This is a genomic window from Vreelandella sp. 2A-K22 (assembly GCF_054065485.1).
The window spans coordinates 1-230686 of sequence record NZ_JBSUGC010000010.1; the positions used below are offsets into that span (position 1 = coordinate 1).

Below are 230686 nucleotides of genomic sequence, written 5' to 3' on the forward strand. Positions count from 1 at the left end.
GATGGCGATAGCCTAACCGTGACCTTAACTGCTTCTGCCGGTACTTTAGCCGCTTCCAGTAGCGGTAGTGTGACCGTCGTGGGCTCTGGCACGGGCGCATTAACTTTGTCGGGCAGTACCGCAGATACCAATGCGTATCTAGATACCATTTCTGCTATTCAATACACCGGTGCCGAAAACGCCAGTGGTGATAATGCTGCTACGTTAAGTCTTAAGGCGAATGACGGCACGGTTGATTCCAGTACGACAGCCGTTAACCTCGATATTACCGCAGTTAACGACGCCCCCACCGTTGCTGGCGCGCCTTCAGATACCACAGTAACCGAGCACACGGCTTCCAATGTTGACTTGTCTTCTGTGACGTTTGCGGATGCTGATGGCGATAGCCTAACCGTGACCTTAACTGCTTCTGCCGGTACTTTAGCCGCTTCCAGTAGCGGTAGTGTGACCGTCGTGGGCTCTGGCACGGGCGCATTAACTTTGTCGGGCAGTACCGCAGATATCAATGCGTATTTAGATACCATTTCTGCTATTCAATACACCGGTGCTGAAAACGCTAGTGGCGATAATGCCGCTACGTTCACCATTAGTGCAGAAGATGTGAACGGTGGGTCACTGGCTGAAAACGTGACTGTTAATCTTGATATTACCGATGTTAATGATGCGCCCACTTACACTGGCAGCGGTCTAAATCCAATGTTTACTGAATTGGATAACGCTCAGATTGATTGGGCGAATTTAGCCATGCTCTTTGGTAATAATACGTTTGACACTATTGAAACCGGGCAAGAGGTTACCCAGGTCACTCTCACGGTGAGCAATGTGTCAGGCACCAGCGATGAAGTCTTAGCTATTAGAACGGGGGCGGACAGTGCCATTGTGATGCCATTGGTCAATGGTCAAAACGGTACTGTTAATACTAGCGAGTTGAACTTCAGCTATGCGGTTGCCGTGGATGACCAAAAAGTGGCAACAGTCGTCATCGACAGCTCTGACATTGCCAATGTTTGGAATAGTTACGCGGATAACCTTTTTTACGCCCACCTGAGTGACAACCCCGTTGCAGGCGACCGCATAGTCACCATTACAGGCGTTAAAGACAATGGTGGTACCGAAAACAGCGGTCAAGATACCACCACAGGTTTAAATGTCTCTTCCACTGTTACCGTTAAGTCGGTCAACGACGCGCCGGTATTGGATGCCAGCAAAGCACCTGAACTAGTGAGTGTGCTGCAAAACCAGGGCGCGCCGGAGGCGGGTTCCTTGGATGGCTCAACGTTGCTCAGCAATATTATTAATTCAACCGGTATCGGCAACTACAGCGATGCCGAAGGTGATGCACCCGGCCTGGCCGTTACCGGCGTTAATGAAAACGGGGCGCTTTATTACACGACTGACGGTGGACAAACGTGGGCTGAACTCACCGGAGCGGTTTCTGACGCTTCCGCACTGCTCTTGGCTGCTAACGACGATACCCGCCTGTATTTCAAACCCGATGCCAGTTACAGCGGTACGCTTAATGGTGCTATCAGCTTTAGAGCCTGGGATGGAACCGGGGGGCACAGCAATGGTGATGCTGGCGTGGCCACCATCGATGCCGGAAATGTGGAGGCTGCCTTTTCCACCGCCAGTGATAGCGTAAGCATCACGATAACAGAACCCAATAAAGCGCCTACCGGCAGTGTCACTATCAGTGGCTCCGCCGAGGAAGGTCAAACACTTACCGCGAGCAGTACCCTGGCCGATCAAGATGGTTTGGGCATTATCAGCTACCAATGGCTGCGTGATGGCAAGGCTATTGATGGTGTAACTGGGGAGACTTATACCCTGTCCCAGGAGGATGTGGGGGCGAAGGTCAGTGTGCAGGCGTCGTATACTGATCAGCGTGGGAAGGAGGAGTCAGTGACCTCTAGCGTCACAAATGTTGTGACGAATGTGAACGATGCACCTACCGGCAGCGTAATGATTGCTGGCACCGTCGAGGAAAACCAGACGTTGACTGCAAGTAGTACCCTAGCCGATGAAGATGGCCTGAGCACGATCAGCTACCAATGGCTACGTGATGGCAGTGTTATTGATAATGCTGTTAGCAACACCTACACCCTGACCCAAGCCGATGTAGGCAGCAAGATTAGCGTGCGGGCTAGCTATACCGATCAGCAGGGCACCGCAGAAGCGGTCGTCTCTTCAGCTACGGCGGCCGTGGCCAATGTCAACGGCGTTCCCACCGGCAGTGTCACCATCAGCGGCGATGCTGCTGAAGACCAGACCCTTACAGCCAGCCATACCTTGGCCGATGAAGATGGCCTGGGCGCGATCAGCTACCAGTGGCTGCGTGATGGCACTGAGATCCTCGGTGCTACTGACGAAACCTATACCCTTACCCAAGAGGATGTTGGTAGCGAAATTAGCGTGCGTGCCAGCTACACTGATCAGCAGGGCACCGAAGAGTTTATAGCGTCGGCAACGACTTCACCTATTAGCGCTAAACTCGAGCAAGATGAAGACGGTGTTCCAGATGCGGATGAAGCGCGCGTACCTTCGCTGGACGGCAATAGCACTGGTGATGGCAATGGCGATGGCATTCCTGATGCTGAGCAAAGCAACATTAGTTCTGTACCGTTTTTATCCACGTCTACGGCTGTTTCCAACCCTGGCGATGCAGCTGAGGCTTTTATTACGCTATCGTCAAATGGCAGCGGAACCTCTGGGAGCGGTGCCGGTACGCTAGCGCTGCGTAATGTTCGCCAGCTTGATGCACCAGATGACCGACCGGACGACCTCAATATGCCGTTTGGTTTAATCGCGTTTGAATCCGATGTGGAAACGGTTGGCGGGTCGAGTGTGTTTTCCTTGTTTGTTGGTGGTGATCTCGATGTCAACGGCTATTGGAAGCAGGATGCCGATGGAGATTGGGTGAATCTGGCCAGCGCTGACTTTGGTGGTAGCCTGACAAGAGAAGGTAATAAAATACGCTTTGATTTTGTGATTGAAGATGGCGGCGAGTTTGATTCAGATGGTGTCGCTAACGGAATTATTGTTGACCCTGGTGCCATTGGCTTCCGCGCACCGGAAACCTCTGAGGAACCAGTGCCGACGCCCGAGCCAACGCCCGATATCGATCCGGACGAATTGCCGGATGAGGAGTTGAACCGTGCACCTGTTGCGAATAACGACGAGTTCTCAGAGCGTTTCGGCTGGTTACTAAGTGGCAACCTGTTTGAGGATAACGGAAATGGTATCGATAAAGATGCTGACAACGACGTTATTTCAATTACGGGCATTGGCGGGCAGGCGGTTGTTTTCGATACTGCCATGGTGCTGACATCTGGCGCTACCGTGACCGTGCAGGAAAACGGTGATTTCCTTTATGATCAGCGAGCAGCATTTGAACCTTCTGACGATAAGGAGCGTTTCAGAGATATCTTTGAATACTCGATTGAAGATACCCATGGTGCCGCAAACACAGCGACAGTCTCTGTTGAGCTAGCCGAGATCCATGATACGGTTGAAATATCGATTCTTCATGCGTTGTATGAAGTGGCATTTGATCGAAAGGCAGATGCCTCAGGACTTGATTACTGGTCCGATGTACGCAAGGAAGGGGTGAGTGTGTTCGATATTGCCGAATTCTTCCTTGAGTCGGAAGAGTTTGTCAGCAACCACGGCAATAGCCTCAGTGATGACGATTACCTCACGATGCTATACGCGAATGCCTTTGATAGAGCCCCGGATGCCAATGGTTTTGAGTACTGGTCGGATATGCTTGAAGAATCAACGGTAGATCATGGCGATGTCATGACCCACTTTGCTTTCTCTGATGAAATGCAGATAAAACACTTGGCAGAAGGCTTTATTTTTGCCTGATATTTGAAAGATGATGGGCGGCCCCCTTTATCCTTGCGAAAGGGGGCCGTTTTTTTATGTCGGGATACATAAAGTACATGACTGAGTAGAAGAACGCGCTAGCGTGTTCGTCACCGTAAGGTGGCGCAGCAAACCGTTGTAGGAAAGCGTGTCAGTATTTGGACTTCCCCCAATAAAATGGACACGCCCCATCAGTTGATTCCTTCGAACTCTAGCGGAGTCCGGTAACCAAGGCCACTGTGCAGCCGTTGGGTATTATAAAAGCCCTCAATATAGGCTTTTATATGTTTCCGTAATTGGCGCATCGTCACGAAGCTGGTGGCGTGCAGCAATTCTCCCTTGAGGGTCTTGAAGAACGATTCAACCTCGGCATTGTCGGTACACTGACCAGGTCGGTTCATGCTGTGTTTTACTTGGTACTGCTTCAGCAGCGCTTGTGTCTTATGAGCTCGGTATTCGATGCCGCGATCCGTATGGAACAACAGACCAGAATCCGGTTTACGGCTTGTGAAGGCCTCCCGCAACGTTGCTCTGGCAAAGTTTGCTCTCAGACTCGCCCCCAAGCGCCAACTGATAATGCGGCGAGAGTACAGGTCCAACACTACCGCCAGGAACACGTACTTCTTGCCAAGCTTGATATACGTGACGTCACTGCTCCACTGCTGGTTTTCCGCAGTCGGTCTCGCTGCCTCAAGTCGATAATTTGGCAGGGCTTTCAGATCATTCCTGAGCTTCCTCAATCGGCGGTACACACGAGCAGAGCGGGCCTTCATGCCCCACTCCCGCATAATTTTCGCGACCCGATTCTCTCCGACCACCAGGCCTTCTCGGCGCAGCGTCTGGTAAACGCGAGGACTACCATAACGGCCTTTACTGTTGTCGTAGATCTTCCTGATCTTCAACAACAAGTCTGCCTTGTCAGTGGCTCTCTTGCTGAGCTCCCGGTTGGCCCAGGCATAGTATCCAGATCGCGACACCTTCAGATGTCTGCACAGCGCTTTTACACTGTAGTCTCGTCGGTGTTTCCAGATGAACCGGAACGCTTCCGTCGTTCCTCGGCCTGAAAACGTTGAAACTTTTTTAGAATGTCGTTTTCCTCCTGAAGCTCCGATATCCGGCGTTTCAGGCGGGCAACCTCATCCTGTTCCTGGATCTTCTTCTTGGCGTCTGCTGGCGCTTTCTTTACCCGTTTCATGGCGAACTTTCCCTCTCGGTATTCCTTACGCCAGCGTGACAGCATGAAAGGGTGAATATCCAGCGCTTCGGCGACGCTTTTCACACTCCGGTGGGCCTGGTGACTCCACTCCACCGCTTTGACCTTGAACTCAGTGCTGTACTGCTGAGTTTTCTTCCCCGTGATCATCTCCGGCATCGTATTTCTCCTCCTGCGGAGTTATCGATGCGTGTCCACTGAACTGGGGGAAGTCCAATTCGGCTTTCCTGTTGGTTATTATTAAGTGTCAGTAAGAGATGCTACCGATACTAAGCAAAGCTTTGCTACAAGAACGATAAGATCACTGATTGTTTGATCAAGCTAACGCATACCAAAGAAACTGGACGGTCTGAGGCTCATCACCCGCTAACGGCTGCGCCTTTTGATCTGATACATATGACTGTCAGCACGGCTCAGCAGGGTATCGGCGTCTTCCCCGTCGGCGGGGTAGCAGGCCACGCCGATGCTGCAGGATGGCATTTTGACCTCGCCGAATTCAGCACCTAGCGGCTCGTTCATGACCGTGAGAATCTGTTCCACCTTTTCTGTCACAGCGTGCGCTGACTTGATGTCCGTTAACAGCACCGTGAATTCATCACCGCCCATGCGGGCCACCGTGTCCGTCTCGCGTACACAGCCTTCCAATCGTCTTGCTACCGTGCAGAGCACCCGGTCACCCGCCGCATGTCCATGAATATCGTTGATGCTTTTGAAGTCGTTAATATCCAGAAATAGCAATGCCAGGTTGTTCTGATAGCGATGGGCCATGCTCAGGCCCAAGGTAAGGCGGTCATAGAAGAGCGCTCGGTTGGTCAACTTTGTCAGTGGATCATGGTGGGCGAGGTAGCGTAACTCTTCCTCGGCCTGCATAAGCGCTGTGACGTTGCGCGCTACACCGACCCGCACTTCCTCTGCTTCGTACCAGCGGGCAGACCACAGGATATGCACGATACCGCCGTCTTTGCGGATATAGCGGTTGCGGTAATCAATATGGGGCTTACCGCTCATCACACGAACAATGGAGTCCCGCGTTGCGGCTAAATCGCCAGGGTGCATGTAGTTCGTGATTAGAGTGCCGATCAACTCTTGAGGAAGGTAACCGAGCAGCGACTCACAGGCATCACTCACGAAGACGATCTGGTTGTCTTTATCGACCACGAAGACGGTGTCCAGCATCAGGTGAATCAGTTTGGGGTAAAGGGCTTGCAGGTCAACGGTCATAGACAAGGGATAATCCGGTTAGCGTTCCTCGACTATAGAGCAATCGCGAAGTGGACGATAAAGAATTCTGGAAATTTTGGGGGAAAGGTCACTCCCGTAATGACAAGCGCGTATCGGCCATCGCCAGGGTAGGCTTTGCCCTCCCGGGGCGAGTGCCAACGGACGACATTCAGGGGTTGAAGCTTTAGTTACTAGAGGTTTTATAGTACCGGGAATGAAAAAACTTAACGAGGTTTATATATGGGACATCATCATGATCATCCCCACATTGATCCTGCCTCTGGCGACCGACGTGTCAGTATTTCCATTTGGGCAAATGGCTTATTAACCATCGCCCAGATCGTCGGCGGTATTATGGCGGGAAGCCTCTCGCTGATCGCTGATGCGCTGCATAATTTTTCTGATATGGCAGCGCTTGTTATTGCCTTTGCTGCGCGCAAGATCGCAAGACGGCCCGCCGATGCGCAAATGACCTTCGGCTATGGCCGAATCGAGATAGTGGCAGCACTGATTAACTACACTACGCTCATTCTCGTTGGCCTCTATCTGATTTACGAAGGCGCCATGCGCATGATTGAACCGCCAGAGATCCAGGGTTGGTTGGTCGTTATCATCGGTGGCGTCGCTCTTGTTGTCGATGCCCTCACCGCCATGCTTACTTGGTCAATGCAAAAAGGTAGCGTCAATATTCGCGCCCTTTTTCTGCATAACCTGTCTGATGCGTTCGCCTCCATCGCTGTGATTATCGGCGGTTCATTAATTCTGCTCTACGACATGCGCTGGGTAGACCCTGCGATTACGATAGGTATTGCGCTGTATATCCTTTACCTCGCCTTTTCGGAGATTGGGGGGCCTATCCGCACACTGATGCTGGGCTCTCCCCCAGATATTAACGGTCAACTCGTCATTGAAGCCGTGCGTGGTGTCGAAAGTGTCCACGATATTCATCATGTGCACCTATGGCAGATGCAGGAAAACATGGCCGCCCTTGACTGCCACGTGGTCATTACGGAAGCAGGCTGGCAGCAGCTTGAGGCAATTAAGACAGAGATCAAAGAGCAGTTAAAAATGCGCTTCAACATTGTCCATTCCAGCTTAGAGTTTGAGCATATTGATCACGCACATCAGGATGCCAACCTCTATGGGCATGAGTAATACACGCTCACGCTGGTATACATAGGCAGTCATTTAGCTTGGTTTGTGCAATCAAATCTTGGCCTAATTTGCCAAATAATCACTGAAATCGAGAGAGAAAAATGTTCAAAAAAGCGACTTTTATGCTTGCGGGTACGTTGATGCTGACAGCTGCCATCGTGGTGGTATTGAAACCTGCACTATTGGACATGCAAGCTGAGGCGGCGAGTGAGGATGCTGGACAGGCCGAGAGCTCCTTGGTGCGTTCACACTCACCGATCCTGGGGCCGCAAGAGGCACCTATAACCATTGTGGAATTTTTCGACCCGGCCTGCGAAGCCTGCCGTGCTTTCTATCCTCTCACCAAAAGTATTCTGGAAACCTATCCTGAGCAAGTGCAGCTAATCGTGCGCTACACACCTTTCCACGGTGAGGTTTCTGATACGGCCATACGCGTGCTGGAAGTCGCTCGACACCAGGACGTATTCGAACCGGTACTCGAAGCTCTGCTCTCTCGTCAGGATCAATGGGCATCTCATGGCCGTTTCGATGAATCAGCTATCTTGGAGATTGCCAGCCAAGCCGGTCTTGACCGAGCTGCCGCTGAGGAGCAACTCAACTCAGCTGAGGTGCAAGCGGTGATTGACCAAGACATGGCAGACGTCAAAACGAATCAGATTCGCCAGACGCCAACCTTTTTTGTCAACGGTGAGCTGCTAGAACCCTTTGGTATGCAGGAGCTGATTGATGTCGTAAAGAGTGAAATCGAGGAGATATCTGAAGAAGCAAAAGCCCAATGAATCAGCGCTGGTTGCTGATAGGGCTTATGAGTTTAAGCCCCGCGCTGGTCGAGGGCGGTTGGCGAGAGCACCTATTTTTGGGGTAAACGCGGCCAAATTGACTGCCCAATCGGCGTTGTATTCGCCACAAGACAATAAGGCAAATCATTCAACTTTCATTTTACTGACATCGCCTCGTCACTTAATACCCGCAATCTGCTTAATGTTGGATCGTCTTCCTCCTTACGAAACAACGTCGAAAGAACGATCGAACGGCTTCAGCTTTGGCGTCATAGGCGCATCATTCGAACGACATCTCTCTGGATTAAGGAGCAGTAAAATGGCCGATACTCCCTCAGTAGACAATGCGGGTGGCGGTGCTGATTCCGCAATCGCCGACATGAAAGCAGTGTTCGATCAGGCGATCGAGAAGTCCGCAGAAATCACCAAAGTCACGACAGAGAAGAAAACCGAGCTCGACGCTACCAAGCAGCGTCCGCAAAACTGATGCTCGGAAGTCGCGGGCGGCGTCAGCCGCTCGCGGCCTTGTTGTCGTTTCCTGTCCACGCATTCCTGGACGGTAGAGATTTCAAAACCTCGCCCGGATGAATGCCCCTGTATCGAGACATTCGACGGAAGAGCCCCTCCAAGCTTCGTACGACACGGCGAGTTAAGTATATGACTTTATTCACCTCAGCTTCAGCGTCGGTACGCGAAGCCGTTACGACGCTCAAGGTTATCGCAGGCTTGCATCGTGGTGCCTCCATTACGCTCACTGAGCCGGTCTGCTGTATCGGTAGCGACGATTCTACTGATGTCATGCTCGGCGATCCGGGCACTGCACCACACCATATTGTGTTGAGATTCTATGGTCGTTATATCGCTATTGAGGCGCTTGGTGGCGACATCACCGTTAATGGTCGTAGTGTCAGCCAAGGCACTGGTTTGCGCTGTGAATTGCCAGCGAAGCTCCATTTCAACGACGTGGCACTCGAGCTTTCACGCCCCCCAGCGCCTGCCATATTCCCTGGGCTGCCGACAGTTCCTGTGCGTTGGCGTAAGTGGCTAAATCGCAGTGCCACGCTTGCCGCACTAGTCGTAACGCTGGGAGTACTGGCTTTCTATGAGTTCATCGATGTCAATCAAGCCGACGCCAACATTGGCTATCATCCAGTCACGGCAATGCTCGATGAGCAGCACATGATGGACACTGCTCAGAGTACTCCCCCAGTGATGGATGAGGTTCGCCCGAGCCCGGTTCAAGCACTGCGTGAGCGCCTGGAGGAAGCCGGGCTTGCATCGCTGGAGGTTGCCGACAGTGGCGACTATATCAGCGTCTCCGGTCACTACGACCCCGACCAGGTGGGCGCTTGGAATGCCACACAGCGTTGGTTCGACCAACATTACGGCAGCCATAATGTATTGCTGAATGAAGTCAAACAGCGCGAGGCCCCGGTTCGACCCGACCTGCAGTTGCAGGCCGTATGGTTAGGCAAGAACCCGTACGTGATCGACGCTCGTGGACAGCGCCTCTATCCAGGCGCGTCGCTGTCGTCTGGCTGGGTTATTTCCGCTATCGAAACGGATCGAGTGCTGTTGAGCCGTGGCGATGACCAGTTCGCCCTGACACTATAATCCGGCGTATATCGCTATGAAGATCACTGATCGTCTTGTTCCAAGGGATCGTTATCACGTCGCTGGCATTGATCCCGTCAAGCCTAGCGTCGTTGAGAAACCGCCGCAGCAGGACGATACGTTCACACACGCTGCCAGCGAAGCCCGGCAACGTGGCTCAAACCGCCCGGCGTGGACTGAGCGCCTCGAAGCACTCGCACGCCCGGAGGCCATTGATCCTGCCAGCTACGCTAACCTTCGCAGCATCGAGCTGCTCCAACACGTAGCTGACAACGTTCTACCTTCGCTGGACGCCGATGATGAGATCATGGCGTTGGCGAAGGAGGTGATCGGTGAAGAGATTGATTGGCGCCAGGCATGGGAAGGGCGGATGAGTGAAGCAAGCGCGCTGCCGCTGGACAACATCGCCGATCAGGAGAGCGTGCCATGAGCGATACCGCTGATCGCGATGCCGTCGACCTACTGCATTTGATGGGACACCTCTATCTCAAAAGTGGTCAGGTACAGCGCGGATTGGTATTGCTGCTTATCGCGACACGCATGGCACCGAATCACACCGGCGTGCTGCAGGCGCTGTGCCAGGGGTTCCTTGCCAGCGGCAACGGTCAGCGTGCGCTCAATGTGCTCGACCGGCTCGAGGCCGCCGGTCAACAGGATAACGCCATGCAACTCTTGCGCAGCCGCGCCCACTGGATTAACGGCGAACGTGATACCGCTCGTCGCCTATGGCGAGAGTATCTCGAGCGGCGGCGTCACCCGGAATCCCGGCAGGGAGAGCCCGTTACATGAATAAGCTCCTCGGCCGTCTCAATACCCTGGCTCGTCAGGCGTCCCAGCGCAGTGACGTGATCATCGCCGTTTTCATGGTGCTTGCAGTAGTGATGATGATCATCCCGCTGCCGACGGCAATGGTCGACACCCTGATTGGTATCAATATCGGTTTCAGCCTTCTGATTCTAGTGGTGGCGTTCTATATCTCGCATCCGGTGGAATTCTCCTCGCTGCCGCCGATCATTCTGCTTGCCACACTGTTCCGGTTGGCGCTGTCGATCTCTACTACCCGACTGATTCTACTAGAGGGTGACGCTGGCCAGATCGTTTCCGCCTTTGGCAATTTCGTTATCGCCGGCGAAGTGGTCATCGGCATGGTGGTCTTCCTGATCATTACGGTGGCCCAGTTTCTGGTGATTACCAAGGGCTCGGAGCGCGTAGCGGAAGTGGCGGCGCGTTTTACTCTTGATGCCATGCCCGGCAAGCAGATGAGCATCGACAACGACATGAGAAACGGCGACATCGAACCCGCTGAAGCCCGTCGCAGACGCTCGCTGCTGGAGAGCGAGAGCCAGCTCTACGGTGCCATGGATGGGGCGATGAAGTTTGTTAAGGGCGATGCCATTGCTGGTTTGGTGATTCTGTTCGTCAATCTTATCGGTGGGCTGTCGATCGGCATGCTCAAGCACGACATGCCCTTCGGCACGGCGGTGGAAACCTATTCGCTGTTGACCGTCGGCGACGGCCTGATCGCACTGATCCCTGCATTACTGATTTCGGTTGGCGCGGGTACCGTGGTGACCCGCGTTAGCTCCGATAACGCCAGCGATTTGGGCAGTGAGATTGTCGGCCAGCTTGGCAGCAACGCCAAGGCACTTGGTTTGACGTCGGCGGTGCTGTTCTGCGCGGCCTTCGTGCCGGGCTTCCCATCGACCGTCTTTCTGACGTTGTCAGCACTGCTGGGCTTAGCTGCCTTTTTCCTGCATCGCCGTCGCCAGACGGCCGATGCCGAGACGGAGCAAGCAGCGCAGTCCGAAGTCATCTCAGCGCCCCCAGCCGCGGAGATCAACGCCGTGAATGAGGCGATGAACGAAGCACCACCGCCCAATGCCGCCGACGATCCACGCCAGTACCGCGTGATGCTCTGCCTGGCTGCAGGGCTTGTCGATAAGTTATCACTCGACTTACTACGTGAAAGCGTTCAGGCCACCCGCGAAGGTGTTGAACGCGATCTGGGAATTGCCATTCCTCAGGTCGGACTACGCCTGGAACCCGCCCTCAGCGACCAGCGCTTCGCCATTGAGCTGGATGAAGTGCCGGTGCTCAACGGTGAACTACCAGACTCTTCAGTACTGCTCGACGACGATGCCGATGTTTTGGAATTGCTTGAGTTGACCGCCTTCACGCAACCAGCGCTCGTTGGCCGCGGCAGTTGGCAATGGCTTCCTGATGAGGCGACTTCAGCGCTGACGGAAGCCGGGATTCGCTATCGCACGCTGGATCAGGTGCTGGAGCGCTGTCTTGAGCGCACGCTAACGCGTTACGCCGGGGAGTTCGTGGGGATTCAAGAGGCGCGTGCCCTGCTTTACAAGATGGAAACACACTATGCCGAGCTGGTGACCGAGGCCGTTCGGGTGGTATCGCTACAGAAAATCGCCGAGATTTTACGTCGCTTGGTCAGTGAGGGCGTTCCGGTTCGAGCCATGCGCACTATTCTTGAAGCCATAGTGGCCTGGGGGCCGCAAGAGTCGAGCAGCGCTCGGCTGAGCGACCGCATACGCCTTGCCATGGCGCGGCAGATCAGTCACCGCCATGCCCGCAGCGATCGGGTTCTGCCTGCCTGGATCGCGACCCGACCGTTGGAAGAGGCCCTGCGTACCGCCCAGCGAAATAGTGAGAACCAGCCCGTCCGTAGCGGCATGCCGGCACCGCTTTCGCGGGCCTTGAACGGCTGGTTCCAGCAGCAACTTGAGGCGCTCGATAGCGACCTTCAGCCAGTGGTGGTGGCGGCCAGCGACGTGCGCGCGGCGCTACAGCAGTGGCTAAAACAGCACGATATCGACCTGCCTGTCATGGCCTGGCAAGAGATCGCACCGGAGTTCAGCCTGCAAGCAATCGCTCAGATACGCCTGCCCAAACCGATCCCACGCCGGGAATCGGAGGCAACCGCCAAGCTGTAACACGCTTGCGAAACAATGACGCCGTGTGTCGATGATTCAACACCCATGCAAATCGCTACAACAGGGATGAAGAATAACCGTGATCAGCATAAAACCCGTCGATAGAAATCCTCCTCAGGCTCTCCGGAATTCGACGCTTTGGGTATGGGCGTTACTGCTGTGGTTCGCGGTAATTCCTGCCAGCGCTGACGTTTCCGTGGACGCTTCCGGAGGTGCGATGACGCTGGAGACCGGGCAGGGGCGTATCCTGCGCTTCGACCAGGACGTTGCGTCGGTGTTCGTCGCTAACCCTGAAGTTGCCGATGTGCAGGTGGTTTCTTCCGGCGTCATCTATCTCTTCGGCAAACAGGCCGGCGACACTAATTTGATTGCGCTGGGGGCCGACGAGCAGAGCCAAGCCTCGTTGCGGCTGCAGATTCGCGACGATAATGCGTTGGCTTCTCAGGCGCTACGGGATATCGACGGTGACAGCCAGATCCACTTGCGTATGGCTGGCAACCAACTGGTGGCTGAGGGCAGCAGCCCCACGGTCGAGAGCGCCATGGCCACGCAATCGACCCTTGATGCCCAAGCGCCGGCCGGCGGTAGCATCAACCGCTCGACTTACGACGGCGCCACTCAGATCAACATTCGGGTGCGCTTCGCCGAAGTCGCCCGGGATGAACTGCTCAGCTATGGAGTCAGTTGGAATACGCTGATCAACAACGGCTCGTTCTCTTTCGGTGTGCTCACCAGCAATATCGCCCCCAATCCTATCGGTGGGGGTACCGATAGCATCGACGGTTTACTCCAGGCGCTACAGCAGAACAATCTGCTGCAGATCCTCGCCGAACCCAACATCACCACCGTCTCAGGGCAGACGGCGAGCTTCCTTGCTGGCGGCGAGATTCCTATACCGGTACCGGTTAACAGCGAACTGGTGGGTATCGAGTACAAACAGTTCGGTGTCTCGCTGCTGAGCACGCCAACGCTACTGCCTAACGGCCGCATCTCGATGGAAGTCCGCCCCGAAGTCAGCAGCATTGCCAGCGATAGTGTCCGTATTGGTGGCTATGACGTTCCGTCGCTTCAAGTTCGGCGCGCCGATACCGTAGTCGAGGTGGGTAGCGGGCAGACCTTTGCTATCGCCGGCCTGTTTCAACGCCAGGCGAGCAACCAGATCGAACGAATCCCGCTCCTCGGTGATATGCCGATTCTGGGCAATCTATTTCGATCACGACGTTTTCAGCGTAACGAGACCGAGCTGGTCATCCTGATCACCCCCTATCTGGTGGCGCCATCCTCCGCGCCGGTACCCAGAATGCCGCTGGATCGGGCACAGGTCAGCCGTAATCCCCAACTCGAAGATGACCCATTCGGATTCTATCTGCAATGAGTAGAGGCAACGTTTGCATGTCGCAGCTATTTACCTATTGGACGCGTACGGCTTCACGCCTTGGGCTCTGTTTGGTGGCGTTGCTGCTGGCCGGCTGCCAGTCCTCGATGGGGCCGATGGGCTGGGATACCGGGTACCGTCAAGTGACGACTGCCGCGGCGACTAACGCCCCCCATGAAGCAACGATCATGCCGCGTCTCTGCCAGGCTGGGCCTGACGATGCAGAGCGAGTCGGGCTGCCACCCGGCTGCGCCAACGACTTCAATCTGCAGCAGATGATCGTTGAGCCACAAGATTTGGTAAGGGGAAGAGCAATGGGGCCCGCCATGGGGGCGCCGGTAGCAGATGCCGCGAATGAGTATCTAAACGGCCGCGAACGTGCCAACCAGCGTCGTTCGCTATTGGAGCAGGAAGCGCGCAATGCCATGGGCACCAACGCCACTACCAGTGATCTGTGACGGTATTAGTTAGAGGCTGATGCCAACCCGAGTGCCCGGGCGCGAGCGGCGGCATCGGGCAGCGTTGCTATGTGCTCGGCACTGGCTATCAGGGAAAGGCGGTTGGCCGCTGATAGGTCGGGGATATCGACTTGCTGTGCCTCATCGCTACGCCCGGCCAGTACCAGCACAAGAATCAGGTTGCGGAAATGGCGTTCCTCTGCCAGCGGGGAGCCCGTAATGCGCTGCATGTTCGCGATGGCCTGGGTATTTTCGCCGGCTAACGCTTCGGCTAGCGCCAGGTTGGCCTGAGCGTCGAGATCACGCGGCTCGAGCGCTACGGCGTTAGCAAACGCACTGGCCGCTCGGGCGGGCTGACCGGCCAGCGCTTGGGCGGCGCCAAGACGGCTCCAGGCTGCCACGCTGTCCAATTCGGGCGCCGCCAGGGAAAGGTTGCGCAGGGCGCTTTCCGGTTGACCTAGGCGCAGTTGGGCCGTCCCGAGGCCGAGTAATGCTGGCGCGAAGTGGATGTCTTCGGCAAGCGCGGCACGAAACGCCTCAGCGGCTGCCTGGGGCTCACCACTGGCAAGCAGTGCATTGCCCAGGCGAACCTGAATATCTGCGGAGGGGCCGTTCTGCTCCAGGGCGCGCTCGTACATCGCGGCGGCGGTCGCATGGTCGCCTTGCTGATCGACATCTTTGGCCAAGTTTAGCAGGCGACCTTCATCGATCTCGACAGGCGTCGCAGCGCAGGCTGACAGTAGCAGGCTCAGTATCAGGCTTGGCCCGGCGACGAACGCAGGTCGGCTCATGCTGGGCAAAAACGTACAAAATTCCTTCATCCGTGACTCAGTCCAGAGGGTTAGGAAATGAAAATCAGTGTACCGGAGAAACCAGGCTTGGGGCAGCAGGGATATGGATGAAGCGTGATGCGTGTTTACCCCAGAAGGGCAAAAACTCAAAAAGACAGATTGCCGGTCACTCAACTGTCATCGGGGGGTGGGTAGGATGATGGCAGATAGGTGGAAGCACCCCTGGCTGGGCCATCTTGTGATGCTGGTGCTTGGTTGTTGTTTGCCAGACAGCCCCACGCTGGCCGCCGAGGCGCCTTGGGCGGATCGTGAATATCGCTACATTGTTATTGAGCAAAGCGTGCGTGATGTGTTGCAGGAGTTTGGTCGCAACCTGTCCCTGCCCGTTGAGGTCAGCGACGCGGTGGATGGCGAGGTGCGTGGTGATATCCGCGCCAGCACCGCTGGCGAGTTCCTCGAACAGGTCTGCGAATCCAATGGCCTGGGATGGTTTTACGATGGCTACGTACTGCATGTCGCCGCCCGACAGGAGCTGAGCCGCCGGAGGTTTGAACTCACGGATGTCGATGTACCACGCCTGCGCGCGGAGATTACCCAGGCACAGGTCGGCAAGCCGTTGAGCGCAATGATTAATGCAGAGCACGGCAGTCTTGAAGTGATGGGGCCACCCGCCTGGATAGCGGACATAGCCCAACGGGTCGAAGCGTTGCGCCAGCCGAGTGCGCCGTCGATCCCCGCTGAAGTTAAGGTCTTTCGAGGCAGTGTGGCCCAGCCGCCTGGCTCGTGAGTGAGCAAGCGATGAAACCCACAGGAGGCAGTCCATGGCTATCGATCCCGTAAGCAGTAGTAACCCGGCAACAGAGTCGCTCCCCGATTCCCAGGCTTTCGACGACGCCGTCGATAACGCGAAGCTGCAGGAAACAATGGTAGAGGGAATGGTCAAGGTCGGCGGGCAGATGATTCTGATGCCGATGATGAACAATATTCTCAAGGAAGCACAGTCCGACGAGTAATGACGAGGGCGCGACCCCAACCGCGGTGTTCGCGCCTTTCTCATTCTATGCGACGGGCTATTCCGACGAGGTGAATGATGACTCCCGTGACACCACCGGGCAGCGGTGCGCTAACTCCGACACCCATGCCAGAGGTTAGCGCCGATACGTTGGCATCACAGAATATTTTCGAACATATGACACAGCAAGCCGGTTCATCTTTATCGGGGGCCAGCCCCAGTGAGCTGGGGTCAAGTCTGCTCAACAACCTTGATGGCTTTATTGACCGAGTCAATAACTTCGCTCAGCAGGCTAAGACTCCCGATGTGCAAACACCTGATCGTTTAGCTCAGGTGATGCCCCAGAGCGTGCCCGACGCTGGCGACACGCCACCCGCCTTGGGGGATGACAAGCTGGCGCAAGTCGTCGAATCGCTGGGGCGTGTTTTTGATCACTCCATCGAAACCACCATGATCGTTCGCGGCGCCACTCAGGTTTCGGGGTCGGCGAATACCTTGCTAAAAGGCCAATGACACTTGCACTTTAATAAACAATTCGACGGCAAGCAGCAAGTGTCACAACGCAGGTGGCGTAACGCCCTGCGGGGCATGGTGTTTCTGGTAATGGCGCTGCTGCTTCAGGCCTGCGACACCGATCTCTACACTAACCTCGACGAGCGCGAGGCGAATATCATCGTGGCAACGCTGGCCCGCAACGGCATACCTGCCGCACGTCAGGCACAGGACGAAGGCCAAATGACCGTCACGGTCAGTGAGGAGCGCTTCGCCGAGGCGGTAGAGATACTCGATCGTGCCGGGCTGCCGGAACAGAAATTCGCCAATATGGGCGATATTTTCCAGGGTAACGGGCTGGTGTCGTCTCCTGTGCAGGAACGCGCTCAGATGATCTTTGCGTTGAGCCAGGAGCTCTCGCACACCGTGTCGCAGATCGACGGCGTACTCTCGGCGCGGGTTCATGTTGTGCTGCCGGACAATGATTTGCTGCAGCAGAACAGTACTCCGTCTTCGGCCTCGGTCTTCGTGCGCTACATTCCATCGCTTGAGATCGCCCCCCTGATTCCACAGATCAAGACGCTGGTAGCCAATGGTATTGCTGGCCTCTCCTACGACAAGGTCTCGGTGGTGCCCGTCGTCTCTGCTATTCCCGAGGAAATGGACACGCTGCCGCAGCCGATGATGGGCTCATTTCTGGGTGTCGCGATGCCAGCGTCCAGCGTTTCCCGTATCGGCTGGATCATCGGTCTGCTGAGCGTTGCGGTGATCGGACTTGCCGGTGCGGTGTGCTGGTTGGTCTGGCGTCAGCGTCGCCAGCGTCCCTATTCATTGACGACAGCGCCATGAGACAGCTCCATGAATAGTGCCTCTAAACGTGCTAGCGAATCGACCGCACCGGGCTCTGATATCGAGACTGATATCGAACCACCGGTACGGGTTGCTCTCGACCACTGGGTTGACTGCCTGGACGGCATTGCCGCCGACGCGGTGCTGCGCCGTTGGTGCACTCAGCCGCGCTTTCGCCAGCGCTTGCTTGCCCGCCTGCAGCGCCGTCATCAACTCACCTCTATCGCGGAACAGCCGCTAATGGATGCCGCCGACCAGGTGCTATGCCAACTGGACAGCGATGATTTTACCGCCTGCGCCCGTGCCGCTGGAGTGATCATTCACGCCAATGCCTTTGTACGCGAAATTCATGCACCGCGAGTTGCGGCACTCAAACAGCGTTTCGGCGCTGAGCTCTATTCCCTGGCGCTTACCCACCGTGACCACGCCAGTACCGAAGCCTGCGCTGAGGATGATCTCGACGCGCTGGAGGCCGCCGTCGAGAACGATGGTCGACGCTGCCTGGAGCGATGGTGGCAAGCGCAAACGGTGGAACTTCGAGACTGGCTAAGGTTGGGTTGGGCTGACCAGTTCGAGTTGCCTGAAACGATCGTGGCGGACGCCGCTGCTGTTGATATTGCCCGCTTGGCCGCTACACACGGCCTCTTCCAAGCCGACGATGAAGAGCGAGCAGGGATATGAGTTCACTGCCACCCCGCCCTGGGAAGATCATCCTGCGCGCAGAGGAGGCCAACGCTTGGGTCGATGGCTACGCTTTTCTCGAGCGGGCGCGTCAGCGAGCCGATGAACAAGAAACCCTCATTCTTCGTGCCCGCGAAGAGGGCCATGCCGAAGGCTTCGAAGCCGGTCGCCGCGATGGTGAAGCCCGCGCCGCTGAGCTGCTGGCCAGCACCCAGCGTGACGTCAAACGTTATCTCGACGGGCTCGGCCCCGAGCTAGCCGAACTGTCGCTGACTCTGGTACGGCGTATTCTCGGCGAGTTCGACGATGTAGAACTCATCACTCGCTGCGTACGCCATGCCCTGAGCGAGTGGCGCCATGAACACCTTATCCGTATTCGTGTTGCACCGCCGCTAGAGGCGCGAGTCGCCGAGTCTCTCGCCGCGTATTCGCCCGCGACGACTGACTATCAGGTCGAGGCCGACGCTCAATTGGCGCCAGGTCAGTGTTTGCTGGTGAGCCCCATCGCGGTTATGGACATCGGCCTGGAAGCGCAGCTCAAGGCACTGCGGCGTGCCTTGCGGGATGATTGGGAGGGTGCATGAGCGCGAATGCGTTCGGGGATCTGCTGCCGCGGCTCGGCGAACGTTTTGCCCTAGCCCAAACTCGCCCCGTCAATGGCCGGGTACGCCGCATTCGCGGTTTGTTGGTTTACGCTAGCCTCGAAGGTGCTGGCATTGGCGAGCTTTGCTACCTGCGCGATCCCGTCAGCGGTCGCCGTGTCGCCGCGGAGGTGATCGGCTTCGAAGAGGAGAACGTCGTGCTCTCGCCGATTGGCGAGCTCCAGGGGTTGTCGACCCGCAGTGAAGTAATTGCCACTGGCAGTGCCCAGGGTGTGGCCGTGGGTGATGCCCTGCTCGGTCGCGTCATCAGTCCGCTCGGCGACTGGCTTGATGGTCGCGCTGCACCAGCGCCCGGCTCACTGCGCCATTACCCCGTCCATGCCGAGCCCCCCGCGCCGCTGTCCCGCCAGTTGATTGAGCAGCCGCTGGCACTCGGGGTACGTGCTATCGATGGTCTCAATACCGTTGCCCGCGGCCAGCGCGTCGGACTGTTTGGCGAAGCCGGCGTCGGTAAGTCATCACTACTTTCGGCCATCGTCCGTGGCAGTAGTGCAGAGATCGTGGTACTGGGGCTGGTGGGCGAGCGCGGTCGGGAAGTCCGCGAGTTGCTTGATGTGCAGCTGGGTGCCGACGCGCGCCAGCGCACGGTATGCGTCGTGTCCACGTCTGATCGACCGGCGATCGAGCGCGCCCGTGCTGCCATGGTGGCGACCAGCGTGGCGGAGTATTTCCGTGATCAGGGGCGCGATGTGCTGTTGTTGGTCGACAGTCTTACCCGCTTCGCCCGCGCCCAGCGCGAGATCGGACTGGCTGCCGGTGAACCGCCGACGCGTCGTGGTTACCCGCCTTCACTGTTTGCGGCGCTGCCCCGTTTACTCGAACGCGCCGGGCCCGGTGGCGCGTCGGGAGGCACCATTACGGCAATCTATACGGTATTGACCGAGGGCGATGGCATGCTGGATCCGGTGGCCGAGGAGGCCCGGGCCATTCTTGACGGTCACATCGTTCTGAGCGCCGATCTCGCCCGCCGTGACCACTTTCCAGCCATTGATATCCTCGCCAGCCGCAGCCGCTTGATGGAAAACGTTGCCAACGCCGAGCATCGCCGTGATGCCGGCAAAATGCGTGAGTTGATGGCGCGTTATCGCGATGTCGAGCTGCTACTGCAAGTGGGCGAGTACCGGGAAGGTAGCGACGCCGCCACGGATGAGGCGATTCATAAACGTGCTGAGGTTGAGGCGTTCCTACGCCAATCCCGTGACGACCACAGCGCCTTTGAAGACACCTTGAAACAGTTAAGGGAGGTCGTCCAATGACGTCGCAACGTCAGCTTGACCGGCTGATGCAGCTTCGGCGCCAGCGTACGCGTCTCGCCGAGGAAGCCCTGGCGGCAGAGCAACGCAACTGTCGGGAGTTCGAGGCTCACTGCCAGACACTCGGGCAGGCCCTGGAGCACCACCAATACCAAGCAGTTCAGCGCGAGCAGGCGCTGTTCGAACAGGGTGAACAACGACCGCTGAACGCCGAGGATCTGGCCGGTTGGCAGCAAACACTTGCCGACGATGCCGCCCACCAGGAGGCATTGCTTGAGCAGCAGGCAAGCAGCATCCAGACCCAGCGGGCCGCTGAGCGAGAGCGCGAATACCGCGCTACGGAATGGGCGTACCGGTTACGCGCCCAGCGTGCGCTGGAGCAACTCCAGACTTGTCAGGGGCAGGCGCGGGCGGTCAAGGCCGAGCATCTGGCCGAACTGGAGATGGAAGAGAGCCGGATCGGCCGGGCAGGTGAAGTATGACTGCCTTCAGCTCAACCGTTCGCGCGGAAGTGACGCCAGTGCCGCTAACCCTGACGCACTATGATGCCGAAACGCTAACCCTGCATAACGCGCTGCATCGTTCTCGACAGCCGCTGACTTTCGGTTGGCATGGGCGTTCTGCCAGCTTGTACCTGATGCCGGAAGCGGCGGAGGTCACCGCTGACATGACCGTCGCGGTATGCCTCGGCAACGAGCAACTGGCCTTGAGCGCCAGTTGGCGGACATTCGACCATCTCAGTGAGCACCCTGATCGCAGGCGCTCTATGGAGGACGTCGATGCGGAGCTGGCCGCGATGTGGCTGGAGGCGGTGTGGTTGGCGTGGCTTGAACCGCTGGAGGCGACACTGGGTGTCGATATCCGTGTGCAGCCCGCCGACCTGCATGGGCGAACGGCAAACCCGATCCACATCACTCTGGCCTTCGAGCTCGACGGCGATGTTCATCCGCTGCGTGTGGGGCTCTCGGCCGCTACTGCCAAACACTTGCTGCCCCTGTTTGATCGCTATTTCCCCACGCAGCCCGCGATGGCGAGCAGCGTAATGGTGATGTTGAGCCTAATGGCCGGAGCCCAGACATTGACCCTGGGGGAGTGGCGCAGCCTTCGCCCAGGCGATGTGGTTATGCTCGAGTCATTCGCCACTAGCGACGATCCCAATGGCGCAACGTTGAACGTTGGCGACCGGTTTAGCGTCGGCGTCAGCTTAAGCGCCGATAGCGTGTGCCTTAAAGGCCCGCTGACCTCTCTTACCTCTTCCCAAGCGTCGAACCCACCATTCGAGAACCTCATGAGCGAACCCCCCGTGGATAACCCAAACCTGGATGATCTGCCCGTCCGCCTGACTTGTGAAATGGGCAAACTGGAGATGTCGCTCGGCGAGCTGCGCGCGTTGGGCGAAGGCAGCGTACTGCCGATGCAGCGTCGACCTGAGCAGGCGGTTGACCTAATCGTCAACGGCCGCTGCATGGGGCATGGCCGCCTGGTGATGATCGGTGACAGCATCGGGGTGCAGATCGAGAGGCTCGCGCTCGATGAAGGGCACGCCGGGGATGAGTGAATTTCAGCCTAACTTGATCGCCATCATCATTGTCGTTGCGACCATCGGCCTGGTGCCATTGGCGGTGGTGACCATGACGGGCTTTCTCAAAATTGCCGTGGTGCTGTTCTTGATCCGTAACGCCCTCGGCGTGCAGCAGACGCCGCCTAGCCTGGTGCTCTATGGCATTGCCTTGATTCTTACCGTCTACATCACCACGCCGCTGGTCGGCGATATGCTTCATCAGTTCGAGCAGCGACCCGCAGGGATGGGCAGTGTCGAGGAGATCAAACAAACCGGCGAGGCGCTGCGTGGGCCCTTGCAGGATTACCTTTCTCGCTATGCCAGCGAACGCGAGCGGGCTTTTTTCATTGATGCGACCCGTACGCTATGGTCGGAGGAAGCCCGCAGCGACCTTCAGGACGACGACTTAGTGGTGCTTATTCCTGCCTTCGTGAGCTCGGAGTTGACCCGTGCTTTCGAGATCGGTTTTTTGCTCTATATCCCGTTTCTGGTGATCGACTTGATCGTCTCCAATGTGCTGATGGCAATGGGCATGATGATGGTCTCACCCACGTTAATATCAACTCCTCTCAAGATATTTCTGTTCGTTGCCGTGGACGGCTGGTCACGGCTAATGCACGGCTTGATTCTTAGCTATGGTGGAGGCTGAGATGAACGACGATATCTTTCTCTCACTGATGCAGAACGCGCTGTGGACGGCGCTACTGGTGTCGGCGCCGGCGCTACTGGTGGCGATTATGGTCGGGTTCGGGGTCGGTCTACTGCAGGCGTTGACGCAGATTCAGGATCAGACACTGCCGCAAGCCGTCAAGCTGGTTGCCGTACTGCTGGTGCTGATCATCGCCGGGCCGCTACTGGCCGGGCCCGTCGTCAACATCACCGATCAGGTGTTGAACAACTTTCCAGCCTGGTCTCGTTGAGCCGGGCCGGCGTCGCTTATGCATTACGACGACTTCGCCCGCTTCCTAACCGATTTCGCCTATCCAATGATCGCGGCGGCAGCGGTCGGCGTGGCACGGGCGCTAGGCATGGTGCTGGTCACGCCAGCGTTTAATCGCCTGGGGCTGACCGGCATGATCCGTTCGGCAGTGGCGGTGACGATCTCGATTCCGCTGATGGTGCCGTTATTCGATGCCATGGTGAATGCTGAACAGCTATCAAGCTTCACCCTTACCGGCATGGTCATCAAGGAGTTGCTGATTGGCGTCGTCATCGGGCTGGTCTTTGGTGTTCCGTTCTGGGCCGCGGAAGTAGCTGGCGAACTGATCGATTTACAGCGCGGCTCAACCATGGCGCAGATACTCGATCCCATGGGCTCGACTGAATCCGGCGTTACCGCAACGTTGCTGACCGTGACTTTGCTAGCGCTGTTCTTCATTACCGGCGGCTTCATGCTGCTACTTGATGGCTTTTATCGCAGCTACTCGTTGTGGCCGGCGGTGAATTTCACGCCACTGATGACCAAAGCATCGGCGATGGCGCTACTTGGCCTGCTCGACCAGGTGATGCAGATTGGTGTGTTGATGATAGCGCCGCTGGTCATCGCGCTTCTGGTCGCAGATTTGATGCTCGCCTACCTCGCGCGTATGGCGCCCAACCTACACGTCTTTGACCTGTCACTCCCTATCAAGAACCTGTTGTTTGCATTCTTAATGCTGGTCTACGTCATTTTTCTGATCCCCTTTATGCTGGAGCACCTCGATGCCGCCAATCTCTATATGGAACGCCTGGAAGCCATATTGGGCGCTATGGTGGGAACGCGGTAACAACAGGGGACGCGGGGTACTTTGAAAAGAGGGTATCAAAGCAGCATCACAAAGTTGCCATTAGAGTGTCACGCAGTCTCTTCAGACTGGTTTTCCGTCAGTGAAATTGGGCTTCTCGTTGCCTGCCCCATCAGCTTGCGCTAACCGTGGAGGAGTATTCGATGCGTGTCGATCCAAAAACCAACCCCAAAGCAACACCGTTGACCAGCGCCTTTGGAAATTTTGGCTTTGTCCTCGACCTGGCAAAAAAGGCGGAAGCGGGCAAAGATACTGTGGAAGCGGGCAAAACGCCGTTGATGCCGGGCAGCCAGGATTATGAGGACACGCTGAATTCACTGGCAGTGGATATGGCGGATGGCATCGATATCGACAACCGCAAGGTGTCCGCCCTGAAGGGAGACGCTGCGGATAAGTTCGAGGCGCTGGTCACCGCCGAGCTCAATGCGCAGCGCGCCGATGGCAAAAGCGCTGATCTGTCCAAGGCGATCGACAGCGCCAAGGACGCGCTGTTTGACCGCATCGGGCATGCCCTGGACAACGCAGATCGAAACGCCGACAAGGGCCTTGATGTCTTCGAGGGTTACTGGAAGCGCCATGGTGGTGAAGAGGCTGCGATCAACGCGGGCTATGACGCCTATGATGACTTTCTGGCCGATACCACGCTGACCGACAACCCTAGCTACGAAGATAACCTCAACGCTCTTGCTTCCGGGTTGGCCGGCGGCACGCTGACCGATCAGCGCAAGATACTGCACCTTGACTCCTCCGATACACTGTCCCAGCTCTATAAGAATCTGATCAAGAGCAAGCTGGACGAAGGCGCCACTACTGAGGAAGCGTTGAGTCAGGTCAATGATGAGCTGCGCGACCGTCTCGAAAACGCTGGTGGCAAGAGTGTGGTCAATGTCTTCGATGGCTACTTCAAACGTCACGGCGGGGAAGAGGATACTGAAGAGTTGGCCGAAGAGACTTACCTGGCCAATCGCGACGAAGACGACATCGCCTACGACGATACTCTAAATTCGCTCGCCAGCGATATGGCTGAAGGCATCGACATCGACAACCGCAAGGTGCGACCGCTGACAGGAGACGCCAGCGATCAGTTCAGCCAACTGGTGGAGTACCAGCTTAACCAGCAGCGTGAGCGCGGCGATGCCCCGGATCTACAGGCAGCCATCGACGATGCCAAGGATGCCCTCTTTGACCGTACCGGCAACGCGCTGACCGATGCCGATAAGGACAGCAAGGACGGGCTCGATGTGCTCAATGGTTACTGGGAGCGTCATGGTGGCAAGGATGCTGCCACCTCCGCTGGCTTCGAGGCCTACGACGACTTTCTCGCCGACACCACCGTGACGGATAACCCGAGTTATGAGGATAACCTCAACGCACTGGCCTCTGGCTTGGCGGGCAGCACGCTGACGGGTTCGCGCCAGATTCTGCATATCGAAAGCTCCGAAACGTTGTCGCAGCTCTATCAGAACCTGATCGACAGCAAGATGAGCGACGGTGCCTCCCTCGAGGACGCCACTGCCCAGGTTAACGATGACCTGCGCGAGCGGATCAGGCACGCTGCCGGAGACGACGGCAAGGCGGTTCAGAATATCTTCGACGGTTATTGGTCGAGGCACGGTGGGGAGACCAACACCCAGCGCCTCGCCGACAATGCGGAGCTGGACACAGCCCGGCGCGATCACGATCTACCGGCCTTCAGCGATGTCGATATTCAGTCGATGGAAACCAGCGAGACAGATCCGGACGACAGCTCACGCAAGCTGACCGTCAGCGAGCTGACCTGGCAGAACCTGATCGAAGAGTGGAAGACGGGGATAGAGGACGGCAGTATCGATAAAAACGATGAGCGCGCCCAGTTCTACCGTGCGCTGCGAGCCCAGGGCGCGCTTGAAAACGGCCTGGATCTGGTCGGTCTCGATATGTCGGAAGGCTTGAGTCTTGACAACGTCACCGGCGAGGATCTCTCATCCATCATCGACGGCGAGAAGCTCGATGAAAGCCTCGGCGAGCTATTCGCCTCCGAGGCGGTGCAGGAGGATTACCAGGCGACCCAGGCAGACGCGATCGACAAAGTCGCCAATAAGGACGCGATCGCTTCGCAGCTGGAGGAGACCGCCTTCAGCGAGGAGTACATCAACTACATCAACGACCTGCGCGAGAGCGGTCAGGGGGAACTCGCCGAGCAGGATATCTCGCGAACCTACAATGCACTCTCGGCGATGTTCCCGGCAACGGAAGAGAGTGACAAGGCAGCCGAGTTCGCCCAGAGCCTGCAGCTCGACTCGATGATCACCGATCTTGATGATCTGATTGCCAATCCTGATCAAATCAATGATGCCAACACCGCGACGGCCACGCAGGATGTGGTCAAGATGGTATTGACCGCGCTCAAGCGTGCCGGTGTCGATATTCCGCGGCGCACGGCGGAGACGATCGACAAGTTTGTTAACGAGTTTCTTGACGATAAGCAAACTGCTAAGAACTTCGGTAAGGCGCTGCAGGAGCTCGGGGATCGCTTCCAGAAAAATGGTTCGATCACCCAGTCGGACATCGATGGCCTGCTGAAGAACGGTGTCTACAAGGCGCTCAACGAACAGACCAACGGCGGCATGATGGCGCTGATTGGCACGCTCAACAGCAACGGCGCGTTGGGCACGACCGGCGGGCTGATCTCGCTCGCCTCGGGCATCTATCAGCTCGCAGGCGGCGCCAGCAAGCTGGCGGACAGCCACGAGGCGCGAATGGCCGTGGCCAAGGAGTTCATCAGCTTTCTGGGTGCCAGTCAGCACTTCGTCAACCTCGGCAGCAACATCTGGGACAAGGCCAAGGGCACCAACGTCAATACCATGCTGGGGCTCGACAAGACGCTGCCGCAGATATGGGCCGACGACAAGGTCAAGGGCAAGGCGCCCGCTCCTGATGCCCACACCTGGGAGCGTTTCAGCGAGAACTTCCAGCAGATCATCGACGATGCCCCGGTAGGTGATCAGAAGGCACTGGCCAAGAAGCTGGATATTTCCTATGAAGACGCTAAGAAGATAGTCGAGGGCGCCCAGAACGGATACGCCAAGAATCCGGCTCTGCCCGATGCCACGACGACGACCCGCACCGTCAGCTCTTTCCTGCGTGTGCTGGATGGCGCTGCCAACTCCGCCACTGGTGCGCTGGACATTGCCCTCGGCGGGCTGATGATCAAGCGCGGCGTGGACAGTGGCGACGGCGCTACCATCGGTCAGGGCGCCGTCACCGTCGCGGCGGGTGCCTTCGGCCTTGCCGGTGGAGCGTCATCGCTGGCGGCGCTCAAGGGCATTGCCGTCGCCCGTGCCGTCACCGGGCCGCTGTTCTGGATATCCGCCGGTCTGACGGTGGCGACGCTGCCATTCACTATTGTCCAGGATATCAAGCGGACCAACGCGCTGGAGGGGCATAAGGCTGACCTCAAGGAGCTTTTCTCGTCGCTCGATGAGGATGGCCTACTGACCAAAGACGGCCTGACCCGTTATGAGTTTCTCGAAGCGTACGTCCGGAGCTACGGTCAGCGCGATGCGCCGGACGACGAGAGCATTTTCGACTACCGCAGCGACGAGTATGAGTTCTACGTAGAGGAAGGCCATCTACCTGACTCGACCTGGGACGATTTCGAGCACGAAGATTACGCAGGTGATGGCAACAATCTCGATACGCAAATGGATAAAGGCTCGACAGTAGGTTCATAGGGTCACAGCAGCGGCATGAGCCAACAGCCCTCTGAAGAGAAATCGCTGCCGCCATCGTCGAAAAAACTTCGCGATGCGCGCAAGAAAGGCCAGGTCGCCAAGAGTGCTGACCTGGTCACCGCGATGGTGATGTTGGCCTGCACGCTTTATATCGCTATCAGCGTGAATGACATCATTGCTCGTGTGCAGGGGTTGATCGACTCAACCGCACGACTCTATACCGAGCCGTTCGATACGCTGTGGCCGCAGTTGATGACCCAGGCAGGCGAAGTACTGCTGCTGTCGGTGCTGCCGCTGGTCGGCCTAACGCTGTTGGTGATCGTGCTGACCAACATTGTGGTATTGCAGGGTTTTGTATTCTCCACCGAACCGGTTCAGCCTAAGCCGGAGAATATTGATCCGGTTCAGGGGGTCAAGCGCATCTTTTCGGTACGCGGGCTGGTCGAGTTTCTTAAGTCACTGTTCAAGATGGTGGCATTGGCCGTCGCGCTGGTGATTGTCTATCGCCTGGGCCTACAGTCGCTGATGGAGTCCTCACGCTGCGGCTACCCCTGCGTTCAAGGTACTTTTCTCGCCTTACTCCAGCCGCTGGTCATCACTGCACTGATTGCCTTCTTACTGGTTGGTGCTTTCGATGTGCTGCTCCAACGCTGGCTATTCGAGCGCGACCAGCGCATGACAAAGACCGAACAGAAGCGTGAGCGCAAGGATCAGGAAGGCGATCCGACAATGAATCAGGCGCGCCGCAAACAGCGGCGCGAAATGCATGAGCTGAACGCCAAGATCGGTGTTCAGTATAGCTCGCTGATGATCGGCACCGCAGACGGTTGGCTGGTCGGCATTCGCTACATTCGCGGCGAAACGCCAGTGCCGTTGGTGACCTGCAAGGCCTCACCCGATCAGGCCGCTAGCTTGTTGGCAAGTGCTGCGCCTCGCCGAGTCCCGAGAGTCGCCGACCCGAGGCTGGCCGAACTCATCGCCAAACGCGCTGGCAATGGCGATCCGGTTCCTGATGGTACCTTTCAGGCGGTCGCCGATATGCTGGTGGCGGCCAAGCTGATTTAGCCATCACTCGGTTGCAATCGTTTGCCATGCCACATGATTCATACGAATGACATTAAACCGAGCAACAATAAACAGGCTGTCCAACCAAACCTCTGCTTGGGAGATATCCGATGTCTACTACAGTGTCACCTACAAGCGTAAACGCCCCCACTCAAAAAACCTCCACCTCATCCTTCGACGACCAGTTGAATATTGCCAAATCCAGTCAGGTTCTAGTGGATTATTTGAAGCAGCAGGGCAAGTCGGCGATCAATGCCGATGAGCTCGCTCAGCTTGCCAACAATTCGTCAGGCAGTGTCCCTGCTGAAGTTTCGGCAGCTGCCTCCTATATGACGCGCCACACCAGTGTTTATACGGCCATCGAGACTCATGATGTCCAGGGTCAAGATGGCCTTTCTGGCGTCTGGAATTTCGAGTGGGCGGCAGACGGTGGCCTCGAAGGCACATCGGTAGAGGCGATGGCGAACATGCAGGATGTCTTTGATCGTGCGATCGCTAAGTCTGCAGAAATTACCAAGTTGACCACAGAGAGCAAAACTGGATTGGATGCCACCAAACAGCGTCCGAGCAACTGAGTTTGCTTGCACGATGAACAACTAGACGCATTAAATCGTTTGTCGAGTGGCGGATAATAAAGGCCTAGGCCTAATAAACCATCGGCGACGTAGCTGCATAAAAAAGCTCTGGTGGGTATACAGTCCTGGTAGGTATAAACCTAGCGGGTATATAGAATACCGTTAGTGATGCTTACCCTGTTCCTGGAGCTGCCTTGGATAGATTCGAAGAGATGCGCGTGTTTGCAGCGGTGGCGCAACTGGAAAGCTTTGCGGACGCCGCACGGCAGCTTGCGCTGTCGCCGCCTCGGGTTACCCGGGCGGTGGCAGCGCTTGAGGCGCGCTTGGGCGTTGCCTTGTTACAGCGCACCACAAGGCAGGTGCGCGTGACGGAGGCGGGGCGCCGGTATCTGGAGGATGCCCAGCAGGTGCTTGCTCAGCTTGTGGAGGCCGAGGCCGCTGCGACCGGCAGTTACCTTACCCCACGTGGCCTGTTGCAGGTGACCGCGCCGGTGCTGTTCGGCGAGTACTTCGTTACCCCGCAGATCGTCGATTATCTGGAGCAATACCCTGACGTGCAGGTGCGCGCTGAACTGATCGATCGACCGGTCAACCTGCAGGAGGAGGGCATCGATGTGGCGGTGCGCATCGGCCATGTGCCCCAGGATTGTCAGCACTTGACCGTGCCAGTCGGTGAGGTGCGGCAGGTAGTTTGTGCAAGCCCCGCGTGGCTGGCCGAGCACAATGAGCCAACGCACCCGCAAGAACTGGAAGCATTGCCTACCGTGGTGGCCGAAGGCGGCAACTTGAGCGGCCACTGGTGGTTCGAGGAGGAGGGCAAACGCATTGAAGTAACGCCCTCGCCACGGCTGCGCATCAGCGCTATTCATGCGGCGTTAACGGCGGTCGAGGCAGGTGCCGGGCTTACTCGGCTGCTGTCTTACCAGGTGGCTGCCAGTGAAGCCGAAGGTCGAGTACGGCGCGTGTTAACGCGTTTCGAACCAGTGGCCATTCCCATCAATATCTGGGTGACAGCGGGCCGTGGGCGTGCCGCCAGTGTGCGTACCTTCGTTGATTTTCTTGCCGAGCGGCTACGTGCCGACCCGGCGCTCGCCTACCGCAGTTAACCATGGCACTCTCCCCTGAATCACCGCTACGCTTTGAGGCCTTAAAGGCGCTTTCCGCCGTTGCCAGGCACGGCAGCGTGCAAGCCGCGGCTGAAGCGTGCAGCCAGTCGGCGGCGAAGCTCCACCGTCTGCTGCGTGCTCAGGAGCAGCATCTGGGGGTTGCTTTGGTCACTACCTCTGCCAGAGGCAGCACGTTGACGGCGGCGGGCGAGCGATTGCGCGCCTACGCCGATACGCTGATCCACGCAGTCTCCGACGCCGACACCAGTGCGCGCCAGGAGCACCGCGAGCTCAACGGCACGCTACGTTTGCAGGCGCCCCAGGCGTTGATGGAGCCACTGCTGGTGCCGTTAGTGTTGCGGCTGCAAGAGCAGCATCCTGCGCTGAAGATCTGCCTGCTGGCTGATGAATATCCCATCCGTATAGAAAGCGATGCACCGGCGCACCTACGTCTGATGCGTGGGCCGCTGCCTGCCTCCGCTTATGCCAGGCCCCTGGGTGATTTGCGCGTTGGTCTGTTTGCTAGCCCCCGTTACTTGGACAAGACCGGGCGCCCCGGTAGCCTGCAAGGCTTGGCCCGTCATGCGCTTATTCACTGCTCCAGTGAAGGACAAGCGCCTGTCTGGCGCTTGGCTGAAGACTACCCGCTCCGTTTTGAGCCCAGGCTTGCCATCAGTACCAGTGCTGCTGCGCTGCGGGCTGCCATTGGAGGTGCGGGTGTCGTGTGTTGCTACCAACTGCAGGCGCGTCGCGCCTGCGAGCAGGGGCTGCTTGAACCCGTTGCTGAACCCCTTTGGCCTGCGGGACACCCTCTGGCGCTCACCTATACCCTTGGCATCCGGGCGCCTGCCAGCGTTATGGCCTTCCTGGAACTGGCAACACCCTGGTTGCGAACGCAGTTGGTCGGCTGATTATTTCATTCAGCGCAATTTTGTATTGTTCAGTATCGCTATTCTTGCACTCCTTGATTTGGCGCAGGATGGGTGATGTCGCTTAACACCTGTGACGTTCATCTATCGAGGCGCTCACTCAAGGAGATAATTACATGCCACACGCTATCAAGGTTTACCGCCACGCTCTTTCCGGCCACTGCCATCGCATTGAGCTGATGCTTTCGCTGCTCGGTTTGCCTGCCACTTTTATCGATGTCGATCTTGCCGCGGGCGAACACAAAGCGTCGCCTTTCCTGAACCTGAACGCCTTCGCGCAGGTGCCGGTGCTCGATGACCAAGGGGTTATCCTGGCGGATTCCAATGCCATTCTGGTCTATCTGGAACGCCGCTATGGTTCTGGGCAGGGTGCTGGTCGCTGGCTACCGGACGACCCGTTGATTCAAGCCCAAGTGCAACGCTGGCTGTCCGTGGCGGCAGGGCCTTTGGCGAACTCCGCGATGAAGGCCAGGCTGGTGACGGTCTTTAATGCCCCTTTCGACCCTGAACCGCTGATTGCCGATGCCCATGAGCTGTTCGCGATTGTCGATGCCCACTTGGCGCATCAGCCCTTCCTGGCGGGTGAGCACGCCACGCTGGCGGAGATTTCGCTCTACAGCTACATCGCCCATGCGCCTGAAGGGAATGTCTCGCTGGAACCCTACCCGCATATCCGCACCTGGCTGCAGCGTATCGAGGCGCTGGAAGGGTTTGTACCCATGAAGGTGACCAAGGTGGGGCTGGTGCGCTAGGCCAGCCGATGCAGCATTTCAAATCGGTGCGGGCGACCTGCTCGCGAGGAGTCGAGGGTGAATAACGACGTCACCAGCAGCCCATGGCATGAAGGCGAGCTTGCCTTGCAGCGCGTGGTCGGCGTGGAAAAACAGATGGTGGAGGTGGGCCGCAAGGTGATGCGCCCCTTTCTAACGCCGCAGCTGCAACACTTCTTTCCCCAGTTGCCCTTTGTGGCAGCAGCAGCGGTGGATCATGACGGTTGGCCTTGGGTCACGCTGCTGGAGGGCGCGCCGGGGTTTGTTCATGCGCCGGACGAGTCACGGCTCGATTTAGCATTAACGCCGCCTGTGGATGACCCTCTTGCACCGCTACTTAACAGCGGCACCAGCATTGGCCTATTGGGCATTGAGCTGCACACGCGCCGTCGTAACAGGGTCAACGGTGTATTGCGGGGCTCAGCAAGCCAATGGCAGTTGGAAGTGACTCACGCCTTCGGTAATTGCCCCCAATACATTCACGACTGGTCGGCGATGAGGCCGGTGCAGCCCCAGACGGGCCCCGTGCTAACCAAGCGCGACGCGACCCTCGACCAGTTGCCAGAGCCGGTGCTGGCACATATCGACCGGGCGATCACCGCCTTCGTGGGTAGTTACGCGCATACCGACCAGGGCGCCCAGGTGGATGCCTCTCATCGCGGAGGGCAACCGGGGTTCATTCGGCGTCAGGGAAGTGATCTGATTCTGCCTGATTTTGCAGGCAATCGATTCTTCAACACCTTGGGCAACGTGCTGGCCAGCGGACGCGCGGCCCTGGTGATACCGGATTTCACCAGCGGGAATGTGCTGCATCTGACCGGGGAAGCGCGGCTGGTGGACGAGGAGGCCGCTGGGGCGCGTTATCCTGGCGCTGAACGCTACTGGTGCCTAACCCCACGGCATATCGTTTGGCGACCAAGGGCCTTGCGCTGGCGTAGCCATGCCAGTGCAGTGGCCGTTGAGGCGGCGCCCCATGGGCCCTGGCAAGTGCTTGCGCCTTCCTCTCAACAGCGTGTTCAGGTGGCCGCCGTGGTGCAGGAGACACCCGAGATCCGCTCTTTCTATTTGAAGAGTGCCCGACAAGACAAGGCGCTGACGCCCTTTAACGCGGGCCAGTTCATTACGTTACACGTGCCGCGCCTGGATGGCACGGCGCTGGTACGCAGCTATACGCTTTCGGGTGACAGCCAGCAGGCCGGCTATCGCATCAGTATTAAGGCCGATGGTGAGGGCTCGCACTACGTGCACAGCGCGCTTCAGGTGGGTACTGAACTAGCTGTGAGTATGCCAATGGGGTCATTCACGGCAGAGGCTAGCGGCTCAGAGCGTGCCCACTGGGTACTGCTGGGTGGCGGTATCGGTATTACGCCCATATTGAGCCTGGCACATGAATTGACCGGGGCAGGCCGTGGCCCGGTAACGTTAGTGCAGAGCGTGCGCGATGTGGCCGAAGCCCCTTTCGGTGCAGAGCTACTCGACCTTGAGGCGCGAGGGCTGCGTTTGCAGCGGCATGTCACCAGAACTACAACTGCCCTCAATGGATGGATGGCAGGCCGGGTTTCACTGGGGCAGGTGTTTACCGATCAGGTGCTATCAGAAGTACAGCTCTACCTATGCGGCCCCGCCGCCTTTGTAGAGCGCTACCACCAGGAGGCGCTGGAGCTCGGACTTATGCCCGCGCAGATACACACAGAAGCGTTTGGCCCCTCGGCGCTGGCGCAAACATATACAGCCCCCACCGCCGAACAACCGGTAGAAGTCAGCTTTGCCAACCCCAGCGCGGTGGCCCACTGGCAGCCGGGTGAAAGCCTGTTGGAAACCGCTGAAAAAGCGGGGCTTCAACCTGCCTATGGGTGCCGCAGCGGTAGCTGTGGCGAGTGCGCCTGCACGCTGGTGCAGGGGGAGGTTACCTACCCAGATGGCATATCAGCGCCAGAGGGGGAAATACTGCTGTGCAGCGCCCGCCCAGCAGCGCACTCGGGGAGGCTAGCCATTACGCTGGCTAACGGTTAATCGCGCCTCAATCGATTAGAAGGTTCCTGGGTAGGCGCCGCCGTCGAGCAGGATATTCTGCCCTGTTAGATAACCTGCATGTTCGCTGCACATAAAGGCGCAGAAGGCGCCGAATTCCTCGGCGGTGCCGAATCGCCGGGCTGGTACGCCCTGGGCTCGCTGCTCGCGTATCTGTTCGATAGTTTGCTGACTCTTCTCGGCGACATTTTTGAAGTTGCCGCGCAGGCGGTCGGTATCAAAGGAGCCGGGCAGTAGGTTGTTGATCGTGACGTTGTGCGAGGCGAGTTGCGGTTGGCGAGCAAGCCCCGCGACGAAGCCGGTTAGCCCACTGCGCGCGCCGTTGGATAACCCGAGAATGTCGATGGGTGCTTTTACCGCGCCCGAGGTAATATTGACCACACGTCCAAAGCCGTTGGCGGCCATACGGTCTACCGTGGCCTTGATCAGCTCAATAGGCGTGATCATGTTGGCATCCACGGCCTGTATCCACGCCTCCCGACTCCAGTCGCGAAAATCACCCGGCGGCGGCCCGCCGTTATTGTTGATCAGAATATCGATCTGCGGGCAGGCGGCCAGCAGCGCCTCGCGTACCTCCTCGCGCCCGATATCCCCAGCCACAGGGCGAACCTCGATGGCTGGATTAAGGGCCCGCAACGCGTCGGCAGTCTTTTCTAGCACCTCGGCATTGCGTGAATTAATGGCCAGGTTGACGCCTTCTTTGGCCAGCGCTTCGGCGCAGCCTCGACCCAACCCTTTGCTCGCTGCGCATACCACGGCCCAGCGTCCCGCGATTCCAAGATCCATACCATGTACTCCTGTGTGTTCGATATTTGGGCTCAACGTGACGAATAGCCATCGTCTACCGGTAATAGAATAGTACGCCCGTTATAAAGTTAGCGCCCGGCGAGGTCGTTGGGGTTACCCCAGCGCCGTCACACTGGTGGTCATGCTGATGCAGACCAGAAGCGCTCCATGCTCTTGTAGCAGTGCGTTGCCATTGTCACCAGAACATACATTGCGACCAAAGTATGTCGTGATAATTGAAGCGCTATGAGCTAGGGTCTGTACTATAGTATCCAATAGTATTCAAAGGTATTCTTGTTGGGGAGTGATGATTTGATGAGTACTTCTGTCGAGGGTGCCAGGCAGTTGGAGTGTGAACTACATACTTATGAGGTGAAGTTTGCCGATGCGCTCGTAGCGCGTACCCGGCAGGCTGAGCGCATACTTGCTGAGCGGGCTGCTAGCAACGCATAAACAGGGCTCGTTATTAACATTGGCGCACTGAGGTTTATCATGGCGACATTACAGGAACACAGAACCATGACAGGTCATATTGAACAACCCGGCCTGATAAGAGCGTTGGATAAGGTTTGTAGATGCCTGGAAAACGCTCTTATTTTTGTTGCCGGATCTATGATTATTTGCGCCATGGCAATTACGTTTGTCGATGTCGTAATGCGTTATATCTTCAACTCGCCGCTTAATTGGTTTTTTAACCTAATCACCATGTACCTTCTTCCAGGGTCTTATTTTCTGGCGTTCTCTTATGCGTTGAGAACGGGAAGCCACCTGAAGGTTGATTATTTCAAAAGCAAGCTGCCTTTAAAGTTTACCAGCTTTTGCCTTTTGGTCTTCGGCCTCATCGCCACATTGATGTTTAGCTATATTGCTTATACCTATTCTTTAAGGGCATACAGTGCCTGGCAAGAGAACGAGATCGTTTATGGCGTTGTGAGCTGGGTTGTTTGGCCGTCTGAATTTATTATCGCTATCGGCTCCTTTGTTTTCTCGTTCAGGTTGTTAATAACAACAATAAATAACTATGTTTCTAAAGGGGGCGAGCTGTGATGGTCATTGCTTTATCTTTTCTCTTTCTGTTTTTTCTTTTGATAATAGGCATTCCGGTTGCAATCAGTCTTGCGATATCCGGTGCTTTGGGCATTTTTCTAACCAATGGGATAGATGTCCTGCTGGGGATCCTATCGGCTTCGCCAGGCTCTGCTCTGACGACCTACGAGCTGCTCACCATTCCGATGTTTATCCTCATGTCGGAATTTATGGGGGTCAGCGGTATCACCGGCTCCCTGTTTAGCGCCATTGCCAAGTGGACAGACAAGATACAGGGTGGCGTGGGGATTGCTGCTGTTGTCACAGGTGCTGCTTTTGGTGCAATTTCTGGCTCCAGTACAGCGGCTGCAGCCACGCTGGGGAAAATCAGCACGCCCGCCATGCAGGCTGAGGGGTATTCTCCGAAAATGGCTGGCAGTATTGCCGCTATTTCGGGCACTATTGCCATGCTGATTCCTCCCAGTGTCGCACTGATTTTCTATGGGCTGCTCAGCGGGGTTAGCATCAGTGACCTTCTGATTGCTGGCATAGTGCCTGGCATATTGGTGACGCTCACTATCGCCATTACCATCAAGATTCTGATCATCCGAAATCCAGTAGCCTCTAATAATAAGACCTATAGCTTCCGCGAAAAGCTGACAGCACTGAAGGTAGCTACCCCCTTTCTGATGCTGTTCAGTGTTGTTACGGGATTAATCTACACTGGCATTGCCACACCCGTTGAGTCCTCGGCTTTGGGTGCACTAGGCGCACTTTTGCTTGCTTTGAAATCAGGCAATCTCAATGCTGAAGCATTCAAAAATGCCGTTATAAATACGTGCTGCATTTCTGCCATGATCGGCCTTATTGTTGTTTGTGCACATGTTTTCGGTTACTTCATAACCATGACCGGCATCACCCGAAACTTAGTCAACTATGTGGGACTGCTGGATGTTTCGCCATACCTTATCTTGTTCTTTCTGGTGATCCTCTATCTGGTGCTGGGGCTGTTCCTAGACCTGATCTCTATTCTGATTCTCACCATTCCTGTGGTTCTTCCGGTTGTCGTCTCGCTCGGGTTCGATCCGATCTGGTTCGGTGTGATCGTTATTTTGTTGGCTGAGATCGGTATTGTCACACCACCGGTCGGCATGAACGTCTTTGTGGTGGCGAAAGTGGCCAATGTGCCTGTCGAGGAGCTTTTCTCAGGCGTCATACCCTACATCGTCATGCTGCTTGGTTTGATCGCTTTGTTAATAGCATTTCCACAGATTGTGCTGTGGCTTCCATCAACGGCTATGTACTGACGCGTAATGTTGGTAACTAGTCTTCGCCAATTTTTAGGAGTTTGGGTCAACGATAGATAGGGTTCATCTATATAAAGGTGGGTTAAGGTTTAAGCTTGTTGTAAAAACGTTATACCTATCATCAATGCACCATGCATTATTGGAAGATTTTGTTTATCCCGCTGTATTGATTAATGACTGGCACAAAAACTGAAGAGCGATAAAAGGGAGTACCATCATGAATAACTATAAAAAGCACCTTCCACTGCTGTTGACGGGTGTTTTGGCATGCGGTTCAGTCTCCGCGGCAGAGGTTGAACCAGTGACATTGAAGTTTGCCGAATGGCTGCCCACCACTTCTTTTGCCATAGAGTATGGGGCCAACCCGTTTATGGAAAAGGTGGCGGAGCTCTCCGACGGACAGATACAGTTCGACTTTTATCCGGCAGAACAACTTGGGCGTGGTTCTGAATCTCTGACCTTGTTGCAGACAGGTGTGGCGGATATTGCCAACGTATCTCCGGCTTATATACCGGAAAAGCTCCCTTTGTCTGGCGTTGTTGAGCTACCGGAAATCGTAAAAAACTCCTGTAGCGCGGCGGATAGCTTCTATGAGATGGCCCAGCCAGGTGGGGCTATTTATGAAGCGGAGTTCAAGCGGCATCACATCCGCCCTCTTTGGGTGGGCAATATGGGGCGCTATCGAATACTGACCAACAACAGCGATATTTCGTCGCTCGATGACTTGAATGGTCTGCGAATGCGTACTGCCGGTGGACCTATGACACTCACCGCTGATGCTCTGGGTTCAAGCCCTGTCACAATGCAGGCTTCAGACGTACTAACATCACTCTCTCGCGGTACGCTGGATGGTGTGTATTACCCGCTTCGAGGCATCCTGGACTATGGCCTTGCACCAGCACTGGATCAATTAATTCCGAACTTCTCCGTCGCTAGCTTTGGTCTCACCTACTCGATTAGTGACCGAGTGTGGGAGCGCCTGTCACAGCAGCAACAGGATATTCTGGTAGAGGCAGGAAGGTACGCTATGCAAACCTACTGTGATTACGTGGATAACTCTGAACCGGAAATCATCCAGACACTTGAGGAGGAGTACGGTATTGCCCAAGTGCCCCTATCTGATAGCGATCTTGAACAAGCACACGCCAACCTTGAAGGCGTCTATGACCGCTGGGCAGAACCTTTGAAAGCGCGCGGCCTGCCAACTCAAGAGGTAATTGAAGGTATGCAGTAAGTGGTGTCGCCGGGCTCAGCAAATGGCCCGGCAGTTTTAGGCGGGTGTGCAGGGCTGCGGGAAAAGCAGGCAGTTCACAGGAGAGATGACATGAGCAGAACAAAATTGCAGGGCAAGGTGCTAGCCAGTGGACTGGCGTTTCCTGAAGGGCCGATTGCCATGGAAGATGGCAGCATATTAGTCGTGGAGATTCAAAGAGGCCGCTTGACGCGTGTCCTACCTGACGGCGAGCTACAGACCGTGGCGGAGGTGGGTGGGGGGCCAAATGGGGCGGCTCTCGGGCCGGATGGGCACTGTTATATCTGCAACAATGGTGGATTCAGTTGGCGTACTGACGATGGCTACAGCCGACCTACCGGCGCTGCATCCGATTATGACGGCGGTTCGATTCAAAGAGTCAACCTTGTCACCGGCTCTGTTGAGACGCTTTACACCCACTGCCAGGGCGTTCCGCTGCATGGCCCTAACGATATCGTTTTTGACGATCAGGGTGGTTTCTGGTTTACCGACTTTGGCAAGAAATTTGATGACCGCATTATGCTGGGTTACCTCTACTATGCCCGATGCGACGGTAGCTCGATTCGCCGCGCGGCAAAGCATCTGCTGACGCCCAATGGGGTTGGCCTGTCGCCAGATGGGCGTATGTTGTACGTCTCTGAAACCGAAACCAGTCGGCTTTGGCGTTATCCGATCACCGCGCCCGGTGAGCTGGGTCAGGAGCCTTGGCCATCTCCCAATGGCGGCAAGTTGGTTCACGGCCTGCCGGGCTATCAGCGCCTTGACTCTATGGCTTTGGAAGAGAGTGGTAACATTTGTGTCGCCACCCTGGTGGATGGGGGGATCAGTGTTTTTTCTCCGCAGGGGGATTTGCTGGAGTTTCATGAAGCCCCTGAAGGGTATTGCACTAATATCTGCTTTGGTGGATCGAACTTGCAGACTGCTTACATCACGCTATCAGGTTATGGTCAGCTGTTAGCTGTTCCTTGGCCGCGCTCTGGTTTGCGTTTACATCACCAATAACTTAATCAGAGAGATATGCGCTTGGAAGGTATTTAACTGAATGGATTTAGGAGGATATAAAAGAGATTAATAATTAGCCATGCTGTTTTTGGTTCTCCTGAGAGCTGCGTTAAAGAAATATTTAAATATATAACAATTATTATTGAAGGACAGCCAACCCTTGATCCCTACAGGGCTATTAGTGCTCAAAAAAGTGCCGCACACCTTGGCGGCTCACTTCTCATTGTCATTGCCACCAGAACATACACTCGTCCAGTAAATTGCGCCCGAGGGATAACTTTTTGTTCTGGTGCTGTTATGGCGCTCAGATAGTTCCCCCACAATTTGTGCAGCGGTTCGCTATCGGTTTTCATCATACATTGCGACCAAAGTATGTCGTGATAATTGCAGCTCTATGAGCTAGTGTGTGTATTATAGTATCCAACGGTATTCAAAAGTATTCTTATTGGAGGTGTTGGTTTGATTAGTACTATTGGTTTTATTGGCCTGGGGGCAATGGGTGAGCCCATGTGTAAAAACCTGGCCAAAGGGTCTGGTAAGAAGGTGTTGGCCTATGACCTTGCCTCTGAGCCGCTGGAGAGACTGGTTGCTGAGGGTGTGCAGAAGGGCGCAGACGCTCTGCAAGTCGCTCGCGAGAGTGATGTCCTCTTCCTGTCTTTGCCAAGTGGCAAGCATGTAAAAGACCTGATGCTAGGTGAGGACGGCATCGCTAGAGAGCTCAAACAAGGTGCTGCCGTCGTCGATTTGAGCACAACCTCTGTCGAGGATGCTAGGTGGTTGGAGTGTGAGCTGCAGGCTTATAAGGTGAAATTTGCCGATGCGCCTGTAGCGCGTACCCGACAGGCTGCTGTCGATGGCAACTTGTGCGTCATGGTGGGTTGCTCCGAAACCATTTACGGAAATATTCAAGAGCTGCTGCAGAACATTGCATCAGACATCATCCATTGTGGGGATGTTGGGGCCGGCCAACTGGCCAAGATTCTGAATAATATGGTGCTCTTCGATACGGTGGCCAGCCTTTCCGAGGCATTGGTGATTTGTGGGAAAAGTGGCGCCGACCCTAAAAAGATTTTTGAAGCTATGTCGTTAGGGTCCGCAGATAGCTTTGCCCTGCGCAACCATTGCATGAAATTCATGCTCGAAAATGATTTCCCAGAAAAAAAATTCCCTACCTCATATGCATTAAAAGACCTCAGCTATGCGCTGGAACTGGCAGAGAATTACGGCTTGACGTTGGGAATGGCAGAAAATACGAAGTCCCTATTTCAGAAAGCTATAAAGGAAGGATACGGAGAGCAGTACTTTCCGGTCATCGTCAATAGTATGCGCAATGACTGAGTTTAGTCTTTAACGGAAAGTTAAATATATAACAATTACGAGAGGTGACTATGGCTTATACGAAGCAAGCATCCGTGCTGGCGGTGGTAATTTCCTTATGTGCAGCAGGCGTTGCCCATGCCGATACTCGATTGACGATTGGTTCTACATCCTCTTCGTCATCACATTATGGTTATTTCGTCGCGGTTTCCCAGATTATTAACGAGCATGTCGATGATGTTCGCTCTTCCGTTATGGAGACAGGAGCAACCATTGATAACTTGAGAAGGATCAAACGTAATCAGGCCGATATGGGCTTAGTGACCACCAATGTTGCCTATGATGCCTATCACGGCGAGGGGGCGTTCGAGGGTAATGAAGTCCCCACTAATGTGCTATGGGTGTATGGCCCTTCGGCGCAGAATGTCGTAGTGAGAGCGGATGCTGGCCTGAACACTATCAGTGATCTGGAAGGTGTCAAATTCAACCCGGGTATTGTTGGATCGGGCACGGAAGCGACTGCCGAAGCGGTGTTCGATGTGATCGGTGTAACGCCTGACTATGTGCGTGGTTCCACAACCGACATGGTTAACCAGATCAAGGATAACCGTGTCAAAGGTTATGTGAAGAGTGGTAATGGCCGAATGCTGGATGCCTCCAGTATCGATATCGCCACTATGACCCCAGTTAATATTCTTGGCTTGAGCGATGAGCAGGCAGATGCCATTCGCCAGGAACTGCCTAGCTTGGGCATCATGAATATTGAAGAGAATGAGGCTGGTGATGGCTATCCGGCATATACCACCTGGGCGTATGGCAACACGGTAAGTTCAAGAGCTGACTTGGATGAAGAGGTTGCCTACAACATCGTTAAAGCTATCGTCGAGCATCAGGATGCTCAGGCGGCCGCTTTCTCAGTTTTAAAAGATGCAGATATCCCAGAGATGACAATTGAGCTTGCAACGACGCCTCTTCATCCCGGCGCTATTCGCTATTTTGAAGAGCAGGGATATGAAGTCCCTGAACATCTTAAACCCTAAGTTGTGAAATAAAGAGTGGTCGTTTTTATGAAATAGAGCTGACTTGAGTGTTAGCTCTATTGCCTTCTGGCGTGAAGTTATCTTCATGGTGAGACTTATGTTAGAAGCTGTTGAATCGGAATCACAGCCTATAGAAAGTACATCATCCAGGCTTCCTGAGGTGGTAAAAAAGCTGGTTGCATTCTCACTTGGCATGATGATCCTTTATACGGGGATCGCTGGTGCTTTTGATTCTCTTGTGCAGCGTTCGGTGATGCTGGCAAGTGTGATTTTATTGGCATTCATGGTGTATCCGCCAAGTATAAAAGGACGTTTTCTTTTCCTGGGGCGAGCCATTGATGGCTTGCTGTGCGTTTTTGCCATTGTCGCGTGTCTTTATGTGGCCTGGAATCAAAACCGCATCCTCACGCAGTTGCCTATCGCTGGGGTGGTGGATATCACCTTATGTGTATTTCTGGTGATCACGGTACTGGAAATATGCCGACGCTCCGTTGGGATCGCGTTTCCATTGATGGTGTTGCTGTCTCTGGCTTATGTCTTCTTTGGCGATAGATTGTCAGGTGATTTTGGACATCGTGGGTATGGCGTTGAGTTGGTTGTCGAAACCCTTTTCCTGTCGGATCTGGGGTTGTGGGGCATGCTGACGGGTATTGGCGCGACGGTTATTGCCTCTTTTGTGCTGTTTGGTGCTGTTCTTATCCGTACTGGCGGCAGCAAGGTCTTTATGGATCTTGCCATGATTTTTGCGGCCAACCGGGTTGGTGGGGCAGCCAAGATGGCAACTGTCGCCTCGGCAGCATTCGGTTCGGTAAATGGTAGTGCGGTAGCCAATGTGGCCACCACTGGCGCTATGACTATTCCCTTGATGAAAAGGATGGGCTATCCCGCACCGATTGCTGGTGCTGTAGAGGCGGTGGCTTCCACTGGTGGGCAACTGACACCACCGATTCTTGGTGCGGCGGCATTTATAATGGCCGAGACGTTGGGTGTCAGCTATCTGTCGGTGGCGTTGGCTGCTTTGATCCCTGCGTTGATGTTTTATTCCAGCGTGTTTATGACCATTCACCTAATCGCCTTGAGAAAGGGAATCGGCGGGCTGTCGGAAGAGAACGATGTGCCTAAGATTAGGGATGCCATTAAGCTTTCTAAATCAGCACCGCTGTTAGTTGGTCTTGGGGTGTTGGTGGTGATGGTGTTAAGCGGTCGCTCGGTCGCTTTCTCGGCCTCCTTGTCCATCGTGGGAATGCTGATTACCTATACGGTGGCCGTAATAGTCCGCGGCGAAGGCATCAAGCCGGTACTGAACACTTTTGTTGACTCGTGCGTGGATACTGGTTACGGCATATTGATCATTATCACGATGCTGGTAAGCGCTCAGATTGTTGTCGCGATGATAAATATGACCGGAGTGGGCGTGACAATATCGTCCTTGGCAGTTGGTCTGGGCGGTGGTTACCTGTTTGGTGTCGCCTTTATTGTGGCGCTGGCCTGCTTGTTGTTGGGCATGGGCATTCCGACAACCGCAGCCTACGTACTGGTAGCGGCGGTCATGGCGCCCGCACTAGTGTCAGCAGGAGTGGAGCCGATTGCCGCGCATATGTTCGTCTTCTACTTCGCGACCATTTCGGTGATTACACCTCCTTTGTGTGTTGCCGTATTTGTTGCTTCCTCGATTGCCGATACCCGCTGGGAAAGAACTGCGCTGCAGGCTGTACGCTTGGCAGCCGTCACCTACGTGATTCCGTTTCTGTTTATTACCTACCCAGGCGTTCTCTTTAACGGAGATGTGTCCCAGATATTGGAAGCGGTGCTGTCTGGCGCAGTGCTAGTGGTATCAGCGTCGATCGTACTCTCTGATATTTTTGAAAAAGACATGAAGAGGAAAATAGGCGCACTGCTGTGCATTGTATCAGCGGCTATGGCCATTATCCCTTCCCTTTATGCCCTGTTCGCGGGAGCGGTTGTACTGCTGTTTGTTCTAGCGTTCGTGAAGCCATTCTCCAGAAATGCTGCAACGTTAAACTAATACATATAACTAAATTGAAGGAATGATGTAATGGGTGAGATGAAGCGCTATCAACTTCGTATTGGCGATCAATGGTGTGATGCGGCAGATGGAAAAGTGCTGGAATCGATCAATCCGCTTAACCAGCAGGCATGGGCATTGATCCCTCAGGCAACTGCTTCTGATGTTGACGCCGCGGTGCAAGCTGCACGACATGCCTTTGAAACCGAATGGCGGTCTACAAATGGCCTACAACGCGCTGCGCTAATGCACGAATTGGCTAATCTGCTCGAATCCGACACCGAGCGCATGGCCCAACTTGAGACCACTGACAACGGCAAGGTAATCCGCGAGACACGGGTGCAGATGCGTTTTGCGGCTCGCAACTACCGCTACTTTGCTGGCTGGGCGGACAAGCTCCAAGGCGAGAGCATTCCGCTAGACCGCCCTGAGCTGGTTGATTTCACTACTCGCGAGCCGCGCGGCGTGGCAGCCTTGATCACCTCTTGGAACTCGCCGATAGCGATCCTCGCCAACAAGCTTGCACCGGCCTTGGCGGCGGGTTGCACCGTTGTAATTAAGCCCTCAGAGATGGCGAGCGTGACCACCCTGGCTTTCGCTGAGCTGTGCGAAAGAGCTGGCTTTCCTCCTGGCGTGATTAACGTGGTGACCGGTGACGGTAGCGTCGGTGCGGCACTCACCGGGCACCCTGATGTCGACCTGATCAGTTTCACCGGCGGTACCGCTACAGGCAAGGCGATTTCTCGGGCCGCCGCCGAGCATCTAACACCGGTGACCCTTGAACTGGGAGGTAAGTCGGCCAACATTGTATTTGCCGATGCTGATCTTGAGCAGGCTGTGACCGGAGCCGTGGCGGGGATCTTTGCCGCCGCCGGTCAGACCTGTATTGCTGGCTCGCGACTGCTGGTGCAGCGGGACATCTACGATCAGGTGGTGGCGCAGGTTTGTGAACGCGCCCGGGCGATTCGTATTGGTGACCCTCGCGATGAGAACACTGAGATGGGCCCGATGGCGACCCAGGGGCAGCATCAACGAGTACTTGACTTCATCGAACGTGCCCGCACTCAGGGTGCTAAGTTGGCGGCGGGCGGTAGGGTGCCGCAGGGCGAAGTATATGGTCGCGGCTATTTCGTCGAGCCGACGGTATTCTCTGATGTGGCGCAGGACTCCGAACTGGCTCAAGAAGAAGTGTTTGGGCCAGTGTTAGCGATTATTCCCTTTGATACGGAGGAGCAGGCTATCGCCATCGCTAACGGCACCGCTTACGGGTTAGTCGCCGGGCTATGGACGCAAAATTTGGCAAGAGCGCATCGCGTTGCCAGACAACTTCAGGTTGGTGGGGTATGGGTCAATACCTATCGCACAAATGCTGCACAAGCACCATTCGGCGGGGTTAAGGCCAGTGGTAGTGGCCGTGAGCGCGGAATGCACGCTTTAGATGAGTACCTTGAGATTAAAAACCTGATGATCGACTTGTCTAACGAAGCCCGCGATCCTTTTGCGATTCGTACTTGATTTAGTCGTCATAACTCTCAAAAAAAGCCTCTAGACGGATCTTGTAGGCCTCACGGATATGGTTGCGTGCCAGCTTTTCCGCGGCTTCCGGGTCGCGTGCTTCGAGCGCGTCAATGATTGCCTGATGCTCACTGCGCGCGGCTTCGGCACGGTTTGGTTTAGCTAGGGTGCTACGCCCAAGCAACATCATTGATTCATGCAGTGAGTGCAGCATTTTAAGCAGGTAGCGGTTGTGTGCACAGCGGTAGAGAGTGCTATGAAATAGCTTATTATTCTTAACTAGATCTTGGGTCTCCTTTAACCGTGCATCGCGATCGCTAATTTCGCGTAGGAAAGCGATTTCAACCTCTGAAGCGTGTTGTGCGGCAAAGCCCGCAGCAGTCCCCTCTAACATCTCGCGCATAGCATATAGCTCGCTAATCATGCTGTGGTCGAGTTCAGTGATGATGGTGCCACGGATCGGATCATTAGCTACCAACCCTTCAAGCTGTAAACGATTAAGAGCTTCGCGTACGGGTGTACGACTTAAGCCTATGCGCTCAGATAAGTCGACTTCACGAATCCTTGTCCCTGGTGGCAGGGTGCCTTCCTTAATAGCTTCGATGATGTAGCTGTAGGCCTGCTCACTGCGCGGTTCGCCGCGCTGATTGGCTGCCTGGGTGGCGTGCTTGCGTGGTGTGGATTCAGTCATAGCTACAAGCCTTAAATTGCGATTTTGACGAATGGTAATGATATGACAATGAACAACACTTGTCATTTTGAACACTGTTGGATACATTTGTATGTATTAGAATTTGGTGTGCGCTTTTACCGTCACCATCTCTTCTTGTCAGTAATCATGAGGGAGTTCCAATGTTGTCATCGACTGGAGAGCGGCTCAGTGAGGCCGATCTGACTGGCCATGACGTGCTGGTGATTGGTGGAGGTAATGCTGCGTTGTGTGCCGCTTTATCGGCGCGTGAGCAGGGCGCCAGCGTGCTGTTACTGGAGAGTGCTCCGCGTCAATGGCGTGGTGGTAATAGTATTCACACCCGTAATTTGCGTTGCATGCATCGTGAGCCTACTGATGTGCTTAGTGACGCCTACCTTGAGGATGAGTTCTTCGATGACGTTTGGCGTGTTACCGGCGGCATTACCAACGAAGTGTTGGCGAAGCATGTGATTCGAGCCTCAGAAACCTGCACCGAGTGGATGAAAAGCTACGGTGTGCGTTTTCAACCATCGCTGGGTGGCACTCTGCACCTGGGGCGAACCAACGCCTTTTTCCTGGGGGGCGGCAAAGCGCTCGTCAATACCTACTACCAGGCAGCTGAGCGACTTGGGGTGACAATTCTCTACGAGGCTGAAGCCGAACAGTTGGTCTTTGATGACAACCGCTTTGACCATGCGTTGGTGACTTACAATGGCTCACCACGCAAGGTGAGTGCTAAGTCAGTGGTGATTGCCTCTGGCGGCTTCGAGTCCAACCAAGCGTGGTTGGAGGAAGCATGGGGAGAGGTCTCCCGTAACTTCCTGATCCGTGGTACTCGCTTCAACCAGGGTAAGATGCTGCGCAGCCTGATTGATAACAGCGCCATGGTGATTGGGGATCCAACGCAAGGTCACGCGGTAGCTATCGATGCACGCGCGCCCAAGTACGATGGCGGTATCGTCACCCGTGTCGACTGTGTATCCCTGGGGATTGTGGTTAACCGCGATGGCAAGCGCTTCTATGACGAAGGCGAAGACTTCTGGCCCAAGCGTTATGCCATCTGGGGACGGCTGATTGCCAAACAGCCGGGGCAGGTGGGCTATTCGATTACCGACTCCAAGGCGCAGGGGCGCTTTATGCCCTCAGTTTTTCCCCCTGAGCAGGCCGATACGCTTGAGGAGTTGGCGCTTAAGCTCGATCTGCCGGTTGACGCCGTACTCAAAACTGTCGATGAATTCAATGCTGGCGTACAGCCTGGCAACTTCGATCACAGTGTGCTCGACGATTGCCATACACAGGGTGTTACGCCCGAAAAGACCCATTGGGCGCAGCGTATCGACGAGCCTCCATTCTACGGCTACCCACTTCGTACTGGCATTACCTTCACCTACTTAGGCGCTAAAGTCGATGAAAAAGCGCGTATGTACATGGCTAACGGCGAGTTGGCGGACAATGTTTTCCTAGCCGGTGAGATCATGGCCGGTAATATTTTAGGCCAGGGCTATGTTGCTGGCTTTGGTATGACCATCGGCACCGTATTTGGTCGCATCGCAGGCACAGAGGCAGGCAATTATGCAAAAGATTGACGCACTAATCGAAGAAACCCGCAACAACATGACGATCTGCAATGCCTGCCGGTATTGTGAAGGGTTCTGCCCGGTATTTCCGGCCATGGAGCGGCGTCGTACGTTCACTCCCGAGGATCTTAAGTATCTGGCCAACCTATGTCACAACTGCGGTGAGTGCTACTACGCTTGCCAGTACGCTCCGCCCCATGAGTTTGCCGTTAACGTACCGCAGTCAATGGCCAAGCTTCGTGTCGAGTCTTATCGACAGTATGCTTGGCCACAGCCGTTGGCCCGTCTGTTTGACCGCAGTGGCTTGCTTGCCGCCTTGGCACTGGCGGTAGGGTTGACGCTCATCCTGTTGATTGCCATTGCGCTAAATGGTGATCTGTCGGCACTGGTCACCACACAGCATAGTGGCGACTTCTACGTGCTATTGCCACATAACACCATGGCGGTGACCTTTGGCTCGGTGTCGTTGTTTGTGCTGTTAGCGTTGATCATGGGGATGGTGCGCTTTTGGCGCGAAAGCGGCGAGGGCGTCACTGGGCTTGGCGATGCCGAAAGCTGGCGGCAGGCACTCAAAGAAACTTTTTCACTCCAGCATCTGCACGGTCAGGAAGAGGCTGGCTGCACTTACCCAGATGCCTATCATTCGCACTGGCGGCGGCGCTTCCACCATTTTACCTTTTACGGGTTCATGCTTAGCTTCGCAGCGACCGTGACCGGCACCATCTATCACTATGTGTTTGGCTGGCAGGCGCCCTACGATTTTATCAGTCTTCCCAAACTGTTCGGTACCTTGGGCGGCATCGGCCTTTTGATAGGTCCGGCGGGGCTTTTGTACCTCAAGCTGGTGCGTGATCAGGACACTGCTGATGTGCGCCAGATGGGAATGGATGTGGCTTTCATAGTGCTGCTGTGGCTGACCGGCTTAACAGGCCTGTCCCTAATGCTGCTACGTGAGACCTCAGCCATGGGGGTTATGCTGGTGGTGCATTTAGGCGTGGTTATGGCACTTTTCATCACCATGCCCTATGGCAAGTTCGTGCATGGTTTCTATCGTTTATTGGCGGTCTATCGTAACGCCCTGGAGCGCAATCGCCTTGACCAATAATCTTCTCTCCAGAGGCAGCACCCGCACGCCAGCCGACATAATATCGTCTGTAGGACTCTACCAAGTGTCACCTTACCGATTATCAAGCGGCCGTGAATCAACTTATGACTAAATTAGCCATAAGAGGTTGCCCTCTCATGGTTGTTACGACGAAGACGCTGAGCGGCACGGAAAGCGTCAATGAGGAATTGTAGCCCTAGCGCGGCGAAGCCGATCGGTAGGAGTACTGACGTTAAGCTTGCTGGCTACGCTTGTTTCACGAAGGTATTCGTTTGCCTGGTAATGGCCATTTAGAATCAGCTGGAGTCCTGAGAGGCACCTCAAAGGTCTTATTAATCCAGGTTATCGAGCGATCAGTTCGGCAATTCGCTGGGCAGCTGCTTTTACTTCCGTGATAGCGGTCTCTTTATCTAGATCCTCCATGGCCACCACGCCCACACAGGCCTCAATGGTAGGGCGAAACGATGTGGACGAGATAGCGCTGGCCACGCCTACTGCCCCGCGTTGTAGCTGCCCATGAGTCAGGCTGTAGCCGTCGAGTCGTGCCTGCTTTATCGCCTCACCTTCTTCCGGGTGAGGGGGCCGTTCGGCAAGGATGGCAATACCGGCAGCGCCCAACGTCAACGGATGGCGGCTACCCACTCGGTAGCCGATTTGCAGAGGCATTTCTCCTGACTCTGCCACCATTAACACAACGCATTCCTCCCCCTGAGCGACAGAGATGAAAGCGGTGGCGCGGGTGGCTCTGGCTAGTGCTTGCAAGAGTGGCTGGGCAATAGCGCGCAGATGAGGTTCAAAGCGAGACGCAAGCAGTGCCGTACCAGCACCCAGGCGAATGGGGCCTTCGGGGGTGCGCGTAATCAGCCCATGGCTGGCCAGGGTGGTCACGATGCGGTAGGCAATGGCTCGATGAATATCGAGGCGTTCAGCTAGGTCGGCAATGGAAATGCCATCGCTATGCTCGGAGACAATTTCCAGTGCCTTGAGTCCGCGATCAAGCGTTTGCAACGTGTTGTTAGCCATAGAAAGCACCTCGGTATTAGGGTTCGGTAAGTGGGCGCGATAACAGGACTCAATAGTTAGCCAAGCGATACAGACTAACGCAGCTACGCTGAGGAGTTGACTCGCCGACAGAAACTGCCTACCTTCATTGTGCATTAAAAGAAACTAAGTGTTCGATAAAAGTAAAACAAATACGAGCCACTTAATTTTACGGAGCCCTTCATGGCATCAGTGTCTCACCGTTCTGGTAGTGCATCAGGCGAGTGCCCTTTTCAACCATCACAGGCGTCCGTGGCATTATCGCCTACCGGTTGCCCAGTCTCCCCTGAAGCGGCCGAATTCGATCCCTTCGATGCGCCTTATCAGCTTGACCCCGCTGAGGCGCTGCGTTGGTTCCGCGAACAGGAGCCGGTGTTCTACAGTCCCAAACTCGACTACTGGGTCGTGAGCCGCTATGAAGATGTGAAGGCGGTTTTCCGTGACAACGTCACCTTCTCGCCCTCTATCGCGTTGGAGAAACTAACCCTCGCACCGCCCGAGGCGACGAAAATTCTCGAGGGCTACGGTTTCGCAATGCGTCGTACCATGGTCAACGAGGATGAACCGGATCACATGGAACGCCGCCGCCTCCTGATGGATGCCTTCCTGCCCGAGAACCTTGAGAAGCATGAAGCGTGGGTACGTGAGTTGGTGCGTGACTATATGGATCGCTTCATCGACAAGGGGCATGCAGATCTGGTGGGCGAGATGTTTCGGGAAATTCCCATGACCGTCGCGCTGCGCTTCCTGGGTGTTCCCAATGAGGACGCCAAGGAGCTTCGCAAGTTCTCGGTTGCCCACACGCTGAATACCTGGGGCCGCCCATCCCCGGAGCAGCAACTGCAGATTGCCGAGGATGTGGGCCAGTTCTGGCAAACCGCACAAACTATCCTCGACCGCATGTGTGCCGATCCCAGCGGCGAGGGGTGGATGTACGACTCTATCCGCATGCACAACAGGCATCCTGACATTGTGCCGGAGAGCTATTTGCGCTCGATGATGATGGCCATTCTGGTGGCTGCCCATGAGACCACCGCGTTCGCCACCACCAATGCCTTTCGTACTCTGCTATCGAACCAGGAGTCATGGAACGACATCTGCGAGAACCCTGCTTTGATCCCCAGCGCCATCGAGGAGTGCCTGCGCGCCGCCGGTTCGGTCGTGGCCTGGCGACGTATCGCGACCGAAGACACCCAGTTAGGGGGCAAGACGATTCCGAAGGGGGGTAAGCTGTTAATCGTGCAGGCGTCGGCCAACCGCGATCCGAGACACTTTGAAAATCCTGACGAGTTTGATATCTACCGCCATAACTCAGCGGAGCACTTCACTTTCGGCTACGGTGCGCACCAGTGCATGGGGAAGAACATCGCCCGCATGGAGATGCGCATCATCCTTGATGAATTTGTCCGTCGGTTACCCCATATAGATCTGGTCGAGGACCAATCGTTTGAGTATCTGCCCAACACCTCTTTCCGTGGGCCCACGTCGCTATGGGTGGAGTGGGAGCCTGCGCAGAATCCTGAACGGCGACACCACGATGTGTTGGAGAACCCTACGCTTTTCCATATTGGCGCACCTATCAAGGAGGATATCGTGCGTCGGGTCGTGGTCGCCGAGGTGAAACGTGAAGCTGAGGCGGTGATCTGTGTTGGTTTGGTGGATCCCCATGGGCGTGAGTTACCCGACTGGACCCCCGGTTCGCATATAGAGCTGGTATCGGGAGAGTGGCGCCGCTACTACTCACTGTGCGGGACACGCGATGACCGTAACCGTCTTTCCATCGCCATCCTGCGAGAACCCGAGGGGCGCGGCGGCTCGGTGTACTTCCACGATACGGTCAAGCCGGGGGATGTATTGCATATCGCTGGTCCCAAGAACCATTTCCACCTGGACGAGACGGCAACGCGCTATACCCTGATAGCCGGTGGTATTGGCATCACGCCGATTATTGCCATGGCGGATCGACTCAAGGCTCTCGGCAAGCCCTATGTACTCCACTACTGCGGTGCCGGACGGCGAACCATGGCCTTTTTGGAGAGAGTCGAACGTGACCATAGCGCCGCGCTAACCCTCCATGCCGGTGATGAAGGGTGTCGCCTTGATCTACCGAGTGCACTTAGCAGCCTAGCCGAAGGTGAACAGGTCTACGCCTGCGGCCCTGAGCGCCTGCTGGAGGCGCTTGGGTCGCTGGCGGAGAAGTGGCCCGAGGGTACCTTGCACGTTGAGCACTTCACCGCTCGCTCCAACATCCTCGATCCTGAGAACGAGCACGCCTTCGAAGTAGTGCTGGCGGACTCCGACCTGACGCTGCAGGTCGGTAACCACCAGACCCTGCTTGAGGCGCTAACCGCGGCGGGGGTGGATGTACCGAGCGACTGCTGCGAAGGCCTGTGTGGTACCTGCGAAGTGGCTGTGACCGATGGGAATATCGATCACCGAGACCTAGTGCTCAGCCGTACGGAGCGCGACGCTAATGACCGAATGATGGCCTGCTGCTCGCGGGCAGCGGGCAAGCGTCTGACTTTGGCGCTCTAAACGTTAACACCCTTAAAAGAACCTCTGTTTTACACTGGCACCATCGGGTACATGAACCATCAAAAAGGATAATCACAATGAAAAAAATGGCGACGTTGACCACCTTTTCAGCCCTGATGCTCTTGAGCTCTTTTCAAGGCGCGGCAGCGGCCGATACCGTGCTTCAAGTGAGTACCTGGGCGGGCCCTAACCACGGCGTTAATACCATCGTCTGGCCCACATGGGGGAAATGGGTTGAAGAGGCGACCGATGGTCGCGTCAGTGTCAATGTGACCCACGACCTTGGGCCGCCTAACGCGCAAATGGAGTTGGTGGCAGACGGTGTCGCCGATGTCACCTGGCTCTTCCACGGTTTAATGCCAGGGCGCTTTGAGCTGACCAAACTACCGGAATTCCCCACCTTTGAAGACTTTTCATCAGAAAATGCCTCCGTGGCTTACTGGCGTACTCACCAAGAATACCTAAGCGATGCCGGAGAGCATCGCGGCGTAGAAGTCCTGGGTTTGGGAGTGCATGGCCCTGGGGCGCTCTTCCTGGCTGAACCGATCGAAAGCCTTGACGATTTGCAAGGTAGACGGGCGCGTATAGGGGGCGGCGTGATGGCAGATATTTCCAGCGCGCTAAGCCTCACCGGTGTCGCACTACCGCCAGGTGGGACATACGAAGCAGCCACGCAAGGAGTGATCGACGGTGCAATGCTAACCCTTGAGGGACTTAAGAGCTTTCGATTAGCCGAGGTATTGCCCTACACGGTACAAATGCCGGGCGGCTTCTATCGTGGCAGCTTTTCCCTGGTCATCAATCCTGATACCTGGCAGTCGCTTTCCGAGCAAGACCGTAACGCCATTATGGATGTCTCAGGCGAAAAGCTGTCCCGTCTGTTTGGTTTCATGATGGATACCGTCGATGTGCGTGGCGTTGAGTTTGCCAAGGAGGAGGGCAACACCTTTATCGAGTTGCCTTCTGAAGAGGTCGAAAACTTCATGCAATTGGCGGCCAGCCTCCCCAGCGACTGGTTTGAAGTGGCCGCTGCGAAAGATGTTGATGGAGAGGCCGCCCGCGCATTCTTTCTCGAACAATTGCAGGTTGTCGCAGGCGACGATGAAGGCCTGAGCGCTGACGATGTGGTTGATCCTGACGCCTAAACTACGTGTTTTAATGTGCTAACTCGTATTCAGTCAATGCTGCCTCGCTTAGAGAAAGAGATATTGGCAAAACGTATCGGAATGAGGGAGTCTTGATCTAGGCAGTAATAGGCTTTTGGTGAGTATAGCGTTTCTGAGGAGCTGTATTGCTCATAAGCGAACTCGTTGAGTTCGCTTATGATGTGGCTGAATAATTGTGGGTTATTTATTCGATCTGGCCATGGTTGTCAGGTTTTTAACTAGAGATAAAAAATAAGTTAGAACTTATGAAGTGATACTGTTAAGGCTCTCTATGCTTTATGCATAAGTTGCCTGCTAAGTCTTCAACGACAGGTATGGCGTCAAGTTTGTCACAGTCGCCTGTTAAGCAGTCTCCCGTTTTAATGTCAAACGCCGCCCCATGCGCACTGCATAGAAAACGGTGGCCATCTGATGAAATGATACTGTCCGACCGATAGTTTAAAGGTAAATATTGGTGAGGGCAGGCATTAACGTAGCAATAAATCGTGCTATTTATGCGTGTTGCAATGACCGGGAAAGATCCATTGCTGCTCATTACTTCCACGCAGCGTGCTTTGCCTTCTGGTATAGCGCTAGAAGGGCAAATAACAGCCCCCTCTTGGGGGGCATTTTCATAGTTACGCCAAGCGTCATGCACGGTGTGCCCTTTTACTATTCAGCGGTACTTTGCAACACGCCGCGGTTAATCTGATCCTCTTCGATGGACTCGAAAAGTGCTTTAAAATTGCCCTCTCCAAAACCATCATCGCCTTTACGCTGGATGAACTCGAAAAAGATGGGGCCAATCACCGTTTTGGAGAAAATTTGTAGCAAAATTCGGGTTTCGCCGCCGCCCACGACACCTTCGCCGTCAATCAAAATGCCACGGCTGCGCAGTTTATCGAGAGGCTCCTGGTGGTCTTTAACACGCTCTAGCGACTTTTCGTAGTAGATGCTCGGCGGGCCAGGCATAAATTCGAGACCTGCATCAGCGATTAAGTCAGTACCGGAGTAGATGTCGTTTGTGGCAATGGCGATATGCTGAATGCCTTCGCCGTTATATTCGCGCAAGTACTCTTCAATCTGGCTGTGATCGTCGGCACTTTCGTTAATGGGTATGCGAATTTTACCATCTGGAGAAGTCAATGCACGGCTGGTAAGACCTGTCATTTTACCGGTGATATCAAAGTAGCGTATTTCGCGGAAGTTAAAGGTGTCATGGTAAAACTTATACCATGTGTCCATATTGCCGCGAATAACGTTATGAGTGAGGTGATCAAGATAGTAAAAACCAAACCCCTTAGGATTAGGATCTACCTCATCGAACCACTCAAATTCGTTTGAATAACAGCTGCCTTTTTCGCCATACGTATCAATAAAGTAAAGCAGCGAACCGCCTATGCCAATAACCGCAGGCGCATCGATGGACTTATTACCTGTGAACTCTTCTGCACCCAAGTCGACGGCACGTTTTAGCGCATGCTGAGCATCAACGACGCGCCAAGCCATTGCTGGAGCACAGGGGCCGTGCGCCTCAATAAATGCTGACGCATGCGAGTTAGGCTCACTGTTAAGCAGGTAGTTGATATCGCCTTGACGATAAACGGTGATCGACTTGTCACGATGTTTTGCAACAGGAACGAAACCCATTTGCCGAAATAAACTATCTAGTTTTTCCGGCTCGGGGTGTGCAAATTCAACAAACTCGAAGCCATCTGTGCCCGCTGGGTTTGCATCATTTATGGTTGCTTTGGGTGCGTCATGAGGGAAGGGGCCCATCGTTGTCTCTCCTTTATTGTCTTGTTGGGTGACAAGTTCAGTATAGGGAAGAGCCGGTACAATTAGGTTGCAAACTAACCTAAGATGCAGCCAAATAGTGCATAGAATGTGCGCAAAAGGAGTGCTGTATGCACGGAATTTCATTGGATCGTTATGATCTTGCAATTTTGTCAGCATTGCAAAAGAACTCAGCCCTCACCAATTCAGAGCTGGGTGAGCGAGTCAGCCTGTCTCCCTCTCAGTGCTCCCGACGCAAAGCGCGGCTAGAAGCCGAAGGTGTGATTAAGGGCTATTCGGCTAGGCTTGATGCTACTAGCCTAGGGTTTGGGCTGCGCGCTATCACCAGGGTTAATCTCAAAGCTCATGGTGAAAGCATGGATGATGATTTTGTGACATTACTGACGAAGCACGCCATGGTTCGTGAGGCCTATTCTGTGTCGGGAGACGCAGACTATGTGTTACATATCATCGCCAAGGATCTAACAGCGTTTTCGGACTTTATTCATCATCATTTATTGCCTCATCCTAATGTCACCCAGGTTCGCTCTGAAATAATACTGCGTAGTATGAAAGAGGAGCAGGGGTTGCCGGTAGAAGGTGGCTAAGTAACTGCGTTTGTTTTGTGCTGTGAGGGTTCTATGCGTCTTAAATTTCACTGTCAGAATCGAATCGGCATTCTTCGCGATATTGTGGCCCAATTTGCTGACTACAGAATTAATGTCGCGCGAGGTGAAGTGGGGGGCGATCACGGCAGTACCATCTATCTACATGTCCCACAATTACTTAATGCTCAGTTGAGTACGCTTAAACCAGTATTGGAAGGCATTCCCGGTGTGTTTGGCGTTAAGCGCGCCAGCTTGATGCCCAGCGAACGGCGCCATTTGGAGTTGGATGCGCTGCTATCCTCGCTTTCTGACCCAGTGATGTCGATAGATATGCAGGGTCGGATTGTGGCGGCCAACCGTATTGCTGTCCAGGTATTGGGGGTGCGTGTTCAAGAAGTACCAGGGCTCTCGCTGGATCGTTACCTTGATGAGGTAGATCTTCCCGATTTAATTCGCCGTAACAACTCACGCATCAATGGGCTGCGAATCAAGCTGAAAGGCGATACCTATCTTGCTGATATAGCTCCCCTGCACACCGAAGACACGAATGTAGATTCATTAGCCGGAGCGGTTGTGACGTTACATCGTGCTGACCGCATCGGTGCCCGTATTTATCAAGTACAGCGCCAAGAGCTGCGTGGCTTTGAAGCCATCTTTCAATCGAGTTCGCGATTGGAGGCCGTGATCAACGAGGCGCGTCGCATGGCGCCATTGGATGCACCGCTACTGATTATGGGTGAAACGGGAACCGGGAAAGAGCTGGTGGCCAGGGCCTGTCATTTGGCCAGCCCCCGTGGGCAAGCGCCGTTCGTGGTGCTTAGTTGTGCTGGGCTTCCTGAATCAATGGCCGAAACAGAGCTTTTCGGTTACGCACCCGGTGCCTTCGAGGGCGCTCGCCCGGAAGGAAAGCTTGGCCTTCTGGAGCTTAATGCAGGCGGTACGGTCTTTCTTGATGAAGTCGGTGAAATGAGCCCTCGGCTGCAGACGAAACTGTTACGCTTCCTTCAGGATGGCGGATTCCGTCGAGTTGGGAGCGACGAAGAAACCTTTCTTGATGTGCGGGTGATCTGCGCCACTCAGCAAAACCTACCTCAGCTATGTAGTGAAGGTCTGTTTCGGCTAGATCTTTATCACCGTCTCAATGTGCTCTCTCTACAGGTGCCCCCTTTGCGCGAATGCCTGGACGGCATCGAAGACTTGGCGGCCTATGTGCTTGATCGTGCGGCGCGTCAGATAGGCTGTCCTTTACCGGAGCTTTCGACTGCTGCGTTGGAAAAAATAACCGGCTACGACTGGCCGGGTAATGTGCGTCAGTTGGAAAATGTGCTGTTTCAGGCGGTGTCATTATGCGAAGAGACGGCCATTCAGCCAGCGCATTTGCGCCTTCCGCAGAGCGAAGTGTCGCCTGCGCTTACTGGCATTCCCTTAGAGGGAAGCTTGAGCGACATGTTAGGGGAGGTGGAAAGAAATATCTTAAGTACGTTGTATCAACAGTATCCTTCCAGCCGCCAGTTAGGAAAGCGGTTGGGCGTTTCGCACACCACTATTGCCAATAAGCTCAAGCGTTACGGCATTTGTGCTCAAGAAGATTCTTAAAAAGTCCCATGGCAGGTGAATTAACTGTCACGATTTGTTTACGGGGTGTCAGAAAAACGCAACGGCAAGACCCCAGCCCTCGGCATATCCTCTTACGCGTAACGATTAGTTTACAGTTGAGACTCGCTTATGTGGGTAGCATCGCGCTCAATGTGATGTGACCCCATTCCTGCCCTATCGCTATCCCCATAGACTCTTTATAGATTGCTCTTTATGACTGGTTGATCACAGTTGGTTGGCTTTTATAAGTAGCTAATCGCTCTTAAGTAGCTGTTCTAGCTGCTCATAAATAAATAGCCTAAAAAACAATATAAATTTATAAGGTTTCCCAATGACAACGACAAATACGCCTCCCAATACGCTGTGGCTGGGCCGCTGGGGATTTGTACTGGCAGCCACTGGTTCTGCAGTGGGACTCGGTAATATCTGGAAGTTTCCTTACATCACGGGCGAGTTCGGGGGTGGCGCTTTCGTGCTGGTCTACCTGGCCTGCATATTGGCGGTAGGCGTCCCCATCATGATGGCTGAAATCAGTTTTGGCCGCCGCGGGCGAGGAAGCCCGGTTGACGCTATCCGTCGGGTGGTGCATGAGTCGGGCCATGGTAGTTTTTGGTCGATCTTTGGCTGGATGGCCATGCTCTGTGGTTTCATGATTCTGTCGTTCTACGTCGTAGTCGCTGGCTGGTCATTTTCCTATCTGTGGAAAATGCTGAGCGGCGGACTGGCCGGTAATAACGTCGATGACATGGCGGCAATTTTCGCCGCTAATAATGCCAACCCTTTCACGCTAGGTGCTTGGAGTACGCTAGTGACGGTGCTGACCATGTTCATCGTCGGCAAAGGCGTACAGGCTGGCATTGAAAAGAGTGTCAGCTGGATGATGCCAGGCATGGTGATCATGCTGGGTATATTGATCGGCTACGGTGCTTTTTCCGGTGGCTTTGCTGAAGCATGGTCTTTCCTGTTCTCTTTCAATACCGAAGGGTTAAGCAGTGAAGGATTATTAGCAGCGCTGGGGCATGCCTTCTTTACCTTGTCGCTCGCATCGGGTGCGATTCTTACCTACGGCTCTTACCTGCCAGAAGGGCACTCCATCGCGCGCACGACATTCAGCGTGGCCATTGCCGATACCGTTGTTGCACTAATGGCAGGCTTGGCTATTTTCCCGATTATTTTCGCAAACGGAATGAATCCCGGCCAAGGGCCAGGATTGATCTTCATGAGCTTGCCATTGGCCTTCCAAGCGATGCCGTTTGGTACGCTGTTTGGCGTTCTGTTCTTTGTCATGCTGTCGATGGCTGCGCTTACGTCGTCGATTTCGATGATTGAGGCGACAGTCGCCTGGCTTGTTGCAAGCAAAGGGCTGACGCGTAAACGAGCATCGTGGGGTGTGGGTATCGTGCTGTGGTTGGTGAGTACCTTGGCAATGCTGTCATTCAACATGGGCGCGGATTGGACGTTTGCAGGTCGCACTTTCTTCGATTGGCTGGACTACTTGACCTCCCGCTGGATGATGCCGTTAGGCGGTTTGGGTATGGCGCTAATGGCAGGTTTCCTGCTGCGTACTGAAATATTCAGGGCGGAGCTAGGGCTCTCCCGTACCCAGCATGCACTGTGGCTATTTATGGTGCGTTACGTCAGCCCATTAGGCATCGTGTTAATTTTCATTGATACGCTGGGCCTAGCGACACTCCAGATAGGTACTCAGTGGCCGTGGTTGCTAGCACTGCTGGTGCTGATCACCGTGGTAGGAGAGTTCGCTAGCCCGCGATTACGTCAACCGGCTTCCTGAAGCTTTTCAGGAACAAGTGCTCAATAGATCTGAATAGAGAGATTGAAGCGCTCCCATCCACAGATGGGGGCGCTTTACGTTAGAGGGATACAATGAGCCGGTTTGCCTGCTGCAAGTTGCCTTGCCACTTCCTGCTCAAAGTGTGGTTCTAGCGGTTTCTCCAGGTCATTGACGAGTGCATTAAGCGTAGCGCCTGCTTCCTGCTTTAAGTTGTGGGCTAACGTTGCGGTTGACGTTACATAGCAGCGTTTTGTTAGCGAATCGGAATAGCGGTCTCTTCTTTGATATTACGTAGCACGAAATTGGAATTGACCTGGGAAATGCCATCCAAGGTGAAGAGTTTCTCATTCAGAAAGCGGTCATAAGCCGCCATGTCTTCGATAACCACTCGCAGAACGAAATCCGCGTTGCCGGTAGTGGCATAGCACTGCAGCACTTCTGGGTATTGCAGGATGCGGTTTTCGAACTCGACGGTGTTGTCGATGTGGTGGCGAACCAACGTCACCATCACCAATGCCGACAGTGGCTGGCCCACCAGGCTGGGTTCCACCAACGCCGCAAAGCGGCGGATCACGCCACTATCTTCCAAAGCCTTTACACGTCGCCAGCAGGCGGCGGGGGATAGCCCGATCTGTTCGGCGAGCTCATTGTTGGTAATGCGCCCCTGTTGCTGAAGCAGGGTAAGAATGCGCTGATCATGCCTGTCTAAGGTGATTAGTTTGGTCGCTTCTTTCTTCATAGTGCCATTTCATTTGTTTGTGGTTTGTTGAATATCATTGCGTTAAATCTCAAAAAATGAAAGTAATGATCAATAACCAGGCTTTTGAAGAGTGAATTAGCAAGCACCTTTAGTGCGCTCTTGGCTAGACTCAAGCGTATTACAACCATAACTCTTCAACCGTACTGGTGAACTCCCATGACAACCCCCTCGATCGCTGAGCAGGCGGGTTCTATTGCCCAGCCTCTCGATATTGCACTCGATGACAATCTTCTCGATGACTATGCGCTGGCCGATCGCTATACCCGCGGAGAAGGCCGTGTCTTTCTCACCGGCACCCAGGCATTGGTGCGTATCGCCTTACGCCAAGCCGAGCTTGATTGCCACAATGGCCGCCACACGGCAGGACTCATCAGCGGCTATCGAGGCTCGCCCTTAGGCGGTGTAGACCAAGAGATCTGGCGGGCGAAAGCCGCCATGGAAGAGCACCACATCGATTTTGTCCCTGCTATAAACGAAGACCTTGCCGCCACCATGATGCTGGGTTGCCAGCAAGTCGAGACAGACCCCGATAAGCAAGTAGATGGCGTGTTTGGCATGTGGTACGGCAAGGGGCCTGGCGTTGATCGCGCGGGCGATGCCTTAAAGCACGGTAATGCCTACGGTAGCTCGCCGACTGGCGGTGTGCTGGTGGTCGCCGGGGATGACCATGGGTGTGTGTCGTCCTCCATGCCACACCAGTCTGATGTCGCCTTTATGGCGTGGTTCATGCCGGTAGTGAGCCCTGCATCATTGGCGGAATATGAACGCTTTGGGCTTTGGGGCTATGCACTTTCACGCTTCTCGGGTTGCTGGGTGGGTTTCAAAGCCGTTTCTGAAACCGTAGAGAGTGGCGCGTCGGTGGACGTGCCTCCCTTGCCAGAATATGTAACGCCCGATTTCGATATGCCGGAAGGCGGGCTGCACTACCGCTGGCCCGATCTGCCGGGGCCACAGCTTGAGACTCGCCTTGAGCACAAGCTGGCTGCCGTTCAGGCGTTTGCCACGGCCAATCCGATTGATCAGTATCTATTTCGCCAGGAACAGGCGACTTTTGGGCTAGTCACCACAGGCAAGGGCCATCTGGATTTACTTGAAGCGCTGCGTTTGTTGGGGCTGGATGAAGCCAAACTGCGTGATCTAGGGATTGAGATATATAAGGTCGGGATGGTGTGGCCGCTTCATCGCCCTGGCATCCTTGAGTTTATTCATGGCAAGCGCGAGGTGCTGGTCATTGAAGAAAAGCGCGGCATTATCGAAAGCCAGCTGAAGGAGTACATGTCGGAACCCGATCATCCAGGCGAGGTCATCGTGACCGGCAAGCAAGATGAAACCGGCAAGCCCTTGATTCCCTTTGTTGGAGAGCTGAGCCCGCGTCTCTTGGCAGGCTTCGTGGCAGAGCGTTTGGAGCGCTTTTTCAAGATTGATTTTAGCGACAAGCTGGCAACCGTTGATGCTTGCCAAGCCGGCGTTAAGGAGCTCGGCGGTGTACGCCGCATGCCCTATTTCTGCTCCGGCTGCCCGCATAATAGCTCGACTAAGGTACCCGAAGGCAGCAAGGTGCTGGCGGGTATCGGATGCCATTTTATGGCTTCGTGGATGGATCGCAGCACCGAATCGTTAATTCAGATGGGTGGCGAAGGTGTTAACTGGGTGGGCAAGAGCCGCTTTACCGGCAATGGCCATATTTTCCAGAACTTAGGCGAAGGCACCTGGTTTCACTCGGGCTCAATGGCCGTGCGCCAGGCAGTGGCTGCCAACGTTAATATTACCTATAAAATTCTGTTCAACGACGCGGTTGCCATGACGGGCGGCCAACCTGTAGATGGGCAAATCAACGTGCCCATGATTGCCCGGCAATCGCTGGATGAGGGCGTTCGCCGAGTCATGGTGGTCAGTGACGAACCGGAGAAGTACCGGGGGCATGAAAAGGAATTCCCTAAAGAGGTTACCTTCCATAGCCGCGAAGAGATGGATACGCTGCAGCGTGAGCTGCGCGAAATTCCAGGCTGTACGGTGTTGATTTATGATCAGGCATGCGCGGCTGAGAAACGTCGTCGGCGCAAGCGCGGTCAGTTGGAAGACCCTGCCCGCCGGGTGTTTATCAACCACCATGTTTGCGAAGGCTGTGGTGATTGTTCCGTACAGTCCAACTGTTTATCGGTGGTGCCTCGCGAGACCGAGCTAGGTCGCAAGCGCAAAATCGACCAGTCCTCCTGTAACAAGGACATGTCCTGCGTCAGTGGTTTTTGTCCCAGCTTTGTCACTGTAGAAGGTGGCGGGCTGCGTAAAGGCCAGGGCGTTGCGGCAGATAATGCCTTTTGGAAACGTATAGCGCATTTGCCTAGTCCTGCTATCGCCCCTTTGAATGCTCCTTATGACCTGCTGGTAGGGGGCGTTGGTGGCACGGGGGTGGTGACCGTCGGGCAACTGATCACCATGGCGGCACACCTGGAAGGCAAGGGCTCCAGCGTGCTCGACTTTATGGGGTTTGCGCAAAAAGGTGGGGCAGTACTGAGCTATGTGCGCTTGGCATCTCAGCCCAGTGAGCTTAATCAGGTACGTATCGAAGCGGGGCAGGCCGATGCGATGATCGCTTGCGATATGGTGGTGGCGAGTTCTCAGAAAGCGCTGAATGTGCTGCAGCCGACCACGCGTATTGTGGCGAATCTGGCCGAGCTAGCCACAGCGGATTATGTGCTTTATCGCGATGCGGATATGCAGCCCAGCAAGCGTCTTAACATGTTGCGTGAAGCGGTAGGAGATGAACGCTTTGCTTCTCTAGATGCCAATCGCCTAGCTGAACAGCTGCTAGGGGATACCGTATTCTCCAATATGATGATGCTCGGGTTTGCCTGGCAGCAAGGGCTGGTGCCGCTTTCTGAGCCTGCGCTGCAGCGTGCTCTAGAACTCAATGGCGTCGCAGTGGAAAAGAACCGCCAAGCATTTGCCTGGGGGCGCTTGGCAGCGGTGGAACCCGATTACCTCCAGCAGCACCTGGATAAGATGCCACTGTCCGCGAATGCCACACTGGACGAAGTGGTAGCGCGTAATCGTCGCCACCTGGAGCGCTATCAGAACCGAGCCTGGGCTGAACGTTACGTGACCCAGGTGACTAAAGTGCGTGAAGCAGAAACAGCGCTAAAATGTGGCCAATCACTGAGTGAGGCCGTTGCTCATCAGCTCTATCGTTTGATGGCGTATAAAGATGAGTATGAAGTGGCGCGACTTTACACCCAGAGCGATTTTCTAGATGAGATCAAAGCAACGTTTTCTGGTGATTACCAGTTAACCTTCCACTTGGCGCCGCCGCTTATAGGTGGTCGTAAGGATGCTCAGGGGCGTCCAGTGAAGCGCCGCTTCGGCCCCTGGATGCTGAAGGCAATGGGCGCGTTGGCAAAGATGCGCGGTTTGCGCAACACGGCTCTCGATCCTTTCCGCTTCAGCGCCGACCGCAAGCTCGACCGCGCCTTATTGGCTGATTACGAGCAGCTTATCGATGAGTTAGTGGCTCGTCTTGATGGCACTAATCATGGGACTACCTTGGCGCTGGCTAAGCTGCCGGAAGAGATTCGTGGCTTCGGGCCAGTTCGCGAAGCAGCTGCCGAGAAAGCCAACGAGCGCCGCGAGACGTTGCTGGTGGAGCTACGCGAAGGTCACTCGAAGACCATCGCTGTGGAAGCCGCTTGAGTTGACTCATATAGGTAAGAACAGGCCACGTAATGCGTGGCCTTTTGCTATGCATCTATACAACGACCCACTAAGCCTCTTTTCGGCGGCGTACCAGCAGCCAGTGGCTTAGCAAGGCGAGTAGCCCCATCAGCCCGATCGTCAAGGCCATGGTGCGCGAGCTGCCGTCGTGGAATTGCCCGACTAATCCACCTACCACAGCGGCAATTGTCATTTGCAGAAAACCAAACAAGGAAGATGCCGCGCCTGCACATTGAGGGTTGGGCGCCAGTGCACCGGCCATTGTTTGTGGCATCAAAATGCCCACCCCCAGCATAAACACTATATGGGGGCCCACCACCGCCCAGGGGTGATGGACGCCAACGGCAGCCAAGCCCGCCATGACGAGGCCCCCAGTTGCGCAGATTACGGTGCCCAGGGTAATGAGGCGATCACGACCCAAGCGGTGGCTATATCGGCCGCTGACCAGCGTCCCGACGAAGAAGCCCGCGACAATCAGCGTGAACAGCACGCCATAAAGGGTAGGGGCGACGCCCATGTACTCGATGAGCACAAAAGATGAGCCAGAAAGGTACGCGAATAACCCGGAGAACGCGGCAGCATTCACCAAGGTGTAGCCAATAAAGGCACGCTGAGTCAGTAGTAAGCGAAAGTTAGCCAGTACGGATTTCGGGTGGATCGATTGCCGCCGCTCCTTCGCCAACGGCTCGGGCAGCATAAGTATCAGCACCGCCAGCATCACTGCCGCGTAGAGCACCAGCACCACGAACACCGATTCCCAGCCAAAAAACAGCAGTAACCCCGCGCCTACCACAGGGGCCAGAGCAGGGGCGAGCGCCATGGTACTTGCCATATAGGCGAGGATACGTCCGGCCTCGATGGGGCCATGAATATCACGTACCGCTGCCCGTGCTAATACCGGTCCAGCAGCACCGCCGAAGGCCTGCAAAAAGCGGCCTGCCAGTAACCACTCGACGCTAGGCGCCCAGGCACACAGTAGGCTCGCAGCGAGAAACAGCGATAACCCTGCGATCATCACCGGGCGGCGGCCAAAGCGATCAGAGATTGGCCCGCACAATAGTTGGGCCAGAGCGAATCCAGCCATATAGAGGCTAAGGGTCAGCTGTATTCGGTCTGGGCCAGTATTCAGCGCTTCTGCCATGGCGGGCATGGCTGGCAAGTACATATCCGTCGCCAGCGGGCCGAGCGCAGTCACTGCAGCCAGGGCCACGACGGTGGCGGTAGAGGGCAGCTTTAGCACCCCTTAACTCCTTATGGTTGGACGTGATGCCCCTTCGGACACGAGGCGGGCGCCTTCCCGAATGGAAAGACGCCCGCTTATGTTAGCCTGCTTAGTATAGCTTGACTTAGCTGGCGTCAGGCTGCACCTCTGGTGCTGCCTTTTCGAAGGCTGGCAGTGAACGACAATTGGCAGCGATACGCTGAATCGTCGGATAGGCTGACAAATCACACTCGAAACGTTCCGCGTTGTACACCTGGGGAATCAGGCATATATCCGCAAGCGTAGGGGTATCGCCATGGCAAAAATCTCCACTGCTGGGGGCATTGGAGAGCGTTGCTTCCAGGGCGGTGAAACCTTCGGCAATCCAGTGGTGGTACCAGGCTAGCTTAGCCGCTTCATCCGCTCCCATTTCTCTCACTAGATACTTGAGTATCCTCAGGTTGTTGAGTGGGTGAATCTCGCAGGCCACCGACTGAGCGAGCGCACGAACCCGCGCCCGCTCTAACGCGTTAACCGGCAGCAGGGCGGGCTCTGGGTGTACCTCATCGAGATACTCACAGATCGCCAGTGACTGGTTAACCACCGAGCTATCGTCCAACACCAGGCTAGGCACCAGCCCCTGAGGGTTACGCGCCAGATGTTCTCCACCTCGTTGCTCGCCTTTCACCAGATTGACCGGGATCTGGTCGTAATCCAGTCCCTTAAGGTTTAAGGCAATACGCACCCGGTAAGCAGCCGACGAGCGAAAATAGCCGTAAAGCGTCGTCATGTTGCCTTCCTTTATTTGGGCTGGTACTGCACTACTTGCTGATCGATCGTACCAAATATGTTGTTGCCATCGCGGTCAAACATCTCGATACGAACCCGGTCGCCAAAGCGCATAAAGGGAGTTTTTACCTGACCGTACAGTATCTGCTCCACCATACGCACTTCGGCCAAACAGCTATAGCCTACGCCGCCGTCAGCTACTGGCTTTCCAGGGCCGCCATTGGGGTCTGGGTTGGAAACAGTGCCTGAGCCAATGACGGCACCTGCGCCGAGATAACGGGTCTTCGCCGCATGGGCCACCAGCTGTGGGAAGTTAAAAATCATATCTGGCCCGGCTTCTGGCTCGCCAAACTTCTCGCCATTCAAGTGCACCGTAAGCGGCAGGTGCACCTTACCGTCCTGCCAGGCATCGCCCAGCTCATCGGGGGTCACCGCAATGGGCGAGAACGAAGAGGCGGGCTTGGCTTGGAAAAAGCCGAAGCCCTTTGCGAGCTCGCCGGGAATCAGACCACGCAGACTCACGTCGTTGACCAGCATCACAAGCTTAATGTGCTTAATAGCTTCCTCGGGGGATACTGCCATCGGCACGTCACCCGTAATGACCGCGATTTCACCTTCAAAGTCGATGCCATGCTCTTCGCTCACCGCCTCGATATCGTCGGTGGGTGCCAAGAAGCAGTCGCTACCGCCCTGATACATGAGCGGGTCTGTCCAGAAGGTTTCAGGCATCTCGGCATTGCGCGCCTGGCGTACCAGCTGTACATGGTTCAGATAGGCGGAGCCGTCAGCCCACTGATAGGCACGCGGTAAAGGGGAGTGCAGCGCACTCTGATCAAGCTTAAACGCGTTTTCAGCACCACCTTTATTAAGCTGAGCATAGCGCTCTTCAAGCTGAGGGCTAACCGCTTCCCAGTTCTCGAGGGCAGCCTGAAGTGTGGGAGCAATATCAACGGCGCTCACAGCGCGGGAGAGGTCACGCGAGACGATGATGAGTTCTCCGTCGCGGCCCTGCTTAAGTGTTGCCAGTTTCATAGTGATTCAATCCTTGTCGTCAGGGTGGTATAGGGTTCAGGGCTGGCTTGGGTTGAAGTGGGAGCGCAGCGTCGACCAAACATCCACATAGTCACGTTGACGGAAATCAGCATTCAGAGCCGCAGGGGTTGGGTGAAAGAAGTAGCGGCTCTCAAACATGAAGGCCAGTGTATCGCCTATGAAGTGGGGCTTAAGCTCAGCGTTGGAGGCTTTTTCAAATGTCTCAGCATCGGGGCCGTGGGGCGACATTGAGTTATGTAGGCTGGCGCCACCAGGTGTGAAGCCTTCAGCTTTAGCATCGTACTCGCCATGAATAAGCCCCATAAACTCGCTCATTAGATTGCGATGGAACCAGGGTGGCCTAAAGGTGTTCTCGGCAACCATCCAGCGCGGTGGGAAAATGACAAAATCAAGATTCGCCATTCCCGGCGTATCGGAGGGGGACGACAAGACGGTGAAGATTGACGGATCCGGATGATCGAAGCTAACCGTATTGATGGTATTAAAATTAGCCAGATTATATTTATAAGGCGCGCAGTTGCCGTGCCACGCCACCACATCTAACGGCGAGTGGTTTAGTTTTGTCTCCCAGAAACGACCAGAGAACTTAGCCACTAAGCGGTAGTCGCCCTCCAGGTCTTCGTAGGCGGCCACAGGACTTTGGAAGTCACGTGGGTTGGCTAAACCGTTAGACCCGATGGGGCCGAGGCCTGGTAGCTCTAAGGGACTACCGTAGTTCTCGCAAATATATCCCCGCACAGCATCAACGCCCTGAGCTCTGCGTACTTGGAATTTTACACCGCGTGGAATAACGGCAATTTCACCATTATCGATCTCGATGTCACCAAACTCGGTACGTAGACGAATGGCGCCCAGTTGCGGAACAAACAGCAGCTCTCCGTCAGCGTTGTAGAAAAACCGCTCGGTCATGTCTTCATTAAAGGTGTAGACATGCACGCCTACGCCAGCCTGGGTACCCGCATCGCCGTTGACGGCAATGGTAAATAAGCCGTCGATAAAATCAGTCGGCTCACTCGGTAGAGAAACGGGATCCCAGCGCATCTGGTTAGGATCCGCCGCTGGCTTGTCTAACGGGGCCGTGTGTACGTTGTTATTTTCTAGTGGCTGGTAAGCGCTCTGAACGACAGAAGGGCGAATGCGGTAAAGCCAACTGCGAAAGTTTTGATGACGTGGCGCTGTGAATGCGGAACCGGTTAGTTGTTCAGCGTACAAGCCATAAGCACAGCGTTGAGGTGAGTTTTGCCCAATCGGCAGTGCACCCGGCAGCGCTTCGGTTGAAAAGTGATTATGAAATCCATTTTGATATTTCAATTGTTCATTCATTGTTAAGACCTGCTTTATTGGAACGTTATTTTGATAAAGCTATATTTTGATAAAGCTATATTTTGATAAAACTGTATGTTGATAAACCAAGGGGCGCGGCTATTGATCGCCATCACCAACCGCATGGGAAATCGCTTCTTCAAGCACGGTTTGATCGCCGATGTGATTAGCAAGTAAGAGAATCAGGCGTGCATTGATGCGCTCGCTCTCTGTTTCGCTGCGGTCGCGATGTAGCGCCGTGAGCGCAGCGTAAAAGGCGTCTGGATCAGTGAAGTTCGAATTCAGCTCAAGCCTTGGCATGGCAGCTTTCCTGGAAGGTAGTGTCAGCGGCACCCGCAAGATAAACGCCCAGCGCGCGGTCTAATGCGTCGTCAACCTTGCGGGCAGTGATGGAGTGCCAGCGAGCAGCAATATGCTGATCAGGGCGAATAAGGTACCCGCCACCTGATTTCAGGCCGTATCGTTGCGCCACTAGCCCCTTTGCATCGTCCACGACGGTCGTGCGCGGCAAAGCACTAAGCTCATCCGGTGCTGGGCCAACGACCACCAGGCTTAAATCAGTGCGACGGCCTAACAGCTCTTTCAACGGCGCGGCAAGCGTGTCGGTGTGTCCATCCTCAAAGCGGCCGTCGAGTAACAACACAAAGCCATCGCCAAATTGATTGAGTAGCCAGGTGTTCTCTTCTCTCAATCGAATGGGAGCGTCCTTGGCCGGGCTGCCGGGGCGCAGTTCTCTCGGGCCACCATTAACATCGGGTGTATTGAGCGGTGAGGTGTCATAGCGGCAGGGCATGGAAAGGCGACCGCTGTTGACCAGGCTACGTGCGAAGGCATGTTTCTCAGCCAGCTCCAGCGTCACATCTCGGAACACTTGGCTGATATGGCTCTTCGGGGTAATAAAATCAGTGGCGCGGGTCGAGTTAAGGATGTTCTCTGCCGCGCCATGCTGGCGCTCAGTGTTGTAGGTGGACAAAAGCGTTTTTGGCGCCTGCTGTTTGAGAACGCGGGCTAGTTTCCACACTAAATTATCCACACCCTGTAGGGCACCATTGGCGCCCCTGGCGCCAAAGGGGGATACCTGATGAGCCGCGTCACCTATGAATATCACGCTATGGTGAATGAAATTATCCATCTTACGGCAGCGGAAGGTGTAGACACTGGCCCACTCAAGCTCGAACTCCACGTCTTGGCCAAGCATTGCCTGAACTCGTGGGCGAATGTTCTCTTCTTTCTTTTCTTCTTCCGGGTCAGCATCACATCCTAATTGAAAGTCGATACGCCACACATTGTCCGGTTCTTTGTGCAGCAGGACTGACTGATTGGGATGAAAGGGCGGGTCAAACCAAAACCAGCGTTCTGTAGGGAAGTCGGCCTTCATCACCACATCAGCAATCAGGAATCTGTCCTGAAATACTTGGCCTTTGCACTCAAGGCCCAGTATGTCTCGGATTCGGCTGTTAGCTCCATCCGAGACGAGGAGGTAGTCACAAGTCAGCTGGTAATCACCGTCTTGGGTAGAGACCTTGATGGCGGAGCACTCAGGCTGAGCATCGACATCAATGACCTTATGTTTCCAACGAAGGTCAATTTGCTCTGGAAAGTCGTGAGTGCGGTTGACCAGAAACTCTTCAAAGTAATACTGCTGTAAGTTAATAAAGGCGGACATACGGTGGCCGTCTTCTGGCAGCAGGTTGAAGTCATAGACCTCGCGATCCTGGAAGAAGACGCGACCGTGCTGCCAGGTGACGCCTTTTGCAAGCATCGGCTCGACGCAACCCAGGCGGTCTACAATTTCCAGCGAACGTTTAGCAAAACACAGGGCCCGCGACCCCACGCTAACGGTGTTGTTATCGTCCAGAAGAATCGAATTAACGCCTTGGTGAGCCAAGTCGATGGCGGCGGCGAGGCCGCTAGGTCCCGCTCCGACAATCACTACCGGATAGTGGCGAACTTCTTGAATATCGAGTTCAGGCGGGCGCCGATAAGGATAGACAGGATTTTTATAGGTTGTTGGCATCTATTTGCTTCCGTTCAGCGTCGGGTGCGTGACACCCGACTGCTGGGCATGATCAGTGGGTGTCACTGGTGGCACTTACTGATTTTCGACGGCGTCCTGTAGCGAGTGCCACATAGCGGTATCGCGTTCTGCCGTCCAGATGCGGGGATCCGGGTACTCGCCGCCTGCTTCGTCGTAGCAGCGAGTGATATCGAAAGGCACACAGTGATCGAAGATGACCCAGTGACCATACTTCAGCTTAAGTACCGCGTAGGTCTCGGCGTAACACTCGGAGAGAGACTTGCCCGCCGCCTTGCCCGCTTTAACACTTCCATACATATCATTTAGGAAGTCGCGAGTGCCCTGAATGGCTTCCTGGCACTGTTCGGCAGTTTGCAGTGCATCACCGCGGCCGGGCACCAGCTTTTGGGGCTGCATGGATTGCAGGCGATCAAGCGTGGCAGGCCAGTCCTCGTGGTAAGCGTCACCGGTGTAAGGGGTGGCGCCATACTCAACGAGGTCACCGGAAAACATTACTTTTTCCTTCGGCAGCCAGACGACGGTATCGCCCTTGGTATGTCCGCGGCCAAGGTGGATGATCTGTACCTCACGCTCACCCATGTAAACCGTCAGCTTCTCTTGAAAAACTATGTTTGGCCAGGTTAAGCCAGGCACAGAGTCCACACCCTTGAACAGGCGAGGGAAACGACCGACTTCTGACTCATAGTCTTGCTGACCACGCTCGTTGATCAGGTCATAAGTGTTCTGGCTAGCGTAGATATTCTCTGCATCGTACGCGGAAGCGCCGAGAACACGCACGGCATGGTAATGGGTCATTACCACATGCTTAATCGGTAGGTCAGTCACTTCGCGGATACGGCGGATGACATCCTGAGCCATGACGGGCGTTGCCTGGGTGTCGATAACCATCACGCTGTCATCGCCAATCACGATGCCCGTATTGGGGTCACCTTCAGCAGTGTAAGCATAGAGCCCTTCTGCCAGCTTGGTGAAGCTGATCTTCTTCTCTTCGGTATCGGCATGGGACGCGAATTTCTTGCTCATGATATCTCCGGTGCTATCAGGGTGATTCAGGTATTCATTGAATTGTTGTGTGCTTGAAGGATAGTTTCTAATGAAACTAAATGTCCAATGTTTCATGGACGAATCACCCTGTCTTTTGCATCGTATTGACGATAATTCTTAATAAATCAGGTGATTATTGCAAATTAATACTTAAGTATAATAAATAAAATCGTGAAATTAGTTGCAAGGGAGAGTGTCTGTCGGCACTGTTCCACCTTATGATAGGTGCATTGCTGGAGCCTACATTCCCAGCTATCGTGCGGATTTTGGTCATCACCACTTCTGATAAACGGTGGCTTTAGGAGAAACAAAATGACGATGGATAAAGCAGACGGCGATGTGTCACTGGAATCTTCAGCCAGGGTAGAGCTGGATCTCAACCAATTTTTACCCTATCAGCTTAACCGTTTAGCTGACCGAATCAGCCAGGCGTTAGAGAAGCTTTATGCCGAGTCTTATGAACTCAATATTGCCCAGTGGCGTGTGCTTGCCTGGCTTAGCCACTGTGATGATTTAACCGCTAAGAAGGTCTGCGCTTACACCAATATGGATAAGGCTCGCGTGTCTCGCGCTATTCAGTCACTGGAAGACCGTGGACTGATAAGCCGCACGCCCTCACAGCAGGATCAGCGACTACATGACTTGCAACTGACGGACGCCGGACAAGCGCTACTCAATAAGTTAGTGCCCGAAGCCCAGGCGTGGGAGGCCGGCCTGGTGTCGACCCTGAGCGTTGGTGAATATCGTGATCTGCTTAATACAATGCGCAAGCTTGAACGGCAACTGGAGAGAATTGGCTAGAGGCTTGATGCTGGGAAGTCGAGCCCAGGTGACAAATCGCATTTTTGCCGGTGGTGTGTCGTTAGTGTATTGATAGATAAGATTTGTGTAACAAAAGAATGGGCGAAAAATAGCCCCATATAGCCATTGATAGTCACTCGAAGAAACAATGCTTTTGGTGTAAGTGGTTGTAGTTTAAGTTAATAATGTAAATTAATACTTAAGTATTAGAATCTATTAGTTGATGGATCGTTGCATGATCCACGTATCTAAAGGCATTGTGATAAATAACGTGATTCGTATAATTTCTATATTTTAATAATAAAGTATCACGTTAGGCGCAATGAGTGATTAACTAGCAATCTCACCCACCGCACGCATGGCTTATCAACATCATTCAACAAAAACGATGAGCGCTTTACCCAGTTCGTGACGACCAGAGGAAAGAGAAGTGAATAAAACAACAAACCTGATGATCGGCGCTATTGCCGCCGCAACGCTGAGCACCTCCGCCTTTGCACAAACGACAATCACCGTGAGTACCTGGGCTGGTCCCAATCACGGCATCAACACCATGGTATGGCCAACGTGGAAAGCGTGGATTGAAGAAGCCACTGACGGGCGCGTGACCGTTGACGTTGTGCACGACCTCGGACCTCCCGCCTCCCAGATGGAGATGGTCGCCGACGGCATTGCTGATGCTACTTGGGTATTCCATGGCTATAACGCAGGGCGTTTTCTGGCCACTCAGTTACCCGAATTTCCTACCTTTGAAGACTTCTCCTCGGAGAACGCCTCTGCTGCTTATTGGCATACGCATCAGGAGCATTTAGCCCAAGCTGATGAACATCGCGGCGTTGATGTGGTGGCTGCGGGGGTACATGGCCCGGGTTGGATCTTTAGTCGTGAGCAGTACCAAACTCTTGCTGATTTAGAGAACGAGCGCATTCGCGTCGGCGGCGGGGTCATGGGAGATCTCTCTAATGCCCTGAACCTGACCGGCGTGGCTCTACCGCCAACCGGGGTCTATGAAGCTGGCTCTCAGGGCGTTATTGATGGCGCTATGCTGGTGCCGGAAGGCCTTAGAAGCTTTCGGGTAGCCGAGGTATTTCCCTATACCTTGACGGTGGATGGGGGCTTTTATCGAGGCAGCTTCACCATTGTAGTGAATCCGAGTATCTGGGATGAGATGTCTGCAGAAGATCGTGCCGCTGTGGAAGACGTCTCGGGTGAGCGGTTATCGCGACTGTTTGGCTACATGATGGATGTATCCGATGAGCGGGGCGTCGAGTTCGCCGAAGAGCAGGGTCATACCTTTACAGCCCTTGGCGACGAAGATCTAGAGACGCTGCGCGGTATCAGTAATGACCTGGTTGACACCTGGTCCGAGAACGTAAGTGAACGGGGTGTCGATGCGCAGGCTGCGCTCGATTACTTCCACCAACAGCTTGAAGAAGCTGCTACACAAGAGAGCGTGGCATCCTTAGTGCCACAATCATAATTACCCTTCGCCAAGTGGAGGGCGACTATGCAGATCCTGACGTCTCGCTGGTCAAATGTCGGTAGGGTCATGCAGCTGGCGCTGGAGGGGGTGGCGGGTGCCACCCTCTTTGCCTTGATGCTGCTGACGACTGCTGATGTAGTAGGCCGTTATTTCTTTAATTTACCTATCCTTGGAACCGTCGAGTTGACCCAGCAGATGCTGGCTGCTGTGGTGTTCTTGTCACTGCCAGTAGCATGCTGGCGTGAAGAGCACGTTAGCGTGGATCTCTTGGATGCCATATTCCCTGTGCGCTGGATATGGCTGCGCCAGATGATCGTCAACTTAATTATCGCCGTGGCTTTATGGGTGATCGCTACACGGGTTTGGGCACTGGGCGTGCGTGCTTTCGAGTGGGGCGATGTCACTGAGTTTCTACGCATTCCCGATGGTTACCTTATTTACCTGATTGCCATCATGCTGTTTCTTTCCGCTCTACTCACCCTCGGTCGAGCGGTGAGCTACCTCCTAGAAGGCGTGGGTGTGATTAAGTGCGGTGGCCCAGTCAGCCAGGGAGATAAGCATGATTGAAGCACTTTATGGGTTTGCAGCGTTGTTGATATTGGTATTCCTGCGCATGCCTCTGGCTTTTGCCATGGGGATCGTGGGTTTTGTGGGCTTCTACTACCTGACCGGTAACTGGAACGCGGCTGAAGCCATGGCGTCGCGCCGGGTGGTCGACACCGCTAGGGACTACGGTCTATCGGTGATACCACTGTTTATCTTGATGGGTAATTTGGTGTCCCATGCTGGGCTCTCTGATGCGCTATTCCGGGCCTCCAATGGTTTTCTTGGACACCGTAAGGGCGGTCAGGCGATGGCCACCATCGTGGCTTGTGGTGGTTTTAGTGCTATTTGTGGGTCGAGTCTTGCGACCTGCGCCACTATGGGGCGTGTTGCCATGCCCCAGATGCGCAAGTACGGCTACAAGGACTCGCTGGCGGCAGCCTCCATTGCAGCGGGCGGAACCCTTGGGATACTGATTCCTCCCAGCGTGATGCTGGTGATCTACGGCATCATTACTGAGACCAGTATCCGTGAACTGTTTGCAGCGGGCTTTATTCCCGGCATGCTGGGCATTGTGATGTATCTCGGCGCGGTTAAGTGGGTTCTGTGGCGTGATCCCAGCGCTGGGCCAGCGGCCGAAAAAGCACCCTGGAACGAGCGCCTTGCGGCCCTAAAAAATGTGGGGAGTACCCTGGCGCTGTTCGTATTGGTTATCGGCGGCATCTATTTGGGTATATTCACCCCAACCGAAGCGGCGGGTATTGGCGCAATGGGCGCCTTTGTGATTGCGCTGCTCAAGCGTGCTTTGACGCCGACTATACTCATGAATGTCCTGATGGACACTGTGCGAACAACAGCGATGCTGTTTGCGGTGGTGTTGACGGCGCTAATCTTTGCTAATTTCATTAACCGCGCGGGGCTTCCCAATGACCTCCTGGCGTTGGTCACCGGGCTGAACGTGGCCCCCTTCGTGGTTATTCTCGTCATCTTGGCCATTTACGTACTGCTAGGCTGTGTATTCGAAAGCATGTCCATGATGCTGCTGACCGTGCCAGTCTTCTTCCCGGTCGTGGCGGGGCTTGGCTATGATTTGGTGTGGTTCGGTATTCTGGTGGTTATCGTCATTGAGATCAGTTTGATAACGCCTCCTGTCGGTATGAACGTGTTCGTACTGCGTGCCGTATTACCGGACGTATCGACAGGCACTATCTTCCGCGGCGTCACCCCTTTCTGGGTCGCCGGTACCATACGCGCACTACTGGTGCTTATATTCCCAGCGATCGTTCTTTTCCTGCCGCAGTTACTGTATTAAAACTACACTATTAATACGGTTCTATTAACGTCCTTGCTAAACAAACGGATGACAGGGTTAAGTGCCCTGTCATCCGTTTTTTTGTATTACATTTTTGTCTGGTTGTATCGGCTGGGACGTTACTGCCGCTTCGCGACCAGCGTTAAAATGTCGTAGCTGGCGACCAGTTCATCATGTTGATTGGTCACCGCTACGTCCCACATCACCACGCCTTGTGGGTGCCCATCGGGAGAAGTTCGGCCCTGATCAATCTTGCGCTTGCAGGTTAGGCGGGCGCGGATAGTGTCGCCGACCAACACAGGTGTAATAAAGCGCAGTGTATCCAGGCCGTAGTTAGCCAGTACGGGGCCTTCGCCTGGGTAAACGAATAGACCCGCAGCGGCAGACAGCACAAAGTAGCCGTGGGCAATGCGCTGGCCGAACTGGGTCTCTTTGGCGGCAATGTCGTCGAAGTGCATATAGAAGTGGTCGCCGGAAAGGCAGCCAAAATTGACGATGTCGGCTTCAGTGACGGTGCGGCGGTGGGTTAACAGTGACTCCCCAACCTGCAGGTCGTCGAAATAGCGGCGGAACGGGTGGACGTCAGTCTCGATCACCTTGGCGCCACGCACATATTCCTTTGTGACTGCCGCGAGCATGCTCGGAGAGCCCTGGATGGCGGTGCGCTGTAGATAGTGGTGAACCGCACGAATGCCGCCGAGTTCCTCGCCACCGCCTGCGCGGCCGGGCCCGCCATGCTTGAGCATCGGTAGCGGAGAGCCGTGGCCAGTGGATTCCTTTGACGCCTGAGCATCCAGAATCTGCAGGCGGCCGTGCTGGGCGGCCAGAATGGGGATCATTTCAGCCGCAATGGCAGGGGCTTTCGTGGTCAGCGTGGTCACTAAGCTGCCCTTGCCCTTGGCGGCGATGGTCAGGGCTTCGTCGATGCCGCTGTAGGGCATTAGCGTCGCGACGGGGCCAAAGGCTTCAATGTCGTGAGCGCCGCCGTCGTTCAACGGGTTACGATTGATCAGCAAGTGGGGAGTAATGAAGGCGCCGTTTTCAACACCCTGGCCGAAAGGCTTAAAGCTGCCGTCTCTGCCGAAGACGCACTCACTGGTCTCTAGCAGTTGTTCAATTGCGTGGTTAACGTCTCTCAATTGGTCACGGGAAGAGAGCGCGCCCATGCGTACGCCTTCTTCATGAGGATCACCGACCACAATGTTGGCAAGCCGCGACTTAAGTGTGTTCGCCAATGCATCCAGATGCTCGGCAGGCACTAAAATTCGGCGGATCGCGGTACATTTCTGACCTGCCTTGGCGGTCATCTCCTTGACCACTTCTTTGGCAAAGATTTCGAACTCTTCGTCTTCCGGGCTAACATCCGGGGCCATGATGGCGCTGTTGAGCGAGTCCGCCTCGGCGTTGAACGGGATGCTCTTCGCCATGATGTTAGGGTGGCTTTTTAATTTGAGAGCGGTGTTTGCCGAACCGGTAAAGGTGACAAAGTCCTGCTCTTCCAGGTGATCCAGTAAATCACCGGCCCCGCCGATAACCAGTTGCAGCGCCCCTTCCGGCAGAAGGCCTGAGTCGTTGATGACACGCACGGCTGCTTCGGTCAGGTAGCTAGTGGCGGTTGCCGGTTTGAAGATACACGGCATGCCTGCCAAAAAGGCAGGCGCGAACTTCTCCAGCATGCCCCATATGGGAAAGTTAAACGCATTGATGTGCACAGAGACGCCGCGGCGGGGCACCAGAATATGGGTGCCATTGAAGTGGTTATCCTTACCTAGTTGGGTCACCGGGCCTTCATGGGCCACATTGCCGGAGGGCAGTTCTTTGCGGCCCGTGGAGGCGTAGGTAAATAGGGTGCCGAAACCGCCGTCGATGTCGATCCAGGAGTCGGCCTTGGTGCAGCCAGTGTGGTGAGAGATGGCATAGAGCTCACGCTTACGCTCTTGGATATAGGCGGCCAGCGCTTTAAGGATGGCGGCCCGTTGCTGGAAATCCAGTGCCAGCATATTTTTCACACCGGTGTTGCGGGCATACGCCACCGCTTCACGGAAGTTGATCTCTTCTTGGTGGGTATGCGCAACGGTTGTGCCGTTAATGGCGCTAATAAGCGCTTTGGATTCGGTCTTTCCGAACCACTGGCCTGCGATGTAACTCTGTAAAACTGACATTGCGTACTCTCCCGCAAAACATAGACTAAGCCGACGCGTTCGCCGGCTTGGAAGTAGGTGGGTTAGGGTTTATACCTCGTCATAGTCAAGCACCACCCTGTCGCTGATCGGATAGCACTGGCAGGACAGCACGTAGCCGGCATCGATTTCGTAATCTTCCAGGGCGTAATTGGCGTCCATTTCCACCTCGCCTTCGATGACTTTGGACTTGCAGGTGGAGCACACGCCAGCCTTGCATGAGAAAGGTATATCGGCCCCGTGCTCGTTACCCGCGTCCAGGATGCTCTGGGTATTGCGGGGCAGGTCGTATTCAATGGTGCGGCCGTCGATGATCACTTTAATGTGCGAGGTTTCAGCTTTCAGCTGAGCCGCTTTCGTCGCCTGGCGGCGCTTGGTGCCTGCCGTCGGTAGCCCAGTAGTGAACAGCTCGAAGTGCACTTTTTCCTTCGGCATTCCATGTTGGGTCAGAACACCACGCACGATCTCGGTCATTTCGTGCGGGCCACAGATAAACGCGGCGTCGAGCTTGGATACGTCTACCCAACGGTCAAATAGGGCGTTGCATTTGTCGGCGTCGATCCGGCCGTTGTAAAGATCGATTTCCTGTTGTTCGCGGCTGAACACGTAAATGATGTTGAGGCGTTCCAGGTAGCGATCCTTGAGATCCTGAAGGCGTTCGCGAAACAGCGTGCCCGTGGTGGAACGATTGCCATAGATTAAGGTAAAGCGGCTCTTTGGCTCGCTCTCCAGGGTGGTGGAAACAATCGACATAATGGGCGTGACACCACTGCCAGCGGTCACCGCCAAATAGTGCCCTTCACGGCTGGGGTCGAGCGGCACGAAGAACTTGCCCTGGGGCGGCATTACTTCCATGCGGTCACCGGGCTGCAAGTGCTGGTTGGCAAAGGTGGAAAAACTGCCGCCCGGCACCAGCTTGACGGCGACTCTTAGCTCATGTTCGTGGACACCGGTGCAAATCGAGTAGGAACGACGGACATCCTCACCTTCGATGTCGCGACGTAGAGTCAGGTACTGCCCTTGGGTAAAGCGAAAGGCGTCCAGCAGGTCATCGGGAACGTCGAAAGCAATGGAAACGGCATCATGGGTTTCCTTGCGAACATCCTTGACGGTCAGGGCGTGAAATCGGCTCATGGGAAATGGTCTCGTCGTTTTACAGACACTTGAAATAATCGAAAGGCTCCAGGCAATCGCGACAGCGGTAGAGCGCCTTGCAAGCCGTAGAGCCGAATTCGCTGACGCGTTCGGTCGCGTTGCTGCCACATAAAGGGCAGGGCACTACCGGGTCAGACTGGCCGGTTAGGCTACGTTTGCTAGCACTTTCTACCGGTGGTGCGATGCCGTAGGCGCGCAATTTTTCGCGCCCGGCTTCGGTTAACCAATCGGTGGTCCAGGCGGGGGACAGGCGGCGCTGAATTAGCGGGTCTGAGTAGCCAGCGGCCACCAGCGCTTCATGGATATGCTGTTCGATAACTTCTGTGGCCGGGCAGCCGGAGTATGTTGGGGTCACATTGACCACCAGCCGTCCATCAAGCCAAGCGATATCGCGCACAATGCCCAGCTCAACCACACTGACCACAGGCACTTCCGGGTCGGGCACTTCCTGTAGTACAGCCAGCACGGCGTTGATATCGCCTTCGTCACCGGCTGGCGGCAGTCCGCTGCGGTCGCTGCCGATCAAGTCGCTGGAGGGCCAATTATCGCTAAGCGCAGATGGATAGTTACCAGACAGTCGCATCGGGATATGCCCTCGGCAGGTATTGCATTTCCGCCAATAAAAAGCCCAGGTGCTCGGTGTGATGGCCGACTTTACCGCCGGTATACATCCAGGCGTCGTAAGAAGGCCGCTCCAGCGTGGCTTCTTCAAGCACCTCTTCCACGGTGGCTTTCCAGTGGGCGGCAATGGTTTCCGGGTCAGGCGCGATGCCGGCCTCTATCATGGCCTGATCAATCTCGTCGACCTGTAATAGCTCACCGGTAAACTGCCAGAGGTTGTTGAGCGCGCGCTGCATACGGGTGTGGCTCTCCTCTGTGCCATCACCCAGGCGAATAACCCATTCAGAGGAGCGACGTAGGTGGTACGTTGCTTCCTTAAGCGACTTGGCGGCCACTTCAGCAATGCGTGGGTCGCTGGAGTGAGACAGCCCGTCAAGCAGGTGGACGTGCCATGCATCGAACAGGAACTGGCGCCCCATGATGTCGGCGAAGTCACCGTTGGGCTGTTCAACGAGCAACAGGTTGCGAAAATCCTGGGCATCGCGGCGAAAGGCTAAATAGTCGGCATCATGGCCCTGGCCTTCCAGGTAAGCAGTCATCAGCTCAGCAGCATAGCCAAGCCAGTTGCGTGCCTGTCCGAACAGATCAAGACCCACGTTCATTAAGGCCAGTTCCTCTTCCAGCGCTGGTGCCTTGCCGCACAGTTGTGCGTGGCGCTGGCCGAGTACTAAGGCGTTGTCGCCAAGGCGCAGTAGGTAATCAATCAACGGGGTTTGTGTTTTTTGAGCTGTGTTTTTCTGAGCCGAGCTTCGATGAGATATGTTTTGCATCGCTACCTCCCTTACATGTGGCCGACTTCTTTCGGCAGTTTGTAGAAGGATGCGTGGCGATAGACCTTATCGTTAGACGGGTCGAACAGCGGCTCTTTCTCATCGGGAGACGAGGCGGTGATTTCGCTGGCCGGAACCACCCAGATGCTCACCCCTTCATTGCGACGGGTGTACAGCTCACGGGCGTTTTCGATTGCCATGCGGCGATCGGCTGCGTGCACACTGCCGACGTGCTTGTGATTAAGGCCGTGTTTGCTGCGTATAAAAACTTCGAAGAGGGGCCAGTCAGCCATGAGGAAAGCCTCTGTGGTCAAAGGAGCCCCGCGCTGCAGGGCTCTCGATTGTTTTAAGAATCAGGCTGCTCGGTGTTGACGCTTGGCGGCGTGGGCCACGGCGGCTTCACGTACCCAGGCGCCGTTATCGATGGCGCTGCGGCGTGCTTCGATGCGCTCGCGGTTGCAGGGGCCGTTACCCTTCACTACGTCGAAAAATTCCTGCCAATCGATTTCACCGAACTCGTAGTGGCCGGTCTCTTGGTTATATTTGAGATCCGGATCAGGGGCGGTGCAGCCCAGCAGCTCTAGCTGCGGTACGGTTTGGTCGAGGAAGCGCTGGCGCAGCTCATCGTTGCTGTGGCGCTTGATCTTCCAGGCCATCGACTGAGCGCTGTTGGGAGAATTTTCGTCGGACGGGCCGAACATCATTAGCGAGGGCCACCAGAAGCGGTTAATGGAGTCCTGCACCATGGCTTTCTGGTCGTCGGTACCCTCTTGCATCATGGTCAACAGAATCTGATACCCCTGGCGCTGGTGGAAGCTCTCTTCCTTACATACGCGAATCATGGCGCGTGCATAGGGCCCGTAAGAGGTGCGCTGTAGCGGTACCTGATTGACGATGGCAGCGCCATCGACCAGCCAGCCGATCGTGCCCATATCCGCCCAGTTGAGCGTCGGGTAATTGAAGATGCTGGAGTACTTGGCGCGGCCATCGTGGAGTTTGTCGATCTCTTCGTCACGGTCGGCACCCAGGGTTTCCATAGAGCTATAGAGGTACAGGCCGTGACCTGCCTCATCCTGAATTTTGGCCATTAGCTGCAGCTTGCGCTTGAGGGTTGGTGCCCGTGTCAGCCAGTTGCCTTCCGGCAGCATGCCGACGATTTCTGAGTGGGCGTGTTGCGAGATCTGGCGGATCAAGGTCTTGCGGTAGGCGTCCGGCATCCAGTTCTTGGGTTCTATTTTAATTTCATCATTGATGCGCTCCTGGAACTGGCGTTCCTCAGGGCTCATCTCATCAAGCGTTTTGAGTTTGTTAGAACCGGTTTCAACGAGCTGCGCGTACATAGAGACCTCCGCGGCGTCGGCATATCAGGGAGTGTGGCTTATCTTTCCTAAAGTATAGTGACACGAAATATTTTATCAATAAGTATTTTTGTGTGTCACTTTAAGACTTTATGATAACGTATGAATCCAAGGCTATTGGTTTATAAAGGAAAAATCGCTAATTATAAATGATTCTTGATGTGCCGATTTTTCTAGCTAAAGTTGACTGTTTAGGCGCATAAAAGCCCCTTAAAGGAGTTTTTTAAAGGGCTTTGCCTGACAAGAGGGGGGTGGCGCTAAACGGCGGCTAGGCGCTAGAGAGGCTGAATCAGCGAAGATCTTTTACCCGCCTAGCCTTACCCATCGAGCGCATAACACTTTCTACCGGGCACACCTCGACCTGGGTGCTGATACCAATGTGCGTCTTGATGGCATGCTGGAGCTGTAGCGCGGCTTCTTCACAAGCTACGGGGTCGCGGGCGATGTCATGATGATTCGCCTCTACACGAACAAGCACCATGTCCATATTGCCTTGGCGGCTGACTTCGATCTCGTAGTGGGGAGAAAGCGACGCGATCTTGAGCAGTTGTTCTTCGATCTGGGTGGGGAACACATTCACCCCGCGAATGATCAGCATCTCGTCGCTGCGGCCAGTGATTTTGTCGATGCGTCGCATGGGGCGCGCGGTGCCCGGTAGTAGGCGGGTCAGGTCACGGGTGCGGTAGCGAATCACCGGTAGGCCTTCTTTGGTCAAGGTGGTGAACACCAGCTCGCCGTATTCACCGTCGGGTAGCACTTCACCGCTGACCGGGTCGATGATCTCGGGGTAGAAATGATCTTCCCAGATGGTCGGGCCATCTTTGGTCTCCAGGCACTCCATGCCTACGCCCGGGCCCATTACCTCAGAGAGACCGTAAATATCGAGGGCGTCGATGCCCAGGCGCTGCTCTAAGGCCGTGCGCATGCTGTCGGTCCAGGGTTCGGCACCGAAAATGCCGGTGCGAAGGGGCAGCGTGCGCGGGTCGATGCCCTGGCGATCCATCTCGTCCGCGATGTTGAGCATATACGAGGGGGTGACCATGATGATGTCCGGCTCGAAATCACGGATCAATTGAACCTGTTTCTCGGTCTGGCCACCCGACATGGGGATCACCGCGCAACCCAGGCGCTCGGCGCCGTAATGCGCGCCCAGCCCACCGGTGAACAGGCCGTAACCGTAGGCCACATGCACCTTGTCGTTGCGGCTGCCGCCAGCGGCGCGGATCGAGCGCGCCATCACATCAGACCACACATCAATATCGCTCTGGGTGTAGCCCACCACCGTCGGTTGCCCGGTGGTACCGCTGGAGGCATGGATGCGAACGATCTCGCTCATCGGCGTGGCCAACATGCCGAACGGGTAGTTGTCGCGCAAATCGGCCTTGGTGGTAAAAGGCAGTTTGGCGAGATCCGCCAGTGTCTGGATATCGTCGGGATGCACCCCAGCCTTGGCGAAAGACTGGCGGTAGAAGGGCACATTGTCGTAGGCGTGCTTCAGGCTCCACTTCAGGCGCTTGACCTGAGTGTCGCGCAGCTCGTCGACGCTGGCGGTTTCCAGGGGATCGAGAGTCGCGGTGTTGATACGCGTTGCGGGCTGATTCATCAGGGGGCTCCGATCAAGCTAGTTGTTATTGGACTAATTTCTAAATGCGCCATGGGCGATGAAATGGCTTTAGTAATGGGCTTATAAGCGCTCAATGATCAGCGCCTCTTTCATTGGTTATCTCCAGCGGCGGTGTCTTCCAGGCGGCGTACGCTGCCGCGAATTTTGTAGGAACGCCCGCGGAACAAGGCAACGGTATCGCCGTGCTGATTGCGCAACGTAATGTCGTAAATGCCGGTACGCCCGCGGCGGCTGCGCTCTTCGGCGGTGGCGGTGATCTCGTCGCCCAGCTGGCCGGGGCCGAGATAGTCGATACTGCAACCGGAAGCTACTGTGGCTTCGTCGTAGCTGTTGCAGGCAAACGCGAAGGCTGAGTCAGCCAGGGCAAACAGAAATCCGCCATGGCAGTTGCCGTGCCCCTGCACCATGTCCTGACGCACGGTCATGGTCAGTTCGGCGAAGCCGGGAGCCACGCGAGTAATGCGCATCCCCAGCCCTTGGCTGGCATGGTCGCGGGAAAACATTGCCGCGGCGCAGGCTTCCGCCAGTTGCTGCGGGGTCAGTTGGGAATCATGCATGGAAGCTTTCCTCGTATAGGGCTTCGAGCCGAGCAAACACCTGACGCTTGGCCCCAAGGTTCTCGACGATAGCCTCGATAACCAAACGGCTATCGGTCAAGGCATTAATGGCGCCTGTGCTGATGATGCTAATAGTGGCGGTAGAGAGAATGGCTGGCATATCACTCTCCCTTGAAGGTGGGGCGACGTTTTTCCATAAAAGCGCTAACGCCTTCGCGGTAATCTTCGCTGCGCCCAGCAAGGCGCTGAAGGTCGCGTTCCAGGTCGAGCTGTTCGTTGAAACTGTTATCGCTGCTGGCATGCAGGGCGCGCTTAATCAGCGCTAGGCCATGGGTTGGTTGAGTGGCCAGGTGGCGAGCCATGCTCATGGCTTCTTCTTGAAGCGCCTCATCGTCGACGCAGCGCCAGATCATGCCCCACTGTTCGGCGGTCTCGGCGGGGAGCTTGTCGCCCAGCATCGCCAGGCCCTTGGCGCGAGCCATGCCCACTAAATTAGGCAATGTCCAGGTACCGCCAGAGTCTGGAATCAAACCGATCTTACAGAAGGCCTGAATAAAGCTTGCCGAGCGCGCGGCCAATACGATGTCGCAGGCCAGGGCGATGTTGGCACCGGCACCTGCGGCCACGCCGTTCACCGCACAAATGGTCGGGAACGGCATGTCTTTAAGGGCGCGCAGCATGGGGTTGTAACGTTTCTCAAGCGACTCGCCGAGGTCGGGGGCTTCTGCGCCGGGCGCGACGCTACGGTCGGAAAGATCCTGGCCGGCGCAGAAGCCTCGACCGCTGCCGGTCAGCAGCAAAGCGCGAACGCTTGAGTCTTGGCGCACGGCTTTTAGCACCTTGCGCATCTCGGCATGCATTTCGGTATTGAAGCTGTTCAAGCTTTCGGGGCGGTTCAGCGTGATGCAGGCGACGCCGTCTTCCACGCTGTAAAGCAGGGGCGCTTGGCTCATGGGTAATGTCCTTGTGTCAGTGCCCTTGAAAAGTGGCAGGTCGTTTTTATTGGAAGGCGCATGCCCTTTTCGCGGTCGGCGGTGCCCGCCAGTGACCGTTCGGCCTGTGATCCACAGGATGAATCTCTGCCGAGTATAGATTTATTTTGATACACATCAATATTATATGGGTGATTATAATGTGTCGCTTATTGGTGTTGTTGGTAGTTTGTTATTTATTAACAATAACTTGTGTGACTTTTTTGCGAATATAAGATAATTGTTAGACGATGGTATAAAAAAACCAAGGTCGTCTAAGAACTGACTTATAGCCAGGGTAAATCGAGTTTTTAGATAGCGATGTTCCAATTCCTAAGTAGTCGGTGACAGGTAAAGTGTTTGATGTTTTGTTACGTAAAATATAATCTTTGTTTATATGACGTATCGAAAAGAGAGTGAGCACAGGAGCGCCCCATGACGCAATCAGCGCAGCAAAGGCGTGATAACCCTAGGTGGCTACACAACTGATGAGGCAGGGGCCGAACAGTTCGAAGAGCGGGCGATGGGGGCAGCACCCCACACGGCCAATCAAACTAACGGAGAGTGTTATGCCTTACTATCGACTTGAAGGGGTGACGCCGGTGGTACACCCGACCGCCTATGTCCATCCTACTGCGGTGTTAATTGGCGACGTAATCGTGGGCCCCAACTGTTATGTAGGCCCCGGCGCGGTGATGCGTGGTGATTTCGGGCGGCTGGTGCTGGAAGAGGGATCTAACCTTCAGGATACCTGTGTGATGCACGGCTTCCCAGGCTGCGTCACCAAGGTTGAGAAGGATGGCCATATCGGCCATGGCGCGGTACTGCATGGCTGCGTGATTGGGCGTGATGCCATGGTCGGCATGAATGCCGTGGTGATGGACGGCGCCAACATTGCCGAACGATCTATCGTTGCGGCGGCAGCGTTCGTTAAGGCGGGCTTCGAGTGTGAGCCCCAGTCACTTGTGATGGGGGCACCCGCAAAGGTTAAGCGCGCGCTGAGTGATGAAGAGTTCGACTGGAAACAGCAGGGTACCCAGGAGTATCAGCGCTTAGTGGGCCGTTGTCGGGACAGCCTGGAGCCCTGTGAACCGCTGGCAGAACTCGATGCTGACCGTCCAACCTTGCTGGCTGGTGATACTCAGCCCAAGCAGCAGACCTTAGCATAGCGTGGCAAGGCGATGCTGTTGGTATGGCTCGCTATCACAACCACATCACTCCCCCCTGGCGGGCCATCCCCCAACCCCAGCCATGGGTCGATGGCCCCAGGAGGCCTTTGTGATCGCCCCTGAAGGTGAAGAGATTCATTGTCACGAACACGGCCGGATCAACGTCTAGTTCCTCTGGGGCCGCTACGCTGCACTAGACGACACCGCTAGCTGCTGTGCGTGCGTCCTGGGCGGCAGCCCCAGGTTCAGGCAGAGGCACCGCAGCCCCATAACCCCCCCCTTGAGAGCCAAGTCTCAGACCTGAGTCGGTCGGAAAATCCGGGTGCCGCCACGTTCAATGTTGACCAAATTCGAAGAGGCAAAGTGTTTCAAGACCATACGCGACTGTCGCAACTTGGGGCACCGATTGTCGCTTGCTGGCCAAGCATCTAAAAAACTCGGGCAAGCAAATCACTTCAACCACATGAATAAAAAGAAGTTGTTGATAGTCGGCGCGGTCAATGCAAGTTGAATGGCACTGGCACATACCTTCGATGTTCGCCCGCGAAGACAACTGCAGACGAACATCACGACAACAATAATGCGTGGAGAACTCTCCGTGATGAGACATGCACTTCCCTCAGGGCTCTGTAGCCTAGCCCTGCTGCTGCCTACTGGCATCGTCTTGGCCTCTGCTGGCAGCGAGGCCGTCGACAGGTACTGTTCAGGCTGCCACCAGACCCAAAGTGGCCCCCAGAGCTGGAGCCGCATTAGTGCACAGCGCAAGACCCCGGAAGGTTGGGACATGACGATCGCGCGCATGCAGACCATGCACGGCCTGGAGCTGCCCCTGGAGGCGCGCCGGGATATCGTCAAGTTCCTCGCCGATACCCGCGGCCTGGCCCCTGAGGAGAGCGCGCCCCAACGTGAGCTGATCGAGCGACGCCTCAACCGTATCGAGTCTTTCGATCATCCCAGCTACCAGGAGATGTGTGCCCGCTGTCATACTGGCGGCCGCGCCCAACTGCAGCGCCGTCCCCAGGAAGAGTGGGAGAGACTGGTGCACTTCCATGTGGGCCAGTTCCAGACCATTGAGTACCAGGCCATGGCACGGGATCGTGACTGGTTCGATCTCGCCCTGAACGAGATCGCTCCCTGGCTGGCCGAGACTCAAAGTCTCGAAAATGAAGCCTGGGAGTCATGGCAGCAGGCCGAACAGACCTCTCCTGAGGGCGACTGGCAGCTCTGGGGGCACTGGCCCGGAGAAGGCGACTTTTATGCCGACGTGACTATTAACGCCGCTGAAGGCGAGGATGCCTACTCCCTTAGCCTGGACGGCGCTTTCACCAGTGGTCGCCCGCTCAGTGGCGAAGGCCAGGCCATCGTTTATACCGGCTACGAGTGGCGCGCCAACCTGAACCTCAACGGCCGTGATTTCAAGCAGGTGCTGGATCTCTCCGGCGTGCATCCCAGCGGGCGCATCTTCGATGATCATGACGATGCTTTTGGCATGATGGTGGAAATGGTGCCTCACGAAGCGGCCGAGTCTGCTGTGTTGGCCAGCCTGCCCGCCTCGCTCAAGGCCGGCGAGCGCAGCCGGCTGGTGCTGCTGGGCTACGGCCTTGGGGAGGGAGAGATCAATCTGGGGGAGGGCGTCACCGTGCGTAACGTGGTCGAACGTAGCGACATGCGCCTGGTGCTGGACGTTGAGGCCAGCACCGATCTTACGCCCGGCTGGTTGACTATGCAGATTGGCGAGATCAGCGCTGAGAAACTGCTCGCTGGCTACCGCACGGTGGATCGCCTGGAGGTGAGTCCAACGCTGGGGGTGGCTCGCATCGGCAACGATAAGACTCCGCCAGTGAGCGGCGTCTTCACCGCCGCCGGCTATCTGGATGGCGCCGATGAAGCCATCCCGCTGGGTCAGGTACCGGTACGTTGGAGCGTGTCCCCCTGGGACGAGATCGCCGAACGCGACGAGGATGCCAGGTTTGCTGGCATACTGGACGCCGCCACAGGGATCTTCTCGCCGGCCGGGGCCGGGCCCAACCCGCTGCGCCAGTACAATGCCAACAGCGTGGGCAACCTGCGGGTGACCGCCAGTGTGGTGGGGCAGGAGGCGATGCAGGACGAAGCCCAACTGATCGTTACCGTGCAACGCTGGAACAACCCACCGCTTCGCTAGGAGATCACCATGGGAATCTTACAAGCCATACCCGAGAACCTGCATCGGATGGAAGTGGAAGGCCAGCCGCTGTGGTTCCATATCCCCACCACCAGCCTGTTTGCCCCGGATGCCCTCAGCGAGGAGCTGCTGGCTCTGGCCGGGCGAAAGGAGGGGCTCGACAGCGGGGCGCTGCCGGGACATCTGACACATCAGGTCAGCGGCGAAGATATTCAGGAGCGGCTGCTACAGCTCAAAGCGCTGAAGCTGATCACCGATGGAGTCGTCCAGGCCTATAATCCCAGCGTAAAGGTGGAGCAGTTCCCGCTCTCTACCGTGGTGCTCAACGTCAATACCGGCTGCAACCTGAGCTGCAGCTACTGCTATAAGGAAGACCTGGATACCCCCCGGGACGGCAAAAAGATGGATCTGGCCACCGCCCAGGCCTCCATCGAGATGATGCTGCGCGAGGCCCCCCAGCGGGATCGCTACAACATCGTCTTCTTCGGCGGCGAGCCGCTCAGCAACATGCCGTTGATCCGCCAGGTGGTTGACTGGGCCGAGGCGCGCATCCACGGGCTCGGCAAGGCAGTGGATTTCACGCTGACCACCAACGCCACCCTGCTGAATGAGGAGAAAATCGCCTTCTTCGACGCCCATCGTTTTGGACTCACGGTGAGCATGGACGGCCCCAAGGCGATCCACGACAAGAACCGCATTGCGGTCAACGGCCAGGGCACCTACGATCTGGTGGCCAAGCGCATTAAACCGCTGCTGGCCAGCTATCGCTCACGACCGGTGGGGGCCAGGGTGACCCTGACTCGTGGCATCACCGACGTCATCGGCATCCACGACCACCTGGTCAATGAGCTGGGTTTCGCCGAAGCGGGCTTTGCTCCCGTCACCTCTGGTGATATGGCGGCTTACAACCTGACCAGTGAGGAACTCAAACAGGTCTTCGATAGCATGGTCGAGCTTGGTGAGCGTGCTGTAGCGGCCGCCATAGAGGGCCGCGATATCGGCTTCGGCAACTTCAACCAACTGCTCACCGACCTCTGGGAAGGGCGCAGCAAGGCGGTACCCTGCGGCGCAGGCCTAGGATTGGTCTCGGTGGATCATGCGGGCGATGTACACCTCTGTCACCGCTTTACTGGCTCCGAGATGCCTACCTTCGGTAGCGTCCAGGAGGGGCTTGATCACGCTGGTCTCAAGCAGTTTATCGAGGCCAGGAGCGATCGCTCCGAGCGTGGCTGCAGCAACTGTCGGATCCGCAACCTCTGCTCCGGTGGCTGCTACCACGAGAGCTACGCTCGCTATGGCGACCCCATGACCCCCACCTATCACTACTGCGACCTGATGCGCGACTGGGTCGATTTCGGCATTCAGGCCTATGCCCGCATCCTGCGCCATAACCCCGATTTTCTCGACGGCCCCCTGGCCGGGAGGCAAACAGCATGACGAATAACAAGAAGAACTTGACCGCACTGGGGTTGGCCCCCCTCAACCGCAAGGCCCGCGAAATGGAGCGGGCCGCCAGTCCAGAGGCCCTGGAAGAAGTGCAGGCTATGCAGACTATCGCCGGGTGCACTTCCAGCTTCGACCCGGGCTGGGAAGTGGATCCCTTCGGCGGCGTGGCCTCGCTGTGCCAACCGATGGAGGCAGATCTCTATGGCTGCGCTGACCCCTGCTGGTGGCCTGCTCAGGTACCGGACACCATGAACACCTACCCCCACTGGGGGGATGGGGCCGACCGCGCTGAGGATGATTGGCGCAAGTTCGATAGCGTCTATCCGGGAGACGAGAAGTGATGAATACCTCAGAAATGAAGCGGCTCACCCTGCCCCTAATAGGGCTGTTGGCCTTCGCTGCCCAGCCCCTGGTGTTTAATGCTGCTGTCGCCGGTGAAGCCAGCGCTGACGAAGTACGCGAGTATCTGGTAACCATGGCCCGTCCCAACCAGCTCTACGTGATCGACCCGGAGGCCCAGGAAGTGGTGCGCACCTGTGACGTAGAAGGCGACTTCGGCTCCGGCACTCTGCAGCTATCACCGGATGAGCGGATCGCCTATGTGCTGCACAACCGCTGGGAAGACGTGGTGGGCATCGACCTCACCAGTTGTGAGGAAGTCTTCCGTGCCAGCGGCTCAGGCAACTCAATACGCGCTAAATCCATCGCCTCCCTGGCCGTGAGCCCGGACGGTAGCCGACTCTATAGCATCTGGGATCGGGTGCGGCTAGGTATCGACCATTACGAAGTGTTGGAGCCACAGCTGGCGGTCTATGACACGACAGCGGGTCTCGCTGCCGAGCCCCTGACCACCTTCCCGGCACCGCGCCAGGTGACGACCATGGGAGCCGCCGAGGACGGTTATCTCTATCTCGCTGGCGCTGATATCTATCGGGTCGACCCGGAAAGCGGCGAGACTGAGATCGCCATCGCCAACCGGAATTGGGATCGCCCCAGTTTTAGCTCGCCAGATTCCTTAGCCGTGTGGTCTATGGGTGAGGTAACCAACGAGTTCCTGCGCCCCTACACGGTGGCGGAGCATCCCGGCGAGGAGAACGAGGCCTGGCACTGGGGCGTCAGCCGAGTCGACCTAGCCACCGGCGAGACTGAGAACAAGGAGATTGTCCCTTTCGAGTTCATCATCTTCTCCATGGTTTCTGATCCCCGGGAGAGGGACGTCTTTTACGGCGTCTACACCCAACTCAGCAAGCTGGATGCCCGCACCCAAGAGATCGTGGATGTGATCGATCTTGATCATACTTACTACAGCATCAACACTTCCTATGACGGTTCGCGGATTTACCTGGGCGGCGCCTCCAGCGATATCGCCATCTATGATGATGACTTCAATGATCTGGGGCGCATCCGCTTGCCCGGTGATATGAGCACCGCAACGCTGAAGGTGGCACGCTTCTAGGTTGCCGTTACATGATCCTTCTGGCCGGCGCTTGCTAAAGCGACCGGCCCTTTTTGCTGGGGGCAGCCCCTATGAATGATGAATGAAGAGAGCGTCGATGCGTGAGCCTGACTTCACTCGCGACACAGGGGCGCTGCCCTGGGGCTGGCTCTACCGCCCCCTCAAGGCGCGGCGCCTGGCACTGGCCCGGCTGCTGACGCTGAGCCTGGTGGCGACCCTGCTGGCGCTGTTGCCGCCGCTGCTCACCCAGCGGCTGATCGATCACGGCCTGATGCAGGGAGACTTCAACACCGTTGCTACCTACGTTGCCGCCCTGGTGGTGGTGGGACTCGCCGCCCTGGCTCTACAGGGACTAACCCGGCTGCAGCATGTGGCGCTCTCCGCCCGGCTATTGCTGTCGCTGCGCCGCTCCTTGCTGCGCCATCTGCTGCGCCTGGCTCCGGCCCGTTGGCAGGCCCGAGGGCGAGGCGATCTGATGAGTCGTCTCGATGGCGACCTGTCTATCCTCCAGGGGTTCGCCCTGGACGGCCTGCTCAGCGGACTCTCCAACCTGTTAGGGCTGGTGGGAGCGCTGGCCATGATTGGCCTGTTCAGCCCCATGCTGATGGCCCTGGTTGCCGTGTTGGTACCCATCCAGTGGCTGTGGTTGCGCGCCTGGCGCCCGGCCCTGACTCGTCGTCAGCAGGCGCTCCGTGAGCAGAGCGGTGAACTCTCCGGCTTCTGGCAGGATACCCTGGCCCATGGCCCCTGGTTTCAAGGTCAGGCGCTGGAGCCGTCGCGCCTCAATCGCCTCCAGGGGCTTGGCCACGAACAGCTGCGGCGCCTGTTGGCGGTGCGTCAGGTGGGCTTTCTCAGCGACGTGGGCCCCCAACTGATCCTCTCCCTGGCCCGGGCCGGGGTGCTGCTGTTGGGCGGCTATCTGGTGATTCAGGGGAAGTTGCAACTCGGTGAGCTGGTGGCCCTGTTGGCGTATCTCGGTATGGTGATGGCCCCCATCGGCGGCCTGCTGGGACTCTATGGAGGTTGGCAACGGGCCCGGGTCAGCGCTTGCCGCCTGGCCGAGCTCTTCAGTGAGCCCGCCATGCGTGATCCCTACCGCGGCAGCCGTCCTGCCGGGCCTGGTGAGCTTTGCTTGGAGGGGGTGCGTTTCCGCCACCCCGGCCAAGCCGATTGGCTTCTGGATGACATCGATCTCGCGCTTCCGCCGGGCAGCAAGGTGCTGATCGCCGGTCCCTCCGGAGCTGGCAAGAGCAGCCTAATCCGCCTGCTGCTGGGGCTGGAGTCGCCCGAGTCGGGTGAGATTCGTGTCGATGGCGTGCCGCTCGGCGCGCTCTCCCGTCATCACTGGCTCAAGCAGGTTGCCTGGGTGGAGCAACACCCCAGCCTGCTACGCGGTAGCCTGGCCGAGACCCTGCGCGCCCTGGCCCCCGAGGCAAGTGACACCGAACTGATCGATGCGCTTTCCCGCGTTGGACTCGCCGACTGGCTGGATGCCCTGCCAGAAGGGTTAGAGAGCGAGTTGGGCGATTTGGGTGGCAAGGTCTCTGGCGGCCAGCGCTCGCGCCTGGCCCTGGCTCGGGCACTGCTAAAAAAGCCTCGCTTGGTGCTGCTGGACGAGCCCACCGCGGCGCTGGATTCGGCGGCTGCCCGAACCTTCGATGCCCTGCTTGACGAGGTACTGGGGGATACCACCCGGCTGATCATCAGTCACCAGAGCGACCACTTTGGCAATCTTGATGCCTGCTATCGACTCCAGCAAGGGCAGCTGGTCGCGGTGGAGGCGGCGTTATGTCTCTAATATCGGCCCTCAGTCCGACCCTGGGCGTGATCGATAGTGGGGTACCTCCTGGTACGGCCCTAGCGCGTTTCCACTCACCCAGTGGTGCCGACCCCGGGGATCGCCTTGGCCATGGCCGGGCGATCCTCGCCACCCTGGGTCATTATTTGCCGCTGACGCGGCTGGAGATCGCCCTCTACAAGTTATTCGAAGAGCGTCTCACCGCTAACGCCGATGCCCTGGCAGCGGCCTTCGAGTGGCAAGCTGAGGTGCCACCGGCCTGGGTGCTCTGTAGTCTGGGGTTGCCCCGGGCCGATGCGCGGCTGCAGACGGCGGTGGAGAGGCTTCAGGCTGCGGGCACCCGCATCGTCGCTGCCAGCCCGCGTTTTGGGGCGCCGGTCTACCCTGCAGCCTGGCCCGGGGTGATAGCGGTGAGCGGCGCCGCGGGGCTGATGCCGGGCCCTCCCCAACGTGACCAGGATGGCCGCTGGTACGCCTGCGTCTGGGCGGGCCGAGGGCTCTCCGAGGAAGGCCAGGTCTGGCAGCCCTGGCAGGTGGGGCCACCACCGGCAGGAACGCCACCATCGCTGGGTGGGTCAAGTTTCGCCGTCGCTCATGCCCTGGGCTATTGGCTGGCGGAATCGACCGGTGAAGGGGTGGTGATGCCGGAAGAGTGGAGTGCGGGCTCGGGTAGCGTCGGCCAGTCGGGGTGATCGGCCCACCAGCGGGCCACCGCCATGGCAGCGGGGCCAGCGGCCACCAATAGCGCCCGGGCCGCGTCGTGGTCGCCCTCCTGCATGGCCTTGACCAGGGGCGCCAGGGGGATTCCCGCCACTGCCTGGATCCCCAATGGCTGATCCGGGGTAAAAACCAGCTCCCGCTCAGCCAATCGTGTACCGATGATGGCCAGGCCGCGGCCCACTTGTACCCGGGCCCAGGGCTCCGGTAGATGCAGCGGTTGATGATCGGGCCAGTGACAGCGTGCCGTCCAGTAAGGCGCCGGGTCGGTGTCTATCGACTCTTGGTAGGCGGCCTGACGATAGAAGTCGCGGCCAGCCCGGGCGAAGCGCCAGTACTGGGCATCCTGGCGGCGTTGATGGAAGCGCTCCAGGGGAGCAATGCGGGTTTCTTCGAACAGGCTATTGAGAACCGGTGCCAAGCCGTGGGCCGAGGAGAGCGCATTGAAAATGCCCTGTCCAGAGAGGGGGTCGATAGCCATGGCGGCATCCCCCAGGCGCCAGAGGCGCCCCTCTCTCACCCGGGTGCGCCCTAGCAGGCTGGGGCGCTGGTAGTGGTGGCGAATCTTGGCTTGGCCCCAGAGCTGGGTCAGGTCGGGCTGGGCGGCGAGCCAGGCGTCGGGGTCGCAGCGCGCCTGGCATAGCGACGCTTCCGTCAGGGCCAACTGCAGATACTGCTGGCCCTTGAGCCGCGACCACCAGGCCCAGCCGCCGCCGGGCAACGACAGGGCGGCACTGGCGGGGGCGGAGTCGGCGGCCTCGCCGCGTAGGATCCAGGCCGGGGTTGACCAGGGGGCGGCGTCGCGGAACTGGCGCCGCGCCGCCGCCCGACCCCGGGCCTCCACGCCCCAGGAAGCGGTCAGTATGCGACCATCTGCCAAACCAAGGCGAACGTCACTTTTCAGGCTCTCCAGGAACGTGATCCGCGCCTTGATCACCGGGATGCCGGCCTCGTGAAGATCTTCCAGCAGGGCGGCATCGAAGGCCGGGCGCGGCAGCAGCCACTCGGCGTTGGGCGCCCGAATCTCACCACCCCAGATAACCCGCCGCGGCAGGGGCCCCACCGCGCAGGCGGCGGCCCGGTGCAGCCCCAGGCTGTGTAGGGCCTGGAGGCTGCGCCGGGCAATGCCCTCGATGGCCCGGTAGTAGCGGACACGCCCCACCAGGGTGACTCGCCGACCGGCGCGATGCAGCAGCATGGCCAGAGCTGCCCCGGCGGGGCCGCCTCCGGCGATCACTATCTCGCTATCCACGTCTTGGCGCATCAGAAGAAGAATCCCACTAGTAGTTGGGCATAGAAAGCGGTGTCGTCGTCGCCAAGCTGAATACCGCCCTGGGCCGCACTCTTGTTCGGACTGTACCAGCCGAGCAGTGGTGAGACATAGAGCCAATCGATGGGCAGCCACTCGGCATAGAGATTGAACTCACGCCCGCCCATGTCGGGCTGGTTAGTGGTGTCACGGCTGGAGAAGTCGTAAGCCAGAAGTCCCAGGTGCAGGCTCTCATTCAACGAGCCCTCCAGACCCAGCCGCCACACCTCGGTATTGCTATTGAAGGGGCCGGCATAGTTTCCTGCTACCTCGCCCTGGAACCAGGTTCCGTAGCCCCGGGTGAAACCGTAGAAGAGCGGATCCCACTCTTCGGAAAAGCGGCTGTAGCGCAGCGACAGGGTAGGTTGACCGGGTAGCTCGCTGAAAGTCCAGGCCGGCTCTAGTGCCCAGGCGTTCTCACGGGTGTTCTTGCGCTGATGGGCGAGCTCACCGCGCAGGGTCAAGGCCTCGTCCAGCATGCGCTGTTCGAAGCGCAGTCCATAGACATCCATACCATCGCGCTGGGCCAGGAAGTCGTCAGCTTGGGCCTTGTCAACTCCCAGACCCCGCAAATAGGTCGCCTCCACTAATCCACTACCGTGATCGTGGGCCAGGGTGAGAGCGGCCATCTCGGTGCTGGCTTGAGCCGGATTGTCCGACTCGAACCAGGCCACTTGGCTTTGCCAGCCTTCGTGACCCAGGGCTACCATTGCGGTGCGGTCAAAGGCTTGGCGCCCGGCCAGATAGTAGGCGCCGCCGCGATCCAGCTCATCGCCCAGGGAGTTTCCCAGGCTGACCGCATCGCCAGCCACCAGGAAGCCGTCGCCGAGGGTAATTGGCTGGCGTCCAGCGGAAACATCCACGCGCCAGGGCGAACTGGAGTCGCCCTGCGACTCGCTACGGTAGCCGAGAAAGGCGTCCTCCAGATCGAGCTCACGCTCGCTGCCAGAGGTAAAGCCAGCGGCGTCGCCGTCGCCCCAGGTGGCGGTGCCGACGGTGCTAACTCGACCATAGAGGCCATCCGCCTTGGGGGCGAGTTCGGCGCCCAGGGTCAGCACTCCTTCCTGCCAGCGGTGACGCTTCGCCTCGGCGGCCCCGGTGGCATACCCCCGGTCGCTGTGGAAAGTACCGAGCAACGCCTGAATATCGATATTCACGGTGGAGTGGCCGATATCGGCCATCTCGTAGGCCTGAGCGGGGAGTGTGGCGGCCAGCAGCAGTCCGCCTATCGAGCCGGAGAAACGCGAGTTAAAGTTGTTCTTATGCATTGGATATTCCCTTGAAGGAGGAAGGCCAGTCACGATGCCAGGACAGGGCTACATCAAACGATCATCACAACCGATTTCTGCTCTGTGTAATGTTCGATCAGTGAATCGCCGAGCTCGCGGCCAATGCCCGACTGTTTGAAGCCACCGAAGGGCATGCAGGCATCCAGCAGGTTGTGGCCATTGATCCAGACGCTGCCGGACTCAATCTCCGGCACCAGACGATTAACCGCGGCAAGATCGTTGGACCAGATACTCGCGGCCAGCCCATAGGGAGAGTCGTTGGCCAGTAACACCAGTTCTTCCAGCTCGCGGAAGGTCTGTACCACCACTACTGGGCCGAAGATTTCTTCCTGCACGCAGCGGCTCTCCTGGGCCAAGCCGGTGATCACCGTGGGCTCTACGAAGTAGCCCGTTTCGCTGCCCTTACCGCCGCCGGTAACGATGGTGCCGCCGTCGCTGCGTGCCTGCTCGATATACGCCAGTACTCGGTGCTGCTGCTTGGCAGAGACCAGCGGGCCAAGGGTACAAGTGGGTTCCCAACCCGGCGCTAGCGTCAGGCCCTGGGCCTGTTCGGCTAGCTTGGTGACGAAGGCGTCGTGGATCGACTCATGCACATAGATCCGCGATCCGGCGGTACAGACCTGCCCCTGGTTGAAGAAGATCGCCTGAGCTGCTCCGGCAGCGGCTGCCTCAACATCAGCATCGTCTAGTACCATCACCGGTGATTTGCCGCCCAGTTCCAGGGTGGTACGGGTCAGGTTCTCCATGGCGGAATGCCCGATCTGCTTGCCTACGGGGGTCGACCCGGTAAAGGCCACCTTGTTGATACCTGGGTGGCCAGCCAGCGCTGCTCCAGCGGTATGACCCAGACCAGTGACCACGTTGAGAGTGCCGGCCGGGAAGCCCACTTGCTCGGCCAGTTCCGCCAGCAACAGGGCGGTGAGCGGGGTGTCCTCGGCGGGCTTGAGCACGATGCTGCAACCGGCGGCTAGGGCTGGGGCCACCTTCCAGGCTGCCATCAACAGCGGGAAATTCCAGGGGATGATGGCGCCCACGACGCCTATGGGCTCGCGGCGGGTATAAGCGACGATCTGCTTGTCTTCGGGCAGGAAGGGCATGGAGGGGGTCATGCTGCGGCCTTCGATCTTGGTGGCCCAACCCGCGGTATAACGGATGAAGTCGATGGCCAGGGCCACGTCCATATGCCGTGAAAAGGTCACCGGCTTGCCGTTGTCCAGGGTCTCGAGCAGGGCGAAGTCATCGGCGCGGGCCTCCAGAGCGTCGGCGAGATCCAGCAACAGCTTCTCCCGTTGGGAGGGGCGCGACTTGCGCCAGCCACGGAAGGCCTCCCGGGCGGCACTGACCGCGGCGTCGATATCGTTGGCATCGCCCGCCGGAACCCGGCTGATCACCTCGGCGGTGGCGGGATTATAGACATCTAGGGTCTGGCCGCTGGTGGCAGGACGCCACTGGCCGCCGATAAAGAGGGTGTGGCTCTTGTCAAGCCAAGCTTGAATGGCGGTGGAGTGCTGCGTCATGGTTGTGCTCCTGTTAGGCTGATTTATGATTGTTTTGAGAGCGTGCCAGTCATTGCACGCCTCCAATACTCCCTAGCAAGCCCCGTGCCAGCTCAGGGGTACAATATAATCAAAACAAAATCAGCGAGTTGCAGGTCGGTTTTGAAGGTGCTCTGTCGTTGTTCCTGCGTCGTTTTGTCGTCGGACACGACAGCTGTCGCATCCTGGGACAGGTCGCCAACTTCGCGGGGAGAGAACCATGATCTCCAGAGCAGCCCTGAGAACCTCTGATGTGATTCGCCAGGCCCGTGAGCATCTGCTCCGCGGCCAGCAGCTACCGTTAGGCATGCTCGATGCCTGTATCGACCGTTCGTGGCAGCGATGTATGGAGCACGGGCTGCAGCCTGGTACCCGGCCTGAGCTGCCGCGGCTCGATAGTGGCGAACTGCGCACTCAGCGTGAGACGCATCGTCGTCTGATCGAGCTGGCTGATCCCCTGATCAGGCGAGTGGCCGAAGATCTGCGCGGCTGCCAGTTGCTGCTGGCCACCCCAGATGCCACCGTACTCAAGAGCTATGGTCAGCGCTTCGTGCTTAATGATCGCTTTCACATCGGGGCCGGCATCAACCTGGACGAACGCTGGTTCGGTACCAATGCACCGGCCCTGGCGCTCATCGAGCGGGCGCCGGTATTGGTCAAATCCTGCGAGCACTTGCTATTCCCCGACAACCCGGTCTCCTGTGTAGCTGCCCCGCTGTTAGATCTCAACGGTGACTGTCTAGGCTTGATCGATCTTACTTTCGAGGCCGACCACCCCCGCCCCGAAATTTTTCTACGCCGAGTACAGCAGCTCACCGGGGCCCTGGAGCAGCGGCTTTTTTTCCACCACTACCAGCAGCACTGGGTGCTCCAGGTGCACGCATCGCTGGCCGAGCTGGACAGCGTGAGCTGCGGTTTGGTGGCACTGAATGAGACCGGTCTGATCCTGGCGGTTGATTCCCAGGCCGCCCAATGGCTTGGCGAGGCCTCCGCCGCATTAATCGGCCGTCATATTGAAGAGTTATTGGGCAATTCCTGGAAGGAGATCTGTCGCCAATGCGAAAGTTGTTCGGCCTTGCTGGGGCTGCCGCTCACCGGTGGCCAACTGGTGGGGCGACTCAATCCCCCTGACCAGTGGCAGCCAGCGGCTCTGAGCAACGAAGCCTCTGTGGTGCCGGTTTCGCCCGAACCATCCCTCTGCCGTGATCTTGAGGCGCTGGTTGAGGAGTGGCCCATGGCTCTGGCCCGGGAGGCACGCCGGGCTAGTCGGGCGCTGGAAGTAGGCCTGCCAGTACTGCTGCAGGGCAAAACTGGTACCGGAAAAGAGCAATTGGCCCGAGCGCTGCATACCAGCCTTGGTGAGCAGCGGCCCTTCGTGGCACTCAACTGCGCAGCCCTGCCCGAAAGCCTTATCGAGGCAGAACTGTTTGGCTATGGTGAAGGTGCCTTCACCGGCGCCCGTAAGGGGGGCTACAGCGGGCGGCTGGTGCAGGCTAATGGTGGCACTTTGCTGCTCGACGAGATCGGTGACATGCCGCTGGCGCTGCAGGCCCGTCTACTGCGGGTGCTTCAGGAGAGAGTGGTGACGCCGCTGGGCGATCACCGCGAGGTACCTATCGACTGCCGAGTAATAGCCGCTAGCCATCGCGATCTAGAGATCCTGGTGACGGCCGGCGACTTCCGCGAGGATCTCTATTACCGCCTGGCTGGAGTAGTAGTAGAGCTTCCCACGCTGAACGAGCAGGGCGATCTAGCCGGACAGATTCACGAACGTTGGGCATCGCTATGCCGCCGTCATGGCCGCCATTTGGTTTTGGATGAGACCTTGGTAGAGCGTTTGACCGCCTACCTTTGGCCTGGCAACTGGCGGGAACTGGAACACTGCCTGGAAGCGGCTCTGGTGGGAGCCGAACCAGAGTGCCAACGGCTGACCATGGAAGGGCTTTCGCCACGCTGGCAGCGCAAGCTGACTCAGCCCATGGAGAGTGGCGTCGACAGTACGGCCACATCGGAGGGTGTGTGCAATGGCTCCCAGGAGCTGCGCGAAATGGAGCGGGCCCATATGGTGCGCACGCTCGAAGCCCACGACGGCAACATGACTGCCGCCGCCCGGGCGCTAGGCATCAGTCGCTCGACGCTCTATCGACGGTTGGGATGAGCCCCACTGGATGGATGTGACGACTGATTCATCGGGCTCGTTAGGCGTTCAATCCAGCCCGCCGAAGCGCTGGTAGAAGCTGGGGCCAGGGGCGGGTAGTGGGCCCTCGGCGGTTTCCAGATGTTGATCCAACCAGCGTTCTGCACGTTCGTAGAGCAAACGATAAAGGTTGCGGCAGAGCTGATGGGCGTAGCGTCCTTCCCACGCCGTGGGGAGTAGTTCTTCAGGCAGGAGGGGGTCGCGTAATTGAACCTTGCGATACTCGTGAATAAGCAAAGTTCGGGCAATGAAGCACTCTTCTTGGCCCAAATGGTTCTCTGTGTTGAGCGCGTTCCAAAGGGGGCGAAACTTAACCAGAAAACGTTGGTAGAGCTCGGCTAATTCGTCGAGGTTCCAGCTCTCTCTGACCTGGAGACGCAGCGGCTTACTGGTCATGGGCTCCATGGTCTGCGTTTGCATTACAATCGTATCGTCTGCTGCATCTAGTTCTTGCAAAGCCGCCATGGTCTCTGCACATGACAGCGTGGGATGCGCCAGCACACCCTGAGCAAAACTACCAAAGCCTAGCCATTCGAGCTCGTCACGAATCTGCTGGCGCCGGTCTGGGGGAAGCTGTGTCAGCAATACCAATGTCCACTGTCCCGACCAAGCTGGCTGGGTGCCGTGATAGACACGCTTGAAGGCTTGTTCGAAACGACGCCGACCAGGGCCACTCAACCGATAGTAGCTGCGACGACCAATCTTCTCTCCCCGTAGCCAGGTTTCATTGGTCAGCCGGTAAACCGATGTACGCACCAGCCGCTCATTGATACCGATGGGCTCCACCAGTTTCGATAGACTGCCTAACCAAACGGTACCGCCCCGCGGAACGATAGAGTCGCCATAGACGGTAATAATCAATGAACCGGCTCGAATTGGGCGACGCTTTTGGAAGTCATCAATAAGCGTAGCGACGCAGTCTTTAGCTGACGACATGGTGAAAGTTGGTTCCCTTTGCGGTGAGGTTGTCGCTAAAAACGACAGAAAATATGACGAATACAAAAGATTATCGTATCACGTTTTTTTGTCGTTTGGCCTGAGTCGATCCTCTCTTGATAGGAAGTCGCTGCGTCCACTTCCTGGCGTAAGGGCGCCTATGAGCGCTGTAATGCTTTGCCAATTCAGGTTTTAAGGTAACCGTCCAATGTGTACATTATCACTGGAAGAATTGTGAAAAGTACCATGGCTATGACTAATAGCAGGGACGGTGTGTTTAATGCGATAAAGAGCCGCTTAGTTATAGTCTTCCGAAGGGGGTATGTGAAAGCTGAGGGCGCCCTGAATAGGCCCTCTTTATGTGGATTAAGTGGGCGAAGAAAATAGCTGACTTAATCATGAGCTAGCGGAGCCAGCTCACTCTTTATCGCGACTTATCGGTGGAATTGCTTTTCGCGCTCGGGCTGCCAATAAATAGCATCGATGCGGAGTCGTGCTTCGGTATTGTTGGGTAACGGCCATTCGATGATGTCGCCCACTTTAAGGCCGATCAATGCAGCACCAATAGGTGCCATGACCGAAATGCCATCCGCAACGCTTTCCAGGGAGTGCGGATAGACCAAGGTGCGAATCATCTTAAGCCCGCGGGTGAGGTCGGTGAAGCGAACCTGGCTATTCATGCTGACCACGTCATCTGGAATATCCTCCGGATCACAGACTTCACCTCGTGCTAGCTCTTCCTCAAGTAGCTGAGCCACGGCCATGTCTTTCTCGGATGCATTGTCGATCAAGCGCTGGAGGCGTTCGGCATCAAGACGGTTAATAATAATAGCAGGACGTTGTCCCATGATTACTCTCCTTAGAAAGCAATAAGTTTAAACCAATAAAAAACAGCCCTTCCCAATAAAGGAAGGACTGCGTGCTTTTTATAGTATAAGCGATTTATAAAATAAAGACGATCAGGTGACCCCTTGTTCAATCATGGCATCAGCCACCTTTCTGAAACCTGCAATATTGGCGCCTAGTACCAAATTGGTTTTATCACCAAACTCTTCAGCTGTGTCGGCGCACTGGCGGTGAATATTGGCCATAATCTGTTTTAATTTTTGGTCGACTTTCTCCAGTGGCCACTGCTCCATGCTGCTATTTTGTGCCATTTCTAACTGACTGGTAGCAACGCCACCTGCATTGGCCGCCTTGCCGGGCCCATAGGCAGTTTTAGCGTCTAGAAAAAGGTCGACGGCCTCTTTGGTAGAAGGCATGTTGGCCCCTTCACTGATACACTTTATGCCATTAGCGAGCAGAATTTCCGCATCGCTTTCGGTCAGCTCATTCTGCGTCGCGCAGGGGAACGCAACATCGGCTTGAATACGCCATACGGCATTCCCGCCCTGAGGGTAGTCACGGGCAGAAATGTAGTGCGCGTCAGGGTGCTCATGTAAGTAGGCTTCTAAAGAGGTGCGCTGCACTTCTTTGAGCTGTTTGAGTAAGCCTAAATCAATACCGTTTTCATCGTGAATGGTGCCACGTGAATCGCTGCAGGTGACTGGTTTAGCACCCAGTTCGTATAGCTTCTCAATGGTATAGATGGCTACATTGCCAGCGCCGGAAACGAGGCAGGTCTTATCGCGCAGTTCTTCTCCGCGGGCAGCCAGCATGTTTTGTGCAAAGTACACCGCACCGTAGCCGGTGGCCTCTTTACGGCCTAGCGAGCCTCCCCAATTTAGCCCCTTACCTGTTAGCACGCCCTCATAGTGGCCAGTGAGTCGTTTGTACTGGCCAAAGAGATAGCCAATTTCACGCGTACCGACGCCGATATCGCCTGCAGGCACATCGCAGTGAGGACCAATATGGCGGTAGAGCTCGCTCATAAACGCCTGACAAAAGCGCATGATCTCGTTATCTGATTTTCCTTTGGGGTCAAAATCGGCGCCGCCTTTACCGCCGCCGATTGGCAAACCGGTTAACGCATTTTTGAAAATTTGCTCAAAGCCGAGAAATTTGATGGTGCCCGAGGTAACGCTGGGATGGAATCGTAAGCCACCCTTGTAAGGACCAAGGGCAGAGTTGAACTGAACGCGATAGCCTTTGTTGACCCGCACTTTCCCAGCATCATCTACCCAGCTTATCCGGAACATGATTTGTCGTTCGGGCTCGACTATTCGCTCAATAATGCTGTGGTGATGATAGTAATCACTTTGCTCAAGTAGCGGGCGCAGGCATTCGAGCACTTCTTCAGTGGCTTGATAAAATTCTGACTGTGCAGGGCTGCTTTTATTAAGGCGTGTCAGCGTATCGTGAACGTAGGGCATCGGAGCATATCATCATAGTTATTCAACAGAGTATTGGCTGGCCAGAGCGTTAGAATATTTAACTGGCAGCATGCTTCTGTGCATAGCCTATGCCGGTTCGGTATGGGCAAATATGATGGGGGGGTTAGACTAAAGTATGCGTTTGAAAGGTTCGCCTCGCTTATTTTCCACAATCTAATAAACGATGGATAAACGTTTTGAATTGGTTGATATTTTTGTATAGCGTCTAGATAGATGTGCTACCGGCCGGAAACCTGGTCAATCCCCATTTCTTCGCGGCAGCCTTCTATCGAAATAGCTATCAACAGCAGCGTAGACTCTTTTCGAATTATAATTAATTTAATAGAAGCCCTTTATCTATCGCTATAAACTCACTGGCCGCATTTATTAGCGATGCTGCCGTCAGTTGGGGAACGCCATAAACTTCGACTTTTTTGCCATGCTTAGCACGGATTTTTTGGACTAGTAGATCAAAATCACCATCGCCGGATACCAGCACGATCACATCTGCCTGTTCTGCGTACTCCATGGCGTCAAGCGCGATGCCTACATCCCAATCGCCTTTTGCGGAACCGTCTGACCGCTGAATAAAAGGCTTTAACTTCACCTCAAAACCAATCGCCCTGAGTATATTTTGAAACTCTCGCTGCTTTTGGTCACCTCGATCGATGGCATAGCAAACAGCTTTAATAACCTCTCTGTTAGCGGTTACTCGTGCCCAGAATTTGTTGTAATCAAAGTTTTTGCCATATGCTTCGCGCACGGTGTAATAGACGTTTTGAATATCAACAAATACGGCAACGGTGGTCATCAATTCGCCTTTTCAGGAACATATTAGAAGAAGCCGGGTTAGCTAACACCAGTCTAACACTCAGCCGGTTGTCGCCCTTCATCCGTTGGGCGCAAGGCTATAGAAGATCATTTTTGTACAATTATCGGTAGCTTTTGTATGAGTTTTTGATTTTGAATGTCGTCATATGTTGACCTATGCCAACCTCTACCTCGTATGCGCTAATGCGGCTTTGTCTCATTTAGTGAGATGAACTCGTGAATTTGTCTTGTTATGTTTTAGCTCACATAGACAAATAACGATAAACATAATGCCGGTAAATGAAAGCATCACCTCATCAGGCCCTACCACTCTCGTTCATGCCATGCAGATATTGCAGGTTACTGCACGTGGCGGCCACCGGGGTGCAAGTGTAGACGATTATCTGAATGAATTGAGTTTCAGCCGTCCTACTCTCTATCGGTTGTTAAAAGGCCTCAAGCAGCAGGGATTTTTACGTTCTTCTCCCATTCGTGGGCGTTACCTGCTGGGTTATGAGCTGCTGGTGCTTGGCGCCCAAGCGGGAAATGGTGCTGGGTTGCGTGATTTGGCCCGGCCAAGGTTGCTGACACTCGCGCAGCGCTGGGGAGACAGCTTCTATCTGTTCGCTCGCGATGGCGTCAATGCCGTTTGCCTGGAAGTGCAGAACGGCGCTTATCCCGTGGGCAGCTTCGTTAGGGCGACGGGTGGACGTTTGCCGCTAGGCGTTGGCCAAGCGTCGATTGCCTTACTTGCCTACCTGGGGGCTGATGAGCGAAGCGAAATACTCAACCATAACGCTGAGCGTCTGATAGACGAATACTCGATTGCCATCGCTGACATCGAAGCCGAAACTGCCCATCAACTGAAACATGGTTACGCCCGTGGAGTAGAAGGTTCTTTACTTCCGGAATACAGCGGCCTGGCCATTCCTATCCTCGATCATAGCGGCCACCCCCTGGGTGCCATGAGTTGTTCGATGCTCAAATCGCGTATGACGAAGCGCCATAAGCTGGACGTACTCCAAGGCATGCAGGAAGAAGTGGCTGCCATGGTCAATCAGGCCCATGGCCTGCTGTATCTGGATTAACTCTCTATGCCACACACTACGCACCCAAGCCATCAACGCCCTTGCGGCTGGAACGCTTGGCTAACCGAGCGCCAGCCGCGCCCCGCCTTAAGTGGTCAATCTGAGGCAGATGTCGTCATCATCGGGGCTGGTTATACCGGTTTTGCGGCAGCCTCGGCCTGGCAGCAGGCGCGCCCTGAAGACCGCATCAAAATCCTCGAAGCTGACCAGGTAGGTGAAGGGAGTCCAGGGCGTAACTCCGGCTTTATGCTGGAAATTGCTCTAGCCAACGATGCTCGCCCCGAAGAGCTTGAGCGCATGGAGAAGCTGAACGCGTTAAGCCGACAAACCATGGCGTTACTGCGCGAGCGTGTCGAACGCCTAGGCATTGACTGCCAACTCGAGCGTAGCGGCACCTATCGCGCTGCCCGTAGCACGATAGGTCAACGTGCCTTGAGCCAGTATGAGGAGTTTCTGAAAGCTGCCGGTCTGTCTTACCAGACCTTGAACGGCAGCCAACTCGCTGAGCGAATCGGTACGCGCTACTACACACAGGGTATTTATTCACCGGACTGCTATCTCGTCCAGCCTGCAGCATTGATTGTTGGCTTAGCGGATTCATTGGAAGCCGGCATCGAGCTGCATGAGCACTCGCCCGCGACTCAAATAGTGCCAGATGGCAAGAAGTGGCGCGTTACGACACCCGAAGGTGAAGTGACGGCTGGTCAGGTGATTCTGGCCAATAACGCTTTCTCTAGGGCTTTGGGTGCAGACAGTTCGCGGCTAACCGCTATTTATACCTATGCCGCTATTACCGATCCTTTACCGCAGCCCGAGCGCCAACGCATCGCCGAGACGACGTGGGGGCTGCTACCTGCACACCGCTTAGGTTGTACGCTGCGCACCACCGCTGACGGACGTTTGATGATCCGCTCGCGTTACAGCTATGAGCGCGAAGCGGATAACGCCCGTATCGAGGCCGAACTGAAAGCGAGCCTTGAGGCCCGCTACCCCGAACTTACCCCAGTGCGCTTCGACAAGGTTTGGGGAGGTACCACCGGGCTGACTTATAACGGCGCTCCGCTCTGGGGCGAGTTCCAGCCCGGATTATATGTATCAGCGGGGTGCAATGGCGGCGGTATCGTCAAGGGTACCTTTCTGGGTGATGCTTTGGCTCGCCACGCGCTCGGCCAGCCGGTCGAGAATATTGCGTCTTTATTCGGCAAAGCGAGCTGGATGCCGCCCGATCCCGTACGTCGGTTGGGTTTCTACCTGACCAGTGAAATGGAGCGCCGAAAGGCAAAAAACGAAACCTGACTCCACCCACCACTATAAAAAAAGAGAGATGACAATGGATCCTCAAGATCATATAGGGCTGCTGTCCGTCATGCCGGCGGCATTGGCCATCGTGCTGGCATTTGTCACCCGTAATACGGTTTTCTCGCTGGCTGTTGCTTGTTTCGTTGGGGTGATTACCCTGGGCAATGGATTGATGGGGTTTCCGACGCTGCTCAAGGAAACCCTGGGCACCACCAGCTTCTCCTGGATACTGCTGTTGGAGCTATTCATTGGCACGGTGATCGCTTTTTTCCAGCGCACCGGGGCGATTCAGAACTTTACCGCCTGGGTGGAACGTCGTGCCTTATCGCGGGTGCGGGTTCAATTGGTTGCCTGGGTGATGGGCATGTTCGTTTTTTTCAGCGACTACTTCAGCCCTCTGTTTGTCGGCAGCACTATGCGTGGACTGACGGATCGTTACCGGGTCTCGCGGGAAAAGCTGGCGTATATCGCTGACTCCACCTCGGCCCCGGTGAGTGTAATGGTGCCTATCACTGGTTGGGCAGTGTTTATCTCCGGTTTGTTGATCGGCATGGGCCCCATCGAAAATGCTGCCCAGGCGATGGGGGTATTCCTGCATGCCATACCTTTCAATCTCTATGCATGGCTATCGGTGTTGGTGGTCGGGCTGGTGATCGTGGGCGTCATTCCGCTCTTCGGGCCGATGCGTGAAGCTGAGCGTCGGGCTCAGGAAGAGGGCAAAGTGCTACGCGATGGGGCAGAACCGCTGGTGGGTGAGGAACTGACGGAAATTCCGCCTTATGAAGGAGCACGTACCAGCCTGTTTTGGAATTTTTTCGCCCCGGTACTGGTAGTAATCGGCGTTGCGGTGGGCACCTTTATCGTGATGGACTCGGCCAAGACCATGGAGGCATTTCTGGCGGCTTCCGTTTTTCTCGGTATCGTTATGCGCCTTCAGGGCATTCCCTTCAACGACATTATGAAAACCTCGATGGCGGGGATGAAGGGAGTAATGCCAGCCATTATCATTCTGGCGTTAGCCTACTCGTTGAATCAACTTTCCAAAGACATGGGCACGGCCAACTATATCGTCGAAGCCACCGCTGGCTGGCTAACACCTGCTTTGCTCCCGGCCATGACGTTCCTTATTGCCGCCGTTATCGCTTTTTCCACAGGCACTTCATGGGGCACTTTCGCTATCATGATGCCACTCGCCGTGCCGCTCGCCTTTAACTTTAGCGGCGATATGGTTACACCGCTGGTGTATGCCACAGTGGCCGCTGTGGCGGGGGGCGGTGTCTTTGGGGATCACTGCTCACCCTTATCGGATACCTCTGTGCTCGCCTCGACCGGGGCCGCCTCTGATCATATCGACCATATCAAAACGCAAATTCCCTTTGCGCTAGCCGTCGCCTTGCTTTCCCTGGCCATGTATCTGTTGCTCGGCCTTACCCTGTAACCCTCTCCGCCCTGCGATAACAGAGAGAAGGCGTTGTCGTAGGGCTAACACCAATTTGATACTATCCTGCCGGGCGGCGCATCACGATCATCAATATCCTTGGTCTGTCTACTGGTACGCAGCTGGATGCTATGGCAGCAAGTTAGTAAGTCGACCTAGCTGGCTAAATTAATAGAGAGGGAGTGGCGAAAGCCTCGATGGCAGTTCTTAAATAAGCATTGATGGCTTAAACAGTTCCGTACGGTCGATGGATCGACCCGACAGCATGAACTCTCCCATACCCCGGTAGTGCAGCGATGCTTCCTCATCTGCCGAAGGCGCTGCGTGGGCTTTAACGACCTCAAAAATAAACAGGTTGTAGCGTTCAATCATGGCGTCATCGTGCAAGCGGCACTCGAAAGACGCATAGCATTCCTCTATCCGTGGCGCCCCGACCTTTTCTGACTTGCCTGGGGTTAGCTCAAACGCTTTGAACTTGTCGATCTCGCTTCCTGAACAGTTACCGATACCCACGACCTTATCGACAAGTGATGCCGAAGGAATATTGATCACGCATTCACCGCTGTTGCACACCAGCGCATGGGAGTGATTCCCGGCATCAATAACGCAGCCTAGGAGTGAGGGGGAGAACGCCATGACCATGTGCCACCCCATGGTCATGATGTTGGTGTGTTGTTGCCATTGTGATGACACCAGCACAATGGGGCCAGGTTCAAGAAAGTGCCTGACGTTGGAAACAGGAAAGTCCTTCTTTGCTATCGGGTGTGGCATAAATAACCTCCGATTAGATTAGTTAGAAAGTCGGACGGCGCATTAAGGTCATCAATACCCCCGCGCCAATCAAACTACCGGCACCGCAGCGGTGTAGCAGGCGGCGAAACTTGGCGGTCATCAGCTGTCTGCTAGTGGTCGACAGCAGTGTGTAGCCGAGATCTGAGATGACACCGATCACAAGAAACGTAGCAAACAGAATCGCCAACTGGGGCGCCAGAGGTTGGGTTTGGTTAATAAACTGCGGCATGAATGCCATGAAGAATAGAATGCTTTTGGGGTTTAGCAGCGTCACCCAGAATGCTTTTGCGGTGCTTTGCTGAACGTTCACCCCAGAGGCTTCCAGGTCATTCAATTGGCCGGATTCACGCCACATCTTGATGCCTAGATAAAGCAGATAGAGAACCCCTAGCCATTTAACCATGGCGAATAGCTCCGCCGATGCCATCAGCAGCGCGCCTACGCCGGCAAAAGAAAGTGACATTGCCACTAGGTCACCCAAGAAAAAGCCAGGCAACATCGCCAGAGCAGCTTTGCGGCCTTGATTGATACCGGTCACTATCAGTAGAGCAACGGCGGGGCCGGGGGATGCGATGAACAAAAACGAAGCCAACACAAACGATAGCCAAAGCTCAATCGACATAGCGTTAATCTTCCTGTTGTTGAATTATTAACTTTATCTTGCCGTATAGTTGTAAGCCCTGGAACGCCGCGTGGCAATTATGTTCAGTGGTCATTCTCTCGCCTATGTGAGTGAGGGAAGATATGGCTGGTAGTCCTTGGTGGAGGCTTCCGTAAGCCTGAAAGCGGACATTCAACAAAGGCTGCCTGCTTAACTCCACTTATCGTTCTGATGATCACTGGAGATTACCCGCTACCTGTTCAAAATCTGCATTGCTCATCGCGGAAGTTGCGAAGACAATGCTCATAGCGACCTTGTATACATGCAGCCAATGGCAGTGGAGGACTCCGCATGAAAGCGTTGTCGAACATGGGGTTTGCCCTATTTGGAGCCGCGCTGGTGGCGATCAGTTACGGGCTTGCACGTTTTGCCTTTGGTCTGTTTGTACCTTCTATCAGTGCCGAGCTTTCGCTGACGTCTTACTTGGTCGGCATTATCGGGGCGCTGCCGTTTATTAGCTTTGTGCTTTCCACACTGGTCGCGCCGCTTGCCGCTGATCGGCTCGGTGCGCGCAACTTAGCCATTCTCTCAGGGTCTTTCGGTGTTGGCGGTTTAGCATTGATCAGCCAGTCGTCAGACGCGCTATCGCTTGGTATTGGTGTGTTTATCTGCGGGGTCTGCACTGGTTTAATGATGCCCGCGCTGACCGCTGCGATGCAGGCGCTGGTGAGCCGTGCAATGCATGGGCGCGTCAGCTCGATTATGAATGCCGGTACTAGCATCGGTATTATCGTGGCGGTACCGACCGTTGTGTTCTTGTCGGATGCATGGCGACTGACCTACACGATATTTGCTGCTCTTACCGCTATGGGGGTCGTGGCGGCATGGTACTTCATCCCTTCAGTGTCACGGGTCATTCCAGCTAATGCTGCACCACCACCGCCCATCACTAGGTCGCAATGGTCGCGCCTCATTCGGCTTACGATTTTTGCCTTCGCAATGGGCTTTGTATCTGCGCCGTACTGGCTTTTTGCTCCCGATCTGGCGGTTACCCTTGGCGCGCTCTCTCCAGGGCACACCGGTTGGCTATGGTTCGCGGTAGGTATCGCCGGGCTCGGCGGTGCCGTGATAAGTGATTTGGCCGACCGTAATAATCCACCCATCACCCAGGCGTTGATGTTGATGATGCTGTCTTCAAGCTTGGCGTTGCTGGCCGCTAGCCCTAGCCAATTAGCGCTGGCGATATTTTCCGCGATGGTTTTCGGTCTCGCTTACATGAGCTTAACGGGGCTGTACCTGATGACCGGCATCCGACTGCTGCCTGGGCGGTTATCGATGGGGCCGGTATTACCCTTTATGGCCTGCGCGCTTGGGCAGGCGGTGGGCTCGCCGGTGATTGGTGTGCTGGTCGACAGGCTTGGGTATGCGGATGCGTTTTCGATCTTTTCGGTGGTCGGCATCCTGGTCGCGGTGCTATCACCGCTTTATCCGGGCCACATCGACTATTTGACAGAAGAAGAGCCGCAACCGACAGAGGTTGAAGATACTGGCCTTCAGGCCGCTTACGATCATCAACTGCTGGATGAAAACGGTGACCCCATCAAACCTGTTGCTGAAGATGCCGAGGCCCCTTAGCTGAGTAAGCTACTAGCCAGCTTAGGCGCTTGGCGAGAGGCTGCATTGCATTATCCTCCGTGACCTTACAAAGGTTTCGGAAACGACCTCCAGTGTTGCATTTGCGACGGAGAGCCAAGTTCGCGCAATCGTTTTGTCGCTATCCGCCCTATTCGTGCCAATATACGACCAAAGAGCAATGCCACCCCTGAACTAGTGAGTATTCACGCTAGTAAAGGGAAACTAAAAGACGCCAGCGACGCCTACATACTAATAAGAAAAAAAAAGATGATTAAAAGGTGACGGAGGGTAAAACCATGACATCAAATCTAGCAAAAGACCCGGCAGCAAATACCAATCGTGCGGGCGAACCGCAAACCCTTGGTTTTCTACTATTAGATAATTTCACACTGATTTCCCTGGCGTCGGCGATAGAACCTTTACGGATGGCCAATCAACTGGCCGGTCGTGAGTTGTATCGCTGGTTTACCCTGACCCAAGACGGTCTGCCCGTACGCGCCAGCGATGGGCTGCAGGTGACTCCTGATGCCTCTATGCAGACCCCGCTCTCGCTTGAGTGGGTGGTCGTTTGTGGCGGGGTAGGTCCGCAGCACAGTGTTACCCGTGACCACATACGCTGGCTTCAGTCGCAGTCACGCCAGTTAAAACGATTAGGCTCGGTATGTACGGGCAGTTGGGCGCTAGGGCAGGCCGGATTGCTGGATCACTATGAAACCAGTGTGCACTGGGAGTGTCTGGCCTCCATGCAGGAAGCGTTCCCCAACGTTATTCTGACCCCGCACCTTTTCTCTATTGATCGTGATCGATTCACCGCTTCAGGCGGCACAGCGCCGCTCGATATGATGCTCAACCTGATTGCTCACGACCATGGGCGCGAGCTTTCGGCAGGCATTTCCGAGATGTTTATCTATGAACGCGTGCGTAACGAGCAGGATCAGCAGCGGGTACCTCTTAAGCACGTGCTGGGCACCACTCAGCCTAAGTTGTTAGAAATTGTGGCGTTGATGGAATCCAACCTTGAAGAGCCCATCGAGCTCGATGAACTGGCAAGCTATGTGAATGTTTCACGGCGCCAGTTGGAGCGGTTGTTCCAGCGCTATTTGCTTTGTTCACCGTCTCGCTATTACCTCAAGCTGCGTTTAGTGCGCGCTCGTCAGTTGCTCAAGCAAACGCCTCTGTCGATTATCGAGATTGCTTCTGTTTGCGGTTTTGTGTCCACGCCCCATTTTTCCAAGTGTTATCGTGAATATTTTGGTGTGCCGCCGAGAAATGAGCGCTTGGGTGTGCACGACCGCCAAGGAAATAACCAAACTAAGTCGACATCGTTAATTCAGCGATGGGGGGGCGAGCCTTACAAAAGTGAACCTCTTTCGAGTGCCCAGCAGGCGCTTGCCCATGCCCAGGGTGAGCCTACCTTTGCCAGCGTGCCGCTACTGAGCTGATAGGTACTTCGTCACCACTATTCCAAACCTGCTGCTTACCTCCGGGCAGCAGGTTTTTTAGTAGCCGCTATCATTAAAGTACTCCCCCTTCTTTGCAAAGGTCAGCGGATACACGGGTAGTTGTCGTGTTCACGACACGATGACGCTTTTGGAATTTCCGCCGTCGTTTCCAATAGCAGCTAAACCCAACGTCAGCGCTATGCTCGCTACATTAACCAATGTTGGAGCTTAGCTATGACCCCCTCTGAACTGCACAATGACGCTATCGTCATTGATGGCCTGATCATCGCCAAATGGAATCGTGAGCTACTTGAGGACATGCGTCGCGGCGGTCTTACCGCTGCCAACTGCACAGTCTCAGTGTGGGAAGGTTTTCAGGCCACGGTCGATAATATCGTCAAGTCCAACCAGTTGATGGCAGAGTGTAGTGACCTGGTGCGCCCTGTTCGCACCACCGCTGACATTACTCGCGCGAAAGAAGAGGGCAAGACCGGCATCATCTTCGGCTTCCAGAATGCCCATGCCTTTGAAGACCAAATTGGCTACGTTGAGATCTTCAAGCAGTTGGGCGTGGGTATCGTACAGATGTGCTACAACACCCAGAATCTGGTGGGTACCGGCTGCTACGAGCGTGACGGCGGCCTGTCTGGTTTTGGCCGCGAAATCGTTGCCGAGATGAACCGGGTTGGCATCATGTGCGACCTCTCTCACGTCGGTGCCAAGACCTCCGAAGAGGTCATTCTTGAGTCCAAAAAGCCCGTCTGCTACTCCCACTGCCTGCCCTCCGGCCTCAAAGAGCATCCGCGCAACAAATCTGATCAAGAGCTGAAGTTCATTGCCGACCACGGCGGTTTTGTGGGTGTCACCATGTTTGCGCCGTTCCTCAAAAAGGGTATCGACTCAACCATCGAAGACTACTGCGAGGCTATCGAGTACGTCATGAATATCGTCGGTGAGGACGCTATCGGCATCGGTACCGATTTCACCCAAGGGCATGGTCAAGAGTTTTTCGAGTGGTTGACCCATGACAAGGGCTACGCCCGTCGCCTCACTGACTTTGGCAAGATCATCAATCCCAAAGGAATTCGCACCATTGGGGAGTTCCCCAATCTCACCGAGGCACTCCTCAAGCGCGGCTTAAGTGAGACCCAGGTGCGCAAGATCATGGGCGAGAACTGGGTGCGTGTGCTTAAGGATGTATGGGGCGCCTGACTAAGCGCAGGCGGCTGTCTCCGAAGTGAGGGGCGCCGGGAGCATGCCGTAGAGGAGGTCCGACGCCAGGGATGGCGTCGGTAGCGTCCAGGGATGGATTCATAGCGCCTCCTCGTAGGCATGCTCCCGGGGTAGCCCCGTCGATAACCTGACATAACAACGATCCGAGGAATACAACCGTGACTAAACTGGCCCCCGCACTGCCCATCGAAGTGGATAGCGAAACAGGCGTCTGGACGACCGATGCGCTGCCTATGCTCTATGTGCCGCGGCACTTCTTTATCAATAACCATGTAGCCGTAGAAGAGGTGCTAGGTGCTGAGAAGTATGCCGAAATTCTCTATCACGCAGGTTACAAGAGCGCCTGGCACTGGTGTGAGAAAGAGGCCGAACTACACGGCATTAGCGGAGAGGCGGTCTTTGAGCACTACATGACGCGCCTCTCCCAGCGCGGTTGGGGGCTATTCATTACCGAACAGATTGATCTCGACACGGGTACTGCTCAAGTACGACTTGAGCACAGCGCTTTTGTTTACCAGCTTGGCAAGACCGGCAACAAGGAAGAGTACATGTTCACCGGTTGGTTCGCCGGTGCCATGGATCAAATCCTCGCTGCCCGCGGAAGTTCACTGCGTACCGTTGCTGAGCAGACGCAGAGTGCCGCCGAGCCTGGCTGTGATGTAGGCATCTTCGCCGTCCAGCCGCTGACCGACGCTGCCCGCTAACTGGGGTACGAGGAGAGACAAACATGGCATTCGACGCAATTTTCGAGCCGATAGAGATCGGTAAGCTGACCATCCGTAACCGTGTGGTCAGCACCGCTCACGCTGAGGTGCATGCCACCGACGGCGGTATGACCACTGAGCGTTACGTCAGGTACTATGAGGAGAAGGCCAAAGGTGGTTGTGGTCTATGTATTTGCGGTGGCTCATCGGTGGTGTCCATTGATAGCCCACAGGGCTGGTGGAGCTCGGTAAACCTGTCCACTGATCGCATTATTCCGCACTTTCAGAATTTGGCCGATGCTGTGCATAAGCATGGCGGCAAGATCATGATCCAGATTACCCATATGGGGCGCCGCTCCCGCTGGGACGGTTTCGACTGGTCGACCCTGGTATCCCCCTCCGGTATCCGCGAGCCGGTGCACCGCTCGACCTGTAAGACCATTGAGGAAGAAGAGATCTGGCGTATTGTCGGCGACTTTGCCCAGGCCGCGCGCCGGGCAAAGGAAGGGGGCCTCGACGGTGTTGAGCTCTCTGCCGTGCACCAGCATTTGATCGATCAGTTCTGGAGCCCACGGGTCAACAAGCGTGAGGACGAGTGGGGCGGTAGCTTCGAGAATCGTATGCGCTTCGGTATGGAAGTGCTTAAAGCCGTGCGTGCTGAAGTGGGCGACGACTTCTGCGTCGGCATGCGCATTTGCGGCGACGAGTTCCACCCGGACGGTCTTTCTCACGACGATATGAAGCAGATCGCCGCCCACTACGATGCCACCGGTATGGTGGACTTCTTCGGCGTTATCGGTTCTGGCTGCGACACTCACAACACCCTGGCCAACGTTATCCCTAATATGTCCTACCCGCCGGAGCCTTTCCTACACCTGGCGGCGGGGATCAAGGAAGTGGTGAACGTCCCGGTGATCCACGCCCAGAACATTAAAGACCCCAATCAGGCCCAGCGCATCCTCGAAGGGGGCTACGTAGACCTGGTGGGCATGACCCGGGCACATATTGCCGATCCTCACCTGATCGCCAAGATCAAGATGGGCCAGATCGATCAGATCAAGCAGTGCGTGGGCGCTAACTACTGCATCGACCGCCAGTACCAGGGCCTCGACGTGCTGTGCATTCAAAACGCCGCGACATCCCGGGAGTACATGGGGCTGCCGCATATCATCGAGAAAACCGAGGGCGCCAAACGCAAGGTCGTCGTGGTGGGCGGTGGCCCCGGCGGTATGGAGGCAGCGCGGGTAGCCGCTGAGCGCGGTCACGATGTCACACTATTTGAGGCCGCTGACGCCTTGGGTGGGCAGATTACGATTGCCGCCCAGGCGCCCCAGCGTGACCAGATTGCTGGTATCACCCGCTGGTTTCAGCTGGAGCTGGCGCGGCTAAAAGTCGACCTGCGTCTGGGCACCCGCGCCGATGAGGCGACGCTGCTCGACCTAAGCCCGGATATCGTGGTGCTTGCCACCGGTGGCCAGCCGTTCCTTAGCCAGCACCCCGAGTGGGGTTACTCGGAGAATGCCGAGGAGAGCTTGGTAGTCAGCACTTGGGATATTCTCTCAGGCAAAGTGGCGCCAGGTAAAAACGTGCTGATTTATGACGCCATCTGCGAATTCTCCGGCGTCTCGGCGGCGGATTTTCTCGCCGACAAGGGTGCCAAGGTGGAGATCGTCACCGACGATATCAAGCCCGGCGCGGCGGTGGGCGGCACCACCTTCCCCACCTACTACCGCAGCCTCTACGAGAAGGAGGTGATCATGTCCTCCGACCTGATGCTGCATAAGGTTTACCGCGAGGGCGACGGCCTGGTAGCGGTGCTTGAAAATGAGTACACCGGTGCTTTGGAAGAGCGCGTGGTCGATCAGGTGGTCGTTGAGAACGGTGTACGCCCTGATGAGGCGCTTTATTACGCACTTAAAGAGCAGTCCCGCAACAGAGGGCAGGTGGATCTGGAAGCACTCTATGCAATCCAGCCGCAGCCTTGTCTGAGCGAGTCAGGAGATGGTTTCCTGTTGTTCCGACTAGGCGACTGCACGGCACCGCGTAACACCCATGCGGCCATCTACGATGCCTTGCGAATCTGTAAGGACTTTTGACCTGAGCGAGAGCCGGGGCGCCGGGGGCAGGCCGTAGCGAGGGTCTTTTGACAAGGATGTCAAAAGTAGCGCCCAGGGATGGGTTTACAGCGCCCTCGCAGAGGTCTGCCGCCGGAGCAGCCCCGCCGCGAAAGAAAAGGTGAGTACCATGCTCGAAACGCTCTTGCCGATACTGATTTTTACTGCCCTGGCCCTGGCAGTAATCGGCGCTGTACGCCGTATACGCCTGTGGCGTCAGGGGCGCCCATCGCGGGTCAACCTGTTCAAGGGATTGGTGGCCCTGCCGCGCCGCTATTTGGTGGATCTTCACCATGTAGTGGGGCGTGACAAAATGATCTCCAACACCCACGTGGCCACCGCCGGTGGCTTCGTGGCCGCCGCCGTGCTGATGATCCTGGTGCACGGTCTGGGGATCGCCAATCCACTGCTAGGCGGATTACTGCTACTGGCGAGCACCTCCATGTTCGTCGGTAGCCTCTTCGTGGCGCGGCGGCGGCTTAACCCTCCAGCTCGGCTCTCCAAGGGCCCCTGGATGCGCTTGCCCAAGAGTCTGATGGCGTTCTCGATAGGCGTCTTCCTGATTACGCTGCCCACGGTAGGTCTGCTGCCCGAAGGTCTGCTTGAAGGGGGCAGTAGCTGGTTGCTGGCGCTGGTATTAGCGGGCGTCGTGGCCTGGGGCCTGGGGGAAATGTTTTTTGGCATGACCTGGGGCGGGCCCATGAAGCACGCCTTCGCTGGCGCCTTACATCTGGCTTTCCATCGCCGCGCCGAGCGCTTCTCCACGAAAAAAGGCGGCGCTGGCCGCTCAACGGGCCTTAAGGCGCTAAACCTGGAGGATGAAGCGGCGCCCCTCGGGGTAGAAAAGCCTGCCGACTTTACCTGGAACCAGTTGCTGGGCTTCGATGCCTGCGTACAGTGTGGTCGCTGCGAGGCAGTATGCCCGGCGTTTGCCGCCGGTCAGCCGCTCAACCCCAAGAAGCTGATCCAGGACATGGTGGTGGGTATGGCGGGGGGCAGCGATGCTGCCTATGCTGGCTCACCCTACCCCGGTAAGCCGGTAGGTGAACATGCAGGCTCTCCTCATGGGCCCATTGTGGCGCTGCAGGGGAAGGCCCTAGTCGACGCCGATACCCTGTGGTCGTGTACGACCTGCCGTGCCTGCGTGGAAGAGTGTCCGATGATGATTGAGCACGTGGATGCGATTGTCGATATGCGCCGCTACCTGACTCTGGAGCGTGGCAAAACGCCCAACAAAGGCGCCGAGGTGCTCGACAATTTGATCGCCACCGACAATCCCGGCGGTTTCGATCCTGGCTCGCGGCTCAACTGGGCGGCGGATCTTAACCTACCGCTCATGGCAGATCTTAAGCAGGTCGATGTGCTGTTGTGGCTGGGGGATGGCGCCTTTGATATGCGCAACCAGCGCACCTTGCGCGCACTGGTCAAAGTGCTGCGCGCCGCTGAAGTCGATTTTGCGGTGTTGGGTACCGAAGAGCGTGATAGCGGCGACGTGGCCCGGCGTCTGGGCGATGAGGCGACGTTTCAATCCCTGGCGAAGCGCAATATTGCCACTCTGGCTCAGTATCGCTTCTTGCAGATTGTTACCTGCGATCCCCACAGCTTTCATGTGCTGGGCAATGAGTATGGAGAGCTAGGCGGGCATTACGAGGTACGTCACCATAGTACCTTTATCGCCGAACTGTTTGATGCTGGTCGGTTGACCTTTGCCCCTTGGAAAGGCGGCAGCGTCACCTATCACGACCCGTGTTACCTGGGGCGCTATAACGGTGAATACGAAGCACCACGCAACGTGCTTAAGGCGCTGGGCATCGAGGTCAAGGAGATGGAACGCTCCGGCTTCCGCTCGCGCTGCTGCGGGGGCGGGGGCGGGGCACCGATTACCGATATTCCCGGTGAACGGCGGATTCCCGATATGCGCATGAACGACGTCAAGGAGAGCGGCGCCGAGCTGGTGGCGGTGGGCTGCCCGCAGTGTACTGCCATGCTGGAAGGCGTGGTGGATGCCAGCGCCGAAGTGCGCGATATCGCCGAACTGGTGGCCGATGCGCTGGTTGAGCGTTCCGCTGACGATGTGACCGGCGCATCCCGCCGAACCACTGCATCGACGACTGCTGAAGAGGTGATCGTATGAGTGAGATTATTCGCCGCGACCCACGTCGTGAGTGGATCGCCCGAAATCGTCTGCACCCCGACAACGCCGCGGTGCTGGCCGCCCTGGGTGTAAACAGGGGCGGCGGAGCGGTCAGCGAATGGATGGGCCCCAACGGCGTGGTGCGCAAGGATCCTCGTGCCATCGGCTTTATCGGTCCCAATGGCGTCAAACGGATTGATCGTAGTGGCCTCCAACAAGGGGGGCAGGCCACAGCGACCACCACGGCGGCTCGCGATAGCCGCCGCACGGTGACCATTGATCAGCCCGCCTTCCTGGTGGCCGTGGTGCCCGACCTGACCGGCGGGCGTCTCTCCGGACATGACAAGGATCTGCTGGGCCTGGCCCGGCGTGTGGCGGATGCCGACGCCGAACAGCCCGGCGCTGTGGTGGCGATCCTATTTGGTGAGTATAAGGGCGAGGGTGGCGGCGAGCTTAAGGAGCAGACGCTGGGCGAAGCCGGTATCGATCGCGTCGTGCATCTTGATGATGAGTTTTACGCAGGGTTTGCCCCTGAAGCGCGTCTGGCGGCTTTAAGCGCCGTCGAGCGGGAGATGACGCCGCGCTTCTGGCTATTGCCAGATTCACCCCTGGGCGGAGCCGATCTGGGGCGGCGGCTTGCATTACGCCTGGGTGAACGCGCTGCCACGGGGGTGTGGCAGGTGGAAGCTGATAATGAGGCCTCTTTGGGTTGGCGCTGTACGGCCCGTGGCGGCGCTGGGAGCCTGGATATCCAGCGCCATCTGCCGCGGGTTGCCCTGGCGCTGGCCGAGTGCGCCGAGCCGGTGGATGAGACCCGGCATGCGGCCGAGCACCTGACTCTGGCAGCGTCAATTCCCACCACTTTATCGCGCATTGAAGATCTGGGGCAGGTGGCGGTGGATCCCGCCGGTGTGGCGCTGGCCGAGGCTGAGTTCATCCTCTCCGGTGGCAACGGCGTCAAGCAGTGGGACGCCTTCCACCATGCTGCGAAAGTCCTCGGCGCTACCGAAGGGGCCTCGCGTGTCGCGGTAGACGACGGCTTTATGGCCCGCGATCGCCAGGTGGGCGCTACCGGCACCTGGGTAACCGCCCGAGTTTATATGGCGGTGGGTATTTCAGGCGCTATCCAGCACCTGCAGGGCATTCAGCGCTGCGACAAGGTGGTGGCGATCAATCTCGATCCGGGGTGCGACATCATCAAGCGCGCCGACCTGGCGGTGATTGGTGACAGCACGCAAATTCTGGCCGCGCTAGTGGCCATGGTGGAACAGCAGCGGGGAGGGCAGCGCGATGCAGCCTGATCTACACCAAAAGCAACAACAGGGAATCGACGTGGCGGTGCTGGTCTCCATCGGCCGTCACCCTACCACCGGCCGTGCGAGGCGTGCTGAACAGGACGCACGGGGCCTGGAGCTTGCGCTGGCCATAGAGGCCGAGCTGCCGGGCACCCGGATCAGCATGCTCCACGCGGGTTCCCAGGACGATAGCAGCGAAGCAGCTCTGCGTGGCTACCTGGGCATGGGGCTCAAGTCCATGACCCTGCTCGAGCAGCCTGAGGGCAGCGATGCCATTCTGGCCCTGGCGAAACACCTGGCCGCAACCTCTCCTCAGCTAGTGATCACCGGCGCCCGCGCAGAGCGCGGTGAAGGCTCTGGGCTTTTGCCCTATGCGTTGGCAGAACATCTCGGCTGGCCATTGGTTAATAGTTTGGCGTCGGTAGAAAAAGTGGAAAATGGCGTGGTAACGCTGCTTCAGGCGTTGCCAAGGGGCCAGCGTCGCCGTCTCAAGGTGCGCTTGCCCGCCATCATCAGCGTGGATGAAGCAGCGCCGGTGGCGCGCCAGAGTGCCTTCGGCCCGGCGCGTCGCGCCACCTTTGCGATCACACCCACTACCCCTGAAGCCGACAGCGAGCTGGCCCAGTGGCATCTGTCCCCTGCACGTAAACGGCCTAAGCGTCTGAAAATTGTCAAAGCCGCTTCGGCCAGGGATCGCTTCAAGGCGGCAGCTTCCAAGTCGGAGGGCAAAGGCGGGCAGGTGCTCACCGATGTGTCCCCCGAACAGGGCGCCGAGGCGATCTACAAGCTGCTCAAGGAGGAGGATGTGCTGCGCTGAACTAGCCTGCGCATCACGCCGCTAATCATCACTCAAGCCCACCTTTTTCAGGTGGGTTTTTCTATTGACCGGTAAAGCCCGGATAAAGCCGCAGGCGCTGTCTTTCCAGACGCAAGCCTATCCAGGCATGCACTACCAGCACCAGGATAACCACACCACCACCGAGTAGCGTCGAGGTCGTGGGGGTTTCACCTAATAACCACCACACCCACAGCGTGCCCAAAGCAGTTTCAACCAGATAGAACAGCGCCACTTCCGTCGACGGCAGGTAACGGGTGGCGCTGTTGATCAGCACCGTGGCCAAGGGCATCTGCACCAGCCCCATCAGCGCCAGTACGCCATAACGCTGGGCATCCAGATCCAGCGGCGAGGCCATGGGTAGGGCAACCGCCGCGGAGAGCAGCCCGCCACCGGCAATCACCGTCATAGGGTCAATGGCTGGAAAGCGGCGCAGCAGGGTCAGGTTGCCACCGATAGCTGCCGCGGCCGCCAAGGCATACAGGTTGCCTACCAGCATCCCCATGGCCCCCTCGCCCATGAACACCAAACCCATGCCCAGCATGCAGACAGCAATGGCCACCAGCGTACGCAGCGCGACGTTTTCGCCCAGGAAAATCCGCGAAAACAGCGCCGCAAACAGCGGCGCGGTGCTCAGGATTACCACCACGTTGGCCACGTTAGCGTTCATGACCGCCAGCACAAAAAGGCTGGAGATCAGACCCAGCAGTATGGCGGAGGCTAGCGAGGAAAAGGGGTTGCTCCTCAGCGTCGCCAATCGCTTGCCAACACTACACAGCACCCCGAGCACGCAGAACATTAATATTCCGCGCCAGAATACGATGGTCCAGCCATCCGTATCGGACAAGCGTATCAACAGACCGTCGAAGCTGAGGCATACCACACCGAGTATCACGATAAGCAGGCCGCGCTGGTACGAACTTAGCTGCATGATCCTGTCTCCTGGTCAGCAAAAAAACTAACCGCCCGCCGGGTAGGCGAGCGGTTGAGTGGTTAGTAGCAGGCCAATGATCGTTGGCCCACTCGGGTTGGGTCTCGGCGCTTAACGATTGTCCGCCATGACCGTGCTCGCCGTGGCGGCTTGCTGATGAGGACGAACCAGCCAGTAGCCTACGGCCCCGGCGATAAACAGCATGCTGCCGCAACCTATCGCCAGCAGGTAAGCTCCTTGAACCGCACCGGATGAGAGCGCGAAGCGCTCGGCAAATCCGGCTAACGTCGCCGCGTACTGTTGCCACAAAAACAGCCCGATGGCGGCCCCAGAGAGCATGGTGCATATCGCGATCCAACGGGTGCCAGATACCCAACCGCTTACCGCGCTGGTATCAAACTCATGCAGGAAAGCTCGGTACGCTGTCTCGGCCTGACTCACGAGTGTCATTTTTGATGCCAAGACGATCGCCGCCAGCGCCATCAGCGTACTCAGCAGCACCGGGTGCAGATAAACGGGCAGACTGAGCCACTCGGCCTGCACCATCAACGAGAGAGCGACATTGCCGACAAAGCCTACGGCCAAGCCCCAGCTAGCGCCCGCGGCGGTGATCCGCCGACTCCAGATGCTCATTAATGCAACCGGACCCCAGGAGGAGGCAAACAGGGTGGCAGCAAACCACACCACCGACATCACCGCCGGCGGTTGGAATAGCGCGAGCAGCAGTGCTATCAGGCCCGCGCCGAGCACCGCCATACGGCTTTTGCGCATGGCTGATTTCTCGTCGGTTGAGGCGGGCAGGATATCGTTGGAGAGGCTAAAGCCAATGATCGACAGAAACGTCGAGCAGGACGAGAGCCCAGCGGCGAACACGCCAGTGAGAATGACCACCCCAAGCCAGGTAGGCAGCACGTTGAGGGCCACCCATATCATGGAGCGTTCAGGGTCGAGCTGCGGGTCATAAAGGTTGATCGCCGCGCCAGTCATCATCATTAGAGCGTAGAAAACGGCAAGTGCCACGGCGGTCAGCATGGCCGAGCGCATCACGACATGCTCGTTGCGGGCCATCAGGTAGCGGCTGGATTGCCAGGGGCTCGCCGCCAGCACCGCCGCCCAGACTAGGCCCAGCGTCAGGCCCCAGATCAGCGCCTCGCCGGGGGAGGAGAAGCTGGCCTCCGGCCCTTCGATCACCCCATGCCACAGCGCGATGCCGGGCTTGTCGGTCTGGCTTAACAGGCCTTCAACGACCCCGCTCCAGCCGCCCAAATCCTGGATCACGTAGAGCGACCCACCTACCGCCGCCAGCGAGAAGATCACAAACATGATGGTGTCGGTCAGCATGACCCCCGGTGAGCCGGAGTAGAGGATGAAACCGGTATAGGTCGCCCACACCAGCACGAGGCCCACCCAGTAGGGCATGCCGGTCAATTCCGAAAACATGATGCCCGCGCCCTGCATTACGCCCAGCAGGTAAGCGCCCAGACCGATGATCGTGGTGAGTCCGGCAATGGCCTGCACCCGACGCGAGGCAAAGCGTTTGCCGAAAAACTCCGGCACGGTACGCGCCCCGCTGCGGCGCAGGTAGCGGCCGAACACCAGCGCGCCCAGCAGGCAGCCTGAGGTGCTCACCGCCGCAAAGATCAACATGACAAACGGATAGCCCTGATAGGCAAAACCCGTCTCGCCGAGAAAGGCGCTGGTGCTTAAGTAGCTGGCCACCAGCGTGCCCAGGATAAAGAAGGTGGGCGCATTGCGACCGGCGACCAGATAGTCATCCAGGCCCTTGACGCGCCGCCCAGCCAGATGCCCGATAACAAAATAGCCGACCAGACTCAGCAGTATTGCGATGGTGTAGATCATTGAAATAGCCGTGGAGTTGTTGATGTTGTTTAGCTATGGTGCAGCGCTTAGCCTGCTTGCTCATTGCCATTAGCGGCATCCAGTGCCGGAATCACGACACAATATCCGCAAACCAAAAGGGGCGCCATGGCAATGGCGCCCCCGAAAGCAACAGATGCTTGATTTGGTTAACTGGCGATTTTTGGCACTGCGTTGATCTGCTGCCACTCCTTGTGAAGCCCTTTGTAGAGGCTGAAACACATCAGCAAGAGAACCAACGTAAAGGGCAGCCCCGTAGCCACTGCGCCCGCCTGCAGTGCGCTAAGTGCGGTGCTTCCGCCGCCATACAGCAGCACGCCGGCAATCACGCCTTCAAGCGTTGCCCAGAATACCCGCTGACCCTTGGGGGCATCGGTCTTGCCACCTGCGGTGATATTGTCGATGACTAGCGAGCCGGAGTCTGACGAGGTAATAAAGAACACCAGCACCAGAATAATCGCCAGCGTTGACGTGATGCTGGTCAGGGGGAGCTGTTCCAGCATATGGAACATGGCAAGCGAAACGTCGCCAATGCCGTTAGCCAGTTCTCCTACGCCGTTTGCAGCCTGGAAAAGTGCCGTGCCGCCAAAGGCGCTCATCCAGACCAGTGTGACCAGCGTGGGTATCAGCAGTACGGCGATCAGGAACTCACGAACCGTGCGACCCCGCGATACACGAGCGATGAACATGCCGACGAACGGAGACCAGGAGATCCACCAAGCCCAATAGAAGACGGTCCAGCCGTGGTACCAAGTGTCATCATCGCGGCCAATCCAGTTCGACAACGGCAGTAGGTGGCTCACGTAGTCCAGCGCCGTGGTGCCAATCCCCGTCAGAATCATCAGTGTCGGCCCCGCCACAATCACAAACAGCAGCAGCACCGCCGCGATGACCATGTTGATATTCGAGAACAGCTTAACGCCACCGTCGATACCCCGCCATACCGAGATCAGCGCAATTACCGTGACTACCACGATAATTGCCAGCTGGGTACCGATGGTATTAGGAACATCGAACAGATAGGCGAGGCCGCCAGCTGCCTGGGTAGCGCCAAACCCAAGTGAGGTAGCCAAGCCAAAAATGGTGGCCAGCACGGCAAGAATATCGATGATATGACCTGCCCAGCCACGCGTTCGCTCGCCTAAGATGGGGTAGAAAGCGGAGCGCAGCGTCAGCGGCAAGCCCTTGTTATAGGAAAAGAATGCCAGCGAGAGTGCCACCACGCCATAAATGGCCCAGGGGTGCAGTCCCCAGTGGAACATCGTCGCCCCCATGGCGGCGCTGGCGCCCTCCGGCGTCCCCGCCGGTGCATTCAAGGGCGTCCCATACCAGTCGGTGTAGTAGGCTACGGGCTCAGCAACGCTCCAGAACATCAGACCGATGCCCATGCCCGCCGCAAACAGCATGGCGAACCAGGAGGTGCGCGAGTATTCCGGTTTTGCATCCTTGCCGCCTAGCCGAATCCGCCCGAGTGGCAGGCAGATCAGTACAAGGCAAAACACCACAAAAATATTGCCAGCAATCATAAACAGCCAGTCGAAGTGTTCGATCGACCAGTTTTTGGCAAGCCCTAAGTGAGTATTAGCAGCATCTGGATAGACCAGCGCGTAGATAATAAACAGTAGGATGGCTAGAGCAGAAAGCGGAAAAACGGGGTTATGAAAGTCCAACCCCAATATCTGGGTATTGTCCTGTCCAGGCGACAGAACCGGGTCGTCGTTGTTTTTCATTGGGTTTCCTTGGTGGCTCTTATTAGACGTAGGCGGTGCCTTACATTGCCGACGCTATGAATTGTTGAGCCTGTTGCAAAGGAGGAGTGTCGTGAAAGCGACCTCTATCTATCCATCTTGGTTAGGATGTCTTGAATAGATATGTGAGTGCCTTTTTGGGGTAAGTCCCAAGGCGCGGAGGGGATAGGGTGGGATAGCGCAATCAACCATCATGAACAGAACAATAAGCCACAGGAGCCAGCCATGAATGCAGCCAACCGCGGAGTGGTCTACAAGGGGCCGGGCGAGGTCGCCGTCGAGTCCATCGCTTATCCTGAACTCGCCATCGGCAATCGCAAGTGCGATCACGGCGTGATTCTCAAGGTAGTCACCACTAATATTTGTGGCAGCGACCAGCATATGGTGCGGGGCCGTACCACTGCACCGTCCGGTCTGGTACTCGGCCACGAAATCACCGGCCTGGTAGTTGAATGCGGCCGCGACGTTGAATTTATTCAGCAGGGTGATCTGGTCTCGGTACCGTTCAATATTGCCTGCGGTCGCTGCCGTAATTGTAAAGAAGGTCGTACCGGCATCTGCCTTAACGTCAATCCAGCTCGTCCTGGCGCCGCCTACGGCTACGTGGATATGGGCGGCTGGGTCGGCGGCCAGACCGAATATGTCATGGTTCCCTATGCCGATTTTAACCTGCTGAAGTTCCCGGATGCCGATCAGGCCATGGAGAAGATCAAGGATCTGACCCTGCTCTCCGATATCTTCCCCACTGGGTTCCACGGCTGCGTTACTGCCGGTGTCGGCCCTGGCAGCACTGTCTATATTGCCGGTGCTGGGCCCGTAGGTCTGGCGGCCGCGGTTTCCGCTCAGTTGCTGGGGGCGGCCTGCGTGATCGTTGGCGATATGGTCGAAGAGCGTCTTGCCCAGGCACGCAGCTTTGGTTGCGAGACCATCGACCTGACCCAGGACGGCGACATGGCCGATAAGATCGAGGTGATCCTCGGTGAGCGTGAGGTCGACGCCTTTGTCGACTGCGTCGGTTTCGAAGCCCACGCCTGTGGCTGCAACCACGGCAAAGAAGCGCCCGCGACCGTGCTGAATTCGGCGATGTCGTTGACCCGTGCAGGTGGTCAGATCGGTATTCCGGGCCTCTATGTGACCGAAGACCCGGGTGCGGAGGACGAGGCCGCCAAGCAGGGGGCTCTGAGCATGCGCTTTGGTCTTGGCTGGGCCAAGTCTCACAGTTTCCATACTGGACAGTGCCCGGTGATGAAGTACCATCGACCACTGATGCAGGCTATTCTGTTTGGCAAGGTCAATATTGCCGATGCGGTGAATGTCCAGATGATCACTCTGGATCAGGCACCCCAGGGCTACGCCGACTTCGATGGCGGCGCTGCTAAGAAATTCGTCATTGACCCCCATGGCAGCGTGGCTTAATAACTTATTTAATATGTACTAAGTAACAAGGCCTGAGCAACAAGACCTGATCCCTGCCTGAGGGCAGGTTAGTGCGACCCTAGACGGCGCCCCGCGGGGTGCCGTCTTTGTTCATTCGGTAGAACGCCGATCAAGATAATAATGAGTACCCCATGACCGTCCAGACCGTGACCCCCAAACGCCGCTTCCGCGGCAAGCCCCGCGGCCGTGATCTCGATCCCAGTCTTCTTGAGGGGTTGCGTGAACTGCTGGGCGACGAACGACAGAACGCCACGCTGCGCCGCCGCGACCTACTCATTGAACATTTACACAACATTCAGGACACCCGGGGCCATCTACTGCTGGCGGATTTGCGTGCCCTGGCGGCTTACATGAACTTGCCCATGGCGACCGTCTACGAGACGGCCACTTTCTATGCTCACTTTGACGTCATCCACGACGATCAACTGCCGCCGCCGGCAGTGACTATTCGCGTTTGCGACTCCCTAACCTGCCAGCTAGCCGGTGCCGAGGCGCTTAAGGCACAGCTGGAGGCAAACGTGGATATCGAGCAGGTGCGGGTGCTGCGGGCGCCCTGCATGGGACGATGCGACGCAGCGCCGGTAGCCGAAGTAGGCCACCATCATGTGCTGTTCGCCACCCAGGAGCGGATCGCGTCGGTGATCGAAAAGGGCCACTTTCACCCCGATCCCGTCGACTGGCAGCGATTGGACAACTATCGCCGCGAGGGCGGTATGGCGTTGCTCCAGGCCTGTCACGACGGCAGCGTTACAGTAGAAGCGCTGATGGAGGCGATGCAGCAGGCCAATCTGCGCGGCTTGGGTGGCGCGGGTTTCCCTACCTTCAAAAAATGGACTTTCGTGCGCCAGGAGACCGGCCCCCGTTACTGCGCTATCAACGCCGACGAAGGTGAGCCCGGTACCTTCAAGGATCGCTATTACCTGGAGCGCTCACCCCACCAGTTTCTTGAAGGTGCCTTGGTCAGCGCCTGGGCGGTAGAGGCCGAGGCGCTGTATATCTATTTGCGCGATGAGTACCCGGCGTTACACGGCGTGCTGCGCGAGGCCATTGGCGAACTGGAGGCTGCTGGCCTGGTGGCACCGGGTTACATTGTGCTGCGCCGCGGCGCGGGCGCCTATATCTGCGGCGAAGAGTCGGCGATGATCGAATCTTTGGAAGGCAAACCGGGCAAACCCAGGCACCGCCCACCGTTTGTGGCTCAGAAGGGGCTCTTTGATCGGCCGACGCTGGTCAATAACGTCGAGACCGTCTACTGGATCCCCATGATCTGGCAGCGCGGCGCTGAGGCTTTCTCCAGCCAGGGTCGCCATGGCCGCGTAGGGTTACGCAGTTTCTCTGTCTCGGGTCGGGTCAAGCAGCCCGGTGTGTATTTGGCGCCCGCGGGGATAACCCTTCAGGAATTAATTGACGAGTATTGCGACGGCATGGCCGACGGCCACCGCTTGGCGGCCTACCTGCCTGGCGGCGCCTCCGGCGGCATTCTGCCCGCTGCCAAGGCCGATATTCCCCTCGATTTCGACACCCTTCAGGAGCACGGCTGTTTTATCGGTTCCGCAGCGGTGATCGTACTTTCCGATCAGGACGATCTGCGCGGGGTGGCTACCAACCTATTGGCCTTCTTTGCCGATGAGTCCTGTGGCCAATGCACGCCCTGCCGGGTGGGCACGGAAAAAATGCTCACGCTGCTCGAGCGAAATGAGTGGGATGCCGGGCTGATGACGCAGCTCTCCCAGGTGATGATAGATGCCTCCATTTGTGGGCTTGGTCAGGCGGCACCTAACCCGGTGCTGGGGCTGCTCAAGGATTTTCGCGGCGAGCTGGCCGCCCAGAACGTAATCGTCAAGGGGTAGGGGGATGAACATGAGCATGAGCGAACAAAACCCAGGCACAAGCTTTACCCTGACGCTGGATGGTGTTGAGGTGAGTGCCCAGCCAGGTGAAAGCCTCTGGCAGGTGGCCAAACGCGCCGGCGAGACCATTCCCCACCTGTGTTTCAAGGACGCCAGCGGCTACCGCGCCGACGGCAACTGCCGCGCCTGTATGGTGGAAATCGAGGGCGAGCGGACGCTGGCCGCCAGCTGTCTGCGCGAAGCAGCCCCCGGTATGGTGGTCAAGAGCGCCAACTCTGAACGCGCGCACACGGCCCGCAAGATGGTCATGGAAATGCTGCTGGTCGACCAGCCTGAGCGGGAAGAGAGCCCCGACAGCTCAAGCCATTTCTGGGCCATGGCTGACCAGCTGGCCATTGATGCCACGGCGGTGCGCCGCAAGCTGCCCAGGCGCGACGAACGCGAGGCTCCCACCGTGCACCATGTGGCGTCCCGGGCGGATAGCCTGGCGCAGGACAGCAGCCACTCAGCCATGCGTGTCAATCTTGACGCCTGCATCGAGTGCAACCTGTGTGTGCGTGCCTGTCGCGAAGTACAGGTTAACGACGTGATCGGATTGGCTCACCGTGGGGCGGCGTCCAAGATCGTGTTTGATTTCGACGACCCTATGGGGGATAGCACCTGCGTGGCCTGTGGCGAGTGCGTTCAAGCCTGCCCCACTGGCGCGCTTATGCCCGCTACCCTGGTCGATCAGGCGGGTCGCGGCGATTCTGCCGTCGCCGACCGGAAGGTGGACTCGGTGTGCCCCTACTGCGGGGTGGGTTGCCAGCTCACCTACCATATCAAGGACGATGAAATCCTTTATGTGGAGGGGCGCGACGGCCCCTCTAACGAGAACCGGCTATGTGTTAAAGGGCGCTTCGGCTATGACTATCCGCGCCATCCATCCCGGCTTGTTACCCCGCTGATTCGTCGCGAGGGTGTCGCAAAGGGAATCGACCCGGACTTCGACCCCGCCAAACCTCTGACGCATTTCCGCGAGGCGAGCTGGGATGAAGCCCTGGAGGCTGCCGCCGGCGGGCTTGTGAACCTTAAAGCGGCCCATGGCCCTGATGCCCTGGCGGGGTTCGGCAGCGCCAAGTGTTCCAACGAAGAGGCGTGGTTGTTCCAGAAGCTGGTGCGTACCGGGTTTGGCTCCAACCACGTGGATCACTGTACCCGCTTGTGCCACGCAAGCTCCGTGGCGGCACTCATGGAGTGTATTGGCTCAGGCTCGGTAACCGCCTCCTTTATGCAGGCCAGCCAGGCCGACGTGGTGATTCTTACCGGCTGTAATCCTGCGGTGAACCACCCGGTGGCGGCTACCTTCTTTAAACAGGCCGCCAAGCGCGGTACCAAGATAGTGATAATCGACCCCCGTGGTCAGTCGCTGGATGCCTACGCCCACCTGAGCGTGCGCTTTTCACCGGGCGCCGACGTGGCCCTGTTTAATGCCATGCTGAATGTGGTCATCAGCGAAGAACTTTATGATACGGCTTATATCGCCGAGCATACCGAGGGCTTCGAGGCCCTGAAAATTCATACCGTCGACATGACCCCCGAAGCGATGAGCGGCCTGTGCGGCGTTGAGCCCGAGACCATTCGCGAGGTGGCTAGGCTCTATGCCAACGCCGAGCGGGCAATGATTTTCTGGGGCATGGGCATTTCCCAACACACCCACGGTACTGATAACGCCCGGTGCCTGATTTCGCTGGCGTTGGCCTGCGGCCAGACCGGTCGCCCCGGCACCGGCCTGCATCCTTTGCGGGGGCAGAACAACGTTCAGGGGGCTTCTGATGCCGGGCTGATTCCCATGGTCATGCCCGACTACCAGCCGGTCAATGATGATCAGGTTCGTGCGGCGTTCGAAGAACTGTGGAATACCAAACTGGATCCCACGCCGGGTCTCACCGTGGTGGAAATTATGGACGCTATCACCGCGGGCACCATTCGCGGCATGTATATCCAGGGCGAAAACCCGGCGATGTCCGACCCGGATCTGGCCCATGCCCGGGCCGCACTGGCCAAGCTGGAACATCTGGTGGTACAGGATCTGTTTGTCACTGAGACCGCCCAGTTCGCTGATGTCATCCTGCCGGCCTCCGCCTGGCCTGAGAAGAATGGTACCGTTACCAACACCAATCGCCAGGTGCAAATGGGGCGGGCGGCGCTGCCGCTGCCGGGCCAGGCCAAGCCGGACTGGTGGATCATTCAGGAGATTGCCAAACGCTTTGGACTGGGTTGGGATTATCAGCATCCGCGGGATGTCTTCGCCGAGATGAAACAAGGCATGGCCTCTCTCGACCATATTTCCTGGGAGCGTTTGGAGCGCGAGCAGTCGGTGACCTACCCCTGCCCAGCGGAAGACGCGCCGGGGCAAGACGTAGTCTTCAGCGATGCCTTCCCCACCGCCAGCGGCCGGGCGAAATTCGCACCCACGCGGCCACTGCCACCGGATGAGCCGGTAGATAACGACTACCCAACGGTGCTGACTACCGGGCGCCAATTAGAGCACTGGCATACGGGTTCCATGACCCGCCGTGCCAAAGTGCTCGATGATCTGGAGCCGGAAGCCGTGGCGAGCTTGGCGCCCGCTGAGCTTATCCGGCTTGGGATGGCGCCAGGCGATGACCTGACGATCACCACCCGGCGAGGAGCCATCACCCTAAAAGTGAGGACGGATCCGGGCATGCCAGAGGGTATGGTCTTCGTACCCTTTTGTTACGGGGAAGCAGCAGCGAATCTATTGACTAATCCAGCGCTGGATCCCTATGGCAAGATTCCGGAGTTCAAATATGCGGCCTGCAGCCTTGCCTCTGCCGGAAAGTTGCCCGCTGATGGTGGAACTATATAGATAGTGGATCGGCGGTTGTATTAAAGGTCTTTGACCAACCTGAGCGCGTCGTAGATGGCCGCGTGGGTGTTCCGAGACTCGACGGCATCGCCGATCCGGAACAGCTGGAAGCGGCCATCCGGGTTGCTAGTCACGGTCTGGGGGGCGCCCACGATCAGGTCATCGTAATTCACTTCGCCGCGGTTGCTGGCGTGCGGTTTTAGCTCGAAATAGATATCGGCCAGCGGTGTGATGCCGTAGTTGACCACCACTTGGTCGATACGCCGCTCATGCCCACTATCCTGCTGGCCATGAATGGCATAATCGCTGGTGATTTCGGCGAGCAGTTCACTGCCGTCGCGCTGCACGGACTTCAGCCGGTAAGTCGGCGTGAAGGTGACGTTGGCACGCTGCAGGGAACGCATGTAGGGCACTAGGTTCATGGCCATGATCTCTGCGGAGAAGGTGCGATCCGGCGTCATAATCTCGAGCTCGGCCCCCGCGGCGGCAATGATCTCAGCCGCCTGCAGGGCTGCGTGGTCGCCTGCATCGTCGAACAGCAATACCCGTTTGCCCGGCGGCACGTGCCCGGAGAGTATGTCCCAGGTATTGACGACTAAGTCGCTGCCGACTGCGGGCTGGTCTTCCATGGGGTAGCCGCCGGTGGCCACGATCACCACATCCGGCTTTTCGGCGAACACTTCCTCGGCTTCGGCCCAGACGTTGTAGCGGATCTCGACGCCGAGTGCCTCACAGCGCGCCAGGCGCCAATCGATGATGCCCAGCATCTCGCGACGCCGCTCACTCTGCGCCGTAAGACGTATCTGCCCTCCAGCATCGCTGGCGGCTTCGAACACCACCACCGAATGGCCACGCTCACCGGCAACACGAGCGGCTTCCAACCCTGCTGGCCCTGCGCCGATAATCACGACTCGCCGTTGCTGTGCCGCCTTGGGAATGGTGTGGGGCATGGTGGTTTCGCGCCCGGTGGCGGCGTTATGGATGCAGTAGGCGGCACCGCCTTGATAGATGCGATCAAGGCAGTAGTTTGCGCCAACGCAGGGGCGGATCTCTTCCTCCCGCCCTTCGGCGATCTTGCGCACGATGTGCGGGTCGGCCATGTGGGCACGGGTCATGCCGATCATGTCGACCTTGCCTGAGGCGATGGCATAACGGGCAGTGGCGACATCCTGGATTTTGGCGCCATGGAAGGTGGGGAAGTCGATCTCGCGACGTATTTCGCCGGCAAAATCCAGGTGCGGGGCGCTGGGCATGCCCTGGATGGGAATCACGTCGGTGAGCCCTGCATCGGTGTCGATGTGGCCGCGAACCACGTTGAGGAAGTCGATCAGGCCGCTACTCTTCAAGCGTCGCGATATCTCCATCCCATCGCCGGAGGTCAGCCCGCCCGGCAGCATCTCGTCGCCGGTGTAGCGCACGCCTACGATAAACGCTTCACCCACCCGCTGGCGAATAGCGCGCAGCACGTCGAAGGTGAAACGTAGTCGGTTATCGAGATCGCCGCCATAAGGTTCCTCAAGGGTATTGGTCAGCGGCGACCAGAACTGATCCATCAGGTGACCATAGGCCTGTAGCTCGATGCCATCGAGACCGGCGGCGTGCATACGCTCGGCGGCATCGGCGTAGTCACGGATCAGGCGCTCAATATCCCAATCCTCTACCTGCTTGGGAAAAGCGCGGTGGGACGCCTCACGACGATGCGAAGGCGACACCGCTGGCAGCCAGTCGCCCTTATCCCAACGGGTGCGCCGGCCCAGGTGGGTGAGCTGGATCATCACTGCGGTGCCGTGCTCGTGACAGGCGTCGGTCAGCTCACGCATCCAGGGCACTACTTCATCCTTATAGGCGAGAATGTTGTTGAACACGGGTGGGCTGTCCTTGGCTACCGCCGCGGATCCGGCAGTCATGGTCAGACCAAGGCCTGCCTTGGCGCGCTCGACGTGATAGGCCCGGTAGAGTGCCTTGGGCATCCCATCCTCAGGGTAAGCGGGCTCATGGGCTGTCATCATAAGCCTGTTTTTCAGGGTGAGATGCTTGAGCTGGAAGGGCTGCAGCAGCGGATCGTTAACCATGGGTAGCGCTCTATTTTATTGTGTATTTAATAAATCTAGGCGCTAATGTTCATTGTTGTCAATTAAATGTTCAATGATGTACATTTCGAGGCGAACATGTTTAACTGCTGGCACGGCTGGGAGGTAGGTGGTGTTAGCCGATCAGGCTTGCTGTGGGCTAGTAAGTACCGGTTGGAGAATAATAACCATGGCGGGCATGGAAGCGTTGCAATTCCCTGGACCCAGGCGGCTGGCCGGTGAAGATTTCGACATAGGCGGGGATGCGCTGCATGCGCACCTCGAGCGGTTCCTGGGTCTTCATCGAGATATAGCCGATCTGGGTTAGATATATGGTGCGGCCACGAACGTTGGCCGCCAGCGGATCATAGCCGTAGCGCTGGAACATTCGCGCCAGTGCTTCGATACGGGTGGCATCAGCTGCATCGATTTCACTCACTACTGACGCTGACTGTAGCGCCCAACTGCGCATGGCGAACTCTAGTGGGGAGTCGAACAGTTTAGGATCCAGCCAGCAGTCGAAGACATTGAGCATCGCCTCGACGATATTCTCGGCATAGGCTTCGGTTTGATGTACTAGTCCTTGGGTATTCTTTTCACGCCAGCGTGCGATCAGTGCCTCCAGCAGTGCCTCGCGATCCTTGAAGAACCAGTAGAAACTGGTTCGAGAAAGCTTTAGTCGCTTGGCCAGGGAAAGAATGCGCACGCTATCGACGCCTGATTCCAGTAGTAGCTCAAACGCCGCATCAAGCCAGACGTCTTGAGAACCCTTGGCAGCGGGAATATCGGTGGATGGCATTGAGCAGGTCTCTAAGAATAGTCTAGGAGTAGTGTGGCAAAGTGTACACAGGTGTCTCTTATGTGTACACGTTGTCAGCTACTCTGGCTAAGTCCTAGTGACGGTAAACGTCGCTGCCTTGATCCTTCAAGTTTTAACCTTGGGCTAAGTGTAACGTCGGCGCATCATATCCTAGGTTCTCGAGCATGCGGGCGGCGTACCAGTCGATAAAGTCGATAACGCCGAACTCATAGGTCTCGGAGTAAGGGCCGGGTTGGTAAGCCTTGGAGTTAATGCCACGCTGGTTCTCTTCGGCGAGTTGGCGATCCTGGTCGTTGGTCGCATCCCATACTCGGCGGAGCTGCTCGGGGTCGTAGTCAACGCCTTCCACGGCATCTTTATGAACCAGCCACTTAGTGGTCACCACGGTTTGCTGCGGGCCAAGCGGTAGCACGCGAAATACCACCGCGTGATCGCCCATGAAGTGATTCCATGAATTGGGCAGATGCAGAATGCGCAGTGAGCCCATATCAGGGCTTGTTAATCGGCCCATTAGTTTCTTACAGCCGGGTTTACCGTCCATTGTCATGGAGACAATGCCATCCAGCAGCGGCGTGCGGGTCAGTCGATTGCGTTTGCCAAGGCGCTTCAACTGATAGGGAACTTGTTCCTCATCCCAATCTGCTTGTTTGCATGCCACCAGTTTCTTATAGGCAGGCGTTGCACGCGGATCCTCGGTGTCATCAAACTCTTGCAATGAGTTCAGCAGCTCAGGATGAGCGCCGTTGCAGTGATAGCACTCGCGGTTGTTTTCGATGACGAGCTTCCAGTTGGCTTGCTCGACGATACTGGACTCGACGGCAACCTTGACGTTGTCCATTTGGTACGGCTCAAGGTAATGCTCAAGCGTTTGCAGAAAATCATCAATCGCAGGCGGTTCATCGCTCAGGTTGATAAAGATGAAGCCTCCGGCTGTATGCACGTTGACCGGTTTGAGGCCAAATTGATCGAGATTGAAGTTAGTGCCCATATCGCTACCGGCAAACAACAAGCGGCCATCAAGTTCATAGGTCCACTGGTGATACGGACAGACGAGCTTTGCAACTTTACCCTTATCCTTTACACAAAGGCGCGAACCGCGGTGGCGGCAAACATTGTGAAACGCATGAATAGCGCCTTCACTGCCGCGCACGATGACGATGGGATTATTACCAATATCCAATGTCATGAAGTTGCCCTTGGTAGGGATCTCGCATGTCATGCCGGCAAACAGCCATTCCTTTTCGAAGACCTCCTGCATATCAAGCGCGAACAGGCGGGCATCGTTGTAAAACGGCTGTGGAAGCGAAAAGGTACGTCCTCTTTCTTGCAGCATCTGAACCGTTGAGTCACGAGCTGCAGCGAGTGGATCATCCATCCGATTAGAAACATTTTTTTCCATTACCAGTATCCTCGTAAACCTCCGCTCCCCCCTCAAGGGCTGCGAATCGGCCGATAGTCAATATTGCGTATCTTGTTGTTCTGTTGCGTAACCTGGCGTTTGATTCAAATGTGGCCTGACGTCAGGCTCCGATTGTGTTGCAGGCGCTGGCCTGCCAATTGTCTGCCCGCGACATTAGATGGCGTAGTGGCGACGAAAAAAGAGGTTTCTAAGCGATAAAGAGTGGCACGAGGTAAGTGCGAGTCGCTGTCAGGTAAGTCGGTCGGCAGGCGCGTCCCCAAAATGCAGCTCAAAGGTGCTGACCGTATCGCAAATACGGTTCGGCGATGCATGGTGATGAAGGCTGGTCAGGCAGAGGCGACAATGACAACTAATTTTTTCAATCCGGTCACGACCCAAACCTGGACCAACGGCCGCCACCAGGTGCGTTGCGTCAAGGTGATTCAAGAAACCCAGGATGTGCGCACGTTCTGCTTCATGGCCGAGCAGCCTGTACTGTTCTTCTTCAAGCCCGGTCAGTTCGTGACCCTCGAGCTTGAAATTGATAATCAGCCGATCATGCGCTCCTATACCATTTCCAGCTCTCCCTCCATCCCTTACAGCTTTTCCATCACCGTTAAACAAGTGCCGGGCGGTAAAGTATCTAATTGGCTACACGCCAATCTGAAGGTGGGCGACGAGCTGGTGGTGCACGGGCCGGTAGGTAATTTTAACTCTATCGATTTCCCTGCCGAAAAAGTGCTGTTTCTCTCGGGCGGTGTGGGCATTACCCCTTTGATGTCCATGACGCGCTGGCTTTTTGATACCAACGCCGCTGTTGACGTTGAGTTCATACACAGCGCTAGAGCCCCCCGTGATGTGATTTATCACCGCGAGCTGGTGCATATGTTTTCGCGTATTCCCGAGTTCAAGCTGCATATTATTTGCGAGAACAAAGAGGATATCGGCGAGGCCTGGGCCGGCTACCGTGGCTACCTTACCCAGCCGCTGTTCGAACTCATTGTGCCGGACTTTATGGAGCGGGAGATATTCTGCTGCGGCCCGACCCCTTACATGAACGCCATCAAAAATATTCTTCGTGCCAACAACTTCAACATGGATCATTACCATGAGGAGTCGTTTGGCGCTACGCCGGTTGAGGTACGTGAAGATGTCCTTGAGCTGGCCGAACAGGCAGAGGTCGACGCCGAAAATGTCGACACCAGCGACTTGTTTAGTATCGAGTTTGCCTCTTCAGGGAAAAGTGTGCGTATTCAGCCGGGGGAGACGGTTCATGCGGCGGCGGCCAAGCTGGGTCTGCATATCCCCAAAGCTTGTGGCATGGGGATTTGCGGTACTTGCCGAGTGGAGCTCAAGTCGGGAGAAGTGGAAATGGAGCATAACGGCGGTATTACCGATGAGGATGTCGAAGAAGGCTATATCCTGTCGTGCTGCAGTCGGCCGAAGGGGGATTTAATCGTCGATTTTTAGCCCCGGCAAGCACCTTGCTGCCTAGTTTTAAGCGCCCTAAACGGTTACTTCCCGTCTAGGGTGCTTTGCTTTTTGGGCGGCGTCAGCCGTGTTATTGGCTAAATCTTGCCGATGTCGCAAATACATCGCGTGGTGACGTCGGCAAGCATCTTGGGCCCGGACTCCAACGATAGTATCGCGGTAAGAACGCGTTGATAGGGACTTTGGTTGAAAGCGACCTGGGTTTATCAGCATTAAAGAGTATGTCCAGCACTTAATAAAAAAGTGACTAATGAGGAGGCGGTAATGCTTCAGAATAATTTTTCCCCCAATGCCCGTTTGGCCAATTACGACAGTCTGCTTGCTGAAGCAATCGCTGAAGAAACGGTTCGCCAAGAAGCGCATATTGAGTTGATCGCCTCCGAAAATTACACCAGCAAACTTGTTATGGAAGCACAAGGTACACAGCTAACCAACAAATATGCAGAAGGTTATCCAGGTCGCCGTTACTACGGTGGCTGTGAGTTCGTTGACAAGGTTGAAGCCTTGGCCATTGAGCGGGCCTGCCACCTTTTTAGTGCCAATTATGCCAATGTGCAGCCACACTCCGGGGCTCAGGCTAATGCCGCTGTGTTCATGGCACTGGTGTCACCGGGCGATACGGTATTGGGTATGAGCCTGGCCCACGGTGGCCACTTAACCCATGGTGCTGCACCCAACTTTTCGGGCAAGCATTACAACGCCGTGCAGTATGGCCTCAAGCCGGAAACCGGCGAGATCGATTACGAAGAAGTCGAGCGCTTAGCTCGCGAGCACCAGCCGAAGATGATCATCGCGGGTTTCTCCGCTTACTCTCGCGTGGTGGATTGGCGGCGTTTTCGCGCCATCGCCGATGAGGTAGGCGCTTGGTTGATGGTCGATATGGCCCACGTCGCTGGCCTGGTAGCCGCTGGCCTCTATCCGAGCCCGCTCCCTTACGCTCATGTGGTAACTACCACCACCCATAAAACGCTGCGCGGCCCCCGCGGCGGCTTGATTCTCTCCGCCGATGGCGACGAAGCGCTGTATAAAAAGCTTAATGGCGCGGTTTTCCCAGGCCAGCAGGGCGGCCCGCTGATGCATGTTATTGCCGCTAAGGCGGTGGCGTTTAAGGAAGCCATGAACCAGGAGTTTGTGCGCTACCAGCAGCAGGTGATCGATAACGCTCAGGCCATGGCCAAGGTGTTTATGGAGCGTGGCTACGACGTGGTGTCCGGCGGCACCGACGACCACCTCTTTTTGGTTTCGCTTATCCGCCAGGGCATTACCGGTAAAGATGCGGATGCAGCCCTTGGCCGCGCGCATATCACCGTTAATAAGAATACGGTGCCTAATGATCCCCAAAGCCCCTTCGTGACTTCCGGCCTGCGTATCGGCACCCCTGCGGTCACTACTCGCGGCTTCGATGCTGAGGAGTGTAGCGAGCTGGCTGGCTGGATCTGCGACATCTTGGACGAATTGGCTGCAGGCAAAGACACGGCTTCCATTGAAGCCGAGGTGCAGGCCAAAGTAACCGACGTGTGTGCCCAGCACCCTGTCTACGCTGAGTCCGCCGCTGAAGCCGTCGAATCCATTGCTTGAATCGGCTTGCCGGCAGGGCCCGGCGCGGCTGAACTGAGGAGACCACTATGCAACGCTATTCCGGCTTCGGCCTGGTCAAGCACGCGCTGAGCCACCACGAGAACTGGGAGCGCCAGTGGCGCAACCCCACACCCAAGAAGCAGTACGATGTAATCATCGTTGGTGGTGGCGGTCACGGCTTGGCCACGGCCTACTATTTGGCGAAAGAGTTCGGCGTCAAGAACGTGGCGGTGATTGAGAAAGGCTGGCTGGGCGGTGGTAATACCGCCCGTAATACCACCATTGTGCGTTCCAACTACTTATGGGACGAATCCGCTGCGCTTTACGAACACGCCATGAAACTGTGGGAAGGGCTTTCCCAAGACCTTAACTACAACGTCATGTTCTCCCAGCGGGGGGTGCTCAACCTGGGGCATACCCTGCAGGACATGCGCGATATCCAGCGTCGGGTGAATGCCAATCGGCTGAATGGCATTGACGGTGAAGTTTTAGACGCCAAAGGAGTGCAGGAGCTGGTGCCGATTATGGACTGCTCCAAAAACGCGCGTTACCCGGTAATGGGTGCCTCCTGGCAGCCGCGCGCGGGGGTGGCCCGCCACGATGCCGTGGCCTGGGGCTATGCCCGCGGTGCCGATGCCCACGGCGTGGATATTCTGCAGCAGACCGAAGTCACCGGCTTCAAGATTCGTGATGGCCAGATCTACGGTGTACACACCAACCGTGGCGATATTGAAGCCAAAACCGTCGGTTGTGTGACTGCCGGTAACTCCTCCGTGCTGGCCAAGATGGGCGGCTTTAACTTGCCGTTGGAGTCCCATCCGCTGCAAGCCTTAGTCTCTGAACCGATCAAACCTATTCTCGATACGGTGGTGATGTCGAACCAGGTGCATGGCTACATCAGCCAGTCCGACAAGGGCGACCTGGTGATCGGCGCGGGCATCGACGGCTATAACGGCTATGGTCAACGCGGCAGTTATCCCACCGTGGAGCACACGCTCCAGGCGATCGTTGAAATGTTCCCGATCTTCTCTCGGGTACGCATGAACCGTCAGTGGGGCGGTATCGTCGATACCTGCCCGGATGCCTGTCCGATTATCTCCAAAACGCCGGTGAAGGGTCTGTACTTCAACTGCGGCTGGGGTACCGGCGGCTTCAAAGCCACACCAGGGTCGGGGCATGTATTCGCTGCCAGCCTGGCCAAGGGGGAAATGCACCCCATCGCTGAGCCGTTCTCCATGTTCCGCTTCCATAGCGGTGCGCTGATCGACGAACACGGCGCTGCCGGCGTGGCCCACTAGGGTTCATACGAGAGGAGTATTCGCATGTTCTATATCTACTGCCCCTACTGCGGCGAACACCGTGAGGAAGAGGAATTCCACCCCAAGGGCCAGGCGCATATCGAGCGCCCCAAGGAGCCCGAGGCGTGTAGTGACGAAGAGTGGGGGGACTACCTGTTCTTCCGTGACAACCCCCGTGGCGTTCACCATGAAATGTGGGTGCATGCGGTGGGTTGCCGCAAGTTTTTCAACGTGACGCGTCACACCGTGAGCTACGAGATTCTCGAGACTTACAAAATGGGCGAGCAGCCGTCGATTACTGCCGACAGCCAAAGCCAGGCTCGCGAGGGCGCTGCGGTAAGCCAACAAGAAGGAGTGCGGGCATGAGTCAGTCCAAGCAACAAGTGTACCGCCTTAACACGGGCGGCCGTATCGATCGCTCCCGCACGTTGAGCTTTACCTTTAACGGCCAGCGTTACCAAGGGCACCCCGGGGATACCCTGGCTTCGGCGCTGCTGGCTAACGGTGTGGATATCGTTAACCGCAGCTTTAAATACTCCCGGCCCCGCGGCATTGTCGCTGCGGGTGCCGAGGAGCCCAATGCCATCGTACAGTTAGGCAGCAGTGAAGCGGCCCAGGTGCCCAATGTACGCGCCACCCAGCAGGCGCTATATGAAGGCTTGGCCGCCAGCAGCACCAATGGCTGGCCGAACGTACAGCGCGACCTGATGGGCCTGTTCGGCAAGCTGGGCGGGCAGTTCATGCCACCGGGGTTCTACTACAAGACCTTCATGGCGCCGGCCTCGATGTGGCTGACCTACGAGAAGTACATCCGCAAGGCGGCGGGGCTGGGTCGCAGCCCCATGGAAGCCGATCCGGATAACTATGATCACTTCAATCAGCACTGCGATGTGCTGGTCGTGGGCGCAGGCGCCGCGGGTCTGGCGGCAGCGCTGGCCGCCGCGCGCAGCGGCGCTCGGGTGATGGTTGCCGATGAGCAGGAAGAAATGGGCGGATCGCTGCTGGCCAGCCGAGAAACCCTGGAAGGCAAGCCGGCGGGTCAGTGGGTTGCACGAGTACTGGACGAGTTAGCGGGCTGCGAGAACGTCACGCTGTTGCCGCGTACTACGGCCAACGGCTATCACGATCACAATTTCGTTACCCTCCATGAGCGGCGCACCGAACACCTGTGCGATACGGCGCCGGTGGAAAATGGTCACCGTCAGGTACGCGCACGCCTGCACCGGGTACGCGCCGGTCAGGTGATCCTGTCCACGGGCGCCCACGAGCGTCCGCTGGTCTACGCGGGCAATGACGTGCCGGGCAACCTACTGGCTGGCGCTGTGTCGACCTACATTCGCCGCTATGGCGTGGCACCGGGCCGCAAGTTGGTGCTCTCCACCAGCAACGACTACGGCTACCGCGCTGCTCTGGACTGGAAAGAAGCCGGCTGCGAGGTCGTCGCTATCGTGGACGCCCGCGAGGCGCCTGCGGGCGACTGGGTCGATGCCGCCCGCGCCCAGGGTATCAAGATTATTACAGGCAGCGCCGTTATCGAGGCGAAAGGCAGCAATCGGGTCACCGCGGCACGGGTCGCCAAGATTGATATTGACGCTTTCAAAGTTAGCGGCCCGGTTCAGGAATTGGCCTGTGACACCATCGCCAGCTCCGGCGGCTACAGCCCGGTGATTCACTTGGCGTCCCATACTGGCGCGCGACCTACCTGGCGCGACGATATTCTCGGCTTCGTGCCGGGGCTGGTGAAGGGCGTTCAGGCGTGTGGCGGTGCCAACGGCTGCTATGCGCTGGGTGACGTGCTGGCGGAAGGTGTCGAGGCGGGCATCAAGGCAGCGGCCGCCATGGGGCATGCCGTTCAGACGGTCACTCTGCCGAGCGCTGAACGTCTGCAGCAAGGCCCTGCGGTGGCGCTCTTCCAGGTGCCTCACGAGAAGCCCACGCTGCGCGGCCCCAAGCAGTTCGTCGACCTACAGAACGACGTCACCGCGGCGGGCATCGAGCTGGCGACCCGGGAGGGCTTCGAGTCCATCGAGCACATCAAGCGCTATACCGCGATGGGCTTCGGTACGGATCAGGGCAAGCTGGGCAACATCAACGGCATGGCGATTGCCGCCCGTTGCTTGAATCGCTCCATTCCCGAGGTGGGCACCACGGTGTTCCGTCCTAACTACACCCCGGTGACCTTCGGCGCCATCGTCGGTCGCCACTGCCGTGATTTGTTCGATCCCGAACGCTACACCGCGCTTCACCAGTGGCACGTGGAGCGTGGCGCCGAGTTCGAGGACGTCGGCCAGTGGAAGCGCCCCTGGTACTACCCACAGAAGGTGAATGGCAAAACCGAGACGATGCACGAGGCAGTGGCTCGCGAGTGTCTGGCAGTGCGCGAGAAGGTCGGTATTCTCGATGCCTCGACGCTTGGCAAGATCGATATTCAAGGGCCGGATGCGCGTGAGTTCCTGGCGCGGGTCTACACCAACAAGTGGGAGAAGTTGGCAGTCGGCAAATGCCGATACGGCCTGATGTGCAAAGACGATGGCATGGTCACCGATGACGGCGTGACCAGCTGTCTTGCTGAAAATCACTTTTTGATGACTACCACCACCGGTGGCGCTGCCGCGATCCTGGAATGGTTGGAATTATGGCATCAGACCGAATGGCCGGAATTGGATGTCTACTTCTCTTCCGTGACTGACCACTGGGCCACCGTGACCATCACGGGCCCGGAAGCGCGCAAGCTGCTCGCTGAGATCAGTGATCTCGATCTTGACCGCGATAGCTTTAAGTTTATGGATTGGCGATCCGGGAAAGTGGCGGGAGTGCCTGCCCGAGTCTTCCGCATCTCCTTTACCGGCGAGCTGACCTTCGAGATTAACGTGCAAGCCAACTATGCCATGCATGTCTGGCAGACCCTGTTCAAGCATGGCGAGAAGTACGGCTTGACGCCCTATGGCACCGAAACCATGCACGTTCTGCGCGCTGAAAAGGGCTTCATCATCGTGGGTCAGGAAACCGACGGCTCGGTGACGCCGGAAGACCTGGGCATGCAGTGGTGCGTTGGCTACGACAAGCCCTACTCATGGATTGGTAAGCGGGCCCTGACACGTACTGACACCAAGCGTGAGAACCGCAAGCAGCTGGTGGGGCTCAGGCCGAAAGACCCGAAGGTGATTCTCGAAGAGGGGGCCCAGATCGTGCTTGATCCCAAGCATGCGATCCCTATGCCGATGGTGGGCCATGTTACCTCCAGCTACTACAGCCCGATTCTGGATTCAGGGTTTGCGCTAGCGGTGGTTAAGGGTGGCCATCAGAAGTTGGGTGAAACGGTTTACCTGCCCATGGCGGATGGGCAAACCCATGAGGCTGAAATCGTCAGCACCATTTTCTACGACCCCAAGGGAGAGCGCCAGCATGTCTAACGCGGCCACTTTCGACACCCGTACTGATACCGCTATCCCGGTAGAATCCCCGTTAGCCTATAGCTATCGTCGCAGCGGTGCGCCCCAGGCCGGCGGCCCAAGCCGGCTTCAGCTACGCGAGCGGGCAATGCTTGGGCATTTGATCCTACGGGGTGGTGCCATCGTGCTCGACGAGGCGGTGCGCGAAGTGCTGGGAATCAGCTTGCCTGGGCAACCCCAGGCGTTGGTACAAGATGCCAGCGGTGAACGTTCTATCCAGTGGCTCTCCCCGGACGAGTGGCTGGTCATCGTGCCAGGTGGCGAAGAGTTTCCACTGGAGACCAAGCTGCGCGAGCAATTGGGCAGTGCCCACTTCGCGATTAGCGACGTCAGCGGCGGCCAGACGCTATTAGAGCTTTCCGGCGAAGCAGCCCGAGAGCTATTGATGAAAACGGTGATCTACGATGTTCATCCCAGCAATTTCCCGGTGGGGAAAGGTGTCACTACCGTCTTCGCTAAGGCGACCACTATTCTACGTCGTCCCAGTGAAGAGCGCTGGGAGTTAGTGGTGCGGCGCAGTTTTGCCGACTACTGCTATCGCTGGTTGCTGGATGCCGGGGCAGAATTCGGCATTAACGTACAACAATAAGCGGGCAGGCCGGAGCGCTGTTCCGGCCGCTATGATCTTCCGCAACGGTCTGCCGCTAACTGAGAAGCATGCACTATGAGCCGAATGAGCGATACCTGGATACTGGCCGCCCAATGCCCTAGTCGTTTGGGAACGGTGGACGTCGTCACCCGCTTTCTAAAAGAGCAGCAGTGCTACATCACTGAACTCAACTCTTTCGATGATCGGCTCGGCGGGCGCTTTTTCATTCGCGCCGAGTTTCGCCCAGAGCAAGATGAGTTTCATGAAGAGCGCTTTCACACCGATTTTTTAGCGCGGGCAAGCGAATTCGATATGCAGTTCGAATTGACGGCCCCTGGCAAACGCACCGGCACCGTGATTATGGTCTCCAAGGCCGATCACTGCTTGAATGATCTGCTCTACCGTTATCGGACAGGGCAGCTTCCGCTGGATATCAAAGCGGTGATTTCCAATCATCCTGATCTGGAGCCATTGGCAGCATGGCACGATTTGCCCTACCACTACCTGCCGATCACGCCCGAGACGAAATTGCAGCAGGAAGCCCAGGTACGCGAAATCATCGCGGATACCGACGCTGAATTGGTGGTGCTAGCAAGGTATATGCAGGTGCTTTCCCCCTCTATGTGTGAACTATTAGCCGGACGGGCGATCAATATTCACCACTCGCTGCTGCCCGGTTTTAAAGGCGCCAAGCCTTATCATCAGGCATATGAGAAAGGGGTTAAGCTGGTCGGCGCGACGGCGCACTACATTAATAATGACCTTGATGAAGGGCCGATTATTGCCCAAGGTGTCGAGCCTGTGGATCACACCCATTACCCGGAGGATCTGGTTGCCAAGGGGCGTGATATCGAGTGCCTCACCCTGGCTAGAGCGATTAGCTATCACTTGGAACGTCGTGTGTTCTTTTATTCAGGGCGCACAGTGGTTTTTGGCAACTAGTCTTTTTGGTAACCAATGCTTTTTGCCTAATGCTGTTGTTAATAAACGAAAACAGTTTGAGCGCGCTTTTATAACTGGGTTGCTGTCGTTGCTAAGCTTTTGCCAGAGCGATATGTAACCCCTTGTTATGTGTGAGAAGTTATGTGTGATAAGCCGTGCTTAAAAGTATTATTTTATAAATATAAAAATATCATCAATAAAAGATAGATTAGTTTTATTTATCATCACATCAATAACTTATTGAAATTGTCAGGCACCGCCTGATTTTTCCCCTGTTTATACGTCAAGAGGTGCTCCAATGCCTATCAGTGTTTTCGACCTTTTTAAGATTGGAGTAGGCCCCTCCAGTTCCCATACCGTCGGGCCCATGCAGGCGGCTTTTAAGTATGTCACAACCCTGCGCGAAAACAGCCAGCTCGATGAGGTAGGGCATCTTGAAGTCCATCTTTATGGCTCGTTGTCCGCCACGGGTATCGGACATGCCACCGATAACGCAATTATTATGGGATTGATGGGTGAACGCCCTAGCACAATAGATCCCTCGATTATTGAGCCAGCCATTCAGGCGCTTAAAGAGAGTCAGTCATTACAGCTTGGTCGACAAAAAGAAGTGAAGTTTGTTTGGGAGAGTGACCTGTATTTTCATGAAGAGAGCTTGCCTCATCACCCTAATGCCATGAAGCTGGCGGCTTTTACGCATCAGGGCGACTTGGTGTATGAAAATACCTATTACTCAGTGGGCGGCGGCTTCGTGGTTGAACAGGCCCAGGTGGATATGCCACTGGACGATTTGGGTGGCGTTACCATTCCTTACAACTTCGATACGGCAGACGAGCTCTTGGCGCTATGTAAAAAAGAGCAGCTAAGTGTCAGCCGGCTGATGCTGGAAAATGAGAAAGTCTGGCGGACGGAGGAGGAGGTCAGAAACGAACTGTGGCGTATCTGGAAAGTGATGTGTGAATGCATCGACAATGGATTAACCCACGAAGGGGTACTGCCGGGGGGGTTAAACGTTAAGCGCAGGGCTAAGCTGCTTCACCAGCATCTTCAAGCGGCAGAGCAGAACGATTGCCTGATCGCCTCAACGTTTTCAGCGATGGAGTGGGTGAATATTTTTGCCCTCGCCGTTAACGAAGAGAATGCCGCAGGGGGGCGCATGGTCACGGCGCCCACCAACGGCGCCGCAGGCATCATCCCCGCCGTCTTGCACTACTATATGAAGTTTCAGCCCAATGCCTGTGAGAAAAACGTGGTGGATTTTTTGCTGGCGGCAGGCGCCATTGGCATTCTGTGTAAGAAAAATGCTTCGATCTCCGGCGCCGAAGTAGGCTGCCAAGGGGAGGTCGGATCGGCTTGTGCCATGGCAGCAGCTGGCTTGGCTGATGTGATGGGGGGAACGCCCGAACAAGTCGAGCATGCGGCCGAAATCGGCTTGGAGCACAATTTAGGATTAACCTGTGACCCTGTGGGTGGGTTAGTTCAGATTCCCTGTATCGAGCGCAATGCCATCGCAACGGTAAAGGCGATCAATGCCGCTCAGATGGCATTACGCGGCGATGGCACTCACTTTATATCGTTAGATAAAGTGATTCGTACCATGCGGGATACCGGCAGGGACATGCTGGATAAGTACAAAGAGACATCCAAAGGTGGATTAGCGGTAAATGCCATTGAGTGCTAAACAGCGTCGGCTGAAGTAGATGTAAATGCTGGATCCTTGCTGAGAAAGGGTTCAGCATTCTCTTTTTGAGCTATGGGTGCAAAAGAGGTCGTTAGCTGGTCAATCCCGCCATTCCCATCACAAACTTAAGTCCCAATGAAATCAGCAAGAGAACACCCACACTCGAAAGCCAGATGGTGACTAACCAGCCCAGGCGCTTGGCGAGAGGCTTCATTGTCTTACTCCTCAATACACAGGGGATAGGGGGTTAATGATAAGCGTCGCCAGGTTTTACCTTGCCGCGAAAGACGTAGTAACTCCAGGCGGTGTACATCAAGATAATCGGCAGAATAAACAGCGTGCCTACTAAGGCAAAGCCTTGGCTTTGGGCGGGGGCGGCGACCTGCCAGATAGACGCATCGGGCGGTATAATCGTTGGCCACAGGCTAATGCCCAGACCGCTGTAGCCTAAAAATACCAGCGCCAAGACCAACACAAAGGGCAGGGCGGTGTCTTGAAAGGTGATAGCACGCCATAGCCACCAACCTACCAGCATGACTAACAGCGGTACCGGTAAAAACCACAGCAGGTTGGGTAGCGAAAACCAGCGGGCGGCAATATTCGGGTAAGCCAGCGGTGTCCATACACTGACCAGGGCGATCATCACCAGCAGCCCGAGCATCAACGGTTTGGTGATCCGATACATCCGCTGTTGCAGGGCGCCTTCGGTTTTCATAATCAGCCAGGTGCTGCCCAGTAGCGCATAGGCAAACAGCAGGCCGATGCCGCAAAACAGCGAAAAAGGCGTGAGCCAGTCCAACGCGCCACCGCTGAAGTGAACGCCATCGAAGGCGATACCCTGAATATAGCCACCCAAGGCAACCCCTTGTGCAACGGTCGCCAGCAGCGAGCCGCCAATAAAGGCTTTGTCCCACACATGGCGCCGCTCGGGGGATGCTTTGAAGCGAAACTCAAAGGCGACGCCACGAAAGATCAGCCCCAACAGCATCACGATCAGCGGAATTGCCAGCGCTTCCAGCACCACCGCATAGGCGAGGGGGAAGGCGGCGAATAGCCCCGCACCGCCAAGCACCAGCCAGGTTTCGTTGCCGTCCCACACCGGGGCAACCGTATTCATCATAATGTCGCGCTCCGGCTCGTCATGCACGCGCAGAAAAAGCAGGCCAATACCTAAGTCAAAACCATCCATGACTACATACATCATCAAACCAAACAGGATGATAATGGCCCAGGTGAGCGATAGATCGATTCCCATAATGCACCCCTCATATCTATTAGTGAGTCGTCTGCGTTTCGTTAGCCGCCGAGAGAGGCCGGGCGGGTGTGCGGTGATGGCCTGGGCCACCTAAGGCGGGTGCAGAGGGATCGCCAGGGCCTTTATTCACCAGGTGCATCATGTAAATAACACCGGTACCGAAGACGGCCAGATAAACCACCACAAAGGCGGTTAAGCTAATGCTGAGGTGGACGGCGCTGTGCGCTGAAGCCGCATCGGCGGTTCTTAATAACCCATAAACCACCCAGGGCTGGCGGCCCACTTCGGTGGTAAACCAGCCCGCCAGCAGTGCCACTAGCCCTGCTGGCCCCATGCATAACGTGAAGAGTAGAAAGCGGCGAGACTCAAATAGCCGCCTTTTGACGCGCAGAGTATTGCCCACGATGGCAAGCACAATCATCAACACCCCCAGCCCCACCATCAGTCGGAAGCTCCAGAACACGATGGTCGAGTTGGGGCGATCTTCTGGGGCGAACTCCTTAAGCGCGGGAATTTGTTCGGTCAGGCTGTGCTGTAATAGCAAGCTGCCCAGCACGGGGATTTCCAACTTGAAACGGGTCTCTTCACCCGCCATATCGGGCCAGCCGAACAGAATGAGCGGAGTGGGTTCGCCGCTGCTGTTATCCCAATGCCCTTCGATGGCGGCAATCTTGGCGGGCTGGTGCTCCAGGGTGTTGAGGCCGTGCAAGTCACCCACCACGGCCTGCAGTGGAGCAGTGATCGCCAGCATGAGCAGTGCCATGGAGAGCATGGTGCGCGCTTCAGGGGACGGTCTACCTTTTAGCAACAGCCAGGCAGCAGAGGCCGCGACAAACAGCGCCGTGCTTAAAAAAGCTGCTAGCGCCATATGGGCCAGGCGGTATGGGAAAGACGGATTGAAGACAATCTTCATCCAATCAACGGGGATCACCACACCGTTGACGATGTCGTGGCCTTGCGGGGTTTGCATCCAGCTATTGGAAGAGAGAATCCAAAACATCGACACGAGGGTGCCGAGTGCGACCATGCAAGTCGCAAAAAAGTGCAGGCCTCGGCCGACCCGCTCCCAGCCAAAGAGCATGACGCCCAGAAAACCGGCTTCCAAAAAGAAGGCCGTGAGCACTTCGTAGGTGAGCAGAGGCCCCGTGACGCTGCCCGCAAAGGCGGAAAAGCCGCTCCAGTGAGTACCGAACTGGTACGCCATCACAATGCCCGAGACCACGCCCATGGCAAAATTGACGGCAAATATTTTTGACCAGAAGTGGTAAAGGTGACGATAGGTATCCCGCTGGGTCTTTAACCATAGCCCTTCCAACACGGCCAGGTAGCTGGCTAAACCGATGGTGATGGCGGGAAAAATAATATGAAAGGAGATGGTAAAGGCAAACTGCACCCTGGCCAGATCAATGGCCTCAATTCCGAGCATGGCGCTTCCTCCGATGACAGCCACTTGTGCGCTTTAACGCTTTTGCGGGCTGGTATAGCCGCTGTGTGGCTTCATCGGAATAGTTTAGCGATTGCTGTGCTGCATAACAGGCTCAGTTTTTAACTAAAAAACCGGATCAGTCGAAAGGAGATGGCGTTTGGAATACCCGCTAAAAGAGGCTTAATAACCTGCCTAGTGTTTCCATGCCGCGCTCACTGCTAGGTGTCCAGGGGTGGCCGTAACTCAGGCGCACGCAGTGTCGAAACTGCTGGGTCGCGGAAAAGATCGGGCCCGGCGCTAAGCTAACGCCATGGTCGAGCGCCGTATTGAATAGCCGCAGCGAATCTACCTGCTCGGGAAACTCCACCCATAAAAAGTAGCCGCCCGCAGGACGGGTGATGCGAGTATTGGCAGGAAAGTAGCGATCCGCCGCTGCCAGCATGTTGCCTTGTTGGGCTTCCAGAGCATGGCGGAGCTTACGCAAATGACGGTCATAACCGCCATGCTGCAAATAGTCAGCGATGGCCGCCTGAGCGGGCACGGAAGGCGAGATCGTCGTCATTAGTTTTAGCCGCGAGATGGCCTGAGCATAGCGACCGCCCGCTACCCAGCCCACCCGGTAGCCCGGCGCTAAGCACTTTGAGAAAGAGCTGCAGTGGATGACCAGACCCTCATCATCGAAGGCTTTTACGGGCACGGGCGGCGTGCTGCCAAAATACAGCTCGGCATACACATCATCCTCTAGCATCGGCACTTGGTGCTGTTTTAGCAGCTGATAAAGCGCTTGTTTGCGCCCTTTACTCAGGCTGGCGCCGATTGGGTTTTGCAGATGGCTCATAAACCAGCAGGCTTTGATCGGAAGCGTCCCTAGTCGCTCTGCCAGTACCTCCAGGTCGATACCCTCCCGTGGGTGAACGGGTATCTCCACCGCGCGCAGTTTCAAGCGCTCCAACACTTGCAGGCTGGCATAAAACGCTGGGGACTCGATCGCCACCAGGTCGCCTGGCTCGGTAACGCACTGCAGGGCTAGATTAAGGCCCTCCATCGCGCCGTTGGTAATCACCAGCTCTTCCATCGGCAGTTGAATGCCGCCCAGCATGTAGCGCAGGGCAATCTGCCGACACAGATCGGTATGCCCGGTGGTCATGTCAGCCACCACCTGTTGGGGCGAAAGCGCCCGTAACCCCCGCGTCATACTGATACTCAAGCGCGAAAGCGGAAACAGCTCAGGACTGGGAAAGGCCGATCCAAAGGGCACCGTTCGGTCATCTTGAAGCGAGCCAAGCACCGAGAACACCAACTCGCTGACTTCTACCTCTGCTGGGTCGGTGGGCTGCAGCGTTACACGCGGTTCGTCCAGCAGGCGCCGGGCGTGTTCACGCACAAAATACCCCGAGCGTGCCCTTGCAGTGATAAGCCCACGGTTCTCAAGTAAATAGTAAGCCTGGAACACCGTAGAAGGGCTAATGCCGTGATGGCGGCTAGCCTGGCGCACCGAGGGGATTCGTTCCCCTGGGCCAAGCACACCTTGGCGAATCAGCGTCGCTATCTCATCGGCAAACTGTTCGTAGCGTTTCATGGGATAAACCGTCGGTGTATTGATTAAAACGCCCGAATGCTCCATCACAGTGTTAGCTGGCACAGCGCGGATCTCTGCTTATAGAAAGCACCACTGTGCCGCATGTGCGAAGCGTAAAACAGACTCAAATATAGTAATAAACAGCATATCAGAAAGCAGCGGTGTGAGAGGCTAGTGCTAACTGATACGCCTTATTTCTCTAAAACTGCATCTGTTTGTGCCATCCCTGTATGAGCATAGTAGCGGCTAACTTAAAAGTCGCGCCTTCTAACAAATGCTTAATCATCTACCCCGCGACGCCCCTCGACCGCATAAACCTCCATTCTTTCTTTTTTGGGTATCGGTATGACGCAACGCATTCCACTGCAAGACATGACTAACGAGGCGGCGGTTGAACACCATACGCCTCCGTCTAAGTCGCCCAATTCTCAGTCTCCCAGTAGCAAGCCACCGAAGCTCGGACATATTTATGTGCGAGAAATAAGCGGTTTTTTTCAGCGTATCCGGCGCTTTTCTAACTGGCTGTTGATGGCGCTCTATTTCGGCTTGCCGTGGATCAATTGGGGTGATCGGCCGCTGGTGTGGTTTGACCTCTCTGCCCAAGAGTTCCACCTGTTTGCGGCGACGTTTTATCCACAGGACTTTATCTTGCTCACCTGGATTCTGGTGCTGTGCGCTTTTGGGTTGTTTTTGATCACGGTAGTGGCTGGGCGAGTGTGGTGTGGCTACAGTTGCCCGCAAAGCGTGTGGACGTTTCTGTTTATCTGGTTCGAGCATCGCCTGGAGGGGCCGCGGCACCGGCGCATTCGGCGTGATAAAGCGACAGGTAGACTGGATACGCTATGGCGCAAAACCGCCAAACATGCGGCTTGGCTGCTGATTGCGTTGGCAACGGGAATAGCCTTCGTTGGTTACTTCACGCCGATAAGAGCGTTAATAGTGGATATGTTTACTCTGGATATGCACCCTTTGGCGCTGTTCTGGATCGGTTTCTTTACCCTGTTTACCTACTTGAATGCCGGTTGGCTTCGCCATCAGGTTTGCCTGCATATGTGCCCCTATGCGCGCTTCCAGTCGGCGATGTTCGACGCCAATACGCTGATTGTTTCCTACGATGCCTCCCGCGGCGAGCCGCGTCGGAACTCTCCTCAAAAGGGCGTTGAGGCAACTCAGATCGGTGACTGTATCGACTGTGAGCTCTGCGTTCAGGTATGCCCTACCGGAATAGATATTCGCGATGGGCTGCAATACGAGTGTATTGGCTGCGCGGCGTGTATCGATGCCTGCGACAGCGTTATGGCGCGGATCGATAAACCGCTTGGCCTGATTCGTTACACCACCGAGCGTGCTCTGGAAGGTAAAGCGACCCGTTTCTGGCGCCCCCAGCTGTTGGCTTATACGGCGGCGTTATTCTCCATGGTGGTGCTGTTAGTCGGTTTCTTGAACGCCCGGGTGCCCATTGATGTAGAGATTGTCCGCGACCGTCAGGCGCTGTTTGAAAGCACGGCAGAGGGTCGCATTATCAATTACTACAACGTGACACTGCGCAATCAAGATGGCCAAACACATCATTACGCGGTATCAGCCGCGGGGTTGCCAGGGCTTCGTCTGCAGGGAGTGGATACCTTAGAGGTGGCGGCTTTTGAAACACGCAGCCTGCGTCTAGCACTCACCACCGATGCGGACAATCTTTCACAACCTAGCCATCCCATCGAACTGCGCTTTATCGCATTAGATGACCCTTCCATCACGAAGGTCAGTGAAACACGTTTCCTGGGGCCTTTTAGCGAATGATGGCTGCATACAAATCCATGACTCCAGGTGGTGAGTAACATCTGGGGGGCGTAACAACCATTTGTTAAGCATCCCCTGACGTTTCGTCAGTGCACACAGGGAGTTTATTTCTGCATTGTTAATTAACGGCAGATTGGCGAGATATCGCTGCCGGTCAACAACAATGAATAAGTGCGCTGAGGTCGTTATGTCTTCCCCGTTTGAAAATATCCGCGTTATTGATGCTACCCACGTATTGGCTGGCCCTTTTGCTACCTACCAAATGGCGGTGTTGGGCGCCGATGTGATCAAGGTGGAGTCCCCCAGCGATCCCGATCAAGCGCGTATGCAAGGGGCGGATCGAGCGCTGAATGACCAGGGGTTGGGCACCGCTTTTATGTCCCAAGCCAGCAACAAAAAAGCGGTAGCAATCGACTTTAAAAACACCGCCGGGCGTGAGGCGCTAAAGAAGTTACTCGCCACCGCAGATGTGTTTGTCGAAAACTACCGACCAGGGGCGTTAGAAAAGCTCGGGCTGGGCTATGAAGCGCTTAAAGCGCTCAATTCCAAGCTGATTTACTGTTCCATTTCGGCGTTTGGTAGCACCGGCCCACGCCGGGAGCTGACTGCCTACGATAATGTTATCCAAGCCTACTCCGGTATGATGGCGATGACCGGTGATCAGCATACTGGCCCGCTCAAAAGTGGCGCGCCGGTGGTGGATTATGCCACCGGCACTACCGCCGCTTTTGCCATTGCAACGGCGCTGTTTCAGCGCGAGCGCAACGGTGGCAAAGGGCAGTTTGTGGATGTGTCGATGTCAGATACGGCGCTGATGCTGTCTAGCCCCTACTTAACGGCGTTTAAGTGGAGTGGCAAACCACCTGAACCTAAAGGCAATACCTTTCCCTTTGCCACCATTGGCTGCTACCACGCTTCAGACCAGCCGTTAATGATTGCCGCCTCCAACTTGACCCAGCAAAAGCGCTTATGGACGGCCCTGGGTCGGGAAGACATGATTAAACAGAATAATAATCAACGCCTTGATAGCCACGCTGAGGAAGCCCAGGTGATCGCCGAGATTATTAGCACGATGACCGCCGACTACTGGGAAACCTTTTTGCAAAAACGCCGGATTCCTGCCTCACGGATTAGGCGCTTAGAAGAGACGCTGGCCGATCCCCATGTGCAGTCACGGGGTGTTTTACACGCCCAGCCGCTAAGTTCAGGCATTGATAACCCAGGCATTGAAAAAGAGCTCACTGTGCCTGTATCAGCGTTTTGTATGTCTGAAGGCACCCGCGGTATTACCTCGCCACCGCAAAAAGTCGGCGCGCAAACCACCGAAGTGCTGATGAGCTTAGGCTATTCACAGCAGGATCTAGCCGCGCTGATGGCGGCTGGGGCAATCGCCGGGCCTTTAGAGGCGAGCGCTAGGGTAGCGAGTGACACAGGAGAACGATCTTGAACAACGCCACACTTCGCCCTATTGAACGCCTCGCTCAAGCTGCGTATGACTGGTGTCAGAGACCCTTAACCGCTTATATTGACTGGGCCACCCGCCGGGCGCTTTTGGATTGGTTTGCCACCACGCTGCCGGGGTGTCGTCAAGCGCCCGCCACACTGCTGGCGGATGCCTTTGCCGCCACCCGAGGTGAGGGCAAAGCGGTGTGTTATGTGGATGGGCGTGTTGGCTCACCCCGCTATGCGGCTTTGCTGAATGCTACGGCGAGCCACACCGTCGAGTTTGATGACATCTTCAAGGATGGTGGCTACCACCCCGGTAGCTCAACGATTGCGGCGGCTCTCGCGGTCGCGCAGGACATCCAGGCCCCGCGCGAGCAGCTCCAGCGCGCCATTGTCGGGGGCTATGAAGTGGGTTGCCGCATTGCGCTCGCTATCCAGCCCAGCCACTACCGCTTCTGGCACACCTCCGCCACGGTGGGCACCATGGGCGCTGCGGTATCAACAGCTATGCTGCTGGGTGCCACCCCAGGACAAATCGCCCATGCCATTGCTCTGGCCAGTAGTTTTGCTGGGGGGCACCAGCAGAACTTACAGGGTGAAGGTATGGCGAAACCGCTGCACGCCGGCCATGCCGCCGATGCGGGGCTGATGGCGGGCATCGCCGCGACAAAGGGTGTAACCGCATCGCTAGATAGCCTGCATGCCAGCAATGGGTTTGCAGCTGCCACCAGCGATTCCACTGGCGACTGGGCGATGGCGCTGGAAGGCATCGGCGACTGGACGCCGATTACCCGCATGACGGTCAAAAACCATGGCTGCTGCGGGCATATTTTCCCCGCGCTGGATGGCTTGAAAGCACTGCAAGCCAGCGTACCCATCACTCCGGAAGCCATTGAATCCATTCATATCGAAGGGTATGGCGCGACCTATTCGATGTGCCATCGTCCGACGCCTTCAACTGCCCAAGAGGCGCGTTTCAGTATTCAATACTGTATTGCTGCTTTCTTGGTGCTGGGCAAGGTCAGGCTGCAAGCCTTTGAGCCCCCCGTACTGGAAGATGCCCGCATCCGAGCATTAATGCCCAAGGTGAGTGTTGCGGAGCGTGCGGATATTGCGGCCCGATACCCCCGGCAGCGGATGGCCAATATTATCGTCACGACCGTTGATGGTAAGACCTATCAATATTTACAGGAGACCCGCAAAGGTGATCCCGAGGATCCTATGAGTGACGCTGAGCTATTTGAGAAATATCAGGAATTAGTCAGCGGCATGCTTTCACCCACCACCGCTCAGTCTTTCCAAGAGATTGTGATGGCAAGCAATGAGCTACCAGGTTCTGCTCCATTGCTGGATTCTCTCGGTGCCCTTAAAAGTAACAGACAATAAGTTAACCAATACCCAATATATCGTTGGTGGTCGATAACGTGGGGCTATGCCAGTATCAGTAAAGTGGTTATCACAATTATAAATAACGAGGTGCTTAATATGAGTTACAAGCTAAATGCTTGCCGTAAATTAATGGCGGGCGCCGCTTTTATATCATTGTCTTTGCCATTTGCAACGTTAAGTGCAAGTGATGATAGTTGGCCGCAGGGGGCTGTCAGTTTCATTATGCATACTCAGGCGGGCGGTTCAGCAGATGTTTTCATAAGAACCCTGGCTGAGTCGTTAGAGCCTCAAATTGGCCAGCCGATTGTGGTTATTAACTCTCCTGGCGGTGGTGGCGCTACGCAAATGTCGCGCCTAAAGAGTGCAGATCCAGATGGTTTAACACTCGGTATTAATACGCTATCTCACTTTACCGGAATGCTGACAAACTTAAACGGCGTTTTTGCTCTGGATGATTTTTCCTGGATTGCTTCTGCGCAAGAAGATGTCCATATAGTGTTTACGAAGCATCAATCTGAAATAAGTAGTATTGAATCATTGATTGAGAGAGCAAAAGAGGGCAACAAAAAAGTTAGCGTAGGCGGGTTTGGCCCCCAAGGTTCAACACAAAATATTGCTATTTCGATGCTGGAAAGTGCTACGGATGTGGATTTTGAGTGGATCGCCTATAACGGTACGCCCGATATTATTGCTGCGGTGATGGGTGGACATGTGGATGTAGGTGTATCAAATCTGAGTGCTTTAAACACTTTTTTTGATGCAGAACGGATTCAAGGGCTCGGCGTTATTGCCGATGAGCGGCTAACAAACCTGCCAGATGTACCCACTTTTGCGGAAAAAGGCATTGATGTGGATACCAGCTGGGTACAGGTTAGGGGGGTATTTGGGCCAGCGGGCATTCCTCTAGAAACGCAGCAACAAATTGCTGATGCCTTTCATGAAGCCATGAAGAGTGAGCATTATCAAACCTATGCCCGTAATGCAGGCATTACGGACTCTTGAATGGGGCCTGAAGCATACACCGAATTTGCATCACGAATTAGTGAGGTGGCTAAGGCTGAGTTAGATCAGTAGGTTTGGGAGTTGATGGTTTTTAATTTTGCTAACTGAGCGTTATGAATTAACGGCGCTCAGTGGGTGGAAATAGATTTGGAAATTGTTTTTTTAATGACGCTATAAAAATAGCTATAAAAAGAGGTGCATGCCCATGTTTGCTAAAAAAAGAAACGTAATATCTAAGGTGTTGGTAAGTGCTGCAGCCATATCGATGATGGTAACGGGCTCCATGGCAACCGCCAATGAAGGTGAATGGCCCCAGGACACCGTTCGCGTGATTATGCATACCAAGGCGGGTGGTTCTTCCGATGTGTTTATGCGCACACTAGCGGAATCATTGGAGCCCCTGATAGGCCAGTCGATTGCGGTGGTGAATTCCCCGGGCGGCGGCGGTGCTAGCCAGATGACGCGAGTGCGCACTGCAGAACCTGATGGTTTGACATTGGGGGTGAATACCCTGTCGCATTTCACTGGCATGCTGACAAATCTAAAGGGTGTGTTTGCGATAGATGACTTTAGCTGGATTGCCTCTGCACAGGCTGATCCCAACTTGATTTGGACGCGGGTCGACTCCGAGCTAAGTGATCTGGATGCGTTGATTAACGAAGCCAAACATCGCGATGGAAAAGTTACCGTGGGCGGGTTTGGCCCCCAGGGCTCCACGCAGCATATCGGCCTGACCATGCTAGAACAGGAAGCTGGTGTCGAGTTTGAGTGGGTGCCATTTAATTCCACTCCCGACATTGTGGCAGCCGTATTAGGCGGCCACATTGATGTAGGCATGTCTAACTTGAGTGGCGCCCAAGCGTATTTTGATGCGGGACGTTTGCAAGGGCTTGGAGTGCATGGGGAAGACAGGCTGGATAGCCTCCCTGACGTGGCCACTTTTGAAGAACAAGGCTACGACGTTGACTCAAGCTGGGTACAGGTAAGGGGTATCTTTGGGCCAGCAGGCATTCCAATGGAAACCCAGCAGCAAATTGCCGATGCGTTCCACGAAGCGATGAAAGCCGAGCATTACCAAGCCTACGCTCGTAGCGCTGGGGTAACTGACTCCTGGATGGGGCCCGAAGAGTATACTGAGTTTGCCTACCGCATTAGTGGCATCGCTCAAGCAGAGTTAGATAAAGATAGCGATTAAATGTAGTAATAAAAAGTGCGGCGAATATGTCTTCGTCGCACTTTTTTATACCTTTCTGTATCTTTAAATAAACCCTTTTTTTATATTTTATGGTTGCCATAACAATTTAATGGGCAGCTCCTTATGTATGGTCAATGGAAAGTGACTGTTGTTATCGACAAACTAATAGTATCGTTTTTTTGTTTCACTCCATTGCCGACAATAATGTATGAGAGGACGTTGTGATGACGCAAGATTCGTTAGTTACTTATTCCATCGATAACGGCATTGCGCTGCTAACACTAAACCGACCCGATAAGCGCAATGCTATGAGCGATGTCATGCGCGCGGAGTTAGTTGCCCATTTAGTCAATATTCGTACGGATCGCTCGGTGCGTGCCTTGGTGCTGACTGGCAACGGCAAAGGATTCTGCGCGGGTGGCGATATCGCCGGTATGAAAACCCGCATGGAAGCCGATCCCGCCACCGTTGGTTTTAATGGCTGGGAACGCCAGCAGGGCGTTCACTATGCGGCGAGTCTATTACTTAACTTACCCATTCCCACAGTGGCAGCGGTGAACGGCGCGGCCGCTGGTTTGGGGGCGGATTTAGCGCTCTCCTGCGACTTTGTGATTGCCTCTGACTATGCCCACTTCACCTGGGCCTATATTGCCCGCGGGTTGATTCCAGACGGCGGAGGCATGTACTTTCTGCCACGCCGGGTAGGGCTAGCACGCGCCAAAGCGCTGATTTTTAGCGGTCGACGGGTCAATGCCGATGAGGCGCTGCAGCTGGGGATTGCTGATCAGCGCTGTAGTGCTGATGAATTGCTTAGCACCGCCCACACCATGGCGGATGAGATGAGCAGCGGCTCACGCACGGCGGTGGCACTGACCAAATCGATTATCAACAAAAGCTACGAAATGTCTGAAAGCCAAGTCTTCGCCGAAGGCAGTAAAGCCCAGGGCATCTGCTACACCTCCGAAGAGCACCGTGCCTCGGTGCAAGCGTTCCTTGATCGTATGAAGGAGGCTCAACAATGAGCCAGATCCACGCCCTCCTAAATCCTAAAAGTATTGCCGTTATCGGTGCCTCTGCAGACCCTAAAAAAACCTCCGGGTTGCCAGTCTCTTATTTGCTTAAGCACGGTTTTAAAGGCCCGATTTACCCGGTTAACCCGAAAGCCACCGAGATTCAGGGGCTAACCTGTTACCCCAGTGTTGAAGCACTGCCCGAAGCGCCCGATGTAGGTCTTGTGCTGCTGAATGCCAAACGCAGTATCGACGCAGTGCGCTCCCTGGCCAAAATGGGCTGCCAGGCAGCGGTTGTGCTGGCCAGTGGCTATGCAGAGGCTGGGGAGGAAGGTCAGGCGCTACAAGACGAACTAAAAGAAGCCGCGGGTTCCATGCGCATCCTCGGCCCCAACACCATTGGCTTGGTTAACCTATCGGCAGGCATTCCCCTCTCCGCTAGCGGCGCGCTGGAGGTTAGCGAACTGCCCAAGGGGGGTGTTGCAGTGGTGTCCCAAAGTGGCGGCATTTTAGGCGCGCTCCTCTCTCGGGCCGCCGGGCGGGGCATTGGTTTATCGTCGCTGATTGCCACCAGTAATGAGGTGGATTTGGAAGTCAGCGATTTTGTTGACTACCTGGTTGATGATCCGAACACCAAGGTGATTGCGCTCTACCTGGAGAGCGTTCGTCACCCGGCGCGTTTCCGTGAGGTTGCACTACGCGCGCGGGCAGCGGGCAAGCCGCTGGTAGTATTTAAAATTGGCCGTTCCGAAGCCGGCGCCAGCGCGGCAAGCTCCCACACCGGCGCCCTGGCGGGGGAAGACCGCGTTTACGATGCCTTCTTCCGTGAGTTGGGGGTCATCCGGGTTAATACCTTTGACGAGTTCTTGGACGTGCCCGCGGTACTCGTTGCTGGCCGTCAGCTGGCCGGGCGTCGGGTTGCGGTGCTGACCTCAACCGGGGGCGCCGGTACGCTGATTGCCGATAGCCTCGGCGTCAACGGCTTTGATACGCCCGCGCCTGATCACGCTACCGCAGAAAAACTGCGCGCCTTGCAGGGCGATACACCGACCGCACTAGATCGTAATCCCATTGATGTGACCCTGGCGGGGCTGCAGCCCGACTTGCTGCGCCAAGCTATTCGTATCCTGCTGGAAAGCGATAGCTACGACGCCTTGATCGTGATTATTGGTTCCTCCGGGTTGGCAATGCCTGACCTGGTGGTCGGGGCGATCAGCGATAGCTTGGCGACCAACAATAAGCCGCTACTGGCCTACGTTAGCCCCTACGCACCCAGCACCCTACAGCGCTTGAACCGCGCCTCTATACCAGGCTTTAGCTCACCGGAGAGCTGCAGCGCGGTGCTGCAAGCATTGCACTTTATTGGCCAGCCGTTGCGTACTGGCGGTGAGACGGCAAACGTATCCCTGCCTGACCTAAGTGCTCTGACATCTGGTGCCATCGACGAAGCCGCTGCCAAGCACCTGTTTGCCCAAGCTGGTATTCAGATACCGCCCAGCCGCGTCGTTCACTCCCGTGAGGAAGCGGAACGTGCGGCCAATGAGCTAGGCGTGCCCGTGGTGCTAAAAGTGATGGATGCCAATTTGCTGCACAAAAGCGACATTGGTGGCGTTGCGCTGCACTTGAAAGCGGATACCATCGGCGAGCGCTTTGAGCAGATGGTGAGTGATGTTGAAGCACACGTAAGTCATCGCCCAGATACCTTCTTGGTGGAAGCTATGGTCGCGGGCGGGCATGAGCTGATCCTAGGGGCTAACCGTGATGCGCTGGGTACTGCTATTTTGTTGGGGGCAGGGGGCGTAACGGCGGAGCTTTTCAAGGATACGGCGATTCGCTTATTGCCCGAGCAAGGTGGCCTAACCCTGGAGCAGGCGCGGGAAATGATGCAGGAGCTCACCACTTGGCCGTTGCTTGATGGCTACCGGGGAGCATCACCCCGCGATACTGAGGCCCTCGCCCAGGCGATGGTTGCCTTCTCAGCCTTAGCGGCTGAATTAGGTGATCGGCTGACCACGGCCGAGATCAATCCACTGTTTGTGATGCCAGCAAGTCAAGGGGTTGTGGCTGCTGATGCGGTGCTCGTACTGGAGAATAGCGCAACAGGAGGTGACGCCCATGGCTGATACACAGGCGTCTGGTCATGTTCACCTTCGCCAGGAAGGCGCGATCGCCATCATCACTCTGGATAACCCTCCGGTGAATAGCAGTACTGATGCAGTGCGCCGGGGCATCCTGAGCGCTTTGGGCAAGATCGATACTCAGCAAAGTCACGTTGTGGTGCTGATGGGCAAAGGCCCAAATCTAATGGCGGGTGCCGACCTGCGTGAGTTGGAGCATGAGCCAACAGAGCCCACGCTGCCCCAGGTCACCGCAGCGCTGAGCGCTTTTCCGGTGCCGGTGATTGCAGTGGTCAGCGGGCATACCCTGGGCGGTGGGCTAGAGCTGGCGCTGGCCTGCGATAGCCGAATTGCCACACCGACCGCACTGCTGGGCTTACCCGAAGTCACGGTCGGGGTGATACCGGGGGCCGGTGGCACCCAGAGATTGCCTCGGGCGGTGGGTCTACCCAAGGCGTTGGAGATGATTGTCTCGGGCAAGCCCATTACCGCTGTTGAAGCCCACAAGATTGGGCTAGTCGATGAGCTACTCCACGCCAGTGATGATGAGGCGCTAGACACGCAGGTAGTGGATTACGCCAGCCGCTACCAGGGCGGCAAGCAGCCATTAGCAGAACGCGACTTGCCACCCGTAGATGAGCAGGCGCTAAAGGCTCAGGTCGATAAGCTGCTGGCACGCGCCCGCGGTTTGCCCGCCGCGCCGGTCGCCGCTGAGATGGTGATGCAGGCGGGCAAGCTAAGCTTTTGCGCCGCGATTGCCGAAGAGCGTGCTCAGTTTTTGGCCTTACGCGGTAGCACCGCCGCCCAGGCATTGCGTTATTTATTCTTTGCAGAGCGGGAAAAACCCTTTGTGCCCACGCAGCCGGTTGACCCCGCAACGATCAGACGGATTTCGGTGGTGGGGGCAGGCACCATGGGCAGCGGCATAGCCCTTTGTGCGCTGATGGCAGGATATAGCGTCGACCTACTAGAGCTAAATGACCAAGCGCTGCAAGCAGGCGTGGCGCGAATTACCCAGGCGTTGGATGAAGGTGTTAAACGCCAGCGGTTAACTCAGGTGCAATACGATGAAGCGCTAACTCGCCTGAAACCCACTCAGCATTTACCCGATGTTGCAGGTACAGACTTGGTCATTGAGGCCATTGTTGAAGATTTGGCTATCAAGCGCTCGCTATTTGCCGATCTAGCCAAGTGGGTTGGCGAAAGCACGCTTCTAGCCAGCAATACGTCCTATCTGGATATTGATCACATTGCCGAGAATATTCCTTATCCTGAGCGCGTACTGGGGCTGCATTTTTTTAGTCCTGCCGACCGTATGCCGCTGCTCGAAGTCGTACGCTGCCAAACCACCAGCGAGCAAACGTTGAGTACTGCCATGAGTGTTACGCGGCGGCTCAAGAAAAAGGCAATCGTGGTCGCCAATTCATGGGGGTTTGTGGGCAACCGGCTCTATGCAGCCTATCGGCGCCAGTGCGAGTTTATGCTGGAAGAAGGCGCTAGCCTGGAGCAAATCGATGCCGCTTTGGAAGCCTACGGTTTCGCCATGGGGCCCTTCAAGGTGGCGGATATGTCCGGGCTGGATATCGCCTGGAAAATGCGCCAGAAAAGCGCCGATACCCGACACCTGAAACGCTACGTGGGCATACCGGATCTGATTTGCGAAGCAGGCCGTTTAGGGCGCAAAACCGGCTGTGGTTACTATCGCTATGACGAGGCAATGCGACCGGCCTCAGATCCTGACGTCGCCCTGATAATCGAACGCTACCGGGAAGAGCAGGTGATCACCCCGAAAGCGTTTAGCGAGCAAGAGATCCAGCAGCGTGCCGAGCTCACCCTAATTAACGAAGCCCTGCTGCTGCTGGATGAGGGCGTGTGCCAGCGGCTTGCGGATATTGATATTGCGTTGGTCAATGGCTACGGCTTCCCCCGTTGGCGAGGCGGCCCGCTATTTATTGCCCGGCAGATGAGTGGTGGCCTACTGGAGCGCGAGCTGGACAAGTTGGCCGAGGTCAGTGGTAAAGGCCACCAGCGTGCTAAATCGCAGGTTCTGTTTGGAAAATAAAATTTGCCACTATGTCGATAATCCTTTAGTCGTGTTTCAGCCTAATAGTAGCGGTGGTCAAGCCTGATAAATGGTCAGTTTCTCTTTTGGCCGCTCTGCGACATGATTGGACGAAATGCAGCACTTAAAAAACAGCACTTAGAAAAGCAGGATTAATAAAAATAAGTGTGATGACGTTTTTAATGCTACGTCAATCATTAACTATAAGAAATATGGAGGTCGCCAATGAGTATCGAAAGCTCTGATGCAGAGACGTCTGAAGTAGTGCATAAAACACTAGTTATACGGAAAAAATGGCTGGAATTAGCGGTATATTTCTTATTGCTGATAGCGACTGCTTTATATGCCAGTGAGGCGCTTAATCTGCCTAGCTATGGCTCTCCCGGTATAGGTGCCAGTGGATTTCCACTATTAGTGGCACTGCTTGTTGGTGTTTCATTAGTACTTTTAATCGTTGCAAGTTTTTTAAGCAAACGCAGTCAAGAAAGCGACTCATTAGTTGAGATAAACCGACCTGCACAAGTGTTGGTGTCGGTTATTGTTATGGTGGCGGTTGTGTTAGCGCTCGAATGGTTAGGGCTGATTGTTGGGATTGCGCTTCTTGCTTTCTTATTAATGAAATTGGGAGGGGAGAATCGTTATTCGCTACTGCTAACGCTGCCGCCATTATTGGCTTTAGGCATTTACGCCATTTTTGTACTGGTGCTCGGCGTCTATTTTGATTGAGGTTTGAACATGATTGATAATCTTTTAATAGGGCTGAATGCCTTTTCAGACCCCATGGTGCTTGTAGGTCTTATCGCGGGTGCTTTTATTGGTTACTTGATTGGTGCTATTCCTGGCTTAGGGCCGAGCTTGGGTATTGCCCTGATGATACCTTTCACCTATAACATGGATCCGCTTGTCTCTATCGTCATGCTGGTCGCGCTGTTTGCCGCTGCCGAATACGGTGGTGCTATTTCGGGTATCTTACTTAACTCCCCAGGCACCGCAGCAGCGGTGGCGACCACGTGGGATGGTTACCCGCTCACCAAACAGGGTAAAACCGGCATTGCGCTGAATATTTCAATTATTTCGTCGGGTATCGGTATCTTTGTCAGTACCATCCTGCTGTTTTTAACCGCCGTGCCACTTTCTGAATATGCGCTAAATTTTGGGCCATCGGCTTATTTTGCGCTTGCCTTGCTGGGCTTGAGTCTGGTGTCGAGCTTCTCTTCCGGTTCACTGCTGAAAGGGGCCCTGGCGATGGGGCTTGGCCTGGCATTGGCCACCGTTGGGCTGGATAGTCAAACTGGTGTTCCACGCTTCAGCTATCATCCCGATTTTTTTGAAGGCCTGCCGTTAGTACCTGTACTGCTCGGCTTGTTTGCACTTTCAGAAGTGCTCTTCATGATTGAGGCGGGTGCAAGCCATAAAATAAAGAACCAGCCCATGAGCGGTATCTTAGAGGTTCCCTTTAAGACCTTTTATAAGATGAAATATCTGTTTTTACGTAGCTCATTAATTGGCTATTTTGTGGGTGTCATACCGGGTGCTGGGGCTTCAATTGGTTCCTTCATCTCCTATGCGGTAGCTAAGCGTTTCTCAAAGCACCCAGAGCTGTTTGGTAAAGGCAGCTACGAGGGTATTGCAGCATCTGAAACGGCCAATAATGCATCGGTTTCAGGCTCCTTATCGCCGTTGTTGGCGTTAGGTATTCCTGGTTCAGCCACGACCGCCATTATGATTGGCGCTTTAATGATCCATGGGGTGCAGCCGGGACCATTGCTGTTCACCACTAACCCGGAAATTCCCTATACTGTGTTTGTTTCGCTCTGGTTGAGTGTACCGATTATGGTCTTTATTGGCCTTGCAGGGGCACGGTTTTGGGCGAAAGTGGCGGACATTCCCCGACCGGCGATTGCCGCTATCGTGGCCTCAATTAGTTTGATTGGTGCTTATGCGTCGACAAGCTCCATGTTCCCTGTCTATGTGGCGCTGACTTTTGGTGTTATCGGCTATGTGCTGCGTAAAGCGAAGATCCCCCTGGCGCCGATCATCTTGGCGCTGGTGCTGGGCGACATGCTGGAGACGAATCTGCGTCGCGCGCTGTCTATTTCAGATGGTGATGTGACGACCTTTATTACCAATCCGATCAGCGCAACGCTGCTACTCATCGCGTTCCTGTCATTTTTACTCCCTGCGCTCGGGGTTTTCCGTAAAAAGGTAAAAGGGTATAGGCGCGCTCACTAATCAGCAGTGTCTTAGAGTGTTTCCTAATGACTGGGAGGGCGGCGTGCAATGCAACAAGGGGGCGTGCATAAGGGAAGTGTAAAAAAAGCGTTTGCCTGTATTTGTTTAAGCCTTGGCACCGCCTTTCTGGTACAGACAATGCTGTTAGTGGCGGTGCCACTGGCAGCCATTGAGCTGGGTGCAACGCCATTAATGCTGGGCTTAATCGTTAGCACCCCCTACGTTTTACCACTACTGCTGGCGCTGCCTTTTGGTTCGCTGGTCGCCCGGCTAGGCAGCCCGCGCACCCTTCAGCTTGGGGCAGTAGCCATGGTGATCGGTGCTGGGTTATTGGTTGTGGTGCCAGGCTTCCAAGGATTGATTGCAGGGCAACTGGTGATTGGCTTGGCGCAGCTGCTGATGATTATCTCAGCGCAAACGGCGATTACCTATCTGGGACAAGGCTCCGCGCTGGAGAAGTACTTTGGCTGGTACACCACCTATTTATCGATTGGTCAGATGGTAGGGCCGCTGCTGGCTGGCTGGATCATCGACTATCGGGGTGGCCCTGGCGCTGCTTTCTACGGCGCTTTTATTGCCTCGTTCGTGGCGCTGGTGTCATTTTTTATGGTCAACCGGCATAAATCAAAAAGCGATCAACCTCGCGATGGACTGTTGGTCAGCGCGGGGCAGCAATGGCAACTGCTGAAAACCTCTCAGGGAGTGAAGCTATCGTTGATTATCTCCCTAGCAGCTATGCTAGCGTTGGGAGCTCACGGTAGCTACTTCCCGGTTTATCTTGAAAGTTTGGCGCTTTCGGGAACCACCATTGGGCTGTTGGTTAGCCTGCGCGCGCTTGCCTCTATGGCCGTCAGGCCGTTTACCAGTGCCATCGTCGCGCTGCTTCATGGCCGCTACACGACGATGTCTCTCACCTTGCTGTTTATGGCGTTGGGGCTAATGCTGGTGGGGGTGACGGGCAATGTCTATTGGCTCTGTTTGTTTTCAATTCTGGTAGGGCTAGGCGCGGGGCTATCTCAGCCGCTTTCCATGGTGGTCATCGCAGAGTCAGTACCGGAACGGCAGCGAGCCCATGCCTTGGCGGTGCGCCTGATGGCTAACCGGGCGATGCAGTTTGCCGCGCCACTGTTATTGGGGATTATCACTCAGCTTGGCGGTTTTACGTTGGCGTATTTTGCCTGTGGGGTACTGCTGCTGTTCCATTGGTTGCTTTTTCAACGTCTTAGAAGGCAACACTCCATTCAGTGAACGTTAGTTAATCGGGTTGGCCCAAGGGGTGGCCGATTAGCGCCTTCATCCATTCAAGAAACTTGATCAGTGCATCTGAGGGGCGGGCGTCTTTGGGCCATGTCAGGTAGTACGCCTCGCCTGTGCGGCAAACTGTGTCTGACAAGGCGATAAAACTACCTTCCTGCAACTGGCGCTCTACAAATACCTTAATCGCGATAGCGCAGCCAATATTCATGGAAGCCGCTTCATAGGCTAATGCTGAGTTATCGAACTTCATGCCAGATTCTGCATCGGCGACCGATAGACCGCTTTCCGCCAGCCATGTCTTCCAATCGTCTGGGCGCGCCATAGAGTGTAGCAGGCGTACCTTGGCGACATCGTTTTTGGCTAACTTTTCGGTTTCCCATAAGGCGGCTGAGACTATCGGGATAAGCTCAATATCGACTAGTTTCTCGGCGTGTAAGCCTGGCCAATCGCCATGCCCGGAGCGAATGGCGGCATCAACGCTTTGGGTGGGGAAGTCGACAGGTTTTAAGGAGGATGAGAGCTTAACCTCAAGCAACGGATTTTTATTATGAAAATCGGCTAGCCTGGGGATCAACCAGCGCTGCGAAAATGTGGTGTAGGACTGAATAGAAAGCACGTCGCGCTGATTGCGACGTGACACTTTGCGCGACGCGTTTTCGAGTTCCCGGAAGGCATTTTTAACCCCAGCGTAAAGCTCGGCACCCTCTTGAGTGAGCTCAATGCCACGGTGCAGGCGGGTGAACAGCGCTACGCCAAGGTAGTCCTCTAACACTTTGACTTGGCGGCTAACCGCCACTTGCGATACATGCAGCTCATCCGCAGCGCGGGTAAGGCTGCGAAGACGGGCGGCTACCTCAAACGCTCTGAGCGGATTGAGGGGAAGTAGTGGGTGGCTCATAGGGTTACCAACAGTGCCGCTTAAAGCTGACGTATGGGTGAGTGCTTTTGCATAGGTAGCAATGATTTTAAAAAAATAATCGTTATATAAAAATGATAATAACCAACTGATAGTAACCCAACGCCTGATGTGAATCGAGCTAACAAGGGCTTATGGAACTTTGGTGATCACCGCTACCTGGTTCCAATCATTAGGCCAGGCGCGCCCGGCGGCGATGATTGCACTGGGCAATATGACCACTCAGGTGGCTTGCTGGCTTCTTTGGCCGCCGTTATTAGGTATTAGCGGCCCCCGGTTAGTAGTGCCAGTTTCTAACGTGGTTTCGTCACTGCTGGTGCTGATTCTGTGGGTAGGGCGATGGTGACGGCTGAGTAATGAATGGCTAGGAGTCCTCATCTCCTTAGTTTAATGTAAGCTGCGGGGCAGGAAACCCACTTTTAGCCATCTGATCCGGCTTTTTTGAGGCTTTCTGAGCCTGTACTTGTCAGATGTGTGCAGGCATAGTCCTTAGGTTAGTTTTAAGGCTAACAAAACTATTTTTCGCCTAGCTGATTCGGTTTTGTTTATGAGGTGCCTGTTAATATGTTGATATACATTGTCTTTTTTATAATTTTTGTGGGTGTGACCGTTGCTTTATATCAGGTGTACGAAATTCATTACAATATAAACGTCGGCAATGATAAGAAGTTGTCGAAGGCCGATAAAAGCCGCTTAAAAACGCTTTCTGACCAAGCTAAAACCGCCCAACAAAACCATGCATGGGGAGATTTCGATCAAGTGGCGGCCAATGCCTTGGGCCCTGAATTCAATCGGGATATCGCCTTGGCAGCGTTTTCTGAAGAGGAGGCAGGCAGCTATGCAATCCCCTTACTGCGGCGTAAAAAAAGATTGAGTTTTAACGGCGTTAGAGAAGGAGCGGAGAGAAACCGCATAAAAGTACGCCACTTGCCGTTTTGGAAAACAACGCTGCCGAATGTGAATATACGAGCAGCGTTGATTACCCTGGTGATTGTTAATTGTTTTCTGGTTCAGCTATTAGCGGCCATGACTGTCTACACGATTAGCTATCCGATATCGACTCCTTTTCTGGCCTGGCTTAACGACCCCCTGATCATCATGCTGGTTATTTATGCTTTTATCTTTATGTCGCTGCTTGTTTCAAAGTTTGATAGGTATATGCACGACCTTTATCAACTTGGAAAGCTGTTTAAGAAAAAAGCTGTTTAGGCATCGGTGCAGCGCGCAATCTCATTAGCCAGCTGTTCCAGTAGCGCATCGTAAAGGCCTGCATCCAGCGTCAGACCCACGCCCAAGGGATCCATGACGCCGATATAAGCGGACGTATCGCCAAAGACATTATTGACCATCTGCGGATTGAACTGGGGTTCACTGAACACGCACTGGATATTTTCGTCATTCACCAGCGTTTGCAGTTCCTCTATACGTGCCGGGCTGGGTGACGATGCGTCGCCGATGGAAATGGCGCCTGCCGCGTGCACGTTAAAGGCCTCCTCGAAATACTGGTAAGCATCATGGAAAACAATAAAGCGTGTGTCGGCGCTGTTGGCTAAACGGTCTTGAAGAGTCTCCTGAAGGCTGGTTAAGTCCTTCTTGCCCTGGGCGGCGTTGTCGCGATAATACGCGGCGTTATCAGGGTCGATCTCACTTAGCTGCTCGGCGATGGTATCCAGCCAACGGCGGGCATTGGCAGGATCCAGCCAGGCATGGGGATTTATGCCTGTATGGCTGTGATCATGGCCGTGGTGGTCATGATCATGCCCACTTTCGTCATGGCTGTCTTCATGGCGGTGGTGTTCGTGATCGCCGTGATCATGCTCATGATCATGATCATGATCATGGTGCCCGTGACCGTGTTCATCCCCAGCGTTGAGCGCAAAGGTCGCGCCTTCGCGGTATTCCAATGTGGTGATGCCAGGCACATCCATTAGCTCAAGGTGGTGTGCATCACCCGCCAGGTTGTCAATGGGGCCTGATAGCCAGGGCGTCAGCGCGTCGCTTACCCATACCACCAGATCCGCATCATTGATCGATTGTGCTTCAGAAGGCCGTAGCGAATAACCATGCGGCGAGGCACCGGGCTGAATAAACAGCTCAGGATCGCCGCGCTCCCCCATCACCTTGGCGACCAGCGAATACACGGGTGGAATATCCACCGCCACACGCGGAACGTCTGCGGTGGCAACCAGCGGGAAGGCTGCTAACAGCGGCCAAGACAAACGAGCTAAACGGTTATGCATTAAGGTTCTCCTCATCATCAAATATGACCTTTCTCGGTTCGACCATCGGCATCGATACTCGCCTATGCTTGAAGCATATGTTATAACATAACAAATGCACAAAAGACGACCTTCGATTATGCGGCTTGCTCAGCCTACTGATAGCGATGCGATTCTGAACGTTCGCCACTTGAACGTGCGCTTTGGCGGGCAGCATATCCTTGAGAATATCAGTCTCGATTTATATCGAGAGCAGGTGGTGACCCTGATTGGCCCCAATGGCTCGGGGAAATCCACGCTGGTGAAAACGCTGATCGGTGCGGTAAGGCCCACGTCGGGCCAGGTGACTATCGCCCCGCAGCAGCGTATCGGTTATGTGCCCCAACGGCTGCACCTGGATCCTACCCTGCCCATGACGGTTAAGCGCTTTATCAACTTGCCGCGTTGCCATCCCCATCGCAGTGTGCAAAAGGCGCTGGAAGATGCCGGTGCCGAGGCTTTGATCAATGCGGCGATGAGCCAGCTATCGGGCGGCCAGTTTCAGCGCGTGCTGCTGGCCCGGGCGCTGCTGACAAGGCCTGACATTCTGATTCTTGATGAGGCGACACAAGGGCTCGACCACCGAGGCACCGCAGAATTCTACCAGCATATCGAAACCGTGCGCCGCACCTATGGATGCGCCGTGTTGATGGTCAGCCACGACCTCCACGTCGTTATGCGTACCGCTGACCACGTGCTGTGCCTGAATCGCGTTATCTGTTGCGAGGGCAAGCCCGAGCAAGTGGCCTCATCACCGGACTATCAGGCGCTGTTTGGCGATCAGACCGCCCAGACCTTAGCCCTCTACCGCCACCATCATCAGGAGGCCGCCAATGCTGGATGATTTTATGTGGCGGGCGATGATCGCCGGTGTGCTGGTGGCCATGGCCGCCGCCCCCCTGGGCTGTTTCGTAGTGTGGCGGCGCATGGCCTACTTCGGCGATGCGACTGCCCACGCCGCCATTCTAGGCGTGGCGTTAGCGCTGTTATTGGACGTCTCCATCTTCTTAGGCGTACTGACGGTCGCCCTGGTGATGGCAAGCTGTGTGTCAATGCTCAGTGGGCGTGGCTATGCCATGGATACCTTGCTCGGAGTAATGGCGCACTCGGCCCTGGCCATCGGCCTGGTGGCGGTGTCGTTTCTTGCCGGGGTGCGCCTCGACCTGAGTGCCTATCTGTTTGGCGATATTCTGGCCGTCGGCAAAACCGATCTCTGGATTATCGGCGGCGGCGTATTGGTGGTGCTGACGCTGCTTTTCTGGCGTTGGTCATCGTTATTGACCGCCACGTTGAGCGACGAGCTTGCCTATGCCAGCGGCATCCAACCTCGGCGCGAACAGCTGGTGCTCACCTTGGCACTCGCGGTGGTCGTCGCCGTGGCGCTGAAAGTAGTGGGCGTGCTGCTGATAGCGGCCTTGTTGATCATCCCGGCGGCCACCGCCCGGCCTTTTTGCCGCACGCCAGAAGCTATGGCGATTCTGGCCGCAGGGATCGCCATGCTGGCGGTGACGGCAGGGCTGAGAACCGCTTATGTGATGGACACTCCGACCGGCCCGACGATTGTCACGCTAGCCGCTGTGCTGTTCACCCTGGCCACGGTCGTGACCCAAAGCTGGCGCTTGTTGCGTCAGCGTCTCCAGCCTGCGTCCTTTCATTCAGGTAAATAGCGCGATGGAAGCAGTGGCAACCTCTTTTGCCGTATACCCCGTTAGTTCATTAACATCGCTTATGGAGTCATTTATGTCTTCGCTTATGTCTGCAGTACCTGCCGCTCAATTGGCGTTGCCAGACCATGCCGCCAGGGATCACGACATCAGCGTGTTGCCGTGTATTTTTGAAGACGCCATCAACATCGCGATCTTCCAGCGCCCGCTGCCCGCCGATATTGCCTGTAGCGCCCAGGCGCAGTGCCAAACGGATCGTGCCTGGCAATATAGCTGGCTTGGTCACCCTGATGAAGCCTTCATCGCCGACCTGCGCCGTCACATGCCCGCCCCGGACGCGGCTTCCCCGCTGATTGAGGATATGGCGACGATTGCCGAAGCCATCGCCTTTCTGTTTGACACCCAAACCGTCGGCATTCGCCTGCGCCTGCTCAATAGCGCCATGTGCCCGCGCTTTCACTGCGATAACCTCCCCGTGCGCATGGTGACTACCTATGTCGGCCCGGGCAGCGAATGGCTGCCCGAGCACGCCATTAACCGCGAGGGTCTGGGCGCGCCGCACCCCGAGCGACCTGATATCGCAACCGATACCAGCGCTATTCAACGACTTTCGCCGGGGGACATAGCGTTAATCAAAGGAAGCGGCTGGGTAGGCTGCGAAGAGTTGGGCCTGGTGCATAGAAGCCCTGCGCTGGAAAACGGTAGCAAACGACTACTCATGACCATTGAACCTGCTTAATAGCCGCTATCTCAGCAGCTATCTCGACCACTGGGAACGATCATCGACGAGTGCGGTTATGTCTTGATCAGGTCAATATCGCGAGAACAATGAATGGGTAACCAAAGTATGAATGTGCAACATATGAGTAACCAAAGTACGGATGAAAAGGCGGTCAACGTTGACTGGGAGAATGAGTCATCTGAAAAAGCATGGGAAGCCAAGCTATTAGCCATGCCCAACAGTGACTATATGAACGATGAACAGCTGCAGTTCTTTCGTCATCTCCTACTCGCCGAGCGAAGTGAACTTGAGGTGCACTTAAAGGAGATCAAGACTGCAATTGCCTCCCCTGAGCGAGATAGCGATGAAGCGGATCAAGCCTCGTTTGAAGAGGAGCTGCGTCTAGCTCTTCGCCAAGCCGATCGGGAAAGCCGCTTGCTTAGCAACATTGAGGCGGCATTAAAAAGAATTGAGAACGGCGAGTACGGTTACTGCGAAGAGACCGGCGAACCTATCGGGCTCCCAAGGCTGTTTTTTAGGCCTACAGCGAAACTATGCATTGAGGCCAAAGAGCGTCAGGAGAGTAAAGAACACCACTATCGTAAAGCCAGGTGGGAGTGAGCCGTTATGCGGGAGCCACCATTAATCCCGATCAATGTACTGACCGGTTTCCTCGGCAGTGGAAAAACCACGCTACTCAACCGCTGGGTACACCAAACCTCCATGGGCAATACCCTGGTGGTGATCAACGAGTTTGGCGCCATCGGGTTGGATCACCAGCTGATTACCCAAAGCGATGAGCAAGCGGTGATCGAAATGAGCAGCGGTTGTTTGTGCTGCACGTTACGGGGTGACCTTAGTCGCACGCTACAACAAGCATTGGAAGATCTGGAGGCCCAAGACAAAGCCCTACCGTCTCGGGTCGTGATCGAGACCACCGGGCTGGCGTCGCCTGCCTCGCTGTTGCAACTATTGATGACGGATCACTGGCTGGCGCACCGCTTTAAGCTGGATAGTGTGGTTTGCTGCGTCGATGCGGCGAACGGCATGGGGACTCTTGATGCACACCGGGAGTCGCAGCAGCAGGTGGCGGTGGCCGAAAAGCTATTAATCACCAAAACTGACCTGGCCAGCGAGGAGACGGTTTCCCAGTTGGCTAATCGACTGGCTCGACTCAACCCAGCGGCTGAGCAGTGGCAGGTAATCAACGGCGAACTTTCGGCGGACTTGTTAGTGGGGGCAGGGCTGGCCCGCCATGCCCCTTATGCCGGCACGGACAACGACGCTCACAAGGACTCCCAGGAGTATCAGGTCGAGAAGTGGCTCAAAGCCGGCAGTTACGCCGTGCATCAATCAGATCCTTTAACACCCAGGCTGCTCACCGGCGCGCCGCTCGGTTCTTATCAGCCCGAAGGTTCCCCCCACAGCGACAACATTAAATCGTTCTGCTTTAGTGTTAACGAGCTTGTTGAGCCTGAGGTGCTGGAGAATTGGCTGGATACTTTGATGTCGCTAATGGGCGATAAAATGCTGCGCATTAAAGCCATTGTTCATCTTACTGACCGGGATACGCCGCTCGCACTGCACGGAGTGCAACATATTTTTCATCCGCCCGCGCCGCTGCCCAAGAACAGCGTGGGAGACCGTGTATCTCACTTTGTATTTATTACCCAAAACGTGACGCCGGAAACAGTGGCTGAGTTGTACCGCTTTTTTCACGCATCCCAAGAGGTAGCCCAATGACTGTTTTAACCCTGCCTGATGTAGCCAGCCAAACCGCCCGCTCTCCGGCCGCGTTGACCTGGGTGGGCATGGAGGGCATCGCACTCCCCATCCGACTAGGCAGCCGCAGTGTGACGGGCAAGCTCAATGCAGGGGTTAGCCTGGATGACGCTGATGCACGGGGGATCCATATGTCCCGGCTGTATTTGGCGCTGGCACCGCTTGAAGAAGCACCGCTGACACTTCCAGTGGTTAAGGGCGTATTGAATGCATTTTTAACCAGCCAAGATGGCTTATCGCAGCATGCTTATCTAAGCATCGAAGGCGAGCTTCCGCTTAAGCGGCAAGCCTTGATCAGCCCTTTAGCCGGGTGGAAAAGTTACCCCTTCACCTTGCGCTGCCAATTAACGCCCGCTGGCTTTCAGGCTGAACTCGACCTTACAGTGGGGTATTCGTCCACCTGCCCCTGCTCGGCGGCGCTGGCAAGGCAGCTGATTCAGCAGGCCTTTGAGGAAGATTTTGCGGAAATCCCGTTAACCAAATCTGCGGTATCTGCGTGGCTAGGTAGCGAAGAAGGGATACTCGCAACGCCCCATAGTCAGCGCAGCAGTGTCGAATGCAGTTTGCGGTTATCTGAAAGCGAAAACGGAGAATGGCCCCTCGCGGATTCTATTGAAAACTCGATTGACCGTATTGAGCGAGCACTCGGTACCGCGCTGCAAACTGCGGTAAAACGTATCGATGAACAGGCCTTTGCCCTCGCCAATGGACAAAACCTGATGTTCTGTGAAGACGCGGCAAGGCGGCTGGATAAAGCACTACGGCAAGCGCCGGAGGTGTCAGGGTTTCAGCTCAAGGTTGGGCATGCTGAAAGCCTGCATGCCCATGATGCGGTGGCGCGCAGTGAGTGGAATTGGTGAGCGTGTAGTCTCTCCGCTAAACGATTGTTGGCCTTCAGTGCGGCGCTTGTTTAGGATCAATAGCGAACCTTAATAACAAAATAGCGAGCCGTTCTCATGAAGCCAGAAACCATTGCTCTTCACCATGGCTATTCGCCTGATGCACAAAACGCCGTGGCGGTGCCGATTCATCAAACCACGTCGTTTTCGTTCGATAACGCGCAGCACGCGGCGGATCTCTTTGATCTTAAAGTCGAAGGAAACATTTACTCGCGCATTATGAACCCGACCTGCGCCGTGTTGGAGCAGCGGGTGGCCGCACTGGAAGGCGGTATTGCCGGGCTAGCGGTGGCATCGGGAATGGCGGCGATCACCTATGCGATCCAGACCATTGCCGAAGCGGGCGATAACATTGTCTCGATCAGCGAGCTGTATGGCGGCACCTACAACCTGTTTGCCCACACCTTGCCGCGCCAAGGCATTCAGGTGCGTTTTGCCGATAAAGACGATATGGATGGCATCGAAGCGCTGATCGATGAGCGTACCAAAGCGGTTTTCTGCGAAAGCATTGGCAACCCTTCGGGTGGCGTGGTCGACCTAGCAAAGCTTGCTGAGGCGGCGCATCGTCATGGAGTGCCGGTAATAGTCGATAACACCACGGCGACGCCGTTCCTATGTCGGCCGATTGAGCACGGGGCGGATATCGTTGTCCACTCGGCGACCAAATATATCGGCGGCCACGGCACCACGGTGGGCGGTGTGATTGTTGATTCGGGCACCTTTCCCTGGGCCGAGAATGCCAGCCGTTTTCCGCTACTTAACGAGCCTGATGTCTCCTATCACGGTGTGAGCTATACTCGTGATGTGGGCGATGCGGCCTTTATTGCCCGCGCCCGGGTGGTGCCACTACGCAACATGGGGGCGGCGCTCTCTGCCCAGGCGGCCTGGAACCTGCTTCAGGGGTTGGAAACATTGTCACTGAGGATCGAGCGTATCTGTGCCAATGCCTTAGCGGTTGCCAAGCATCTGGAAAGCCATCCGTTGGTCACCTGGGTGCGTTATGCTGGCTTGGAAAACCATCCCGATCATGCGCTGGCCCAGCATTATATGAACGGCCATGCCTCGGGGATTCTTAGTTTTGGCATTGAAGGTGGGCAGGCCGCTGGTGAGCGCTTCTACGATGCGCTGGCGCTGATTCTCCGCCTGGTGAATATCGGCGATGCCAAAAGCTGCTCTTCCATTCCCGCCTCTACCACGCACCGCCAACTCAACGAGCAGGAGCTAAAAGCCGCTGGTGTCACGCCGGATATGGTGCGCCTGTCGATCGGCATTGAGCATATCGACGATCTGCTGGCGGATATTGATCACGCGCTGGCGGCCTCTCAAGGGTAGCGCAGAACTGATTCAAAACCCGTCAAATAACAGGTGGCGTTAGGTGTAGGCCTAGCGTCATGTTGTTTACGACATCAGCTTACAATAGTTAGAATCATTAAGCTGGCTTAACCTCCGCAATCAACTCTGCCTAGCGCTAGCATCGGCTTGACCGCGACCAGTATCTCGAGCCAGTTCTGTTCGTTTTAGCATATGCACAATGCTTATTGCGACGTTTGAGTTGATGAAGTTTCTTTCGGTGCTGAATTCGAACTAATGGCCAGTACTTCAAGCGAGTAAGTTGTAGCGGAAGAACTGCGCGGTTTCGAGATGACTGTTAATTTACAAGGAGAAATGCCATGAAAAAGCTACCTTCGTACTGCGGGATGCTGCTTGCTAGTGCTTTGGTGCTGCCCGTATCGACTGTCGCGGTGGCCGATGAGGTCGTCGAACAGATCGAGTTGGGTCTTGAACTCTATCAGGAAGAGGATTATGGCGGCGCCCTCACCGAACTCGAGTTCGCGATAAGCGACATTCGCAAACTGCAGTCGAACCGTCTCGCCGAGACCTTCCCCATGCCGCCTGAAGGTTGGGAGGCTGAGGATGCCGAATCCAATGGCGGTGGCGCTGCGGCTATGATGGGCGGTGGTGCCATGCTCGAACGCCAGTACAGTGAAAGCGATGGCAGTGGCCGGCTTAAGGCAAGCATAATGATCGACAACCCTATGGTTCAGGGCATGGCTGCACTGTTCAACAACCCGGCCATGTTGACCGCCCAACCTAATACCGAGCGGGTTCGCATGGGCCGTGAATCGGCCATTGTCAAGTGGGAGCCCAACCGCTCTCAAGCTGAGGTCACCATGTTGCTTGATGGGCGCATTCTGATCCAGGTGGAGGGGGAGAGCTTGGCATCCCAGGATATGGCGGTGGAGCTAATGCGCAGTTGGGATATCGACGCAGTGCGTGAACAAGCCGGTCGCTAGCATTGCCGAGGCGATCGATAACCCAATAGCAGGTGCTAGAGCACTAATGGCGCCCTTTACGTTCAGCCATCAAGCGCTCTTAGACGCTGCCAACGTATACAAAAACTCAAGCCCCAGCGTCGCGGCGGCAAGCGAGGTAATGTCGCCGTGATCGTAGGCGGGGTTCACTTCCACCACGTCCATACCGACCAGTTCCATGCCTACCATACCGCGAATTACTTTCAGCATCAGGTCGGTGGACATGCCGCCGCAGACCGGCGTGCCTGTGCCGGGGGCGTAGGCGGGGTCGAGGCCGTCGATGTCCAGGGTTACGTAGGCGGGGTGATAACCCACGCGGGCACGAATGCGTTCAAGCACGGCCGCTGCACCGTGGTCATTGACCCAGTCCGCATCCAATACCTCGTAAGGGTGGTTGTGGCGGTCGTAGCTTGTGCGAATACCTATTTGCAGCGAGTGCTCAGGCACCACCAAGCCTTCTTTTAAAGCGTGGTGAAAAATAGTGCCGTGGTCAAAGCGCGTGCCTTGCTCGTAGGTGTCTGTGTGGGCGTCAAAATGGATCAGCGCCAGCGGGCCGTGCTCTCGGGCGTGGGCGCGCAGCAGCGGCAGGCTGATGTAGTGGTCGCCGCCCAGAGTGAGCATCTTTTTGCCCGCACTTAACCAACGATTGGCGTGCGTTTCCAGGTTATCGACCAAACTTTCGGGCTCACCATATGCGTAATCAACGTTGCCTGCATCGCACACCTTGAGGCGCTCTTCCAATGCGAAGTCCCATGGCCAGCGCTTGCCTTCCCAAATCAAATTAGCGGTACTTTGACGAATAGCATTCGGCCCCATACGGGTGCCCGCACGGCCAGAACAAGCAAGGTCAAAGGGAACGCCACTCACCACAACGTCGGCGTCGGTTGCCTTAGGATCCGATGCTTTTGCTACGCCCATAAAGGTAGAGATCACATCGCCATAAAGGCTGGGCATGGTTTGTGTTTGTGGGTGGGTCACCGGTGTGCTTCTCCTTGCGTGCTGGATTATCGTTGATAGTCGCGGGTGGGCGAATAGGCAGCAGACAATAAGCAATTTCTGGTGATAAATTAAATGAATGTTTAGAATTTAATCATTCGTGATATGAATGATGAGGATTTATGCGCTCGCTACGCCATTTCGACCTAAACCTTCTACTGGTATTTGAAGCGCTGATGCGCGAGCGTCACGTCACTCGCGCGGCAGAAACGTTGCATTTAAGCCAACCCGCCTTGAGCCATGCCTTAAAACGGCTGCGTGAATCGTTGGATGATCCGCTACTAGTGCGTACCGAAAACGGTATGCAGCCGACACCCCGGGCACTCGCGCTACTGCCCGTGGTGCAACAGGCGCTAGCGATGCTTCGACAAGGTCTTGCGCCCCCCGCGATGTTTACGCCTGCCAACAGCACGCGACGCTTTACGCTCGCCACCACGGATTACTTTGAAGAGGTCATGTACCCGCTCTTTTTAAGTCAGCTGCTGGCCTATGCACCGGGCATTAGCTTTTCCATTGAGCTGATTACCCCAGATGTGCTGAGTGAGGGGCTGGAACAGCGCCAAATTGATATGGTGGTAGGGCTGGATAGCCAAAGCGCGCTGCCCAGCGGCGTGATTCAGACTCCCTGGATGGATGAGGAACTGGTCTGCCTGGCTGCTACCCATAATGTTCGCGTGGGCGATGTACTGAATATTGGTCAGTTTGCGGATGCGCTCCATGTGGAGCTGGCGGATATTAGCGGTCTGCGCCCCAGTAATATCGACAGCTGTCTTGTTCAACACGGCTTAACCCGCCGGGTCATCTCTAAAAACCTCAACTATATCGCCGCGGCACGGGTGGTGGCGCTGACGGAAGCGATCATGACGCTCCCACGTCAAATGGCTGAACGGTTCGTTGCTATGCTGCCGGTGCGTTTGGTGGAGCCGCCTAAAGAGCTCCCCGCACTAAAAATGACGTTGATTCAGCATGGGCTCTATGCCAATGATCCTGCTAACAGGTGGCTCTACCAGGTGCTTACTGAGTTTGCTAACGACTTTAGACGTTAAGGGAACCATCATGCACACTAGTGGATGTTGTAATTAAACAACCCTGTTGTATCAAAGGTTGAATAGTATCTGGCAGCCACCCCGTTAGATCCTAGACTGCTATTAAGGCGTTATCACGGACGCCGTTAAAGGTGCAGGGCCCATTGAGCAACTGCGGCACTGCAATAAGGTTAAGCAAGGGAGAACAAGAGTGAAAATAGGCGCACCGAAAGAGAGTGCCCGGGGGGAAGCGCGCGTCGCGCTGACCCCTGAGAGCGCTAAGCAGATCCAAAAACTGGGCCACGAGTGCTTGGTAGAAACCGGCGCTGGCTTGGCAGCGGGCTTTAATGACGACACTTATCGTGATGCAGGCGTTACCGTCGTGGACGGGGCTGATGCGCTCTGGAACGACGCTGAGGTGGTCATTAAAGTTCGAGAGCCCTCTGATGAAGAGGCCGAGCGGCTGCGGGAAGGCCAAACCTTGATTGCCTTCTTCTGGCCAGCGCAAAACGAAGCGCTGCTCGAGAAGTGCAAGGCCCAGGGCGCCACCGTTATTGCTATGGACATGGTGCCGCGTATTTCACGGGCGCAGAAAATGGACGCGCTCTCCTCCATGGCCAATATCGCCGGCTACCGGGCGGTGATAGAGGCGGGCAACAACTTTGGCCGCTTCTTCACTGGCCAGGTAACGGCGGCAGGTAAAGTGCCCCCGGCCAAGGTGTTGGTCATTGGCGCTGGCGTGGCGGGATTGGCGGCGATCGGCACGGCCACCAGCCTGGGCGCCGTAGTGCGCGCCTTTGACGTACGCCCCGAGGTCTCTGAACAAATCGAATCCATGGGCGCGGAGTTTCTGTTCCTCGATTTCGAAGATAGCCAGGACGGTTCCGAAAGCGGTGGCTACGCCTCGCCCTCAAGCCCGGAGTTCCGCGAAAAGCAGCTTGAGTGTTTCCGCGAGCAGGCGGCCGATGTGGACATCGTGATTACCACCGCGCTGATTCCCGGCAAGCCCGCACCTAAGCTGTGGTTGGAAGATATGGTCGAGGCCATGAAGCCGGGCTCGGTGGTGATCGACTTAGCGGCTGAGAAAGGCGGCAATTGCGATCTCACCAAGCCAGACGAGCGGGTGGTGTCGGATAATGGCGTGGTGGTGATCGGCTACACCGACTTCCCCTCGCGCATGGCAACGCAATCATCGCTTCTCTACGCCACCAATATCCGCCATATGTTGACCGATCTGACGCCCGAGAAAGACGGCGTGATCAATCATAATATGGAAGATGACGTGATTCGTGGCGCCACCGTGACGCACCAGGGTGAGGTCACCTTCCCACCGCCGCCGCCCAAGGTGAAAGCGATTGGCGCGGCCAAGCCGAAGAAGAAAGAAAAAGAGCCCACGCCGGAAGAGAAAAAAGCCGCCGAACATGCGGCGTTCAAGGCGCAAACCAAGCGTCAAATCGGATTGCTGGCTGTCGGCGGTGCGCTCATGCTGCTGCTTGGCCAGGTGGCGCCGACCTCATTTATGCAGCACTTTATTGTCTTTGTGCTGGCCTGCTTTATCGGCTTCCAGGTGATTTGGAACGTGAGTCATTCGCTGCATACGCCTTTAATGGCGGTGACTAACGCGATCTCGGGCATCATTATTCTCGGTGCTATTTTGCAGATTGGCACGAGTAGCGTGATCGTGGGCATATTAGCGGCGATTTCGGTGCTGATCGCGTCAATCAATATTGTGGGTGGCTTCCTGGTGACACGCCGGATGCTGGCCATGTTCCAAAAATCTTAAGCGGCGGAGAGACGATATGTTAGGACAAGGATTCGTATCTGCCGCGGCAATCGCGGCGAGTGTGCTGTTTATTCTGTCGCTGGGCGGCCTGAGTAACCAAGAAAAAGCCAAACGAGCCGTGTGGTACGGCATTGTGGGCATGGCGGTGGCGGTGTTCTTTACTGCTTTAGGCCCGGGTATTGGCGGCTACTGGTGGCTGATTCCGATGATGGTGATTGGGGCAGGCATCGGCGTGTACGTAGCGGGCAAGGTCGAGATGACCGAAATGCCCCAGCTAGTGGCGGCGCTGCACAGCTTTGTCGGTTTAGCCGCGGTGTTTGTGGCCTGGAGCGCGGACTTAGAGCGCCGCCGAGTCATGGCGGCGCAGGCAGTGGATGGCGCCGCACAGGAGTTTTCCGCTTTTGCCGCGCTGGTGGCCACCAAGGCCCCAGACGAACTTACCTTTCTGCAAATTGAGGTGGTTTTCGCCATCTTTATCGGCGCGGTGACCTTCACCGGCTCGGTAATAGCGTTTGGAAAGCTGGCAGGTAAAGTCGACGGTAAACCACGCCAACTGCCTGGCGGCCATTTGCTCAACGCCGGGGCGGCCGTGCTGTCACTGCTATTGGCGATTTTGTACCTCAACGGCGCAGGCTTCTGGACGCTGCTAGTGCTCGCAGCGCTGGCATTCTTTATTGGCTACCATCTGATTATGGGTATTGGCGGTGCCGATATGCCGGTGGTGGTCTCCATGCTCAACAGCTACTCCGGCTGGGCGGCGGCGGCGGTCGGCTTTACGCTCTCCAACGACCTGCTGATTGTCACCGGTGCGCTGGTGGGCTCCTCCGGTGCGATTCTTTCTTACATTATGTGTAAGGCGATGAACCGCAACTTCGTCAATGTGATCCTAGGCGGCTTTGGTGGAAGCACTGGGCCTGCGGCAGAGATCGAAGGCGAGCAGGTGGCGATTGACGCCGGTGGTGTAGCGAGTGCCCTGAACGATGCCGATAGCGTGATTATCGTGCCGGGCTACGGCATGGCTGTGGCCCAGGCGCAAAGCGCAGTGAGCGACCTGGTGCGTAAGCTACGTGCAGCGGGCAAGACCGTGCGCTTCGGTATTCACCCGGTCGCGGGCCGCTTGCCAGGGCATATGAACGTACTGCTGGCGGAAGCCAAGGTGCCTTACGATATCGTGCTGGAGATGGACGAGATCAACGACGATTTCCCCACCACCGACGTGGTGATCGTGATCGGCTCCAACGACATCGTTAACCCGGCGGCCGAGGAAGACCCCAATAGCCCCATCGCTGGTATGCCGGTATTGAAGGTATGGGAAGCCAAGCAGGTGTTCGTCAGCAAACGCGGCCAGGGCACCGGCTACTCCGGTATCGAAAACCCGCTGTTCTTCAAAGAGAACACGCGGATGTTTTATGGCGATGCCCGGGATAGCCTGAATACACTGCTGCCGTTGATTGATTAGGCCTTTGCATCTTAGCTACCCATGCAACTTAGCTAGACGCTAGGTTACTAAGAGCCATTAAGTACTGAGCCCGCGAGCAATCGCGGGCTTTTTAGTTGCGCGACTGCCCATGGATCGATGCCGATCAGTTCGGCGTCCATGTCGCGTTTCCTCCAGCGTATTAACCGCATAGCGGGCGAGACGAGTGCCTACTCGTCAGCCCAGGCGGCGAGGGCGGATTGCTCTCTCATCGAGTATCGTCTTCGGCAGCGTGAACCAGATACAGGTGCCTTTTCCCGGTTTGCTCTCGATGACGAGTTGGGACTCGTGGCGCTTCAGCACTTCGGAGACGATGGCGAGTCCCAGCCCGGTGCCTTCACCCCGCTCACGTCCAATCGTGGTGCGATAGAAGCGCTGTGAGATAAGGGGGATTTCTTTTTCGGGGATGCCGACACCGGTATCTCTGACCCCGATCTTGAGCCGGGTATCGTCGAACTCGAGAATCCGGATCGAGACCGTGCCGCCGGTGTTGGTGGCGGTGATGGCGTTGTCGACCATATTGGTCAGCGCGTGATCGATCAGTTCGATGTCGGCGGAGACCTCGGCTATCGCCGCCTGGTTCTCCACACGAAGCTCGATGCCTTTCTCCAGCGCGCGAGGGTGAAATTTACCTAGAATGTCGTTGGCCAATTCGGCGAAGGAGAACGTGCTTGGGCATAGCGGTCGGCCAGCGATATTGGCGCGAGACATCTGAGAGAGCTGGTCGGCCAGCTGGGCCAGTCGTTCCACGTTGGCGCGAATGGCGTCCAGACCGCTGCGTGTTTCATCGTCGAGAGGCCTGCGATCCAACTGCTTGGCATAGCCTAACAGGGAGGTCATCGGCGTGCGGAATTCGTGGGACAGGTTGGCGATGAGTTCCCGACGCTGGCGGTCGGTATCGTGCAGCGCCTCGACCTGGGCTTCGATGGTGGCCGCCATGTCGTTGAAGGCACGCCCGAGCCGGCCGATTTCGTCGTCGATTGACTCGGGACTGCGCTGCCGGTAATCGCCCTCGGCAAAGTGTTGGACGGTGCGGGTCAGCCGGGAAAAGCGGCGCGTCAGAAAAGCGAAGAGGGCGAGACCCACCGCCAGCGTCAATGCCAACGCCACGCAGCCTGCGATGAGCAGCGTGCGCGAGATGCTGCTCGTCTGCCAGATGTTGGCCATCGAGACGTCTGTGTTCGCCTCCAGTTGCACCATCAGATAGCCCGATTGCTGCTGCGGGCCGTAGGTGATCGGGGCAACCGAAAAAACGCCCTCGTCGCCCCGGCAGGGCATGTCTGCGTAGACCGGCAGCATGGGCATGTCGGAAAGCAGTTCGTCGATAGCATCCCGGTCGATTCGCCGGCCGAGTCCACAGCGGTCGGGGCCGTAAGCGCCAACCACCGTGCCGTCGATGTCGAGCGCGTAGAGCGAGAGCGCCGGATTGATGGTCATGACCTGCTCTACGGCCGCTCGAGTCGAGGGGACGTCGACGCCGTCGTCGAGCGAATCCTGCAGTACGCGGGTCAGGTGATGGGCCATGTCGATCTCATTGCGTTGCAGCCATTCGCGTCCCAACTGATTGAACTGATCGACCGCCACCAGCGTGGTCGTGGTGGAGAGTGCGATCATGCTCACCAGATAGACGAACACGATGCGCGCGAACAGGCTGCGGTAGGTTCTGCGCAACGATTGGCCGAGGCTCATGGGGCGTTCTCGTCGGAGGCTGGTGCCGGGGCGTCGGTGAACCGGTAACCGGTGCCCCATACGGTGAGAATGTACTCGGGCCGCGCCGGGTCTGGCTCTATCTTGCTGCGCAACCGATTGATGTGCGTATTGACGGTGTGATCAAAGCCGTCGAATTCCGGGCCCCATACGGCATCGAGCAACTCGCTGCGGGAAAATCCCTTACCAGGGTGGCGGGCAAAGAACACCAGTAGGGCGAACTCCCGGGTCGTGAGTTGAATCATGTTTCCGTCGAATTTGACGCTGTAGCCGTCGATGTCGATCTCCAGCGCCTTTATCTTCATAAGCGTCGACGACGTACGCGCCTCCATCGCCTTTCGACGACGCAGAAGCGCTTGGATTCTCGCCAATAGGATGTCGGTGTCGAATGGCTTGGTGATGTAGTCGTCGGCACCGATTTCCAGACCGACGACCACGTCCCGCGTTCCGGCGAGCGCCGTCAGCATGATGATCGGAATGGTGGCGTCGTGAGTGCGAATGTCTCGACACACGGCGAGACCGTCGATGCCCGGTAACATCAGATCAAGAACGACGAGCGAGGCATTCCGCCATCGATGCAAGGCTTCTTCCCCGGTCGAAACCCAGGTCGGCTGATGGCCCGCCTGTACGAGAATGCTCGTTAATAGCCGACCGATATCGGGATCGTCCTCGACGCAAAGTATCGGGCACGACATATCGGTTCTCCTTTAAGTGAGCTGTGAATCCTAGCCCAGTGTACCTCGTCAATCATCACGGAAACGTTATCACCGAACGTTATGATTCCGTGATGATTGAGCTGCAATTCCTGTTTATCTTGGGCAAGCCGTGTCGGACCGGACACGGTTTGCCTAGATAAATCAGGAGAGCATCATGACCCGCACGACACCCAAATATCTACTCGCCTTGAGTGCTGTACTGCTGAGCGGCGGCCTTGCCTTCACCACGCTCGCCAGTGCCCAGACCGACAATATGTCCCAGGACTCGATGAGTCAGGACGGCATGAGCCACGACGATGGCATGAGCCACGACGACGGCATGAGCCACGACGATGGCATGAGCCACGACGATGGCATGAGCCACGACGATGGCATGAGCCATGACGATGGCATGAGCCACGACGATGGCATGAGCCACGACGACGGCATGAGCCACGACGATAGCATGAGCCATGACGAAATGAGCAGCGACTCCATGGAGCATGCCAACTAAAAGTTGCGGTCCGGCAACCAGGCGCTGTCTGGTTTGCCGGACGCCTTCGTTTCGAGGTCAATATCATGTCTGAGTCTGTCAAAGCTACGATCGATAGTGACTCGACCGGTAATGTGCCCGGTGCGCCGGCCACACGAGTGATCAAACGACATACGTTGGCGACTCGTCTGTGGCATTGGACGAATCTCGTCTGCCTGATCGTGTTGCTGATGAGCGGTTTGCAGATATTCAATGCACACCCCGCGCTTTATTGGGGGGAGCAATCCGATTTCGCCAACCCTTTCATCGCGATACATGCGCGCACCGCCGAAGATGGCGAGCGCATGGGCGTGGTTCGCATCGCTGGGCAGGCGTTTGACACCACCGGTGTACTGGGGCTTTCCGATGACAACGGCCAGCTACGCGAACGGGCCTTCCCCCGCTGGGCGACGCTGCCGGGGGACAAGTGGCTGACGATGGGGCGCAACTGGCATTTTCTGGCTGCGTGGATCTTCGTGCCGCTGGTTGTCGCGTATCTGCTCTATACCCTGCTGGTGCCCCAACGACGACGGGCGCTGTTTCCAACGTGGGTGCAGTTGAAGAACATTCCGCGGACGCTACTTGATCATGCGCGGCTGCGTTTTCATCACGAAGCTGACTACAACGGTATCCAGAAGCTGACCTATCTTCTGGTGCTGTTCGGGTTGCTGCCAGTCATGATTCTGTCGGGGCTGACCATGGCACCCAGTGTCAACGCCGCCTGGCCGTGGCTCACCGAACTTTTCGGCGGACGACAGAGTGCTCGCACCTTTCATTTTCTCTGTGCAACAGCCCTCATTGGCTTTTTCATCGTGCACATCGCGCTGGTACTGGTATCCGGCGTTTTCAACAACCTGCGCTCGATGGTAAGCGGTCGCTACCGTATCCAGGTAGAAGCGCATGACGGATCGGAGCCTAGGCATGACTGACTCAAACACCAGACTCTCGACATCACCAGCGCCTGACCGCGCTCGACGGCGACTACTGGGTGGCCTGTGCGCGTTGGGGGCTGGCACCTTCCTCACCGGTTGCGATCGACTGTCGGAAAGCGCGCCCGTGCGCGCGGCGCTGAGTAACGTCGAGCAACTCTCTTACAAGGCCCAGCGTCTGATCGCCTCGCGCCAGGCACTCGCCAAGGAGTTCGACGAGAGTCAGATCGCGCCGGTGTTTCGTCCCAATGGCACCACCAACCCGCAGGAGGATTACTATCGTGCCTGGGTCGAGAATGGATTCGCCGACTGGCGTCTGACCATCGACGGTCTGGTCGAAGAGCCGATGACGCTGTCATTGCTGGCGCTTCGGGAAATGGCCTCACGAACCCAGATCACTCGTCACGATTGCGTCGAGGGTTGGAGCTGTATCGGGCAGTGGACCGGCGTTCCTCTGGCGGATCTGCTTGATCGGGTGCGTCCGGCAGATACCGCGCGCTTCGTGGTTTTTCACTGTGCAGATCACACCTACGGTGGGTCGGATCTGTATTACGAGAGCCTCGACATGATCGAGGCGTATCATCCGCAGACGCTGCTTGCCTACGATCTCAACGGCGAACCGCTACCGGTGGCCAATGGGGCGCCGATCCGTCTGCGCGCCGAGCGTCAGTTGGGTTACAAGCAGGCCAAGTACGTGATGCGCGTCGAACTGGTGGAAAGCTTCAAACAGCTCCACGGCGGCAAGGGAGGATATTGGGAGGATAGGGGGTATGACTGGTGGGCGGGCATCTAGGCGATGACCGCCGAGCGCTTGAGGGCTTCACTTTAGGCTCGTCGTACAATCTTTAACATGCTATCTGTTGCCTGAGGTCCCGATACTTCCGCTCGACGGCTGGGCCGACTAGATTCTGTGCAGGGTACTGCTACTCCTGCTATGGTCGAATACCCCCTTATGTATTGAGCAATCGCTACTATGAATCAACGCCCCAATCCCCGAGTGCTGCTGCGTTTGTTGGGTCTACTGCGCCCCTACCGCACGCGGTTGGCTCTGGCTGGCCTAGCGCTACTCATGGCATCGGGAAGCGTGCTACTGCTGGGTAATGGGCTGCGCTTAATCATCGACCGCGGTTTTCTGGACGCGGATGCGCAGGCGCTAGCGCAAACACTGGCTCTGATGCTGGTGGTAGTGGCCGTGCTGGCGTTTGCCTCCGCACTGCGCTACTACCAAGTGACCTGGATTGGCGAGCGCCTGGCTGCCGACCTTCGCCAGCGAGTGTTTGATCATTTACTCACCTTAGAACCCAGCTTTTTCGAGAGCGCAAGCGACGGCCGTGCCGCCGGAGAGATTGCCTCACGATTAACCGCCGATACCAGTGTGCTACAGAGCCTGTTTGGCTCTTCAGTCTCGCTGGCGCTGCGTAATCTGGTCATGCTGGTGGGCGCCGTGGTGCTAATGCTGGTCACTCAACCGTGGCTCTCGGCAATGGTGCTGATAGGTATCCCCGCCACTCTGCTGCCCATCGTGTGGTACGGCCGCCGGGTGCGGCGGCTTTCGCGCACCAGTCAGGATCGCGTGGCCGAACTAGGTCGCTATGCTGAGGAGGCGCTGAGCGGTATTAAAACGCTTCAGGCATTTACCCACGAGGCGATGGATAAAAGCCACTACGGCCAGCGGGTTGAACAGGCCTTTGGCAGCGCTGTAGAGCGCACCCAGCAGCGCGCCTGGTTAACCGGTATCGCCATGCTGGTGGTGTTTACCGCGGTTGGCTTAATGCTCTGGCAGGGCGGTCAGGCGGTGCTAAACGGAACCATGAGTGCGGGCGAGCTATCGGCGTTTATCTTTTACGCCGTGCTGGCAGCAGGGGCCATTGCCACCCTGGCCGAGGTGGCAGGGGATGTACAGCGTGCGGCAGGCGCTGCCGAGCGCTTATTGGAGCTGCTCGATACCCAGCCCGCTATCCAGTCGCCGGTAAATCCGCAGAGCCTGCCAAGCCCTTCGCGTGGTGAGATTACCCTGGAGAACGTCACCTTTACCTACCCTGGTCGGGAAACCCCAGCGCTGAACGGGTTTGATCTACATATCAAGCCGGGAGAACGAGTAGCGGTGGTGGGGCCTTCCGGGGCAGGTAAAAGCACGCTGTTGGCGCTGCTGCTACGCTTTTATGACCCCAGCCAGGGGCGCATTACCTTGGATGATAGGGATGTCCGTACGCTAGATCTTGCCGCCTTACGCAGTGCCATGGGGTTAGTGGCGCAGGAGCCGGTGCTGTTTAGCGGCTCTGTGGCCGAGAATCTTCGCTATGGTGATCCTGAGGCTGATATCGATAGATTACGCATTGCCGCTCAGGATGCCAGCGCCCTCGACTTTATCGATGCGCTGCCCCAAGGCTTTGACACGCCCCTAGGCCCCGGTGGTGTGCAGCTCTCCGGAGGCCAGCGTCAGCGGCTCGCTATTGCTCGGGCGCTGCTCAAAAATCCTGCGGTACTGCTGTTGGATGAAGCCACCAGCGCCTTGGATGCGGAGAGTGAGCGGCTGGTGCAGCACGCGCTGGATCGGCTGATGGTCGGGCGCACCAGCATCGTGATCGCCCATCGGCTGGCGACTGTCATCGCCGCTGACCGCTTACTGGTGCTTGAGGGTGGGAAACTGGTAGCGGCGGGCACTCACGCGGAATTGCTCACCACCAGCGCGCTCTATCGTCATTTAGCCGCGTTGCAGTTTGGCGGTGAAACGTTATAAAACGATTCTTTTAATGATGGGAATACCGATGTCGAGCTTCTTTCAGCGCCTTAATGCCGTAAATGCCCCTTCGATTGGTCTGGGCTGTATGAATCTCTCCCACGGTTACGGCAGCATCGTGCCGGAAAGCGCAGCCCTACGGGCGCTGGATGAGGCCTTTGATATGGGCTATCGCCACTTCGATACCGCCACGCTGTATGGCGCCACGGCCAATGAGAAAGTGGTCGGGCGCGCCCTGGAGGGAAAGCGGCACCAACTCTTTCTGGCCAGTAAATGCGGCATGGCGATGGACCCTGAGTCAGGCAAGCGGGTCATTGATGGCCGCCCGGAAACCCTGCGAAAACAGTGCGAAGCGAGCCTTGCGCGCCTGCGTACCGACCATTTAGATCTCTACTACCTGCACCGCTTGGATCGCCAAGTCCCCATTGAAGAGAGCGTGGGTGCGCTGGGGCGCCTGGTGGAAGAAGGCAAGATTGGTGGTGTGGGGTTATCTGAAATTTCTGCGCTAACGCTGCGCCGCGCGGTCACCGAATATCCCATTGCCGCGGTGCAGTCGGAATACTCGCTGTGGACGCGTAACCCGGAAATCGCCCTGATCGATGCGTGCCGCGAAGTGGGAACTGCCCTGGTGGCGTTTAGCCCGTTGGGAAGAGGCTTCTTAACCGGTGCCATTCAGGATCCAGCGCGCCTAGAGGAGGGCGATATACGCCGTCACATGCCGCGCTTCAGCGCCGACAACTACCCGCATAATCTAAAACTATTTGAACATCTTGCGTCGCTGGCGCGGGCCTTAAACGTCACGCCGGGGCAGCTGGCACTGGCGTGGCTGAAGGCCAAAGGCGACGATATTATCCCCATTCCCGGCACTCGCTCCGCTGACCACATGCGCGAAAATTTAGCCGCGGAAATGCTGCACCTGGATGTCACCAGCTTGTCTCAGTTGAATGCCATGATGATGCCAGACCAAGTGGCAGGCGCCCGCTACAACGAGGCCCAGCAGGCAGATATCGACACCGAAGAATTTTAACCACTGTAGCGCCAGCAGACTGCCGATGTATAAAAGCTATTAGATCGGTCACAAAAAGCAAATTGTGCCTATGAGGGATCTGCTTTAAAACAGTACCAAGTGAGTGAAGCGCCCTTCCCCTGCACAGCAGGCAGAGCGATAGCACTATCGTAAGCGTTAGGGGGCTCACCGTCAGTCGACTTGGTAGCCGCTCTTTTCAACATACCCAAGACGAACGCAACCAAGACAAAAGCCGTTAAGACACACTGAAGTTAGAGGGAGAGAGCTATGAGTGGTAAATGTCCTGTAATGCATGGTGGTAATACCTCCACAGGCACGTCTAACAAAGACTGGTGGCCGGAAGGGATTAACCTGGATATCTTGCACCAGCATGACCGCAAAACGAACCCGATGGATGCTGATTTTGACTATCGGGAAGAGGTCAGAAAGCTCGATTTTGACGCGCTCAAGCAAGATGTTCACGCGCTGATGACAGATAGCCAATCCTGGTGGCCTGCCGATTGGGGCCACTACGGTGGTCTAATGATCCGCATGGCGTGGCACTCTGCGGGTACTTATCGTCTGGCCGACGGCCGCGGTGGCGGCGGTACCGGTAGTCAGCGTTTTGCACCACTCAACTCCTGGCCGGATAACGTTAGTCTTGATAAAGCGCGACGTCTGCTGTGGCCGATCAAGAAAAAGTATGGCAACAAGATCAGTTGGGCCGACCTGATGATTCTAGCCGGTACTGTTGCCTACGAATCAATGGGACTGCCTGCTTACGGCTTCTCGTTTGGTCGTGAAGACATCTGGCACCCGGAGAAAGACATCTACTGGGGCGATGAGAAAGAGTGGCTGGCACCTTCCGATGAGCGCTACGCGGACGTTGAAAAGCCGGAAACCATGGAAAATCCGCTAGCTGCGGTTCAGATGGGTCTTATTTACGTTAACCCTGAAGGTGTTAATGGTGTGCCCGACCCGCTGAAGACCGGCCAGCAGATACGCGAAACCTTCGCTCGTATGGCGATGAACGACGAAGAGACCGCAGCCCTGACTGCCGGTGGCCACACCGTGGGTAAGTGCCACGGTAACGGCGACGCGGCAGCACTGAGTGCTGAGCCCGAAGCGTCGGACGTTGAAAATCAGGGGTTGGGCTGGGGCAACCCAACCATGGGTGGCAAAGCGAGTAATGCTGTAACGTCTGGCATTGAAGGCGCCTGGACCACTCACCCCACCAAGTTCGACATGGGCTATTTCGACCTGTTGTTTGGACACGAGTGGGAGCTACGCAAGAGCCCAGCAGGCGCTCACCAGTGGGAACCGGTGAACATTAAGGAAGAGGACAAGCCGGTTGATGCCAGCGACCCCTCTATCCGTCACAATCCGATCATGACCGATGCGGATATGGCCATGAAAATGGATCCGACCTACCGCGCCATTTGTGAAAAATTCATGGCGGATCCGGAGTACTTCAAGCAAACGTTCGCTAAAGCATGGTTCAAACTGACCCACCGTGACCTAGGCCCGAAATCGCGCTACATCGGCCCGGAAGTGCCCGCTGAAGACTTGATCTGGCAGGATCCTATTCCGGCTGGTAGCACTGACTACAGCGAAGAAGTGGTTAAGCAGAAAATCGCCGAGGCCGGCCTGAGCATCAGTGACATGGTCAGCACCGCCTGGGACAGTGCCCGCACTTACCGCGGCTCTGACATGCGCGGCGGTGCCAACGGTGCCCGCATTCGTTTGGCGCCTCAGAAGGATTGGGAGGGCAATGAGCCTGCGCGTCTCGCCAGCGTATTAGCAGTTTACGAGAAGATTTCTGCCGACACCGGCGCAAGCCTTGCCGACGTGATCGTTCTGGCCGGTAGTTTCGCCATTGAGAAAGCCGCCAAAGCCGCAGGCTACGACGTTCGCGTACCTTTCCTGAAAGGGCGTGGCGATGCTTCTGCTGAAATGACCGATGGCGAATCGTTCGAGCCGCTAGAGCCGCTGGCTGACGGTTTCCGTAACTGGCAGAAGAAAGACTATGTAGTGAAGCCGGAAGAGCTGTTGCTGGATCGCGCTCAACTGATGGGGCTGACAGGGCCGGAAATGGTCGTGCTACTGGGCGGTATGCGTGTACTCGGCACCAACTATGGTGGCACCAAGCATGGCGTGTTCACCGACCGTGAAGGCCAACTGACCAACGACTTCTTCGTCAACCTGACCGACATGGGCAACACTTGGAAGCCGGTGGACAAAAATGCCTATGAGATCCGCGACCGTCAAACAGATGCTGTGAAGTGGACGGCTACCCGCGTTGACCTGGTGTTCGGTTCTAACTCGCTGCTGCGCTCCTACGCGGAAGTCTACGCCCAGGATGATAACGACGAGAAGTTTGTCAAAGACTTCGTCGCCGCCTGGACGAAAGTGATGAACGCGGATCGCTTTGACATCGCTTAAATATATCGAAATGTATTGAAAGCAAGCAAACCCCGCATCCTCGGATGCGGGGTTTTTTGCGAATAATAGTGGTGTTTTGAATTAACAATAGCCCTTTTATGCCGGGTTTAAGCTAACTCAGAATTTCTGATGCAACAAAAAGGAAAAGGCGTTTTTACAAACAAAGTAGCCAGGGTAATTCCCCATTTTTAGAGGGCAAGCATCGTTACGCGATCATAGCCTTACCGATAACGGGCCGGATTCTATGCGCTTCCATCTCACGTGGCATGCCTGTGTAAAACTCCATTATGCTGACCTTGGTTGCCATTTTTTAGCTAAGCCCGCTGATACAACTTCTCCTACCATCCCTCAGGATAGCCGCCTACAGAGGGGGAGATGCTGACATAAATGCATAAGCCGCGCCTGGTTTCGACGCAGCCATGGCAATTATTTTTGGAACAAATATATAGGGGAAGTCCAAGCCTGGTTACCGTCCTCCAAGTTAACGCAAAGCCAAACTGGGGTATCACCGTCTTCTTCGATCTCTATTTCTTTTTGAAAGTGCGCTGAAGTAGCTAATCCGCCTGCAGGTAGCCGCTGGGCTATTAATTTCCGCTCAAGCCCTCCTGCACTCATTACCACCGGTTTGCCATCCATCTCTTTAAGTGTAAGTGAAAGCTCACCATGATTGGTTGTCACCTCAACTTCAGAGCTCTCTTCTTCAAGCCAAATATCACATCCCATCCGATTGCCAGTGGTAATCGTATTGAAAATCACACTTTTTGACCCGACTTGTTCTAAGGTTTGCTCAGGGTTTAAGCGATTTACTGGTGAAAACCTTTCTATACAACCACCATTGATTAATATTCGCCCCTGCCAGCGAGTATTACGGCCACGGCCACGATATTCTGCGCCTGACCACATGAGACGCAAACGATTACCAAGGTTTTTGTCTTCGTAACCACGCCATAGGGCAACCGTGCTTGTGCCTCGACGCAATTCAATGCTTTCAATACCGACGGGGGCGTCCACTGATACTGAAACTTTCACCTTTTTGTCCGTTATTTGCACAATATCACCCATAGTGCAGACAAAGACTTTTTCGGTTGCACAATCAGGCTCAGCGATAGGGTTGCGGTGAAACAGTGTTCCACCAGCGGTCAGCTCTGCCTTAATGTCTATGGCTACACGCGGGCCCGAGGTGCCGTAGGTATGGCGACGGCGAATCGCTTCAAAGACAGCATCACGTGTATTTTCTTTCATCAGAAAGCAAGTCAAGCCGCCATAGGCACCGAAAAATGAAGCGCCTGGATAAGAGGCACCGGGGCGACCTTTATGTCCATCAGAATTCGCAACGACCCCAACTCGACGACGCATAGGGAAGCCATCGGTTAATATCCATTCGAAACTACCCCACGCAGAGTGTACCTCCACCGCTGCTTCTAACCGGGGATCGTGATCGAAATGAATATTGGCATAGCGGCCTCCAACATGGGCATACATGACGGAGTCCACTGGCTCGTCATGAAGCCTGTTATAAAGGTCAGTCAGTGTATGTGCATCAGTGTCAAGGTCATCATGCTCCGCAACCAATGCGTGAGAACAGCGATATATTCTCGCTCCTTCCTTTCTAAAAAAGACGTTATGATCGCCACCCACTGCTGTATTGCCAGACCACTCGTAACCTGGTAACACAGTAAAAACACCGGGTTCATTCAATGTTTCTGTCAAATGATTGAGCTTTTTCCAGAAAGCCGGTTTAATTTGGAAATCATTAGCCTGGTGGGCTGTCACGTCCAGAAACGACTTGTTTCGAGCGAAATCAAAATAGTGCTCTATGGAGTTGGTGCCGACGGTCTCACCGGTCTGCCCGTGTAGATCCCCCCAGAAATGTGCTGGCCCATCAGTAAGAACCTGCATCGGCCCAGCTTCTACAACGGTTCCGTCTTCAGCAGTAAGCCAAATCCTCAATATCCCCTCTTCTGCGGCTACTCGCAGAGGTTCAATGCGCATCGCTCCACTGGCTGAAGCGAAATCAATGACACTCGGAAGGCCTTCGACGGGTAACGAGCTTTCAATAGCAAAGCGTGTACTGCCTTTTGATGTCGGGTTGCCCCAAAGGTCCTCGGCTTTTAATCCAAGGCAGAAGATGTCGTTTAAGCGTCGGCGCGTCGGCAAAATTGCTAAATACCGATGCGCTGGTCCTGCTCCAACCGTGAACGCCAAATGAGTATCAGGCAACGGAATAAAATTGCCCGTAGCCTGCACGTCTGCCATTACGCGGATAACCCTTGCGCCTTCATAGAAGGTCGACATTAAGAGACCAGGAGAACCTTCAGTCGTGTCGCCCAGCACAATCTCAATCGTCTCACCAGGTTTGAGGTAGCCGCCTCGCTGGTAAATCGTAAGGGTTTCATTCCATGGACGCTGTCCCCCGTTACGGTCATATTTTAGAAACAGCTGTCCATCACCGGATGAGCGCGCCGTAACGTAATTTGGAGCGGTTGGGTCGGTCGTCTGTAGTGACCCAGCGTCTGAGATTAACCTAAGGGCCAAGCGTATCGCGCCTGTATCGTCCAGGCCCAGCTTGCCAGTCGTGTATTGAATACGAAAAGTTTGGTAGCTACGCACTTCAACATGTTCAGGCCCACTCATCACCGCGGTGCCAAACAAGGCAGGATCAGTGCCCGGTGTCGTTAGGAGCTTAGATTCACCTATCATTTCAGGGTCTATATCGAGTCTTCTTGGCATGGGGAACCTTTGATGAGTTGTTTTGAGTCCAATTAAAACTACATAGTAATATAGGGATAAAAAAGTCAGAATAGCAAATTTTTGTTGACATATGCCCGCAAAGCCTTCTATTACTGTGAAGTAATAACAATAAGTCAGCACACTCACGCCAACTCCGCGTAGCAAAAAATGCCCATTCGGCGTCAATTTATGCTTCACCGGCTATGAGGTTGGTTAAAATTCGCACAAAACTTCATAGTAATAACACGATAAACAGGAGTACTGAGATGCGTAAGCTTGTTAAAACAATTTTCATTCTCACTATGATGTCTCTGCCCTTTGCTGCTCTGGCCGACTATCCAGAAAAACCGATCACGCTCATTGTTCCCTATCAGGCAGGGGGATCTATGGAGACCATGGCGCGTGTTTTTGCCGAAGAACTGGGTAATGAATTGAATATAAATGTGCTTGTCAGGACCCAGCCTGGCGCAGGCGGAAAGATCGGCACGACCGCTGCATCTCGTGCTATAGCGGATGGCTATACATTATTATTTGCGCCAGGGTCTACCGTCCTGTGGCCCCCTATTGCTGAAAACGTGAACTATTCGCTGAGTAGTTTTGACCCCATAATTAGGGTTACAGACCTTCCCCAGGCAATCGTTACGTCTAAGAGCTCAGGCATTGAAACGTTCGAAGACTTGCTTGCACTCTCTGCTGCACAAAGCATGAGTTATGCTGATCAGAACTCAATCTCGCGCGCCTTTGTTGATTACATTGCCATGCGTGAACAGGTTGTTTGGGTAGCAGTGCCAACTAAAGGCGGCGGTGAAATGGTTCCCTTTTTGTTAGGGAATAAGGTGAATTTTGCATGGTCTGGCGGGGCCCATAACCGTTACTTAGATCAAATGAATGTTGTTCTCTCCATGACAGCAGCCCCTCAGGAAACGATGCCCGAAGTGCCAACCATGCAAGAAAGATATGGTGTTTCCATGCCTGGAGGCGCGACTATATGGGCTCCAGCCGGATTGTCAGAAGAATTGCGCGCCAAGTTAACAGAGGCTGCTATTACCGCCGCTCATTCCGAAGCCTTCAATGACTTAATGATGAACACGCTCGGTTTTCCTTTAGCGGATCTAACTGGAAGCCAATTAACGGCAGAACTAATGACCATTAATGAAGATTTGGCAGCCATTTATGAGGAGACTGCGCCATGATAGATCAGAAACCTTGTACACAAGATGCTTCTGATCGTTTCGATTTTTTAATAGGTGCAATTACCGTCAGCTTCGCGCTGTTTGTTATTTTCTTGCTGATTCCAGTCGGTGTGGAAACGACCACGTATCACAGCCAGCTTTCTCCTGGTTTTTTTCCTAAACTGGCTTGCATTTTCATTGGGCTATTTGGCGCGATGCTAATGTTTAAGAATCGCCACTGGGCGCTCCGACGAATTCCTCATAACGGCTCCCGTATATTGCTAGAAACTCTCGCTTGGCTTGCGTGGGCCATTGCCACAATGTTGTTACTCATGTATGTAGGATTCGTCGTCACCGCCGCCGTATCATGTTTTACGGGCATCGTATTAGCTGGCCAGCGCCGCTATTTAATCCGATGCGCACTAGGCTCAATATTACTGCCGCTGGCCCTTCAGCAACTCGCATGGCATGCCTTTTATATTCAACTGCCCTGAGGTCATCCATGTTAGATATTATCTTACAGGCATTCGCAGCAGCGTTAGAGCCGATGAATTTACTGTTCATCGCTTTAGGAATTGCCTTAGGCATTGTGATTGGTGTTTTGCCTGGACTCGGCAGCGTAACCGCCATGGCGGTACTGATACCGATAACCTTTTACATGTCCCCGTTAGCTGCCATTGCTTTCCTAGTAGGAGTCAATAAAGGAGGGACATCCGGTGGGGCCATTCCGGCTATTCTGTTAAATTCTCCCGGCTCACCCGAGGCAGCAGCAACGGCCTGGGATGGCTACCCTATGGCTAAGCGCGGAGAAGCTTTTCGTGCAATGAAATTCTCGCTTTTTTCATCGGTTACCGGCGATACGATTTCTGATTTACTACTCATCGTCCTTGTTGTGCCTTTTGCCGCCTTCGCATTGCAGTTTGGGCCAGTAGAATATACAGCTGTATTGTTATTCTCATTTGCATTAATTGCTGGAATTGCAGGAGATTCACCCTTAAAAAGTGGAATAGGTATCTTCTTTGGTATTCTACTCTCAACGATAGGCCTTGACCCCGTTGCCTCCACTTCTCGCTTCACATTTGGTCAACTTAAATTAGAAGATGGCCTCTCACTGTCAGCTTTGGCAATCGGCGCGCTTGCACTCTCATCTGTGGTTATTCAGCTTTCTGATCTCATCACCCGGCGTGAAAAAGATGACTTCGCCTCGAATCAAGCTGATACGAAAGCAGGCCGATCTGTTTCTGCACGTGAATTTTTCTCTTACTGGCGCACGCTAATCCGAGGGGCATTGACTGGCTCTCTTGTTGGGATGCTACCAGGGCTAGGCGTAACCTTAGCCTCTTTTCTATCTTACTCAGCCGCTAAACGTGCTTCCAAAAACGGCGATAACTTTGGTAAAGGAGAGCCCGAGGGTATCATTGCTACAGAAAGCGCCAATAGCGCTGTGGTTGGTTCTAACCTGATTCCAACAATCGCACTTGGCATTCCTGGCAATATCGCGGCAGCATTACTTGTTGGCGCCCTAGTTATGCATGGTGTTGTACCGGGGCCTTTCATGCTGAGCATGCATGGGGAGCTTATTTATGGACTCTTCGCCTCCATGATTTTGGCGAATATTTTCCACCTTATAATTGGCCGGGCGGGTTTATCACTATGGGTGCAGTTTGCTCGTTATCCACGTCGCCTGATTTTGCCGCCAGTGCTCATGTTTTGTATCTTTGGTATTTACCTTCCGACCCAATCGCTTTGGGACGTCGGTGTAATGTTAGCTTTTGCGGGTCTAGGTATTCTTTTTACTCGTGCGCGAATTTCAATTGTGTGCACTGTCATCGGTTTTCTATTAGGAGGAATGTTTGAAACTTCTTTACGCCAAGCTCTCTTGCTTCATCAAGTAGAAGGGATCTCAATTCTGGCGAGCCCATTAGCACTAGTATTCTTGCTACTTACAATCGCCGTTCTTTCACGTGCAATATGGCGAAGCCAAAAGGAGAGTAACAAATCGGCATGACTAAAAAAAATCAGGATGCTGCCCTGTGCTCTTTATTAATACAGAAACTAAAAGAAGAGCGTCACCGCAATCCACAAGAAACCAAGCGTACTGCACTGCGGCTAGCTTTGATGGCAGCTATACGGGAAGGAAAGGTCAAGCCTGGAGAACGGTTACCATCAGAAAGCGAGCTGGCGAGAAGCCTTGAGCTTTCACTCGGCACAGTGCAAAGCGCACTGGGTCAGTTGCAGGATCTGGGGTTAATCGTGCGTCGACGCGGAGACGGCACTCGCATAGCGGATGCAGAACCGCTAGGCCCTAATATTTGGCATTTCCGCTTCCGTGTTGCCGCCACAAATCGTCCACTACGCCTGACACAGGTCAAGGTCGAGGTACTCCGCACCAATGAACGTGGCCCCTGGAGCGAACACTTGGGCCCCGGGCCTTACGTTGTCATTCGTCGACGTCTCACTGGTGATAACATCAACCTTGGTGCAGAAATGTACTTACCGCAGAGACTGATAAATATAGATGATATTGAATTGAGTGAATTAGAAGGCGTCAATCTTCGCATCTGCCTTGAAGCATTTTTGGGGCAACGCTCTCATCAAGCAAATACGCTCATTGCAATAAACCACCTCTCTCTCCGTCATGCTGCTTTGTTTGAAATGCGGCCTGATAACGCGACATTCTGTGTAACAGCCTGTACATCACTAGGCGATGGTAGCCCGTTCTACTATCAGGATATCTATGCACCTTCTGACTTGTTAATATTAGAAATTTAAAAGCACTGAATAGCCCCAACTTGATGGGCGCCACACTTAAGAGTTCAATCATGCTCACAAAGGGGTTGAACATAATGAACAGGCTTTTCAGCGAAGAGCAGATCATAGGTTTCTTGGGCGAAACAGAGCAGGGGCTTCATTAAGGAGCTATGGCATGAGCAGCGTGATATTTTACAGGGAGGTGAACTAAGTTCGGCGGTATGAATGCTATGCCAGTGAAACTCTCTATATACTTTTGCATATTGGTCACGAAAGTTTACGAACTTTAAGCTAAAAGGCACCCAAGCGGGTGCCTTTTAGCCTTATTAATGATGAGAAATTAGAACTCTTCCCATTCCGCCACTTCATGCTTTTGCTGAGTGGCCTGGGGAGGGCGGCTAGGTGCTTGAGGTAGTGCAGTGCCTGTCCGCGCTTTATGTGCTGCCGTATAGGGTAGCGCAGAGTTCTCAGCGCCGCCTTCACTGAGCACAAACTCGCTCATCAGTTGATCCAGCCGTTGCGCATTATCGCGCATATTGGTGGCAAGCGTGGCGCTCTGGCTGACCATGGCAGCATTCTGCTGGGTCATCATATCCATCTCTGCCACTGCGGTATTGACCTGTTGGATGCCAGTGGTTTGTTCCCGGGCGCCGGCAGCAATCTCGGCGATCACATCCGACACTTGAGTAACGCTGTGGCGAATCTCCTTCATGCGATCAGCCGCCGCCTTGACAATATCACCGCCTTCTTTTGAATGACTCACGGACATATCAATCAGTGCACGAATATCATGTGCCGCAGATGCCGAGCGACTGGCGAGTGTGCGGACTTCGCTCGCTACAACAGCAAAACCACGGCCCTGCTCGCCAGCGCGGGCAGCCTCCACCGATGCGTTCAGTGCCAATATATTGGTTTGAAATGCAATCGAGTCAATCAAGCCAATAATGTCGCTTATTTTATTGGCCGAATCACTAATCGCGGCCATCTTGGCTTCCATTTGATTCATCGAATCGGTGCCACGTTCTGAGGCATTGGCGGCTTCTAGCGCGAGGCTATTCGCCTGTTCGGAGGCCTGGGAAGTATGCGCTACCGTGGAGTGAATTTGCTCCATTGAGGCAGACGTTTCCTGGAGGTTAGCCGCCGCTTGTTCGGTACGCGATGAAAGCTCATGAGTACCATCCGCCATATCGCTGGCATCGGATAATACCGTGCGAGCGTTTTGGCGCACTTCCTGAAGGGTAGACTGCATACGCTCGACAAAGGCATTAAAGCCGTGGGCGAGGTCGCCAATTTCATCCTGGGTTTTGGCTTCTAAACGGCGCGTTAAATCACCTTTTCCTTTGGCAATATCAGCCATGGCACTGGCGGTATGCTTGATGGGGGCAAGTGAGCGCCGCGCCGCATAGGCAACCACCACCAACAGCAATGCCAATAGCAGTCCACCCGCCAGCAGCAGCGACTGCAGCAGGCTATTAGTCACGGTCGTAAAGGCGGTGATGGGTACGGTGACCCCGACCACCCAGGAAGTGCCTTCCACCGGGCTCCACATGAGCACGGTCTGCTCACCGCTGGGCATGGTTATTTCACCGGAGCCTGCCGTGCCGCTGAGTATTTGCTGACTCAATGCATCCAGGCCTTGGTAGCCCTGCTGGTCGGCATCGGTGTAATTGAGCGACATGCGATACTCTTCAACCGGATGAGCAATGACTTGCCCTTGGCTGTCGATTAGCCAGCCGTAGCTGCCATCGCCAACATTAATATCGGAGGTAATATCAGATACGGCGGCCATGGAAACGGTCATGCCCAGCAGTCCCGCTCGATTGCCACGCTCATCGAATACAGTATCAGCGACAATAGCCGTTGGCAGGCCACTCACCATGGAGATAACCGGATCGCTTAGCAGACTATCCTGGGTGCCGTCAGTCACTAAGGCTTTGAAATAAGGACGTTCGGCTATCTCCAAGTTGACGCCTGCGTGAGTTAGGGTTGCTCCGGATGCGTCAGCAAAGAACAGTGACTCGATGGTGCCCCCTGGTGGGTAGCGCTTTTCGAGCCAAGCGCGGTGAGACGCAAGCGGCACGTCTTCCACCAAACGCTCATCCTGAGCAAGTACGGAGATCCAATTACGGTACCCGGTAATCCAGCGGCTGATTTCATCTGCCCGTGCTTCTACCTGCCGCTTACCGGCATTATCGATTAACGCTGGAATAGCCTGGTTAAGCTGTTGATTGACGACAAAGCCTAAAATGACGGCTACCACTAAGAGAGGTATAGCGACAGCGACCAGCAGTTTCTGCGTCAGTGAAAGACGAGAAATTTTTTTCATTTGTTGCCTCGATATGTTGGCCAGAAGCAAAGCACGAGGATGTTGATGAGTGCCATGCTTTGACTGTTTAATGGTTCCCTGGGTGTTATTCTTACTACCGCTAATCATTAACGGTCGATCCTGCACTTGCTTAAATATTTGATTTTTTTAATATCTTTTCGACTAATATAATAATGTTAAACTGAAAGTCTGTTTCAGATTTTAATGTAATTTTTGTTGTGATTTTTGTTGTAGTCTTGTATGCATTTTCGCGCTTCTTGTATTTTTTTGTGATTTTGTTAAATCATCGAGGTAGTCGACGTCAGTGCACACGCCTGGGTCGTTGAGAGAGGCATAAATAACACAGTCGCTATGCTTTTTGATGACAGGACTTGCACCTCTGTCATTTTCTAAAAGTGCCAGTTCGTGCCAGAATTCTCTTCCAAAAACAACAGGGTGCCCAGGATTTTCTTGGTGTATTGGCTGTACGATACTCCCTGGGGTGGCCATTTTTGTTAATACACCGCATGTCTCTTCACTTACCCAAGGGAGGTCGGCTAACCATACTGCGGCAGCACGATAATGATGTATGCTTTCATCGCTGCAGAGTTGTCTAAAAGCATCGCTAATACTGTAACCAAGGCCTAAATGACTGCGCTGACTAATAATAATGTGATTCGTTGGTGTAAGGCCGAGTGACTGGGCGTTATCTTCGGGTTTGATAACAACGCGGCTATTAGAAAAAGTTTTCTGAATAGTTCGTAAAGTGGAGCTAAGCAGCGTTTCCCCATTGCCTAACTTGGCGACTCTTTTATCGCTGCCAAAGCGGCTTGATTGCCCTGCCGCCATCACGATGACTATGATATCGCTACAAGGCATGGCGTTCTTTTCCGCGAGAGAGGCGAGCAATATCGGCCATCACGGCTAGCGCAATTTCAGCCGGTGTTTTGCTACCCAGATTAAGCCCAATGGGCATGGCAATTCTTGCTACTTGGCTTTCCGTCAGGCCGCCAGAACGTAGCAGTCGTTCGGCACGCTGCTGTGATGTCTGCTGAGAGCCCATAACGCCAATGTAAAAGGCTTCCGTTCGGACGGCTTCGATCATCGCTAAATCATCGATACGCGGGTCATGGGTCAAGGCCACAACGGCGGTATTGGCATGGCAACCGCCAGAGGCAATAAACACGGAGGGCAGTACCGCCTGCACTTCCACTCCGGCGACAGCAAAATTTTGCCTAGGCTCGTCTCTGGGGTCGCAGACAATCACTTCAAAACCAAGCGTTTGGGCAAACAGCGCACAGGGCGCAGAGACTGAAGAGATCCCCGCGATAATCAGCCGTAGCGCAGGGCCTATGCGAATATTGACGCTATCTGTATCGAAAGTAACGGTGGGCTCGGTGTTATTCGATGGGTTAAAGCGCTTGCCGCTGCCATCCAGTGTGATACAGCGGGTTAGCGGTTGGCGACCCAGTAGCGTGGCATGCATCACTTCTAGGTGAGTGAGGTTTTCGGTGTTGGGCGCTAGCCGTTCAACCAACACTTCAAGGCGACCACCGCAGGGTAAACGAATATTCGCTGAACCAGCGTCACCGCCATAGCGCACCCGTTGAACCGGTTCGTTAAACTCACCCTTTTGAAGCCTTGCGATAAAGTCTTCTTCGACACAGCCACCTGACAGTGACCCCAGATAGTCGCCTGTCGAACATGCGACCAGCATGGCACCCGGCTCCCGGGGGGCCGAGCCAAAAGTTTTCAGAACTGTGCATAGCCAAACGGTCAGCCCCTGGTTGGCCCATTTCAACGCACGTTCGATAACCTGTAGATCAAGATGGTGCATTAAATCGCCGCCTCCATGGGGAGTCGAAGGGCGGCTTTCAGTGCATCGCGAATGGTGTCAGGGGTAAAAGGGGGATGGGTAAAGCGTACCCCCGTGGCATCAAAAAGCGCGTTGGCAATCGCGGGAGCGCCGGGCAGTGAGGCGGACTCCCCAACACCGAGTGGGGGCAGTTCAGGGCGATCAAGCAGCATGACGTCGATGGGAGGCAGCTCCGAGAAACGCAGAATAGGGTAGCCGCCCCACTCTCTGCTGGTTGGTAAACCATCCTCAAAGGTTACCCGCTCCTTTAAAGTGCGGCTGAGCATCTGGATCACATTACCATGCACCTGATGGCGAACGCCGGCGGGGTTCACCATCAGGCCCGCATCCTGACCTACATATAGGTTCTCGACGACAACCCGTCCACTCTTCACATTGACTTTAAGCTCAATCACCCAGGCGGCGAGCGCGGCACCAAAGCCGGGAAATTTACTATGTACGTACTGGGCGTAAGCGAATCCTCGGCCGTAGCGCCACTCGCCATCGCTACTCGGATTGGTGTTAGCGGTGCAGGGTTTCCAGTTCGCACGTTCGGCTAACGCTTCGACAAGCTCGCAGGCGCGGTTATCGGCTAAGTAGCGCAACCGATAGGCGACAGGATCTTCACCCGCCAAGTAGGCGAGTTCATCAATATAGCTTTCGTGGGCGAAAGTGCTGGGCAGCGCCGAGACACCACGCAGCCAGGAGGCGCGCACCAGGGTCGGGACGTCGTCGCACACTATTTGGCGATGAGGGTAGCGGTAGGGCGGCACCGATGTTCGATCCCCCATTTCAAAGGGGATATCAATAGGTGGGGCAGCACCGGTCAGCAGTAGTGCCAGGGTGGGCGCACTGTTAGAGGGGTAGCGCGTATTAAAGCGATAGCCTGCTGGGCTGCCATCTGCGTTTAAGCCTCCCTGAATGGCCATATACTGAGCAGCCCCTTTAGGCTCCCAGGTGTGCTCCTGCTCACGGGTTAGTTGTACACGAACAGGTCGACCCACCGCCTGAGAGAGCAGCACTGCATCCGCGCCAACGTCGTCGGCGCAGTTGCGGCCATAGCAGCCTGATGTTTCCATACGGGTAATGGTGATAACACCTTCATCCAAACCGGTAAGGCGGGCGAGGTCGGCGCGCAGGCTGTGTGGATTTTGGGTGCCCGACCATACGTGAAGGCCATCTTCGTTGGCATCGGCGACAGAGCACGAAGGGCCGATGGAGCCATGCAGTTGGAAAGGCCACACATAGTGACGATTGAGCGGATGTTGTGCGGCGGCCAGAGCGCTGTCGAGATCACCCTCTTCGAGGAGTATGCGCTGCTTGCTGGGCAGGTCGAGCAGTGCTTGCTCTATGTTGTCCAACTGAGGCAAGCCTTCGATTGGGCGCCACTGGATCTTTAGCTGCTTGGCTGCGGCAGCAGCCTGCTCTTCACGCTCGGCCACCACGCCAACAAAGTCACCGACCACCACGACGCTTATCACACCTGGCAAATGCGCCACAGAGCTTTCATCTACCGCGATTAAACTGTTGCCAATAAAGTCGCCGCTATCATGGCCTACATAAGGCGGACGAATCACTCGCCCATGCAGCATGTTGGGCAGACGTAGGTCGTGGATAAAGGTCAATTGCCCAGTGGCCTTGGCGGGTATATCCACGCGGGAGGTCGATTGGCCGACCAGGGTATAATGGCTGACCGGCTTAAGCGGCACCTCATCGGCAAGCTTTAATGCATGACGGGTGCCCCGCAGCAACTCCCCAAAGCTAACGGATGAACGGTTATTATCACTTGGCGTAATAGCGCCGTTCTGGCAGCTAAGTAGTGAGTGCTCAGTGTCAAAGTGCTTTGCTGCCAGGGTTAATAGGTACTCCCGCGCCTGTGCCGCAGCTCGGCGTAAAGGCTCGGCAGTGATCTGAATCGATGCACTGGCTATGGTGGGGCCTTGGTTGGGGGCTTCAACGGAGTTGCCCAGCACCATGGTGACGCTGTCGAACGCGACGCTGAGCTCTTCTGCAACAATTTGAGCGAGCGCCGTGCGTATGCCCGTGCCCAGGTCTACGTGGCCGTTGAAAGCCACGATATGACTAGCGCTCAGTACGGCAATGAATATCTCAGGCTCATGGGGGGTGAAGTTTGAGTGTGTACCTGGCTGTCCGGGCGCGGGCTTGGGGGGCGTAACCGGGTCGCGATAGATCACCAGAACATCAGACCCATACAGCAGTGACTCTCTTGTATAGTCTGATTTATCAGCCATGTCTGCCTCCCACGCTCGCGTTTACGATGATCAGTGCGGATGAATTTTAGGTGATGAAAGAGCGATAACTAAGGTAAAATTATAGCGTGTACGCCATAAAAGCATGATGAATTGATCCAGCGCAAGGAGTATTTCATACGTTGATGCATCATTTTGTTAACCAGTGCCATACTCGATACACGACGTCGCCAATAGATTAAGGATATGGAATGACAACGGATAGTGCGTTCAAACACTCGTCTTCCGGCGAGCACTCTACGCCTTCAGAGCAAGGGTATGATTTCTCTGAGCAAGTAGGGCATCTACTGCGTAAAGCCTACCAGCGGCATACGGCTATTTTTCAGCGCTACAGCAACGATAAACAGCTCACGGCCATTCAATTTGTAACGCTGTGCACGGTGATGGAGCGCGGCCCCAGCTCGTTAACCGATATCGTCAACGCTACGGCGATTGATCCAGCCACTATCCGTGGCGTCATTAAACGTCTTAAAGCGCGGGGGTGGATCTCGCTAACTACCGACCCCAATGATCAACGCAAAGTCATGGTCGTGATCACTGAGGCCGGGGAGACATTAGTCGAGGCTATGGTGCCCAGTGCCAAGCAAATTAGCGATCAGACCATGAAAAATCTCAACCCGGCAGAGCGGGTCGCTTTAATGCATCTGCTGGAAAAAATGAACGCGGACTGATGACTCAACAGAGACGTCCGTTTCACCTGCGTTTTCGGATACTCCTAACGCTTCATTAAGTATCCCAGTGTTTCATCCAGTCCAATCACATCGCCATATTTGCTATCGATATCAAACAGGTTAGCTTCATGGGGCGCGGGGTGACGGTCACCCACGCAGTCACGCACGACCATCACCCGAAAGCCGTGCTGTACTCCATCAACGGCGGTGGCGCGAATGCAGCCACTGGTGGAGCAGCCGGTAATGATGAGTGTATCGATACCCATGGCGATTAGTGTGGAGGCAAGCGAAGTTCCAAAGAACGCGCTGGCATACTGCTTGGTCATTACCAGCTCATCTTCACGGGGTGCCACCTCGGGGCAGAACTCGGCGTAAGGATTGCCCGCCACCATCGCCCGCATGACCGGCGCCTTCTTGACCCAAATGCCGCCATCGATTTGATCCGGGGCGTGATACAGGATGTTGGTGTGGATAACAGGCGTGCCAGTGCGCCGTGCGGTATTGAGTAGCGGCGGCATATTGGCCACCGCATCCACCACGCCCTGGGCAAATAGCGGCGAACCTGGTGTGGTGTAGCCTTGCATAAAATCAACCACCAGCAGCGCGGGCCTTTTGCCAAAGCCGATGCGCCCATCCCACACGCCTCGGTAGTTGTCCGTGGCAGTGTTATCGCTAACGCCATCGCTGTTATCAGTCGTGTGTGGTGACATGGTCGTCTCCTTAATCAGCACACTATATCGTCAATAAGTACCTGATCTCGTTAGTAAGCCCCTGACAAGAGGGCGCCCGCGCCCGGTACGATGGGCTCCAGGTCGAGTGCCTTGAGCATGGCATAGGTGGTCGCGATAGCTGCGGTAACCACCGGCTTGCCGGTCAGGGCTTCGACCTTGGCGACGGCCGGTAGTGACGGCATTTGTACACAGGCTGACAAGACGATAGCGTCCACGTTACTTAAATCGAGACTGGCGACGATTTCGGGGAGATTGGCGGGGTCGTGGCGAGCGACATCCAGGTTATTAGGGATCTCAAGCGCTCGGTAGTCGAGCACGTCAATGCCTTCCTGGCGGATGTAGTCCACCACCATTTCGGTCAGCGGCTTCATGTAGGGGGCCACTACCACCACGCGCTTGGCTTTCATCACACCCAGGGCATCAACCAGAGCACCGGCGCTGGTGACCACCGGCGTGTCGCAGCCGTTCTCTTCGGTGCGGCTGCGCAGACGCTTTTGCGACTCTCGGTGGTAGCCGGGCCCCATCGCCATAATGGCAACCAGGCAGGCATACCCCATCACATCCACTGCGGCATCGGAGAGCTCCAGGGCGCAGCGATCCGACTCTGCATCCATGGCAGCCAGCTCGTCCTTGCTGACGTTCTTCATGCGCATGCGGCTGGAGTGGAAGGTAAAGCGCTCCGGGCGGATTAACTGCCGCGCCGTAAGCATGGCGGGTATTTCGGTCTCCATGGTGATATTGGAGCTGGGGACGATCTGGCCGATACGGTAGCTTTTGATCTCGTTCTTTATATAGTTGCTGGTCATGGTATTTGGCCTCTCTTAGAGCTCGCTGCCCAGGAAGTCTTCAAAGGCGGCAAAAAAACCGTCGAAGTCATCCCAGGGAATCATGTGACCCGCTTGTTCCGCGGTAGAAATACGAACCGTCGGTAGAAGGGCGCGTATTTCGGCGCGATCTTCATCCTGGATGACCCCGCCCTTGCCTGCACACATCAGCAGCGTGGGCACTTTGATAGCGGGGAAATCCTGGTGGATATCGACGCTGTGGAACTCTTCAAACGCCTGAATAATGGCGGGCTCAAAGCAAGTGTGTAACCACTCGGCGCGTAACCGCAGCTGCTCGTCGCTCCAGGTGGGGCAGTAGTGGCGCATGGTCTCGATATCGGCACCACGTGTGCAGTCGCGAATCGAATCCACGTACCAGGGCAGCTTGCTGGGGTACTCACGGCGTCCTGGCCCCGAAACCGGTGGGTCGATAAGTACCAGTTTGTCGATTCCCTTGGCGCCGCGACTCATGGCGCGTAGCGCAAAGCGCGCACCCATGGAGTGGCCCGCCAGAATGACATTGCTCAGACCCAGCGCATCGATAAAGGCGATCACATCGTCGGCGCAGGTGTCGGTGGCATAATCGAGCTCGGGCCCGGTAGACGACAAGCCGCGTCCACGAACATCCAGCACATAAGTGTCGAAATGCTGACCGAGCCGCTCGGCCACAAAACACCAGGTGATGGCCGGGCTGGTAATGCCCGGTATCAGTACCAGCGGCTGGCGCGAAGTCTCGGCGCTGTCGGCAAAGCGCAGGTAGTGCTGACGAATACCATTGGCGTGCACGTTGGCGCCATAGAGATAGGTGCTGTTCATGCTGGGCTCCCTTGACTGGTTGGTTGCTTCAGCGGTACTTCAAAGGGGTCATAGGCGAATACCCAGGCCGGGTCTTCGTCTTCCCGTAACCAGGTATTGTCGTGGGAAACCTGCTGAACCCGAGAGGCGCGTTCAAAACGGTTGGTGCGGTAAAGTTCGAATGCCTGCTGGTAGTGCTCGGCGCCCACTTCCTCCAGGCAGCGTACCAGCATGGCGGCATCCTCGATGGCCATGGCAGCGCCCTGGGCCATATGAGGCTTCATCGGGTGGCAGGCATCGCCCAGCAGCACCAGTCGATTTTCATGCCACAGTGGCAGCGGGTTGCGCTCCAGCAAGGGCCATTTGGTGACGGTTTCAGTGCAGTCAATCAGCGCTTGTACGGTGGGGTGGTAACCCTCGAATGCTTTGCGCATCTCTTCCCGTGAGCTGTCGACGAAGGAAGTGCCGTGGTTCCAATCGGGTTCAGGCACGCCGGTCACGTAGTAATACTCCTTCTCGTCGCCGGTCACGAAGTACACCATCATGTGTCGGTCTTCCGACCACCACTTCACGCAGGCTTCGAAATCCAGGTCGTATGCCTTGAGTTTTTCGGCAGAGATAATTGCCCGGTGGGCAACCCAGCCGCTATAGATCGGAGCCTCTGGGCCCAGCAGCTTCTCGCGCAGCCGCGAATTGACCCCGTCTGCGCCGATCACCAGGTCAGCCTCTTCCGTCGAGCCGTCAGCGAAGGTCATGACGACCTTGCCGCCGCTGTCGTTGACATCGACCAGGCGCTTATCGAAATAGAGGTTGTCCTGGTCGAGCGTGCTGACCATCAATTCGTGCAGATCACCACGGTGTACGGTGATGTAGGCCGCCCCATAGTTTTCGCGAGCAAACTCGCCTAGCGGGATGCGCGACTGATACTCGCCGGTCATGCCGTTGCGGCTGAACCAGTAATCGGGGTGTGAGCCCATGGCATTGAGCTTCTCTTCAATACCAATGCGGCGCATCACTTTCATCACGTTGGGGCCAAGGTGAATGCCTGCCCCAAGGCGCGCAAACGCTGGTGCCTGTTCGTACACCTTGGTGGGGTAGCCCGCTTTCTGCAGTAGCGCGCCTGCAGCGGCGCCGCCAAGGCCCGCGCCAATAACGGCTATGGTGGGTTTATTGTTCATATCCTGGTTTCCTCGCTGTTTTATTCGCCTATCACTCGTTTCTGAATGCGTTCGTGAATGCTATAAAACAACGTATACACCATTTATTTTTTGGTCAAGAATTAGTTTCGAAATTATTTTTTAACGAAAACAGGGTGTAATTTTTAAATAAATATATGAATTTAATGGATTTATAGTCGTTTTTTTGGTTTTATTCAAAAACTTGAAAAACGCATCCATAGAGTGCTATACGTTTATTAGGCTTATTTTTATAGCGTACGCACCTTTAATGCTCGATGGGTATTAGCTCTGCACTTAGCTGGTGCAAGTCGATTGGCCGCATGTGAAAGGTAGATGAAAATAGGCTGGTTTAAGGTGCTACGAAGCGTGTTTGGCAGGCAGTATTTATTAGTAACATCTAAGTCATATCCAAGCCCTATCCAGAGCAAGAGGGCGGGCTTAACAATAACGATGATGATCCCCTATGACGCTAAAGCTAACTATCAATGGGCAAGAACATGAGCTGGCCGTGCCGCCGCAGACACCATTGCTCAATGTGTTGCGTAACGACCTGGCGCTCAATGGGCCCAAGTATGGCTGTGGTTTGGGTGAGTGCGGGGCATGCAGCGTATTGATTGATGGCATGGCCGCACGCACCTGCGTGCTGCCCGTGTCCGCTGCCGTTGGCCATGAGGTAACCACCCTTGATGGTCTTTCCCAGGGCGGTGAACTTGACCCTGTACAACAAGCCTTTATCGATGCTCAGGCAGCCCAGTGTGGCTACTGTTTGAACGGCATGATCATCACTATTCGTGCGCTGCTAAATCATAATACCCAACCCTCTGCGCAGCAGATTCGCGCCGCTTTAGAGCATAACCTCTGCCGATGTGGCACCCATGTTGAAATTCTCCAGGCAGCGGAGCGTGCCGTGGTCATTAACGCGGCCGCGTTGCAGGAGGCTTCTCATGAGTGAAGGGTCGATGCTCCATGGCCAGCAAAAACAGGCCGGCATCCCCGCGCTGCTAGCGCAGGCACGTTTTGGTGTCGTCGTGCGTCCACCTTACTACCGGTGGAATGGTGAGCGTTTTGAGAGCGATCGCTTAGTTGGCGTCGATAGCAGCAGCATTGCCTCACTATCTGGATCTATTGAAGTCGTGGTGGAAGGGAATTTTGTGGGGGTGGTTGCCGATAGTTTGGCCTTGGCGACCGATGCCGCTAAACAACTGAAGGTTGAGTGGCAGGCCGTTCACCAGACGCCCGAACAAGTGCCTGAAAGCGATCAAGCGCCCTCTGAATCGCCTCTTGTTATGCCTAGCCAGTCGTACATGCATTCGAACCACGGGTATGGCTGGCCGAGTCGCATGCGCTGGGGCAGTCACCCCAGCTGGGTAATTGCCGATTGTTGCGACCAACAATTGAGTGTGTGGGGGAAAACCGTCACCCCAGCGGCGCTTAAACAGGATCTAAGCCGGTTAACCGCGCTGAATATTAGCCAGATTGAGCTTTATAGCGCCGATGGTAAACACGCATCAAATCAGGCCTCAGGGCTGGGTCGCCATTGCGGTGACGATGCCGCCGTGGATGCGGCGTTGATGTCGCGGGCTGTGGGCGGCCCGGTAGCCGTTTGGCTCGATGCCCGCTACGCCAAGGATGTTCAGGCATTGGGCCAAGCGCAGCGAATTAGCCTAAACGCGGATATTGCCAGTAGTGGTGAGATAGCCCGTTATCACTATCAGCAGGCCAATCTCACTGGTGAGGTGGCTGCCGTAGGGTTGTTGTTAAGTGGTAGGGCCGCGATAACAACGTCTAGCGCTGAGGCCTCCGCCGGCGAGCAAGACACAACGCCGTTCTCGCCCTATGTATTTCGCGACCAATACCTTGCCGCACGCTCCCAGCCAGACTCGCTCTCCACCAATTCCACCTTGATGGGTATACAGCAGACGTTCGCTCGGGAATCTTTTTTAGATGAGGTTGCCCGCGAGAGTGACCAAGACCCTGTCGCGCTGCGACTTCGACATCTTGACGATGCGCGTGGTATTGAGCTGATTGAGTCCGTTGCTAAACGGGCCGAGTGGCAAAGGGCGTTCAATCCATCAGCGGACTCTTTACCCCAGGATCTATTGCGCGGGCGGGGTTTTGCCTACTCCCAACTACCTGACCGCGAACAACGCGTGGAATCGGGAGTGCGCTCTGCCTGGATTGCCGATGTGGAGGTCAATCGCGTTACCGGCGATGTTCAGCTTACCCGTTTGGTCGTTGGTCAGGACGTCGGCTCTGATGTGGATACTGATCGCCTTCAGCAAACGCTACAGGCCCGGGTTTTGGGCGAGGCGCGCCCCCTTTTGGGGCAAGCGCCCAGTTTCGACGAGTGGGGTGACGGCAGTCGTGCGCTGACTAAAAGTGAATATTCAGCAGGATTACCAACCACCGCTTCTTCGCCAAGCCCTGTTGGGGGAGGTGTTAATCAAACCGTCGGTGAAGACGTATTAACCGGGGCGGAGCTATCGCCGGGTGTTGCGGTAATAGCCAATGCGCTTTTTGATGCCACCGGCCTGCGTTTTCGCCAACCACCGTTTACCGCCAAGCGCGTGCGCCAGGCACTCGAAGCTTCGTCCACCGAGGAGGCAGGGCGCCCATCTAAATTGAAACCGCCGCGGTCAACGAAACGGCGCTGGTTAGCCGCTGCAGCGTTCACCACCATTGCGGGCACTGCGGCCATGGCTTGGCCGTGGAAAGGAGCCATTGCACCTGTCTCACGGCCAGCCACCAACCTTTATTCTGCCGAGACCATTGAGCGCGGGCGACTCGTTGCGGCTGCAGGTGACTGCGCGGCGTGTCATACCACCGAAGGTGGCGTGACCAATGCAGGTGGGCGTGGGTTTGAGACACCTTTCGGGACGCTCTACAGCACGAACATTACGCCGGATGAGGCGACGGGGATTGGTCAGTGGTCTTACGCAGCCTTTGAGCGCGCCATGCGCCACGGCATTAGCCGCGATGGCAGCCACCTTTATCCCGCGTTCCCTTATACGGCGTTTGCCAAGACCAGTGATGCCGATTTACAGGCGCTTTACGCCTACTTAATGGCTCAGCCAGCCGTCGCCGCTGAAAAGTCATCGAATGAACTCTCTTTCCCCTTCAGTGTGCGCGCCTTAATGGCGGGCTGGAACGTGCTTTATCACGATCCCACTCCGTTCCAGCCAGACCCCATGCAAAGTGAATTATATAATCGGGGGGCCTATCTAGCCGAAGGGCTAGGCCACTGCAGCGCCTGTCATAGCCCACGCAATGCCATGGGGGCTGAGAAAAGCGGCGAGGCCTACTTTGCCGGTGCCTTTGTAGATGGTTGGGAAGCACCACCGCTGAATACGCTGTCGCGTGCGCCCGTCCCGTGGAGTGAAACATCGCTTTACGACTATCTGCGCCACGGTGAATCTGAGCTTCACGGCGTTGCCTCTGGCCCTATGGCCCCGGTGGTAGCGGGGCTGGCTGAGCTGCCTGAATACGATGTGCGGGCCATTGCCCACTATGTGGCCGCCCAGATGCAGGCGCCCACAGGTAATAGCGATGCGGCTGTGGCGGAAGCTACGCAGCGCGTGACCAGTGCAGCCGTTAGCTCAACAGAAATGGAGGCTGGGGAGCGGCTCTTCGAGGGCGCCTGTGCGGCGTGCCATGTCGATTCTGGCGTTCCTACCTTTTCGAAGGCGGGAACTAATCTGGCGCTGAATACCAATTTACACAGCGATCATCCCGATAACGTTATTCAGTCAATTTTGGGGGGTGTCCACGCCGAACACGTTCCCGGTATTGGTAGCATGCCAGGCTTTGCCGACAGCTTTAGTAATACCCAGGTCGCTGATTTGACGACCTATCTCCGAGCGCGTTTTGCTCCAGAGAAAGCGCCTTGGCAAAAAGTAAAACAACGTATCGCAGATATACGCCAGCCTCACCACAACAACACTCACTCTTCTCCCTGACGTAATAAAACGAGGTGGATTATGAAACGCAGTAAATGGATATGGCTAGTATGGGCCGTCGTCTTACTGAGCTATTTAGTGCCTTACACCCTATTGAGCGGTGTCGCGCTCTGGTACGGCAGCTTCCTGTTCTGGATGTTGGCAGGGTTGGCCATCATTGCGCTGAATGTGTTTATCACTAAAGATTTTGAGGAGCACAGCAATGACTGAGTCACTCATCTGGTGGTCCATTGCCATCTACTTATTGATCGCTATTGGCATTGCGATTATGTCTCGCCAAGGTCCTTCCGAAAGTATGTCGGGATACTTCCTGGGTAACCGACAAATGAACGGCTTTGTCTCGGCGCTGAGTTACAGTGCCACGACGTATAGCGCATTTATGATGGTGGGCTTGGCAGGTCTTACCTATGCCGGCGGTGTGGGAGCGCTCGGTTTTGAAATCATCTATTTCGCCGGTGTCTCTCTGGTGGCTGTTTTCGGTCCCAAATTCTGGGCAGTCGGCAAGAAGTTTGGCTATGTGACGCCCAGCGAGATGTTGGGCCACCGCTACAACAGCAAACATGTGGCCATGGCTGTCTCGATTGCCAGTTGTATCTTCCTGATTCCCTACTCGGCCGTTCAGCTCGCGGGTGTCGGTTACCTGTTGCAGGGGATTACTGATGGCGCGATTACCTTTACTACCGGGGTGGTGCTGGCCACGGTGATCGCCATCTTCTTCTCCTATATTGCAGGGATTCGTTCGGTGATGTGGACCGACTCGCTCCAGGCCATCATGATGATTGTTGCCTCAACCCTGGTGGCCTTCCTGGTGATCCAGGGCTTGGGTGGTTTCGGCGCACTATTCGATACGCTGGCAACGGAACATCCGCAGTCGCTCACGGTGCCCGGCCCTGGCCTGTTCAGCTTTGTCACTTTCCTGGGGCTCACCATTCCCTGGTTCTTCTTTAGTATCTCCAACCCACAGGTCAGTCAACGCCTGTTTATGCCCTCTTCGCTGCGCTCCATGCGCCACATGCTGATTGGCTTCCTGGTGTTTGGTTTTATCTACACCATGGTCTCTGTGCTTTGGGGTTTCTCTGCCTTAGCCGCTTTCCCAAGTCTTGCAAGTGCAGATTTAGCCACGCCCACGCTGTTGGCCTCGGAGTTTGTTCCGCCAGTATTAGGGGTGATCGTGATGATCGGCATCATGGCGGCCGCGGTCTCTACTATCGATTCGATCATGCTGACCCTGGCGTCCATGGTTTCCCGCGACGTCTATGCGAACGTTAAACCGAACGTCAGTGAAAAGCGCCAACTGCTGGTGGGCAAGTTCGTGGTGCCGGTGATTGCACTGATGGCGCTGGCCTTTGCCGAGCTGCAGCTTGACCTTATTGCGGTGCTGTCGGTGGCGGCCTCTTCGGGGCTGGTTGCCATGGTGCCCGCCCTTATCGGTGCCTTCTATTGGAAGCGCGGTACTGGCGTCGGTGCACTGGTAAGCGTGGTGGGTACCAGCGCCTTTGTACTGCTGATGTATGCCACTGGTAATTCACTGCTGGGCCTGCCCGCCGGTGTATGGGGCATTGTGGTCGCTAGTGTGCTGTTTGTTGGCGTTAGCCTTATGACCAAGCCTCATCAAGCCTCTTCGGACGCCTTCTTTACCGCCATCGAGGAAGAGCTGGGTAAAAAGCGCCGTACTACCACCGATCAAGCGACGAAAGAGGCGGCTGCCTAATTGACGTTCAGCTTTGACCCGATAACACCATAGAGCGCTTGGTGTGCCCAAAGGCGAGCACGAGCGCTCTCAGCTAACACTTCCCGGTACGTTACAGCTGTGCTTTCGCCTGGGGAGTTAGGAGACTTTATGGATCACGCAAGCTTTGCCGAAATTTGCCTCCATCAGCTAAAAATGTCCGGCGTACATGAAGGCGAAAAACTCGTCGTACTGACCCAGGGCAGCGAACGCCTTGATTATGCGGATGCCTTTATGGCGGCGGGGCAGCGTTTAGGCGCCAATATGTACCACATGCGGTTACCCGCGCCGTTACCTACTGGTGGCTGGGCCGTGGGAGCAACGGGGCTTGCAAGCATGCCCGATGCGGTGGAAGCGCTTAAAAACTGCGACATGTTGATCGATTGTATTTTCCTGCTGTTCTCTCCCGAGCAAATGGCGATCCAAGCCGCGGGTACGCGTATATTGACGGCGGTTGAACCGCCAGAACTGCTGGCCAGAATGTTGCCCACCAAGGAGCTAAGGGAAAAGGTCGAACTGGCCGCCGCGCTGCTGGAAAAAGCCAAAGTGATGCGCATCACCTCGCCCTACGGCACGGATGTCACCTACCAACTGAATACTTATGAGACGGTTGCTGAGTATGCCTGTACCGACGAACCGGGGCGTTGGGATCACTGGCCCTCTGGCTTTGTCTTTACTGGCGGTGATGACGATGGCGTTGATGGCACCATCGTGGTGGCGCCGGGCGATATTCTGCTCCCCCAGAACATGTATGTCAGAGAGCCCATTACCTACACCATTGAAAAGGGCTGGATTACCGACATACGCGGTGGGCTGGATGCGGAGCTAGTGAAATCCTATATGGATAGCTTTAACGACCCGCGCGGCATGGGCATGAGCCACGTGGGCTGGGGCATGAACCCGAACGCCAAATGGCACCGCATGGTGCCAGGGGAGTTCCCAGGCGGCATGGGGATGGAACCGCGCAGCTTCTATGGCAACGTCATGTTCTCCACCGGCCCGAACAGTGAGCTGGGCGGGTCTAACGATACCGCCTGCCATTTGGATATTCCCATGCGCAACTGCTCGCTCTTCCTGGACGATGAGCCCATCGTCATTGATGGCGATATCGTCGTTAAAGAGCTGCAGATGGCTAGAAACTAACGCGCTTGAGACAAGAGATACTGATAAAGCCCCTGGTTCGGGGCTTTTTTTAATTTAGCGCCAAACCGTTAGCTGATGTCGGTAATCATCTTGCGCCTGGCTGGCGCTAACGGGCGTTAGCCAAACCTGGGTGCCGGGCAAACACTGGGCCAGCGTAGCGCAGGCGATGGGGGTGAGAGCGCCTAGGCGCGGGTAGCCGCCAATGGTTTGGCGGTCGTTCATCAGCACGATAGGCTGGCCGTCCGGCGGTACTTGAACTGCTCCCAGCGGAATGCCTTCGGAAATAATGCCCTTGAGTGAGCCGTGTAGGGCTGGGCCGGTGAGGCGTACGCCCATCCGGTCGGCGCGATTATCCACTGTCCAGGGTTGGTTGAACGCCTGGAAAAGTGCATGGCCACTGAAGGAGGCGATTTGCGAGCCGAGCACGATGGGTAAGCGGCAGCCAGACGCAGGCATGCGCGGGCCCTGGCTTTCAGGAATGCGCCGCACTGCCGGAGCGGTGCCTTTCCAGGTTAACCGGTCGCCCACGTTTATCGGTTTGCCATCTTCATGTAAGCCCCCCAATTGCTCGCGGGCAGTGCAGGCGCGGCTGCCCAGCACTTCTGGCGCATTTAGCCCGCCGGGAAAGGCGAGATAGGCGCGCAAACCCTGGCGCGGTTGGCGAAATACCAGGCGCTGGCCCGGCAGTAGCTTGAAACTGGTATTGGGTGCAAGCGGTTTGCCATCCAACTGGGCGTCTAGATCGGCGCCGGTCAACGCCAGACGCACTTCGCGTTCGGTTTCAAAGCTCAAGCCGCCGCCCATGACGATTTCCAGCGCAGCGCTGTTTAAAGCGTTGCCCAGCAGCCAGTTAGCCCAGCGAAAAGAGATCCAGTCGGCAGCGCCGCCCTGAGTAACGCCTAAGTGGCCGACGCCAAATCGTCCGGCATCTTGAATCAGCGTTAGTGGTCCCGCTTGCTTAACCACCAGCCCCTTGTGTGCTTCATTCATGGGCGCTCCTCCATGGGCGTGGTATCGCCACCATCTGCTTCAAACTCTTCCCGGGAGATCGCTCTAAAGCGCACCTTGTCGCCGGGGCGAAACAGTGGATCGCCACGTTTGGCATGCTCGAATAGCGGCACGTTGGTGCGCCCTAGAATATTCCAGCCGCCCGGCGAGAGCAGTGGGTAGATCGCGGTTTGACGATCGGCAATCCCCACGCTACCTGCTGCGACTTTACGGCGCGGCGTTTTCAAGCGCGGCGTAGCGAGAGATTCGTCTACCAAACCCATAAAACCGTAGCCGGGGGCAAACCCCAGCGCGAACACGCAGTAGTCGTGGTTGCAGTGCTGCGCTATCAAGTCATCAATGCTTAAGCCTGCGCGTTTGGCGACCATGGGTAACTCGGGGCCCACGCTTTCGTTGTACCACACCGGGATATCGTGCAGCTCACCGGCTTGAGTATCCACAGGGGTAAGACCAGAAAGCGCCTTGTGAATAAGTTGAATCGCCTCGCTATGGGTTAACTGCTGGCAGTCGTAATGCAGCAACAGCGTGGTGTAAGAGGGCACTAGATCAATTAACGCTGAACCAAAGGTGCTACGCAACTTTTGGTCGGCAGCGATGACCCAGGCCATATTGGCCTCATCGATGGTGTCGAACAATCGCACCATCAGGGCGTCCATCGCGGCAGTTTCAACTCTTCTTTCACTAATGGGTTTCACGCCTGCTCCAGCGCCTGAAAGGCCTCGCGAATAGCGCGCACGGCGGCCACTGACTCGGGGTTATCGCCGTGAACGCAGAGCGTATCGCAGGCTAGGTGCAGCGGTGTTCCATCAAGCGCGGTGAGCGGCTCGCCTTTGGCCAGCATTACCGCTTGATTGACGATAGTGTTTTGGTCGTGGTGCACAGCGTTAGGCAGGCGACGTGAGGCCAAGTGGCCGTTGCCATCATAAGCGCGGTCGGCAAAGGTCTCGAACCAGAGGGTAATGCCTATTTGGGCGGCCAGCTCGCGATGTGGTTCGGGGTCGGCGGTGGACATAATCATTAACGGCAGGCTGGCATCATAAGCACGTACTGCGCGCATGACGCCTTCGAGCAGCGCCGAGTTGGCGGCCATATCGTTGTACAGCGCACCATGAGGTTTGATGTAGCTCAGTTGGGTGCCTTCCGCTTGGCAGATGCCCGCCAAAGCCCCCACTTGGTAGAGCACCATATCTTCCGCTTCTTCCGGCGAGCAGGCCATTGAGCGGCGACCAAAGCCCATCAAATCCGGATAACCCGGGTGCGCGCCAATGCGGACGCCATTTTGAACCGCTAGTTTGACGGTGCGGCGCATGACATGGGGGTCGGAGGCATGGAAGCCGCAGGCGATGTTGGCGCAGTCGACGAAAGGCATCGCATCGGCATCCAGGCCGAGGTGCCAGTTGCCGAAACTTTCGCCCATATCGCAATTAAGCAGGGGGATGGCCATAGCGACTCCTATGTCGATGCAGTGGGTGCGCTTGATTGGTTAGCGCTGAATTGTAGTCCACCACCAATATATGAACATGGCTTGCCCAGTGCCAATCGTTTTTGACGATACTAACTATCGGGTGCTTCTATCATATTGTTATTTATTGGAAAAAGGGTTGACGCTTGGGCACGATACGCTTATCACATTAGGAGCGGGGCGTGATAATAACGTTGGTGAGATAGCGCTGCTGGGAGTGGCCTTAAAGTTGCATAGTGGTCTTGAAGTTGCGTAGTGGTGGTCAAGTTGCGTAGCTATCAGGTCGTCATGAGCCGTAGCACTCCGCCGGTCTCTTTGCGTATCAGCACAGCAGTGTTTTTACTCCAGTAAGTCATATTTGTAGGCGAGTCACTATGCTCGATTTTAAAGAACTTGAGGCGTTCGTATGGGCAGTGAGGCTCGGCTCCTTCCGTAAGGCGGCGACCCGCCTGCACCTTACTCAGCCCTCTGTTTCTGAGCGTATTTCACGCTTGGAAACCACGGTAGGAGAGTTGCTGCTGGAGCGTGCCGCCAGGCCTATTCAGCCTACTATGCGGGGCCGCGAGTTCTTTGTGCACGCTGAGCGGATGCTGCACCAGCGTGATGAAGCGATGAAGCTTTTCGATGACGAAGAGGCGTTTTCTGCACCATTGCGGCTCGGCACGATTGAAACCATCGCCCATAGCTGGTTTCCCGAATTTATGCGCCGTTTAACCGAGCGGTATCCGCGTTTGACCATTGAACTGACGGTCGATTACTCGCCGGTGCTCAATGAGCGGCTACTGGGCAACGAACTGGATATTGTATTGGCGATGAATGGCTATTCACCGCAAAAGCAGATCGAGTACGAGTCCTTGAGCCCTTATGAAATGGGCATGTTTGTCTCTCCGCGGCACGTCAAGCAACTGGGCGAAAGTGCCGACACTTGGGGCAAGCAGTTGCCGTTTATTTCATTTGGTAAGCAGGCTCGTCCCTATGCAGAGTTAGTGAGTTATTTGGCAGAGCAGGGAATCGCTAATCCTCGTATCCATAGCGTCAGCACACTAATGACCATTGTACGAATGACCACCGAAGGGTTGGGGATTGGCGCGCTGCCTGTCGCCACTGTGCTGGATGAGTGGCAGCGAGGGGAGCTCTACCGTCTCTCGCTACCGGTGCCGTTACCGGCCATGCACTATGATGTGATATGGCGCAACGCTAACCACCCGCGCTTTTGTCGTGGCGTTGCCCGATTGGCTCAGCAGTGTGCCTGCAGCTATGCTCAGGCGCGCCGTGCCGATATGACAACAACACTTTTCTCCGGGCGCTGGGTTACTGCCAGTGCCTCCTCTGGTACCACCGAAGCAACACACTATTAGCACCATACTATTAATAGAAATAAGAGGGTTCTTATGATGCGCAAGACAATAACGACTTCATTGCTCCTGGCGACCGCCTGCGGTTTAACGGTGACGGCTCATGCCGCGGAATGGACCATGGCCACGCCTTACGGTGATGCCAGCTTTCATACCCAAAACAACAAGCAGTTCGCTGAGGACGTGGCCGAAGCTACCGATGGCGAGTTAACCATTACCGTACATAGCGGCGGCTCGTTGGTATCGCATGGTGAAATCAAGCCGTCGGTTCGCCGTGGCACGATTGATGCGGGTGAAGTATTCCTCTCCGTTCTTTCCAACGATGATCCCATTTTCGAAGTGGATACACTGCCTGGTGTGGCCGGCAGCTATGACGACGCCTACGCGCTGTGGGAAGCCACCAAGCCGATGATCACCGAGCTGTTTGCCTATGAAGGGTTGATTCCGCTCTACGCCGTCGCTTGGCCTGCGCAAGGTATCTATACCTCTGAACCTCTTACTGACCCTGAGCAGTTTGAAGGCTTGCGCGTTCGTGCACCTAACATCAATACCCAGCGCTTTGTCGATAACCTTGGCGGTAGCCCCACCGAGACCGAAGAGTCTGATATACCCACTGCGTTTAGCACTGGCCGGGTGGATGCCATGATCACCTCAAGCTCTACCGGTAACTCCATGGCGGCGTGGGATTACGTGACTGATTACACCGACGCTAACCTATGGCTGCCAAAAAATATCGTCTTCATTAGCCAACGTAGTTTTGATGGCCTGGATGAAGCGACTCAGGACGCTCTGATGGAAGCCGCCGCTGAGGCTGAAAAACGTGGTTGGGAGATGAGCCGCGAAGATAATCAGGCGAGCTTAGAAGCTCTGCAAGAGAACGGTATCTCTGTTTCAGAGCCTAACGAAGCTGTTTCAGAGGCACTCCAGGCAGCCGGTGACAAACTGTTTGAAGATTGGCAGTCGCGTGCTGACGACGAAGCCAAACAGGCACTGGAATCCTATCGCGAGCAGCGCGACAGCTAAGCGCTATTTAGCCTAAACACGGTTTAAGCTAAATACTTTTTAACTAGGCTCTATCGTGATGGTTTCCGCAGGGGCGGTGATTTTGGCGCTGCCCCTGCTTTTGCTACGCGCTTTTCCTAAGTACGTTTTATAAGTACGTTTTCCCGCGTGCTTCGTGAGGCTGCGAACATGACGTTTAAATTCGACAAGCTCTATCGCCTGGGTGCTTGGGGTGCGGCGGCCTGCATGGTTGCCATTTGCACGCTGATAGCGCTTCAGGTGACCTTCCGCCTGGTAGACGCCCTGCTGGTGCTCGTGGGGCTGAGCCGCCTGGGCATCAGTATTACCGGCGTTTCGGAAATCGCTTCTTATCTATTGGTGGGGGCGACCTTTCTGGGGTTGGCATACACCTTTGTGCATCACGCCCATATTCGTGTGACGCTGTTGATTACCCGGCTACCACCGGCAATTCGTGTGTGGTTTGAAGTGTTTTGCCTCATCATCGCCCTGGCGATCAGCTTAATGCTCAGTTACGGCCTCATTGGGTTGGCGAGGGAGAGCGTGCAATACAACGATGTCTCTTCAGGCTTTGTGTCGATTCCGCTCTGGATCCCCCAGCTTGTGCTCGCGACCAGCGTAGGGCTGCTCTGTTTGGCGCTGGCTGAAGCCCTGTTTATGGCGCTACGGATTGCCATTCGCGATCCTGCGAGTTTTCGTGAAGCGACTGCCCCAGATGAAAGCGAGGGCCACTAAATGGTGACGATAGCTATGTCTTGGTTGAGTACGTCGTCTGTGTTGAGTACGCAGCGGTTAACGGGACCACTGTTAACACTGCTTCTGCCGTTTAAATTGGAGAGATCCTTGTGCTGCTACTAAGTCTCGCCACCATTTTCACCCTCGTGGTTCTGCTAGGGAGCGGGGTGTGGATCGCCTTTGCGCTAATCGGCACTGCCTGGATAGCGCTAGAGTTCTTCAGCTCTTTCTCGCCGGGCGCTATTTTAGCCTCCGATTTTTGGGGCGCCAGCTACGGTTGGGATCTCACCGCGCTACCGATGTTTATCTGGATGGGGGAAATTCTGTTTCGCTCTGGGCTTGCGGACAATATGTTTCGTGGCCTGTCGCCCTGGCTGAACCGCCTGCCGGGACGTTTACTGCATACCAATATTATTGGTAGCGGCATGTTTGCGGCGGTGTGCGGCTCTTCGGCGGCCACCTGTGCCACGGTGGGTAAAATGACCCTGCCAGAGCTCGAGCGGCGGGGTTACGACAGCAATATGGCGATTGGCACCTTGGCCAGCGCCTCCACTTTGGGACTTTTGATTCCACCCTCCATTGTGCTCATCGTTTACGGTGTGGTCACCGAACAGTCGATCTCCAGGCTGTTTATGGCCGGTATTGGCCCGGGACTGATGATCCTGGCCATGTTTATGAGCTACCTCATTTTGTGGGCGTTGCTCAAGGGCAACCGTGAAGGGCTTACCGGCGAAGATGAATCCGGTATGAGCTTTGCTGAAAAGCTGCGCAATACCTGGTCGCTGGTACCTATTCTGCTGTTGATCGGCGGGATTATCTTTTCGATCTATGGCGGGTTAGCGTCGCCTACTGAGGCCGCGGCAGTCGGTGTGGTATTGTCAATCGTGATTGCGCGCTTTAACGGTCACTTTGATCGCGACATTTTTAAAAGCTCGCTGTTTGCCGCCGTGTGTACCGCCTGCATGATCGCTTTTATTATTGCCGGTGCGTCGTTTTTAACCTCGGCCATGGGCTTTACCCAGGTGCCCATGAAGCTGGCGCAGGCGATTGGTGAGATGGGGCTTTCACCTACCATGCTGCTGATTGCGCTTACCTTGCTGCTGCTGGTGATGGGCTGTTTTCTCGACGGTATCTCGCTGATCCTGCTAGTCACCGCGATTATCATGCCGCTGGTGAGCGCCGCTGGGTTCGACCTGATCTGGTTCGGTATTTATCTGGTCGTGGTGGTCGAGATGTCCCAGATTACCCCACCGGTGGGCTTCAACCTGTTCGTGATTCAGGGGCTAACCGGTAAAGATATTCTGACCATTACCAAAGCCACGCTGCCGTTCTTTCTTCTCATGCTGTTGGCGATTGCCTTAATGCACATCTTTCCGGGTATCGCTCTCTATCTACCTGAGGCAATGACTCGGTGAGGTGCTTATAAAAGAAAGACGGTTAAGCATGAAGTAGAGAAAACGCCCTGGCCGGAACGCCTGATGGCATGCATGTTCTGGCCAGAGGTTTAAGATTTAGCGCGGGATTGGGGGTTAAGTTTTTTGAAAGCAATGTTTTTGTTGAATCCATCCGGGTCGCTGTACCCTTTACGCAACATCGTTAATGCTTTGTGTTGGGCTTCTCTACGGCTATTGAGTATAAGCGTATGATTTAGCAAGAGCTGCTGAGCATTTTCAAGCAGCTCTTTGGGATCAATAGCCGCGGGGGTGTCAATCATCAGCGTTTTAGCGATCAACTCCATTTTGGGCTGAACTTCTTGTAGAACGCTTTTAAATGAGAGAGAGGGCACATCCGCTGTCGTGCTTATATCGGCTATCAGGGCGGCCAGCTGTTCTTCAGGAGCTTTTGATAGGCAGGCATCCGCCGTGGGGCCGGATAGACGAACACACATATCCATTAAGCTATCGCTTTGATAGCAGGCGTGACTAAAACGTATGGTGTTGACCATCGCCGATGGGAGCCCCCATTTGGCTGCCAGCCATGCCCCAATAACGGTGTGGTCACCACCAAAGTAACGCTGCTCCTCCTCAATAAGCTGGGTATGGGAGATAGCACTATCACTATAGAGTTCGTCTGCTTGCTCGGGGTAAGTCGCACTCAGTGCCAATATGCCAATATCCTGTAGCAGCGCTGCTGTAAACGCATTACCTGCCTGTTTAGGGCACGCTTGTTCAGCAAGTTGGCGCGCTATCAGCGCAGACATGATAGACCGTCGCCAAATATGAGTATGCTGCGGCCCTTTACTGGGGTGCTGAAAAAGGTTAAAGCTCAACACGACCGTTAACGTTGCATCTAGCCCTAGTCGCTGGATAGCCTCCAGGCATGTTTGTGTCGGATTGGCGGAGCGGGTGTGGTGGACGCTATTGGCGAGAGATATTAACCGAGTGGTCAATGCTGGATCGTGTTCAATGGTGTCTGCAACATCGTTGATAGTCGCTTTTGACGATTGCGTTAATCTGAGGATGCGTAATGCGATTGAGGGAAGCGAAGGTAAGCGTTGGCACTTGAGGAAATCGCTGATCAGAAAACCAGGCAGTGCTTCAGTTAGCATTCCATACAGTGCTTCATCCTTGGTCGATGTATTAGTCACGTTATCTCCTGCGCACTTTGTAGCGTAGCCGCCAGCCATTATGAGGCGATACCTAATTTTACCATATATCCAGCTACTGTTGACGTTGTTATAGTTGGAAAAGAGCGGTTTGTGCTTTGTAGGCCGCTATATATACTTTATGAGGTTAGTGGCAGGCGCCCAAGCCGCTTCAGAATTAAAAAAAGTGAGTGCAACAATGCACACAAAGAACGACGCGGCCGATATATTCCGCCAATTGGCAGAAGGCGTAGGGCACAGTGGGAGCCCGCGTTTTTATGCAACGTTGGTGGAACGTTTAGCGACGATACTAGGCGTTGATCATGTGTTAGTCGCCGATGTAACTCAATTGCATCGGGCTGAGACGTTGGCCGTTTGGTCAAATGGCAACTTGCTGAGCAATGTTACTTACACGCTGACCGGTACCCCTTGCGAGACTGTGTTAGGACGCGAAATCTGCCTTTATGACCATGATGTTCAGTCACGCTTTCCTGACGATAAACTGCTTTGTGAACTGGGTGCCGAGAGTTATTTGGGGCGGGCGCTCTATGCGGCGGATGGTTCGCTAGTTGGTTTGTTAGCGGTACTCAAAAACGCCCCCATGCAGTTGGACGATCTAGCCAATGAGATATTGCAAATCGCCGCCGCCCAGGCGGGTGCAGAGCTGTGCCGACAAAAAGCAGAGCAGGCATTAAGAAAGAGCGAAGAGGTCGCGCGGGAAAGCGAGCGCCGTTTGGATACGCTGCTCAACCATCTGCCGGGCATGGCCTATCGCTGCCTGAATGACCGCAATTGGACTATGCAACTGGTGAGCCAAGGGGCCGAAACGCTGACCGGGTACCGGCCTGACGAATTACAGGGTAATCGGCTGATCAGTTTTGCTGCCCTGATTCATCCTGATGACCAGGACAAGGTCTTCCATGAGGTACAGTCTGCCATTGCCAACAGATGCCCTTACCGTGTGATCTACCAGCTGCGCCATCGCGACGGTGGTTATCGGTGGATGTGGGAGCAAGGCCAGGCCGTCATAGATGAGGCGGGCGAAATCGTATGCTTGGAAGGGTTTATCTCGGATGTGACCGACCAGCAAGAGTCGCAGCGGGTGCAAAACGCCGTGGTTCAAGTGGCTTCTACGGTCACGACCCAAGTCGGGGATGGTTATTTTCAGCAGTTGATTGTGACCTTGGTCAAGGTGCTGGAAGCCGATGCAGGCTTTATTGCGTTGCTGCATACTTCACCCCAGGGCGATGAAAATGTCTATGGGCAGGCGACGACTGTCAGCATGGTGGTTGATGGGGCTCAGCGAGAACAGCACACCTTTGCGCTGCGAGGCTCGCCCAGCGAGCAGGTAGTGTTGGAGCGTGAAGCAGTCATGCATGATGGTTCGCCGCTGTTATTACCAGGCACACTGCTACCCACAAGAGCATGGATTGGGCGGCGTTTGGATAATGCCAACGGCGAGGCCATTGGCGTGATGATGGTATTTTATCGACAGCCGCTGACCACCAATGCGTTCGCCACTTCTGTGCTGCAAATTCTTTCGACCGGTGCTGCAGCAGAGCTTGAGCGTCGGCGCGACCATCGGCACATGCACCAGTTAGCCTATACCGACAGTACCACCGGTTTACCTAACCGCGTCCGTTTTATGGAGTTGCTAGCGCAAATGTGGCAAGAAGCCCAGCAAGGCGAGCATGGGCTTTCACTGCTGTTATTGGATATCCGCCGTTTTAAAGAGGTCAACGATCTGCACGGTCACCAAGTGGGCGATCAACTGCTGGTGACAGTGGCTGATCGTTTAGCGAAGATCAGCCACTCATACGGCTCGTTGGCGCGTTTGTCAGGGGATGAATTTGCCCTGCTGGTGGCCGATACCACCCCTCGTGACATTGGCAGCCTTGTGGAGCAGCTACGCTTAGTGGTTAAGCCGCCGCTTCATCTGGAGCGGCGTGTCTTTCACCTCGATGTCAGCATCGGTTTTGCTCATTATCCGCAGCATGTGAGCGAGGCGGGCGAACTATTTAACGCTGCCAGCATTGCTCTCCACCACGCCAAGCGGCGCGAAAATAGTATCTGCCCCTACTCCCAAACGATGCGCCACGCGCTACATCGACGCCAACAGATGACCGAGCGACTCAGCGCGGCAATTACTGAACACAAGTTAGAACTCTACTTTCAGCCCCAGGTGAACCTTACCAATGGTCAGTTGACCGGTGCAGAAGCCCTGTGCCGCTGGCACGATGCCGAGTGGGGCTGGGTGAGCCCCGGCGAGTTTATTCCCCTGGCTGAAGAGCGTGGTTTGATTCGTGCCTTGGGAGACTGGGTGCTGGAAGAGTCCGCAAGGCAGCTACTGGCATGGCGTGAACAGCCTGAGGGTGGGCTGCCAGGGAGGCTATCGATCAATATTTCCGCCCAACAGTTTGCCGATCCTGAGCTTACCCACCACATTGCGCAACTCACCGCCGGCGTTTCGTCGAGCGCTATCGCCCTGGAGCTCACTGAAAGTGATTTTATGCGCGACCCAGATCAGGCCGTTGAGATCACCCACGCCATGCGACAAGCGGGCTATGCTCTCTCTATCGATGATTTCGGCACCGGCTATTCTTCGCTTTCCTACCTACGGCGCTTCGCTGCCGACGCACTGAAAATTGATATTTCCTTTGTGCGTGAAATGCTCGAAAACAAAAATGACCGCACCATTGTTCAGGCCATCATCGCCATGGCAAAAGCGCTAGAGATGAAAACCGTGGCGGAAGGCGTTGAAACGCGCGACCAAGCGAATTTGCTTGCCGCAATGGGTTGCAATGAGGCACAAGGGTACTGGTTTGGCCGCCCGCTGCCTGCCGATGAGTTTGCGACGCAGTGGTTAACTACTTAGTCTTCTAGTTTGCTCATCGTCGTCTTCTATTAGCGTCATCGTCCTGTCATCACCTTTGGCATACCCTACGCGCCGCCAACCCGCGATGAAAGGAGTGCTCCCATGCGCCTGGCCCTGTTTGATCTTGACGACACCCTCCTGGACGGAGACTGCAGCGACCGCTGGAATTTATGGATGATAGAGCAAGGCTGGATCAGCGATGCCGAAGCGTTTATGGCGCGGGCGGAGAAAATGCACCAGGCCTATCACGCGGGGAAGCTAAAGCTTGAAGAGTATTTGGCCATGACCCTAGCACCGCTGCGAGGGCGCAGAGTGAGAGATGTGCAAAAAGAGGTCGAGCGCTTTGTTGCCACGCACCTGCAACCGCGTATTTTTGAACAAGCTTGGGCCTGTCTGGAAGCGCACCGCCAGGCAGGCGATACCCTGGTACTGATTTCCGCCTCGTCACGGCATCTGGTCGAGCCGATAGCGACCACTCTGGGTATTGAACACGTGCTGGCGGTAGAGCTAAGCGTGGAGCACGGCATCAATGAAGACGCGCGCTATACCGGCGGCAGCGAGGGTATTTTTTCTTATCGTGGCGGTAAGGTGCTGCGCTTAAAACAGTGGTTGGCCGAGCAGCAGTTCACCCCTAGCCACACTACTTTCTACTCAGACTCCCGCAACGACCTCCCGCTGTTGCAGTACGTGGATTGCCCTGTAGCGGTCAATCCCGATCCAGTGCTCGCTGAGGTGGCTAGCGTTGAAGGTTGGCGGCGCTTAGACTGGCGGGCGCCCTCAAGCGCTTCGTCACCTAATGCTCTGCCAGGAAAATCGGCGCATGTCTGATGCCTACTATCTAAAGTTAACCGAACAGCTTCGTACCTTGATCGACCAAAATGCTGCCCTGTGGGAAGGCAAGCTTCCCGCAGAGCGGTCATTGGCCGAGCGTTTTGCCACCACTCGTGTGACCCTGCGCCAAGCGCTTTCACAGTTGGAAATGGAGGGCTTAATCCACCGCAGCAACCGGCGCGGCTGGTTTATTTCTCCTGCCCGTTTAGTTTACGACCCCACCCGTGACGCGGGCTTTAACGACTATGTACGTGCACAGGGGCGGCAGCCACGCACGGCAGTATTGAAGCTGGAAACCCGTGCCCATCTGCCTGCCGCGCGGGCACTGAATTTGCCGGATGACCAGCCGTTTCAGCATATTCGCCGCCGCCGCTACGTGGATGACCGCGCGGTGCTGGTGGAGTCGCTGTGGGTGGTGCCCGAGCGTGCCCCAGAGTTGCTAGATATCTATAGTGGGCAATCGCTTTGGGGGCTGTTGCGCGAGCGCTGGGGGCACTACCTGGCCAATCGCTCTATTCGCATGGTCTCAGAAGCGCTTTCGCCAATGGATGCCGAAGAGCTATTCGTTGCACCCGGCACTGCCGGGTTAAATATTAACCGTGCCATTTTAGACGACCAGCAGCGCCCTATTGAGTTTGATGAAGAGCACTGGCTGCACGATTCGCTGTGTATCAGCGTGGAGCTATCCGGTCAGCGCTAGCGGAAACGACCTAGCCGCGGTCATCACCAGTTAAAAAAACGGTCAAACAAGCGTCATCGCAGTGTCATTTAACGCCTGCAAACTTCTGGTCTATACCAATCAGCCGGGAGACTATCATGATGATGCCACGCCGTTTATTCCCTTCAACGTTGTTAGCAGGTGCTGCTGTTGCGCTTGCTTCCAACGCCCAAGCAACTGAATTAACGGTGTATACCGCCGTTGAGTCGGACGACCTGCAAAAATATGCTGAACGCTTCAACGCGGCCCACCCGGATATCGAGATTAACTGGGTGCGCGACTCCACCGGCGTGATTACCGCCCGCCTGCTGGCCGAGAAAGACAATCCCCAGGCTGACGTGATCTGGGGCCTGGCCGCTACCAGCCTGCTGGTGTTGGAAGAGGAGGGCATGCTGGAGCGCTACGCTCCCGCTGGCGTTGAGAATCTCGACCCCAAATTTGTCGATGTGGCCTATCGTGATGGTGAAGACCCGGCTTGGGTGGGTATGGACGCCTGGGTCGCTGCTATTTGCTACAACACCATTGAGGGCGAGCGCCAGGGCGTGCCGATGCCGACCTCTTGGGAAGACCTTACCCAGCCTGAGTTTGAAGGCCATGTGATCATGCCTAACCCCAACTCGTCGGGTACCGGCTACCTGGATGTAGCCAGCTGGCTGCAGCTATGGGAAGAGGATCAGGGTTGGGATTATATGGATCGCCTACATAACAACATTGCCCGTTACACCCATTCGGGCTCCGCCCCTTGTAGCCTGGCGGCTACCGGTGAAACCGTAGTGGGTGTGTCATTTGCCTTCCGCGGTGCGCGCTTGAAATCCCAGGGTGCGCCTATTGAAGTTATCTTCCCTGAAGAAGGGCTGGGCTGGGATATGGAAGCCGCCGCTATTGTGGCCGGTACCGACAAGCAGGAAGCCGCGCAAACGCTGATGGATTGGGCAATCTCCCGTGAAGCCAACGAACTGTATAACGAAGGCTATGCGGTGGTGGCTTACCCAGGTGTGGCACAGCCGATTGAAAACTACCCTTCCGATATTACTGATCGAATGATCGACGCCGATTTCCAGTGGGCTGCCGTCAATCGTGAACGCGTGCTAGCCGAATGGCAGCGTCGCTACGATGGTAAAACCGAACAATAAGCCGCGATCAGTTGCCCCGGCCGGTTTGCCGGGGCTTGGAGAGGTTATGCACACGACAATGACATCGCTGCTGGCGGCCGACACACCAACGGTGATGACTCCCACTACTCCCCATTTAACCATTGAAGCAGTCACTAAGCGTTTTGGTAGTTTTACCGCGCTGGATGGTATTTCCCTAACCATAAACGAGGGCGAATTTGTCTGCTTTTTGGGCCCCTCCGGATGCGGCAAAACCACCCTGTTACGCACGATTGCAGGGCTGACCCAGCAAACGACGGGCACGCTTATTCAGCGTGACAAGGATATCTCCACGCTGCCCACCCAGGCGCGGGATTTCGGCATTGTGTTCCAGTCCTATGCGCTGTTTCCCAACCTCACGGTGTTCAACAACGTGGCCTATGGGTTGCGCAACCGGCGGGTAGAGCGGTCACGCATCCAAGCACGGGTGGGTGAGCTGCTCGCGCTGGTGAACTTGACGGGCAGCGAAAACAAGTACCCGGCGGCGCTTTCCGGCGGGCAGCAACAGCGCGTGGCGCTGGCGCGGGCATTGGCCACCGAGCCTGGCCTGCTGCTGCTGGACGAGCCGCTTTCGGCGTTGGACGCCCGGGTGCGGGGCCACCTGCGCAGCCAGATTAAAGCCCTGCAGGCGCGCCTCGGGGTGACCACCATCATGGTGACCCACGACCAGGAAGAGGCGCTGACCATGGCCGACCGCATCGTGGTGATGAACCACGGCGTGATCGAGCAAGTGGGTACCCCGGCGGAGATCTACCATCAGCCTGCCAGCGCCTTTGTGGCCTCGTTTATCGGCAGCATGAACTTCCTGGAAGTGACCGCTCAGGGCGATAACCAAGCGCTGCTGGGTACCATGCCCTGCGCCTGCCTATCGCATACCTTAAAAGTGGGTCAAGCCGCCCAACTGGCTATTCGGCCCGAAGCAGTGGCACTTAGCCGTCAAGCGGGAGCGCTGAACGGTGAGGTGATCGGCATCGAGTTTTTAGGTCCCTTTCAGAGGGTCACTTTGCGCCTAACGGACGTTGACCAAACGCTAATTGCCGATGTGCCTAGCCGCGATAGTACCGACTTAAA

The 230686-nt window shown here is 56.0% G+C and carries 192 protein-coding genes (1 of these 192 cut by a window edge); 129 read left to right on the forward strand and 63 right to left on the reverse strand.

Going from position 1 to position 230686, the window contains the following annotated elements:
• Nucleotides 1-3867: DUF4214 domain-containing protein (locus ACW17M_RS14285; protein ID WP_457547677.1), on the forward strand; the 3867-nt coding region annotated here is incomplete at its 5' end.
• Nucleotides 3868-4058: 191 nt separating this feature from the next.
• Here the strand turns inward: ACW17M_RS14285 and ACW17M_RS14290 are convergent.
• Together ACW17M_RS14290 and ACW17M_RS14295 are read right to left on the reverse strand one after the other, a co-directional pair.
• Nucleotides 4059-5239, reverse strand: a protein-coding gene (locus ACW17M_RS14290; RefSeq protein WP_457547678.1) for an IS3 family transposase whose coding sequence is annotated in 2 segments (ribosomal slippage) — nt 4059-4915 and nt 4915-5239 — 1182 coding nt in all. Because the reading frame shifts where the segments join, the coding sequence is not laid out codon by codon here.
• A gap of 207 nt (nt 5240-5446) precedes the next feature.
• The gene (locus ACW17M_RS14295; protein WP_457547734.1) at nt 5447-6301 is read right to left on the reverse strand and encodes a diguanylate cyclase domain-containing protein; all 855 of its coding nucleotides are present in this window, start codon (nt 6299-6301) and stop codon (nt 5447-5449) included.
• A 240-nt stretch (nt 6302-6541) separates the two neighbouring features.
• On the opposite strand from ACW17M_RS14295, the gene ACW17M_RS14300 reads away from it, so the two are divergent.
• The 9 genes from ACW17M_RS14300 to ACW17M_RS14340 all read left to right on the forward strand — a co-directional run bounded on the left by ACW17M_RS14300 (nt 6542) and on the right by ACW17M_RS14340 (nt 14633).
• A complete protein-coding gene (locus ACW17M_RS14300) occupies nt 6542-7456 on the forward strand; it encodes a cation diffusion facilitator family transporter (protein WP_457547679.1) in 915 nt (304 codons plus the stop codon).
• Nucleotides 7457-7557: 101 nt separating this feature from the next.
• Nucleotides 7558-8235, forward strand: coding sequence for a DsbA family protein (locus ACW17M_RS14305; RefSeq protein WP_022521391.1), 678 nt, complete (start codon nt 7558-7560; stop codon nt 8233-8235).
• 319 nt (nt 8236-8554) lie between these two features.
• Nucleotides 8555-8722, forward strand: a complete 168-nt coding sequence (locus ACW17M_RS14310) for a hypothetical protein (protein WP_162836275.1) — start codon at nt 8555-8557, stop codon at nt 8720-8722.
• Between the two features lie 170 nt (nt 8723-8892).
• Entirely contained in the window at nt 8893-9849 is a 957-nt protein-coding gene (locus ACW17M_RS14315; RefSeq protein WP_457547680.1) for a SctD/MshK family protein, read from the forward strand.
• Between the two features lie 16 nt (nt 9850-9865).
• Nucleotides 9866-10279 (forward strand): hypothetical protein, encoded by a 414-nt coding sequence (locus tag ACW17M_RS14320; RefSeq protein ID WP_027958386.1) that lies wholly within the window; start codon nt 9866-9868, stop codon nt 10277-10279.
• Nucleotides 10276-10638 carry a type III secretion apparatus assembly chaperone SctY gene (sctY, locus tag ACW17M_RS14325; RefSeq protein ID WP_052475707.1) on the forward strand — a complete coding sequence of 121 codons (363 nt, stop codon included), beginning with the start codon at nt 10276-10278 and terminating at the stop codon, nt 10636-10638. Before ACW17M_RS14320 ends, sctY begins: the two co-directional genes overlap by 4 nt.
• Nucleotides 10635-12800 carry a type III secretion system export apparatus subunit SctV gene (gene sctV / locus ACW17M_RS14330; protein ID WP_041159092.1) on the forward strand — a complete coding sequence of 722 codons (2166 nt, stop codon included), beginning with the start codon at nt 10635-10637 and terminating at the stop codon, nt 12798-12800. The genes sctY and sctV overlap by 4 nt, the downstream gene beginning before the upstream one ends.
• A 79-nt stretch (nt 12801-12879) precedes the next feature.
• Nucleotides 12880-14175, forward strand: a complete 1296-nt coding sequence (locus ACW17M_RS14335) for a type II and III secretion system protein family protein (protein WP_052475706.1) — start codon at nt 12880-12882, stop codon at nt 14173-14175.
• 17 nt (nt 14176-14192) lie between these two features.
• Nucleotides 14193-14633 carry a hypothetical protein gene (locus ACW17M_RS14340; protein ID WP_051051799.1) on the forward strand — a complete coding sequence of 147 codons (441 nt, stop codon included), beginning with the start codon at nt 14193-14195 and terminating at the stop codon, nt 14631-14633.
• A gap of 5 nt (nt 14634-14638) precedes the next feature.
• Here the strand turns inward: ACW17M_RS14340 and ACW17M_RS14345 are convergent, their stop codons facing one another.
• A complete protein-coding gene (locus ACW17M_RS14345; protein ID WP_052475705.1) occupies nt 14639-15454 on the reverse strand; it encodes a tetratricopeptide repeat protein in 816 nt (271 codons plus the stop codon).
• A 169-nt stretch (nt 15455-15623) separates the two neighbouring features.
• Between ACW17M_RS14345 and ACW17M_RS14350 the strand changes: the two genes are divergently transcribed.
• The 19 genes from ACW17M_RS14350 (at nt 15624) to ACW17M_RS14440 (ending at nt 33889) form a co-directional block, all read left to right on the forward strand.
• Nucleotides 15624-16211, forward strand: a complete 588-nt coding sequence (locus tag ACW17M_RS14350; RefSeq protein WP_342584213.1) for a hypothetical protein — start codon at nt 15624-15626, stop codon at nt 16209-16211.
• Nucleotides 16212-16245: 34 nt separating this feature from the next.
• Nucleotides 16246-16437, forward strand: a complete 192-nt coding sequence (locus tag ACW17M_RS14355; protein ID WP_035537911.1) for a hypothetical protein — start codon at nt 16246-16248, stop codon at nt 16435-16437.
• A 77-nt stretch (nt 16438-16514) separates the two neighbouring features.
• Nucleotides 16515-16949, forward strand: a complete 435-nt coding sequence (locus ACW17M_RS14360) for a hypothetical protein (RefSeq protein ID WP_035537909.1) — start codon at nt 16515-16517, stop codon at nt 16947-16949.
• Between the two features lie 3 nt (nt 16950-16952).
• On the forward strand, nt 16953-17777 hold the full coding sequence (gene sctJ, locus ACW17M_RS14365; RefSeq protein WP_081742567.1) for a type III secretion system inner membrane ring lipoprotein SctJ: 825 nt from the start codon (nt 16953-16955) through the stop codon (nt 17775-17777).
• A gap of 9 nt (nt 17778-17786) precedes the next feature.
• Nucleotides 17787-18458 (forward strand): hypothetical protein, encoded by a 672-nt coding sequence (locus ACW17M_RS14370; RefSeq protein ID WP_041159089.1) that lies wholly within the window; start codon nt 17787-17789, stop codon nt 18456-18458.
• Entirely contained in the window at nt 18455-19042 is a 588-nt protein-coding gene (gene sctL, locus ACW17M_RS14375; protein WP_457547681.1) for a type III secretion system stator protein SctL, read from the forward strand. Before ACW17M_RS14370 ends, sctL begins: the two co-directional genes overlap by 4 nt.
• Entirely contained in the window at nt 19039-20376 is a 1338-nt protein-coding gene (locus ACW17M_RS14380) for a FliI/YscN family ATPase (RefSeq protein WP_027958377.1), read from the forward strand. The genes sctL and ACW17M_RS14380 overlap by 4 nt, the downstream gene beginning before the upstream one ends.
• Nucleotides 20373-20855, forward strand: coding sequence for a hypothetical protein (locus ACW17M_RS14385; protein ID WP_041159088.1), 483 nt, complete (start codon nt 20373-20375; stop codon nt 20853-20855). The genes ACW17M_RS14380 and ACW17M_RS14385 overlap by 4 nt, the downstream gene beginning before the upstream one ends.
• Complete coding sequence (gene sctQ, locus ACW17M_RS14390) at nt 20852-21931, forward strand: type III secretion system cytoplasmic ring protein SctQ (RefSeq protein ID WP_027958375.1); 1080 nt, start codon at nt 20852-20854, stop codon at nt 21929-21931. The genes ACW17M_RS14385 and sctQ overlap by 4 nt, the downstream gene beginning before the upstream one ends.
• The gene (gene sctR, locus ACW17M_RS14395; RefSeq protein ID WP_457547682.1) at nt 21924-22583 is read left to right on the forward strand and encodes a type III secretion system export apparatus subunit SctR; all 660 of its coding nucleotides are present in this window, start codon (nt 21924-21926) and stop codon (nt 22581-22583) included. The genes sctQ and sctR overlap by 8 nt, the downstream gene beginning before the upstream one ends.
• Before the next feature lies 1 nt (nt 22584).
• Nucleotides 22585-22854: an EscS/YscS/HrcS family type III secretion system export apparatus protein gene (locus tag ACW17M_RS14400; RefSeq protein WP_027958373.1), complete on the forward strand. Its 270-nt coding sequence runs from the start codon at nt 22585-22587 to the stop codon at nt 22852-22854.
• An 18-nt stretch (nt 22855-22872) separates the two neighbouring features.
• Nucleotides 22873-23700 (forward strand): type III secretion system export apparatus subunit SctT, encoded by an 828-nt coding sequence (sctT, locus tag ACW17M_RS14405; protein WP_009286087.1) that lies wholly within the window; start codon nt 22873-22875, stop codon nt 23698-23700.
• Between the two features lie 161 nt (nt 23701-23861).
• Nucleotides 23862-27431: a hypothetical protein gene (locus ACW17M_RS14410; RefSeq protein ID WP_141440459.1), complete on the forward strand. Its 3570-nt coding sequence runs from the start codon at nt 23862-23864 to the stop codon at nt 27429-27431.
• Between the two features lie 15 nt (nt 27432-27446).
• Nucleotides 27447-28496, forward strand: a complete 1050-nt coding sequence (locus ACW17M_RS14415) for an EscU/YscU/HrcU family type III secretion system export apparatus switch protein (RefSeq protein ID WP_009286085.1) — start codon at nt 27447-27449, stop codon at nt 28494-28496.
• Nucleotides 28497-28606: 110 nt separating this feature from the next.
• Nucleotides 28607-29071 (forward strand): hypothetical protein, encoded by a 465-nt coding sequence (locus ACW17M_RS14420; RefSeq protein ID WP_027958370.1) that lies wholly within the window; start codon nt 28607-28609, stop codon nt 29069-29071.
• Between the two features lie 194 nt (nt 29072-29265).
• Nucleotides 29266-30177 carry a LysR family transcriptional regulator gene (locus tag ACW17M_RS14425; RefSeq protein ID WP_009286084.1) on the forward strand — a complete coding sequence of 304 codons (912 nt, stop codon included), beginning with the start codon at nt 29266-29268 and terminating at the stop codon, nt 30175-30177.
• A gap of 2 nt (nt 30178-30179) precedes the next feature.
• Nucleotides 30180-31088, forward strand: coding sequence for a LysR family transcriptional regulator (locus tag ACW17M_RS14430; RefSeq protein ID WP_009286083.1), 909 nt, complete (start codon nt 30180-30182; stop codon nt 31086-31088).
• 134 nt (nt 31089-31222) lie between these two features.
• Nucleotides 31223-31858 carry a glutathione S-transferase family protein gene (locus ACW17M_RS14435; RefSeq protein ID WP_027958369.1) on the forward strand — a complete coding sequence of 212 codons (636 nt, stop codon included), beginning with the start codon at nt 31223-31225 and terminating at the stop codon, nt 31856-31858.
• 57 nt (nt 31859-31915) lie between these two features.
• Nucleotides 31916-33889, forward strand: coding sequence for a 2Fe-2S iron-sulfur cluster-binding protein (locus tag ACW17M_RS14440; protein ID WP_041159082.1), 1974 nt, complete (start codon nt 31916-31918; stop codon nt 33887-33889).
• A 15-nt stretch (nt 33890-33904) separates the two neighbouring features.
• Here ACW17M_RS14440 and ACW17M_RS14445 read toward each other — a convergent pair whose 3' ends face one another.
• Nucleotides 33905-34693: an SDR family oxidoreductase gene (locus ACW17M_RS14445; protein WP_041159081.1), complete on the reverse strand. Its 789-nt coding sequence runs from the start codon at nt 34691-34693 to the stop codon at nt 33905-33907.
• Between the two features lie 315 nt (nt 34694-35008).
• On the opposite strand from ACW17M_RS14445, the gene ACW17M_RS14450 reads away from it, so the two are divergent.
• From ACW17M_RS14450 to ACW17M_RS14490, 9 genes are all read left to right on the forward strand, one after another.
• Nucleotides 35009-35146: a hypothetical protein gene (locus ACW17M_RS14450; protein ID WP_161575223.1), complete on the forward strand. Its 138-nt coding sequence runs from the start codon at nt 35009-35011 to the stop codon at nt 35144-35146.
• A 39-nt stretch (nt 35147-35185) separates the two neighbouring features.
• On the forward strand, nt 35186-35740 hold the full coding sequence (locus ACW17M_RS14455; protein ID WP_082116840.1) for a TRAP transporter small permease: 555 nt from the start codon (nt 35186-35188) through the stop codon (nt 35738-35740).
• On the forward strand, nt 35740-37026 hold the full coding sequence (locus tag ACW17M_RS14460) for a TRAP transporter large permease (protein WP_041159080.1): 1287 nt from the start codon (nt 35740-35742) through the stop codon (nt 37024-37026). The genes ACW17M_RS14455 and ACW17M_RS14460 overlap by 1 nt, the downstream gene beginning before the upstream one ends.
• Before the next feature lie 217 nt (nt 37027-37243).
• Nucleotides 37244-38260: a TRAP transporter substrate-binding protein DctP gene (dctP, locus tag ACW17M_RS14465; protein WP_022521409.1), complete on the forward strand. Its 1017-nt coding sequence runs from the start codon at nt 37244-37246 to the stop codon at nt 38258-38260.
• 90 nt (nt 38261-38350) lie between these two features.
• On the forward strand, nt 38351-39280 hold the full coding sequence (locus ACW17M_RS14470) for an SMP-30/gluconolactonase/LRE family protein (RefSeq protein WP_027958364.1): 930 nt from the start codon (nt 38351-38353) through the stop codon (nt 39278-39280).
• A gap of 459 nt (nt 39281-39739) precedes the next feature.
• Nucleotides 39740-40618 carry an NAD(P)-dependent oxidoreductase gene (locus tag ACW17M_RS14475; RefSeq protein ID WP_457547683.1) on the forward strand — a complete coding sequence of 293 codons (879 nt, stop codon included), beginning with the start codon at nt 39740-39742 and terminating at the stop codon, nt 40616-40618.
• Nucleotides 40619-40668: 50 nt separating this feature from the next.
• Entirely contained in the window at nt 40669-41637 is a 969-nt protein-coding gene (locus tag ACW17M_RS14480; RefSeq protein ID WP_022521412.1) for a TAXI family TRAP transporter solute-binding subunit, read from the forward strand.
• 97 nt (nt 41638-41734) lie between these two features.
• Complete coding sequence (locus tag ACW17M_RS14485) at nt 41735-43663, forward strand: TRAP transporter permease (RefSeq protein WP_457547684.1); 1929 nt, start codon at nt 41735-41737, stop codon at nt 43661-43663.
• 30 nt (nt 43664-43693) lie between these two features.
• Nucleotides 43694-45178 (forward strand): aldehyde dehydrogenase, encoded by a 1485-nt coding sequence (locus ACW17M_RS14490; protein ID WP_457547685.1) that lies wholly within the window; start codon nt 43694-43696, stop codon nt 45176-45178.
• 1 nt (nt 45179) lies between these two features.
• Here ACW17M_RS14490 and ACW17M_RS14495 read toward each other — a convergent pair whose 3' ends face one another.
• Complete coding sequence (locus tag ACW17M_RS14495) at nt 45180-45869, reverse strand: GntR family transcriptional regulator (protein WP_027958360.1); 690 nt, start codon at nt 45867-45869, stop codon at nt 45180-45182.
• A 161-nt stretch (nt 45870-46030) separates the two neighbouring features.
• On the opposite strand from ACW17M_RS14495, the gene tcuA reads away from it, so the two are divergent.
• Complete coding sequence (gene tcuA, locus ACW17M_RS14500; RefSeq protein WP_051430488.1) at nt 46031-47455, forward strand: FAD-dependent tricarballylate dehydrogenase TcuA; 1425 nt, start codon at nt 46031-46033, stop codon at nt 47453-47455.
• Nucleotides 47442-48551 carry a tricarballylate utilization 4Fe-4S protein TcuB gene (tcuB, locus tag ACW17M_RS14505; RefSeq protein ID WP_400669398.1) on the forward strand — a complete coding sequence of 370 codons (1110 nt, stop codon included), beginning with the start codon at nt 47442-47444 and terminating at the stop codon, nt 48549-48551. Before tcuA ends, tcuB begins: the two co-directional genes overlap by 14 nt.
• 342 nt (nt 48552-48893) lie before the next feature.
• Here tcuB and ACW17M_RS14510 read toward each other — a convergent pair whose 3' ends face one another.
• Complete coding sequence (locus tag ACW17M_RS14510) at nt 48894-49574, reverse strand: IclR family transcriptional regulator (RefSeq protein ID WP_342584227.1); 681 nt, start codon at nt 49572-49574, stop codon at nt 48894-48896.
• Nucleotides 49575-49775: 201 nt separating this feature from the next.
• Between ACW17M_RS14510 and ACW17M_RS14515 the strand changes: the two genes are divergently transcribed.
• The gene (locus tag ACW17M_RS14515; RefSeq protein ID WP_457547686.1) at nt 49776-52127 is read left to right on the forward strand and encodes a cytochrome P450; all 2352 of its coding nucleotides are present in this window, start codon (nt 49776-49778) and stop codon (nt 52125-52127) included.
• Nucleotides 52128-52204: 77 nt separating this feature from the next.
• On the forward strand, nt 52205-53272 hold the full coding sequence (locus ACW17M_RS14520) for a TRAP transporter substrate-binding protein (protein WP_009286077.1): 1068 nt from the start codon (nt 52205-52207) through the stop codon (nt 53270-53272).
• Between the two features lie 280 nt (nt 53273-53552).
• Here ACW17M_RS14520 and ACW17M_RS14525 read toward each other — a convergent pair whose 3' ends face one another.
• Nucleotides 53553-53930 (reverse strand): Rieske (2Fe-2S) protein, encoded by a 378-nt coding sequence (locus ACW17M_RS14525; protein ID WP_457547687.1) that lies wholly within the window; start codon nt 53928-53930, stop codon nt 53553-53555.
• Nucleotides 53931-53944: 14 nt separating this feature from the next.
• A complete protein-coding gene (gene hppD / locus ACW17M_RS14530) occupies nt 53945-55051 on the reverse strand; it encodes a 4-hydroxyphenylpyruvate dioxygenase (RefSeq protein WP_022521422.1) in 1107 nt (368 codons plus the stop codon).
• A gap of 128 nt (nt 55052-55179) precedes the next feature.
• On the opposite strand from hppD, the gene ACW17M_RS14535 reads away from it, so the two are divergent.
• The 3 genes from ACW17M_RS14535 to ACW17M_RS14545 all read left to right on the forward strand — a co-directional run bounded on the left by ACW17M_RS14535 (nt 55180) and on the right by ACW17M_RS14545 (nt 59044).
• Nucleotides 55180-55656, forward strand: a complete 477-nt coding sequence (locus ACW17M_RS14535; RefSeq protein WP_022521423.1) for an Lrp/AsnC family transcriptional regulator — start codon at nt 55180-55182, stop codon at nt 55654-55656.
• Between the two features lie 33 nt (nt 55657-55689).
• On the forward strand, nt 55690-57252 hold the full coding sequence (locus tag ACW17M_RS14540) for a sigma-54-dependent transcriptional regulator (RefSeq protein WP_457547688.1): 1563 nt from the start codon (nt 55690-55692) through the stop codon (nt 57250-57252).
• Between the two features lie 331 nt (nt 57253-57583).
• Complete coding sequence (locus ACW17M_RS14545; RefSeq protein ID WP_457547689.1) at nt 57584-59044, forward strand: sodium-dependent transporter; 1461 nt, start codon at nt 57584-57586, stop codon at nt 59042-59044.
• A 253-nt stretch (nt 59045-59297) separates the two neighbouring features.
• Here the strand turns inward: ACW17M_RS14545 and ACW17M_RS14550 are convergent, their stop codons facing one another.
• A complete protein-coding gene (locus ACW17M_RS14550; RefSeq protein WP_457547690.1) occupies nt 59298-59783 on the reverse strand; it encodes an Lrp/AsnC family transcriptional regulator in 486 nt (161 codons plus the stop codon).
• A 177-nt stretch (nt 59784-59960) separates the two neighbouring features.
• On the opposite strand from ACW17M_RS14550, the gene ACW17M_RS14555 reads away from it, so the two are divergent.
• Nucleotides 59961-63491, forward strand: coding sequence for an indolepyruvate ferredoxin oxidoreductase family protein (locus tag ACW17M_RS14555; protein WP_457547691.1), 3531 nt, complete (start codon nt 59961-59963; stop codon nt 63489-63491).
• A gap of 70 nt (nt 63492-63561) precedes the next feature.
• Here the strand turns inward: ACW17M_RS14555 and ACW17M_RS14560 are convergent, their stop codons facing one another.
• The 7 genes from ACW17M_RS14560 to ACW17M_RS14590 all read right to left on the reverse strand — a co-directional run bounded on the left by ACW17M_RS14560 (nt 63562) and on the right by ACW17M_RS14590 (nt 70939).
• On the reverse strand, nt 63562-64752 hold the full coding sequence (locus ACW17M_RS14560; RefSeq protein WP_457547692.1) for a multidrug effflux MFS transporter: 1191 nt from the start codon (nt 64750-64752) through the stop codon (nt 63562-63564).
• Nucleotides 64753-64858: 106 nt separating this feature from the next.
• Nucleotides 64859-65503 (reverse strand): maleylacetoacetate isomerase, encoded by a 645-nt coding sequence (gene maiA / locus ACW17M_RS14565; RefSeq protein WP_457547693.1) that lies wholly within the window; start codon nt 65501-65503, stop codon nt 64859-64861.
• Between the two features lie 11 nt (nt 65504-65514).
• Nucleotides 65515-66534: a fumarylacetoacetate hydrolase family protein gene (locus ACW17M_RS14570; RefSeq protein ID WP_457547694.1), complete on the reverse strand. Its 1020-nt coding sequence runs from the start codon at nt 66532-66534 to the stop codon at nt 65515-65517.
• 36 nt (nt 66535-66570) lie between these two features.
• Nucleotides 66571-67878: a homogentisate 1,2-dioxygenase gene (hmgA, locus tag ACW17M_RS14575; protein ID WP_457547695.1), complete on the reverse strand. Its 1308-nt coding sequence runs from the start codon at nt 67876-67878 to the stop codon at nt 66571-66573.
• 99 nt (nt 67879-67977) lie between these two features.
• Entirely contained in the window at nt 67978-68178 is a 201-nt protein-coding gene (locus tag ACW17M_RS14580; RefSeq protein WP_027958349.1) for a DUF2783 domain-containing protein, read from the reverse strand.
• On the reverse strand, nt 68165-69895 hold the full coding sequence (locus ACW17M_RS14585) for an FAD-dependent oxidoreductase (protein WP_233974943.1): 1731 nt from the start codon (nt 69893-69895) through the stop codon (nt 68165-68167). Before ACW17M_RS14585 ends, ACW17M_RS14580 begins: the two co-directional genes overlap by 14 nt.
• Nucleotides 69896-69970: 75 nt before the next feature.
• Nucleotides 69971-70939: an MBL fold metallo-hydrolase gene (locus ACW17M_RS14590; RefSeq protein ID WP_022521434.1), complete on the reverse strand. Its 969-nt coding sequence runs from the start codon at nt 70937-70939 to the stop codon at nt 69971-69973.
• Between the two features lie 333 nt (nt 70940-71272).
• On the opposite strand from ACW17M_RS14590, the gene ACW17M_RS14595 reads away from it, so the two are divergent.
• The 4 genes from ACW17M_RS14595 to ACW17M_RS14610 all read left to right on the forward strand — a co-directional run bounded on the left by ACW17M_RS14595 (nt 71273) and on the right by ACW17M_RS14610 (nt 75099).
• Complete coding sequence (locus tag ACW17M_RS14595) at nt 71273-71761, forward strand: MarR family winged helix-turn-helix transcriptional regulator (protein WP_022521435.1); 489 nt, start codon at nt 71273-71275, stop codon at nt 71759-71761.
• A 430-nt stretch (nt 71762-72191) separates the two neighbouring features.
• Nucleotides 72192-73241 (forward strand): TRAP transporter substrate-binding protein, encoded by a 1050-nt coding sequence (locus tag ACW17M_RS14600; protein WP_233974944.1) that lies wholly within the window; start codon nt 72192-72194, stop codon nt 73239-73241.
• 27 nt (nt 73242-73268) lie between these two features.
• The gene (locus tag ACW17M_RS14605; RefSeq protein ID WP_022521436.1) at nt 73269-73811 is read left to right on the forward strand and encodes a TRAP transporter small permease; all 543 of its coding nucleotides are present in this window, start codon (nt 73269-73271) and stop codon (nt 73809-73811) included.
• The gene (locus ACW17M_RS14610) at nt 73804-75099 is read left to right on the forward strand and encodes a TRAP transporter large permease (protein WP_457547696.1); all 1296 of its coding nucleotides are present in this window, start codon (nt 73804-73806) and stop codon (nt 75097-75099) included. The genes ACW17M_RS14605 and ACW17M_RS14610 overlap by 8 nt, the downstream gene beginning before the upstream one ends.
• A 119-nt stretch (nt 75100-75218) precedes the next feature.
• On the opposite strand, the gene paaZ is transcribed toward ACW17M_RS14610, so the two are convergent.
• The 10 genes from paaZ to paaG form a co-directional block, all read right to left on the reverse strand.
• Nucleotides 75219-77261 carry a phenylacetic acid degradation bifunctional protein PaaZ gene (gene paaZ, locus ACW17M_RS14615; RefSeq protein ID WP_457547697.1) on the reverse strand — a complete coding sequence of 681 codons (2043 nt, stop codon included), beginning with the start codon at nt 77259-77261 and terminating at the stop codon, nt 75219-75221.
• A gap of 69 nt (nt 77262-77330) precedes the next feature.
• Nucleotides 77331-78413, reverse strand: coding sequence for a 1,2-phenylacetyl-CoA epoxidase subunit PaaE (gene paaE / locus ACW17M_RS14620; protein WP_233974947.1), 1083 nt, complete (start codon nt 78411-78413; stop codon nt 77331-77333).
• Between the two features lie 19 nt (nt 78414-78432).
• Nucleotides 78433-79017 carry a 1,2-phenylacetyl-CoA epoxidase subunit PaaD gene (paaD, locus tag ACW17M_RS14625; RefSeq protein ID WP_051430487.1) on the reverse strand — a complete coding sequence of 195 codons (585 nt, stop codon included), beginning with the start codon at nt 79015-79017 and terminating at the stop codon, nt 78433-78435.
• Nucleotides 79001-79825: a 1,2-phenylacetyl-CoA epoxidase subunit PaaC gene (gene paaC, locus ACW17M_RS14630; protein ID WP_457547698.1), complete on the reverse strand. Its 825-nt coding sequence runs from the start codon at nt 79823-79825 to the stop codon at nt 79001-79003. The genes paaD and paaC overlap by 17 nt, the downstream gene beginning before the upstream one ends.
• 11 nt (nt 79826-79836) lie before the next feature.
• Nucleotides 79837-80118, reverse strand: coding sequence for a 1,2-phenylacetyl-CoA epoxidase subunit PaaB (gene paaB, locus ACW17M_RS14635; protein ID WP_022521442.1), 282 nt, complete (start codon nt 80116-80118; stop codon nt 79837-79839).
• Between the two features lie 60 nt (nt 80119-80178).
• Nucleotides 80179-81165: a 1,2-phenylacetyl-CoA epoxidase subunit PaaA gene (gene paaA, locus ACW17M_RS14640; protein WP_457547699.1), complete on the reverse strand. Its 987-nt coding sequence runs from the start codon at nt 81163-81165 to the stop codon at nt 80179-80181.
• A gap of 307 nt (nt 81166-81472) precedes the next feature.
• Nucleotides 81473-82786: a phenylacetate--CoA ligase PaaK gene (gene paaK, locus ACW17M_RS14645; protein WP_457547700.1), complete on the reverse strand. Its 1314-nt coding sequence runs from the start codon at nt 82784-82786 to the stop codon at nt 81473-81475.
• A gap of 110 nt (nt 82787-82896) precedes the next feature.
• Nucleotides 82897-83364, reverse strand: a complete 468-nt coding sequence (gene paaI, locus ACW17M_RS14650) for a hydroxyphenylacetyl-CoA thioesterase PaaI (RefSeq protein ID WP_457547701.1) — start codon at nt 83362-83364, stop codon at nt 82897-82899.
• Nucleotides 83357-83524: a 3-hydroxyacyl-CoA dehydrogenase NAD-binding domain-containing protein gene (locus tag ACW17M_RS14655; RefSeq protein ID WP_022521452.1), complete on the reverse strand. Its 168-nt coding sequence runs from the start codon at nt 83522-83524 to the stop codon at nt 83357-83359. Before ACW17M_RS14655 ends, paaI begins: the two co-directional genes overlap by 8 nt.
• 1 nt (nt 83525) lies before the next feature.
• Nucleotides 83526-84317, reverse strand: a complete 792-nt coding sequence (gene paaG / locus ACW17M_RS14660) for a 2-(1,2-epoxy-1,2-dihydrophenyl)acetyl-CoA isomerase PaaG (RefSeq protein WP_027958339.1) — start codon at nt 84315-84317, stop codon at nt 83526-83528.
• Nucleotides 84318-84904: 587 nt separating this feature from the next.
• On the opposite strand from paaG, the gene paaY reads away from it, so the two are divergent.
• The 7 genes from paaY to ACW17M_RS14695 all read left to right on the forward strand — a co-directional run bounded on the left by paaY (nt 84905) and on the right by ACW17M_RS14695 (nt 93060).
• The gene (gene paaY, locus ACW17M_RS14665) at nt 84905-85504 is read left to right on the forward strand and encodes a phenylacetic acid degradation protein PaaY (protein ID WP_041159065.1); all 600 of its coding nucleotides are present in this window, start codon (nt 84905-84907) and stop codon (nt 85502-85504) included.
• Nucleotides 85505-86105: 601 nt separating this feature from the next.
• Nucleotides 86106-87668: a quinohemoprotein amine dehydrogenase subunit alpha gene (gene peaA / locus ACW17M_RS14670; RefSeq protein ID WP_457547702.1), complete on the forward strand. Its 1563-nt coding sequence runs from the start codon at nt 86106-86108 to the stop codon at nt 87666-87668.
• 9 nt (nt 87669-87677) lie between these two features.
• Nucleotides 87678-89105 carry a quinohemoprotein amine dehydrogenase maturation protein gene (peaB, locus tag ACW17M_RS14675; protein ID WP_457547703.1) on the forward strand — a complete coding sequence of 476 codons (1428 nt, stop codon included), beginning with the start codon at nt 87678-87680 and terminating at the stop codon, nt 89103-89105.
• The gene (qhpC, locus tag ACW17M_RS14680; protein ID WP_227406064.1) at nt 89102-89455 is read left to right on the forward strand and encodes a quinohemoprotein amine dehydrogenase subunit gamma; all 354 of its coding nucleotides are present in this window, start codon (nt 89102-89104) and stop codon (nt 89453-89455) included. Before peaB ends, qhpC begins: the two co-directional genes overlap by 4 nt.
• On the forward strand, nt 89455-90570 hold the full coding sequence (gene peaD / locus ACW17M_RS14685) for a quinohemoprotein amine dehydrogenase subunit beta (RefSeq protein WP_457547704.1): 1116 nt from the start codon (nt 89455-89457) through the stop codon (nt 90568-90570). Before qhpC ends, peaD begins: the two co-directional genes overlap by 1 nt.
• A 97-nt stretch (nt 90571-90667) precedes the next feature.
• Entirely contained in the window at nt 90668-92368 is a 1701-nt protein-coding gene (locus tag ACW17M_RS14690; protein WP_457547705.1) for an ATP-binding cassette domain-containing protein, read from the forward strand.
• Nucleotides 92359-93060, forward strand: a complete 702-nt coding sequence (locus ACW17M_RS14695; RefSeq protein ID WP_141440480.1) for a S8/S53 family peptidase — start codon at nt 92359-92361, stop codon at nt 93058-93060. The genes ACW17M_RS14690 and ACW17M_RS14695 overlap by 10 nt, the downstream gene beginning before the upstream one ends.
• Here ACW17M_RS14695 and qhpG read toward each other — a convergent pair.
• Genes qhpG through ACW17M_RS14710 form a run of 3 tightly spaced genes read right to left on the reverse strand, consistent with a single transcriptional unit; the run spans nt 92973 to nt 97200 of the window.
• Entirely contained in the window at nt 92973-94349 is a 1377-nt protein-coding gene (gene qhpG, locus ACW17M_RS14700; RefSeq protein WP_230804429.1) for a flavin-dependent monooxygenase QhpG, read from the reverse strand. The two genes, ACW17M_RS14695 and qhpG, sit on opposite strands and share 88 nt — an antisense overlap.
• The gene (locus tag ACW17M_RS14705; protein WP_457547706.1) at nt 94349-95662 is read right to left on the reverse strand and encodes a hypothetical protein; all 1314 of its coding nucleotides are present in this window, start codon (nt 95660-95662) and stop codon (nt 94349-94351) included. The genes qhpG and ACW17M_RS14705 overlap by 1 nt, the downstream gene beginning before the upstream one ends.
• A gap of 53 nt (nt 95663-95715) precedes the next feature.
• Complete coding sequence (locus ACW17M_RS14710; RefSeq protein ID WP_457547707.1) at nt 95716-97200, reverse strand: aldehyde dehydrogenase family protein; 1485 nt, start codon at nt 97198-97200, stop codon at nt 95716-95718.
• A gap of 238 nt (nt 97201-97438) precedes the next feature.
• On the opposite strand from ACW17M_RS14710, the gene ACW17M_RS14715 reads away from it, so the two are divergent.
• Nucleotides 97439-99376 (forward strand): sigma-54-dependent Fis family transcriptional regulator, encoded by a 1938-nt coding sequence (locus ACW17M_RS14715; RefSeq protein WP_457547708.1) that lies wholly within the window; start codon nt 97439-97441, stop codon nt 99374-99376.
• Nucleotides 99377-99424: 48 nt separating this feature from the next.
• Here the strand turns inward: ACW17M_RS14715 and paaX are convergent, their stop codons facing one another.
• From paaX to ACW17M_RS14735, 4 genes are all read right to left on the reverse strand, one after another.
• Nucleotides 99425-100351 carry a phenylacetic acid degradation operon negative regulatory protein PaaX gene (gene paaX / locus ACW17M_RS14720; RefSeq protein WP_022521455.1) on the reverse strand — a complete coding sequence of 309 codons (927 nt, stop codon included), beginning with the start codon at nt 100349-100351 and terminating at the stop codon, nt 99425-99427.
• A 434-nt stretch (nt 100352-100785) separates the two neighbouring features.
• On the reverse strand, nt 100786-101199 hold the full coding sequence (gene rnk / locus ACW17M_RS14725; protein ID WP_022521456.1) for a nucleoside diphosphate kinase regulator: 414 nt from the start codon (nt 101197-101199) through the stop codon (nt 100786-100788).
• Nucleotides 101200-101310: 111 nt separating this feature from the next.
• A complete protein-coding gene (gdhA, locus tag ACW17M_RS14730; protein ID WP_457547709.1) occupies nt 101311-102663 on the reverse strand; it encodes an NADP-specific glutamate dehydrogenase in 1353 nt (450 codons plus the stop codon).
• Nucleotides 102664-102997: 334 nt separating this feature from the next.
• Nucleotides 102998-103474, reverse strand: coding sequence for an NYN domain-containing protein (locus ACW17M_RS14735; RefSeq protein ID WP_457547710.1), 477 nt, complete (start codon nt 103472-103474; stop codon nt 102998-103000).
• Nucleotides 103475-103763: 289 nt separating this feature from the next.
• On the opposite strand from ACW17M_RS14735, the gene ACW17M_RS14740 reads away from it, so the two are divergent.
• From ACW17M_RS14740 to ACW17M_RS14750, 3 genes are read left to right on the forward strand one after another with little or no spacing between them, the layout of a single operon-like run.
• The gene (locus ACW17M_RS14740) at nt 103764-104561 is read left to right on the forward strand and encodes an IclR family transcriptional regulator (RefSeq protein ID WP_457547711.1); all 798 of its coding nucleotides are present in this window, start codon (nt 103764-103766) and stop codon (nt 104559-104561) included.
• Nucleotides 104562-104567: 6 nt separating this feature from the next.
• Nucleotides 104568-105857, forward strand: a complete 1290-nt coding sequence (locus ACW17M_RS14745; RefSeq protein ID WP_457547712.1) for an NAD(P)/FAD-dependent oxidoreductase — start codon at nt 104568-104570, stop codon at nt 105855-105857.
• Nucleotides 105858-105891: 34 nt separating this feature from the next.
• Complete coding sequence (locus ACW17M_RS14750; protein WP_022521461.1) at nt 105892-107298, forward strand: Na+/H+ antiporter NhaC family protein; 1407 nt, start codon at nt 105892-105894, stop codon at nt 107296-107298.
• 207 nt (nt 107299-107505) lie between these two features.
• On the opposite strand, the gene ACW17M_RS14755 is transcribed toward ACW17M_RS14750, so the two are convergent.
• A complete protein-coding gene (locus ACW17M_RS14755) occupies nt 107506-108069 on the reverse strand; it encodes a flavin reductase family protein (RefSeq protein ID WP_342584254.1) in 564 nt (187 codons plus the stop codon).
• A 22-nt stretch (nt 108070-108091) separates the two neighbouring features.
• A complete protein-coding gene (locus ACW17M_RS14760) occupies nt 108092-108712 on the reverse strand; it encodes a LysE family translocator (RefSeq protein WP_009286055.1) in 621 nt (206 codons plus the stop codon).
• Nucleotides 108713-109042: 330 nt separating this feature from the next.
• Between ACW17M_RS14760 and ACW17M_RS14765 the strand changes: the two genes are divergently transcribed.
• From ACW17M_RS14765 to etfB, 8 genes are all read left to right on the forward strand, one after another.
• Nucleotides 109043-110326 carry an MFS transporter gene (locus tag ACW17M_RS14765; RefSeq protein WP_009286054.1) on the forward strand — a complete coding sequence of 428 codons (1284 nt, stop codon included), beginning with the start codon at nt 109043-109045 and terminating at the stop codon, nt 110324-110326.
• A 296-nt stretch (nt 110327-110622) separates the two neighbouring features.
• On the forward strand, nt 110623-111768 hold the full coding sequence (gene gbdR / locus ACW17M_RS14770; RefSeq protein WP_027958330.1) for a choline metabolism transcriptional regulator GbdR: 1146 nt from the start codon (nt 110623-110625) through the stop codon (nt 111766-111768).
• A 234-nt stretch (nt 111769-112002) separates the two neighbouring features.
• Nucleotides 112003-112980 carry a dipeptidase gene (locus tag ACW17M_RS14775; RefSeq protein ID WP_009286052.1) on the forward strand — a complete coding sequence of 326 codons (978 nt, stop codon included), beginning with the start codon at nt 112003-112005 and terminating at the stop codon, nt 112978-112980.
• A 179-nt stretch (nt 112981-113159) separates the two neighbouring features.
• Nucleotides 113160-113705, forward strand: coding sequence for a DUF5943 domain-containing protein (locus tag ACW17M_RS14780; RefSeq protein ID WP_457547713.1), 546 nt, complete (start codon nt 113160-113162; stop codon nt 113703-113705).
• Nucleotides 113706-113728: 23 nt separating this feature from the next.
• Complete coding sequence (gene dgcA, locus ACW17M_RS14785) at nt 113729-115801, forward strand: dimethylglycine demethylation protein DgcA (protein WP_342584257.1); 2073 nt, start codon at nt 113729-113731, stop codon at nt 115799-115801.
• A gap of 148 nt (nt 115802-115949) precedes the next feature.
• Nucleotides 115950-117953 carry a (Fe-S)-binding protein gene (locus ACW17M_RS14790; RefSeq protein ID WP_342584258.1) on the forward strand — a complete coding sequence of 668 codons (2004 nt, stop codon included), beginning with the start codon at nt 115950-115952 and terminating at the stop codon, nt 117951-117953.
• Nucleotides 117950-119254: an electron transfer flavoprotein subunit alpha gene (gene etfA, locus ACW17M_RS14795; RefSeq protein ID WP_342584259.1), complete on the forward strand. Its 1305-nt coding sequence runs from the start codon at nt 117950-117952 to the stop codon at nt 119252-119254. The genes ACW17M_RS14790 and etfA overlap by 4 nt, the downstream gene beginning before the upstream one ends.
• On the forward strand, nt 119244-120065 hold the full coding sequence (gene etfB, locus ACW17M_RS14800) for an electron transfer flavoprotein subunit beta (RefSeq protein ID WP_342584260.1): 822 nt from the start codon (nt 119244-119246) through the stop codon (nt 120063-120065). The genes etfA and etfB overlap by 11 nt, the downstream gene beginning before the upstream one ends.
• 61 nt (nt 120066-120126) lie before the next feature.
• Here etfB and ACW17M_RS14805 read toward each other — a convergent pair whose 3' ends face one another.
• The 3 genes from ACW17M_RS14805 to ACW17M_RS14815 form a co-directional block, all read right to left on the reverse strand.
• Nucleotides 120127-121014, reverse strand: a complete 888-nt coding sequence (locus ACW17M_RS14805) for a DMT family transporter (RefSeq protein ID WP_457547714.1) — start codon at nt 121012-121014, stop codon at nt 120127-120129.
• Nucleotides 121015-121125: 111 nt separating this feature from the next.
• Nucleotides 121126-122874, reverse strand: coding sequence for a sodium:solute symporter family protein (locus tag ACW17M_RS14810; protein ID WP_141440490.1), 1749 nt, complete (start codon nt 122872-122874; stop codon nt 121126-121128).
• A gap of 167 nt (nt 122875-123041) precedes the next feature.
• Nucleotides 123042-124622, reverse strand: a complete 1581-nt coding sequence (locus ACW17M_RS14815) for a BCCT family transporter (RefSeq protein ID WP_141440491.1) — start codon at nt 124620-124622, stop codon at nt 123042-123044.
• A gap of 243 nt (nt 124623-124865) precedes the next feature.
• Between ACW17M_RS14815 and fdhA the strand changes: the two genes are divergently transcribed.
• The 3 genes from fdhA (at nt 124866) to fdhF (ending at nt 130799) form a co-directional block, all read left to right on the forward strand.
• Entirely contained in the window at nt 124866-126056 is a 1191-nt protein-coding gene (gene fdhA, locus ACW17M_RS14820) for a formaldehyde dehydrogenase, glutathione-independent (protein ID WP_027958322.1), read from the forward strand.
• A 152-nt stretch (nt 126057-126208) separates the two neighbouring features.
• Nucleotides 126209-127927: an NAD(P)H-dependent oxidoreductase subunit E gene (locus ACW17M_RS14825; protein WP_457547715.1), complete on the forward strand. Its 1719-nt coding sequence runs from the start codon at nt 126209-126211 to the stop codon at nt 127925-127927.
• A 16-nt stretch (nt 127928-127943) separates the two neighbouring features.
• A complete protein-coding gene (gene fdhF / locus ACW17M_RS14830) occupies nt 127944-130799 on the forward strand; it encodes a formate dehydrogenase subunit alpha (protein ID WP_141440493.1) in 2856 nt (951 codons plus the stop codon).
• A 20-nt stretch (nt 130800-130819) separates the two neighbouring features.
• Here the strand turns inward: fdhF and ACW17M_RS14835 are convergent, their stop codons facing one another.
• The 3 genes from ACW17M_RS14835 to ACW17M_RS14845 all read right to left on the reverse strand — a co-directional run bounded on the left by ACW17M_RS14835 (nt 130820) and on the right by ACW17M_RS14845 (nt 135087).
• Nucleotides 130820-132871 (reverse strand): NADH:flavin oxidoreductase, encoded by a 2052-nt coding sequence (locus ACW17M_RS14835; protein ID WP_342584264.1) that lies wholly within the window; start codon nt 132869-132871, stop codon nt 130820-130822.
• A 157-nt stretch (nt 132872-133028) separates the two neighbouring features.
• The gene (locus ACW17M_RS14840) at nt 133029-133667 is read right to left on the reverse strand and encodes a TetR/AcrR family transcriptional regulator (protein WP_027958318.1); all 639 of its coding nucleotides are present in this window, start codon (nt 133665-133667) and stop codon (nt 133029-133031) included.
• A gap of 133 nt (nt 133668-133800) precedes the next feature.
• Nucleotides 133801-135087 carry an aromatic ring-hydroxylating oxygenase subunit alpha gene (locus ACW17M_RS14845; RefSeq protein ID WP_457547716.1) on the reverse strand — a complete coding sequence of 429 codons (1287 nt, stop codon included), beginning with the start codon at nt 135085-135087 and terminating at the stop codon, nt 133801-133803.
• A gap of 363 nt (nt 135088-135450) precedes the next feature.
• Here ACW17M_RS14845 and ACW17M_RS14850 point away from each other — a divergent pair, with 363 nt between their 5' ends.
• From ACW17M_RS14850 to ACW17M_RS14885, 8 genes are all read left to right on the forward strand, one after another.
• Nucleotides 135451-136557: a hybrid-cluster NAD(P)-dependent oxidoreductase gene (locus tag ACW17M_RS14850; RefSeq protein WP_027958316.1), complete on the forward strand. Its 1107-nt coding sequence runs from the start codon at nt 135451-135453 to the stop codon at nt 136555-136557.
• A 285-nt stretch (nt 136558-136842) separates the two neighbouring features.
• The gene (glyA, locus tag ACW17M_RS14855; protein ID WP_039857456.1) at nt 136843-138156 is read left to right on the forward strand and encodes a serine hydroxymethyltransferase; all 1314 of its coding nucleotides are present in this window, start codon (nt 136843-136845) and stop codon (nt 138154-138156) included.
• Nucleotides 138157-138203: 47 nt separating this feature from the next.
• On the forward strand, nt 138204-139454 hold the full coding sequence (locus ACW17M_RS14860; protein ID WP_009286043.1) for a sarcosine oxidase subunit beta family protein: 1251 nt from the start codon (nt 138204-138206) through the stop codon (nt 139452-139454).
• A gap of 24 nt (nt 139455-139478) precedes the next feature.
• On the forward strand, nt 139479-139820 hold the full coding sequence (locus ACW17M_RS14865; RefSeq protein WP_022521483.1) for a sarcosine oxidase subunit delta: 342 nt from the start codon (nt 139479-139481) through the stop codon (nt 139818-139820).
• The gene (locus ACW17M_RS14870) at nt 139817-142867 is read left to right on the forward strand and encodes a sarcosine oxidase subunit alpha family protein (protein WP_457547717.1); all 3051 of its coding nucleotides are present in this window, start codon (nt 139817-139819) and stop codon (nt 142865-142867) included. Before ACW17M_RS14865 ends, ACW17M_RS14870 begins: the two co-directional genes overlap by 4 nt.
• A complete protein-coding gene (locus ACW17M_RS14875) occupies nt 142860-143495 on the forward strand; it encodes a sarcosine oxidase subunit gamma (RefSeq protein ID WP_141440497.1) in 636 nt (211 codons plus the stop codon). Before ACW17M_RS14870 ends, ACW17M_RS14875 begins: the two co-directional genes overlap by 8 nt.
• 75 nt (nt 143496-143570) lie before the next feature.
• The gene (gene purU, locus ACW17M_RS14880) at nt 143571-144437 is read left to right on the forward strand and encodes a formyltetrahydrofolate deformylase (RefSeq protein ID WP_141440498.1); all 867 of its coding nucleotides are present in this window, start codon (nt 143571-143573) and stop codon (nt 144435-144437) included.
• Between the two features lie 298 nt (nt 144438-144735).
• Nucleotides 144736-146118, forward strand: coding sequence for an L-serine ammonia-lyase (locus tag ACW17M_RS14885; protein WP_141440499.1), 1383 nt, complete (start codon nt 144736-144738; stop codon nt 146116-146118).
• 91 nt (nt 146119-146209) lie between these two features.
• Here the strand turns inward: ACW17M_RS14885 and ACW17M_RS14890 are convergent, their stop codons facing one another.
• From ACW17M_RS14890 to mapR, 4 genes are all read right to left on the reverse strand, one after another.
• Nucleotides 146210-146332, reverse strand: a complete 123-nt coding sequence (locus tag ACW17M_RS14890; RefSeq protein WP_082116842.1) for a DUF2474 family protein — start codon at nt 146330-146332, stop codon at nt 146210-146212.
• A 33-nt stretch (nt 146333-146365) separates the two neighbouring features.
• A complete protein-coding gene (cydB, locus tag ACW17M_RS14895; protein ID WP_141440500.1) occupies nt 146366-147373 on the reverse strand; it encodes a cytochrome d ubiquinol oxidase subunit II in 1008 nt (335 codons plus the stop codon).
• A gap of 19 nt (nt 147374-147392) precedes the next feature.
• Nucleotides 147393-148799, reverse strand: a complete 1407-nt coding sequence (locus tag ACW17M_RS14900) for a cytochrome ubiquinol oxidase subunit I (protein WP_039857448.1) — start codon at nt 148797-148799, stop codon at nt 147393-147395.
• Nucleotides 148800-148968: 169 nt separating this feature from the next.
• Nucleotides 148969-150378, reverse strand: a complete 1410-nt coding sequence (gene mapR / locus ACW17M_RS14905; protein ID WP_141440502.1) for a GntR family transcriptional regulator MpaR — start codon at nt 150376-150378, stop codon at nt 148969-148971.
• 345 nt (nt 150379-150723) lie between these two features.
• Here mapR and ccoG point away from each other — a divergent pair, with 345 nt between their 5' ends.
• The 11 genes from ccoG (at nt 150724) to ACW17M_RS14960 (ending at nt 165873) form a co-directional block, all read left to right on the forward strand.
• The gene (ccoG, locus tag ACW17M_RS14910; RefSeq protein ID WP_342584267.1) at nt 150724-152172 is read left to right on the forward strand and encodes a cytochrome c oxidase accessory protein CcoG; all 1449 of its coding nucleotides are present in this window, start codon (nt 150724-150726) and stop codon (nt 152170-152172) included.
• A 187-nt stretch (nt 152173-152359) separates the two neighbouring features.
• Nucleotides 152360-153619 carry a CaiB/BaiF CoA transferase family protein gene (locus ACW17M_RS14915; protein WP_342584268.1) on the forward strand — a complete coding sequence of 420 codons (1260 nt, stop codon included), beginning with the start codon at nt 152360-152362 and terminating at the stop codon, nt 153617-153619.
• Nucleotides 153616-155004, forward strand: coding sequence for an MmgE/PrpD family protein (locus tag ACW17M_RS14920; RefSeq protein ID WP_457547718.1), 1389 nt, complete (start codon nt 153616-153618; stop codon nt 155002-155004). Before ACW17M_RS14915 ends, ACW17M_RS14920 begins: the two co-directional genes overlap by 4 nt.
• Before the next feature lie 99 nt (nt 155005-155103).
• On the forward strand, nt 155104-156009 hold the full coding sequence (locus ACW17M_RS14925; protein ID WP_342584270.1) for a Bug family tripartite tricarboxylate transporter substrate binding protein: 906 nt from the start codon (nt 155104-155106) through the stop codon (nt 156007-156009).
• A gap of 283 nt (nt 156010-156292) precedes the next feature.
• The gene (locus ACW17M_RS14930) at nt 156293-157204 is read left to right on the forward strand and encodes a tripartite tricarboxylate transporter substrate binding protein (RefSeq protein WP_457547719.1); all 912 of its coding nucleotides are present in this window, start codon (nt 156293-156295) and stop codon (nt 157202-157204) included.
• 224 nt (nt 157205-157428) lie between these two features.
• The gene (locus ACW17M_RS14935; RefSeq protein ID WP_342584272.1) at nt 157429-158226 is read left to right on the forward strand and encodes an enoyl-CoA hydratase/isomerase family protein; all 798 of its coding nucleotides are present in this window, start codon (nt 157429-157431) and stop codon (nt 158224-158226) included.
• Nucleotides 158223-160337 carry an acetate--CoA ligase family protein gene (locus ACW17M_RS14940; protein ID WP_457547720.1) on the forward strand — a complete coding sequence of 705 codons (2115 nt, stop codon included), beginning with the start codon at nt 158223-158225 and terminating at the stop codon, nt 160335-160337. The genes ACW17M_RS14935 and ACW17M_RS14940 overlap by 4 nt, the downstream gene beginning before the upstream one ends.
• Nucleotides 160330-162393: a 3-hydroxyacyl-CoA dehydrogenase NAD-binding domain-containing protein gene (locus tag ACW17M_RS14945; RefSeq protein ID WP_342584274.1), complete on the forward strand. Its 2064-nt coding sequence runs from the start codon at nt 160330-160332 to the stop codon at nt 162391-162393. Before ACW17M_RS14940 ends, ACW17M_RS14945 begins: the two co-directional genes overlap by 8 nt.
• Before the next feature lie 225 nt (nt 162394-162618).
• Nucleotides 162619-163119, forward strand: a complete 501-nt coding sequence (locus tag ACW17M_RS14950) for a tripartite tricarboxylate transporter TctB family protein (RefSeq protein WP_342584275.1) — start codon at nt 162619-162621, stop codon at nt 163117-163119.
• A gap of 54 nt (nt 163120-163173) precedes the next feature.
• Nucleotides 163174-164625: a tripartite tricarboxylate transporter permease gene (locus ACW17M_RS14955; protein WP_457547735.1), complete on the forward strand. Its 1452-nt coding sequence runs from the start codon at nt 163174-163176 to the stop codon at nt 164623-164625.
• A 48-nt stretch (nt 164626-164673) separates the two neighbouring features.
• The gene (locus ACW17M_RS14960; RefSeq protein ID WP_342584276.1) at nt 164674-165873 is read left to right on the forward strand and encodes an MFS transporter; all 1200 of its coding nucleotides are present in this window, start codon (nt 164674-164676) and stop codon (nt 165871-165873) included.
• A gap of 7 nt (nt 165874-165880) precedes the next feature.
• On the opposite strand, the gene ACW17M_RS14965 is transcribed toward ACW17M_RS14960, so the two are convergent.
• Nucleotides 165881-166780, reverse strand: coding sequence for a LysR substrate-binding domain-containing protein (locus tag ACW17M_RS14965; RefSeq protein WP_342584277.1), 900 nt, complete (start codon nt 166778-166780; stop codon nt 165881-165883).
• 163 nt (nt 166781-166943) lie between these two features.
• Here ACW17M_RS14965 and ACW17M_RS14970 point away from each other — a divergent pair, with 163 nt between their 5' ends.
• Both ACW17M_RS14970 and ACW17M_RS14975 read left to right on the forward strand, forming a co-directional pair.
• Nucleotides 166944-167144, forward strand: a complete 201-nt coding sequence (locus ACW17M_RS14970; protein ID WP_342584278.1) for a hypothetical protein — start codon at nt 166944-166946, stop codon at nt 167142-167144.
• A gap of 218 nt (nt 167145-167362) precedes the next feature.
• On the forward strand, nt 167363-168007 hold the full coding sequence (locus tag ACW17M_RS14975; RefSeq protein ID WP_342584279.1) for a hypothetical protein: 645 nt from the start codon (nt 167363-167365) through the stop codon (nt 168005-168007).
• On the opposite strand, the gene ACW17M_RS14980 is transcribed toward ACW17M_RS14975, so the two are convergent.
• On the reverse strand, nt 168004-169038 hold the full coding sequence (locus ACW17M_RS14980; protein ID WP_457547721.1) for a zinc ABC transporter substrate-binding protein: 1035 nt from the start codon (nt 169036-169038) through the stop codon (nt 168004-168006). The genes ACW17M_RS14975 and ACW17M_RS14980 overlap by 4 nt on opposite strands.
• Before the next feature lie 118 nt (nt 169039-169156).
• Between ACW17M_RS14980 and ACW17M_RS14985 the strand changes: the two genes are divergently transcribed.
• The 8 genes from ACW17M_RS14985 to ACW17M_RS15020 all read left to right on the forward strand — a co-directional run bounded on the left by ACW17M_RS14985 (nt 169157) and on the right by ACW17M_RS15020 (nt 176416).
• Entirely contained in the window at nt 169157-169900 is a 744-nt protein-coding gene (locus ACW17M_RS14985; protein WP_342584281.1) for a metal ABC transporter ATP-binding protein, read from the forward strand.
• The gene (locus ACW17M_RS14990; RefSeq protein ID WP_457547722.1) at nt 169890-170723 is read left to right on the forward strand and encodes a metal ABC transporter permease; all 834 of its coding nucleotides are present in this window, start codon (nt 169890-169892) and stop codon (nt 170721-170723) included. The genes ACW17M_RS14985 and ACW17M_RS14990 overlap by 11 nt, the downstream gene beginning before the upstream one ends.
• Nucleotides 170724-170796: 73 nt before the next feature.
• On the forward strand, nt 170797-171459 hold the full coding sequence (locus ACW17M_RS14995; protein ID WP_342584283.1) for a DUF1826 domain-containing protein: 663 nt from the start codon (nt 170797-170799) through the stop codon (nt 171457-171459).
• Between the two features lie 123 nt (nt 171460-171582).
• Entirely contained in the window at nt 171583-172062 is a 480-nt protein-coding gene (gene dksA / locus ACW17M_RS15000) for an RNA polymerase-binding protein DksA (protein ID WP_425348461.1), read from the forward strand.
• Between the two features lie 6 nt (nt 172063-172068).
• Nucleotides 172069-173184: a CobW family GTP-binding protein gene (locus ACW17M_RS15005; RefSeq protein ID WP_342584284.1), complete on the forward strand. Its 1116-nt coding sequence runs from the start codon at nt 172069-172071 to the stop codon at nt 173182-173184.
• Entirely contained in the window at nt 173181-174083 is a 903-nt protein-coding gene (folE2, locus tag ACW17M_RS15010; RefSeq protein ID WP_342584285.1) for a GTP cyclohydrolase FolE2, read from the forward strand. Before ACW17M_RS15005 ends, folE2 begins: the two co-directional genes overlap by 4 nt.
• Nucleotides 174084-174179: 96 nt before the next feature.
• The gene (locus ACW17M_RS15015; RefSeq protein WP_457547723.1) at nt 174180-175454 is read left to right on the forward strand and encodes an O-acetylhomoserine aminocarboxypropyltransferase/cysteine synthase family protein; all 1275 of its coding nucleotides are present in this window, start codon (nt 174180-174182) and stop codon (nt 175452-175454) included.
• A gap of 338 nt (nt 175455-175792) precedes the next feature.
• Nucleotides 175793-176416, forward strand: a complete 624-nt coding sequence (locus ACW17M_RS15020; RefSeq protein ID WP_342584287.1) for a hypothetical protein — start codon at nt 175793-175795, stop codon at nt 176414-176416.
• Nucleotides 176417-176485: 69 nt separating this feature from the next.
• Here the strand turns inward: ACW17M_RS15020 and speB are convergent, their stop codons facing one another.
• Nucleotides 176486-177388: an agmatinase gene (speB, locus tag ACW17M_RS15025; protein ID WP_342584307.1), complete on the reverse strand. Its 903-nt coding sequence runs from the start codon at nt 177386-177388 to the stop codon at nt 176486-176488.
• Between the two features lie 164 nt (nt 177389-177552).
• On the opposite strand from speB, the gene ACW17M_RS15030 reads away from it, so the two are divergent.
• The 3 genes from ACW17M_RS15030 to ACW17M_RS15040 all read left to right on the forward strand — a co-directional run bounded on the left by ACW17M_RS15030 (nt 177553) and on the right by ACW17M_RS15040 (nt 181697).
• Nucleotides 177553-178476 carry a LysR family transcriptional regulator gene (locus tag ACW17M_RS15030; RefSeq protein WP_022521512.1) on the forward strand — a complete coding sequence of 308 codons (924 nt, stop codon included), beginning with the start codon at nt 177553-177555 and terminating at the stop codon, nt 178474-178476.
• A 190-nt stretch (nt 178477-178666) separates the two neighbouring features.
• The gene (locus ACW17M_RS15035) at nt 178667-180238 is read left to right on the forward strand and encodes a Re/Si-specific NAD(P)(+) transhydrogenase subunit alpha (protein WP_027958302.1); all 1572 of its coding nucleotides are present in this window, start codon (nt 178667-178669) and stop codon (nt 180236-180238) included.
• A 16-nt stretch (nt 180239-180254) separates the two neighbouring features.
• Complete coding sequence (locus tag ACW17M_RS15040; protein ID WP_009286032.1) at nt 180255-181697, forward strand: NAD(P)(+) transhydrogenase (Re/Si-specific) subunit beta; 1443 nt, start codon at nt 180255-180257, stop codon at nt 181695-181697.
• Between the two features lie 195 nt (nt 181698-181892).
• Here ACW17M_RS15040 and ACW17M_RS15045 read toward each other — a convergent pair whose 3' ends face one another.
• Together ACW17M_RS15045 and ACW17M_RS15050 are read right to left on the reverse strand one after the other, a co-directional pair.
• Entirely contained in the window at nt 181893-183404 is a 1512-nt protein-coding gene (locus ACW17M_RS15045) for a sensor histidine kinase (protein WP_233974976.1), read from the reverse strand.
• A complete protein-coding gene (locus ACW17M_RS15050) occupies nt 183401-184117 on the reverse strand; it encodes a response regulator transcription factor (RefSeq protein WP_051430485.1) in 717 nt (238 codons plus the stop codon). The genes ACW17M_RS15045 and ACW17M_RS15050 overlap by 4 nt, the downstream gene beginning before the upstream one ends.
• Before the next feature lie 175 nt (nt 184118-184292).
• Here ACW17M_RS15050 and ACW17M_RS15055 point away from each other — a divergent pair, with 175 nt between their 5' ends.
• From ACW17M_RS15055 to katG, 6 genes are all read left to right on the forward strand, one after another.
• Nucleotides 184293-184631, forward strand: a complete 339-nt coding sequence (locus tag ACW17M_RS15055) for a pentapeptide MXKDX repeat protein (protein ID WP_051051790.1) — start codon at nt 184293-184295, stop codon at nt 184629-184631.
• Between the two features lie 65 nt (nt 184632-184696).
• Nucleotides 184697-185578, forward strand: a complete 882-nt coding sequence (locus ACW17M_RS15060; protein ID WP_051051789.1) for a cytochrome b/b6 domain-containing protein — start codon at nt 184697-184699, stop codon at nt 185576-185578.
• A complete protein-coding gene (locus ACW17M_RS15065; protein ID WP_051051784.1) occupies nt 185571-186371 on the forward strand; it encodes a molybdopterin-binding protein in 801 nt (266 codons plus the stop codon). The genes ACW17M_RS15060 and ACW17M_RS15065 overlap by 8 nt, the downstream gene beginning before the upstream one ends.
• 180 nt (nt 186372-186551) lie before the next feature.
• Complete coding sequence (locus tag ACW17M_RS15070; protein WP_009286030.1) at nt 186552-188318, forward strand: ABC transporter transmembrane domain-containing protein; 1767 nt, start codon at nt 186552-186554, stop codon at nt 188316-188318.
• A 28-nt stretch (nt 188319-188346) separates the two neighbouring features.
• Nucleotides 188347-189345: an aldo/keto reductase gene (locus ACW17M_RS15075; protein ID WP_039857439.1), complete on the forward strand. Its 999-nt coding sequence runs from the start codon at nt 188347-188349 to the stop codon at nt 189343-189345.
• 267 nt (nt 189346-189612) lie between these two features.
• Nucleotides 189613-191766, forward strand: a complete 2154-nt coding sequence (gene katG, locus ACW17M_RS15080; protein ID WP_009286028.1) for a catalase/peroxidase HPI — start codon at nt 189613-189615, stop codon at nt 191764-191766.
• 426 nt (nt 191767-192192) lie between these two features.
• Here the strand turns inward: katG and ACW17M_RS15085 are convergent, their stop codons facing one another.
• The gene (locus tag ACW17M_RS15085; RefSeq protein ID WP_233974978.1) at nt 192193-194643 is read right to left on the reverse strand and encodes a DUF3604 domain-containing protein; all 2451 of its coding nucleotides are present in this window, start codon (nt 194641-194643) and stop codon (nt 192193-192195) included.
• A 119-nt stretch (nt 194644-194762) separates the two neighbouring features.
• Here ACW17M_RS15085 and ACW17M_RS15090 point away from each other — a divergent pair, with 119 nt between their 5' ends.
• Genes ACW17M_RS15090 through ACW17M_RS15105 form a run of 4 tightly spaced genes read left to right on the forward strand, consistent with a single transcriptional unit; the run spans nt 194763 to nt 198440 of the window.
• On the forward strand, nt 194763-195689 hold the full coding sequence (locus tag ACW17M_RS15090) for a tripartite tricarboxylate transporter substrate binding protein (protein ID WP_457547724.1): 927 nt from the start codon (nt 194763-194765) through the stop codon (nt 195687-195689).
• Nucleotides 195686-196162, forward strand: coding sequence for a tripartite tricarboxylate transporter TctB family protein (locus ACW17M_RS15095; RefSeq protein ID WP_027958273.1), 477 nt, complete (start codon nt 195686-195688; stop codon nt 196160-196162). Before ACW17M_RS15090 ends, ACW17M_RS15095 begins: the two co-directional genes overlap by 4 nt.
• Nucleotides 196163-196170: 8 nt before the next feature.
• A complete protein-coding gene (locus ACW17M_RS15100) occupies nt 196171-197676 on the forward strand; it encodes a tripartite tricarboxylate transporter permease (protein ID WP_035537878.1) in 1506 nt (501 codons plus the stop codon).
• On the forward strand, nt 197673-198440 hold the full coding sequence (locus tag ACW17M_RS15105; RefSeq protein ID WP_009286024.1) for a GntR family transcriptional regulator: 768 nt from the start codon (nt 197673-197675) through the stop codon (nt 198438-198440). Before ACW17M_RS15100 ends, ACW17M_RS15105 begins: the two co-directional genes overlap by 4 nt.
• Before the next feature lie 319 nt (nt 198441-198759).
• Here the strand turns inward: ACW17M_RS15105 and htc1 are convergent, their stop codons facing one another.
• The 4 genes from htc1 to ACW17M_RS15125 form a co-directional block, all read right to left on the reverse strand.
• Entirely contained in the window at nt 198760-200745 is a 1986-nt protein-coding gene (gene htc1, locus ACW17M_RS15110) for a methyl-accepting chemotaxis protein Htc1 (RefSeq protein ID WP_035538718.1), read from the reverse strand.
• A gap of 201 nt (nt 200746-200946) precedes the next feature.
• A complete protein-coding gene (locus tag ACW17M_RS15115) occupies nt 200947-201603 on the reverse strand; it encodes a nucleotidyltransferase family protein (protein ID WP_051430579.1) in 657 nt (218 codons plus the stop codon).
• The gene (locus ACW17M_RS15120; RefSeq protein WP_027957176.1) at nt 201593-202561 is read right to left on the reverse strand and encodes an XdhC family protein; all 969 of its coding nucleotides are present in this window, start codon (nt 202559-202561) and stop codon (nt 201593-201595) included. The genes ACW17M_RS15115 and ACW17M_RS15120 overlap by 11 nt, the downstream gene beginning before the upstream one ends.
• Nucleotides 202561-204831, reverse strand: a complete 2271-nt coding sequence (locus tag ACW17M_RS15125; protein WP_027957175.1) for a xanthine dehydrogenase family protein molybdopterin-binding subunit — start codon at nt 204829-204831, stop codon at nt 202561-202563. The genes ACW17M_RS15120 and ACW17M_RS15125 overlap by 1 nt, the downstream gene beginning before the upstream one ends.
• Before the next feature lie 209 nt (nt 204832-205040).
• Here ACW17M_RS15125 and ACW17M_RS15130 point away from each other — a divergent pair, with 209 nt between their 5' ends.
• Nucleotides 205041-205520 carry a MarR family winged helix-turn-helix transcriptional regulator gene (locus tag ACW17M_RS15130; RefSeq protein WP_457547725.1) on the forward strand — a complete coding sequence of 160 codons (480 nt, stop codon included), beginning with the start codon at nt 205041-205043 and terminating at the stop codon, nt 205518-205520.
• Nucleotides 205521-205564: 44 nt separating this feature from the next.
• Here ACW17M_RS15130 and ACW17M_RS15135 read toward each other — a convergent pair whose 3' ends face one another.
• From ACW17M_RS15135 to ACW17M_RS15150, 4 genes are read right to left on the reverse strand one after another with little or no spacing between them, the layout of a single operon-like run.
• On the reverse strand, nt 205565-206230 hold the full coding sequence (locus ACW17M_RS15135; protein ID WP_457547726.1) for an N-carbamoylsarcosine amidohydrolase: 666 nt from the start codon (nt 206228-206230) through the stop codon (nt 205565-205567).
• 50 nt (nt 206231-206280) lie between these two features.
• Nucleotides 206281-207030, reverse strand: coding sequence for a maleate cis-trans isomerase family protein (locus tag ACW17M_RS15140; RefSeq protein ID WP_445533562.1), 750 nt, complete (start codon nt 207028-207030; stop codon nt 206281-206283).
• Nucleotides 207031-207072: 42 nt separating this feature from the next.
• The gene (locus ACW17M_RS15145) at nt 207073-207891 is read right to left on the reverse strand and encodes an alpha/beta fold hydrolase (protein WP_457547727.1); all 819 of its coding nucleotides are present in this window, start codon (nt 207889-207891) and stop codon (nt 207073-207075) included.
• Nucleotides 207888-209048, reverse strand: coding sequence for an FAD-dependent monooxygenase (locus ACW17M_RS15150; protein WP_457547728.1), 1161 nt, complete (start codon nt 209046-209048; stop codon nt 207888-207890). The genes ACW17M_RS15145 and ACW17M_RS15150 overlap by 4 nt, the downstream gene beginning before the upstream one ends.
• A 463-nt stretch (nt 209049-209511) precedes the next feature.
• On the opposite strand from ACW17M_RS15150, the gene ACW17M_RS15155 reads away from it, so the two are divergent.
• From ACW17M_RS15155 to ACW17M_RS15175, 5 genes are all read left to right on the forward strand, one after another.
• Complete coding sequence (locus ACW17M_RS15155) at nt 209512-210000, forward strand: (2Fe-2S)-binding protein (protein ID WP_457547729.1); 489 nt, start codon at nt 209512-209514, stop codon at nt 209998-210000.
• Nucleotides 209993-213004 carry a c-type cytochrome gene (locus tag ACW17M_RS15160; RefSeq protein ID WP_457547730.1) on the forward strand — a complete coding sequence of 1004 codons (3012 nt, stop codon included), beginning with the start codon at nt 209993-209995 and terminating at the stop codon, nt 213002-213004. Before ACW17M_RS15155 ends, ACW17M_RS15160 begins: the two co-directional genes overlap by 8 nt.
• Before the next feature lie 21 nt (nt 213005-213025).
• On the forward strand, nt 213026-213214 hold the full coding sequence (locus ACW17M_RS15165; RefSeq protein WP_022521540.1) for a hypothetical protein: 189 nt from the start codon (nt 213026-213028) through the stop codon (nt 213212-213214).
• Nucleotides 213207-214715, forward strand: coding sequence for a sodium:solute symporter family protein (locus ACW17M_RS15170; protein ID WP_457547731.1), 1509 nt, complete (start codon nt 213207-213209; stop codon nt 214713-214715). Before ACW17M_RS15165 ends, ACW17M_RS15170 begins: the two co-directional genes overlap by 8 nt.
• A 129-nt stretch (nt 214716-214844) precedes the next feature.
• Nucleotides 214845-215876 carry a M29 family metallopeptidase gene (locus tag ACW17M_RS15175; RefSeq protein WP_027957169.1) on the forward strand — a complete coding sequence of 344 codons (1032 nt, stop codon included), beginning with the start codon at nt 214845-214847 and terminating at the stop codon, nt 215874-215876.
• Nucleotides 215877-215930: 54 nt separating this feature from the next.
• Here ACW17M_RS15175 and ACW17M_RS15180 read toward each other — a convergent pair whose 3' ends face one another.
• From ACW17M_RS15180 to ACW17M_RS15190, 3 genes are read right to left on the reverse strand one after another with little or no spacing between them, the layout of a single operon-like run.
• Complete coding sequence (locus ACW17M_RS15180; RefSeq protein WP_009286015.1) at nt 215931-216866, reverse strand: 5-oxoprolinase subunit C family protein; 936 nt, start codon at nt 216864-216866, stop codon at nt 215931-215933.
• Complete coding sequence (gene pxpB / locus ACW17M_RS15185) at nt 216863-217570, reverse strand: 5-oxoprolinase subunit PxpB (protein WP_425348462.1); 708 nt, start codon at nt 217568-217570, stop codon at nt 216863-216865. The genes ACW17M_RS15180 and pxpB overlap by 4 nt, the downstream gene beginning before the upstream one ends.
• A 5-nt stretch (nt 217571-217575) precedes the next feature.
• Nucleotides 217576-218328: a 5-oxoprolinase subunit PxpA gene (locus ACW17M_RS15190; RefSeq protein ID WP_027957167.1), complete on the reverse strand. Its 753-nt coding sequence runs from the start codon at nt 218326-218328 to the stop codon at nt 217576-217578.
• Between the two features lie 392 nt (nt 218329-218720).
• On the opposite strand from ACW17M_RS15190, the gene ACW17M_RS15195 reads away from it, so the two are divergent.
• The 4 genes from ACW17M_RS15195 (at nt 218721) to ACW17M_RS15210 (ending at nt 222871) form a co-directional block, all read left to right on the forward strand.
• Entirely contained in the window at nt 218721-219704 is a 984-nt protein-coding gene (locus ACW17M_RS15195) for a LysR family transcriptional regulator (protein ID WP_009286012.1), read from the forward strand.
• A 36-nt stretch (nt 219705-219740) separates the two neighbouring features.
• Nucleotides 219741-220724, forward strand: a complete 984-nt coding sequence (locus ACW17M_RS15200) for a TRAP transporter substrate-binding protein (protein WP_027957166.1) — start codon at nt 219741-219743, stop codon at nt 220722-220724.
• A gap of 168 nt (nt 220725-220892) precedes the next feature.
• Complete coding sequence (locus ACW17M_RS15205; RefSeq protein WP_027957165.1) at nt 220893-221456, forward strand: TRAP transporter small permease; 564 nt, start codon at nt 220893-220895, stop codon at nt 221454-221456.
• A 110-nt stretch (nt 221457-221566) separates the two neighbouring features.
• Nucleotides 221567-222871 (forward strand): TRAP transporter large permease, encoded by a 1305-nt coding sequence (locus tag ACW17M_RS15210; protein ID WP_457547732.1) that lies wholly within the window; start codon nt 221567-221569, stop codon nt 222869-222871.
• Between the two features lie 89 nt (nt 222872-222960).
• Here the strand turns inward: ACW17M_RS15210 and ACW17M_RS15215 are convergent, their stop codons facing one another.
• Entirely contained in the window at nt 222961-224043 is a 1083-nt protein-coding gene (locus ACW17M_RS15215; RefSeq protein ID WP_230804376.1) for an HDOD domain-containing protein, read from the reverse strand.
• Between the two features lie 196 nt (nt 224044-224239).
• On the opposite strand from ACW17M_RS15215, the gene ACW17M_RS15220 reads away from it, so the two are divergent.
• From ACW17M_RS15220 to ACW17M_RS15240, 5 genes are all read left to right on the forward strand, one after another.
• Entirely contained in the window at nt 224240-226915 is a 2676-nt protein-coding gene (locus tag ACW17M_RS15220) for a bifunctional diguanylate cyclase/phosphodiesterase (protein ID WP_027957164.1), read from the forward strand.
• A 102-nt stretch (nt 226916-227017) separates the two neighbouring features.
• Complete coding sequence (locus ACW17M_RS15225) at nt 227018-227743, forward strand: HAD family hydrolase (protein WP_022521550.1); 726 nt, start codon at nt 227018-227020, stop codon at nt 227741-227743.
• Nucleotides 227736-228446 (forward strand): UTRA domain-containing protein, encoded by a 711-nt coding sequence (locus ACW17M_RS15230; RefSeq protein ID WP_022521551.1) that lies wholly within the window; start codon nt 227736-227738, stop codon nt 228444-228446. Before ACW17M_RS15225 ends, ACW17M_RS15230 begins: the two co-directional genes overlap by 8 nt.
• Before the next feature lie 116 nt (nt 228447-228562).
• Nucleotides 228563-229597: a putative 2-aminoethylphosphonate ABC transporter substrate-binding protein gene (locus ACW17M_RS15235; protein ID WP_009286004.1), complete on the forward strand. Its 1035-nt coding sequence runs from the start codon at nt 228563-228565 to the stop codon at nt 229595-229597.
• Between the two features lie 46 nt (nt 229598-229643).
• On the forward strand, nt 229644-230686 hold the 5' portion of the coding sequence (locus ACW17M_RS15240) for a putative 2-aminoethylphosphonate ABC transporter ATP-binding protein (protein ID WP_081742640.1). Its footprint extends 82 nt past the window's final position; 1043 of the gene's 1125 nt are visible here — the first part of the coding sequence; the start codon lies at nt 229644-229646; its stop codon lies off the right edge, out of view.

Bases quoted from the DNA above. Each gene is read 5' to 3' on its own strand.
- ACW17M_RS14295 (WP_457547734.1), bottom strand. From the start codon at position 6,301: ATGACCGTTGACCTGCAAGCCCTTTACCCCAAACTGATTCACCTGATG.
- ACW17M_RS14300 (WP_457547679.1), top strand. From the start codon at position 6,542: ATGGGACATCATCATGATCATCCCCACATTGATCCTGCCTCTGGCGAC.
- ACW17M_RS14305 (WP_022521391.1), top strand. From the start codon at position 7,558: ATGTTCAAAAAAGCGACTTTTATGCTTGCGGGTACGTTGATGCTGACA.
- ACW17M_RS14310 (WP_162836275.1), top strand. From the start codon at position 8,555: ATGGCCGATACTCCCTCAGTAGACAATGCGGGTGGCGGTGCTGATTCC.
- ACW17M_RS14315 (WP_457547680.1), top strand. From the start codon at position 8,893: ATGACTTTATTCACCTCAGCTTCAGCGTCGGTACGCGAAGCCGTTACG.
- ACW17M_RS14320 (WP_027958386.1), top strand. From the start codon at position 9,866: ATGAAGATCACTGATCGTCTTGTTCCAAGGGATCGTTATCACGTCGCT.
- sctY (WP_052475707.1), top strand. From the start codon at position 10,276: ATGAGCGATACCGCTGATCGCGATGCCGTCGACCTACTGCATTTGATG.
- sctV (WP_041159092.1), top strand. From the start codon at position 10,635: ATGAATAAGCTCCTCGGCCGTCTCAATACCCTGGCTCGTCAGGCGTCC.
- ACW17M_RS14340 (WP_051051799.1), top strand. From the start codon at position 14,193: ATGTCGCAGCTATTTACCTATTGGACGCGTACGGCTTCACGCCTTGGG.
- ACW17M_RS14345 (WP_052475705.1), bottom strand. From the start codon at position 15,454: ATGAAGGAATTTTGTACGTTTTTGCCCAGCATGAGCCGACCTGCGTTC.
- ACW17M_RS14350 (WP_342584213.1), top strand. From the start codon at position 15,624: ATGGCAGATAGGTGGAAGCACCCCTGGCTGGGCCATCTTGTGATGCTG.
- ACW17M_RS14355 (WP_035537911.1), top strand. From the start codon at position 16,246: ATGGCTATCGATCCCGTAAGCAGTAGTAACCCGGCAACAGAGTCGCTC.
- ACW17M_RS14360 (WP_035537909.1), top strand. From the start codon at position 16,515: ATGACTCCCGTGACACCACCGGGCAGCGGTGCGCTAACTCCGACACCC.
- ACW17M_RS14370 (WP_041159089.1), top strand. From the start codon at position 17,787: ATGAATAGTGCCTCTAAACGTGCTAGCGAATCGACCGCACCGGGCTCT.
- sctL (WP_457547681.1), top strand. From the start codon at position 18,455: ATGAGTTCACTGCCACCCCGCCCTGGGAAGATCATCCTGCGCGCAGAG.
- ACW17M_RS14380 (WP_027958377.1), top strand. From the start codon at position 19,039: ATGAGCGCGAATGCGTTCGGGGATCTGCTGCCGCGGCTCGGCGAACGT.
- ACW17M_RS14385 (WP_041159088.1), top strand. From the start codon at position 20,373: ATGACGTCGCAACGTCAGCTTGACCGGCTGATGCAGCTTCGGCGCCAG.
- sctQ (WP_027958375.1), top strand. From the start codon at position 20,852: ATGACTGCCTTCAGCTCAACCGTTCGCGCGGAAGTGACGCCAGTGCCG.
- sctR (WP_457547682.1), top strand. From the start codon at position 21,924: ATGAGTGAATTTCAGCCTAACTTGATCGCCATCATCATTGTCGTTGCG.
- ACW17M_RS14400 (WP_027958373.1), top strand. From the start codon at position 22,585: ATGAACGACGATATCTTTCTCTCACTGATGCAGAACGCGCTGTGGACG.
- sctT (WP_009286087.1), top strand. From the start codon at position 22,873: ATGCATTACGACGACTTCGCCCGCTTCCTAACCGATTTCGCCTATCCA.
- ACW17M_RS14410 (WP_141440459.1), top strand. From the start codon at position 23,862: ATGCGTGTCGATCCAAAAACCAACCCCAAAGCAACACCGTTGACCAGC.
- ACW17M_RS14415 (WP_009286085.1), top strand. From the start codon at position 27,447: ATGAGCCAACAGCCCTCTGAAGAGAAATCGCTGCCGCCATCGTCGAAA.
- ACW17M_RS14420 (WP_027958370.1), top strand. From the start codon at position 28,607: ATGTCTACTACAGTGTCACCTACAAGCGTAAACGCCCCCACTCAAAAA.
- ACW17M_RS14430 (WP_009286083.1), top strand. From the start codon at position 30,180: ATGGCACTCTCCCCTGAATCACCGCTACGCTTTGAGGCCTTAAAGGCG.
- ACW17M_RS14435 (WP_027958369.1), top strand. From the start codon at position 31,223: ATGCCACACGCTATCAAGGTTTACCGCCACGCTCTTTCCGGCCACTGC.
- ACW17M_RS14445 (WP_041159081.1), bottom strand. From the start codon at position 34,693: ATGGATCTTGGAATCGCGGGACGCTGGGCCGTGGTATGCGCAGCGAGC.
- ACW17M_RS14450 (WP_161575223.1), top strand. From the start codon at position 35,009: ATGAGTACTTCTGTCGAGGGTGCCAGGCAGTTGGAGTGTGAACTACAT.
- ACW17M_RS14455 (WP_082116840.1), top strand. From the start codon at position 35,186: ATGGCGACATTACAGGAACACAGAACCATGACAGGTCATATTGAACAA.
- ACW17M_RS14460 (WP_041159080.1), top strand. From the start codon at position 35,740: ATGGTCATTGCTTTATCTTTTCTCTTTCTGTTTTTTCTTTTGATAATA.
- dctP (WP_022521409.1), top strand. From the start codon at position 37,244: ATGAATAACTATAAAAAGCACCTTCCACTGCTGTTGACGGGTGTTTTG.
- ACW17M_RS14470 (WP_027958364.1), top strand. From the start codon at position 38,351: ATGAGCAGAACAAAATTGCAGGGCAAGGTGCTAGCCAGTGGACTGGCG.
- ACW17M_RS14480 (WP_022521412.1), top strand. From the start codon at position 40,669: ATGGCTTATACGAAGCAAGCATCCGTGCTGGCGGTGGTAATTTCCTTA.
- ACW17M_RS14485 (WP_457547684.1), top strand. From the start codon at position 41,735: ATGTTAGAAGCTGTTGAATCGGAATCACAGCCTATAGAAAGTACATCA.
- ACW17M_RS14490 (WP_457547685.1), top strand. From the start codon at position 43,694: ATGGGTGAGATGAAGCGCTATCAACTTCGTATTGGCGATCAATGGTGT.
- ACW17M_RS14495 (WP_027958360.1), bottom strand. From the start codon at position 45,869: ATGACTGAATCCACACCACGCAAGCACGCCACCCAGGCAGCCAATCAG.
- tcuA (WP_051430488.1), top strand. From the start codon at position 46,031: ATGTTGTCATCGACTGGAGAGCGGCTCAGTGAGGCCGATCTGACTGGC.
- tcuB (WP_400669398.1), top strand. From the start codon at position 47,442: ATGCAAAAGATTGACGCACTAATCGAAGAAACCCGCAACAACATGACG.
- ACW17M_RS14510 (WP_342584227.1), bottom strand. From the start codon at position 49,574: ATGGCTAACAACACGTTGCAAACGCTTGATCGCGGACTCAAGGCACTG.
- ACW17M_RS14515 (WP_457547686.1), top strand. From the start codon at position 49,776: ATGGCATCAGTGTCTCACCGTTCTGGTAGTGCATCAGGCGAGTGCCCT.
- ACW17M_RS14520 (WP_009286077.1), top strand. From the start codon at position 52,205: ATGAAAAAAATGGCGACGTTGACCACCTTTTCAGCCCTGATGCTCTTG.
- hppD (WP_022521422.1), bottom strand. From the start codon at position 55,051: ATGGGCCCCTTCCCTCATGACGCACCCAAAGCAACCATAAATGATGCA.
- ACW17M_RS14535 (WP_022521423.1), top strand. From the start codon at position 55,180: ATGCACGGAATTTCATTGGATCGTTATGATCTTGCAATTTTGTCAGCA.
- ACW17M_RS14540 (WP_457547688.1), top strand. From the start codon at position 55,690: ATGCGTCTTAAATTTCACTGTCAGAATCGAATCGGCATTCTTCGCGAT.
- ACW17M_RS14545 (WP_457547689.1), top strand. From the start codon at position 57,584: ATGACAACGACAAATACGCCTCCCAATACGCTGTGGCTGGGCCGCTGG.
- ACW17M_RS14550 (WP_457547690.1), bottom strand. From the start codon at position 59,783: ATGAAGAAAGAAGCGACCAAACTAATCACCTTAGACAGGCATGATCAG.
- ACW17M_RS14555 (WP_457547691.1), top strand. From the start codon at position 59,961: ATGACAACCCCCTCGATCGCTGAGCAGGCGGGTTCTATTGCCCAGCCT.
- maiA (WP_457547693.1), bottom strand. From the start codon at position 65,503: ATGACGACGCTTTACGGCTATTTTCGCTCGTCGGCTGCTTACCGGGTG.
- ACW17M_RS14570 (WP_457547694.1), bottom strand. From the start codon at position 66,534: ATGAAACTGGCAACACTTAAGCAGGGCCGCGACGGAGAACTCATCATC.
- hmgA (WP_457547695.1), bottom strand. From the start codon at position 67,878: ATGAATGAACAATTGAAATATCAAAATGGATTTCATAATCACTTTTCA.
- ACW17M_RS14580 (WP_027958349.1), bottom strand. From the start codon at position 68,178: ATGCCAAGGCTTGAGCTGAATTCGAACTTCACTGATCCAGACGCCTTT.
- ACW17M_RS14585 (WP_233974943.1), bottom strand. From the start codon at position 69,895: ATGCCAACAACCTATAAAAATCCTGTCTATCCTTATCGGCGCCCGCCT.
- ACW17M_RS14590 (WP_022521434.1), bottom strand. From the start codon at position 70,939: ATGAGCAAGAAATTCGCGTCCCATGCCGATACCGAAGAGAAGAAGATC.
- ACW17M_RS14595 (WP_022521435.1), top strand. From the start codon at position 71,273: ATGACGATGGATAAAGCAGACGGCGATGTGTCACTGGAATCTTCAGCC.
- ACW17M_RS14605 (WP_022521436.1), top strand. From the start codon at position 73,269: ATGCAGATCCTGACGTCTCGCTGGTCAAATGTCGGTAGGGTCATGCAG.
- ACW17M_RS14610 (WP_457547696.1), top strand. From the start codon at position 73,804: ATGATTGAAGCACTTTATGGGTTTGCAGCGTTGTTGATATTGGTATTC.
- paaZ (WP_457547697.1), bottom strand. From the start codon at position 77,261: ATGTCAGTTTTACAGAGTTACATCGCAGGCCAGTGGTTCGGAAAGACC.
- paaE (WP_233974947.1), bottom strand. From the start codon at position 78,413: ATGAGCCGATTTCACGCCCTGACCGTCAAGGATGTTCGCAAGGAAACC.
- paaD (WP_051430487.1), bottom strand. From the start codon at position 79,017: ATGCGACTGTCTGGTAACTATCCATCTGCGCTTAGCGATAATTGGCCC.
- paaC (WP_457547698.1), bottom strand. From the start codon at position 79,825: ATGCAAAACATATCTCATCGAAGCTCGGCTCAGAAAAACACAGCTCAA.
- paaB (WP_022521442.1), bottom strand. From the start codon at position 80,118: ATGGCTGACTGGCCCCTCTTCGAAGTTTTTATACGCAGCAAACACGGC.
- paaA (WP_457547699.1), bottom strand. From the start codon at position 81,165: ATGTACGCGCAGCTCGTTGAAACCGGTTCTAACAAACTCAAAACGCTT.
- paaK (WP_457547700.1), bottom strand. From the start codon at position 82,786: ATGAATCAGCCCGCAACGCGTATCAACACCGCGACTCTCGATCCCCTG.
- paaI (WP_457547701.1), bottom strand. From the start codon at position 83,364: ATGCATGATTCCCAACTGACCCCGCAGCAACTGGCGGAAGCCTGCGCC.
- ACW17M_RS14655 (WP_022521452.1), bottom strand. From the start codon at position 83,524: ATGCCAGCCATTCTCTCTACCGCCACTATTAGCATCATCAGCACAGGC.
- paaG (WP_027958339.1), bottom strand. From the start codon at position 84,317: ATGAGCCAAGCGCCCCTGCTTTACAGCGTGGAAGACGGCGTCGCCTGC.
- paaY (WP_041159065.1), top strand. From the start codon at position 84,905: ATGCCTTACTATCGACTTGAAGGGGTGACGCCGGTGGTACACCCGACC.
- peaA (WP_457547702.1), top strand. From the start codon at position 86,106: ATGAGACATGCACTTCCCTCAGGGCTCTGTAGCCTAGCCCTGCTGCTG.
- peaB (WP_457547703.1), top strand. From the start codon at position 87,678: ATGGGAATCTTACAAGCCATACCCGAGAACCTGCATCGGATGGAAGTG.
- qhpC (WP_227406064.1), top strand. From the start codon at position 89,102: ATGACGAATAACAAGAAGAACTTGACCGCACTGGGGTTGGCCCCCCTC.
- peaD (WP_457547704.1), top strand. From the start codon at position 89,455: ATGAATACCTCAGAAATGAAGCGGCTCACCCTGCCCCTAATAGGGCTG.
- ACW17M_RS14690 (WP_457547705.1), top strand. From the start codon at position 90,668: ATGCGTGAGCCTGACTTCACTCGCGACACAGGGGCGCTGCCCTGGGGC.
- ACW17M_RS14695 (WP_141440480.1), top strand. From the start codon at position 92,359: ATGTCTCTAATATCGGCCCTCAGTCCGACCCTGGGCGTGATCGATAGT.
- qhpG (WP_230804429.1), bottom strand. From the start codon at position 94,349: ATGCGCCAAGACGTGGATAGCGAGATAGTGATCGCCGGAGGCGGCCCC.
- ACW17M_RS14705 (WP_457547706.1), bottom strand. From the start codon at position 95,662: ATGCATAAGAACAACTTTAACTCGCGTTTCTCCGGCTCGATAGGCGGA.
- ACW17M_RS14710 (WP_457547707.1), bottom strand. From the start codon at position 97,200: ATGACGCAGCACTCCACCGCCATTCAAGCTTGGCTTGACAAGAGCCAC.
- ACW17M_RS14715 (WP_457547708.1), top strand. From the start codon at position 97,439: ATGATCTCCAGAGCAGCCCTGAGAACCTCTGATGTGATTCGCCAGGCC.
- paaX (WP_022521455.1), bottom strand. From the start codon at position 100,351: ATGTCGTCAGCTAAAGACTGCGTCGCTACGCTTATTGATGACTTCCAA.
- rnk (WP_022521456.1), bottom strand. From the start codon at position 101,199: ATGGGACAACGTCCTGCTATTATTATTAACCGTCTTGATGCCGAACGC.
- gdhA (WP_457547709.1), bottom strand. From the start codon at position 102,663: ATGCCCTACGTTCACGATACGCTGACACGCCTTAATAAAAGCAGCCCT.
- ACW17M_RS14735 (WP_457547710.1), bottom strand. From the start codon at position 103,474: ATGACCACCGTTGCCGTATTTGTTGATATTCAAAACGTCTATTACACC.
- ACW17M_RS14740 (WP_457547711.1), top strand. From the start codon at position 103,764: ATGCCGGTAAATGAAAGCATCACCTCATCAGGCCCTACCACTCTCGTT.
- ACW17M_RS14745 (WP_457547712.1), top strand. From the start codon at position 104,568: ATGCCACACACTACGCACCCAAGCCATCAACGCCCTTGCGGCTGGAAC.
- ACW17M_RS14750 (WP_022521461.1), top strand. From the start codon at position 105,892: ATGGATCCTCAAGATCATATAGGGCTGCTGTCCGTCATGCCGGCGGCA.
- ACW17M_RS14755 (WP_342584254.1), bottom strand. From the start codon at position 108,069: ATGCCACACCCGATAGCAAAGAAGGACTTTCCTGTTTCCAACGTCAGG.
- ACW17M_RS14760 (WP_009286055.1), bottom strand. From the start codon at position 108,712: ATGTCGATTGAGCTTTGGCTATCGTTTGTGTTGGCTTCGTTTTTGTTC.
- ACW17M_RS14765 (WP_009286054.1), top strand. From the start codon at position 109,043: ATGAAAGCGTTGTCGAACATGGGGTTTGCCCTATTTGGAGCCGCGCTG.
- gbdR (WP_027958330.1), top strand. From the start codon at position 110,623: ATGACATCAAATCTAGCAAAAGACCCGGCAGCAAATACCAATCGTGCG.
- ACW17M_RS14775 (WP_009286052.1), top strand. From the start codon at position 112,003: ATGACCCCCTCTGAACTGCACAATGACGCTATCGTCATTGATGGCCTG.
- dgcA (WP_342584257.1), top strand. From the start codon at position 113,729: ATGGCATTCGACGCAATTTTCGAGCCGATAGAGATCGGTAAGCTGACC.
- ACW17M_RS14790 (WP_342584258.1), top strand. From the start codon at position 115,950: ATGCTCGAAACGCTCTTGCCGATACTGATTTTTACTGCCCTGGCCCTG.
- etfA (WP_342584259.1), top strand. From the start codon at position 117,950: ATGAGTGAGATTATTCGCCGCGACCCACGTCGTGAGTGGATCGCCCGA.
- etfB (WP_342584260.1), top strand. From the start codon at position 119,244: ATGCAGCCTGATCTACACCAAAAGCAACAACAGGGAATCGACGTGGCG.
- ACW17M_RS14805 (WP_457547714.1), bottom strand. From the start codon at position 121,014: ATGCAGCTAAGTTCGTACCAGCGCGGCCTGCTTATCGTGATACTCGGT.
- ACW17M_RS14810 (WP_141440490.1), bottom strand. From the start codon at position 122,874: ATGATCTACACCATCGCAATACTGCTGAGTCTGGTCGGCTATTTTGTT.
- ACW17M_RS14815 (WP_141440491.1), bottom strand. From the start codon at position 124,622: ATGAAAAACAACGACGACCCGGTTCTGTCGCCTGGACAGGACAATACC.
- fdhA (WP_027958322.1), top strand. From the start codon at position 124,866: ATGAATGCAGCCAACCGCGGAGTGGTCTACAAGGGGCCGGGCGAGGTC.
- ACW17M_RS14825 (WP_457547715.1), top strand. From the start codon at position 126,209: ATGACCGTCCAGACCGTGACCCCCAAACGCCGCTTCCGCGGCAAGCCC.
- fdhF (WP_141440493.1), top strand. From the start codon at position 127,944: ATGAGCGAACAAAACCCAGGCACAAGCTTTACCCTGACGCTGGATGGT.
- ACW17M_RS14835 (WP_342584264.1), bottom strand. From the start codon at position 132,871: ATGGTTAACGATCCGCTGCTGCAGCCCTTCCAGCTCAAGCATCTCACC.
- ACW17M_RS14840 (WP_027958318.1), bottom strand. From the start codon at position 133,667: ATGCCATCCACCGATATTCCCGCTGCCAAGGGTTCTCAAGACGTCTGG.
- ACW17M_RS14845 (WP_457547716.1), bottom strand. From the start codon at position 135,087: ATGGAAAAAAATGTTTCTAATCGGATGGATGATCCACTCGCTGCAGCT.
- ACW17M_RS14850 (WP_027958316.1), top strand. From the start codon at position 135,451: ATGACAACTAATTTTTTCAATCCGGTCACGACCCAAACCTGGACCAAC.
- glyA (WP_039857456.1), top strand. From the start codon at position 136,843: ATGCTTCAGAATAATTTTTCCCCCAATGCCCGTTTGGCCAATTACGAC.
- ACW17M_RS14860 (WP_009286043.1), top strand. From the start codon at position 138,204: ATGCAACGCTATTCCGGCTTCGGCCTGGTCAAGCACGCGCTGAGCCAC.
- ACW17M_RS14865 (WP_022521483.1), top strand. From the start codon at position 139,479: ATGTTCTATATCTACTGCCCCTACTGCGGCGAACACCGTGAGGAAGAG.
- ACW17M_RS14870 (WP_457547717.1), top strand. From the start codon at position 139,817: ATGAGTCAGTCCAAGCAACAAGTGTACCGCCTTAACACGGGCGGCCGT.
- ACW17M_RS14875 (WP_141440497.1), top strand. From the start codon at position 142,860: ATGTCTAACGCGGCCACTTTCGACACCCGTACTGATACCGCTATCCCG.
- purU (WP_141440498.1), top strand. From the start codon at position 143,571: ATGAGCCGAATGAGCGATACCTGGATACTGGCCGCCCAATGCCCTAGT.
- ACW17M_RS14885 (WP_141440499.1), top strand. From the start codon at position 144,736: ATGCCTATCAGTGTTTTCGACCTTTTTAAGATTGGAGTAGGCCCCTCC.
- ACW17M_RS14890 (WP_082116842.1), bottom strand. From the start codon at position 146,332: ATGAAGCCTCTCGCCAAGCGCCTGGGCTGGTTAGTCACCATCTGGCTT.
- cydB (WP_141440500.1), bottom strand. From the start codon at position 147,373: ATGGGAATCGATCTATCGCTCACCTGGGCCATTATCATCCTGTTTGGT.
- ACW17M_RS14900 (WP_039857448.1), bottom strand. From the start codon at position 148,799: ATGCTCGGAATTGAGGCCATTGATCTGGCCAGGGTGCAGTTTGCCTTT.
- mapR (WP_141440502.1), bottom strand. From the start codon at position 150,378: ATGAAACGCTACGAACAGTTTGCCGATGAGATAGCGACGCTGATTCGC.
- ccoG (WP_342584267.1), top strand. From the start codon at position 150,724: ATGACGCAACGCATTCCACTGCAAGACATGACTAACGAGGCGGCGGTT.
- ACW17M_RS14915 (WP_342584268.1), top strand. From the start codon at position 152,360: ATGTCTTCCCCGTTTGAAAATATCCGCGTTATTGATGCTACCCACGTA.
- ACW17M_RS14925 (WP_342584270.1), top strand. From the start codon at position 155,104: ATGAGTTACAAGCTAAATGCTTGCCGTAAATTAATGGCGGGCGCCGCT.
- ACW17M_RS14930 (WP_457547719.1), top strand. From the start codon at position 156,293: ATGGCAACCGCCAATGAAGGTGAATGGCCCCAGGACACCGTTCGCGTG.
- ACW17M_RS14935 (WP_342584272.1), top strand. From the start codon at position 157,429: ATGACGCAAGATTCGTTAGTTACTTATTCCATCGATAACGGCATTGCG.
- ACW17M_RS14940 (WP_457547720.1), top strand. From the start codon at position 158,223: ATGAGCCAGATCCACGCCCTCCTAAATCCTAAAAGTATTGCCGTTATC.
- ACW17M_RS14945 (WP_342584274.1), top strand. From the start codon at position 160,330: ATGGCTGATACACAGGCGTCTGGTCATGTTCACCTTCGCCAGGAAGGC.
- ACW17M_RS14950 (WP_342584275.1), top strand. From the start codon at position 162,619: ATGAGTATCGAAAGCTCTGATGCAGAGACGTCTGAAGTAGTGCATAAA.
- ACW17M_RS14955 (WP_457547735.1), top strand. From the start codon at position 163,174: ATGGTGCTTGTAGGTCTTATCGCGGGTGCTTTTATTGGTTACTTGATT.
- ACW17M_RS14960 (WP_342584276.1), top strand. From the start codon at position 164,674: ATGCAACAAGGGGGCGTGCATAAGGGAAGTGTAAAAAAAGCGTTTGCC.
- ACW17M_RS14965 (WP_342584277.1), bottom strand. From the start codon at position 166,780: ATGAGCCACCCACTACTTCCCCTCAATCCGCTCAGAGCGTTTGAGGTA.
- ACW17M_RS14975 (WP_342584279.1), top strand. From the start codon at position 167,363: ATGTTGATATACATTGTCTTTTTTATAATTTTTGTGGGTGTGACCGTT.
- ACW17M_RS14980 (WP_457547721.1), bottom strand. From the start codon at position 169,038: ATGCATAACCGTTTAGCTCGTTTGTCTTGGCCGCTGTTAGCAGCCTTC.
- ACW17M_RS14985 (WP_342584281.1), top strand. From the start codon at position 169,157: ATGCGGCTTGCTCAGCCTACTGATAGCGATGCGATTCTGAACGTTCGC.
- ACW17M_RS14990 (WP_457547722.1), top strand. From the start codon at position 169,890: ATGCTGGATGATTTTATGTGGCGGGCGATGATCGCCGGTGTGCTGGTG.
- ACW17M_RS14995 (WP_342584283.1), top strand. From the start codon at position 170,797: ATGTCTTCGCTTATGTCTGCAGTACCTGCCGCTCAATTGGCGTTGCCA.
- dksA (WP_425348461.1), top strand. From the start codon at position 171,583: ATGAGTAACCAAAGTACGGATGAAAAGGCGGTCAACGTTGACTGGGAG.
- ACW17M_RS15005 (WP_342584284.1), top strand. From the start codon at position 172,069: ATGCGGGAGCCACCATTAATCCCGATCAATGTACTGACCGGTTTCCTC.
- folE2 (WP_342584285.1), top strand. From the start codon at position 173,181: ATGACTGTTTTAACCCTGCCTGATGTAGCCAGCCAAACCGCCCGCTCT.
- ACW17M_RS15015 (WP_457547723.1), top strand. From the start codon at position 174,180: ATGAAGCCAGAAACCATTGCTCTTCACCATGGCTATTCGCCTGATGCA.
- ACW17M_RS15020 (WP_342584287.1), top strand. From the start codon at position 175,793: ATGAAAAAGCTACCTTCGTACTGCGGGATGCTGCTTGCTAGTGCTTTG.
- speB (WP_342584307.1), bottom strand. From the start codon at position 177,388: ATGCCCAGCCTTTATGGCGATGTGATCTCTACCTTTATGGGCGTAGCA.
- ACW17M_RS15030 (WP_022521512.1), top strand. From the start codon at position 177,553: ATGCGCTCGCTACGCCATTTCGACCTAAACCTTCTACTGGTATTTGAA.
- ACW17M_RS15040 (WP_009286032.1), top strand. From the start codon at position 180,255: ATGTTAGGACAAGGATTCGTATCTGCCGCGGCAATCGCGGCGAGTGTG.
- ACW17M_RS15045 (WP_233974976.1), bottom strand. From the start codon at position 183,404: ATGAGCCTCGGCCAATCGTTGCGCAGAACCTACCGCAGCCTGTTCGCG.
- ACW17M_RS15050 (WP_051430485.1), bottom strand. From the start codon at position 184,117: ATGTCGTGCCCGATACTTTGCGTCGAGGACGATCCCGATATCGGTCGG.
- ACW17M_RS15055 (WP_051051790.1), top strand. From the start codon at position 184,293: ATGACCCGCACGACACCCAAATATCTACTCGCCTTGAGTGCTGTACTG.
- ACW17M_RS15060 (WP_051051789.1), top strand. From the start codon at position 184,697: ATGTCTGAGTCTGTCAAAGCTACGATCGATAGTGACTCGACCGGTAAT.
- ACW17M_RS15065 (WP_051051784.1), top strand. From the start codon at position 185,571: ATGACTGACTCAAACACCAGACTCTCGACATCACCAGCGCCTGACCGC.
- ACW17M_RS15070 (WP_009286030.1), top strand. From the start codon at position 186,552: ATGAATCAACGCCCCAATCCCCGAGTGCTGCTGCGTTTGTTGGGTCTA.
- ACW17M_RS15075 (WP_039857439.1), top strand. From the start codon at position 188,347: ATGTCGAGCTTCTTTCAGCGCCTTAATGCCGTAAATGCCCCTTCGATT.
- katG (WP_009286028.1), top strand. From the start codon at position 189,613: ATGAGTGGTAAATGTCCTGTAATGCATGGTGGTAATACCTCCACAGGC.
- ACW17M_RS15090 (WP_457547724.1), top strand. From the start codon at position 194,763: ATGCGTAAGCTTGTTAAAACAATTTTCATTCTCACTATGATGTCTCTG.
- ACW17M_RS15095 (WP_027958273.1), top strand. From the start codon at position 195,686: ATGATAGATCAGAAACCTTGTACACAAGATGCTTCTGATCGTTTCGAT.
- ACW17M_RS15100 (WP_035537878.1), top strand. From the start codon at position 196,171: ATGTTAGATATTATCTTACAGGCATTCGCAGCAGCGTTAGAGCCGATG.
- ACW17M_RS15105 (WP_009286024.1), top strand. From the start codon at position 197,673: ATGACTAAAAAAAATCAGGATGCTGCCCTGTGCTCTTTATTAATACAG.
- htc1 (WP_035538718.1), bottom strand. From the start codon at position 200,745: ATGAAAAAAATTTCTCGTCTTTCACTGACGCAGAAACTGCTGGTCGCT.
- ACW17M_RS15115 (WP_051430579.1), bottom strand. From the start codon at position 201,603: ATGCCTTGTAGCGATATCATAGTCATCGTGATGGCGGCAGGGCAATCA.
- ACW17M_RS15120 (WP_027957176.1), bottom strand. From the start codon at position 202,561: ATGCACCATCTTGATCTACAGGTTATCGAACGTGCGTTGAAATGGGCC.
- ACW17M_RS15125 (WP_027957175.1), bottom strand. From the start codon at position 204,831: ATGGCTGATAAATCAGACTATACAAGAGAGTCACTGCTGTATGGGTCT.
- ACW17M_RS15130 (WP_457547725.1), top strand. From the start codon at position 205,041: ATGACAACGGATAGTGCGTTCAAACACTCGTCTTCCGGCGAGCACTCT.
- ACW17M_RS15135 (WP_457547726.1), bottom strand. From the start codon at position 206,230: ATGTCACCACACACGACTGATAACAGCGATGGCGTTAGCGATAACACT.
- ACW17M_RS15145 (WP_457547727.1), bottom strand. From the start codon at position 207,891: ATGAACAGCACCTATCTCTATGGCGCCAACGTGCACGCCAATGGTATT.
- ACW17M_RS15150 (WP_457547728.1), bottom strand. From the start codon at position 209,048: ATGAACAATAAACCCACCATAGCCGTTATTGGCGCGGGCCTTGGCGGC.
- ACW17M_RS15155 (WP_457547729.1), top strand. From the start codon at position 209,512: ATGACGCTAAAGCTAACTATCAATGGGCAAGAACATGAGCTGGCCGTG.
- ACW17M_RS15160 (WP_457547730.1), top strand. From the start codon at position 209,993: ATGAGTGAAGGGTCGATGCTCCATGGCCAGCAAAAACAGGCCGGCATC.
- ACW17M_RS15165 (WP_022521540.1), top strand. From the start codon at position 213,026: ATGAAACGCAGTAAATGGATATGGCTAGTATGGGCCGTCGTCTTACTG.
- ACW17M_RS15170 (WP_457547731.1), top strand. From the start codon at position 213,207: ATGACTGAGTCACTCATCTGGTGGTCCATTGCCATCTACTTATTGATC.
- ACW17M_RS15175 (WP_027957169.1), top strand. From the start codon at position 214,845: ATGGATCACGCAAGCTTTGCCGAAATTTGCCTCCATCAGCTAAAAATG.
- ACW17M_RS15180 (WP_009286015.1), bottom strand. From the start codon at position 216,866: ATGAATGAAGCACACAAGGGGCTGGTGGTTAAGCAAGCGGGACCACTA.
- ACW17M_RS15190 (WP_027957167.1), bottom strand. From the start codon at position 218,328: ATGGCCATCCCCCTGCTTAATTGCGATATGGGCGAAAGTTTCGGCAAC.
- ACW17M_RS15195 (WP_009286012.1), top strand. From the start codon at position 218,721: ATGCTCGATTTTAAAGAACTTGAGGCGTTCGTATGGGCAGTGAGGCTC.
- ACW17M_RS15200 (WP_027957166.1), top strand. From the start codon at position 219,741: ATGCGCAAGACAATAACGACTTCATTGCTCCTGGCGACCGCCTGCGGT.
- ACW17M_RS15205 (WP_027957165.1), top strand. From the start codon at position 220,893: ATGACGTTTAAATTCGACAAGCTCTATCGCCTGGGTGCTTGGGGTGCG.
- ACW17M_RS15220 (WP_027957164.1), top strand. From the start codon at position 224,240: ATGCACACAAAGAACGACGCGGCCGATATATTCCGCCAATTGGCAGAA.
- ACW17M_RS15225 (WP_022521550.1), top strand. From the start codon at position 227,018: ATGCGCCTGGCCCTGTTTGATCTTGACGACACCCTCCTGGACGGAGAC.
- ACW17M_RS15230 (WP_022521551.1), top strand. From the start codon at position 227,736: ATGTCTGATGCCTACTATCTAAAGTTAACCGAACAGCTTCGTACCTTG.
- ACW17M_RS15235 (WP_009286004.1), top strand. From the start codon at position 228,563: ATGATGATGCCACGCCGTTTATTCCCTTCAACGTTGTTAGCAGGTGCT.